We start from the raw sequence: 225,451 nt of genomic DNA, 5'->3' as shown, positions 1-225,451 counted from the left end.
CGCGCGGGTTGGGGTCAAGGCGCGTTGCCGAAGCGTTGGCGGCGGCCGGGGTGGCGCCGGATGATCGCGGCGCCCCGCCGGATGCGCCCCAGGCGCTGGCAATTGCGGTCGATTTCGCGCGGCGCAAGCGGCTGGGCCCCTTTGCCCGCACCGCCAGTGATGATCCGAAACTGCGCCAGAAGGCGCTGGCGGCGATGCTGCGGGCCGGTCACAGCCTTGACGTAGCCCGCCGCGTGCTGGCCGCCGAGTCCGTGGCTGCTGCCGAAGCGCTCTGCGCAGACGACGCGGGCTGATTGCAGCCTGGCCTCAATGCAGTTGGCGACGCTCGCCCTTTGACCAGCTGATTACGAGGCCCAGCGCCTGGCCCATGATTTCGCCAGACAGGGCGAACTGGCGGGGCCGGGGATCACCTTGATCTTCCAGCGCCAGATGCAGGCGGGGCTGTGCTGCTACAATTGCTGCGACCACCAGCAACGCCATCCCAAGCTGCGCCGTCCACCTGCTCGCCATCGCCCCGCTCCCGATCGTCATTCGCCCCGATCGTTGCGGCCACACCCGTCCAAGCATGCGACCGCAACGCTTGATACATGCCGGCCATTGTCTGAGCGGCGCATGAACGAACGGCAAGCGCGCGCGCAAATTCCTGATCAAGGATGGGCGGTGTGACGGTGCGATACCGAAGCGCCCACCAAAAGCGGGCGGCGCCGGATGGCACCGCCCGCTTTTGGTTTTCGCGCTGATCAGGCCCCGTGATCAGGCCCCGTGATCAACCTTTGCGATCAGGCTTCGTTCGGGGCCGGCAAGGCCTTGGGCGCCTTCTTGGCCTTGGGCTTCTTCACGGCCGAGACGATCTCGAAGGCCAGTTCATTGTCCTTCATGTGCACGCGCACTTCGCCGCCGCCGACCAGCTTGCCGAACAGCAGTTCTTCGGCGAGCGGCTGCTTGATCTTCTCCTGGATCAGGCGGCCCATCGGGCGAGCGCCATAGAGCCGGTCATAGCCGCGTTCGATCAGCCAGGCCTTGGCGTCCTCGGTCAGGCTGATGTGCACATCGCGATCGGCGAGCTGCACTTCGAGTTGCAGCACGAACTTGTCGATCACCATCGCCACCACCGACGGCGGCAGATAGGCGAACGGCACGATGGCATCCAGCCGGTTGCGGAATTCCGGGCTGAACATCTTCTTGATCGCTTCCTCGTCCTCCCCGATGCGGTTGGTCGAGCCAAAGCCGATGCCTTCGCGGGCCATGTCGGCCGCACCGGCGTTGGTGGTCATGATCAGGATGATGTTGCGGAAATCGACCGTCTTGCCGTGGTGGTCGGTCAATTTGCCGTTGTCCATCACCTGCAGCAGGATGTTGAACAGATCCGGGTGGGCCTTCTCGATCTCGTCGAGCAACAGCACCGAATGTGGCTGCTGATCGACAGCATCGGTGAGCAGGCCGCCCTGATCGAAGCCGACATAGCCCGGCGGCGCCCCGATCAGGCGGCTGACCGAGTGGCGTTCCATATATTCCGACATGTCGAAGCGGGTGAGCGGAATGCCCAGGATATGCGCCAATTGCTTGGCCACTTCGGTCTTGCCGACGCCGGTCGGGCCGCTGAACAAATAGCTGCCGATCGGCTTGTTGGCTTCGCGCAGGCCGGCACGCGCCAGCTTGATGGCGCTGGCCAGCTTGTCGATGGCGGCATCCTGGCCGAACACCACCCGCTTCAGATCGGCTTCCAGCGTGGCCAGTTGCGCCTTGTCGTCGCTGGAAACGCTCTTCGGCGGAATCCGCGCCATGGTGGCGATCACCGCTTCCACTTCCTTCACGCCGATCACCTTGCGGCGACGGCTTTCGGGCAACAGCATCTGTGACGCGCCGGTCTCGTCGATCACATCGATGGCCTTGTCGGGCAGCTTGCGATCGTTGATGTAGCGCGCCGACAGCTCGACCGCCGCCTTGATGGCATCCGGCGTGTATTTCAGCTTGTGATGCTCTTCATAGCTGGCGCGCAACCCCATCAGGATCTTGATGGCGTCTTCCACGCTCGGCTCGTTCACGTCGATCTTCTGGAAGCGGCGCAGCAGGGCGCGATCCTTTTCGAAGTGGTTGCGGAACTCCTTGTAGGTGGTCGAACCGATGCAGCGGATCGCACCGGATGACAGCGCGGGCTTCAGCAGGTTGGAGGCATCCATGGCCCCGCCGCTGGTGGCCCCTGCGCCGATCACCGTGTGGATTTCATCGATGAACAGCACGGCGTGCGGCAGCTTTTCCAGCTCGTTCACGACATTCTTCAACCGCTCTTCGAAATCGCCACGATAGCGCGTGCCGGCCAGCAATGCGCCCATGTCGAGGCTGTAGATCACGGCGGGCAACAGCACGTCGGGCACCTGGCCTTCGACGATCTTGCGCGCCAGGCCTTCGGCGATCGCCGTCTTGCCGACGCCGGGATCGCCGACATAAAGCGGGTTGTTCTTGGACCGCCGGCACAGGATCTGGATGGTGCGATCAACCTCTGGGCCGCGGCCGATCAGCGGATCGACCTTGCCCAGCTTGGCCTTCTCATTCAAATTGACCGTGAATTGCTTGAGGGCGCTTTCATTGCCCTTTTTCTCGGCCTTTTCGGCCTTGGCCGGCTTTTCCTCCGGCTCCTCGCGTTCATTGCCGCCAGCCGAGCCCTTTGGCGGCTTGGCTTCGGATTGGCCGGATTTGGCAATGCCGTGGCTGATGAAGCTCACCGCATCCAGGCGGGTCATGTCCTGCTGCTGCAGGAAGAACACGGCATGGCTTTCGCGTTCGGAAAACAGCGCGACCAGCACGTTGGCGCCAGTCACTTCCTCGCGGCCGCTGGATTGCACATGCAGGATGGCGCGCTGCACCACGCGCTGGAACCCGGCGGTGGGCGACGGATCGACGCTGGAATCGGCCTTCAGGGCCGACAGCTCGGTATCGAGATAGCGAATCAACTGGCTCTGCAATTCTTCCAGCTCGACATTGCAGGCCTTCATCACCTGGGCCGCGTGATTGTCGGTGGTCAGCGCCAGCAGCAGATGTTCCAGCGTGGCATATTCATGGGTGCGGCGGGCAGCTTCGGCCAGCGCATTGTGCAGGGTCTTTTCGAGTTCGCGCGTGAACGAAGGCATCAAATTCTCCGGGGCGCCGCCTTCGTGGGACGAAGACGCACCGTTTGCCGGCCGGGCCTGTTGCGCGGCCTTGGTGGAATGTCTGCCTCGCATTGGCAAACATCAAGGGGCAAACGGCCACCAGCGCGATTATTGTATGTGGCATCGCCGCGCAGGTGGGGGCGCACCAATTGGTGGACCGCGACCGCTGGAAATTGCCACTGGCCAAATCAGCCGCTGATACAGCATCATGCACCGTCATTGATCATCGGGAGAACCCATCGTGCGACGCCGCATTCTGATCGCCGCCCTGTTCGGCGCCACCCTGCTGGGCACCACGCCAGCCGCCGCGCGCGAGGATGTCGTCGGCTATCTGCAACCCGATCAGGCGAAGGCCCTGGTGCCGCAAATGCCCGAACCGCCGGCGCCGGGCAGCGCCGCCGACCGGGCCGACCGCGAGCGTTATCGCCAATCGGCCAGCGGCATCGGCAATGCTGCGTGGCAGCGCGCGATTGCCCAGCTTTCGACGAATTCCGGCAGCTTTCGTCAACAATTGTCCTGCGCCATCGGCGCGACGATCGGGGCAGACACGCCACCGGTGGTGACCGCCGTGCTGGCGCGGGCTGCGGCGGATGCGCAACCGGTCGCGGCCCGGGCCAAGGATTATTTTCAGCGCCGGCGCCCCTTCACCACCGATGGCGGGCGCGCCTGCGACCCGGAAAGCGCCCGGAACAATGGGATCAGGATGGGTTATTCCTACCCTTCCGGCCACGCCACCACGGGCATGTTGTGGGGCCTGATCCTGGCCGACATGGTGCCAGAGCGCCGCGCCGAAGCGCTGGCTTTCGGCAAGGTGACCGGTGATCTGCGGGTTGCCTGCCGCGTGCACTGGCAATCCGATATTGCGGCCGGCGCGCAATTGGCTGGCACGCTTTACAAGCTGATCGCGGCGACGCCGGCCTACAAGGCCGATCTGCGCAAGGCAAAGGCCGAACTGGTCGGAGCGGTGCCGCCTGCCAATTGCTGAACCGGTTTGCGCCGGCGCGGCGCGCGGGCCATGGTGGTGGGCCTAGGAGACAAGCATGCGAATTTGTTTTTCCGTCCTGCTGTTGGCCGCGACCCCGGTGATGGCCCAGCCTGCACCGCAAGCCACGATCATGCAGGTCCAGCCGGCCACACCATCGCCGCTGACCGGCTATGTCGCGGATCGTCCGCTCTTGTCGCTGCTGCGCCTGTTGCCGCCGCCGCCCGATGCCGGCAGCAGCGAAGCCAGGGCCGATCAATATCTGTATCGCGACAGCCGGCGCGGCATCGGCGGCCCCGACTGGCGCAAGGCGCAAGGCCAGCTCGGCATAGCCAGCGCCGAATATCAGAAGGCGGTGGCCTGCGCGGTGGGCGCCACCATCAACAGCAAGACGACCCCCGCCACCATGACCCTGCTGATCCGCGCCGGCGCCGATCTGTCGCGCGCTGTCACGGCGGCCAAGGATTATTACAAACGGCCGCGGCCCTTCACCACCGATAAGGGCAAGGCCTGCGATCCCGAATCTGCCGTGGATGGCGGCAAGCGGCTGGGTTTTGCCTATCCGTCGGGCCATTCAGCGGTCGGCTGGCTGTGGGGGCTGATCCTGGCCGATGTGCGCGGCGAACGGAGCGCCGAAGTGCTGAAATTCGGCAAGGCGACCGGCGATCTGCGCGTTGCCTGCCGGGTGCACTGGGCATCAGACGTCACCGGCGGCCGGCTGCTGGCGACGGCGCTGTATCAGCAGATCGCCGACACCGCCGATTACAAGGCCGATCTTTTGAAAGCCCGCAGCGAATTGATGCTCGCGCCGGTGCCGGAGGGCTGCCCGGCAGCGTGAGCCGCCGGGCCAACCGCTTCAGGCCGGCACCGCCTGGTTGAACGGCGTGTCCTTGTCCGGCCGCATGTCACCCGGCAGGCCGAGCACGCGTTCGGCGATGATGTTGCGCAGGATTTCGTCCGTCCCGCCGGCAATGCGCAGGCCGGCCGAACCGATATAGCTGCCTTGCAACTTGGCCAGTTCCGGATCGGCATCGGCGCCGGCCACAAAGCCATCACCGCCGGCCATGTCGAGCGTAAAGCTGGCCAGATCCTGCATGGTCTTGGCCACCACCACCTTGGAAATCGACTGTTCCGGCCCTGGCACCTGGCCCTTCGACAGGGCGGAGAGCGCCCGCATCTGGGTCAGCTTGATGCCCTGGTCGTTGATATAGGTCTGGGCGATCTTCTGGCGCACGTCGCTCGCGGCAATCGCCGGATTGCCATCGGGGGCATCGACCCCCTTGGCCAGCTTGATCAGCGTTTCATAACCCGGCGCATAACGCGGCTTGCCGCCCACCGCGAGGCGCTCGTGCATCAGCGTGGTCAGCGCCACCTTCCAGCCATCGCCCACCGCGCCCAGCCGGTGCGTGTCCTTCACGCGCACGCCGTCGAAGAAGACTTCGTTGAAATCGCTGCCGCCAGACATCTGCTTGATGCCCTTCACCGTCACGCCCGGCGCCTTCATATCGACGATGAACATGGTCAGGCCCTTGTGCTTGGGCAGGGACGGATCGGTGCGGGTGACAACGATGCCGAAATCGGAGGCGTGGGCAAAGCTGGTCCACACTTTCTGGCCATCGATCACCCATTCGTCGCCGTCCCGCACAGCCTTGGTGCGGATGCCGGCCAGATCGGAACCTGCGGCGGGTTCGGAGAACAGCTGGCACCAGACTTCCTCCCCCAGCAGCGCCTTGGGCACATAGCGCTGGATGACTTCGGGCTGGCCGTGGGTGAACACGGTGGGGATGCACATGCCAAGGCCGATGGAATAGAGGCCCGACGGCACGTGGAAGCGGCTTTCTTCCTGGCCATAGATGATCGAGTGCATCGGCGTCAGGCCCTGGCCGCCGAACATGGTCGGCCAGGTGATGCCGGTATAGCCGGCGGCATGCTTCTTCGCCTGCCACGCCTTTGATCGCGCGATGAACTCCGGCAGCTTCATGCCTTCCGGCGGCGGATCGCGATAATCGGCGGCGGCGTCTTCCAGCCATGCCCGCACCTTGGCGCGAAATTCGGCTTCGTGGGCATTGTCGTTGAAATCCATGGTCACTCTCCCGTTGCAGGGTATCTTCAATCACCCGGCGCGCTTGTCGAGCGCGCGAAACGTCACGCCAAACCTCAAGCCGCTGGGCGGTTGCGCTGCTCCAGCGCGCGAACCAGCCGTTCGGCCCACCAGCCGCGCGGGCCGAGCGCCGCCACCAGGGTGCGATTGCGGCGATAATAGAACTGGCAGTCGCTTTCCCAGGTGAAGCCGATGCCGCCGTGCAGCTGGACATTTTCTTCCGCGCAGAAGGCCAGCGCATCCAGGCTGGCGACGCGCGCCGCAGCGGCGGCCTGCGGCAGTTCGGCGCCGTTGGTGCCGATCATGGCGAGGCCGTGCAGGGCATGGGCACGCGCCAGTTCCAGCTTGATATACATGTCCGCACATTTGTGCTTGACCGACTGGTAGCGGCCGATCTTCTGGCCGAAGGCGACGCGGGTCTTGGCATAATCCACACTCATCGCCATGGCGGCGGCCGCCGTGCCGATGGCTTCATAGGCCAGGATGACGGCGGCACGATCGAGCCAATCCTGATAGGCGCCCGCATCGCCCAAGGCTTCGGCCGGCGTGTTGTTCAGCGTCAGCGTGCCGTGCCGGCGCACCAGATCGAGCGTTTCCACCGCCGCCGTGCCGGCATCCTTCAGATCGACCAGATATAGCGACGGGCCATCTTCTCCGGCCGCCACCACAATGGCCAGATGCGCCACCGCCAGATCGGGCACCGGCTGCTTCACGCCGGTCAGGCCGCTGCTGCTCGCCGCGGTCTTCACCGTCGCCGGGTTCACCGCGCCCGGCTCGCTCCACGCCACGGTGGCGATCACCGCGCCGCTGGCAATGCCGGGCAGCCACTTGGCCTGCTGTTCGGCTGAACCGGCCAGCACCAGCGCCTCGGTGGCAAGCAGGGTAGAGACCAGCGGCACATGCGCCAGCGCGCCGCCAGCGGCCTGCGCCAATTGGGCGGTCTCTTCGATGGTCAGGCCCAGGCCACCGTGGTCTTCCGGCACGCGGGCGGCGGTCCAGCCGAGTTCGGCGATTTCGGCCCATAGCGCAGCGTCCATGGCTGGCGCGTCAGCCGCCATCGCCTTGCGGGCCGGGCCGGTGCCGGCCTTTTCGGCAAACAGCCTCGTCGCCTGCTCGCCGAGTGCCTTGGCTTCATCGGAAAAATCGAAATTCATGGCGGCCTCTCGCAATTTGTTCGCGGCCAAGATTACGCGCGCGTCAGCATCGGGCAACCTGTCGCTTTTGACCCGCTGTCACAATTTGAAGCGGGCGAGATGCTCATGATGCGGCGCGCAGGCGTCGCGAACCCGCGCCGCCTCGCCGTGCAGCACCGGCAGCGGCTCTTCGCGGCCATCAAAGCCGGTGGAGGCCAGCACCCGGCCATACCAGTGCGGCGCCCAAACACCATCGGTCGTGCGTGGGCCAGCCGGCCAGTGCAGCATGGCCGCGTCCCATGCGATGCCCAGCGCGGTGCAGAGTCGGGCAAGCGTGCCCGCCGGATCAGCGAGCACGTCAGCCGAATCGACCACGGGCGGCGCGTGGCCCAGCCGGTCCGCCTCTGCCTCGAACCAGGCGCGCTGCTTGGCGAAGCCGAGGCCTTCGGCCGTCACCACCTCGCGCTTTTCGGCATAGGAGGCGATCACCCGTTCCGGCGCACGGATCAGGAAGGCGTGTGTAAAGCCCTTCAGATCGCGCAACCCGATCTCCCCGACCATGTGGTGCACCATATGTTTCTGATACCAGACCGGCCGATCGCAGGGGCCGGACAGCGCCGCCGTCACGCTGTGCCAGTCGCAATCCATGTCGGCGATCACGGCCTCCGCCATCGGGTGATCATCGCCGGTGTGCTGCAGATAGGCACCGTAATAGGGCTCGTCGCTGACATGCGTGTCGGCGCGGCTGCCGAAACTGCGCATCATCGCGGTCGAAAGATTGCGCGGCCCCGACCACATCGCGATAGGAAGGGTCACGGCCGCCCCCGCGCAGCCACATCCGCCTCGATCAGCGCGCGGTACAGGCCCTGCAATCGCTCCACCATGGCCCCACGCGCTTCCGTCAGTTGGCGGCCATCAATGCTGGTCACCGGCACGACGCCAGCAAAGGTGCCGGTGACGAACGCTTCATCGGCCGAATAGACATCGGTCAGCGAGAAATTGCGTTGATACACCGGGATGCCATGATCCTCGCACAGCGCGATCACATTGCCGCGGGTGATGCCGGCCAGGCAATAATCGCCGCTGCTGGTCCACACCTCTGCCTGCCCATGCCGATTGCGCTTCACGATGAAGAAATGCGTCGAATTGCAGGTGGCGACAAAGCCATGGGGATCCAGCATCAGCGCCTCGTCGGCGCCGGCCTGGGTGGCCTGGATGCAGGCGGTGATGCAGTTGAGCTTGCTGTGGCTGTTCAGCTTCGGGTCCTGCACGTCCGGTGCTCCACGGCGCACATGCACGGTGGCGAGGCGGATGCCGCGTTCGATGGTGCTGGGCAACGGGTCCTTGTGCTCGGCGATGATGACGATGGTGGCGGGCGACACCACCACGCGCGGATCCTGATAAGGAGTCGATCGCAGCCCCCGCGTCACCATCAGGCGGATGTGGCAGGCGGTCATGCCATTGGCATCGATGGTGGCGTACAGCCGCCGTTCCAGATCGGCCCGGCTGATGCCGATGTCCATGAAGATCGCCTTGGCGCCTTCCCACAACCGATCGAGATGCTGATCGAGGAACGCGATACGCCCGGCATGGACGCGCAGGCCTTCCCAAACGCCATCGCCCAGCATGAAGCCCGAATCGAACACGCTCACCATCGCCTCGGCGCGGCGCAGCAACTGGCCATTGACGTTGATCAAGATGGTCTCGTTGCGCGGATCGGGAATGAAATCATGGGTGCCTTGGGCCATAATGCCTCCGCCGGTGTTGTACCCATCAATTGTCCTGTCGGCATCGCCATGGCAAGCTGCACTGCGGATCGGAGTTGCCATGAACAGGATGATCGCACTGGCCGTGTTGCTGGCGGCCCCGGCCGCGGCCAACGAGGATCGACCGGTGCTGGCGATGGCACTGGACAATGACAATTTCAGCTATCAACGCACCGATCGCTATTACACCCACGGCACGCGCTTTGCGCTGCGCGGCAGCCCAGGCAGCCGGCCGTTTTGGGGCGGCATCGGCCTCGATCGCCTGCCGGTGTTTGCGCCGGGCGCCACGCTGATCCCGGAAACCGGCCTGTCGCAGCTGATGTTCGTGCCGTTCAGCATCGATCGGCCGCGGCCGGCCCCCGGTGATCGGCCCTATGCCGGCATCACGGCGCTGAGCATGGGATACACCGCCCTCGCGCCGCGCCCCGATACGGGGGCGCAGCGCATCGATCAGCTGACCCTGACGCTCGGCATCATCGGCCCGGCCTCGCTGGCCGGCGAGACACAAAGGCTGGTACACCGCATCGGTGGCTTCTCCCGGCCGCAGGGGTGGGAAACCCAATTGGGGACCGAACCGGCGGTGAATCTGGCCTGGCGACGCGGCTGGCGATTCGGTGGCCGGCAGGTCGATCTGACGCCCCATGCCGGCGGGGCGCTGGGCAATGTGCTTGTCCAGGCCGAGGCCGGCGCCACGCTCCGCATCGGGGCCGGGCTCAGCGACCTGCTGCCCGGTGCCATTGATCCGGTGCAATCGGGCGTGCCGGGCATCCCCGAATCGCGGCGCATGACCGTGCATCTGGTCGCCGGCGTCAATGGCCGCGCGGTGGCGCGCAATCTGTTCATCGATGGCAACAGCTTCACTGCTGGCCGCGGCGCCGTGCGCGAGGCGCTGGTCGGCGAAGCCCGGGCTGGCCTGGTCGCCCGCTGGCGCGGCGTGCAGTTTTCTTACCTGCACAATTGGCGCAGCCGCGAGTTCGCCGGCCAGCGCGGCATCCACCGCTATGGCAGTCTGGTGGTGGCGGTTCGCCTCTAGGCGCTATTTGCGGAACAGCGAATCGGCGGCGGCGCGAAACGCGGCGGCCCCGCTACGTTTGCTGCGGCTGCGCGCCAGTTCGGCCTCCAGCGCTGCGATGCGGGCGTCCAGCTCCGCGATCGACAGGCGATCGAGATCTTCGCGCGCCAGATCGGCGAGCAGGTCGGCTTTGCGTTTCGGCAGATCGGCTTCGTCAAACATGGCCGCCACGCTGACGCGCGGCGGCCACTTCTGTCAACAATCGGTGCGGTGGGTTCAGGCGAATGCCGGGCGCAGCCGCGGCGATACGACCATCGCGCCCCAGGCTTCGCCCGCCGACCAGATGGCGATCGCGAGCAGGCCGATATCCTTGATGATGAACCCTTGCAGATCACCGTCGGCGCCCGGCGTGGTGAACAGGAAGCTGAGCGTGCCGACCAGCGCCAGCGCGATCATCGCGCTGCCCACCAGCGCAGCGCGTGGCGACCAGGGCCGCGCCAGCAACAGGCCCGCCGCGCCGACCTCGAAAATGCCGATCACGTTCGACGCGCCTTGCACGCTGAACAGATCATAAAGCCAGCTGAAGAACGGGCTGCTGGCCATTAACGGCTGGATGGCGGCGGCCTCTTCGGGCGTGAATTTGTACAGGCCGAAACCGACGAAGAACAGCAACAGGGCGCCGCGCATGGCGATGCGGCCGGCGGTCTCGATATGGGTAGGCGTGATGGTCATGGCGCGTCTCCTCAAACGATTATCTATGCGTTATGCATATAAATAATCACCCGAGTTGGCAAGAGAAATATGCGCGATGCATATATTCAGTCGGCGAGCGCAGCGTCGACAGGGCAGCGCCCGCATGATTGATGATCGCACAGCCGACAGAGGCGCAGGGCCGCGGCCTCGCTATCGGTGCGGGCAATCAGCAAGCGCGCAACGGCGCCGCCAAGGATTGCCGCCTCAACCGGGGTGAGTGCCGCGACCAAGGCCGTGAGCGGCGCTCCCCGTGCGTTCTGCACCTTGGCCGCTCGCCGTGCCCCGCTTTCCGTCAGGTGCAGGCAAACGGCGCGACCGTCTTGCGGGTCCGGCCGCCGGCTGATCAGCCCATCACCGGCCAATCGGTCGACCAGCCTGACGGCGCCCGGGTGCGACAGGCCGACCGCGTGCGCCAATGCGGCAATGCCCAGGCCCGGGACATGACCGATCAGCACCAGCGCCGCCGCTGCTGGCCCGCTTTCGCCGGCGGCCGCTTCGGCCGCAGCCCGCATGTCGTCGGACAGGGCAAGCGCCAAGGCGCCGAGCTGGTTGGCAAGATCTGCGTGAGTCATGCCTGCCACATATGTGCGCTGCGCATCTTCTACAATGGCCGTTGACGCTGCGGCCGGCCACGCCGCTCTTCAGGCGCGGTTGAATCTTGTCTTGCCGCCGCGGCCCTGACCCTGCCATGTTCGCCGGCATGACCATTCCCGCAACCATGACCGCCATCGATCCCGCAGCGCCCGGTGGGCCGGAGGTGCTGGTGCCTGTCACCCGCCCGGTGCCGCAACCGGGGCCGGCGGAGGTGCTGGTGAAGGTGGCGGCAGCCGGTGTGAATCGCCCCGATGTACTGCAGCGGCTGGGTCTCTATCCGATGCCGCCTGGCACGCCCAGCATATTGGGGCTGGAAATCGCCGGCACCGTGGTGGCGGTGGGTGAAGAGGTGACGCGCTGGCGCATCGGCGATGCCGTGTGTGCGCTGGTGGCGGGCGGCGGCTATGCCGAATATTGCGCCGCGCCGGCCGGGCAGTGCCTGGCGGTGCCGGCCGGCATGGCCATGGTCGATGCCGCCGGCCTGCCGGAAACCTGGTTCACCGTCTGGTCGAACGTGATGGACCGCGGCCACGCGCGTGCAGGGGAGACCATCCTGATTCACGGCGGCACCAGCGGCATCGGCATCACCGCGCTGCAATTGGCGCAGGAAATCGGCCTGACGGCCATTGCCACCTGCGGCAGCGACGACAAATGCGCCGCCGCTCAGGCGCACGGCGCCGCCCATGCCATCAATTACCGCACGCAGGATTTCGCTGCCGAAGCCCTGGCCTTTACCGGCGGGCGCGGGGTGGATCTGGTGCTCGATATGGTGGGCGGCGATTATGTGCCGAGGAATCTGGCCTGCATGGCCGATGATGGCCGCCACCTTTCGATCGCTTTCCAGCGCGGCATCAATGCGGAGATCAACCTCAGCACGGTAATGCGCAAGCGCCTGACCCTGACCGGTTCAACGCTGCGCCCGCGGCCCATCGCCTTCAAGACCGCGATTGCCGAAACGCTGGAGGGCACCATCTGGCCCGCCTTCGAAGCCGGTCGCCTGCATGCCGTGACCGATAGGGTCTTGCCCCTGGCGCAAGCCGCTGCCGCCCATGCGCGCATGGAGGCCGGCACCCATGTCGGCAAGATCGTGCTTCAGCTGCCCTGAATCGCCTGCCAGACCGCGATGGCGGCCACGGCGGCGGTGTCGGCGCGCAAGATGCGCGGGCCCAGGCTGACCGCCACGCCCTGCGGGCAGGCGCGAATGGCGGCGCGTTCGGATGGGGTGAAGCCGCCTTCCGGGCCGATCAGGATCGCCGCAGGTGCCGGCGCCTTGGTCTCGGCCAGCGGTATGCCGCCGGTTTCGTCGGCAAAGATCAGCGCGCGGTCGCTTGGCCATTCGCGCAGCAGGCGCTCCAGCGGCACCGGGGCGCTGATGTCCGGCACGCTGGTGCGGCCACATTGTTCGGCCGCCTCGATCATATGCGCGGCCAGCCGATCGAGATTGGGCTTGTCCACCACGGTGCGCTGCGTCGTCACCAGCACCAGCTGCGCCACGCCAAGCTCGCAGGCCTTTTCCGCCAGCCAGTCGATGCGGCCCTTCTTAAGCGGCGCCGCGCACAGCCACAAATCGGGCACGATCTCCTGAGGCACGCTCTGGTGATCGAGGCTGAGCGTGAGCGATCGTTTCGCCACCGCCATGACCTGCGCCGCCCATTCGCCATCATGGCCGTTGAACAGCCGCACCCAATCGCCCGGCTGCCGGCGCATAACGCTGCCCAGATAATGCGCCTGGGGCCCCTCCAGCGTCAGCACATCGCCAGCCGCCAGCGCACCCGCCACATAAAGGCGCGGTGTGGTTGACAAGGCAGGCGCATGTTCGTTCATGGCGCCGTGGTTACGCCGCCTGCCTCTGCCAACGCAACGCCCGATGCCGTCAAGGGCTGGATCGATCGGCTGCCGCACCGTGCGCAGCTCTATGCCCGGCTGGCGCGGCTCGATCGCCCAGCTGGCACCTGGCTGTTGTTCTGGCCGTGCATTGCCGGGCTGGCGCTGTCGGGCGGCATCGCGCACCAGCCCGCCTTGATTGCCTGGTTTGGCATCGGCAGCATCGCGATGCGCGGCGCCGGCTGTGTGTGGAACGATATCGTCGATCGCGATCTCGATGCCCAGGTGGAGCGCACCCGCGACCGCCCGGTGGCGAGCGGCCGGGTCAGTGTGAAGGCGGCCATGGCCTTTGCGGTGGCGCTGTCGCTGATCGGCCTGGTGGTGCTGCTGCAACTGCGCCCCTATGCCCAAGCCATCGCGCTGGCCAGCCTGATCCCGGTCGCCGCCTATCCGTTCATGAAGCGCATCACCTGGTGGCCGCAAGCGTGGCTGGGCCTCACCTTCAATTGGGGCGCGCTGGTCGGCTGGACGGCGGTGGCAGACCCATCGCTTCCGATGCTGCTGCTGTGGGCCGGCGGTATCGCCTGGACCTTGGGCTATGACACGATCTACGCCCTGCAGGATCTGGAGGATGACGCGCTGGCCGGCATCAAGAGCTCGGCACGGGCGCTGGGCAGCCGCGCGCGCACCGGGGTGGCGATCTTCTATGCCGCTGCGCTGATCCTGTGGGCTGCGGCGCTGTATCTGGTGGCCAATGCGGGGCTTGCCGTGGTCGCCCTGCTGCCGCTGGCCGGGCATTTCGCCTGGCAGGTGGCCACATTGCGCGCCACCGATGCCAATATTGCCTTGCACCTGTTCCGCAGCAACCGGGCCGCCGGTGCGCTGTGGGTCGCCGCCTGCGCGGCGGTCGGGCTGGCCTGAAGGGCTACGGGGCTGGACCGGGTTGGACCCAGCCCCGCGCTCATCCTCGTCCGGCGCTGGCGGGCGCCCATGCTGTCTCGCACACACGCGGCAAAGTTGCGCGTGAATAGGCCGTGACAGTGCGGCGGCCACTGCCTATCTGTGGCCGTGAATTCATAAATGACTGGGGTCGTGACGATGGTGATTTTGTTCACTGGCAAGGAGCTAGGAGGGCGCGATGCAGCGCATCGTAACCGACGACGCGACGCCGCCAGTGGGCAAAAGCGCCGTCGCCGCTTCGCGGTCGTCCGGAGAGGCGATTTGGCGGCCCCGTGCCCGCTCGCCGGGGGCGTGGACGCCCGCCTTCGCGTGCTCGGAACCGCCAAATCGCCTCTCCGGACGATCCCGACCCCAGCCATTTATGAATTCACGGCCTAGTCATGCTCAATCCCGATGATGCCCTGATCCGCCTTGATGCCGCCTTGGCTGCCGCACGCGGGGCTGGCGCCGATGCGGCGGACGCCCTCTATGTCGGCGACGGTGCCACCTCCGTGTCGGTCCGACTCGGCAAGCTGGAGGATATCGGCCGTGCTGAAGGCGAGGAGATCGGCATTCGCGTCTTCGTCGGCAGCCGCTCGGCCAGCGTCTCCTCCTCCGATCTCACGATTCCCGCCCTGCGCGAAGCCGCCGAGCGCGCCGTCGCCATGGCCCGCCTCGCCCCGGAAGACCCCTATGCCGGCCTGGCGCCGGCCGAGATGCTGGCCAGCGGCGCGCTGCCCGATCTCGATATCCATGATGCCGCCGAAATCAGCGCTGCCGAACTGAAGGAACGCGCCCTGGCAGCCGAGGATGCGGCGCGCAGCGTGCCCGGCGTCACCAACAGCGAAGGCGGCGGCGCGTCGGCGGGGCTGGTGGTGACGGCGCTGGCTACCTCCACCGGCTTTCGCGGCGGCAAGCGCTCGACCAGCCATGGCCTGTCGGCCTCCGTCTTGGCCGGCACCGGCGGGGACATGCAGCGCGATTATGCCTGGCACAGCGCGCGCTATCTGGCGGATGTCGAATCGGCCGAAGCCATTGGTCGCCGCGCCGGGGAACGCGCCGTGGCGCGGCTGAACCCGCTCAAGCTGGCGTCCGCCGCCATGCCGGTGGTGTTCGATCCACGTGTGTCCGCTTCGCTGCTCGGCCATCTCGTGGGTGCGATCACCGGCAGCGCCATCGCGCGCGGCACGAGTTTCCTCAAGGACAAGCTCGGCCAGGCCATCTTGCCCGTGGGCCTCAGCCTCATCGACGATCCGCTGCGCCCGCGCGGCCTGCGCAGCCGCGCCTTTGATGGCGAGGGTCTGCCGGCGCACCGCACGGCGATCATCGAACGCGGTGTGCTCACCAACTGGCTGATGGACTCGGCCTCTGCCCGACAATTGGGCCTGGCGCCCACCGGCCATGCCAGCCGCGGCACGTCCGGGCCGCCCGGTGCCGGCACCAGCAACCTGCATCTGGAAGGCGGCACCGCCACCCCGGCCGAACTGATCGCCGATATCAAGCAGGGCATTTACGTGACCGAACTGATCGGCATGGGCGTCAACGGCCTGACCGGCGATTACAGCCGCGGGGCGAGCGGCTTCCTGATCGAAAATGGCGAGATCACCCGCCCTGTGGCGGAAATCACCATTGCCGGCAATCTGGTCGCCATGTTCCAGAATCTGGCGGCCGCCAATGATCTGCACTTCCGCCATGCCAGCAACGCGCCAACGCTGCGGGTGGATGGCATGACCGTGGCCGGCAGTTGATCGGCGCAAATCATGGATGAGCGCAGCGCCGATCTGGCGCTCGCCGCCGAAATTGCGGCCGACGCCGGCGATATCGCCATGGCGTATTTCGGCCAGAGCCCCGCCAAAATGCCTGAACGCTGGGACAAGGCCGACGGCAGCCCGGTGAGCGCTGCCGATCTGGCGGTGAACCAGTTTCTGAAAGGCGTGATCGCTGCCGCCCGGCCGGCGGACGGCTGGCTGTCGGAAGAATGCGCCGATAGCGCCGCGCGCTTGGGCAAGCGCCGGGTGTGGGTGGTCGATCCCATCGACGGCACCCGCGATTTCCTGCGCGGCCGCACCGGCTGGGCGGTTTCGGTGGCGCTGGTGGAAGATGGCGCGGTGACGGTCGCGGTGCTGAACGCCCCGGCACAGAAGCGGCTTTATGCGGCCAGCCAGGGCGGCGGCGCGGTGCTGAACGGCCGCGCGCTGCGCGTTTCCGGCCTGCCCACGCTCGATGGCGTCCGGCTGCCGATCGACGCGGCCAACCTCGCCGCCAGTTACTGGCCCTCGCCCTGGCCCGGCCGCATCGTCGCCAAGCCCAACAGCCTGGCACTGCGCATGGCGATGATCGCGGCCGATGAGGCGGACGCCTGGCTGGAAGGGCGCAGCATCGCCGAATGGGATGTGGCGGCGAGTTCGCTGATCCTGTCCGAAGCCGGCGGCCTGGCCACGGATCGCCACGGCGCGCCACTGGCGTTCAACCGGCCATCGCCGATCATTCACGGCATCGCGGCGGCGACCCCGGCGCTGCACGGCGAGGTGCTGACGCGGCTGGACCATGCGTTGAAGGTGTTTGCCGCAAGACGGAAGAGCGCGGCCTGAGCGACGGAGGGGTCGCGCGTGTGAAGACAAGGGTCACCGCCACTTCCATCAGGCTTGCACCGCTCGCGCCCACACCGCAAAGTGCAGGCGGCCCTGGGGAGGGACCGTGATGTTGTTGAAACGCCGAACGCTGGCGGCCTTTGCCGCGCCCTGCTTGCCCTTGACCGGCGTGGGCCTGCCATTGGTGGTGTATCTGCCGCCTTATTATGCCGGCACGCTGGGGCTGGATCTGGCGATGGTGGGCATCCTGTTTTCGGCGGTGCGCTGGATCGATCTGCCGATCGACATCGCGTTCGGGCACTGGATCGATCGCACTGAAACCCGCTGGGGCCGCTTCAAGCCGTGGATGCTGGGCGGCGGGTTGGGGATGGCGCTGGGGCTGGCGATGGTGTTTTTTGCCGCGCCGGGGATTTCGCCGGGGCTCGCCCTCGCTGGGCTGTTGACGCTCTATATCGGCTTTTCGGCGGCGCAGGTTTCGCACACCAGCTGGGGGCAGGCGCTTTCAACCGATTATCATGAACGGAGCCGCATTTTCGGTTGGTGGCAGGCTGGCAACATGTTGGCGTTGATCAGCCTGCTTGCGGTGCCGCCGCTGGCCAATGCGCTGGCGCCGCGCTTTGGCTGGGAGCCATCCGCCGCGCTGGGGGTGCACGCCATGGGCTGGGTGCTGCTGTTGCTGGTGGTGCCAACCTTTGCCGCGATCATGCTGGGCGTGCCGGAGAAGAAATCCGTGCATCAGCATCCGCACGGCTGGGCCGATATCGTCATGGCCTTGAAACGGCCGCTGCTGCGCCGGCTGCTGCTGATCGATCTGTTCGCCAGCCTGCCGCCGGGCTTTGGCGGCGCGCTGCTGATCTTCTTTTTCGAGGCCGCACGAGGCTTCAGCGTGACTCAGGCGCGGCTGCTCCTGCTGTTCTACTTCGCTGCCGGGCTGATCGGCGCGCCGCTATGGGGCTGGGTGGCGCGGCGCACATCGAAGCATATGGCGGTGGCGTGGGCGATTGGCAGCTACGCCGTTCTGCACGCTGCGCTGGTGCTGGCGCCGGCGCATGATTTCTGGCCGGCGGCGGCCGGCATGTTGCTGGCGGGCCTGCCGGCGGTCGCTCCGGCATTTCTGGTGCGCGCCATGCTGGCGGACGTCACCGATGCCGAGACGCTGGCGACCGGGCGCAACAATGCCGGGCTCTATTATGCGGTGCTGGTGGGGGTGCAGAAGCTCGGCTACGCGATTCCGGTGGGGATGGCCTATATCGTGCTCGATATGGTCGGCTTCGATGCCAAGTTGGGCGCCGGCAATACCGCCAGTGCCATCGATGGCCTGGTGCTGTTGTTCCTCATGCCACCGATCACCACTGCGCTCATGGCCGCCTGGCTGGCGCGCGGTTGGACGATCGGACAGGATGAGCAAGCGCGCATTGTGGCGGCGCTGGATGCGGGGGCAGCAAAGCAGAGCGCGACTTGAGGCTGGCCCGTGATGACTTGACGCTGGCGCAACTGGCGCTCATGCCTGTCGCAGGGGATAACCAGCGAAAGTGGTAGGCATGCGCTTGTTCGACAGTGTGGGACCCAATCCGCGCGTGGTGCGGATGGTGGCGGCGGAAAAGGGCATCACGCTGGACCGCGTCAGCGTGGATATTCTGAAGGCCGAGAATCGCACCGCGGAATTCGTCGCGCGCAACCCGACTGGCAGCACCCCGGCGCTGGAAACCGACGATGGCAGCATCATCGCCGAGATCACCGCCATTGCCGAGTATCTGGAAGATCTGCACCCCGAACCGGCGTTGATCGGCGAAACCGCGCTGCAACGAGCGCAGACCCGCATGTGGGTACGCCGCATCGATCTGAACATCGTGGAGCCGATGGCCAATGGCTTTCGCGCCTCGCAGGGCCGCCGCATGTTCGCACCGCGCATGACATTGGTGTCTGAAGCGGCTGCGGAGGAGCTGAAGGCGATTGCGGCGGAAAAATTGCGCTGGATCGACGGCCTGATGGCAGGCGAGTTTGTGTGCGGGGATCGTTTCACCCTGGCCGACATCCTGCTGTTCTGCTTCGTCGAATTCGGTGCGCAGGTGGGGCAGCCGCTGCCCGATGGCCTGGTGTGGCTGCCCGCCTGGCATCAGCGCGTTGCCGCGCGCGCGTCGGCCGCCGCTTGATCGCGCGTGCCATGGCCAGCCCGGCGCTGTTGTTCGCCCGGCAATTTCTGGCCAACCCGCGCCGGGTTGGCGCGGTGGCCCCCGCCTCGCCGGCACTGGTGCGCTGCCTGCTCGATGGCGTCGATTGGACGCGCGTGACCAACGCGGTGGAATATGGGCCGGGTACCGGTGTGGTGACGCGGGCCATGCTGGCGCGCATGAGCCCCGATGCCAGGCTGACGGCGTTCGAGATCAATCCGGATTTCGCCGATTATCTGCGCACCACGATACCCGATTCACGGCTGACTGTGCTGGCGGTGTCGGCCGCCGATGCCGCGCTGCATGTTGGGGCCGGCTGCGACGTGGCGATTTCCAGCCTGCCCTTGGGTGTGATGCCGCAAGCGGTGCGCGTGGCGGTGCTGGCGGCGACGGCGCAATTGTTGGGCCCCGGCGCGGCACTGATCGGGTATCAATACTCGCCCGCCCGGCTGGCCGAGGTGCGGCGGGTGTTTCCCGATCTGTCGCTGCGGATCGAACCGCGCAATCTGCCGCCCGCCGTGGTGTTCACCGCCAAGCGGTGAGTTCACGGCCTAAAGCTCGATCAACGTATCCGGCAGCTCGTTCACATCGCCGACGTGTGGCGGCAGGTGACGGGACAGGACAGCGCCGGCGCGGGTGATGGCGGCGACCATGCCATCGGCGGCGCGGCCGGCCTTGATGCCGTCGATCAGCGCGGCGATTGTATCGGCCCAATCATCGGCAGCCACCAGCGCGAACACGCCATCATCGGCGATCACTTCGGCCACATGTTCGGGTTCATCGACATAGAGCAGCAGCCCGGTGCGCCCCTGCGTCGCCGACAGGCCGCGGGCGCGGAACTGCACCATGGCAGCATGATGGACGCGATCACGCCGCAGCGGGCGCGGCGTCAGGATGCGATCCAGCCGAAGCCCCGCCACCAACGCCAGCGTGGCGACGAACAGCACGGCCTGCACCGCAACAAAGCCTTCCACGGCGTGACGTTCGCGGGTGGCGGCATCCAGCACATCCCAATCCGGGAACAGCAACGAAGGCGCCCAATCCGCGAGCACTGCGCCGAACGGCAGCACGAAGGCGGCGAGCACGGCAGCGGCGAGCATGGTCGCGGTGTAGCGGTGCGGCCGCGTGTTGACGATCACCACGATTTCGCCGGCCGTGGTGGCTTCGGCATCGGCGATGGCGCGGGCGATGCGGGCGCGATCTGTATCGTTGAACAACATCACCAGCCTCCCGAGGCGCCGCCGCCACCACCGGAACCGCCGCCACCGTCGAAGCCGCCACCGCCGCCGCCAAAGCCGCCGCCACCACCCCAGCCGCCACCACCGCCGCCGCCCCAGCTGCCACCGATACCGGGGCCCCAGATCACCACCGGGCCACGGCTGCGGCCACGCCGGCCGGGACGCGACGCCAGGAAAATCCAGATGATCAGGATGGCCAGCCATACCAGCGCACCCACGCCGGGCCGGTCCTTGCTCTCCTCTTGCGTCTGCGCCGCATTGGCCACGGCGAGCTTTTGCTGATCGGGCGGCAACTCCAGCAGCTTGATCAGCGCATCGCTGCCGGCAACAATGCCGCCGGCCATGTCGCCCGCCTTGATGCGCGGCACGATGGTGCGGCGGATGATCTGGCTGGATACCGCATCGGTCAGCGTGCCTTCCAGGCCATAGCCGACCTCGATGCGCAATTTGCGTTGCGCCGGCGCCACCAGCAGGATTGCGCCATTGTTGGTGCCTTTCTGGCCGATGCCCCAGGCGCGCAGCAGGCCGACACCATAATCCTCGATCTCATAGCCTTCGAGATCGGCGACCGTGGCCACCACCAGCTGCGTGCCGGTGGTGTCCTCCAGCGTCTTCAGCCGCGCTTCCAGCGCTGCCGCCACGTCGGGCGGCAACACGCCGGCGGCATCGGTCACGCGTCCGGTCAGCTTGGGATAGACCGGATCGGCCATTGCAGGCGTCGCCAGCTGCAGCACCGCCAGCAGCGCCGCCAACAGCAGCGCCACCAACGACAGCCGGCGCATCGTGCCGGGGTTGGCCATCAACAATCTCCCTTCGGGAGGTTTGGGTTCAGAATTTCACTTCCGGTGCCTTGTCGGCATTGACGGTCGTGGCCTTGAACGGCGCGATCGGTTCGGCGCCATAGATGACCTTGGCGGTGATCAGGCTGGGGAAGGTGCGGATTTCGGTATTATAATCCTGCACCGCGCCGTTGTAATCGCGGCGCGCCACAGTGATGCGGTTCTCGGTGCCTTCCAACTGGCTCTGCAATTGCAGGAAATTCTCGTTGGACTTCAATTCCGGGTATTTTTCCACGGTCACCAGCAGGCGGCCGAGCGATTGGCCAAGCGCACCTTGCGCCTGATCGAAGGCGGCCAGCTGCTTTGGGTCCGACAATTTGGTCGGGTCCACCGTCACCTGGGTGGCGCTGGCGCGCGCCTTGGTCACGCTTTCCAGCACGTCCTTTTCCTGGGCGGCAAAGCCCTTCACCGTGGCCACCAGATTAGGGATCAGATCGGCGCGGCGCTGATACTGGTTTTCCACATCGGCCCAGCGCGCCTTCACGGTCTCTTCCTTGGCGGGAATGGTGTTCACGCCGCAGCCGGACAACAGCATGGCGGTGCCGGCCAGGGCGGCCAAAGCGGCGGGTCGGCGGAAATAACGGTTGCTCACGAACGTCTCCAGGCGGGTCGCCGGCTTGCGCAAAGCGGCCGACGTGGTCAAACTGTGAACCATGCGCATGACATGAGATAGTGCGCTGTTGGAATATTCAAGGGGGCAGGCCCAGTGTTTCAGGAATTCAAGGCGTTCATCGCGCGCGGCAACGTGCTCGATCTGGCGGTGGCAGTGATCATCGGCGCGGCGTTCGGCTCCATCGTCACCAGCTTCACCGAAGATCTGGTGATGCCGATCATCGGCTTGGTCAGTGGCGGCACCGATTTCACCGGGCTGTTCCTGGTGCTGGGCCATATCCCGGCTGACTACACCGGCAGCCCCACCGATTATGAAGCGTTGAAAAAGGCCGGGGTCGCGTTGTTCGGCTATGGCAAGTTCCTCACCGCGCTGTTGAATTTCCTGATCATCGCCTGGGTGATCTTCCTGATGGTGAAGGCCGCCAACAAGGCGATGGCGCCGCCGCCGGCCCCTGCCGCCGCCGCCGAACCGCCGCCGCCAACGCCAACCGAAGCGCTGCTCGCCGAAATCCGCGACGAATTGCGGAAGGGCCGGATTTGATCTCCAATCTGGCTGGCCTGCTGGATTCCGTGCCGCTGGCCGCCGTGCCGGCGGTGCTGGTGGCGCTGTTTTTCATCGCGTCCGAACTTGGTTTTCGCTTGCACCGGCGCTTTGGCGGCAGCGGATCGGCCGAAGATGAAAGCCAGGTGCTGTCCACCGCACTGTTGGTGCTGGCGCTGCTGCTTGGCTTCACCTTCTCGATGGCGCTGGGCCGCTATGATGAACGGCGGCAACTGGTGGTGCAGGAAGCCAATGACATCGGCACCGCCTGGCTGCGTGCCGGGCTGGTGCCGGCGCCGCATGGCCCGCGCCTGCAACAGGCGTTGCGGGCCTATGCGCAGGTGCGGCAGACCAGCCCACTGCCCACCGAAACCGCGAGACTGGCGGAGGCCGCGCGCCTGCGTGACCAGGTGTGGCGCGTCACCGTGCTGGCGCAAGCCGGGCTGGACGGTGCCCGCGCCGCCAATCTGGTCGCCGCGGTCAACAGCGTGCTTGATACCGGCACCACCCGGGAAAAATCGGTGGCAGCGCGCGTGCCGGGCGAGGTTATGATCCTGCTGGTGTTTTTTGCCAGCGTGGCCTGCTTTCTGCTGGGGTATGTGCTGGCCGCGCATGGCCATCGCCACCGCTTTGCGTCGGGCGTGCTGTTCGTGCTGATGGCGCTGACCGTGATGCTGATCCTTGATCTGGATCGGCCGGCCGATGGCGCCATTCTGGTCGATCAATCGGCGCTGGTGGAATTGGCTGCACAGCTTGCCAACGCGGTGCCAACACTGCAGAAATGATCCCATGCGCCGTGTTGCCCTTGCCGTGCTTGTGCTGGCCCTGTTGCCCGGCTGCCGGGAACAGCGTGACCAGTTGAAGCAGGCGCTTTCCGGCCAGCCGCCGGTGATCGCCGGCAGCTTGGAAGGCGAATGGCAATTGGCCGATCTGAACGGCGGCGGCGCGCCCGACCCGGCGATCACCCTGCGATTTGATGGTGGCGATCAGAACAGCAGCCGGGTGGCGGGCAGCAGCGGCTGCAACCGGTTCAGCGGGCCGTGGGTGCAGGATGGCCGCATGCTGAAACTCGGGCCGTTCGCTGGCACCCGCATGGCCTGCGCGCCGGCGGTGATGGCAGTGGAGCAGCGCTTCCTGGCGGTGCTGGGCGATGTGACCAGCCTGGTGTTCACCACCAGTGGGGAGGCGATGCTGGCCACCCCGGATGGCCGGCGGCTGCGCCTGCGGCGCCCAACGCCACCCACCGGCTGAATCAGGCCGCGACGCGATCGATCGACAGATCGGCCAATGTGGTGTGATCCAGGATTCGGGCGGTCTGCTCGCGCACTTCGATCATGGTCTTGCGAATCACACAGGTCGATTCCTCGAAACAATCGACACAGCGCTGATAGGCTGAAACCGATACGCACGGCACCAGCGCCAGCGGGCCTTCGATCTGGCGGATGATCTCGCCAAAGCTGATCTGCCCCGCCGGGCGGGCGAGCCGATAGCCGCCCAGCTTGCCGCGATAGCTGGTGACGAGGCCGCCATTCTTCAGTTCGAGCAATATGGCTTCGAGGAATTTGCGCGGCAGCTTCTGATCGGCGGCAATCATCGAAATCGGCACCGGCGCTACCCCGTTGGTTCGGGCGATGAAGATGAGCGCGCGCAACGCATAGCGGGATCGTTGGGTAAGCATGGGGACGGTTATCCTATGCACCGGCAAGGAATTGCTGCCAACCCGCCGCATGGAGTCTCTGTGCGTGCCAAGCACGGAAGGCCAAACAGAAATTCCGCCGAAAGATAGGAAAATACGCCAATGTTTCGCAGTGGTGAACAGGCGTGTCATTATTGAGTAATACAGTTATTGGATCAAATCATTGATTTTATTGGACCGAAGATTTTTGCTGGCACTTGGCACGGGCGTTGCAAAGCATTGGACATCGGCAGCCGGATGGTCCGGCAAGCCGAGCAAACTCGAAAGGTCCCCATCATGTTCGCTTCGACCCACAATGTCTCCCGCACCTTTGCCGGCCTGGCTGGCACGCTGCTGTTCGCTGGCCTGTGTGTCGGCGCCGCCACGGCCCCTGCCCAGGCCGCCACGGTTTCGCCGATCAGCTACGGCGTCAACGCCGACGGCCAGCGCATCGCCCACGTCGCCTTTGGTGATATCAACCTGGATTCGAAGGCCGGCCAAGCGAAGCTGGAAACCCGCCTGCGCATCGCGGCCCGCACCGTGTGCAGCAACAGCGAGCAGGACACCATCGCCGCCGCGCAAGCCAATCGCTGCTACAACGAAACCCTGCGGGTGACCCGCAATGCCACGATGGCCGCGATCGCCTCGGGCAAGCTGGCTGGCTGATCGGCTGATGTGACACACGGCGGGCAGTGGCAGGGGCCGTCCCTGCCTGCCGATCCGGCCCGCGGTGCGCTTTTGCCCCCATCGGCGCACCGCCGGGCCAAACCGCCCCCCAATTTCCCAAAGCTACTCGGCTCTGGTGCGTTCTCCCGCCCCCTCGAACGCACCATGACGGTGTCGCCCGGCAGGTCTTTCCCTCCCTGCCGGGCGACACTTTATTTTTAAGGGCAGCGCGTCATGATGGCGCGATGCGCATCCTTCTCACCGCTCTGCTTGTCCTGTCCGCTGCGCCGGCTGCTGCCGAGCGCGCCCGCGCCATTGGCATCGCGCCGGGGCCGCTGCCAACGGGTGCGCTGAACGCCATCACCGATGTGCCCGGCGTGCTGGTTGGCCAGGTGACCATCGATCGGGGTGACAATATCCGCACCGGCGTGACCGCGATCCTGCCGCACGGCGGCAACATCTTTGCCGACAAGGTGCCGGCCGGGATCTTTGTCGCCAATGGCTTCGGCAAGCTGATGGGCCTCAGCCAGGTGCGCGAGCTGGGTGAGATTGAAACGCCGATCCTGCTGACCAACACGCTGAACGTGCCGGAGGCCGCCGCCGCCATCATCGAACACACGCTGGCCCAGCCGGGCAATGAAGCCGCGCGTTCGGTGAACGCCGTGGTGGGGGAAACCAATGATGGCGGGTTGAACGATATTCGCGCCCGCGCCGTGACCGTGGCCGATGCGCGCCAGGCGATTGCCGTGGCGACGCCCGGGCCGGTGGCGGAAGGCGCGGTCGGCGCCGGGCGCGGCACCATCGCGTTCGGATACAAGGGCGGCATCGGCACATCGTCGCGGGTGACGCCGCAGGGTTTTGTCGTCGGCGTGCTGGTGCAGAGCAATTATGGCGGCCGGCTGATCCTGGGCGGCGTGCCAATCTCGCCGCCACCGGCTGCGCCCGCGCCTTCTGCGGATGGCTCGATCATGATCGTGGTCGCCACCGATGCGCCGCTTTCGGATCGCAACCTCGAACGGCTGGCGGCGCGCGCCATGGTGGGGCTGGCGCGCACCGGATCGGCCTTTTCCAATGGTTCCGGCGATTATGCCATCGCCTTTTCCACCGCCGAGAGCGTGCGCCGTACCCCCGCCCGCCGCGCCGCCACCATGGCTGCGCCCGATGTCGGCAACGACAATATCTCGCCGCTGTTCGTCGCCGTCGCGGATGCAACCGAGGAGGCGATTGCCAACAGCCTGTTGATGGCCGGAGCCGTCAGCAGCCGCGATCAGGCGACGGGGCGGATGCGCAGCGTGCCGGCGGTGGATGTGGGGGTGGTGAAACGCCTGCTCGGCCCCGGCTGATCGCAGTCAGGGGTGGAGCGTCAGCTTCTGCAGCCGCCAGTTGAGCAGTTCAGCCACATAAAGTTCGTTCTCGGCCGGACAGGCGATCTCGTGGATCCAGCCGAACTGTTTCAGCTGCTTGCCGGCGCCGCCCAGCCAGCCCAGCACCTTGCCGTCCAGCGAAAGCTTGTAAACCCGGCCTGGCCAAGCATCGGCGACATAGAGGATCTGCTTGCCCGCCGCATCGCGCGGCGTGATGCACAAGGCCCACGGCGCACCGGGCATCATCGTTTTGGTGGTGGCCGCATCCGGGCCGTCGGCCGGTACAAGCGGGCGGTTGCCGATCGCCGCCGGCGCGTCGGCGGGCGCGGGCACGTTGATCTGGATGATCCGCAGCAAGCTGCCATTGGTATCGAACACCTGGATACGCCGGTTGCCGCGATCGGCGACATAGACCTGATCGGCCGCATCGACTGCGATCGAATGCAGCGTGTTGAACTGGCCAGGCGCGCTGCCGAAGCTGCCCCACGATCCCAGCCAGCGGCCATCCGGCGCCACCCTGGCCACGCGCGAATTGATGTAGCCATCGCTGATATAGGTGTTGCCCTGGCTGTCCCACGCCATGTCGGTCACTTCCCGAAACTGACCATCGACGGCCGGCAGCGGCGGCTTGGGATGTTCGAGCGGGCGGGCGTTTTCGTCGCTGGCTTCGGGTTTGCGGCCGAATACCATGGCGACACGCCCGGCCGGCGTGAATTTCACCACCATGTTCGATCCCTTGTCGGCCGCCCAGATATTGCCCTGGGCGTCGACCCGGGTGGCGTGGGCATAGGACCAGGCATAGAGATTGTGCCCGATTTCGCGCACATACCGGCCCTTGGCATCGAATTCGAGCAGCTGGGCGGCGGCCGCGGCATAGGCCGGGCCCTGGGTGTTGCCGCGCTGGAAGACATAGACCTGCCCGGCCTTGCCCAGGGCGACGCCCGCCACTTCCCCCATGTGCAGATCGGCCGGCGGCTTCAGGAAATCGACTGCGTCAAAGCGGATTTCGGGCGCCTCCTGCGCCGCAGCGGCCGATGCCAGCAGCACGGCCCCCAACATCATCGCGCGCACCATCATGCGTCTCCCCCTCTGGCGACGGGCCCGTCGTGCGGATCATGTGCCCGTCGGAGGGAGCATGCCCGCAATTCGTGGACGCTGCCAGATCAGACGTCGAGATTGGCCACGTTCAGCGCATTTTCCTGAATGAAGGCACGGCGCTCTTCCACGACATCGCCCATCAGCTTGGCGAAGATGTCGTCGGCTTCGGCCGCCTCATCCACATCGACGCGCAGCAGGGTGCGAGCGGCGGGATCGAGCGTGGTTTCCCACAATTGCTCGGCGTTCATTTCGCCAAGGCCCTTGTAGCGCTGCACGCCCAGGCCCTTGCGCCCGGCTTCGAGCACGCCGGCAAGCAGATCGGACGGGCGGGTGACGCGCATGGTGCCGAGCATGGCGGGCGCCGCATAGGCCGCGGCTTCCTGGGTGACCAGCGCATGCAGGCGCGGGGCTTCCGGGGCGGTGAGAAAGGCGCCGTCGATGACATGATAATCGGTCACGCCGCGCCAGGCGCGCTCCACCTGATAACCGCCGTCCACCGACAGGCGCGCCGTCCATTTGCCGCCTTCGGTTTCGGCGACATTGAGCCAGGCGGCCGTGGCCTGCGCCGCAGCCTCGCTGGCGGCGGCGAGCGCGCCATTGAGCGCCAGCGCCTCCACGACATGCGCTGGGTAACGGCGCGGCACATAATCCATCAGCGCGCGCATGCGGCGGGCATGATCGACCAGCGAGGCGAGATCGGCGCCAGCGCGCGGGCCAGCGGCGGTCATCAGCGCCAGATTGCCGGTGCCGGCCTCGACCAGATAATCCTCCAGGGCCGGATTGTCCTTCAGATACACTTCCGATCGGCCGCGCGCGACCTTGTACAGCGGTGGCTGCGCGATGAAGAGATGCCCGGCATCGATCAGCGTCGGCATGTGGCGGAAGAAGAAGGTGAGCAGCAGTGTGCGGATATGGGCGCCATCCACATCGGCGTCGGTCATGATGATGATCTTGTGATAGCGCAGTTTTTCCAGGTTGAATTCGGTGCCGATGCTGGTGCCGAGCGCCTGGATCAGCGTGCCGATCTCGCGTGACCCAAGCATGCGATCGAGCCGGGCGCGCTCCACGTTGAGGATCTTGCCGCGCAGGGGCAGGATCGCCTGATATTGGCGGTTGCGGCCCTGCTTGGCGCTGCCGCCGGCGCTGTCGCCTTCGACCAGGAACAGTTCGGATTTGGCCGGGTCGCGTTCCTGGCAATCGGCGAGCTTGCCTGGCAGCGAGGCGATATCGAGCGCGCCCTTGCGCCGGGTCAGGTCGCGCGCCTTCTTCGCGGCTTCGCGGGCGGCGGCGGCGTCGATGATCTTGGCGACGATGGTCTTGGCGTGGGCGGGATGTTCCTGCAGCCACACGTCCAGCCGGTCAGCCATCAGGCTTTCCAGCGGCTGGCGCACTTCGGATGAAACCAGTTTGTCCTTGGTCTGGCTGCTGAACTTGGGATCGGGCAATTTCACCGACACGATGGCGGTCAGACCTTCGCGCATGTCATCGCCGGTGAGTGACACTTTCTCTTTCTTCAGCAGGCCGGATTTCTCGGCGTACTGGTTGAGCGTGCGGGTCAGCGCGGCGCGGAAGGCCGCCAGGTGCGTGCCGCCATCGCGCTGCGGGATGTTGTTGGTGAAACACAGCACCTGTTCGTAATAGCTGTCGTTCCATTCCAGCGCGACTTCGATGCCGATGTCATTGGCCTGGCCGGTTATGGCGATGGGCTCAGGGATCAGCGCGGTCTTGGACTTGTCGAGATATTGCACGAACGCCGCGATTCCGCCTTCGTAATATAGTTCGACCTGCTTGCCTTCGGCGTGGCGGGCGTCGGTGAGGAACAGCCGCACGCCGCTGTTCAGGAACGCCAGTTCCCTGAACCGATGTTCCAGCCGGGCGAAATCGAAATCGATGGCACGGAAGGTGGCGATGCTGGGGAAGAAGGTCACGCGGGTGCCGCGCTTGTCGCCCGCAGGTCCGCGCACCGCCAATGGCCCTTGCGCGTCGCCATGGGCAAAGCGCATCCAATGTTCTTCGCCGTCGCGCCAGATGGTGAGCTCCAGCCATTCCGACAGCGCATTGACCACCGATACGCCCACGCCGTGCAGGCCGCCCGACACCTTGTAGGCGTTATCATCGCTGTTGTTGAATTTCCCGCCGGCATGCAGCTGGGTCATGATGACTTCGGCAGCCGACACGCCTTCTTCGGCGTGGATGCCGGTGGGGATGCCGCGGCCATTGTCGGTCACGCTGACCGAGCCATCGGGGTTCAGACTGATGTCGATGCGGTCGCAATAACCGGCCAGCGCTTCATCAATGGCATTGTCCGACACTTCGAACACCATGTGGTGCAGGCCCGATCCATCGTCAGTGTCGCCGATGTACATGCCGGGGCGCTTGCGCACCGCATCCAGCCCGCGCAGCACTTTGATGCTGTCGGCGCCATAATCTTCGCTGTTGTGGGCTTTGGGATTGTCGGACAAGATTTTGCCTGATCGCTGAAGGTCAATCCCGATGGCTATAGAGACTCGTGCGCACGCGTGCGAGGAAAGATTTGGCCATCCGCCAGACACAGGTGGGTGGCGGGGGTGGCGCTGGCAAACAGGTCCGCATCGGTGCCAGTGGCCCAGGCCTGCACGCCCATGGCCGCCAGCCGGGCGAACAGCGCCTCGCGGCGCTCTGCATCCAGATGCGCGGCAATTTCATCGAGCAGCAGGATCGGCGGGCGGCCATGGCGCTGGCTGACCAGTGCGGCATGGGCCAGCACGATGGCGATCAACAGCGCCTTCTGCTCGCCGGTGGAACAGTGCGCCGCCGGCATCGCCTTGGCGGCGTGGCTGACGATCAGATCGGCGCGGTGCGGGCCGTCGAGCGCGCGGCCGGCGGCGGCGTCGCGGGCGCGGCCCTTCGCCAGCCGGGCGGCGAGATCGCCCGCATCATCACCGGACAGGCTGATCAGTGGCCGGGTGAAGGGGCCATCCGCGCTGGCGGCGGCCTGGGCGGCAAGCGCGGTCACCACATCGGCCCGCGCGTCGGCGATGGCGGCGCCGTGGCTGGCCATGTCGGCTTCCAGCCCGGCCAGCCAGACCGAATCGGCCGGGGTCTCCGCCGTCAGCAGCCGGCTGCGCTCGCGCATGGCGGCTTCGTAACGGCTGACGCGCGCGCCGTGGCCGGGGTGCAGCGCCAGCACCAGCCGATCGAGGAACCGCCGGCGCGCGCCGGCACTGTCGGAAAACAGCCGGTCCATGGCTGGCGTCAGCCACACCAGCGCCAGCCATTCGCTCAAGGATGCGGCGCTCGCGCTGGCGCCGTTGATGCGCACCAGCCGGCGATCGGGGGCGGCGGCGGCCGTGCCGGTGCCGATCTGCACCTTGTCTGTGCCGGCGTCGGCGCCGGGACCAGCCGCCGTTTCCAGCGTCGCCGCCACGCTCCAGCCGCCGGGGCCGCCGTGCCGAGCAGCATCGGAGAGGGCAGCGCCGCGCAGGCCGCGGCCGGGCACCAGCAGGGAGATGGCTTCGAGGATATTGGTCTTGCCCGCACCATTTTCGCCGGTGATCACCACCAGGCCGGGCGCGGCAGCAAGGCTGGCGGCGGTATGATTGCGAAAATCGGTCAGCGACAGCCGGGTGATCGCTGCGATCACAACATCAGCAGCCGATGCTGGCCGCGATCGAAGCGGTGATAGGGGATGGGGCGCGCCGGATCATCGAGGCGCGCGGCGACATCGGCGAGGATGGCACGGGTGATGCTGGGCAGATCAAGCTGCGCCGCGGCCTGCCAATCGAACCAGGCGATTTCATCGAGCTCGCCGCAGCCGGCCGTGGGATCGAGGCTGACCAGATGCTGCGCATCCACCGTGAAAAAGCGCGCATCGAAACGGCGCGGACGCACCGGCGGGGTGATGGCGCGGCCGACGAAGCTGAGCGGTGCGAGGTGCGGCAGGTGGCCGGTGGCGAGGAAGTCACGCCATTCCGGTGATCGCGTGCGCGCCTGGCCGGGCGCGCCCAGCACCAGGCCGGTTTCTTCGAACAATTCGCGCACCGCCGCCGTGGCCAGCGCGCGGGCGCGGGCGGGTGGTGCGGTCTGGCCGAGACGGTGCGCCGTGTCGTCACCCAGTTCGCTGGCGGCGGCGACGCGGTAATCGGATGGGTGCAGCCGCCCGCCGGGGAATACCCATTTCTGCGCCATGAACACATGACCCGCCGCGCGCCGGCCCATCAGCACGCGCGGCACGGGGCCATCGCGGCGGATCACCAGCAAGGTGGCCGCATCCTTGGGCCGCAGCGAGCGGCCGGCGAGGATGGGGACATTATCTTCATCGACATTCATGGGGCGACCGTAGCGCATCGGCGGCGCGGGCGTCACCCCTCCGTCGCCCTTCGGGCGCCACCTCCCCTGAAAGGGGAGGAGCCAATTGATCCTCCCCTTCAAGGGGAGGTGGCGAGCGCAGCGAGCCGGAGGGGTGGCTGCCAGGCCCGAACGACCTCGCTCAGACCAGCGTGCCCAGCGCCGCCGCCGTATAATCCGTCAGTTCCCCGAAGCGGCCATCGCGCACCTTGTCCACCCAATCGGGGTCGACAATCAGCGCGCGGCCGACGGCGACGAGATCAAATTCGTCGCGTTCCATCCGGGCGATCAGGCCATCCAGGCTGGCCGGCTGCGAGGCTTCGCCGCCCATGCCGGCGATGAATTCGCCGGAGAGGCCGACGCTGCCGACACTGATCGTGGCCTTGCCGGTGAGTTTCTTGGCCCAGCCCGCGAAGTTGAGGCCATCCGGGCCGTCGATTTCGGGAAATTCCGGCTCCCAGAAGCGGCGCTGCGAACAATGGAAGGCATCGGCGCCGGCATCGGCAAGCGGTGCCAGCCAGGCCAGGAGCTCATCAGGCGAGGGCGCCAGCCGATAGCCGAAATCCTGCTGCTTCCACTGGCTCAGCCGGATGATCACCGGGAAATCCGCGCCGACTTCGGCGCGCACGGCTTTCAGCATTTCGGCGGCAAAGCGCGCGCGTTCGGGCAGGGTGGCACCGCCCCAGGCGCCGCCGCGCTGGTTGGTGACGTCCCAGAAGAATTGATCGATCAGATAGCCATGGGCACCGTGCAGCTCCACCGCATCGAATCCCAGCCGTTTGGCGTCTCCGGCGGCGCGGGCGAAGGCGGCGATGGCGTCGGCGACATCCGCGTCGGTCATGGCAACGCCATTCTGCCTGTCGGCCATATAGACGCCCGACGGGCTTTCGGCGGTTTCAGCCTTGGGGTTGCGGCGGTTGGGCAGCGCGCCGACATGCCACAATTGCGGCGCGATATGGCCGGCTTCGCTGTGCACCGCCTTCACCACGTCGCCCCAGCCATCCAGCGCCGACCCGAAGAAATGCGGCACATTGGGATCATTGGCCGCGCCGGTGCGCTCAACCGCGGTGCCTTCGGTGATGATCAGGCCAACCCCGCCAGCCGCGCGCTTGCGGTAATATTCCGCCACATTCTCGCCGGGCTGGCCGCCGGGCGAGAAGCTGCGCGTCATCGGGGCCATGGCGATGCGGTTGGGCAGCGTCAGGCCGTTGAGGGTGAAAGGGCGGAAGAGGGTTTCGGTGCTCATGCGCCGTCGTTAGCCGGCGGGCGTGCGCAACGTAACCTCATTATTTCTTCATTGGGGCGTGGTTGTGCTTTCTCCGCTGTCCGCCAGCGGGTGGCAGCGGTTGACCAGTTCGACCAGCGCCGCGGCGGCGACATGGGTATAGATTTGCGTGGTGGCGATATCGGCATGGCCCAGCAAGGTCTGCACGATGCGCAGATCGGCGCCGCCTTCCAGCAGGTGGGTGGCAAAGGCGTGGCGCAGCACGTGCGGGGAAATGCGCGTCGCCGGGATGCCGGCCGCGGCGGCCAGTTCGCGGATCAATTGCCACAGCCGCAGCCGCGTCAGATGCGCGTCGGCACTGCCGCGCCGGCCGGAGGGGAAAAGAAAGCGGCTGCTGGCCGGCACATGCGCGGCCCAGGCCAGCACGGCAGCTTCGGCGCGGCGGCTGATCGGCACCAGCCGTTCCTTGCTGCCCTTGCCCCGCACCACCATGTGGCCGCGCCCGGCGCGCACGCTGCTGCGCGGCAGCGCCACCAGCTCGGTGGCGCGCAGGCCGGAGCCATAGAGGAGTTCAACGAGCGCGCTCAGCCGCAGCGTGCGCGGATCGTCGGGCCGGGCCGCCAATTGCTCGGCCAACGCGGCGAACAGACGCTCGACATCGCCGGCCCCCAGCGTCTTGGGCAGGGGCCGGGCAGCGCGGGGCAACGCGAGATCGCGGCCCGGATCATCGCCGCGGATGCCTTCCGATGCCAGAAACGCCAGGAACTGCCGCACCGCCGAGCCCTTGCGCGCCGCACTGGCGCGGGCCAGCGGCGCCCAATGGCGCGCCAGTTGGGCAAGCGCGGCAGCATCTGCGGCGGCGAGCCGGCCACCCAACCAGTCGCTCGCCTGGGCAAGATCGCGGCCATAGGCGAGCAGCGTGTTTTTCGCAGCACCGCGTTCGGCGGCCATGGCATCGAGGAATAGCGCGATGGCGCGGGAATCGCCGATGTTGGCGCTCAAACCGGCAGGCTCCCCCCGACGCCGGCGGCTGCGCGGGTGACGGCTTCGGCGGCGAACTGCCGGGCTTCGGCGCGGCGCCCGCTTGTCACCAGCGCCGCGACAATGGCTTCGACATGCGCGGGCGGCACATCGGCCCAACCGCCCTGCAAGCCGGTCGCGGCAAGCAGCGCCACTTCGCCAGCAGCACCGCGGCGGGCGGCATTCTCGATGGCGGTGCGCCAGCGCCCGGGGGTGGGGGTTATCAATTCGCGGCGCAGCCCGTCCCAATCCTTGCCTTGTGCGGCACCCAGCCCGCTGAGCGCGGCCAGCAGCACAGCGGCGCTGCGCGGCGAAGCATTGGTGCCGCTGCGCCATTCCTTGAACGAACCTAGCGATGCCGTCACGTCGCTGCCCACCGCCAGCAAGGCCCAGGCCCGCACCCTGGCGTCGTCGCTGGCGGCCCGGGCGATCGGCCACCAGCGGGATGCGGCGCGTTCGTTGCCGGCCGCCAGCAGCGCGGCGATGATGGCGGGCGAATCGTCGGCCAGTGTCGCCACCGGCCGCACGGCAGCAGCGGCGGTCGCGGTTTCCAGCAGCGCGCCATAGGGATCGCCGCCGGCCGATACGCTGGCGCGGATCGCCGCCATCGCCGCCGCGCGCGCGGCCGGCGTGCCGGCGGTGAAGGCATCGCGCAGATTGGCGGCACGGCTGCCAGCCGCAAAGCCGCCATTGGCGTCGGCCGGCGACAGCGCCGCCACGCCGCTGGCCAGTTCGGCGGTGGACAAATTGCCTTGCATGGCCGCGGCGCGCAGCAAGGCCAGCCGGGTTTCGCCGCTCACCGCCGGATTGCGCACCACCCAGCCCGCATAGGCCGGGCCGAGCGCGGGCAGGCGATCGGCCGGCACCGGCACCCCGGCGGCGGTGGCGACGCCATAACGATAGACGGTCAGCCCCTCCACTTCTTCCCAGTTCACGCCATCGGCGCGGCCGGTGCGCCCAGCGCCGCCGGCCAGCACGGCGACACGCTGTGCCAGACGCACATCGAAGGGCGCGACGCGGCGGCGCTGCCCGCGCAGCACATCGATGATGTTGGCCGAGGTGAGATCATCGCCCTCCATCGCCGAACACATGCCATAGGCCAGATCCCACAACGGCCCCGGCGTCAGCGCACGCCCCGTGGCCGCGATCGGGCACAGGCCGGCAATGTCGGCCGCCGCCAGCGAGACCTGCGCGGCCATCGCATAGGTCGCCGGCGTGAAGCGATCGACGGGCAGCACATCGATCAGCCGGCGGGCGCCATCAACCTCGCCGTGTCGCAACAGGAGCCCGGCGCGGGCTGCCACCCAATCGCCATCGCCAAGCCCGCGCGGGCCCGGCACGCGCGCCAGCAGCGCGCGGCGCAGCGTGATCGCCGCCCAGCGCGACGCCACCGGCCGGGTGATGCGCGCCGCCAACACCGCCAGAACTTGCCCGTTGCTGCCCGTAAAACTGTTGTCGCCAAAGCCGCCTACCGTATCGGCCGGAAACACGCCGATCGGCGCGCCGGGCGGCAGCGCGGCGCGCGCGGCAAAGGGATCGGCCGGCTCTGGCGGCAGCACCGTGCCATCGGCAGCCGCGTCGGGCAGCAGCGGCGGCAGATCGGTACCGGCAGGATTGGGGCTGGCAGAACTGGGGCTGGCAGAACTGGGGCTGGTTGGGGCCTGCGGCACCACCCCGGGTAACAGCGGCGCCGGTGCTGCGGCGGCTGGCGGTGCCGGCGCGTCAAAGCCGGGCGGCAGCAGCGATTTCGGCTTGTCCGGCGCCTGGCTGCCGGCCGGGGCGGCCAGCAGCGCGGCCACCAGCAGCAGGGCAGATCGTGCCTGCCTTGCGTTGGTTGCGCCCGTGTTTGCTGTCGCCATGGCCGCGTGTATAGCGGTGCAGACGATGGACGGCGACCCGAAAATCCTTGGCGAAGGCGTAGACCCGGCCCCCGCCCCAACCCCGTCGGCAGACCGGCTGGTGGTGGCGGCGCGCCGGCCGATCACGCTGATCGGCCTGATGGGCGCCGGCAAATCCAGCATCGGCAAGCGGCTTGCGCTGCGGCTGGGCCTGCCGTTTGCGGATGCCGACACCGAAATCGAAGCCGCAGCGGGGCTCAATATCCCGGAAATCTTCGCACGGTTCGGCGAAGCGCATTTCCGCGATGGCGAACGCCGGGTGATCGCCCGGCTGATCGATGGCGTGCCCAAGGTGATTGCCACCGGCGGCGGCGCCTTCATGAACGAAGAGACAAGGGCGCTGATCCTGGCGCGCACCCAGGCGGTGTGGCTGAACGCCGAAGTGTCCACTTTGGTCGATCGGGTGCGACGGCGCGGCGGCCGGCCGCTGCTTGCCGGGCGCGATCCGGGGGTGGTGCTTGCCGAACTGGCCGCCGTGCGCAATCCGGTTTATGCGCTGGCCCCGATCCAGGTGCTCAGCCGGCCGGGGCCGCACCACGACATGGTGGAGGCGATCATCACGGCGCTGGCCGCAGCAAACGCCACAGATGGGGCCACAGACGTGGATGGGGACTTGTCATGATCGTTGAAGTCGCGCTGGGCGCGCGGGCCTATCCCATCACCATCCAGGCCGGCTTGCTCGGCAATGCCGCGCCGGTGCTGGGGCGGTTTGCGCGCGGCGGCCGGCTGGCGGTGGTTACCGATGCCAACGTGGCGCCCCTGTATCTGGATGCGCTGGCGGCCGGCCTGCCCGATATCGTGCTGGAACCGATCGTGCTGCCGCCAGGCGAAGCCACCAAGGATTGGGCGCATCTGCAACTGGTGGTCGAACGCCTGCTGGCGCTGGGCATCGAGCGCGGCGATGCGGTGGTGGCGCTGGGCGGCGGCGTGATCGGCGATCTGACGGGCTTTGCCTGCGCCATCCTGCGCCGCGGCTGCCGGTTCGTGCAGGTGCCCACCACCTTGCTGGCGCAGGTGGACAGCAGCGTCGGCGGCAAGACCGCGATCAACGCCGCCGCTGGCAAGAATCTGGTCGGCGCCTTTCACCAGCCCTCGGCCGTGCTGATCGATCCCGAAGTGCTGGCGACGCTCCCCTCACGCGACCTGCGCGCCGGCTATGCTGAGGTGGTGAAATATGGCCTGATCAATGATGCGGCCTTTTTCGCCTGGTGCGAGACCAATGGCGCGGCGGTGCTGGCCGGGGACACGGCAGCACAGACCTATGCCATCGCCCATGGCTGCCGCGCCAAGGCCGCCGTGGTCGCCGCCGACGAACGCGAGACAGACGATATCCGCGCCCTGCTCAATCTGGGCCACACCTTCGGCCATGCCTTCGAGGCGGCGGCCGGGTTTGGGGACCGGTTGCTGCACGGCGAGGCGGTGGCGCTGGGCATGGCGCTGGCGCATCGGTTCGCGGCGCGGCGCGGGCTGATTGCGGCGGCCGATGCGGCGCGCGTCGATGCGCATCTGGCCACCATGGGCTTCGTGATCCATCCCGCCGCGCTCGGCCTTGATGCCAGTGCTGCCGAGCTGATCCACCACATGCGGCAAGACAAGAAGATGAGCGGCGGCACCCTGCCCTTCATCCTGCCGCGCGCGCTGGGCGACAGCTTCGTGGCGAAGGACGTGCCGCTGGGCGAGGTCGAGGCGTTTCTGGCCGACGAATTGGCGGCCATGACGCACCGCTAAACATTTGCGCTCAACAGTAGTGACGGCCCAAACGCAGTTGCGGAGTGTCCATGCGGATCGGTGAACGGCTGGTGTCGGTGGGTGGGCCATCACCGCCGACGACGGCAAGATCGTCGAGATCGAACGCGAACAGATCATCGCCGCGGCCGGCTTCAGGGCGCTGCCGACGGCGTGGTGTGGCTATGCCACCAGTCACCGATCCTCAGGCAAGATTTTTCTTGGTGGTATCGATCTTCAGGCGTCTATTCGATCCCAGCAGAGACATACGAGGAAACCGAACATGCGAGTGCTGATCACGACATCGCTTCTGGCATTGGGGGTGGTTGGTGACCTGGCCGGCTTGTCGCCGGAAAAGGTCGCCGCGCAAACCGTCACACAAATGGCAACGGGCGCGCGCTACACGGCAGCGCAATTTTATGAGACCCGCAGCTATGCCGTGGGCGGCCTTGCAGCCGATGCCTTCAGCCATGATGGGAAGGCCGTCCTGATCTCGTCCGATGAAACCGGAATTTTCAACGCCTATCTGCTTCCCATGGCCGGCGGGCCAGCGATACCGCTCACCGTGTCGACCACCAACGCGACCTATGCGGTCAGCGCTTTTCCCAAGGATGGCCGGGTGCTCGTCTCCAGCGACGGTGGCGGCGATGAACTGACGCATCTTTATGTCCGTCGAACTGATGGGGCCTTGCAGGACATCACGCCGGGCACAAAGCTGAAGGCCGAATTTGTCGGCTGGCAAGCCGATGGCTCGACCTTCTTTGTCGCCACCAATGAACGCGATCCGGCGGCCTTCGATGTCTATGCCCATGATGCCGCCACGCTCCAGCGGCGGCTGGTGTTCAGGAACGACGGCGGGTTCACGCTCGGGCCGGTGTCGGCAGACGGGCGCACGCTCGGGCTGGTGAAGCAATTGTCGAGCGCAAATTCCGATGTGTATGTTGTCGGCCTAGGCGCTGGTGCCGTGCCCACCCTGATCACGCCGCACACCGGCAATGTCGCTTACCAGTTGGCCGAGTTCACGCCCGATTCCGGCAAGTTGATCTTCATGAGCGACGAGGGCGGGGAATGGGCGCGCGCCTATACCCATGATCTTGCCAGCGGGCAGCGGCAGTTACTGGTGCGGGGCGACTGGGATGTCGCGTTCACCGCCTTTTCGCCATCGGGACGGTATCGTGTGTCGGCGCTGAATGCCGACGCCTCGACCGTGCTGACCATCCTCGACACCAGGACCGGCCGGCCCTTGCAGCTGTCGGGCGTGCCCGCGGGCGATCTGGGATCCGTCCGCTTTTCGGCTGACGAGCGGGTGGTTGCGTTCACGGTGGCATCCGATACCTCGCCGCGCGATGTGTTCGTGGCCGACACCATGACCGGGCGGGCGCGGCGTCTGACGACCGCGCTGAATCCGGCAATTCGCGAAGCCGATCTGGTCGAGGCCAGCGTCGTGCGGGTCCCGGCCGAAGGCGGCGTTGCCGTGCCAGGCATTCTCTACAAGCCCAAGGGCGCTTCGGCGGCGGTCAAGGTGCCCGCCATCGTGCTGGTGCACGGCGGCCCCGGCGGGCAGAGCCGGCGCGGTTACAGCGCCATGATCCAGCATCTGGTGAACCATGGCTATGCCGTCCTTGCCGCCAACAATCGCGGCTCAAGCGGCTATGGCAAGACCTTTTATCACATGGACGACAAGCACCATGGCGAAGCCGACCTGCGCGATATCGTGGCCTCCGGGGATTGGCTGCGCAAGCAGGATTGGGTTGCGCCCGCCCAGGTGGCGGTGATGGGCGGTTCCTATGGCGGCTACATGACCGCAGCGGCGTTGACGTTCCACCCGGACAGCTTTGCCGCGGGCGTCGATATTTTTGGCGTCACCAATTGGCAGCGGACGCTGAAATCGATCCCGGCATGGTGGGGCGCCGAACGGACAGCCTTGTTCGACGAGATGGGCGATCCGGCGACCGACGAAGCGCGGCACCGGCAGATCTCGCCGCTGTTCCATGCGACCCGTATCACCAAGCCGTTGCTGGTGATCCAGGGTGCCAACGACCCCCGCGTCCTCCAGGTGGAAAGCGACGAGCTTGTCGCGGCCGTGCGCAACAACAAGGTGCCGGTCGAATATATCGTGTTTCCCAACGAGGGCCATGGCTTCACCAATCGCGACAATCGGATCACGGCCCAGGATGCCTATCTGAAGTTTCTTGATGCCCATGTCCGCGCGAAACGCTGACGCCGCTCCGATGGTGCGGCGCATGAGATTGCACGCGGCATGTCCTTCACTTGCGTACCCACACATCCCCCGCAGCCAACGCCGGTTTGGTCAGCGCCGCCTCCATCGCCTCATCGGCCCATAGCCAGCGACGCCACCACAGGGTGGACAGCACGGCAACACGGTCTTGCATCGCGGATTCGGCCGCCGCGCGGCCGGTGTCGCCGGCAAAGAGCATATGGTCGGCATCGGCCAGCACCAGCAGTGCCTTGCGGCTGTCAGCCGGGGCGCCGATGAACGGTGCGCTGCGCTGGGCGATTTCGCGGGAAGCCACTTCCGGCGGCGCTCCGGCCGGCACGCCATCGCGGGTGCCGGTGATCACCAGCAACGGCCGGCCGATGGCACCGAAATGGCGGCCAGCGGTGGCAGGATCGGCTGCACCGGTGGTGCTGATGGCGATGAAGGCGCGGAAGCGGCGATCGATGGCGGATGTCTCCCCGTTGGTGTCGCGCTGGCCAGCCATGGCCTGCACCACCCAGCCGCCCATGCTGTGCCCGGCCAGGCCCAGCCGCTGCCCATCGATGCGGGTCAGGTCACAACCGCCTTCGCGCGGTCGTCGCGCCAGCTCGTCGGCCACAAAGCCGATATCGGCAATGCGCGCCATGAACTGTGCCGGGGCGATGCCGGCGCGCACGCGAGCGGCGCGTTCGGCTGGCGTCGCAGTGCCGGCATAGACCACGCCGTCGCTGCCGGGATGCTGCACGCGCACCACGGCGATGCCGGCCGCCGCCCAGGCCTGCGCCCAGCGGCTGGCATTGCCCAGCCCGCCGCCCAGGCCGGGGGACCAGAGCACCGCTGCCAGGCGACCACGGCCGTCGGGCAGGGTGATGCGCACCGGCACGTCGCGGCCACGCTGCCCATCGCGCCATAGGCCATCGCAGGTAATCCCCGCCGCCGGTGCGGCCAGCAGGATGGGCAGGAACAGTGCCGAAAGGGCCGGATAGATACGCATCCGGCCAGCATAGGTGAGGATCAGGCCAGCGTCATCTGCCGCTTGCCGTGTTTCACCACCGCAGCCTGGCCGGTGCTGGTGGCGGTGGAAACGGTCTGGATCGTCTCCATGAACACGAAATCGCAGCGGGTTTCAGCGGGCGTGAAGGTCAGGGTGAGATAGCCGCGCCGGCTGGTATCGCACCAGGCCAGGCCCGGCGAGCTTTGCAGCAGGCCGGTGCGGATCAGCGCCGGATCGGCCTTGAACGCCGATTCATACCCCGGTGAGGTGACCGATTGCACGCCGAATTCGGCAGCGACCGGCTTGCCCTCCAGGCTGTGGTTGAAGGCCCAGGCGTTGTGGCTGTCGCCGGCGATGACAATCGGGTTGGCGCCGGCGTCGGCCATCGCCTTGAGCAGCCGGCGGCGGGCCTGCGGGTAACCGCTCCACATGTCTTGTGCGCCGGGGATGCCGGCCTGCGCCGCCGCCACGCCGCCGCGGACATAATTCTGGGAACGCGCATCGGCATCGGGGCCGAGCCATTCCACCGCCTGCTTCGGCGTGAAGATGTCGCCCATCACCACTTGCTGCGCCACCAATTGCCAGCGCTGCCCGGATTTGACGCTGGCGGCGATCTCGCCCGCGAACCAGGCTTCCTGCGCGCTGCCCAGCAAGGTGCGGCCGGGCGATTGCCATTCACCGCCGGCAAAGGCCTTGATGGCATCGGGTCCGCCGCGCAACGCCGCGCTCAGATCCAGCTGCTTGTCACGGCCGGTCATGCGAGTATCGAGCGTGATCACCGACAGAAGATTGCCGAAATCATAGCGCTGCCACGGGCGATCGGGCGACATCAGCCATTCGCGGTGCGCCTTCACGGCGGCGTCGCGGCGCAGGTTCCATGCGCCTTCATTGTCCTGATGGTTCTGCGCGCCGCCCTTCCAGGCATCGTTGGCGAATTCATGATCGTCCCAGATGGCAATCATCGGGAAGCGCGCGTGGATGGCCTGCAAGGCTGGATCGGCGCGATAGCTGGCATAGCGCTGGCGATAATCGTCGATCATGATGATTTCATCGGCCGGCAGAATCTCGCGGCCGGGCATCACCACTTCAGGATAAACGCGGGGCTGATATTCATAGATATAATCGCCCAAGTGGATGACCAGATCGATATCATCACGGGCGGCGGCGTGGGCATAGGCGTTGAAATGCCCGAACGGCCGGTTGGAGCAGGACAGCACGGCGATCTTCATCTGGTCCAGCTTGCCGGCCGGCAGGGTGCGGGTGCGGCCGACCGCCGATTGCGTGCCATCGGGCGCGGTGAAACGATACCACAGCCAGCGGCCATCGGGCAGGCCGGTGATGCGCGCCTGCGCGGTGCCCCAGGTTTCGGCGCCGGCCACCGCTTCGCCGCGTGCGATGATGCGGGTGAGCGCGGCGTCTTCGGCGACCTCCACCTTCAGCGTGGCGGCCGCGCCGGTGACGGTGGCATAACGCGTCCACAGCGTGATGGCGCCGGCCGCGGGATCGCCGGATGCAACACCATGGGTGAAGCCACTGCCGGGCCAAAGCCGCGCCAGCGCCGGGCGGACCGGCAGGATCAGGCCAGCGGCGGTGGCCGTCAGGAAGGCGCGACGATCAATGGCAGGACGCATGGCTGATTCCCCGTTAGATGCTGGCCGCCATTAAGCCGGATATTGTGACAATTTCGAGGGCGTTTGCCACCATGCCGAAAATGCGCCGCAAGGCCGACTTGCCCACGAAAGACTGCGCCGCCTGCGGCCGGCCGTTTGCCTGGCGCAAGAAATGGGCGAAGGATTGGGACAATGTGAAGTTCTGCTCCGACGCGTGCCGGTCGGGTGCCTATTTGCGTGCCCGATCAAATGGTGCAGGATGATGCCAAACCTTCAAGAGGAATCATCATGGCCACGCAATTGAAGCCGCAGAGTGTGCAGGATCAGGTATCGGCGGAGGAGTGGGCGCTGCGCGTCGATCTGGCCGCCGCTTATCGGCTGGTGGCCATGTATGGCTGGGATGATCTGATCTTCACCCACCTGTCGGTGCGGGTCCCGGGGCCGGAGCATCATTTCCTGATCAACCCCTATGAGCTGATGTTCGAGGAAATCACCGCGTCGAGCCTGGTGAAGATCGATGTGCACGGCAATCCGGTGATGGAGACGCCTTACCGCACCAATGCCGCCGGCTTCACCATCCACAGCGCCATCCACATGTCGCGCGAAGATGCCCATGCCGTCATCCATCTGCACACGCCACACGGCCAGGCGGTTTCAGCGCACAGCGAAGGGCTGATGCCGCTCACCCAGACTGCGATGCTGATCCGCGATGAACTGACCTACCATCATTATGAAGGCGTCGCGACCGATCTGGATGAACGCGAGCGGCTGGTTGCCGATCTCGGCCCGACCAAGACGGCGATGATCCTGCGCAACCATGGCACGCTGACCGTGGGTGAGACGGTGGCCGAGGCCTTCATCAAGATGTATTTCCTGGAACGCGCCTGCGAGGCGCAGTGCCTCGCGCTGGCCGGCGGCCAGGATCTGATCAATCACCCGCCGCAGGGCACACCGGAAAAGGCGGCCGATCAGGGCCGCATGGGCCTGAAGCTGGTCGGCAACATGCTGGCCTGGCCGGCGCTGCTGCGCAAGCTGGATCGGCTGGACCCGAGCTTCCGGGACTAATCCTCGAACCGGTTCAGCGCGTCGCCGGCATAGGCGATCACGGTCAACCACAGCCAGCCGAACAACATGGCGGTGCCGCCGGCCGGGGCGAGCGCCGCCACCCAGCGTGGCGCGCCCATGGCCAGCAGGTTGAGATCCATGGCGAAGATGAAGCTGCCGACGCTCACCGCCCAGGCGCCGCTGTGCACGAGGGGCGAATTGCGCCAGCCGAGCAAGCCGAACACCGCAGCGACGTGCGGCAACTGGAACATCACCCCGGTCATGATCCAGTCGCGCGCCTGGGGATCGTTGATGCCGTGCGCGGCGAAGGTGCCAAAGGCCAGCGCGATCACCGCATTCAGGCAGGCAAAGGCCGGCAGGTAGCGCGGCCGGGGACTTGGGCGGGACGGGCTGGCGGGGGTGCTGGTCATCGCGGCGACCATTGCGTGCCGATGGACAAAAGAAAAGCCCCCGCGTCGTGATGAAGCCGCAGATCAGGGTCGCGCCGCCAGCATCGCCTCCACCCACGCCGGCACCAGCGTGCCGGCCGGGCCGTGGCGTGCTTCATCGAACATCGGCGTGCCGGCCGACGGCTCCAGGTTGAGCTCCAGCGTGCGCGCGCCGGCCTCGCGCGCCCATTGCACAAAGCCGGCCGCCGGATAGACCGCGCCGGAGGTGCCGATGGACACGAACAGATCACACGCTGCAATCGCCGCGGTGATCTGGTCCATGTGGTAAGGCATTTCGCCGAACCACACGATATCGGGGCGCAAGCTGCCGCCGGCGCGGCCACAGGCCGGGCAGGGCGGATGGTCGACCAGCCGGCCCGTGAAGCGATTCGCCGCGCCGCAAGCCAGGCACAGCGCGCTGAGCAGCTCGCCATGCATGTGCAGCAACCGCTTCGATCCGGCGCGATCGTGCAGATCATCGACATTCTGCGTCACCAGCAGCAGCTCTCCCGACCAGGCTGCATCCAGCCGCGCCAGCGCCAGATGCGCGGTGTTGGGCGCCACCTGCGCCAGAAAGGCGCGGCGATCGTCATAGAAACGCTGCACCAGCGCTGGATTGCGGCGGAACGCCTGCGGGGTGGCGACGTCTTCCACGCGGTGGCCTTCCCACAGGCCATCGGCGGCGCGGAAGGTGGGCACGCCGGATTCAGCCGAAATGCCGGCCCCGGTGAGGATGACGATCTTGCGCGGCCCGCTCATGCGGCGGGCGCCAGCAAGGTGGCCGGATCAGCCCACCAGATGCGGCGCACCGGCTGGTGGCTGCCATCTGGGGCGGTTTCAAGCCATTCCATGACGTCTTCACCCCCCAGCCTTGCATAGAATCCGCGCGCGGCCGTGTTGGCACTGTACACGAACAGATCCAGCCCCAACCTCGGCGCCTCGGCCAGCGTCAGCGCTGCCGCCGCGGCCAGCAGGCGCCGGCCCAACCCCTGCCCCTTCAGGCCGGGGCGCACATGCAGATTGTCCACATGCGTGCCCCACTGCGGATCGGCAGCGACAAACAGGCTGACAAAGCCGGCCAGCCCATCCGCATCCTCCGCCAACAGCACGCGCAGTGCCGGATCAGGCACGGCGAAGCGCTGGGTCCACACGTGCAGGCGATTGGCTGCCACATCATGGGCCAGCCAGTCGGCAGACAGGATCCCGGCATAGGTCGCGGCCCAGCTTGCCGCGTGCAAGGCGGCAATCGCGGGCGCGTCGGCGGGTTGGGCAAGGCGAAAACGCATCGCGGCCACCATAAGGGCGAAGCGCAAAACCCGGCAAGCGCCACAGATGCAGCTGGTGCAACCTTCGCTGCGCCCCCGTGTTGGCCCTTATTGCGGACGCTGCACCATCGACGCTTTCATGCTGGGCAGAAGGGAACGAAAATGCCGACTCGCGGCGCCAGCCTGATCAGCCGGGAAGTGCTGCCGTTTGCCATGGCGCTGCTGGTCCTTGCCGGGCTGGCCCTGCTGATCGATGCAGCGCTGCACTTTTTCGGCCTGGTGTGGATCGGCCGCTGGCTGGGCATCCCCGGGCTCGTCCTGATCGTGGGCTCGTTCGCCTATTCGCTGCGCAAGCGCAAGATCACTACAGGCGGCCAGCCGATGGTCTTGCTGCGCCGGCACGAACGCATGGCCTGGGCCGGGTCGCTGCTGGTGCTGGTGCATGCCGGCATTCATTTCAACGCAGTGCTGGCCTGGTTGGCGCTGCTGGCCATGGGGATCAATATCGTAAGCGGGCTGACCGGGAAATTCCTGCTGGACCGCGCCCGCACGCGGCTGGTGGCCGCACGGACCCGCCTGGCCGACAACGGCATGGATGCCGTCCAGATCGAGGAGCGCCTGTACCGCGACAGCCTGACCTATGATCTGGTGCGCAAATGGCGGGTCGTGCATGTGCCGATCACCATGGCGTTTGCGGTGCTGGCGACCGCCCATCTGGTGTCAACGGCGCTGTTCTGGGATTGGCAGTGATGCCGCGGCCGGGGATATTGGTCATGGCGGCGGCGCTGATTGGCATCATCGTGCTGGCATTTACGCACCCGCAACCGATGCTGGCGCCCGGCGCGGTGATGCCCGCCCATGCCGCCATCGCCAGGGATTGCTTTGCCTGTCATCAGCCGTTTCAGGGCGCGGCAGCCCCGCGCTGCATCGCCTGCCACGCGCCGGCGCGCATCGGCCTGTTCACCACCAAGGGCACAGCGCTGGCCCGCAACAAGGCCGCGTTCCACCAGCAATTGGCCAATCCGGATTGCATGGCCTGCCACAGTGATCATGCCGGGCCGGCCTTGACCGGGCACAGCCCGACGCTGTTCAATCACATGTTGCTGCAGCCGCAGGCTCGCGGCCAGTGCGCGACATGCCACAGCGCGCCGTCCGGGCCGCTGCACCGCCAGATGGGCAGCACCGGCTGTGGCAGCTGCCACAGCACCAGCGCCTGGCGGCCCGCCAATTTCGCGCATGACCGGCTGTTTCGGCTGGATGGTGCGCACAATGTTGCCTGTGTCACCTGCCATGTCGGTGGCAATCTGCAACGCTACACCTGCTATGGCTGCCACGAACATCAGCCGGCGCGCGTGCTGGCCGAACATCGGGAGGAAGGCGTGCGGGGCAATCTCGACAAATGCGCCCGCTGCCACCGCAGCGCCGAGGGTGAGGGCGAAGGCAGCGAAGAAGGCGAAGACCGGGATTCGTGAGGGCACAGCAGCGGCTGGCGAAGCGCGGCAAGCTGTGGCTGTATGCCGCCGATGAAACGCGCACGCATCCAGTGGCGATTTGGCTGGCAGATGCTGGGCTGGGGCGCCGCGCTGGCGGCCGGCGCCGGCCTGCTCGCCTGGGCGGATTGGCAACGCACGGCGCGCACCAATGCGGCCGACATTGCGCTGCTGCTGGTGGCGGCGCTGTTTCTTGGGCTGGGGCTGTGGCTGGGCTTTGCCGTGTGGAGCCGCCCCGTGCTGCCGCCCGGCAATCCGGCCGCGGCGGCCAGCCTGGGCCTCTCGCCACGCGAGATCGAGGTGCTGGGGCTGCTGGCCGCCGGCCAGGCCAACAAGGAGATTGCCCGCGCGCTGGGCGTGTCGCCCAACACAGTGAAAACCCATCTGGCCAGGCTCTATGCCAAGCTGGACGCCGGCAGCCGCACGGCGGCGCTGGCGCGCGCCCGCGAACTCGGGCTGATTTCGTGAATCGTGTGGGTGATTGCGGCCAGATCACCCGTTCGGGGGACTGACAAGACCCCACTTGCTGTGGCCGGTCGTGGGTGCAACCATCGCAAAAGGGGACACATCACATGATCACCACCATCGCACGTTACGGCCTGGCGGCCGGCCTGATCATTGGCAGCATCCTGTTCGGCACCACGGTCGGCCTGCAAAAGCAGATTCCCGATCCGTCCGTGGGCATGGCCATCGGCTATGCCGGCATGCTGCTGGCGTTCAGCATGATCTATATCGGCATCAAGCGCCATCGCGACAGCCTGTTGGGCGGCGTGATCGGTTTCTGGCCGGCGCTGGTGATGGGCATCGGCATCAGCCTGATCGCCACGCTCTTCTATGTGCTGGCCTGGGAAGCCGCGCTGGCGGTGACCGGCATGGATTTCGGCGCCGAATATGCCGGGATGATGGTGGCCGAGGCGCAGAAATCCGGTGACCCGGCGGCGATGGCGCGGGCCAGCACAGAGGCTGCCGAATTTGCCCGCAACTATGCCCGGCCGCTGTGGCGCATGGCCATCACCGCCACCGAGATCGCCCCGGTGGGTGCACTCGTGTCGGTGATCGTCGCAGCCTTGCTCAGCCGGCGGCGGACCCGGCCATTACCCGGTTGAGCCCCCGCATGCAGCCGGTTGCGCCCGCCCCGGCAAGCCGCCACTATGCGCGCCATGAACGGTAAAGCAATCAAAGTGGGTGTGCTTGGGGCCGGCGGCCGCATGGGCCAGGCGATCATCGCGCAGCTCAACGACTGGCCGGGCATGGCACTGGCCGGTGCCGTCGAACGCGCCGGCCACCCCAGCTGCGGCCGCGCTGCCGGGCCGGGCCACCCCGAAACCCTCACCGTGTGTTCCAACATCGGCGCCATCGTGCACAATGTTGATGTGCTGATCGATTTTTCGGCCCCGGCGGCGCTGGCCGTGTCGCTGGAGGCGGCGCAGGAGGGCCGCTGCGCCCTGCTGATCGGCACCACCGGGCTGGAAGCCGTGCACCACGCCGCCATCGATGCCGCCGCCCGCCACATCGCTGTGCTGCAGGCCGCCAACACCAGCCTGGGCGTGACGCTGCTGGCCCGGCTGGTCGAACAGGCGGCGCGCGCGCTGGGGCAGGAATGGGATATCGAGATTGCCGAACTGCACCACCGCATGAAGGTGGATGCGCCGTCGGGTACGGCACTGGCGCTGGGCGAGGCGGCGGCGCGCGGCCGCGGCGTCGATCTGGCCAGCCACCGCGCCAGCGGGCGCGATGGCAGCAGCGGGGGCATCGGGGGCGCGCGGATCGAAGGCCAGATCGGCTTTGCCAGCTTGCGCGGTGGCAGCGCCGCCGGCGATCACATGGTGCTGCTGGCCAGCGAAGGCGAGCGTATCGAATTGTGGCACCGTGCCGAAAACCGCACCATCTTTGCGCGTGGCGCATTGAAGGCGGCGCAGTGGCTGGCGGGCAAGCCTGCCGGCCGTTACGCCATGGCCGATGTATTGGGGCTCTGATTCCGGTAACGCGCCAGCGCCTCGCGAATCACCGCGCCGACTTCGCGGCGCTCGGGCGCGGACAGGAACCCGCCCACCACCACGCGCCGGCCATGCGCGGCCAGGAACAGCAGCGCATCGCCCAGCGGTGTCTCCTCGATCTGCACCTGCGTGTACCAGGGTTCAAAGGTGACCACCTTGGTCTCGCCCCACGGCGACACCCGCGTCAGGATCAGCTGATCCTGCGCCAGCACCAGCCGTTCATGATTGCCGCCCGATCGGAAATTGCTGCGCAGCGCCCAGCTGAGCAGCGCGACATCGGCGATCATGAACGGGATCACCGGCCACAGGCCCAGCACCAGAAAGCGGATGCTGCCGATCAGGAACAACCCGCCCACCGCCAGCACCAGCCAGCGGGCATGGTCGCGCGAAAGGGATCGATTGGGCCGGAGGGTGAGATCGAGCAGCACGCCCCGGCTTTACGCCGCAGCCCCTTTACGCGCCATGGCTTTTGCCGGCATCCATCGTCGCATGACCAAGCTTGCACGCCGGCAGATGACCATGGCGGAAATTGCCGCCTTCTTCGAACGCTTGTCGGCCGCCAACCCGGAGCCGGTGACCGAACTGGCCTATGGCAACGGTTATCAGCTGCTCGTCGCCGTGGTGCTTTCGGCGCAAGCGACCGACGTGGGGGTGAACAAGGCGACCAGGCGCCTGTTCGAAATGGTGCACACACCGCAGCAGATGATCGATCTGGGCGAGGACGGCCTGAAAAGCCATATCCGCACCATCGGCCTCTTCAATGCCAAGGCGAAGAATGTCATCGCCCTGTCGCACCGGTTGGTGAATGATTTCGGCGGCGAAGTGCCGGACAATCGCGACACGCTGGAAACCTTGCCCGGAGTCGGCCGCAAGACCGCCAATGTGGTGGTGAGCGTGTTGTTCGGCCAGGAAACCTGCGCCGTTGATACCCACGTGTTCCGGGTCGCCAACCGCACCGGCATGGCGCCGGGCAAGACGCCGCTGCTGGTGGAAAACGCCATCATGAAACGGGTAAGGCCGCCGTGGCGCCGCCACGCCCACCATTGGCTGATCCTGCACGGGCGCTATACATGCACGGCGCGCAGCCCGAAATGTGCCGCGTGCCCGGTCGACGATCTCTGCCAGTTCCGCGCCAAGCCTGCGGCCGCTGACGCCGGTTAAGCTGCGGTTCAGCGCCGGCAACAGACGCTTGCACGATGCATCGCTACGCTCTTGCCACGCTCGGACTGCTGTTGGCCCTGCCGTTGCCGGCAGCGGCGGCCGATCCGGCGCCCGCGGCCGAGACCAAATCCTGCCTGCTGCTGAGCAATGTGCGCGAAACAATCGTGCGCAATGATCATGTTATCGATTTCGTGCTGAAGGGCGGCAGCGTCTGGCGCAACACGCTGCCCAATCGCTGCCCGCAACTCGGCTTTGAACGGGCATTTTCCTACCAGACCTCGATCAACCAATTGTGCAGTCAGGATGTCATCACCGTGGTGGCGCAATTTGGCGGCGGAATGAACGGCGCCCGCTGCGGCCTTGGCCGGTTCGAGCGCCAGCCTGCAGCGCCGCCAAAGGCCAACTGAATCAGGCTGGCCTCAGCCGGCAACCGCTGCTAACACGCGTCCGCAGGCACCCGTAGCTCAGCTGGATAGAGCGCTGCCCTCCGAAGGCAGAGGCCACTGGTTCGAATCCAGTCGGGTGCACCATTTTCGCCAGATGCCAGCGCGGATTGGCCTCAACCCTTGCGCAACATCGCCGCTGCGGCCTTGCCTGCCGCCGTGGCGGTCTGGTTCGGCTTGGCTGGTGGCGCGGTTGGTGCAGGGGTTGGCGTCACCTGGGCACCAAATAATTGCACCAGCCCCGCAAAGGTCTTGCCCGCTGGCTCCACCCGGCCATCCCCCGTGGCAAAGCCCAGGGCCTTCACCTGAAAATCCACAATGGCGATCACCATCTTGTTGGCCACCTCGCCATCCACGGCCAGCGGCTGGGCCTTGATCTTGGCCAGGTAGAAATTCAGCAGCTGCTGCACGATCTTCACATCCGGCGGGTCATTCACGCCACTGCTGCCAACACTGTGCTTGATCGACAGCTTCATCCCCGCCTCCCGCCTGAGCAAGCCCAGTTCGACACCATGCCAATGGCTTGTCAACAGGATCGGGACGTATCTGGGTGGACGCTTGCGGTGCGCCGTTCACGCCCGCTTCAGCCGCTTGCGAACATGTCAATTGCAATCTTGGCACGCCACTGGCACAAGCCGCTGGACTGGAAGCGGCGGCGAAGCGGAACCTTTGGGCTGCCACGCGGTATTTCTTCTGGATCGAAAGGGCACAGGCGACTTCATGGCCAGCGTGATCATTGCAGACGACCATCCCCTCATGCTTGCCGGGGTCGAAACCGTGTTGCGTGCGGCCGGACACCAGATTGCTGCCAAGGCGCACAATGGTGAGGCGGCTTTGGCGGCCGAAGGCGGCGATTTGTTCCTGGTCGATCTGAAGATGCCCGGCGGGTCCGGGCTGGATGTGCTGCGCACGCTGCGCGAACGCGGCGATCCGCGGCCGTTGATCCTGCTGACCGCGGCGATCGACACGCCGTCCCTGCGCGAAGCATTGGCCCTGGGCATCAACGGCGTCGTGATGAAGGCCAGTCCGCTGGCGCAACTGTTGCTGTGCATCGATCAGGTGATGGCCGGGCAGCGCTGGCTGGACCCCAGCCTGATCGATCAGGCCATGGCCGCCAAGCAAACCACACCGGAAAACATGCTGACGCTTCTGTCGGCGCGCGATCAATCGATCGTGCGGCTGGTGGTGTCGGGCCTGCGCAACCGCGACATCGGCGAGCGTCTGTCCATGACGGAGGGCAATGTGAAGGTCACGCTGCACCGCATCTATGAGCGGCTGGGGGTCGCCAATCGCGTCGAACTGGCGATGATGGCCCGTGATGCGATGGATGCGATGGCGGCTGCTGGCTGACGCTGGCTTTGGCCAGCGCCGCGCCCTCAATGGCTGGCTGGCGCAAACAACCGCTGCACATCCGCCTGTTCCTCTACGGTCTGCACCAGCCGGGGCACCAGCTTCATCTCCGGCGCTGCCTGTTCAAACGCATAGCCATAGGCCAGCAGCCGCGCTTCGCTCCACGCCGGGCCGATGAACGACAGGCCCACCGGCAGCTCGCGCACCCCACCCATCGGCACGGTAAGATGCGGATAGCCCGCGACGGCGGCCAGTCCACCGGCGCCGCCACCGGGCGATTGATCGGCATTGACCGGATCGATGAACCAAGCCGGGGCGGCGGTGGGCGCCACCAGCGCCGTCACCTTCGCGTCGGCGAGCATCTTGTCGATGCCCTCCTTGCCGGCCAGCCGCAGCGAGGTTTCGCGCGCCTTCAGATAATCCGGATCGGTCAACCCCTTGGTGGCCTCAGCCTTTTCGAACGTGTCCTGCCCGAACAGGCCCATTTCGGCAGCGGCATTGGCCTTGTTGAACGCAATCAGATCGCCCAGCGTGCGCGTCTTCACCGTGGCGGGGGTCGTGGCCAGATAGGCGTTCAGATCGGCCTTCAGCTCTGTCAGCAGCACCTGAAATTCATTTGGGCCGATCTCGCGCCGGTTGGGCCCGGTGGTGATGTCCACCAGCACGGCGCCTTGCGCCTTCAGCACGGCCAGCGCGGCTTCGAAACGGGCATCCACCCCGGCGTGCCAGCCGGTGGCAAAGCGCAACACGCCAATGCGCGCGCCCTTCAGCGCATCGGGGCGCAGCGCGGCGACATAGTCGATCCGTCGCGCATCGGCCTCCCGCGTGGCCGGATCGGCCGGATCGCTGCCGGCCAGCACGGTCAACAGGCGCGCGGCGGTGAAGACATCGCGCGTCATCGGCCCGGCCGTATCCTGGCTGTGGCTGATCGGCACGACGTGCGTGCGGCTGACCAGGCCCACGGTGGGCTTCAGGCCGACAATGCCATTGATCGCGGCCGGGCAGGTGATGCTGCCATCGGTTTCGGTGCCGATGGCCGCATCGACCAGCTGCGCCGCCACCGCCGCACCGCTGCCCGACGATGATCCGCAAGTGTTGCGCGACAGCGCATGCGGGTTGCGCGTCTGCCCGCCGACCGCGCTCCACCCCGAAATCGAGGCATCGGCGCGGATATTGGCCCATTCCGACAAATTGGTCTTGCCGAGCATGACGGCGCCGGCGGCGCGCAGCCGGGCCGCCAGCGGGGCGTCGCGTCCCGTCACATTGTCTTTCAGCGCCAGGCTGCCGGCCGTGGTCGGCAGGGTGCCGGCCATGTCGATATTGTCCTTCAACAAGATGGGCAGGCCATGCAGCGCTCCGCGTGGGGCACGGCCGACATCCAGCGCACGCGCCTGGGCCATTGCAGTGGGTTCGATGGCGATCACCGCGTTCAGCCGTGGATTATAGGCCGCGATGCGGGCGATGGCGGCGGCGGTGTTGGCTTCGGCCAGGCCGACGCGCGGCGGGGCAGCGGCTGGCTGTGCCATTGCCGGAAGGGCCAGCATGGCCGCCGTTGTGACCCAGAGAATCCGCATGAAATCTGCCCCTGCAATGATGTGACCGAAAAAGCTGCGCATTCTCTTGCCACCGTGGGCCTGATTTGCAACTGCAAGCCGTGAAAGGGGACACGGGCGTGGCCGCGGCAGACATTGGCAGGACGGAGGCGAGCAGCGACGACATGCGCGCAGCATCGTCCAGGCCGCCGCGTGGGTCCGAGGCTGATCTCGCCGCACGCATGGCCGCGCTGGAACAGGCCCGCGCCATCGCCGAAGCCGCCAACCAGGCCAAGACGCGGTTCCTGATGGGCCTGAGCCATGAAATCCGCACGCCCTTGAATGCGATCCACGGCTATGCCCAGTTGCTGGAGCGCGGCGCCGCGCTGTCGCCGGCCGAAGCCGGCCGCATCATCCGCCGATCGTCGGAACATCTGGCCGATCTGGTCGAAGGCTTGCTTGATATCAGCCGGATTGAATCGGGCGTGCTCAAGCTCAACCGGGAGACCGTGGCGCTCAGGGCCTTGCTCGAACAGGTGGCGGCGATGTTCCGCATCGAAGCCGGCAACAAGGGGCTGGAATTCAACTACAACCCGGCCGCCAATCTGCCGGCCTGGGTGCTGGCGGATGAACGGCGGCTGCGCCAGGTGCTGATCAACCTGCTGTCGAACGCCATCAAATATACGCCGGCGGGCCGGGTCACCCTGTCGGTCCGCTATCGATCGATGGTGGCGGAATTCGAAGTGGCCGATACCGGCATCGGCATTGCGCCCGAAGATGCCGAACGGATTTTCCAGCCGTTCGATCGTGGCGGCGGCCGCGCGGCCGGGGTGGCGCCGGGCATCGGCCTGGGGCTGGCGCTGTCGCGCATGCTCGCCCACGTGATGGGCGGCGACATTTCGGTGAAGGCTGCGCCCGGCGGCGGCAGCATCTTCGTGCTGAAACTGCTGTTGCCCCAGCCCAATGCCCAGCCCGAAGCCGAAGCGCAGGGCCTGCCGATCGGTTATGAAGGCCGGCCGCGCACCATATTGGCCATCGATGATGATCCGGGCCAACTTGCGCTGTGGCAGGAACTGCTGCGGCCCATCGGCTTCAACCTGTTTGTCGCCGGATCGGGCGGGGCCGGCCTGTCACTGGCCGAGCTCGGCAAGCCGGATGTGGTGCTGCTCGATGTGTCGATGCCGGGCCTCAGCGGCTGGGATGTGGCCCGGCGGCTGCGCGAACGTTTTGGCCGCGATCTGGTGATCCTGATGGTTTCGGGCAATGCCAGTGAGCTGGTCGGTGCGGTGGGAGACGGATTGCACGACGGCTTCGTGCTGAAACCGGTGGATCAGCATCAGTTGTTTGCCATGCTGCGCCGCCATCTGGGGCTGGTGTGGCGGCACGAGGCGGCGGCAGCAGCACCCATCGCCAGCCCGGTGTTGCCGGCCGCTGCCAGGGTGCATCTCATCGAACTGGCGCGGTTGGCGCGCACCGGCCGGGTCCGCGGCCTGTCGGCCAACCTGGCCCAGTTTGCCGACATGGTGCCGCAAGCCGCCCAGCTGGTGGCGCGCTTGACGACCGCGCTGGATGATTATGATCTGGCGACGTTTCAAAAACTGCTTTCCGAACAGCAACCTGACGCAGCTGCCGAGGGGCCAGAGGGGGACCACACACCATGACCGAAGCCGCCCATGCGACCATCCTGGTGGTGGATGATGCGCCCGATTCGCTGCGCTTTCTCACCGATACGCTGGAAGGCGAAGGCTATGGCGTGCGCATTGCCCGCGATGGCGCGGCGGCGCTGGAGTCGCTGCGGGCCGAGCTGCCCGATCTGGTGCTGATGGATGCGGTGATGCCGGGCATCGATGGCTTTGAAACCACGCGGCGCATCAAGGCCGATCCGGCGCTGGCGCGCGTGCCGGTGATCTTCATGACCGGCCTGTCGGAAACGGAACATGTGGTGGAAGGCCTGGCCGCCGGCGGTGTGGATTATGTGAAGAAGCCGATCGTGCTGGCCGAATTGCTGGCGCGGCTGCGCGTGCACCTCGGCAACGCCCGCATCGCGGCGGGCGCGCAGGGCGCGCTCGATGCCAGCAACCGGCCGCTGGTGGCGCTGGACAGTGCCGGGCGCATCCTGTGGACCACGCCGCGCAGTGCCGACATATTGGCGCAGCGCTTTGGTGCCGCCGCCGGTGATCAACTGGCCCCGGCACTGGTGGCGCAATTGTCGCGGCTGAGCGATGGTGAAGGCCGGGTGAAGCATGATTTTTCCGGCGGCCGGGTGGAGTTTGCCGCGGTGGCAACCGTGGGCGAAGAGCGGCATTTCCGGGTGACGGAGACCCTGGAAGGCGCCGAAGAGCGCCTGCTGGCACAACGCCACGGCTTGACCGAGCGCGAAGCCGAAGTGCTGTTGTGGATCAGCCGCGGCAAGGCCAATCGCGAGATTTCCGAGATTCTGGGCATATCCCCGCGCACCGTGAACAAGCATCTGGAACAGATTTTCGAGAAGATGGGCATCGAGAACCGCGCTTCGGCGGCCGCGGCTGCGGTCAAAACCCTGTCGCAATAAGGGTCAAACGCCGTGCACCCCAAGCCGGGTGAGCGGTTCCCCTGGCTGGGCCACGTTGCACACACCAGCCGAAAAAAGCCGTGCTGATCGCGCCGGCCGGCGTGACCGGCGACAGTGCCCGCGGCTGATCCGGGTCGGCGCCAGTTGCAATCAAAATCACAATTCGGCGTGTTTTGGCCACTTTGTGGCGGAAAAGCCACAGCGATCACGGCACGGCACCCTGAAACAATTTTGTCACCGGATGGCAACATGGCCGTCACCTCAGCCGCATACCCGCCATCGCGTTTCCTCGGGCGATCGGGCCTGGGGGTTTTGAGGACCATCCCCCATGATCCGCGCTGTTTCGCACCGCACCGCCTTCCGTATTGCCCTGCTCACCAGCCTTGCCGTCAGCCCGACCATGGTCGCGGCCCAGACCACCACGGCAGCCGCCGCAACCCCTGCGGACGAAGAAATCGTCGTCACCGGCAGCCGCCCCATCCGCGAATCGGAACGCGCCGCCTTGTTGGTGCAAAAGAACAGCGACCAGCTGGTCAGCGTGCTGTCTGCCGACTCTGTTGGCCGTCTGCCCGATCAGAACATCGCCCAGGCCGTCAGCCGCCTGCCAGGTGTTGCCGTGCAGCGTGATCAGGGCCAGGCCCGCTACATCAACCTGCGTGGTTCGCCGCTGAACTGGACGACCCTGTCGTTCGACGGCATCAACGTCATCTCGCCGGAAGGCCGCGATGCCCGTTATGATTCGATCCCGTCGGCAATCGCCACCCAGGTCATCGTGCGCAAGGCGGTGACGCCGGACATGTCCGGTGAAACCATCGCCGGCAACATCAACATCATCACGCGCTCGGCTTTTGATTACAAGGGCCTGCATGTCCAGACCCGCGGCGGCCTCGGCTATGTCGATCTGGGCAGGGGCGCTGAATATGAAGCCACGGGCGTCATCACCAATCGCTGGAACACCAGCATCGGTGAAATCGGCGCGGTGGTTTCGGGCAGCTATTATGACCGCACCATGGCCACCGACAATTTTGAGACCGATTGGGAAGTGCCGGGTTCGTTCACGACAGCCACGAGGACCACGCCGTCGGTGTTCGTGCCGCGCGACAATCGCCCGGTTGGCGCATCAGACAGTGCCGACAGTTTGATCGATACGGGCGCCACCGGCATGCGCCGTGTGTGGGCGAAGGAAACCGAAAACAAGCTGTATCGCCTCACCCGGCGCAACTACAGCGTGTCCGGCAAGCTGGAATGGGCGCCGGACAGCGACAACAAGATGTTCGTGACGTCGATCTATTCGGCCTTCACCGACAATGAACTGCGCAACAACTATATCTTCGATTTTGACGATCAGGAACCGCGCATTCCCGCGCTCACCACGGCGTGCGCCAACAACGTGCTGGCCCCCAACACCACCGGCTATGGCGACGCGTGCGTGAACACGCCGTACAAGGGCACGGTCTATGGCATCGATATCAACGCCAACCTGCTGAGCCGCGAGTTCAAGCAATCGGTGTTCATCAACACCATCGGCGGCGATCACAAGTTTGACGGCTGGACGGTCAGCTGGCGCGGCAACTATACCCAGTCCAAGGATGACCGCTCGGCACCATCGCAGCTGAACTATGACAGCCCCGGCTTCGGCACCAATGGCGCCACCGCCACGCAGCGCCCGACCGTGGCCTATGATTTCACCGATGGCCAGTTGGCCAAGGTCGAGCTGTATCGCACGCTGCGCGCCGCCGATGGCACGCTGTCGCGCGGTGACCGCGTGCAGAACATTTATGATTTCGCGCTGCCGCTGTCGCGTGTCCGCGGCCTGAAGGCGGTGGACACCACCGATGCCTACACCGCCCGTATCGACATCAGCCGTGAAACCGAATTGTTCGGCGGCACCAAGTTCAGCTTCGGCGCCCAGTATGACAATCGCGTCAAGGAAGTTGATCAGCGGCTGCTCGACATCAACCCCAGCAGCACCTTCAACGGCGCGAACATCTTCACCCTGGCTGGCGTGCCGACCACGCCGCAAGCGGTCAGCATCGCCAGCCCGACCTACCTCGGCAAGCTGCCGATCGGCTACACCTTCCCTTATCACGGCAAGCAGAACATCATCGGCGTTGTCAGGCAGGTGGAATCCTATGCCCCCTACAACTTCGACTTCGCCAACTATTACAAGACGCGTGAAGCCGTGGTGTCCGGCTATGCCATGGGCGTCACCAAGATGGATTGGGGCAGCATCGTTTATGGTGCGCGCTTTGAAAGTGTGAAGAACCAGGCCTCGGCGTACCGCGCCCTCACGCCCGGCGCGATCACTGCGACCAACTCTGCGCTGACCACCATCAATCGCAGCTTCACGCAGGTTTATCCCAGCCTGCACTTCAACTGGAATGCCACTGATGAAATGAAGGTGCGCCTGTCGTTCAACACCGGTGCCGCGCGCCCGGATTACGACGTGCTCCGCCCCAATTTCACCTTCAACGATGCCAACCAGACGGTTTCGGGCGGCAACCCCGATGCCACGCCGGAAAAAACCCGCGGTGTTGATCTCTATTGGGAATATTATCCCAACCGCGGCGGTTTCTTCATGGTCGGCGCCTTCTACAAGGACGTCCGCGACGTGCTGTTCGGCTTCAGCCGCCAGTTCGGGTTGGACACGCTCAACGCGGCCGGCGTCGACCGCTCGCAATATCTGTTCTCCACCGAGTTGAACGGCGGCAAGGGCAAGATCTACGGCTTTGAAGCCGCTGCCCAACTGCAGCTCGACAATTTCATCAGCAACGACAGCTGGCTCGGCGGCTTCGGCATCCAGACCAACGTGACGGTCAACCGCGGCAGCGCAACCACGCCAGATGGCGACACGGTGCGCTTCCCCGGCACGTCGGACTTCGTGCTCAACGTCGGGCCCTATTACGAGAAATACGGCTTCTCGGCGCGTGTGTCCTATCAGTATCGCTCCAGCTGGGTCGATGGTCTCTCGACCTTCGATCTGGGCGGCGATGCCTATTGGGCCCAGGATGGCGAGCTTGATGTCTCGGCGCGCTATGCCATCACCAAGAACCTTGAAGTCTATGTCGATCTGTCGAACCTGATCAATGGCCCCGGCCGTCGCTTCACCGGCTTCGACCGTCGCACCATCGAACGTGAAACCTTCGGCCGGCGCTACACCGGCGGCGTGCGCATGAACTTCTGATCTGTTGCATTGATCGAATGACCAGCTGGCGGCGCCTTCATCCAAGGGCGCCGCCAGTTTTTTAGGAGAATTTCCATGCGCGTTGCGATGTTGGTGACGACGATGCTGCTGGCGGTGCCGGCCCTTGCCCACGGGACCCATGGCGGGTTGGCAGCGCAATATCAGAACAAGCCGACCGCCGGCGCCATCCCCGCGCCCGGCCGGCAATGGCTGCCCGGCGATCACCATATCCATTCGCAATACAGCGCCGATTACGAAGCCAACCCCGCCAGCCCGCAGACCGCGCCGATCCCGCTGATCGGCAAGGACGGCCGCTATTCGATCGTGAAAAATGCCCAGATGGCGCGGCAGTTCGGCCTGCGCTGGATGGTCAGCACCGATCATGGCGGGCCGAACCACAGCAAGCTGAATTACGAACAGGCCTGGCCGGAAGTGAACCAGGCCCGCGCCGCCGTGCCGGAAATGCTGATCTTCTATGGCATGGAATTCGACACGCCGGCTGGCGATCATTCCAGTCTGATCATCCCGTTCACCGGCGATGAGCGACAGCAATTGCGCAGCATCGAATCGGGCTTCTCCAAGCGTGAGCCGTGGCCGGCGAACAAGAATCGGGACAGCGAAGGCCGCATGATCGACGCGCTGAAATTCATGCGCGACCAGAAGGCGCCGCCGGTGTTGATCGCCAACCACCCCAGCCGCTCGGCCCAGGCGCCCTTCGCCTGGGGTCTGTACACGCCGGCGGAGTTCCGCAACTGGAACGACACGGCGCCGCGTGTCGCCATCGGCATGGAAGGCGCGCCGGGCCACCAGGCCGGCGCCATCAAGCCCGATGGCAGCCCCGATCCCACCGGCGACCGCGGCGGTTATGGCCGCGCGCCGACTCTGGGCGGTTTCGATCAGATGACCGCCACCCTGGGCGGCTTCTGGGATTCAATGCTCGCCGAAGGCCGGCGCTGGTTCATCACCGCGACATCGGACAGCCATGCCAATTGGCGCGACGGCGGCAATGATTTCTGGCCGGGCGAATATGCCAAAACCTATGTGCAGGCCCGCGCCGAGCACGGCGACATTGTCGATGGCCTGCGGTCGGGCCGGATCTTTGTCACCACCGGCGATCTGGTTTCCGAAGTGGACATCATCGCCAGCAGCGGTGGCGCGAAAGCCGGCATCGGCGGCACGCTGAACGTGCGCAAGGGCCAGTCGGTGGACGTGACCATCCGCCTGCGCGATCCAGCCGCCGCCAATGCCGGTGGCAAGATGCCGAGCGTGGCGCGGGTCGATCTGATCACCGGCCCCGTTACTGGCCCTGCCGTGAATCGCAGCAGCGACCGCGCACCGGAAACCCGCGTCGCGCAGCGCTTCACCGCCAGCGATTGGCAGCGCAATGGCGAGATCATCACCATGACCTACCGCCTGCCCGCCATCACCGGGCCGCTGTACCTGCGCGTGCGCGGCACCAGCACCGCCGATCTGGAACCCGCCACCGATCCCAAGGGCGAAAATCCGTGGGATGATCTGTGGTTCTATGCCAACCCAATTTTCGTGAGTGTGAAATGAGAAACATCCTGTCCGGTCTGGCCCTTGGCCTGCTGTTGGCGTCGTGTGCACCGCCGGCCATGGTGCCCGGCGTGCCCACCGCCAGCGCCACCGCCGATGCCGAAACCGTGGCGGTGCGCAACAGCGATGATGCCGCCGATGATCCGGCAATCTGGCGCAACGCTGCCAATCCCGCCGCCAGCCTGATCGTGGGGACGGACAAGCAGGCCGGGCTTTATGTCTATGATCTCACCGGCAAGGTCCGCGATTTCCGCGATGCCGGCCGGGTCAACAACGTCGATCTGGTGGCAACGCCGGCCGGTGTGATCGTCGCGGCCAGCGACCGCAGCGATGAAGCCAATGCCCACATCGCGCTGTTCCGGCTCGATACCGCCACGGCGCGGCTGCTGCCATTGGGCCGCGTGCCGGCCGGCGCTGGCGAAGCCTATGGCATGTGCCTGTGGGCGACACCCGGTGCGCTGACGGCCTTCATCGTCATCAAGGATGGCACCATCCGTCAGATCGAACTGGACACGGCAACCGTCACGGGGCGCATCGTGCGCACCATGAAACTCGCCACCCAGTCCGAAGGCTGTGTCGTCGATCCGCGCACGGCGCGGCTGTATGTGGCCGAGGAAGATGTCGGCATCTGGCGCTGGGACGCGCGCGCCAGCGGCAGCACCCGCCCGGTGAAGCTGGCCGCGGTGGACGGCAAGCGGCTGGTCGCCGACGTGGAAGGCTTGGCCATCGCCGCCGACGGCGCCGGCAACGGCGGCTGGCTGCTGGCATCAAGCCAAGGCGACAACGCCTATGCCGTGTATCGCCTGTCTGACGACCGCTATGTCGGCCGTTTCCGCATTGTCGATGGCGTGGTCGGCGGAACCCAGGAAACCGATGGCATTGCGGTGATGACCGGCGATTTCGGCCCCGGCTTTGCCGGCGGGCTGATGGTGGCGCAGGACGGCGAGAATGTGCCGACCCAGAATTTCAAGCTTGTCGGCTGGGGCAAGGTGAAGGCGGCGTTGGGCCTGCACTGAGACCCACCCCCAACCCCTCCCGCAAGCGGGAGGGGAGCCGTGTAGACTTGAAGCACTTGTCCGCCACCAGACCAATCTGCTCCCCTCCCGCTTGCGGGAGGGGCTGGGGGTGGGCGGTTGACCGGGATGCTACCCTGCTTCACGCTGCACCAAACAGCTTGGGGAGAGGCGGCGATGGCGCTGCTCGATGGATATCAACGCTTCACCTTCACCCGCGGCCAGTTCGGCCACGAACGGGTGCTCACCGCCACCATCACCGGCAACAATCCGGTGAACGGTGTCGATGAACAGATGCACCACGAACTGGCGCGGGTGTTCACCGATCTGCAGCAGGATAAGGGCAGCGACATCATCGTGCTCACCGGCGCCGGCAGGGCCTTTTGCGCTGGCGGCGATTTCGATTGGTTCGAGGAACAGATCGCCAATCCGGCGCAGTTCCGCGATATCGGCTGGGATGCCAAGCGCATCGTCACGTCCCTGCTCGACATTGAAAAGCCGGTGATCTGCCGCATGAACGGTGCCGCCGCCGGGTTGGGGGCCACCATCGCCTTGCTGTGCGACATCATCGTGGCGGATGAAAACGCCGTGATCGGCGATCCGCATGTGAAGGTCGGGCTGGTCGCCGGCGATGGCGGCGCGGTGATCTGGCCGCAATTGATCGGCTATGCCCGCGCCAAGGAATTTCTGATGACCGGCGACCTGATCAAGGCGCCGCGTGCCGAGGCGATGGGCCTGATCAACTACAGCGTGCCCGGTGATCAGCTTGACGCCAAGGTGGCCGAACTGGTCGGCAAATTGATGGGCAACCCGCGCTTTGCGGTGCGCTGGTCGAAGGTGGTGGCCAATCAACCGCTGCGCGTGCTGGCGCAGCAATTGATGGATGCCTCCATCCCTTATGAGACCTTGTCCAACCTCGCCGCCGATCGTGCCGAGGCCGTGCGGGCGTTTCGCGAACGCCGCGCGCCGAAACTGACGGGCGAATGAGCATGGCACCCCCGCTGCCCCCCGTCACCTTCACCGACGAGCCGGAGCATGTCGGCCAGTTGCGCGATTCCATCCGCAAGTTCGTCGCCGCGCACGCGCCGCGCGAGGCGCGTATCCAGTGGGATCGCGATCACCGCTGGCCGCGCGATGTCTATGCCGAGCTGAACAAGCTTGGCCTGACCGCGCTGACCGTGCCGGAGAAATATGGCGGCGCTGGCCAGGATCTCGTCGCCGCCATCGCCGTGATCGAGGAGCTGGCGCAGATCGGTCCGTGCCTGGCCGGGCCGTTCATCCACACCAGTTTTTATGGCGGCATGAACCTGTCCGAAAACGGCAGCGCCGAACAGAAAGCCGAATTTCTCCCCCGGCTGGCGCGCGGCGACTTGTTCTTCGCCTATGGCCTGTCCGAACCCGACGTGGGCGGCGATCTGGCCAGCGTCACCACCCGCGCGCGGCTGGAGGGCGACGAGGTGGTGATCGACGGTGCCAAGCGCTGGTGCACCGGGGCGGACTGGTGCCATTATATCTACACGCTGGTGCGCTCCGGCGGGCAAGAAGATCGCTATCGCAACCTGTCGTTCGTGCTGATTCCCACGGATGCGCCAGGCGTGCGCATGCAGGATATCCACCACAGCAACCTGCGCTACACCGCCAGCCAGGATGTCTATTTCGATGGCGTGCGCGTGCCGGCGGCCAATATCGTCGGCGGGCCGGCGATGTGGAACCAGGGCTGGAAATTGCTGGCCGGCCGCGCGCTGGATGTGGAGAAATTGGAAATCACTGCCGTCGCCTTCGGCATCGCGCGGGCCGCGCTCGATGAGGCGTGGGATTATGCCCAGTCGCGCGTGCAGTTCGGCAAAGCGATCAGCCAGCATCAGGCAGTGCGCCACAAATTGGTGGTGGCCCGCACCAAATTGCAGGCGGCGCGGCACATGCTCTATCATGCCGCCTGGCTGGCGAACGAAGGCCGGCCGTGCAGCGCGGAAACCAGCATGGCGAAATTGTTCGTCGCCGATGTCGGCGTGGAGATCGCGCTGGCCTGCCAACAGGTGATGGGCGCCTATGCGCTTTCGGATGCGTTCGACATGGAGCGCCACGTCCGCGACCTGCTCGGCATGCCGATCGTCGGCGGGTCGAGCGACATGCAGAAGAATAATCTGGCGGGTTTGTGGAAGCTTTAACGCCCCTCCCGCTCGCGGGAGGGGCTGGGGGTGGGTCCTGCCACCAGGACCGATCTTGACCATGGATGTGCGCATGACGGAACAACCCACCCCCAGCCCCTCCCGCGAGCGGGAGGGGAGCAGTTTGGCGCCTGCTGCGCTGTTGGCCACCATCGCCGCGCGCGCCGCCGACACCGAAGCGGCCCGCCGCCTGCCGGCCGATCTCGCCGCGGAACTGGCGCGGGCCGGCCTGTTCCGCTTGGCTGTGCCGCGCGCGCTGGGCGGCAGCGAAACCGATGTCGCCACGATGTTTGCCACGCTGGAAGCGCTGGGCCGCGCCGATGCTGCCACTGGCTGGTGCGTGATGATCGGCGGCACCACGGCATTGCTGTCGGCCTGGCTGCCCGACGATCATGCCCGCGAGATCTGGGCCGATCCCGACGTGATCACCGGCGGCGTGTTCGCGCCGATGGGCAAGGCCGCGGTGGACGGCGATGATTATCTCGTGTCCGGGCGCTGGGCCTGGGCGTCGGGCAGCGCCAATTGCAGCTGGTTGCTCGGCGGCGCGCTGATCCTGGACGATGGCCAGCCGCGCCGGCTGCCGAACGGCGCGCCTGATCATCGCATGATGGTGATGCGCCGCGCGGATGTGGAACTGCTCGATACCTGGGATGCGCTGGGCATGCGCGGCACCGGTTCGGGCGACATGGCGGCGCGCGGCGTGCGCGTGCCGCAAACGCGCAGCGCCTCCTTCTTCACCGACAGCCCGCGCCACGATGGCCCGCTCTATCGCTTTGCGCCGTTCGGGCTGCTGGCGCTGGGCATCGCGGCGGTGGCCAGCGGCAATGCGCTGGGCGCGCTCGATGATCTGAAATCGCTGGCGACCGCCAAGAAGGGCCAGGGCTCAAGCCGCAGCCTGGCCGAGCGCAGCGTGGTGCAGGCGGATTTCGCCGTGGCGCAGGCCGATCTCGATGCTGCGCGGGCGCTGGTCCATGCCGAGATCGCCGCCGCCTGGGCCACGGTGCTGGCTGGCGACCCGCTCGATCTGCCGGCCCGCGCGCGGCTGCGGCTGGCGGCGACACGGCTCACGCAGGTCGCCGCGCGCGTGGCGGCGAAGATGCATGAACTGGCCGGCGGCAGCTCGGTCTATGCCAGCCATCCCCTCAATCGCCGTTTCCGCGATGCCCATGTCGCCACCCAGCATGTCATGGTCGCGCCGCCCACGCTGGAACTGGCCGGGCGGGTGCTGCTCGGTCTGCCGACGGATGACATGCTGCTATAGCCGGCTGCCCGCGAACCGCAGTTGCACGGTCACCGGCCCGGCCGGGACATCGGTGATGGTGCTGGCAAAGGCCAAAGCTTTGCCGGCGGCAATCGTCGCCGCGGGTGGCGGAATCGTCCAGTCGCGCACCACCACGCCGCTGGCCAACAGGCTGGCCTGCAGCGGCGGCACCGCCACGGTGGCGCGGCCGGGATTGGTCATGCGGCCGGTCACTTCCAACAGGGCGCCGCCGCCGGGCAGCCGCGTGACCTGGGCGGAAACCTCGACATCCAGCCGCGGCGATGGCGGCGCGACTTGCGCCAGCAGATCGCCGATGCCCGGCAGCGCTTCCGGTTCGATGCGGCCCACCCACAGCCCGACCGACGCCGTGGTGAAGGCCGCGCCCAGCACGATCGCCAGCAGCCATTTGCCCCAGCGAATCCGGCCCGGATCGGGCGGCGGCGCGATGGCTTCGGGTTCTGCATCCGCTTCGGGCAAGGCCGCTGCCGGCGCTGGATTGCGCGCGGCGCGCACCTCCTCCTGCACGGCGGCGACGGCGTCATCCTCGTCAATCTCTTCGGCCGGTACCCAGCGCAGGCTGCAATCGGCGCATTTCAGCTTGGGCCGGCGCATGACCACGTCGATCGCCAGCTGATATTTGGCGGCGCATTGGGGGCAGGTGACAATCACCCCGGCACCATAAGGCAAAGCCGCGCGGATAAGGAAGCGCCGGCTTGCAGGCTTGCGCCGGGCAGGGCAAAGGCTGCGACATGCACGACATCAAATATCTGCGGGCTGATCCGGATGGCTTTGCGGCGGCGCTGGCCCGGCGCGGGGTCACCGATGCTGCGGGCGCCTTGCTGGCGGCCGACACGGCGTGGCGCACGGCGGAAACCGCCTTGCAAGAAGCGCTGGCCCGCCGCAACGCGGTATCGAAGGACATCGGCGCCGCGATGGCCGCCAAGGACAGCGCACGCGCCGATGTGTTGAAGGCCGAAGTGGCGGCCTTGAAGGAAACGATGGCTGGGCTGGAAGAGGCAGCACGCGCCGCCGCTGCGACGGCCGAAGCCGGCCTGACGTCTCTGCCCAATCTGCCGGCCGCCGATGTGCCCGACGGCGTGGACGAGCATGGCAATGTCGAAGTCATGCGCTGGGGCACGGCTCGCGCGTTCGATTTCTTGGCCTTGGAACATGACATCGTGGCGGCCAGGCTGGGCTATGATCCAGAGGCCGCCGCCCGCGTCGCCGGCGCGCGCTTTGCCGTGCTGAAAGGCCCGCTTGCCAGGCTGCAACGCGCGCTCGGCCAGTACATGATCGACGTGCAGACCAGCGCGCACGGTTTCAGCGAAACCTATGCGCCCCTGCTCGTCAATCGTGATGCCGCGTTCGGCGCCGGGCAATTGCCGAAGTTTGAAGACGATCTCTTCAAGACCATAGACGGCCGTTACCTGATCCCCACCGCCGAAATGAGCCTGACCAATCTGGTCGCCGGCCAGATCGTCGATGCCGCCGATCTGCCGATCCGCATGACGGCGCTCACGCCGTGTTTCCGTAGCGAGGCGGGCAGCGCCGGGCGCGACACCCGCGGCCTGATCCGCCAGCACCAGTTCGAAAAATGCGAGCTGGTGACGATCTGCACGCCCGATCAGGCCGAGGCTGAACATGCGCACATGCTGGCCAGCGCCGAAGCGATCCTGCAGGCGCTGAACCTGCCCTATCGCCGCATGCTGCTGTGCGCCGGGGACATGGGCTTTTCGGCGCGGAAAACCTACGATCTGGAAGTCTGGCTGCCCGGCCAGAACAGCTACCGCGAAATCTCCTCCGTCTCCGATTGCGGCCAGTTCCAGGGCCGCCGCATGGACGCGCGCTGGAAAGTGGCGGGCGAGAAAGGCTCGCGCGGCCCGGTCAACACGCTGAACGGTTCCGGCCTCGCCGTTGGCCGCACCTTGGTGGCGGTGATCGAAAATTATCAACAGGCCGACGGCAGTGTCATCATTCCCGACGTGCTGCTGCCCTACATGGCCGGCATCACCCGGCTGGAGCCCTGAACATGCGTATCCTGGTCACCAATGATGACGGCATCAACGCCCCCGGCCTTGTCGCGCTGGAGGCGATTGCCGCCGAACTCTCCGACGATGTCTGGGTGGTCGCCCCGGCCGAGGAACAGTCTGGCGCCGGCCACAGCCTGACGCTGAGCCAGCCGGTGCGCTTGCGCGAAATCTCCCCCCGGCGCTTTGCCGTGCGCGGCACCCCCACCGATTGCGTCATGCTGGCGCTGGGCGCGGTGCTGGACGATCACAAACCCGATCTGATCCTGTCCGGCGTCAATCGCGGCGGCAATCTCGCCGAAGACGTGACCTATAGCGGCACCGTCTCGGCGGCGATGGAAGGCTGCCTCGCCGGCATCCGCTCGATCGCGCTGAGCCAGGTGATGATGGATTACACCGCCGGCATGGAGGATTTTTCCACGGCCGCCGCGCACGGCGCCGGCATCATCCGCCGCGTGCTGGGCAGCGAATGGCCGGATGGCGTGCTGATCAACATCAACTTCCCGCCGGTGCTGGCCGCCGATGTGAAAGGCGTGCGCGTCACCGAGCAAGGGTTCCGCGATTACGGCAATATCCACCTGGTGAAGCGCACCGATCCGCGCGGCTTCCCCTATTACTGGCACGGGTTCGGCAAGGAAAAGCCGGCCCCCGGCCACGAAACCGATCTGAAGGCGATGCACGAAGCCTGTATTTCCGTCACGCCGCTGCATCTGGACATGACGCATCATCAGTCGCTGGCCCGGTTGAAGGCGGCCTTGGCGGATCTGGCGGAAGGCTGATGCGCGCCCGCAGCGCCCCGGCCTTGCTGTTGGCGGCGCTGCTGGTGCTGGCGGGCTGTTCGGGTGGGCGGACGCCGTCGCTGCGTTCCACAATCGGGCGTCCGGCGCCGCCGGCCCCGCGCGCGGCCGCCCCGCGCCCCGCCCGCGCTGCGCAACCGCGCGCTGCCACCTCCCGCACGGATTGGGTGGCGCGCAAGGTGGTGCCGGGTGCCGTGGTGACGCCACAGGGCCGCGTGCATATCGTCAAGCCGGGTGAGACCGGCATCGCCATCGCGCGGGCCTATGGCGTGCCATGGCGCGAAGTGGTGACGCTCAATCGCTTGACCGAGCCTTATGTGATCGCCGTTGGCCAACGCTTGCTGCTGCCCGGCGCTGCCGCTGCGCCAAGGCCGGCCACGACACTGGAAGAACGCGCCCGCGCCTTCACCATCACCATCGATGATGTGGTGACCGGCGGTCAACCCGCCGCCGCCAGGCCGGCGCGGCCCGCGCCGCCCACCGCAACCGCCACACCGGTTGACCAACCCACGCCGCTGCCTGCCGTCACCGGCGGTGCCCCGGCCTTCCGCTGGCCATTGCCGGGGCGGATCATCTCCGGCTTCGGCCCCAAGGCCGGCGGGCGGTTCAATGATGGCGTCAATCTGAAGGCCAGCCCCGGCGAGCCGGTGCGCGCCGCGGGCGACGGCGTGGTCGCCTATGCCGGCGATGCCATCCCCGGGTTTGGCCAGTTGGTGCTGGTCAAGCACGCTGGCGGCTGGGTATCGGCCTATGGCCACAACGAAGCGCTGCTGGTGGCGCGCGGCGTGCGCGTCAAGGCCGGCGAAGTCATTGCCCGCGCTGGCCAGACCGGCGCCGTGGCGGAACCGCAATTGCACTTCGAACTGCGCCGCGGCCGCGCGCCGGTTGATCCGGCCAAGGTGATCGGTGGGCGCTGAGGTGCCGCAATTGGCGCGCCCCCCTTGCATCGCGCCGGATTCCGGTTCATCGGCCGCGCGATGAACGAACGCCTTGCGCCGCGCGTCGGCATGGTATCGCTGGGCTGCCCCAAGGCACTGGTCGATTCCGAACGCATCCTCACCCAGTTGCGCAGCGACGGCTATGCGCTGTCGGGCGATTATGCCGGTGCCGATGTGGTGATCGTCAACACCTGCGGCTTCCTCGATTCGGCCAAGGCCGAAAGCCTGGACGCGATTGGCGAAGCCATTGCCGAAAATGGCCGCGTGATCGTCACCGGCTGCATGGGCCATGAAGCCGACGCCATCCGCGCGCGCTTTCCGGCGGTGCTCGCCGTCACCGGGCCGCAGCAATATGATCAGGTGGTCAGCGCCGTGCACGATGCCGCACCGCCCGTGCGCTCCGCCTATATCGATCTGGTGCCCGATGCCGGCCTGAAGCTGACGCCGCGCCATTATGGCTACATCAAGATTTCCGAAGGCTGCAACCACACATGCGCCTTCTGCATCATCCCCGATCTGCGCGGGAAACTGGTCAGCCGGCCGCCGGCGGCCATCATCCGCGAGGCCGCCGCGCTGGTGAAGAGCGGGGCTAAGGAATTGCTGGTGATCAGCCAGGATACCTCGGCCTATGGCGTCGATCTGAAGCACGCGACCTCGGCGCTGGGCGGGGTGGAGCGGCGCGCGCACATCACCGATCTGGCGCGCGAGCTGGGCGCGCTGGGGGCGTGGGTGCGGCTGCACTATGTTTACCCGTACCCGCACGTCGATGATCTGATCCCGCTGATGGCGGACGGGCTGGTGCTGCCCTATCTCGACATTCCGTTCCAGCATGCGGCGCCTGCCGTGCTGAAGGCGATGAAGCGCCCGGCCAACGAAGCCAAGGTGCTGGAACGTATCGCCAAATGGCGCGGCCTGGTGCCCGATCTGGCCATCCGCTCCACCTTCATCGTCGGCTTCCCCGGCGAGACGGAGGATGATTTCCAGTATCTGCTCGATTGGTTGCAACATGCGCAGATCGATCGCGCCGGCTGCTTCAAATATGAAGCGGTGGACGGCGCCCGCGCCAATGCGCTGCCCGGCGCGGTGCCGGAAGATGTGAAAGAAGAACGCTGGCATCGCTTCATGGCCGTGCAGGCCGCCATTTCCGAGGCCCGGCTGGCGCAGAAGATCGGCCGCACCCTCGATGTGCTGATCGACGAAGTCGATGATGAAGGCGGTGCATCGGGCCGCAGCAAATATGACGCGCCCGAAATCGACGGCATGGTCCACCTGCGCGATTGCGGCGGCGTGGCCCCCGGCGACATCATCGCCGTCACCATCGAGGATGCCGACGAGACCGATTTGTTCGGGGTGCCGGCATGACCGATTTTGCCGCGCTGATCGTCGCCGCCGATGGCCAGCCGGCGGTGCCGCTGATCCCGCTGACCACCACCAGCCTGCCTGCGTGGCTCGCCGGCCAGGGTGAACGCGTGCGCACCGGCGTCGCGGCGCAAGGTTTCAAGGGCGCGGCCGATTCGCTGGCGATGATTGCCGGTGATGGCCCGGCCGATTGGCTGGTGCTGGCCGGGGTGCCGGACGGGGCGTTGGGCCCTTGGGCGCTGGCCGCGGCGGCGCAGAAATTGCCGGGCGGCCGTTATGCGCTGGCGGGCGAGATGGGCCAGGCCGGGCTGGGCTGGGCGCTGGCGCAGCATCGCTTCACCCGCTATCGCCGCGCCGAACCATCGGCCCCCCGCGTGCTGACCACCACCAGCCTGGCCGCGATCAGTGCTGCTGTGATGGAGGCCGACGCGGTGGCGATGGTGCGCGACCTGATCGACACGCCGGCCTGTGACCTGACGCCGGCCGATCTGGCCCAGGCGGTTATCGATGTGGCGCGGCCCTTTGCGGCCGACGTGCGGGTGGTCACCGGCGAGGCGTTGCTGTCGGAAAACTTCCCCGCCATTCACGCCGTTGGCCGCGCTGCCACCGCTGCGCCGCGCCTGATCGAACTGCATTGGGGCGATCCGGCGCACCCGCGCCTCGCCATCATCGGCAAGGGCGTCACGTTTGATTCGGGCGGCCTCAACATCAAGCCGGGCAGCGGCATGGCGCACATGAAGAAGGACATGGGCGGCGCCGCCCACGCGCTGGCGCTGGCGCGGCTGGTGATGCAGGCCAATTTGCGCGTGCGCCTGCATCTGGTGATTCCGGCGGCGGAAAACGCCATTTCCGGCAATGCGCTGCGCCCTGGCGACGTGATCGGTACGCGCGCCGGCAAGACGGTGGAGATCACCAACACCGATGCCGAAGGCCGGCTGGTGCTGTGCGATGCCATTGCGCTGGCGGCCGAGCAGAATCCGGCGTTGATCATCGATTTCGCCACGCTGACCGGCGCGGCGCGGGTGGCGCTGGGGCCGCAATTGCCGGCGATGTTCGCCAATGATGATGCACTGGCCAGCGAATATCTGGCCGCGGGCGCCAGCGTCGGCGATCCGCTCTGGCGGCTGCCGCTGTGGGCGCCCTATCACGACATGCTGAAATCGGACGTTGCCGATATGGTCAACAGTGCCGAAGGCGGCTTTGCCGGCGCGATCACCGCCGCGCTGTTTCTGGAACGCTTCGTGCCGGCCGGCGTGCCGTGGCTGCATCTCGATACCTTCGCCTGGACGCCGTCGGCCAAGCCGGGCCGGCCCAAGGGCGGCGAGGCGCTGGGGCTGCGCGCCGCCTGGGCGATGTTGCGGAGCCGCTTCGCATGAGCTGGGTGCTGAAAGGGCCGGCGCAGCGCTTCGAGCCGCGCGAATGGTTCGCCGGGCCGGAGCATGTCGAACTGGCGCTGGCCGGTGATGTGGCTTCGATGCGCTATATCGAGCCGCGGCCGCTGGTCTGCACCGCGCCGCGCGTGATGCTGCGCGCCGGGCCGGGTGCGCTGGCCGAAGCCGTGTCGGAACTGCTGCTGGGCGAGACGTTCGAGATCATCGACGTGAAGGACGGCTTTGCGCTGGGGCGCTGCGGCCATGATCGTTACATCGGCTGGGCTTCGTTTGGCGCATTGGCGCTGCCGGGCGCGCTGCCCAATCACCGCATCACCGCCCGGCGTGCGCCGCTGTTTGCGCACGGCGACATCAAGGCAGCGGCGCTGGCGGAACTGCCGTTCGGTGCGCGCCTGTCCGGCCAGATCGATGGCAATTTCCTCGCCGTCGACGGCGGTGGCTTCGTGCACCGCCGGCATGTCGAACGGCCGCCGGCGAACCGCTTTGTCGCCGCTGCGCTGTTCATGGGCGCGCCCTATCTGTGGGGCGGTCGCACGCCCGATGGCGTCGATTGTTCCGGCCTGGTGCAGGCTGTGCTGGCCGCCGAGGGCATCAGCCTGCGCCGCGACACCGATCTGCAATTGGAACAGGGCGAGAAGGTCGCCTTCGCCGCGCGCACTGCCGGCGATCTGGTCTATTTCCCCGGCCACGTTGGCTTGCTGCTGGATGGCGATCGGCTGTGCCATGCCAATGCGCACTGGATGGCGGTGGTGACGGAACCGCTGAGTGATGTGATCGCGCGGGGCAGCGAAGTGACCGGGGTTCGGCGGTTCCGTTAATCCCTCTCCCCCCGGATCAAGTCCGGGGCAGGCTGCAGGGGAGAGGGGTTTGGGTCACGGCTTGACGAACTTCAGCGTCATGCGGTCGCTTTCGCCGATGGCGGCATATTTGGCGCGATCGACATCGCCCTTCTGGTAGGTGGGCGGCAGGGTCCAGACGCCGTCCGGATAATCCTTGCTGTCCTTGGGGTTGGCGTTGATCTCCGACGAACCCGCCAGCTTGAAACCGGCCTTTTCCGCCAGCATCTTCACATAGCTGACCTTCATGTAACCGCTTTTCTTCATGTCGGCATCGGCGCGGGCTTCGGGCAGGCGGTGTTCAACAACGCCCAGGGTGCCGCCCGGCTTCAGCGCCTTGAAGAAGGCGTTGAAGGCGTCCTGATCCCAGCTACCCATGTGCCAGTTGTGCACATTGCGGAAGGTCAGCACGACATCGGCGCTGCCTGGCGTCACGATGTCGGCCACGCCCTTGCCGAAGGTGCCGATGGCGATATCGCCATAGATCACCTTGTCGGCATATTTGGACTTGAACGCTTCCACACCCTTGGCAGCGTTCACCGATGCCAGCGGATTGGCGAGGCCGGCGACATATTTGCCATTGCCCTTCAGGCCCGGCGCGAGGATTTCGGTGTACCAGCCGCCGCCGGGCGACACTTCCACCACCGTCTGGCCGGGCTTCACGCCGAAGAAGGCCAGGGTCTGTGCCGGGTGGCGATATGGGTCGCGGGCCTTGTTCTCCGCGCTGCGCCACGGGCCGGCGATGGCGGCATCGAAGGGGGCGGCGATGGCCGGCGCCGCAACGGCAGCGACGGCAAGGACGGTGGCAACAGTGATGATGCGGATCATGATTCGTCTCCCCTTGGATATGAACATCAGGTAATCTGGCCGGACATGCCCTGCAAGGCGCATCATTGCCGCCGGATGAATGGCCTGCCAAAGGCGCCGATCATGGACGCGGAATCAACCTGGATGATGCTCGCCGCCGGGCTGGCGATGGCGGCGATCGGTGCCATCGGCGGCGTGCTGCGCGGGCGCGCGCCGCTGGCCTGGCACGCGCATCTGCCGTGGAACGGGCTGGCGTTCGGCGGCGTCGCTTGCGCACTGGTCGCGGCGGCGCATCTGTTCACCCTGCTCCGGGCTGGATGAACGGCGCGGCAATTTCGGGCCGCACACGTGCCAATCGGCCGCTGGCGCGATCGACAATGGCCCAGGTGGTCAGCGCCTTCACCCGCAGCTGACCATCCGCGCCACTGATCTCCACGAAACGATCAAAGCGCGCGCCCCTGGGTTCGCCGACCCAGGTGGTCAGCGAGAGCGTCTCCCCAAGCAATGTGGGGCGCAGATAATCAATCTCGTGCCGCGTCACGACCCAGACATAGGTGTCGCGATGCGCCGGCGGCGCCACCGCGTTCCAGTGCGCCGTCGCCACATCCTGGATCCAGCGCAGATAGACGGCATTGTTCACGTGTCCAAGCTCATCGATGTCGGCGGCGCAGGCCGTCACCGTGATCGTGTGGCCGTGCCGATCAGCAGGCGGCGGCATCGTTCAGCTCAAACTGATCGAGGATGAAGGCATATTCCTCGGCCAGCTCCTCCAGTGCCGCAAAGCGCCCGGATTTGCCGCCATGGCCGGCGCCCATGTTGGTCTTGAAGATCAGCACATGGTCGTCGGTCTTGGTGGCGCGCAATTTCGCCACCCACTTCGCCGGCTCCCAATAGGTGACGCGCGGATCGTTCAGCCCGGCGGTGACCATCAGCGGCGGGTAGGCTTGGGCCGTCACTTGATCATAAGGCGAATAGCCGCGGATCAGCTCGAAATCGTCGCGGCTGGTGATCGGATTGCCCCATTCCGGCCATTCGCCGGGCGTCAGTGGCAGGCTTTCATCCAGCATGGTGTTCAGCACATCGACGAACGGCACATGCGCCACCACCGCCCGGAACAATTCCGGTGCCTGGTTGATCACCGCCCCCATCAACTCGCCGCCCGCTGAACCGCCGCTGGCCGAAATCATGCCCGGCGCAGCCCAGCCAGCCGCATTCAGCCCGCGTGCGACATCGACGAAATCGTTGAACGTGTTGGTGCGTTTGGCCAATTTGCCATCCAGATACCACCCGTAGCCCAGATCATCGCCGCCCCTGATCTGCGCGATGGCAAAGGCGACTCCGCGATCGAGCAAGGACAGCCGGTTGGCGGAAAAGCCCGGCGTCATGGCGATGCCATAGGCGCCATAGGCATAAAGATGCAGCTTGCCGGGCGTGAAGCCCTTGCGATGGACGATGCTCACCGGCACCTTTGCGCCGTCGCGCGCTGTCACCCAGATGCGTTGGCTTTCATAAAGGCTGGCGTCATAGCCTGACGGCACCGCCTGCACCTTGCGCGTGATCAGCGTGCCGGCGGCGACATCATAATCATACACGGTGGCCGGCGTGACCATCGAGGCATAGCTCAGCCGCAGCAACGGCGCATCGGCTTCCAGGTTGGTGCCCAGCGAGACGGTATAGGCGGCTTCGGCAAAGGGGATGGCGGTTTCGCTGCCATCCGCGCTGTGCAGCACGATGCGGTCCAGCCCGTCGCGGCGGCCCTGCACCGCCAGATACGAGGCGAAGGCCGTAATGCCGGTGATATAATCCTGATCCGATCCGGCGATCAGCGTCTGCCAGTCGCCGGGCGCGGCGATGCTGGCGGTGGCGACGCGGAAATTCACATGGGTGTCGTTGGTGCGGATGAACAAGCTATGCCCACGCACATCGACCTCATAGGCCACCCCGGCCTGGCGGCGGCGCACCAGCAACGGCGGCGCCAGCGGATCGGCGGCCGACACCAGGCGCACTTCGCTGGTGACGTGATCGGATGTGGTGATGATGATCCACGCGCCATCCTGGCTCTTGCCGATGCTGACCCCGAAGCCCTTGTCGTCGGTTTCTTCATACAGCACGCGGTCCTCCTCGCCTTGGCCGATCACATGCAGCCGCGCCTTGATGCGCCGCCAATTGTCGTTGACCTCGGTCCACACGATGCCGCTCGAATCGGCGGTCCAGGTTATGGCACCAACGCTGACGCTGGTGACGGTTTCGATGTCGGCGCCGCTGGCGATGTCGCGGATGCGGATGGTGAAGCGCTCGCTGCCATCACTGTCGGCGGCATAGGCGATTCTGCGGCCATCCGGGCTGACGCTCTGCGCGCCCAACCGGAAATAGTCGTGGCCCTCGGCCAGCGCCGGTTCCGACAGCAGCAGCTCGTCCGCGCCGCCGGCTTTCGGGCGGCGGAGCCAGGTGCGATACTGGTCACCAGGCCGGAATTGCCACCAATATTCGAATTCGCCATTCGGCACCGGCACCGAGGCATCATCTTGCTGCACCCGGCCCTTCAGTTCGTCGTAGATGCGGTCCTTCAGGCCAGCGATCGGCGCCAGCGTCGCTTCGAAATACGCGTTCTCGGCCCCAAGATACGCCAGGACATCGGCGTCATCGACCTTGGGATAGTTCGGGTCTTTCAGCCAATGCCAGGGATCGTCCACGGTGATGCCATGGTGCGTGAAGCTATGGGGGCGGGTTTCGGCGATGGGGGGCTGCATGGGGCTTTCCGGACGGTGCGGCGGGCGCGAGCTTGAGGTGCAGGCGGCACCCGCCTATCAGACTGCGCATAGATAAAGGGTTGCACTGCCATGTCCATCACCGCCTCCCGCCTTGCCGCGCTGCGCGCCCAGCTTGCCCATGATGGCCTCGCCGGGTTCGTCGTGCCGTTGACCGACGAGCATATGAGCGAATATGTCGGCGAATATGCGCAGCGGCTGGCCTGGCTGACCGGTTTCGGCGGTTCGGCCGGCAGCGCCGCCGTGCTGGAATCCCGCGCGGCGATGTTCACCGATGGCCGCTATACCGTGCAGGTGCGCCAGCAGGTACCCGGCGATCTGTTCGAATATCAAGACGTGCCGGCGACCAGCGCCGCACAGTGGCTGGCCGACCATGCCGAAGCTGGGCAGCGCATCGGTTATGATGCGTGGCTGCACACGCGGGCGTGGGCGACCGCCACCCAGACGCTGCTGGCCGCCAGGGGCGCCGAGCTGGTTGCCGTGACCGCCAACCCCATCGATGCGGTCTGGCCCGACCGGCCGGCGCCGTCGCTGGCCCCGATCGAGGTGCACGAAGACCCGTTTGCCGGCCGCAGCCACGCCGACAAGCGCGCTGACGTGGCAGCGTGGTTACAGGCCCGCCACGCCGATGCCGTGGTGATCGCCGCGCTCGATTCGATCGCCTGGCTGCTCAACATCCGCGGCCGGGATGTGGCGCGCACGCCCGTCGCGCTGGCCTTTGCCGTGGTGCATGCCGATGCCAGCGTCGATCTGTTCACCGCGCCGGAAAAGATCACCGCGGCGGTGCGGGCGCATCTGGGCGCCCATGTGCGCCTCCACGCCCGCGACCAGTTCGAACCGGCGTTGCGCGGCATGGCCGGCAAAGCGGTGGTCGCCGATCCGCAAAGTTGCGTGGCGGCAATCTTCGGCGCGCTGGCGGCCGGCGGTGCCCGCATCAGCGAGGCGCGTGATCCGAGCGTGCTGCCGCGCGCCATCAAGAACCCGGTCGAAATCGCCGGCACCACCGCTGCGCATGTTCGCGACGGCGCAGCGCTCAGCCGCTTCCTGGCCTGGTTCGACCGCGAAGCCCCCAAGGGCGGCCTCGATGAGCTGAGCGCGGCGGAGCGCCTGCGCCAGTTCCGCGCCGAAACCAACAGCCTGGAAGATCTGTCGTTCGATACCATCTCGGCCGCCGGCCCCAACGCGGCGCTGCCGCATTACCGGGTGAGCGCGGACACCAATCTTCCGATCGGCCAGAACAGCATCTATCTCGTCGATTCGGGCGGCCAGTATCGCGATGGCACCACCGACGTGACCCGCACATTGGTGGTCGGCACGCCGACACCGGAAATGCAGGATCGCTTCACCCGCGTGCTGAAGGGCCATATCGCGCTGGCGCAGGCGATCTTCCCGGCCGGCACCAAGGGCGTGCAATTGGATGCGTTGGCGCGCCAGCATCTTTGGCAGGCCGGGCTGGATTATGCCCACGGCACCGGGCACGGGGTGGGCAGCTATTTGTCGGTCCACGAAGGCCCGCAGCGCATTGCGGCAGCTTGGTCGGCACAGCCGGGCGGGGACGAACCGCTGCAACCGGGGATGATCCTGTCCAACGAGCCGGGCTATTACAAGCAGGGCGAATACGGCATCCGCATCGAAAATCTCGTGCTGGTCGAGCAGCGTAACGTACCGGGCGCCGAACGGCCGATGATGGGCTTCAAGGCGTTGACCCTGGCACCGATCGATCGCCGGCTGGTGGATGTGGGCCTGCTCAGCGCCGATGAGCGGGCGTGGTGGAATGATTATCATGCGCGCGTGGCCGCCGAGATCGGGCCGCTGCTCACCGATGATGCTGAACAGGCGTGGCTGGCCCAGGCCTGCGCGCCGCTTTGAACTTGCGCTAGTAAGTCCCACCCCCAGCCCCTCCCGCAAGCGGGAGGGGAGCAGATTGCGCAAGCGCCGAACGACTCCCCTTCCGCTTGCGGGAGGGGTCGGGGGTGGGCTTTCCCAGCACTACGCCCTGCGTCACCCTACGCCTTCGCGCCGGTGCATGCATCTGCTATGGCGCGTCTGTTACTGGATGGGAGAACCGAAATGATGAAGCAGATTGCCCTCGCCGCCGCCGCCCTGACCGCGCTGGTTGCCGCTGCGCCCGGCCCACAGAGCCTGTACGAATTCAACCTGAAGACCATCGATGGCAAGCCGATGCCGATGGCGCAGTACAAGGGCAAGGTCGTGCTGCTGGTCAACACCGCTTCGATGTGCGGCTTCACCCCGCAGTATGAAGGCCTGCAGCAGCTGCACGACAGCTACAAGGCCAAGGGCTTCACGGTGATCGGCGTGCCGTCGGGCGATTTCGGCGATCAGGAATATGGCAGCAACAGCGAAGTGAAGCAGTTCTGCGAAAGCAAGTTCGGCATCAAGTTCCCGATGGCCGAAAAGGCTGTCGTCAAGGGTGCCAAGGCCATCCCGGTCTACAAGTGGGCCGCCAACACCCTGGGTGAATCGCAGACGCCACAGTGGAATTTCCACAAATATCTGATCGGCAAGGATGGCAAGCTGATCGCCGCCTTCGGTACCAAGACCACGCCGACCTCGCCGGAAGTGATGGCGGCCGTAGCCAAGGCACTGACTGCCAAGAGCTAATCCGAAGCTTGTTCAGGGGCTGGGTGCTGATTGCGGGCCGGATCGCCTGCATCCCCCAGCCCTTTGCGTTTCCGCAGATTCGCCCGTAGCGCCGCCGCCAGCCGTTCGGCGCGGGCCTTTGCCTGTTTCTCGCTTTCCGTTGTCATGGCCGCGTCTTAACCGATCGCAGCGCCCGCGTCAGCGCCGCAGATGGTGCCAGTGCTTGACACTGTGGCGGGGCTTGGCCATAGGGCCGCTTCCTGACGGGCCAGCCCGGCAGGCTCAAGCGTGGGGCCGTGCTGCCGTAGCTCAGTGGTAGAGCGCATCCTTGGTAAGGCTGAGGTCGGGAGTTCAATCCTCCCCGGCAGCACCACCCCCCCGCTCCGTCGAACCCGGCCAGGGCATGGTATCCGACATGTACGATCCTGTTGCCATTACCCGGATCGGCGAAGGCCTTATCGCCGCCACCCTGCCCAAGCCGGAATGGACCCATGCCGCGCATGTGGCAGCTGCCGCCTATGTGCTCTCCGCCCGCCGCGATCTGGATGCCGAAGCCGCCATGCCCGGCCTGATCCGCCGCTACAACGAAGCCTGCGGGGTCGCGAACACCGATACTGGCGGCTATCATCATTCCATCACGCTGGCCTCCATTGCCGCAGTGCGGGCCGGGCTGATGCTGGCCCCATCGGGCGATCTGGCCGCACAGCTGGCCTGGCTGATGGGCGGCATGCTGGGCGACAAATATTGGCCGGAGCGATTCTGGCGCCACGACACGCTGTTCAGCGTCGCCGCCCGCCGCGGCTGGATTGCGCCGGATCTGCTGCCCTTGCCTTTCAGTGTGAAGGTCTGAACGCCGCCCAATCCACCCCCGGCGCCGCCGCCTGCCCCTGCACCAGCGCCGCCACCGCCAGACTCGCCGCCGGGCCGCCGGAAAAGCCCAGCCACGGCACATAATTGATGAACACGCCAGGCGCTGCACGCAGTTCGCCGATGATTGGCAGCCAATCTTCGGTGCCGTTCACGAACGCCGCCCAACAGCGCACCAGTTGCAACCCCGCCAGCGCCGGCACCACCCGTGCCGCCACGCCCAGGTTGCGGCCGAGATTCGCCATGTCCACTTGCGGCCGTCCGTCCGCATCCAGCCGCGCATCCCAGCCGCCGCCGATCAGCAGCGTGCCGTTCTTCGCCTGTTTCAGGGTGAGTTTGGCGCCGGCGCAATAAACGAGATGCGGCACCAGCGGCGCGGCCGGCTCGGTCACGCTCACCTGGATGGGGAAGGCCTGGATCGGCAGCGCCGCGCCCACGCCCGCCGCCAGCGTGCCCGTGGCACTGCCGGCGGCCAGCACCAGGCGGCCAGCCCGCCAGCGCCGCCCGCCCGCCGCCACGGCATAGCCATCGCCATCGCGGGCGATGGTCACTGCGCCGGTACCGGCTTCGATGATCGCGCCAGCCACCACTGCGGCGCGCGCGATCGCCGGCGTCACCACAAGCGGATGGGCCTTGCCCTCGCCAGCGCAGAACGCGCCGCCATGGGCATCAAGGCCCAGATAGGGCGCCAGCGCCCGCAAAGCCGGCTGGTCGAGCAATTCGATCTCCAGCCCGGCTGCCCGCTCGATTTCGACCTTGGCGCGGATTTCGGCCATTTCGGCTTCGCTGTGCGCCACCAGCAGGCCGCCGCCGAAATGCACCTCCAGGTCCGCGCCCACCAGCGCTTCCAGCCCGCGCCACAGCAGCAGCGATTCTTTCAGCATGGTCACGGCCGGGGCGAAGCGCTGCGCCCATGCGGTGCCCAGAGTGCGGAACGGATCGTGCGGAATCTGTGCGTGCAGGCTGCCGGCATTGGCGCTGCTGGCCTGGCTGCCGATCACGCCGGCTTCGATCAGCCGCACCTTCACCCCGGCGCGGGCCAGGTGCAGCGCGGTCAGGCAGCCGGCCAGCCCGCCACCGATCACGATTACGTCATCAGCCATTACCCATCGTGGCCCTGTGCAAGATCATCATGCTGTTGCATCAAGCATGGACGCAATCGCGGGGGAAGCGCGACATGATCGATCAGCCTTGGAACCAGAGCGAAGCCGATGTGCGCCGCCTGATCGGCCGGGTGCGCGCCGGGCGTTCGCTGCGGCCGGCGCAGTGGCCGGGCGGCGCGCGCGCGGCAGTGGCGCTCAGCTTTGATTGTGATCATGAATGTTTCGAACTGGGCGGCGGCGGCAGCGCCACCGGTCGGCTGGCGTGGGGCGAATTTGGCCGCCGGGTGGGCGTGCCGCGAATCCTGAATGTGCTGGCGCGCCACAATGTGCCCGCCAGCTTCTTCATGCCGGCGATGTGCGCGCTGATCGATCCAGATGAAAGCCGCCGCATTGTCGGCGCCGGCCATGAACTTGGCTTGCACGGCTGGATACATGAAAACAACAGCCTGCTCGATGCCGCCACCGAACGCGATCTGATGCTGCGCGCGCGCGACGTGATCGCGCCGCTGGCCGGTGGTGGCCCGCTGGGTTTTCGATCGGCGAACTGGGATCTGTCGCCGGGCACCATCGAAATCGTCGCCGAAATGGGCCTGGCCTATGATTCCTCGCTGATGGCCGATGATGATCCCTATGAATTGCTGATCGACGGCCGGCCCAGCGGCATCGTGGAAATTCCGGTGGAATGGCTGCGCGATGATGCGGTCTATCTGCTGTTCAACCGCAATCCCGCCACGCGGCCGTGGACGCCGCCGGATCAGGTGTTCGAGATTTTCGCCCGGGAACTCGATGGGGCGATTGCCGATGGCGGCCTGTTCCAGCTGGTGATGCATCCGTTCGTCATCGGCTATCGCAGCCGAATCTGGATATTGGAGGCCCTGATCGAACGCGCCCAGGGTCAGGTGTGGTTTGCCACCCATGCCGAGGTCGCGGCGTGGGTAGCGGAACAGGCCGGGCTTACAGCCCGCGGGTGATCGCCTGCGATGCCGCCAGCAATTGCGGCAAGATCTGTTTGCGCATCTCATCCTGCGTCATGCGTGATGATGGGCAACACACGTTCAATGCTGCCAACACCCGGCCTTCATCACTGCGAATCGGTACCGAGATTGATCCCAGGCCGATTTCCAGCTCCTGATCGACAATGCTGTGGCCTTCGCGCGCTGCCCGCTCGATTTCGGTGCGCAGCTTGGCCTTGGATGTCAGCGTGTGCGGCGTGAACGCCCGCAACGTCACCCGATCGAGATAGCGCTCCAGCGCCTCGGCGGGTTCCGCCGCCAGCAATACCCGTCCGGTGGACACGGCATGCGCCGACGCGCGCCCGCCGACCGCGATCGAAACATTGACATAGCGATCGGACCGGGCGCGGGCGATATAGGTGACATCCGCGCCGGTGAGCACCGCGCAGAACACCGATTCATTCAGCGTGCGGGCCAGATCGTTCATCACCGGCTGCGCCACATCCAATATGCCCATCGACGACAGCGCCGAATAGCCCAGGTCCAGCACCTTGGGCTTCAGGCTGAAGATCTTCTCGTCCTTTTCGGCATAGCCTTCACGCACCAGGGTGAGCAGCAGGCGGCGCACGGTGGCGCGGGTCAGCCCGGTTTCCTGCGCCACTTCGCTCAGCGTCATGCGCGGGCGGGTGCGGGTGAAGGCGCAAATGACTTCCAGGCCGCGGGCCAGCGAATTCACATAGTCACGATCGGTCAGATCATCGATTTCGGCCACGGCCATTGCAATTTTGCCCTTCGCCCCTTGCACAGGTTACACGTATCTTATCGGTGAATGGCCCTGCATGCCTATTGATTTCACGGAACGCGCGGTTGTTGCCTCTGCGCGCCGTCATTCGCCCGGCAGGCGGTCACCCTGTTTGCGCCGCCAGGCCGCCCAGGTCGTAGCCCAGTTCGCCGGATCATCCAGATTGCTGGCGTCCAGCTTGCCCACCACCTGGTTGTGCGGCGCCGCCAGCACGCGTGCCGGATCGGCATAGGCTTCGGCGATCACGGCCTCCAGCCCGTCGATCCAGTAATCGATATCCTCCTTGGACCACATCTCGCCGGCTTCGGGCGTGAAGGGCTGCGGCACGATCCATGGTTCGTGGCTCAGCCAGAAGGCATCGATGCCGAAATCGGCCATGCGGTTCTGCACATCGACCGCGCTCACCCCGGTCTCTTCAAACAGCGTGCCCAGGCTGTAGCGGGTCATCTCCAGCCGCGGCAGTGCCTGATCGGGATGCGATCGCGTCACCCCGCGCAAGCCCAGCAGCCGCGTTTCCATGTAATTGTTGAGCAGCACCGACATGTCGGCCGCATCGGCCAGGCCTTGGGCGCCCATCGCCCGGAGCCAGGCCCAGGCCTTCACCACCTGTTGCAGATTGCCCATATATTCGCGCACGCGCGCCGCCATGTGGGCGGGCTGTTCCAGCGCAAATTGGCCAGCCGCCTCGGTCACCAGCGGCCCGGGCAGGAACGGCGCCAGTTCCGCCGTGCAGCCATAGGCCCCTACCGCCGGGCCGCCGCCGCCCTTGGACACGCCGAACGTCTTGTGCAGCATGAACATGCAGGCATCGAAACCGAGATCGCGCGCGCGGATCTTGGTCATCACGCCGTTGAAATTGGCATGGTCATAAAATGCCAGCGCGCCGGCGGCCTTTGTCAGCCGCACCCATTCGGCGATTTCGGGATTATACACCCCCATGTCGTCGGGATTGTTGATCATCAACGCCGCCGTGCTTGGCCCCAGCGCGGCCTTCAGCGCATCGATACTGGGATAGCCTTGCGCGCCCAGCGGCAGCGTGATGATCTCGTACCCGGCCGTCGCTGCGGTGGCCGGGTTGCAGGGGTGGCTTTGCAGGCTGGTGATGATCTGGGTGCGGCTGTTCCCCTCCCCACGCGCCGCATGCCAGGCCCTTGTGATCACCGCCTGCGTCCAGGCGGCATCCGCACCGCCGGCCGCCTGAAAGGTGAAGCGATCCATGCCCGACAGTGCGCGCAAGGCGAGATCAAGGCCATGCACGCATGCCAGCAGGCCCTGCAGCGTTTCCGCAGGTTGCTGCGGATGCACGCCGGCCAGCGCGCGCGCCGCCTGTTCGCCCACGCGGGGGTTGTATTTCATCGTGCAGGTGCCGAACAGGCTGACCCCCAGCATGCCCATGGTTTCCTGGGACAGCCGCAGATAATGGTGCAGCACCTCGGGCTCCGCGAGTTCGGGCAGATCGGGGGCGGTGGCGCGCGCCAACCCCGCCGGCACCAGATCGGCCGCATCCACCAGCGGGAAATGCTGCCCGCGCCGGCCGGGCGCACCGATGCGGTGGATCAGCGGTTCGTCCCAGCGGGCGGCGTGGAAGCGGCGCAATCGGCTCATGCCAGCACTGCCTTCAGCGCCGCGCCAAGCCGGGCAATGTCGGCTTCGCCATGGCATTCGGTGACGGCAAAGATCGCACGATGCGGGTCGATGGCGATGCCGCCGAAGATGCCGTGCCGGTCGAGCAAGGCGGCATTGATGCTGGCGACATCGCGGTGGGTCGCCGAAAAATCCACCAGCACCTCCTTGAACAACCCGCGCCGCACCGGCACCGTGACGCCCGGCACCGCCGCCAGCGTGTCGGCCAGCAGGGCAGTGCGCGCGAGGATCAGGCGGCCCAGCTCGGCAAAGCCTGCCGGCCCCAGCAGCGCCATATAGGCCGCCGCCGCGATCGCCCACAAATAGGTGCTGTTGCCGGTCCAGTCCTTGCCCAGCTCGCGGCTGCCATAGCTGGATTGGTGGAACAGCATCAGGCCAAAGCCCATGCGGCCATCCACCGTGGTCGCCAGACTGTTCAGCAGGGTCGGATATTCCGCTGCGATGCGCGGATCGTCGGCGCTGGCGATGAAGCCGCCCAGCCCGCCGCCGGCATGCATATGGATGCCCAGCGGCTGGATGGTACCAACCGCGATATCGGCGCCCAAGGCGCCAGGCGGCGCGATCACGCCCAGGCAGGATGGATCGACGCCAGCAATCACCAGCGCGCCAGCCGCGTGGGCCAGGTTGGCCAGCGCGGCGGCGCTGGTTTCCAGCCCGCCCGCCCAGGCCGGATTTTCGTAATAGACCGCCGCGACATCCGCGCCGATCATGCCCGCCAGCGCCGCCAGATCGATGCGACCGACCGCGTCACACGGCACCGCCTCCACCACCAGGTGCATGGCGGGATCGGCGGACTCGGCATAGGCATCCAGCACCGCGCGGCGCTGCGGGCACATGGCGGCCGGCACCAGCAGGCGTTGCTTGCCAGAGTCTCCTTGCTTCAGCCGCAGCGCCATGCGCGCCGCATGGCCCAGCGCCGCGCCCCAGCTGTAGACCGGCAGGCCGACCAGCTCCATTTGCAACAGCGCGCCCAACTGGCTGCTGAATTCGAACCAGGCCTGATTGCGGCCGAAATCGCTGCTCGGTGTGCCCCAGACGGGCGTCAGGAATTCACTGCGGCCGACGATTTCATCAACCACCGCCGGCACATGATGTTGCCAGATGCCGCCACCCAGAAAGCTCAAGCTGTCAGCGGCCGGGCGGTTTCGCCCCAACGTTTCTTTCAGATAGCGCGCGAGTTCGACCTCGCTGGTCAGCGCCGGCGGCAGATCGGGCAATGCGGTCAGCCGATGCGCGGCCGGGATCTGGGCAAACAGGGGTGCGACGCTGTCCAGCCCCAGAAGCCCAAGCAATTCGGCTTTGCGGGCTGGCGTGTCGTTGGACATGAACGGGTGGGCGCGGCTGGTCATCACTCTCTCATGAACGGCGGATGGCGGGGCCGCGGTGCGCATATCGCACAGTATGACATATTGCGCACAAGGGAAGCCAGTGTAGAAACGCGATGATGTTGCCGGACCAGTTCACCCCGCTGCCCGATCTGATTCGGTTCTATGCCCGCCAGGGTGACAAGCCGGCAATCCTCTGCGGCGATGTTGCGCTGGGCTGGGCGGCGCTCGATGCCCGCATGGACCGCGTTGCCGCCGCGCTGGCCCGCGATGGCCTGGGCAAGGGTGACTGCATCGCCATTTCCGCGACCATGCAGCCGGATTATCTGGTGCTGTGGCTGGGTGCGCTGCGCGCCGGCCTGGCGGTGGCGCCGTTGCCGCAATCCGCCACCGCGGACACCATCGCCACCATGGTGGCCGATGCCGATGCGGCGCTGTTCTTCGATGATGCGGCGCTTGCCCGTCTGGAGGCCTGGCTGCCGCCGCCCGGCACCGCGCCGCCAGCGGTGGCGATCAGCCCTGACGATCCGTTCAACCTGATCTACAGCAGCGGCACCACCGGCCGGCCGAAAGGCATCGTGCAGCCGCACCGCCAGCGCTGGGCGCATGTGCAGCGCGGGGTGACGCAGGGCTATGGCGCTGACTCTGTCACGCTGGTGGCGACGCCGCTGTACAGCAATACCACCCTGGTCAGCGTCATCCCGACGCTCGGCCTGGGTGGCACCTTGGTGTTGCTGCCGAAATTTTCCGTCACCGAATTTCTCGATCTTGGTCAGCGCACCCGCGCCACCCACACCATGCTGGTGCCGGTGCAATATCAGCGGATCATGGACCATCCGGACTTCGACCGTTTCGATGTGTCCAGCTGGCGCCGCAAATTCTGCACCTCGGCACCGTTTTCGGCGGCCCTGAAGGCACAGGTGCTGGCGCGCTGGCCCGGCGGCCTCACCGAATATTATGGCATGACCGAAGGCGGCGGCACCTGCATCCTGCAATGCCACGAACACCCGGACAAGCTGGCGACGGTCGGCCAACCGGCGGCGGGCAGCGACATCCGCATCATCGATGACGAGGGCCATGAACTGCCGCCCGGCGCCACCGGCGAAGTCGTCGGCCGCTCCCCGGCGATGATGACCGGATATCACAAGCTGCCGGATGCGACCCGCGCTGCCGAGTGGTACAGCCCAGCCGGCGAGCGTTTCATCCGAACCGGCGATATCGGGCGCTTCGATGCGGACGGTTTCCTGACCCTGCTCGACCGCGCCAAGGATGTGGTGATTTCCGGCGGCTTCAACATCTATCCCATCGATCTGGAACAGGTGCTGATGGCGCATCCGGCGGTGCAGGATGCCGCCGTGGTCGGCGTGCCGTCGGCGGCGTGGGGCGAATCGCCGGTGGCGTTCGTGGTGCTGCGCGAAGCCATTGACCGCCAAGTGCTGCTGGAATGGGCCAATGCGCGGCTCGGCAAGACGCAACGCTTGGCTGGCATTGAACAACTGTCTGAACTGCCGCGCAGCGAGATCGGCAAGGTGTTGAAACGACAGTTGCGCGATGGCTGGCGCTCCGCCCCGGTCTGAGCCCATAGTCACCGTGCCCCACAGTCAGGACCTTCCATCATGCTCATCGGTGTCCCCCGCGAAATCAAGCGCCACGAATATCGGGTCGGGCTGACCCCCGGCAGCGTGCGCGAGTGTGTGGTGCACGGCCACCGCGTGCTGGTCGAAACCGGGGCGGGGGCCGGCATCGGCGCCGATGATGCGGCCTATATGGCGGCCGGCGCAGAAATCGCTGCCGACGCCGCCAGCGTCTTCGCCCGCGCCGACATGATCGTGAAGGTGAAGGAGCCGCAGGCGCGCGAATGGGTGCAATTGCGCGACGGGCAGATCTTGTTCACCTATCTCCACCTCGCCCCCGATCCCGATCAGGCGCACGGCCTGATCGCCTCGCGCTGCACCGCCATCGCCTATGAAACCGTTACCGATGCGGCCGGCCATCTGCCGCTGCTCGCGCCGATGAGCGAAGTGGCGGGCCGGTTGGCCATCGAAGCGGCGGGCCAGGCGCTGCGCCGCCATGCCGGCGGCATGGGGCTGCTGCTGGGCGGGGTGCCGGGCGTGAAGCCGGCGCGGGTGGTGATCATCGGCGGCGGCGTCGTCGGCACCCAGGCCGCGCGCATGGCGGTGGGGCTGGGTGCGGAGGTGACGATCATCGATCGCTCCTTGCCGCAATTGCGCCGGCTCGATGATCTTTTCGGTGGCCGCGTGCGCACCCGCGCTGGCAGCCGCGCCGTGCTGGAGGAGGAACTGGCTGCCGCCGACGTGGTGGTGGGCGCGGCGCTGATCCCCGGCGCCAGCGCGCCCAAGCTGATCACCCGCGCTGATCTGAAGCTGATGATCCCCGGCGCGGTGATTGTCGATGTCGCCATCGATCAGGGCGGCTGCGCCGAAACCAGCCGGCCGACCACCCATGATGATCCCACCTATGATGTGGACGGCATCATCCATTATTGCGTCGCCAACATGCCCGGCGCGGTGCCGAAAACCAGCAGCGCGGCGCTGAACAATGCGACCTTGCCCTATATGCTGGCGCTGGCGAGCCAGGGCCTCGGCGCGCTCCACGCCGACACCGGCCTGCGCGCCGGGCTGAACGTGCATCGCGGGCAGATCACCAACGCGGCCGTGGCGGCAGCGCTGGGCCTGTCCCATCATGATCCGCTGTCGGTGCTGGCCTGAGCCATGCACCCCGCAGTTGATCTGACCGGCAAGACCATCCTGCTCACCGGCGCGTCCAAGGGCATCGGCGCGGCCACGGCGGCGATATTGGGCGCAGCCGGCGCGCATCTGGTGGCGCACTATGGCAGCGACCGCGCCGGCGCCGAAGCTGCCACCGCTGCCATCCCGCCTGAGCGCCTGTTGCTGGTGCAGGCCGATCTTGCCGATCTGAATGCGGTCGAATCGCTGTGGGATGCGGCGCAGGCCTGGCGCGGGCGCATCGACGTGCTGGTGAACAACGCGGCCATCATGGATTTTTCCGGCGGCATCGATGCGCCGCTCGATCATTGGGACGCGGTGTGGGATGCGGCGTTCGACGTGAATGTGAAGGCGCCGGCCCGGCTGATGCGCCGCGCCGTGCAACATTATCTCGATGAAGGTTCCGGCGCGATCATCAGCATCGGCAGCTGGGCGGCGCAGCGCGGCGTCACCAATCCGGCCACCATCGCCTATGGCGCATCGAAGGCCGCGATCCGCGCCGCCACCCAATCCATTGCCCGCGCCTATGCACGGCAGAAAATCCTGGCTTATGTCATCACGCCGGGCGTCGTGCGCACGCGGCTTTCCGAACAATTCGCGGCCACCAATGGCGGTGAAGCCGCAGTATCGGCCACGCTGGCCAGCGGCGAATGGGTGACGCCGGATGAGCTCGGCCGGCTGGTGGCGTTTCTGGCGTCGGGCGCGGTGCCGCAGCTTTCGGGCGCGACGCTCGACGTCAACGGCGCGAGCTATATCCGCTGATGCGGGTGAGCCTGCCTGGGGTAGAGCGCGCTGGCCCTGGCTTTGGCCTGCAATTTGCCGGCCGCAGTATCCGCGCCTTCCCCGGCGAAACGCTGGCGGCGGCGCTGCTGGCGGCGGGCGAACCAGCGCTGCGCCAAACCGAACAAGGCGAGAAACGCGGTCTTTATTGCGGCATGGGCGTGTGCGGCGAATGCAGCGTGTTGGTGGATGGCGCGCCGCGCCGCGCCTGCATGACCGCAGCTGCACCCGGCCAACACGTGGAGCCACTGCCGGCGCGCGTGGTGGCCCAGCCGCAGCCGACGCAAACGCTCAGCCGTCACAGCTGCGATCTGCTGGTGGTGGGGGCCGGCCCGGCTGGATTGGCAGCCACGCTGGCGGCGCGCGCTGCCGGCCTGTCGGTGATCTTGGTCGATGAACGCGCCAAGCCCGGCGGCCAATATTTCAAGCAGCCGGGCGATGGCCTGACCGTCGATGCGACCGCCATCGACCGGCAGTTCGCCGCCGGCCGCATGCTGATCGCGCAAGCGATTGCCAGCGGCGCGGACATCTGGCGCGGCAGCATGGCCTGGCACGCCGCCCCGGATGGCGATGGCGTGAACGTCGCGATCACGACGCCCGATGGCCCCACCCAGGTCCACGCCCGCCGGCTGGTGGTCGCGGCCGGCGCCATGGAACGGCCGTGGCCGGTGCCGGGCTGGACATTGCCCGGCGTGATGACCACTGGTGCGGCGCAAACGCTGCTGCGCGGCAGTGCAGTGGCGCCCGGCAGCCGCGTGCTGGTCGCCGGCAACGGCCCGCTCAATCTGCAACTGGCCTGTGAACTGCTGGCGGCTGGCGTTACCGTGGTGGCCGTGGTCGAACGGGCGCCGCGGCCCGGCCTGGGCCAGATCGGCGCGCTGGCGGCGATGGTGCGCAGCCACCCCGCCCTGGCCATCACCGGCGCAGCGCAACTGGCGCGGCTGGCGCGCGCCGGCGTGCCCTTGCTGTTCGGCCACGCCGTCACCCGCATTACGGGCACTACCCGTGCCGAGGCGGTGGCCGTGGCCGCCACCGGCAGCGACAGCGAGCGTTGGTTCGCGATCGACGCCGTGTGCATCGGCGCCGGTTTCCTGCCGCAAGCCGAACTGCCGCGCGCCCTGGGCTGCGCCATGGCGCACGATGGCCTTTCGGTGCAGCGCGACGCCAGCGGGCGCACGTCGCTGCATGGCGTGTTCGTCGCCGGCGATGGCGGCGGCCTCGGCGGCGCGGTGGCGGCGCAGGCGCAAGGCTCGTTGGCCGGCGCGGCGGCCGCCCGCGACCTGATCGGCAGCTTGCCGCCCGCTCTGGAACGGCAGGACGTGCAGGCGCAGCGCGATCTGGCCCGCGCGCAACGCTTTCAACGCGGGCTGTGGCAGATGTTTGCGCCGCTGCCTGGGGCCGCACCGCAGACGACGCCTGAAACCCTGGTCTGCCGCTGCGAATCCGTTTCGCGGGCGCGCATCGAAACGCTGATCGCGGCAGGCACGCGCGACATCGGCAGCATCAAGCGCGCCACCCGCGTCGGCATGGGCCGCTGCCAGGGCCGTTATTGCGCGCCGCAATTGGCTGCACTGCTGGCCGACGCCGGCAGCCCGCCCGAAGCCTTCGCACCGCGCCCGCCGTTCAAACCGGTCCCCATCGCCGCCATCGCGGCGCTGGAGCGCTGAAGATGCTGCGCCGGCTCATCGCCCTCCTCCTGCTGTTGCTCGCCGCTCCTGTCGCCGCGCGCGACCTGGCCACGATCAAGGCCAGCGGCGTGCTGCGCGTGGGCGTCAATCCGAATTTCCCGCCGATGAGCAGCTATGGCCCCGGTGGCCAGTTGCAGGGCTTTGACGTCAATGTGGCACGCGCGCTGGCGCAGCGGCTGGGCGTGCGCGCCGAACTCGTGCCCACCGAAGCGGCGAGCCGCGTGCCCTTCCTGGTGTCGGGGCGCATCGATGTCTCGCTGGGCGCGCTCACCATCACGCCGGAACGCCGGGCGTTGATCGATTTTTCGGTGCCGCTGCACAGCGAAGCCATGGGCGTGATCACCACCGCGGCCACACCGGTCACCCGCTGGCAGCAACTGAACCGGCCCGACATCACGCTGGTCAACATGCGCGGCAACCAGTCCGTCTCCGTGCTGGCCGAGAAACTGCCGCTGCCAAAACGCCTGCTGGTCGATGGCAATGCCGATACCATCCGCGCAATTGCGCAGGGGCGCGCCGATGCGCTGGTGGAAAATGTCGATTTCTTCATCGGCTTCACCCGGCTCTATCCCGATATCGCGTGGCGGGTGCTGTCCGAACCCATCTTCACCGCCTGGTGCGGCATCGGCCTGCCCAAGGGCAATGAGCCGTTGCGGTCCGCCATCGATACCGCGCTGATCGCCCTGCACCGCGATGGCAGCATTGATCGGCTGTGGCGCGCTGCCTATGGCGCGCCGATGACGGTGCCGCCTGGGCCGGAACAGCTACGTGCCGTGGCGGCCAGCACCGGCGACGGTGGCTATCGCTTTGATTGGCAACCGGTGATCGCGGCGCTGCCCTATCTGGCCGGCGGTGCCTTGGTCAGCCTGCAGATCGCCAGCTTTGCCTTTGCGGCCGGCGCCGTACTCGGCCTGGGTCTGGCGCTGGCCCGGCACAGCGGCCCGGCCTGGGCGAGCCAAGCGGCCGGCGCCTATGTGTCGGCCATCACCAACACGCCGGCGCTGGTGCAGATTTTTCTGCTCTATTATGCGCTGCCCGATGCCGGCGTGCTGTTGCCGGCGTTTGTCGCGGTCACGCTGGGGCTCACGCTCAACGCCGCCGCCTATCTGGCCGATATCCTGCGCGGCGGCATCGCGGCGCTGCGCGCCTCGGAGCTGGAGGCGGCTGCGGTGCTCGGCCTGTCGGCGCGCGATCGGCTGCGCTTTGTCATGCTGCCGGCCATCGTTGCGGCGGTCTATCGCCCGCTCGCCAATTTCTTCATCGTGCTGGTGCTGGGCAGCTCGATGGCGGCGCTGTTCGGGGTGGAGGAGCTGACGGGACGTGCCATCAACATCTCCACCGCCAATCTGCGCACCATCGAGACATTCGCGGTCACCGGGCTCATCTACATCTTGCTCACCCTGATCGCGTCGGGCGCGCTGGCGCTGTTCGGCCGCCATGTGCTGAAACTGCACCGCTGATGGCTGGCGCGGATGCCTTTTTCACCGCCGATACGGCGCTGTTCCTGGCGGCTGCGCTGGGCCGCACGTTGTTGATGACCCTGATCGGTTGCAGCATCGGGCTGGCGCTGGGCGGCGCGCTGGCGGTGCTGCGCGGCAGCCGCGCGGGCTGGCTGGCCCCGGCGCGCATCCTGGCGGCGGCCCATGTCGAAATCTTCCGGCGGCTGCCGTTCCTGGTGATCCTGATGCTGGTGCTGTTCTGCGTGCAGGCGGTGGCGCCCGATCTGTCGCTGATCGGTGTCGCCACCATCGCCGTCACGCTGGCGGCATCGGCCTATCTGTCCGAGATTGTCCGCGCTGGCCTTGAATCGGTGCCGCAGGCGCAGCGCGATTCGGCTGCCATGCTCGGGCTGTCGTGGCTGGATACGCTGCGGCTGGTGATCCTGCCGCAGGCCTGGGGCGTGATCCTGCCGCCGGCCGCTGCCTTCATGGTGATGTTCATCAAGGATACGGCGCTGGCCAGCCATGTCGGCGTCGTTGAACTGGCCTTTGCCGGCAAGATCCTCGTCAACAAGGGCACGTCGCCCCTGCTCGGCTTCGGCGCCGTGCTGATCCTCTATGCGCTGCTCAGCTGGCCGCTGGGCCGTGCGGCCAAGGCCCTCGAAACTCTGCTGGAGACCCGCCGTGGCGCTGCTCACCATCGCTGATCTGTGCGCCGGCTATGGCGGCGCGCCCATCTTGAACGGTGTCAGCCTCACCGCGGCGCGCGGCGACATCATCAGCCTGATCGGGCCATCGGGATCGGGCAAATCCACCCTGCTGCGCGTGCTGATGGGCCTCACCCCGGCCAGCGGCGGCCAGGTGCTGCTCGATGGCGCGGCGGTGGATTATGCCAGCAAACCGGCGCTCACGGCGCTGCGCCGGCGCATGACCATGGTGTTCCAGCAGTACAACCTGTTCCAGAACATGACCGCGCTGGCCAATGTCACACTGGCCCCGGTGCGGGCGCTGGGCGTGCCAGAGGCAGAGGCGGAGGCGCGCGGGCGCGATCTGCTGGCCCGCGTCGGGCTGGCTGATCACTGGCACAAATATCCGGCGCAATTGTCGGGCGGGCAGCAACAGCGCGTGGCGATCGCGCGGGCGCTGGCCATGCAGCCCGATATCCTGCTGCTCGATGAAGTCACCTCCGCGCTCGATCCCGAACGGGTGGGTGAAGTGCTCGATACGGTGCGTGATCTGGCGGCGACCGGCATCACCATGGTGATCGTCAGCCACGAAATGGCCTTCGTCCGCGAGATTTCCACGCAGGTGGTGATGATGGACGCCGGCCAAGTGATCGAACGCGGGCCGCCCGCAGCGATGTTCACCGCGCCGACGCTGCCGCGCACGCAAGCGTTCATGCGCGCCATCATCCGACATTGATGCTGCCAACACGGCGCTTTTCCGCCGCCGTTGTGTTCGCTATGCTTGCATTTGTGCGAAAATCGACGGTTTTCGAGCTTCAGACAGGGATTTTTCCATGACCAAGGCCTTTCGCGGCAGCCATTCAGTGATTGTCACCCCCTTCAACGACAGCGGCAGCGATATCGATCTCGGCCGGCTGCATGCGTTTCTGGATTGGCAGCTGGAAAGCGGCGTGCCCGGCGTGATCATCCTGGGCACCACCGGCGAATTCCTGACCATTTCCGACGATGAACGCCGCCGGCTGGTCGATGCGACCGTCAAGCATGCGGCGGGGCGCTACCAGGTGATGGTCGGCACCATGAACGCCTATACCGCCAGCGCCGTGCGCTACAGCCGCGAAGCGCAGGATCTGGGCGCCGATGGCCTGATGATCATCCCGCCTTATTACTACACGCCCACCGATGATGAAATCTTCAACTATTACAAGGCAATTTGCGCTGATGTGCAACTGCCGATCATGATTTACAACAACCCGTTCACCTCCAACCGCGACATGAAGGCGGCGCTGGTGGCGCGGCTGACCGCGGCGTTCGAACAGGTGCGCTACATCAAGGAAGCCAGCCAGGACATCGCCCGCGTGTTCGAGATCATCGAGGAAACCCACGGTGTCATGAACGTGTTTGCCGGCGAAAAGCCGGTGGAAAGCTTTCTGCTCGGCGCCGTCGGTTATGTGAACCCCTATGGCAATTATCTGCCCTATCAGACGACCCGCATGTGGAATCTGCTGGAAGAAGGCCGCATCAAGGAGGCGGCGCGCATCCAGCATCTGGTGCACAAGTTCGATCGTGTCATTGCCGAAGGCCACCCGACTTATGGCCACCAATGCTATTCCAAGGCGCTGGCCGCGGCCCAGGGCTATCCGGTCGGCGATGTGCGCGATCCGCTGACCAAGTTCGCCGCGCTGGGCGAAGAAGGCCGCACGAAGGTGAAGGCCATCCGCGCCGTGTTTGACGAGATTGACGCCGCGCTGATCGAGATTGACGGGCGCGCCGCGGCATGAGTGTGCCCGGCCTGTTCATGCCGCTGTCCATCCGCAGCGTGACCTTTCCCAATCGCATCCTCCTCTCCCCCATGTGCCAGTATCACGCTGTCGATGGCGTGGCGCAGCGCTGGCACACCGCCCATCATGGCCGGCTGTCGCTGTCCGGGCTGGGCGGGGCGATCTTCGAAGCGACGGCGGTGCTGCCGGAAGGCCGCATCACGCCGGGCTGCCTTGGCATCTGGAGCGACGATCATCTGCCCGGCCTCGGCGCCCTGACCGCGCTGTACCGTGATCAAGGCGTGCCGGTCGGCATCCAGCTTGGCCATGCCGGGCGCAAGGCCGCTGCCGCCACGCCGTTTGACGGCGCGCGGCCGCTGCCGGCTGATCATCCGGATTGGTGGGCCAGCGTCGCCCCCAGCGGAATCGCCTTTGGCGACGGCTGGCAGGTGCCACAGGCGCTCACCGCCGCCGATATCGACGCGGTGATCGCCGCCTTCGTCGCCGCAGCCCGGCGCAGCGTCGCGGCCGGCTTCGATTTCATCGAATTGCACGGCGCCCATGGCTATCTCGCCGGCAGCTTCCTGTCGCCGGTCAGCAACCAGCGCGATGATATATTCGGCCAGGATCGCGGCTTGTTCGCCGAGATGCTGGCCCGCGCCGTGCGCGCCGCCATTCCCGAAACGATGCCGCTGTTCTGGCGCACGTCGGCGGTGGATACCGGCGTGACGATCGAGGACACGACAGTGTTGGCGCAGCGGCTGCACACCGTGGGTGTCGATATGGTCGATTGTTCGTCCGGCGGCAGCAGCGGGCCTTCGGGCGTCACCGGCAGCCCGCCGGCGCCCGGTTACATGGTGCCGCTCGCCGCCGCCGTGAAAGCCAGCGGCGTGCCGAGCATGGCCGTCGGGCTGATCATGGACGGTCCGCTGGCCAATGGCGTGATCGCGGACGGGGCGGCCGATCTGGTGGCGGTAGGCCGTGAACTGCTGGCCGATTCCGGTTTCGTGCTGCGCTGCGCGCGCGAACTTGGCGTGGAACAACCCTGGCGGGTGCTGCCGCCGGGCCTGCATTTCTGGCTGGAACGCCGCAAATATGAGGGGATGAAGCCATGAAGACGCTGTTTGCCGCGCTGTTGCTGGCCGCTGCCGCACCGACGCTGGCGCAGGATTACCAACGCCCCGGCGTGCCGCCCTTGCGCGATCGCGTTGCCACCCATGATCGGCTGGTCAAGGCGCGGCTCGATACGGTGGTGCCGCGCATCATGCGCGAGGTCGGCGTGGACATGTGGATCCTCGTCGCCCGCGAATATAATGAAGACCCGGTGGTCAAGGCCATGCTGCCCGCCACCTGGGCCTCGGCGCGGCGGCGCATGGTGCTGATCTTCTTCGACAATGGCACCAGCGTCGAACGCTTCGCCATCGCCCGCTATCCGGTCGGTGATCTTTTCCCGTCGGCGTGGACTCCGGAAGCGCAGCCCGATCAATGGGCGCGCGTCGCGCAGCTGGTGAATGAGCGCAAACCCAAGCGCATCGCCGTCAACATCAGCCGCGATTTCGGCCTCGCCGATGGTATGACCGTGGGCGAACATCGCCAACTTGTCGCCGCGCTCGGCCCGCTGGCCAGCCGCATCGAAAGCCATGACCGGCTGGCGCTGGGCGTGCTGGAAACCCGCACGCCCGAAGACCTCGACGTCTATCAGGGCATCATGCGCGTCGCCCATGCGCTGATCCCCGAAGGCCTGTCGGAAAAGGTGATCACGCCCGGCGTCACCACCACGCAGGATGTCGTGTGGTGGTATCGCGAGCGTCTGGCCGATCTGCGCCAGGATGCCTGGTGCCAGCCATCGGTGAACATTCAGCGCGCCAATGCCGCCGCCGTCACGCCGGGCCGGCAGACCCTGCCCGAAAACAACGTGATCATGCCCGGCGATCTGCTGCATGTCGATTTCTGTGCCGGCATGATGGGCCTGAAAACCGATACGCAGATGCTGGCCTATGTGCTCAAACCCGGCGAGACCGAGGCACCGGCGGGCCTGAAGGCCGGCATGGCCGCCGCCAACAAGGTGCAGGATGCGCTGACCAGCAGCTTCCGTGTTGGCCTCACCGGCAATCAACTGCTCGCCGCCGCGCGCGCCAAGGCCATCGCACAGGGCCTGAACCCGATCATCTACACCCACGCCATCGGCCAGCACGGCCACGGCGCCGGCCCGTGGATCGGCGCCTGGGAACGGCAGGACATCATCCCCGGCCTCGGCGAATATCGCATCTATCCCGATACCGCCTGGTCGATCGAGCTGGCTGCGCTGCACAAGGTGCCGGAATGGGGCGGCAGCGAGGTGCGCTTCCCGCTGGAAGTGGACGGATATTTCAACGGCAAGGACTGGCGCTGGATCGATGGCCGGCAGACGGAATTGCTGCTGATCCCGCGCGGGGCGAAGTAACGGCCGCTTACGGCGTGATGCCCATCGCGGTCACCTCGTCGGTGGCGCCCAGCCATTGCCAGCGGATCATCGTCAGCGGGATCATGCCGAAATCACCGAAGCGATCGTAGAAGCCCTTCACGCTGAACGTGCCGCCCGGTAGCCCGGCGCGTTCCTGTTCGGCCAGTTCGGCGAACAGCCGTTCCACCTGCGCCTTGCCGGTGATGTAGCTGGGGCCATAGCCGGGAAAGCGCAGATAGAGCGATTGTTCAAAGCCGAGCAACGGCAGATCGGGGCTCATCCAGCCATTGGGCGTGCGGCCGACCTGCATGGCCATCGCCGCCTTCAGATCGATCTGATTGGCCTGCGCATACAGCGACGCCAGCCCGCGCGCCGCGCGCTGGGCCTGCATGATCCACACCACTTCGCGGCTGCGCGGTTCCTTGTCGAACAGGCCGGCATCCAGCATCATCGCTTCCATCGCGGTGGCATTGCCCTCGGCGCGGCTGAGCCAGATATTGTAGAGCAGCGCACCCTTCCGGATCGGCGAGGGGTTCGGGCGCTCCTGCATCTCGGCCAGATCCCACCAGTGGTAGAAATGCGCGAACAGGCTGTTCGGCGCACGGCCCTGCGCGATGGCGAAGAAATTTTGGCTTTCGGCCGGCAGCCATGTGCCGATGCGCTTGACCAGTTCCGGCTTCATATAGGGGCGGATGGTGGCGACGCCGGTCTTGTCCATGAACTCGATGAAGTGATCGATGTCCTTGCGGCTCTTGGCATCCCATTCGGCCTGGCTGGCCGGGCTGGTCAGCGCCGGCAGGCCCTTGTGGTGATTTTCCTCCAGACGCAGGCCGCTATGGGCGCGGGCGAGTTCGCGCTTCAGGATCGCCACCTCGTCGGACCATGTGTAGGGCGACAGCTGCACATGCTTAAGGAACCAGTTGTAGGCCTCGATGCCGACGCCCGAAGGCCCGGTCTTCTTCGGCGCTTCGGCCTTCACCCAGGCGATGAAGCTTTCCGTTGCGGCCAGCGCGTCGGCGGTGGCTTTTTCCAGCGGCTTGTTGCCCTTCACCTTGGCTTGCAGATCGCGCAGCGCATCCGCCTGTTCGCCCAGCGAAATGGGGCTGGCGTTCCAGATATCGGCGGCATTGCCGGTCAGGTTGCTGCGCGCCTGGGTCAGCAGCGGCGGGATATGCGCCAGTTCGCCGGCCAGCTTCGCCGCATCGGCCTTGTTCAGCGGGAAGCTGTATTGCCACAATTCGATCGGGGCCACATGCACCGGGCCTTCATGGGCCGGCGTGTCGCTCTGCGCCGTCCACACGCTGGCATACCAGGCCGGGTCGCGCGCCCAAGGCTTCAGCGTTTCCAGGAAGAATTTCAGCCCGTTCAGCTCGGCCTGCACCAGTTCGCGATCGACCTTGTCGGCCACCGTCCAGCCTGTCGTGTCGATCGCCTTCAGCCGTGCCTGATATTGCACCAGGCCCGCGGCGCGCGCCGCATTGGCGGCCGGCGTATAATCGGGCACGCCCGCCACGGTGGCATTGTGGAAGCGCCGCCAATCGGCGAACAAGGCGTGCAACTCGGCCGGTCTGCTGGCCCAGGCCGGCGCAGCCGCCACCAGGGCCGCAGCGATTGCGATCAGAAACTTCATGCAGGCACCCCCAGGTTCGGCTTCGCAGTTGTTCGCATAGAATACATTGGTTCGCCAAGCGCGCAAATCTATTGACGTGTGCCGGGCTGCCCGGCAGGCTGGCATCATGGTTTTTGGGCAGGATAAGGGGATGGGCATGACGCGGCAAATGGCAATGATGGCATCGGCGCTGGCGCTGGTGTTGGGGGCCCCGGCGGCGTTGATGATGGCCGCCCCGGTGCAGGCGGCGACTGTCGCGCCGGCCGGTCCGCCCCAGGGCCGCGGTGATTACAAGGCGCTGAACGCGCTGTGGGCCGAATTCCTCGCCTGGCGCGACGCGCGTGAAGGCGCCAGCCTGCCCGATTATACACCGCAGACCATCGCGCGCCAAAGCCGCGAGCTGAATGCGCTGATGGCGCGGGTGCAGGACATGAATGTCGCCAGCTTCAACCGCGCCGAGCAGGCCGATTGGCTGGCGGTGCGATCCAAGATGGCGCAGCACATGTTCTGGCTGCAGGTTTCCAAGCCGTTTTCGCGCGATCCCGGCCATTATGTCGATCAGATGCTGTATCCGCCGATGACTGAACTGCCGGTCAGCGGCGCCGACAAGGACCGGCTGGTGGCGCGGTTGCGGCTGATCCCGCAGCTGGCCGAACAGGGCAAGCGCACGCTGACCGAGGCCGCCGCCGATTATGCCGATCTGGCGCTGTACAATCTGGAAAACGCCGATGGCGTCGGGCACCAGCACCCGTGGCGGCCGGTGCCGCCGGCCGGCGTGATCGGCTGGTTCGACGATATCGCCGCGCGCGCCAAGGACAAGCAGCCCGAACTGCTGCCCGACATCATGGCGGCGCGCAGCGCGGCGCTGGGCTTTCGCGACTGGCTGAAGGCCAACCGCCCGAAAATGACCGCCAAGGCCGGCGTGGGAGAAGCGCGCTTCAACTGGTATCTGAAGAACGTCAAGCTGCTGCCCTACAATGCCGATCAGCTTTATGTGCTGGGTGCGCGCGAATCGCAGCGATTGTGGGCGATCCACGCGCTGGAGGAGCATCGCAACCGCAAGCTGCCGCCGCTGCTGCCCGCGGCCAGCAAGGAAGAGTATGAGCGCCGCCGCGCCGACACCAAGGCCGCCATCACCCAGTGGCTGAAGGACGAGGATATCATCACCGTCCCGGATGATATCGGGCCGCTGTATGTCAACGTGCCGTGGATCGAGCGGCCGGGTGGCCGCAATTTCTGGGAGGAAATCCAATATCGCGATGCCAGCCCCGATCTGTTCCACGCCACCATCCCTGGCCACGCCTTTGACGGCAACATGGGCAAGCGCGACAAGCACCCGATCCGTTCCAAGATCGGCGATGGCGTGCGCGCCGAAGGCTGGGGCGTCTATCTGGAAGAAGCCAGCCAGAAGCTCGGTTTCATGGAGGGCCGGCCGCGGGTGCGCGAGCTGATCGACATTTTCGGTATTTTCCGCGCCGTGCGCGTGGCCGGCGACGTCGATCTGCAACTGAACCGCAAGGGCGTGAAGGACGTGATCGTCGAATGGCGGCAATATACGCCGTGGCTCGATGAAAGTGTCGCGCGGGTCGATGCCGAAATCTATCTGCGGCGCCCGCCGGGCTATGGCATCGGTTACACGATCGGCATGATCGAGATGCAGAAATTGCTGGCCGACGTGCGCTTCCAGGACGGCGAAAAGTTCGATCTGAAGCGCTTTCACGACCGGGTGATGACCATCGGCCGCATTCCGTTCAGCCTGATCCGGTACGACATGACCGGCCGCGACGATGAGGTGAAGAATTTCTGGCGGATGGCCCCCCTTCCGCCGGCGTGAAGCGGCGTCTATCCTCCCGCACTCTCTTGCCCGAAAGCCCGAAGATGAATCGCCCGCTCAGCGCTGCCGACCTGATCGCCATGGATCAGGCCCATGTCTTCCATCCGTTCACCATGGCCGCCGATCATGAAGATCATGGCCCGGCGGCGATGATGGTGGCGGGGCAGGGTGCGCGGCTGACCGATGTGCACGGCCGCGTGTATATCGATGCGCTGGCCGGGCTGTGGTGCGTCAATGTCGGCTATGGCCGGCCGGAACTGGCCGAAGCCATGCGGGTGCAGGCCGAGCGGCTGCCGTATTTCCACGGCTTTTCCAGCATGGCGAATGATGTGGTGGCGCAATTGTCGGCGCGGCTGGTCGGGATGGCGCCGGCGGGCATGAAGAAGGTGTTCTATGGCAACAGCGGATCGGATGCCAACGACACCCAGGTGAAGATCGCCTGGCTGTATCATGCCGCCAAGGGCAAGCCCGGCAAACGCAAGATGCTGGCGCGCACCCGCGGCTATCACGGCGTGACGGTGATGACCGCCGGGTTGACCGGGCTCACCGGGCTGCACGATGGCTTTGGCTTGCCGCTGCCCGGCGTGCATCATGTGATGGCGCCGCGCCGGATCTGGGAAGGCCATGGCCTGTCGGAAGCAGAGTTCGCGCAGAAACTGGCCGATGATCTGGAAGCCACCATCGCCCGTGAAGGCGCCGACACCATCGCGGCGATGATCATGGAGCCGTTGATGGGCGCCGGCGGCGTGCACGCCCCGCCCGCCGGCTATTACCAGGCCATCCAGCCGATCCTGAAGAAGCACGACATATTGCTCATCGCCGATGAAGTGATCTGCGGCTTTGGACGGCTGGGGGCCATGTTCGGCTGCGAAGTGTTTGGCATCGAACCCGACATGATCACCGTGGCCAAGGGCCTGACCTCCGCCTATTTCCCGCTGTCGGCCTGCATCGTCTCCGATGGGGTGTGGCAGGTGATGCGCAGCGCCGAAGGCCGTTTTGGCGCCTTCGGCCATGGCTATACCTACAGCGGCCACCCGGTTGGCGCTGCCGTGGCGATGGCCAATCTCGATATCATCGTGTCCGAAAATCTGGTGGCGCAAGCCGCGGTGACGGGCAATTATATGCAGGAAGCGCTGCGCGCGGCGTTCGGCAACCATCCGCTGGTCGGCGATGTGCGCGGCCAGGCGTTGATCGGCGCGGTGGAGTTCATTGCCGGCCGTGACGGCGAAGGCCGGCCGCTGGCATTCGATCCGGCGCTGAAGGTCTCCGCGCGCGTGGTGAATGCGGCGCGCGCCCGCGGCGTGATCGGCCGCGCGCTGCCGTCGTCGGATTCGGTCGCCTTCTCACCGCCGTTCGTCATCACCCGCGACGAGATCGACACGGTGGTAGCGGTGTTCCGCGAAGCGGCCGACGAAGTGATGGGCGAATTGCGCACGGCGGGGCAGTTCTAACGTCCTCAAAAGAAACCAGTCATGCTGGCGCAGGCCAGCATCCAGTGCGGGACGCGTCTCTGTGTTGGCATAAGGGTGCCCAGGCGGCACGCTGGATGCTGGCCTGCGCCAGCATGACTGGATTCCAGCGACGAAGCCGGCCCTACAACCCCGTCTTCGCCTTCAGCCACTGCGCCGCCTGCGCCGGGCTGCGCTTGTCTTTCGGCCGATCAGCCTGCCAATTGGCTTCGCGCATCGCTTCCACCGGGATGCGGCCTTCATATCGCGCCAGCCGCTTCACCAGTGCGTCGCGGCCAGGCGCCACCAGCAGCAGCGCATCATAGGCCGGCAAGGCGCTGCGATCGTCGATGATCAGCACCAGATCATTGCCGGCCAGCGTGCCGTCGCTGCTGTAGGCGGTGATGATATCCGCCGAGCCATCGTTCAGCGCCGCCATCATCAGCACCGGCGTAAAGGCGCGGATACTGGCAAAGCCCAGGCCATAGGCGCGCTGCAGCGCCGCCCACTCGGCGCGCGATTGAAACTCCAGATCGGTGGCCAGCCGCAATTTGCCGGACACGCGCGCCAGATCGCTGATGGTCTTCACCCCCAGCCGCGTCGCATCCTTGCGGCGCATCGCCAGCGCATAGGCATTTTCAAATCCCAGCCGCGCTGCCACCGTCACGCCGTATCGCGCCTTCAGATCGCGGGCGAGGGTGGGCAGCATCACATCGCGCGGCGGTGTGTCGGTGCGGCCCAGCGCCTGGGTCCACAAGGTGCCGCTGTAATCGATGCCGATATCGATGCCGCCGGCCGCCACGCTCTGGAAGGCGATGCCGGATCCCAGGCCGGACCGGATGCTGGCCGGCTGGCCGATGCTGGCAAGATCACCTGCGATCAGTTCGGCCAATATATATTGTTCGGAAAAGGTCTTGGTGCCGATGGTCACGGCCGGCTTCGCAGAGGCCGGGCGCGCTTGCCACCACCAACCGGTGACGCCGCCAGCGATCAGCGCCAGCAGGATCAGGCCTTGCGCCGCCGGGCGCCAGCGGCGCTGCGCAATGCCGGCCTGGCACCAGCCGAGCGCGCCATCCACCAGCAACGCCACCCCGGCCGCCGCGACGCACCCCAGCAACACCTGCTGCCAATCCTGCAACTGCAAACCGGCAAAGATCAGATCGCCCAGACTTTTCTGCCCGACCATGGTGGCCAGCGTGGCGGCGCCGATGGTCCACACCGCGGCGGTGCGCACACCGCCCATCACCACCGGCGCCGCCAGCGACAGCTCGACATGGAACAGACGCTGCCAATCGTTCATGCCGATGGCGCGGGCGGCATCGCGCACGCCATCGGGCACGGCGGCCAATCCGCCCGCCAGCCCGCGCAGCAACGGCAGCAGCGCATAGAGCGCCAGCGCCAGCAACGACGGCAACAACCCCAGTGACGGTACCGGCAGACCGGTGACATTGCGCAGCAGCACCAGCAACGGAAAGAACAGCGCCAGCAGCGCCAGTGCCGGCACCGTCTGCACCACGCTGGCAAAGCCCATCACGCCGCGCCGCAGCCACGGTCGCGCCGGCATCAACAGCGCCAGCGGCACCGCCACCACCAGGGCCAGCAGCAGCGCCGCCGCGCTGATCGCCAGGTGCGCCGCCAGCGCCGAGGGCAGCACCGCCAGCCCGCTCATGCCTGTAACCCCGCCCCCAACCCGGACAGTAACTGCGCCTGCGCCAACGGCCCGGCCACCAGCGCCTGCACCGCCGGGTGCGGATTGGCCACCACCGCTGCCGGCGGCCCGCAGGCGACGATCTGCCCGGCATCAAGCACCAGCATCAGATCGGCCCGCAACAGCGCATCCACCAGATCATGGGTGACCAATATGGTCGTCAGCCCCTGCGCGCGGTGCAGCGCCACCAGCCGATCGGCCAGCGCGGTGCGGGTTTCGGGATCGAGCGCACCGAAGGGTTCATCCAGCAGCAACAGGCGCGGGGAGACCGCCAGCGCCCGCGCCAGCCCGACCCGGCTGGCCTGCCCGCCCGACAATTCGCGCGGAAACCGCCCCGCCAGATGCGCCGGCAATTCCACCAATTGCATCAGTTCGGCGGCGCGCGCCAGCCGGCGTGGCTTGTCCCAGCCCATCAGCCAAGGCACCGCAGCGATATTGTCGGCCACCGTCCAGTGCGGAAACAGCCCGCCACCTTGCACGGCATAGCCGATGCCGCGCCGCAGGGTTTCGGTATCGATGCCCGCCACATCCACGCCATCGATGCGGATCGCGCCGGTATCGGGCTGCACCATGCGGTTGACCAGGCGCAGGAGACTGGTTTTGCCGGCCCCCGATCCACCGACCAGTGCAACCAGCGCGCCCGGCGGAATCGCCAGATCGATGCCGCGCAGCACTGGGCGGCCACCCAGCGCCAGCGTGACTCCAGCCATCACCAAAGCAGGCACATTCGCTGCCTGATCATCGCTTGGTGGATCCCGCCCCATAACCGCCTTTTGGCACAGGCCGTCGCTGCGCCCCAGCCCCAAAACGCCACTGGCGCGCGAGCGCGCCACAGGCTAACCCATGGGCCCATGCCAAATCGCCTTGTTCTGCCGCTCGCCCTTGTCGCCGGTTGTCTGGCTGCGCTGGGCTTTGCACCGCTCAATCTGTGGCCGCTGGCGATCGCCGCGCTGGCCGGGCTGCTGTGGCTGGTGTCCCGCGCCCGTGGGCCGTGGTCGGCCGGGATGATCGGCTGGTTGTTCGGCACCGGCATGTTTGCCGTCTCCCTGAACTGGATTGCCACCGCCTTCACGTTCCAGGCAAAGATGCCCCCGGCGCTCGGCTGGGTGGCCGTCGTCGGCCTGGCCATGTATCTGGCGCTGTTCGTGGCGTTACCCGCGGGCCTGGCCGCGGTTCTGCGTGCGCCGCAGGCGCGGATATTGGCGCTGTGTGCGCTGTGGATTCCGGCGGAATGGGCGCGTGGGCTTCTGCTCACCGGCTTTGCCTGGAATCCGCTCGGTGCCCTCTGGCTGCCAGTGGGCGGGGTGGCGCAACTTGCCGCCACGGTTGGCGCCATCGGCCTGTCCCTGATCGCCTTGCTGGCGGCTGCCGGGCTGCTGTGGTTGGTGGTGGGGCCGGACCGCATTGCCCGCGTCAGCGGCGGCGGGCTGATCGGCGCGACCTTTGTCGCCGGGTTGGTCGGCAACGCCGGGATCGTGGAAACCGGCTTTCTCGGTTCGCCACTGGTCGTGGTGCAATCCGGCATCGGCCAGGGTGAGCGTTATGACGCGGCCGCCGTGGAGGAACATCTCACAACCCATCTCGAGTTGACGCAGGCCGCGCTGCTGCGGGTGGAAGCCAATGCGCGGTCCGATCTGCCGGACACGTCGATCAGCGAAACCGAGATCGGCGAGGCCGAAGGCGTGGAAACGCCCCTGCGCCCCGGTGTCGGCAAGGTGACGGGCGAAATGCAGAACGATGTGGCCGCCGGCCTGACAGTGCCACCCTCAAGTGAAATCGGAAACGAGAACCGCTCCAGCCTCGAATTGCTGGAAGGTGCCGCTCGCGACACGGGTGAAGCCCAGGTGGCTGGGCCCGGCGGCAATCCGCAGATCGCGCGGCGCCAGTCTGTGGCGACCACGCCGGCACTGGTGCTGTGGGCCGAAGGGGCCATCGACGGCCTGATCGAGCAAGACACGGCCACCCGCGCCCGGATCGCGAGCGTGCTGCGCCCCGGTGATCTGTTGTTGGCCGGCGGCACCGGTGTGAAACGGGAAGGCGGCACCGCAAATGGTGGGGCCCGCTATTCCAACACGTTGTTTGTGATCGATGCCGCGGGCCGCATCCGCGGCCGTTATGACAAGGCGCATCTGGTGCCGATGGGCGAATATGTGCCGTGGCGCAACGTGCTGGAGCCGCTGGGCATAGCCCGGCTGGTGCCCGGCGACAGTGATTTTGCCTCTGGCCCTGGGCCGCGCACGCTGCTGCTGCCCGGCTTTCTGGGGGTGGCGCCGGTGATCTGTTATGAAATCGCCTTCCCGCAGGCGGTGGTGCAGGCCGGTACCCGCCCGGCCTGGATCGCCAACGTGTCGAATGATGCCTGGTTCGGTACCTGGGGTCCGCCGCAGCATGTGGCGCAGGCCCGGCTGCGCGCCATCGAGGAAGGTCTGCCGATCGCGAGGGCCACCCCCACCGGTCAAACGGTGGTGATCGACGGCCATGGCCGCGTGCTCAGCCAGCTGCAGAACGGCGTCGCCGAAGCCATTGTCACCACCTTGCCGCCCCCGCTGCCGGCGCCGCCGTTCACGCGTGGCGGGCCGGTGCTGGCGCTGCTGGGTGCGGCGCTGCTGGCGGGGCTGGCACTGCTGCTGCAACGGCAAAGCGCCGGGCGTCTGGACCTGGCCTGATCATCCGCAATTCGGGATATAAACTTCCCGTTATATGACTTGCGCGGCTGCGGATGCCTGCGTATGACGGCGGCTCGCAGCAATATTGGGTATGATCATGGGCCGCTCGTCTTTCCTGTTCACCTCCGAATCCGTGTCCGAAGGCCATCCCGACAAGGTGGCGGACCAGATTTCCGATGCCGTCGTCGATCTGTTCCTGTCGCGTGATCCCGAAGCGCGTGTGGCCTGCGAAACGCTCACCACCACGCAGCGGGTGGTGTTGGCCGGCGAAGTGCGCGGCCGCGGCATGATCGACACGGCCGGCAATTGGGAACCGGGCGCCCAAGAAGATATCCAGCGCGCCGTGCGCGAAACGGTGAAGCGCATCGGGTATGAACAGGATGGGTTCCACTGGCAGAACCTCACCTTTGAAAACCATCTGCATCCGCAATCGTCCGACATTGCGCAGGGCGTGGACAGCGCCGGCAACAAGGAAGAAGGCGCCGGCGACCAGGGCATCATGTTCGGCTATGCCACCGATGAAACGCCGGATTACATGCCGGCCACCCTTTATTATTCGCACCGCATTCTCGCCCGCATGGCCGAAGATCGCCACAGCGGCGCTGCACCGTTTCTGGAACCCGACGCCAAGAGCCAGGTGACCCTGGCCTATGAAAACGAAGTGCCGGTACGCGCCGCCGCGCTTGTCGTTTCCACCCAGCATGCGCCGGATTATTGCATCCCGTGGGAAAAAGACGGCAAGCAGGGCGGTGATGCCGCCAAATATGCCCAGCTGCGCGATTATGTGATGGGCGTGTTTGCCGATGTGCTGCCACACGGCTTCATTACGCCCGAAACCGCCATCCACATCAATCCCACCGGCAAGTTCGAAATTGGCGGCCCGGATGGCGATGCCGGCGTGACCGGCCGCAAGATCATCGTTGATACCTATGGCGGCGCCGCTCCGCACGGCGGCGGTGCGTTCAGCGGCAAGGATCCGACCAAGGTCGATCGTTCAGCCGCCTATGTCTGCCGCTATCTCGCCAAGAATATTGTCGGGGCCGGTCTGGGCCGGCGCTGCACGATCCAGCTTTCCTATGCCATCGGCGTCGCCGAGCCGCTGTCGATCCATGTCGATCTGCACGGCACGGGCAAGGTTCCCGAAGCCGCGGTGGAAGCACTGCTCGGCGATCCGACGCGGCTCGGCTTCGCGCTCACCCCGCGCGGCATCCGCACCCAGCTCAAGCTCAACAAGCCGATCTACCAGCGCAGCGCCGCCTATGGCCATTTCGGCCGCACCCCGGATGCCGACGGCGGGTTCAGCTGGGAAAAGCTCGATCTGGGCGATGCGCTGAAGGCCCTGCTCTGACCCTTTCCCCTCCCCGTCAGGGGAGGGGAGAGGAGTGGGGAATGAGGGGTCGCCTCAAACCACCCCGTCCAGATATTCCACATCCGGCCGCCCGGCGAGCGCACCCGCCAGCGCCGGGCCAGCCGCCTTGAAATGCGCGCTTTCGCCGTGCGCCTTCAACGCATCGGCATCGGCGTAAATCTCCAGCACCTTGTACGTCAGCGGATCGGCTTTCGATCTTGTGAGCTGATAGGCATGGTTGCCCGGCTCATTGGCGCGCACTGCGGCTTGCAGTGTGCGGAACGCCGCCTCGAACGCGTCTGCCGTGCCGTCCTTGATCTTCAACGTGGCGATAACCCCGATCATGTGCGTCTCCTGGTTGCGACGCCACGCTGGCGCATGTGGGGCCGATCCCCAAGCTGGCAAAATGATGGACGCCGCGCGGCAGCAACGTTAATCTTCGCCTGCATTCCGGGGGGATCGACCATGGCGACTGTGGCGGGCAGATTGGCCAATAAAGATTTGGCGCGGCAGGCGCGCGTCACCGGCGTGATGGCGCTGGTGTTTGCCGCCGGCTTTTCCTTCGCCCTCGCCATGGGCCGTTCCAGCTTCGGCGCGCCGCCAATCGTGCATGTCCACGGCATCATCTTCTTTGGCTGGGTGGTGCTTTCGTTGCTGCAGGCCGGGCTGGCCGCCGGCGGCAACAGCGCTTGGCACAAGCGCCTGGGCTGGTTGGGCGTCGCGTGGATTTTCGCCATGCTGTTTCTCGGCCCGGCCGTCACGGTGGCGGCCGTGCAGACCGGGCGGGTGCCGTTCGTCTTCCAGCCGCAGCATTTCCTGATCGATGATACCTTGAGCGTGTTCTGCTTTGCCGGGCTGGCGCTTACCGCCATCGCCCGCCGCCGCGACACCGGCTGGCACCGCCGTCTGCATCTGTGCGCGCTGGCTAGCCTGATGGGCCCGGCCTTTGGCCGATTGCTGCCGATGCCGTTCATGCTGGGCTATAATTTCCAGGTCGCCAGCCTGTGCGGCCTGCTCTTCCCGGCGTGGATGGTCTGGCGCGAATGGCGAAGCGCGGGCAGCGTGCACCCCGCGTGGTTGCCGGGCACGCTTGCCATACCGGTCACATTGATCGCCGGCTGGCTGCTCGCCGAATCAGCGTTGGGCGCCGCGCTCTATCAGGCCGTTGCCGCCGGCACGCCCGGTGCCGCCTTCCCCGGCCTCGCCTATCCGCCGCCGCCGCCGGGGGCTTAAATCCCCCGCTTCGGCGCGGCGAACACCCGGCGGATTTCGGGTTCAAAGCTTTCCAGGCTGTCCACGTCGAAGCCCGGATCAAACGCTGGCGCGTCCCAGCGATCGACGATCTTTTCGGCCATGTCGAACCAGGATTCGCCGCGATATTTCTCGCGGGCGGCCGGGTCCTTGCCCAGATGCTCGTAATAGTAACGGCCCTGGAAATCCTGGTGGTGGACGATGGCGTGGTAGATGTCGTCCGACACATAGGGTTTCAGCATTTCGCCGGCGATGGCGCCGTGGTTGGGGATGCTGAACAATTTGCCCAGGTCGTGGCACAGCGCGGCCACCACTTCTTCATCGCTGGCGCCATCGCGACGGGCGAGCGTGGCGGTCATCAGGCTGTGCACCAGCTGGTTGGCGCCGAAGCCGACTTCGATGGCCTCCAGACGCTTGAGCGAATCGATGATCTGCGCTGCGGCGGCCGATTGCTGATGCTTCATGTGTTCGGCAGCAATGTGCATCCAGTCGTCGCGTGTGCCTTCCAGCATTGTGGTGAACATGCGTCTTCTCCCGTTTGCCGACTCAGGCCGCCCGATCGGCCCACACCGCGCGATATTGCTTGCGCAAACTGACCTTGTCGATCTTGGCCGAACCCAGCTTGGGCAATTGATCGGCCGACATCCACACCTTGGCCGGAATCTTGAAGCCCGACAGGCCGGTTCTCAGGAAATCGGTGAGCGCATCGGGATCGAGATGCGCGCCGGGCTTGGCATAGACCACCGCGCCGACAATCTCGCCCAGCCGCTCATCGGGCAGGCCGAACACGCTCACTTCGGCCACCGCCGGGTGGGCATAGATGGCCGATTCCACTTCCTGGCAGCTGATATTCTCACCGCCGCGGATGATGATGTCCTTCTTGCGATCGACGATGAACAAATAGCCTTCGTCATCCAGGTAACCGAGATCGCCGCTGCGGAACCAGCCGTCGCCCACGAAGGCTGCCGCGGTGGCTTCGGGCTTGTTCCAGTAACCCCGGCAATTGCACACCGAACGGATGCACACTTCGCCCACGGCATTGGCCGGCAGCGCCGGGCCGACCGCGCCGTCGCCATCGGCAATGCGGATTTCCACCAGCGGCGGCGCGGCGCGCCCGGTGGAGGCCGGCTTGGCGCGATAGGATTCGCGGATATTGCCGGCGCCGACGCCGTTGGTTTCGGTCAGGCCATAGCCCTGCACCGGGTGTTTGCCGGCAAATTCGCCGGCCAGCCGCTCGACATGTTCGGGCGGGCGCGGCGCGCCGCCGCTGGCGATATCGACCAGCGTGGACAGATCATATTTGTGCCGATCCGGGTGCTGCATCAATTCAAGGCTCATGGTGGGCACGCCGACGAAATAGGTGCAGCGTTCCTTTTCGATCAGGCGCAGCGCTTCGCCGGCATCCCATTTGTGCATGATGATCATTTTGCGGCCGATGGCGATCGACACCAGCAGCACCGGCACCAGCCCGGTGATGTGGAACAGCGGCACATTCAGCAGCATCACCTGCTGCTCGGCCGGCGCCACACCAGCCTTGGCCGACAATTCCAGCAGCGCCAGGCCGGTGACCAGATAGTTCATCGAGGCCGACACCTGCGCCCGGTGCGTCGACACCGCGCCCTTGGGGCTGCCGGTGGAGCCGGACGTGTACATGATCGTGCAATCATCTTCGGGCGACAATTCCGGCAGATACCACATCGTGTCGGGGCTGGCCGCCAGTTCATCCTCGGCGCGCACGAAACCCAACTGGCTGGCGACTTCGCCCGAGGTGCGCACGGTGATCACCTGCGCCGAACATGACAATGTGGCCAGGCGGCGGGCGCGTTCCTCGTCCGCAATCACCAGCCGCGCACCCGAATCGCTGATGCCGTAGCCCATTTCCTCGGCGGTCCACCACGCGTTCATCGGGATGCACACCGCGCCCATATGGACGACGGCGAGATAAGCGATCACCCATTCGGGATAGTTGCGCATGGCAACGCCCACCCGGTCACCCTTGGCGATGCCGTGGCGATGCTGCAGCATGGCGGCAAATTTCAGCGACTTTGCATAGACACCGGCAAAGGTCAGCCGTTCTTCGCCGAACACCAGAAATTCCTTGGGGCCCTGGGCGGCAAAGAAGGCGCCGAGATATTCGCGCATTGTCGGGGGGGCGGCGCTGAAGATCGGCAGAGTGACGCCGCGCACCGGCACCTGCGCCACCCCCAGCATGCCGCCCGGCGCTGTGATGCCGGCCACCACTTCGTCAAGCGCAGTATCGAGCGCGGATTTCATGCGTATCTCCCCAAATCAGTCCAAGGCGTTCCGGCCGCTGCCCGCGGCTCTGACCACGCCTTTGTGCCATGCTCAGCGATGCTTGCAAGCACAAGCATTTGGGTGGTTATTTGGTTGAAGAAGCTTGCCGACCAGGCTCAGGGCCACCCGATAGACCTCACAAAATCGGAATGGTATTGAAGCTCACTCGCGACGGACGCGTCAGGTAATTTGATTGTAACTGTCTGCAATCCGGCGCGACGGGCATATTTCATTGCTGGCACGCAGTCAGTATCATTGCTTATAAGAATAACCCGCTCAACGGCCTTGTTTTCGGAGAATGCCGCCACATCTAGCCCAATGCGCATATCGACCCCCTTCTGTTCAAACACCGGCTCGAAATCATTGTCTGTTGGTGGCTGTGGAGGCACCGGAACTGTCCTCGGCTTCCAGCCGCGAAACTTCAAAACACCGCGCCTGACGGCAAACATATCTTTACGTGCTAACTGAAGCAGCCAATTGTCCGTTTGGTCGAAGATCTTGACTTCCTGCGAAACTGGAAGTCTCACCTCTCCATTGAAGGGGGCACAATCATAGTACAAAGCACGCAACAAAGTCTCGTCAGCTGCCAGACAGGCACGCGCAACCTGCTCAACGTAGTCTGGATTATATTGCTTTCTTGCCCTTTTCACCAACACCCGAAGGTGACCGCCGTCGATAAGGAGCGCGACCCGGTACAAAATAAAACCCCCTCCAAGCGCTGCCGCCGGGAGGGGGTTTCGTATAGTGCCCGCCTACGGGCGTAACGGAATACCTTTGTACTATCCCCAAAGTGGGATTCGGTCAAGCGTACGCCGCTCGGTTCCGAATATGATTAGTACCCCAGCGTGCGGGCCAGCCGGTCCGAATGGAAGGCCGCGTCGCCGAATGTCTCCTGCGCGGCGCGGGCGCGTTTCATGAAGAATCCGATGTCGAAATCGTCGGTCATGCCGATGCCGCCGTGCATCTGCACGCCTTCGTTGGTGGCCAGGATCGCCGCCTCGCCGGCCTTGGCCTTGGCCAGGGACACATAAAGCGGCGCACGCGCATCGCCTTCGTCCAGCGCCTGCAACGCCTTCAGCGTGGCGGAGCGCGCCAGTTCCAGCTCGCAGAACAGATGCGCGGCGCGGTGCTGCAACGCCTGGAAGCTGCCGATCTTCTGGCCGAACTGTTCACGCTGCTTGAGATAATCCACCGTCATCGTGAACGACGTGCCCGACACGCCCAGCATTTCGGCGGCGAGGCAGGCGCGCCCCGCGTTGAGCATCTTTTCCAATATGGCATGGCCTTCACCTACGGTGCCGAGCACATCGGCGCCATCCACCTGCACGTCATCCAGCGTGACGCGCGCGGCGTTGCGGCTGTCCACCATCGACCGGCGCGCGACGTTCACGCCTTGCGCCTTGGGGCTGACCAGAAACAAGGTGATGCCGGCCGCATCGTCCGTTTCGCCGCTGGTGCGCGCCGCGACGATCAGCGTGTCGGCGACATGGCCATCGAGCACGAAGCCCTTCACGCCGTTCAGCTTGAAGCCATTGCCCGATGGCGTTGCCGTGGTCGCGACATGATTGGGCTTGTGGCGCGCCGCTTCATCGGCGGCCAGCGCCAGCAGATGCGCGCCTTGCGCAATCAGCGGCAGATATTTCGCCTGCTGTTCCGGCGTGCCGTGTTTCAGCGCGGTAGCGCCGAGCACGGCGGTGGACAGCATCGGTGCCGCGGACAGATTCTTGCCCATGGCTTCCAGGATGATGCCGGCGGCGACATGGCCCATATCCGCGCCGCCATGCGCTTCGGGCACCAGCACGCCGGCAAAGCCCATCTCGGCGATTTTCGCCCACAGGTCGCGGGAGAAGCCATCGGCGTCGTGGCTGTCGCGCAATTGGCGGTGCTGCGCGACCGGCGCTTCATCGCGGAAAAATCCGTCCGCGCTGTCGCGGATCATCTGCTGGTCTTCGGTGAGAACAAGAGCCATTTTTTCAGTCCTTGCTGAGGCTTTTCAATACAAGCTGCATCTGCCGGTGTTCCTCACTGTCGATCAGAACTGTCCAAGGTGCGTTGTGTTGATGCCATTTGAAGCGGGCAGCGCGCAAAGCGCGCCGGAATCGTTTGCGACAGATATCGGCGCATTGAGCCATTTCAACAGCCGTCACCATGCCTTCGGGTGCCGCTCGAGGCACCCGATCCTTAGGCACCTGGCAATTCCAGCACGCGCTTGGCGATGATGTTCAGCTGCACTTCCGACGTGCCGCCCTCGATGCTGTTCGCGCGGCTGCGCAGCCACGACCGCGCCAGATCGCCTTCGCCCTGCTCTTCGCCTTCCCAAGCCAAGCCGTCGCTGCCGCGGATCGACATCAGCAGCTGCATGCGCTCCTTGTTCAGCTCGGTGCCGTAATATTTCAGCATCGAACTGAGCGCGCCGGTGCCCTGGCCGCTCTTGGTTTCGGCCAGCGTGCGCTCCATGGTCAGGGCAAAGGCCCAGGCGTTGATTTCATGGCGGGCGATGTCGGTGCGCAGCGCGGTGTCGGCCAGGATCGCCGCATCCAGCCCGATCAGCTTCTTGGCGATGTTCGACACCGAATCGCGCTGGCCGCCGCCGGTCGAATCGCTGCCGCCGATCATGTCGCGTTCGTGGGTGAGCAGATATTTGGCGATGTCCCAGCCCTTGCCGGGCGCACCCATCAGATCCTTCTTGGGCACCTTCACATTGTCGAAAAACGTCTGGCAGAACGGCGAATAGCCGGAGATCAGCTTGATCGGAGAGGTGCTGACGCCTTCGGAGGCCATGTCGAACAGCAGGAACGAAATGCCCTGATGTTTCGGGCCGCTGGCATCGGTGCGCACCAGGCAGAAGATCCAATCCGCCTTGTCGGCATAGCTGGTCCATACCTTGGAGCCGTTGACCAGATAATGGTCGCCCTTGTCTTCCGCGCTGGTGCGCAAAGACGCCAGATCGGACCCGGCGCCAGGCTCCGAATAGCCCTGACACCAGCGGATTTCGCCGCGCGCGATGCGGGGCAGATGTTCCAGTTTCTGCGCTTCATTGCCATATTTCAGCAACGCCGGCCCCAGCATCCAGATGCCGAAGCTCGACAGCGGCGATCGCGCCTTGATGGCGGCCATTTCCTCGCGCAGCACCTTGGCTTCATCGCGGCTCAGCCCGCCGCCGCCATATTGGCTGGGCCATTCCGGCACCGTCCAGCCCTTGGCGCCCATGCGCTCCAGCCACAGCCGCTGGGCATCACTGGAAAATTCGCACTTGCGGCCGCCCCAGCACACATCATCGTCGCCGCGGATCGGCAGGCGCATTTCCGGCGGGCAATTCTCCGCCAGCCAGGCGCGCGTTTCGGCGCGGAACGCTTCAAGATCGGACATCATTCCACTCCCATTGGAAAACATGCTGGCTGCCCTTATGGTGCGCCGCGGCGCGCGCGCCAAGCTGGCAGTTGCGATGGACAATTCGGGGCATATGATGATCGATCTGCTTGCAGGCGCCGTGGATTTTTCCACCCTGCCCATCCGCCCCGAAGCCTTCACCATCCCGGCGTTCAGCGTTGGCGGCAGTATTTGGGGCCCATTCGCGCTGCGCTGGTACAGCCTCGCCTATATCATCGGCATTGCCGGGGCCTGGTTTCTGCTCACCCGCATGATCAAACGGGCGGGCGCGCCGCTCGGTCAGCAGCAGCTCGATGATTATATCACCTGGGCCACCCTCGGCGTAATTGGCGGCGGCCGGCTCGGCTATGTGATCTTTTACAATCCCGAAAAATACATGGCCGATCCGATGGAGATATTGCGCCTGTGGGATGGCGGTATGAGCTTTCACGGCGGCTGCTTCGGGGTGATCGCCGCCTGTTTCCTGCATGGCTGGTTTTCGAAATACAGTGGCCTGCGGCTGCTGGATTATGTCGCCACGGTGACGCCGCTGGGGCTGGGGCTGGGCCGCGTCGCCAATTTCATCAATGGCGAATTGTGGGGCCGGCCCACCGGAACGGACTGGGGCATCATCTTCCCCGATGCCGGCCCGGAACCGCGCCACCCCAGCCAGCTTTATGAGGCTGCGCTGGAAGGCGGCGTGCTGATGATCATCCTCACCATCCTGTTCTGGGCAACGCCGGCGCGGTTGCGGCCGGGTGTGCTGTCCGGCGTGTTCGGGTTGGGCTATGGGTGCTCGCGCTTCATCGTCGAATATTATCGGGAGCCGGATCGCCAGCTCGGCATCCTGGGCAGCGGCCTCACCATGGGGCAGACGCTCACCCTGCCGATGATCGCCGCCGGGCTGCTGCTGATCATCGTCGGGCTGGCCAGGAAGCCCGTGCAGGCGTGACGCTGGCCGGCGAACTGCGCGCCCGCATCGCCAGCGGAGGGCCGCTGCGGCTGGATGCGTGGATGGCAGCCTGCAACCGGGCCTTTTATGCCAGCGCCGATCCGCTGGGCCGCGATTTCACCACCGCGCCGGAAATCAGCCAGATGTTCGGTGAGATGATTGGCGGCTGGATCGGCGATCTCTGGCTGCGCGCCGGTGCGCCGGCCTTCGATCTGGTCGAGCTGGGGCCGGGGCGCGGCACGCTGCTTGCCGATGCGCTGCGGGTGCTGGGCCGGCTGCCGGGCTTTGCCGCCGCGGTGCGGGTGCAGCTGGTGGAGACCAGCGACGTGCTGCGTGAGGCGCAGGCGGCGCGATTGGTGGGCTGGCCGGTGCAGTGGCACGATGATTGCGCTGGTTTGCCCGGCGACCGGCCGTTGATCATCATTGCCAACGAATTTTTCGATGCACTGCCCATCCGCCAACGCAAGGATGGCCATGAACTGCATGTCGGGATTGCCGGCGACGCCTTCGCGCCTGTGTGGCTGGCGTCGCCAGGCCCCGATGCCGAATGGAGCGAAGTCGGCACCGCGATCATGGCCGGGCTGGCGGCACGACTGGCGCGCCAAGGCGGCGCAGCGCTGATCATCGATTATGGCCATGATGGCGGCAAAGTGGGGGACACGTTGCAGGCGCTGCGCAGTGGCGCGCCGGTCAGTCCGTTTGCCAACCCTGGTGCGCATGATCTGACCGCGCATGTCGATTTCGGCGCGCTGGCGGCGGCGGCGCGCGGCCTCGCCAGCCATGGCCCGGTGGGGCAGGGCGCGTTTCTGGCGGAACTGGGCATTGCAGCGCGCGCTGCGGCGCTGAAATCCGGCAAGGATCCGGCGAAAGCGGCTGCCATCACCGCCGCCCTGCACCGCCTGACCGCGCCGCAGCAGATGGGGGCGATCTTTCGCGTGGCTGCAGTCACCGCGCCGGGCTGGCCAGCGCCGGCCGGATTTGGCATGGCGGGCAAATGACGACACCCGCCCTGTCCTACCGCGATGCCGTGCCCGAAGATGCCGCCGTACTGGCCGGCATTGCTGCGGCCACCTTCATCGAAACCTTCGGCACCCTGTACAAGCTGGATGATCTGGGTCGCTTCATCGCCGGCTACACCCCGGCAGCCTATGCCGCCGAACTGGCCGACCCGGATTATGCCGTGCGCTTTGCCTGCATCGGCGACGTGGTGATCGGATTTTGCAAGATCAGCAGCCTGAAATTGCCCGCCCCCGATCCGGCACCGGGCGCGATGGAGCTGCGCCAGCTCTATATCTACAAGCCCTGGCACGGCCTGAAGATCGCCGATGCGCTGACCGATTGGGCCAAGGACCGCGCGCGGGCGCGCGGTGCGCCGGAACTGTGGCTGAGCGTGTTCACCGAAAACGCCCGCGCCCGGCGCTTTTATGTGCGCCATGGTTTTGTGGAGGTCGCGCCCTATCATTTCATGGTCGGCGATCAGGCCGATGAGGATATCCTGTGCCGGGCGACGCTGTAGACTTTCTGACCGTGCCGGCGCTGGCGGGAACGCGTCATGGCTTCCTCACCCGGCGCGGCGGGGTGTCGGGCGGCCTGTTCGCCAGCCTGAATGTCGGGCTGGGCAGCAGTGACGACCGCACGTGCGTGCTGGAAAACCGCCGCCGCGCGGTGGCCGCTGTCGCGCCGGGCGCTTCACTGGTCACGCTGCATCAGGTGCACTCCGCCAACGTGATCCCGGTCACGGCGCCCTTCGCCGATGATGCGCGTCCGCATGCCGATGCCATGGTGACCGCCACGCCCGGCCTGGCGCTGGGCATCCTCACCGCCGATTGCGCACCAATCCTGCTGGCCGACCGCGCCGCCGGGGTGATTGGCGCAGCGCACAGCGGCTGGAAGGGCGCGCTCGCCGATATCGGCCCGGCGACGGTGGCGGCGATGGTGGCGCTGGGCGCCCGTGCCGATCGCATCGTCGCCGCAATCGGGCCGACGATTGCGCAGCGCAGTTATGAAGTGGACCTGGCGTTTCAGATGCGATTCTGCGCCGCCGATCCGGCGCATGAGGCGTTCTTCCGCGCCGGCAAGCCCGGGCATTGCCAGTTCGATCTGGAAGGTTTCATCGCCGCGCGCCTCGCCGCTGCCGGGGTGCGCACGGTGGTCGCGATGGGGGTGGACACCTATCCCGATGCCGCGCGCTGGTTCAGCTTCCGCCGGACGACGCATGCCGGCGAGCCGGATTATGGCCGGCAATTGTCGGTGATTGCGCTGGGTTAAGCCCACCCCCAGCCCCTCCCGCTTGCGGGAGGGGCTGGGGGTGGGAAAACGCGTCAACCCGAAACGCCGATTCCCTTTTCCGCCGCCCCGCCTTAACCTGCCCGCCACATGGACATCTATCTGCCCATTGCCGAAATGTCGGTGAACGCGCTGGTCATCCTCGTGCTGGGCGGCGTTGTCGGCTTTCTGTCGGGCATGTTCGGGGTTGGTGGCGGCTTTCTCACCACGCCGCTGCTGATCTTCTATGGCATCCCCCCGGCCGTCGCAGTGGCATCGTCGGCCACGCAGATCACCGGCGCATCGGTGTCGGGCGCGCTGGCCTATTGGGAACGCGGCCAGGTCGATGTGAAGATGGGCGGCGTGCTGGTGTCGGGCGGAGTGGTCGGCGCCGGCTTTGGACAGGTGATCTTCCGGCTGTTGCAGGATTTCGGGCAGATCGATGTGGTGATCAGCCTGATTTACGTGCTGTTTCTCAGCGTGATAGGCGGGCTGATGCTGCGTGATGCGCTGGCGGCCCTGCTGGCGCGCCGCGCCGGGCGGACGGTGCCGACCCGGCGGCTGCGGCACTTGCCATGGGTGGCGGCGCTGCCGTGGCCGATGCGCTTTCCACGCTCCGGCCTTTACATCTCGCCGCTGGCCCCGCTGGCATTGGGGGCAGCGGTGGGGATGCTCACCGTGATCATGGGCATTGGCGGCGGCTTCATCATGGTGCCGGCCATGGTCTATATCCTGGGCATGCGGGCGCAGGCGGTGGTGGGCACGTCGCTGTTCCAGATCATCTTCGTCACCGCCACCACCACCTTGCTGCACGCCACGGCCTCGCAAACCGTCGATATCGTGCTGGCGCTGCTGCTGCTGGTGGGCGGCGTTACCGGCGCGCAATTCGGCGTGCGCGCCGCGCAGAAATTGTCGCCGGATCGGCTGCGGCTGGCGCTGGCGCTGATCGTGCTGGGCGTGGCGGTCCGGCTGTTCATCGGGCTGACCTGGACGCCCGCCGAGCCTTTCGCCTTGTTTGGCGGCGCATGAGGGCGCGCATCGCCTTGCTGGTGATGGCCTGGCTGGCGCTCGTTGGGGCAGCGCCGATCCGGTTGATCACACAGCTCAGCCAGGCGCGCATCGACATCAACACCAGCTTTCGCGGTGCCGAGCTGCTGGTGTTCGGCGCGATCCAATATCCGCGCGGCGCGGTGCCCGATGCGCCGCCCGATATCGCCGTGGTGGTGCGCGGCCCGGCCGCGCCGGTCACGGTGCGGCAGAAGACGCGGGTGGCCGGCATCTGGGTGAATGCCCGCGGCGTGCGGTTCGAATCGGTGCCGGGCTTCTATGCCGTGGCCTCGACCCGGCCGATCGACGCGCTCGCCGATGATCGCATCACCGCGATTTACGAGATCGGCATCCGCAACCTGCAACTGTCCCCGGCCAGCGGCGCCGATGAAGCCACGACGCGGGCGTTCGAGGCCGGCCTGGTGTCGATCCGTGAACGCGCTGGCCTGTTTGCCGAACGGCCGGGCGGCGTCGCGGTAACGCGCGGCGTGCTCTATTCGGCGCGTATCGCGCTGCCGGCGGCGGTGCCCGTGGGGGATTATACCGCGGAAATCCATCTCGTTGAGGGCGGCCGCGTGCTGGCCAGCACGTCAACCGGCTTTGCCATCGGCAAATCCGGGTTTGAACGCTGGGTCTATGTGATGGCGCAGCAACACAGCCTGGCCTATGGGCTGGCAGCGGTGGCGGCGGCGCTGCTGGCCGGCGGATTGGCGGCCTTGCTGACCAGGCGGCGCTGGTGACGCTTGCGTGGGGGTGACGCTTGCGTGGGGGTGACGCTTGCGCGGGCAGGCGCAAAACAGCCTCGATAATATTCGACTCGCTTGCCGCGGCATTTTGGTATAGCTTCGTGATTGGCGCAATATCGGCCGGCTGCTTTGGAAATTTCACCGCATCGCCCGACAGGCTCCAGCAAACAGGCAATAATACGGATTTGGAATTAGGTAATGAGCTTTGATCGACGCGGACGTGGTCCGGGGCGCGGTGGTTTTGACAAGCGCGAAGGCGGCTTCGAAAGTTTCGAGGACGCGGGGCGCAGCTTCGGTGGCGGCGGCTTCGGCGGCGGTGATCGTTTCGGTGGCGGCGGCGGTGGCCGCGGTGGTTTCGGCGGCGGCGGCGGTGATCGTGGCGGCTTCGGCGGTGGTGGCGGCGATCGCGGCGGCTTCGGCGGTGGCGGTCGCTTCGGCGGCGGTGGCGGTGGCGGCGGTGGTTTCGGTGGCGGTGGTCCGCGCCGGGAACAATCGCCGGGCATCATCATCGGCACTGGGCGCGGTACGGTGAAATTCTTCAACGCGCAAAAGGGCTTCGGCTTTGTGGTGCGTGAAGATGGCGGCGAAGACGTGTTCGTGCACATCTCGGCGGTGGAAGCTGCTGGCCTGACTGGCCTGGCCGATGGCCAGCCGCTGGAATTCACGCTGTCCGAACGCAATGGTCGCGTTTCGGCCACAGAACTGAAGATCGACGGCGAACCGTTGCCGGTTTCGGATCGTGGCCCGCCGCGTGATCGTGAACCGCGTGAAGGTGGCTTCGAACGTCGCCCGGCGCCGTCGCGTGATCGCCCGGCCCCGATGGGCAATGGCGAGCGCGTGGATGGCACCGTGAAGTTCTTCAACGGCACCAAGGGCTTCGGCTTCATTCAGCGCGACGATGGTGCGCCGGATGCATTCGTGCACATCTCGGCCGTGGAACGCGCCGGCTTCGCCAATCTGAACGAAGGCCAGCGCGTCTCGTTCGAACTGGAAGAAGACCGTCGCGGCAAGCAGGCTGCGGTGAACCTGCAGCCGCTCTGATCCATCGGATCTGACGCAACAAAAAGGGGTGGTGGCCAAGGGGCCGCCGCCCTTTTTCGTGGCGTTCGAGGGGGCTTGGCCGACGCTGCGGTGCGGCAGATGCGCCCGCCCCGAAAAAAACACTCCCCACGCCCATTACCAATATGCAATGCGACCGCGTCGCAGCCGGCCATCCTGCCGCTGCCCGCCTTTCGGAGCCCACCATGCTGGCCAACAATGTCGTCCTCATCCTGATGATCTTCTTCACCTGGGCCCTGGTGGCCGCGGTGGCCTATGTTGCCAGCATGACCGTGCCCGGCGCCCTCGATCGTCGTCGTCAGCGCAACATCGCCCAGCTCACTGCCGGTGCCGAACTGCTCGCCGATGCCATCGCCCGTGACACCGGTGATGCGGCCCAGTTGGCGCGCTTGAGCGCCAACTATGCCGCTCATGCGCAGGCCCTGATGCAATTGGGCCAACCGGTACCGGCCGTGGCCAGCTCGCCGGCGCCCCTGGCACAGGCGGCCTGAGCCGATCTACCCAAGAAAGCAGTGGACAGGCCGGGACGGGCTGGCAAGCTGCCGGCCATGACCGACAGCATCTTCGACTTTCCCGCCGCCCTGGCTGCCAACGCTGCCAGCGCACCTGATCACCCCGCTGTGATCTGCGGGGATGATCGCTTGTCCTGGGCCGCCTACTGGCAGCGGGCCGAACGACTCGCTGCCACGCTGGCCGCGCACGGCATCGGCGCTGGCGACAGTGTTGCCAGCATCGCGGCCTCGTGCGTCGATTACGCCGTGCTGTGGGCCGCGGTGCTGCGCCTGCGCGCCACCATCGCGCCGCTGGCGCCCAGCTCCACGCCCGACCAGATCGCGGCGATGGTCGCCGATTCGGGCGCGCGGCTGGTGTTTGTCGATGCCGCCAATCGTGCTGAATTCGGTGCCGTGCTGGCCGGGCGCACGCTGGTCGATCTCGCTGCGCTCGATGCCTGGCTCGATGCCGACGCGGTCCTGCCGCCGCTGGCACCTCTTGATCCGCTTGCCGGCTTCAACATCATCTACAGCAGCGGCACCACCGGCACGCCCAAGGGCATCGTGCAAAGCTGCACCATGCGGTCCCTGCACATCACCGGCGGACGCCGCATCGGTTATGGGCCGGATTGCGTCACCTTGTGCTCCACGCCGCTGTACAGCAACACCACGCTCGTCAGCTTCATTCCCACCCTCGCCTGGGGCGGCACCGTGGTGCTGATGCCGAAGTTCGACACGGCGAAGTGGCTGCACGCGGCGCAAACACATCGCGTGACCCACGCCATGCTGGTGCCGGTGCAGTATCGCCGCCTGCTCGCCGATCCAGGGTTCGACGCGACCGATCTCACGTCCATGCAGATGAAATTCTGCACCTCCGCACCCTTCGCCGCCGATCTGAAGGCGGAGGTGCTGCGCCGCATGCCCGGCGGCCTGATCGAATTTTTCGGCATGACCGAAGGCGGGGTCGGCTTCATGCTGGTCGCCCATGAACACCCGGACAAATTGCACACGGTCGGCCTGCCGCAGCCCGGCCACGAAGTGCGCATCATCGATGAAGACGGCAACGACGTGCCGCCGGGCACGCCGGGCGAGATTGTCGGGCGCTCGCCGGCAACCATGAATGGCTATAGAAATCGGCCCGATCTGACCGCCAAGGCCTATTGGATCGACAGCGAGGGCAAGGAATGGTTGCGCACCGGCGACATCGGCCGGCTGGACGAGGAGGGCTTCCTCACCCTGATGGACCGCGCCAAGGACATGATCATTTCCGGCGGCTTCAACATCTACCCATCCGATCTGGAAGCCGTGTTGATCACCCTGCCGGGTGTGGTGGAAGCTGCGGTGGTGGCCATGCCGTCGGACGCCTGGGGCGAAACGCCGGTGGCCTTCGTGGTCGCGCCGAACGGCGATGCCGAAGCCCTGCGCGCCGCCACCAATGCGAAGCTGGGCAAAACCCAGCGCCTCGCCGCGGTGGTGCTGGTGGATGAACTGCCGCGCAGCCATATCGGCAAGGTGCTGAAGCGTGAACTGCGCGATGGTTTCAAGGGCAAGGTTGCCTGAACCGCACAATGCGCGCAGCATTCACCCTTTCGCCGTTCGGGAAGGGACTGCGATGAACCAGACTTTGCTCGCCACCGTGCTCGGCACCATCGCCCAGGTCGCCATGGTGCTCGCCGGCCACTTCAACCCCGCGATCACCGGCTTGTTCGCCATCGGCGGCATGGGGATTTCGGCGCTGGCCGGCTGGGGTGCGCTGCGCAGCCGCAGCGCCAGCCTGGGCAGCGCGGCCGGCCAGGGTGCGCTGGCCGGCGCGGCGTGCGCGCTGATCGGCATCGGCGTGTCGGTGGCGCTGGGCGACGTGCCGGCCAGCCTGCTGGCCGTCGGCACGGCCGGATCGGCGGTGACCGGCTTGATCGGCGGCGTGATCGGCCGGCGGCGGTAGGGCACGCCACCCCTCCGCCTCGCTTCGCTCGGCACCTCCCCTTGGAGGGGAGGATCAGCAAGCTCCTCCCCTTCCAGGGGAGGTGGCGCCCGCAGGGCGACGGAGGGGTGACGCCCGGCGCGTTCAGCGCAACCCCGCCAACGCCGCTTGCGCCGCCGCCACGGTACGCCGCACATCGTCGGCATTGGTCTGCCAGTTGCACACGCTGATCCGCATGGCGCGTGCCCCCTGCCACAGCACACCGCTCAGAAAGGCTTCGCCGCTGGCGTTGATGGCAGCGATCACCGCATCGCTGATATTGGTGCCGGCGCGGTCGTGAAATTGCACCATGCCCTGGTTGATGGTCGGCCGCGCGATGCTGGTTGCCCCGTCCAGCGCGGCGATGCCATCGTGGATGGCCAGGGCGTGATCACAGCAGCGCTCGATCAGATCCGCCAGGCCGTCACGGCCGAGTTCCAGCAGCGCCGCCAACGTCGGCAGCGCGCGCATGCGGCGCGACCATTCCGGCGTGTAGTCCATCGGGTCACGCGTATCGCCACCTTCCGTCAGGTAACTTGCTGTCTGCCGCATTGCAGCTTTCAGCGCGTCGCCGTGGCGGGTGATCGCCATGCCGCAATCATAAGGCGTGTTCAGCCATTTATGGCCATCGGTGGCCCAGCTGTCACATAATTCGATGCCGGCCACGAACGGCGCAAAGCGCGGAGAGGCATTCAGCCACAGTCCGAACGCGCCATCAACATGCACCCAGGCACCCGCCGCCTGTGCGATCGGCGCCAGAGTGGCGAAATCATCGCAGGCCCCGACATTCAGATCACCGGCATTCAGCACGACGATGGTCGGTGCGCCCGGCGCCTCCGCGAGCGCCGCACGCAGTTCATCGGCCCCGACCCGTGCCAGCCCGCCGCCGCCGAGCGGCACGATCGCGCCAGTGCCGATGCCCAGCAGCCGCAGCGCGCGATCGACGCTGCTGTGCCGGTGTGCATTGGCCAGCACGCGGATCGCCGGCGCACCGCACAGGCCGTTCACTTCCACATCCCAGCCAACATTGGCCAGCACCTGGTGGCGGGCGGCGGCGAGCGCGGTGGCGTGGCTCATCTGGCAACCGGTGGTAAAGCTGTAGCCGCAGGTTGCGGGCAAGTGCAGCGCATCGAGCAGCAGCGTGGCCGCCACCTCCTCCAGCACCGCGCCGGCCGGGCTGGTGGAGGCCAGTACGGCATTCTGATCCCACAAGGTCGCCAGCACATCGGCGGCATGGGCAGCGGGCAAGGCGCCGCCCTTCACCCACGCGAAAAAGCGCCCGGAGAGATTGCCCATCAGGCCGGGTTCGGCCGCCGCCGCCAGCAGATCGATGACGGCAGCCGGATCGAGGCCGCTGGCGGCCATGGCCGTGGGCATTGGCGCGAGGATATCCGCGCGGGCACCGGTGGGGGCAACGCTGCGGCTGGACTGGCCGGCGACAAAGCGGCGGCCGTGGGCAATGGCGAGATCAAGGGCGTCGGTCATGCGCGCGCCATATCAGACGATACGGCGGTTTGCGCGCGGAAATCGGCCGCTGTCCTACAGGGCTGAAATCATGCCATGTTGGCATGTGGGCGCGGCCACAACATTTGGCATCAAATGCGCCAAGAAAACCGAAAAAGCGGAACCTTTGTAGCCTTGTGAATTGCGATTGTAGGCAATCAACCCACTGGCGCCGGTGCGGCAATCTGGCTATCTCGCAGCTGCAACATGAAATGAAGGAGCCGGCGATGGCCAGCAAGCTCTACCCCGATGCCGCCGCCGCGCTGGATGGCCTGCTGTTTGATGGCATGTCGATCATGTCGGGTGGCTTCGGCCTGTGCGGCCTGCCCGAAAATCTGATCGCGGCGCTGCGCGATGCGGGGGTGAAAGGCCTGACCTGCATTTCGAACAATGCCGGCGTTGATGGTTTCGGGCTGGGGCAATTGCTGGCCACCCGTCAGGTCGCCAAGATGATCTCCTCCTATGTCGGCGAGAACAAGGAGTTCGAGCGGCAATATCTGGCCGGTGAACTGCAACTGGAATTCAACCCGCAAGGCACGCTGGCCGAACGCATCCGCGCTGGCGGAGCGGGAATCCCTGGCTTCTATACGAAAACCGGCGTCGGCACGCTGGTCGCCGAGGGCAAGGAGCACAAGGAATTCGGTGGCGAGACCTATATCCTCGAAACCGGGCTGGTCGCGGACCTGAGCATCGTCAAGGCGTGGAAGGCCGACCCCTATGGCAATCTCGTCTACCGGAAAACGGCGCGCAATTTCAATCCGATGATGGCCACCGCCGGCAAGGTGACCGTGGCGGAAGTGGAGTTACTGGTCGAGGCCGGCAGCCTCGATCCCGATCATATCCACACGCCGGGCATCTATGTGCAGCGGCTGATCGTTGGCAGTGATTATGAAAAACGCATCGAGCAGCGCACGGTGCGTGCGCGGGAGACAGTGTGATGTGGACGCGTGACGAACAGGCGGCGCGTGCCGCGCGGGAATTGCAGGACGGATTCTATGTCAATCTGGGCATCGGCATGCCGACCCTGGTGGCCAATCACATCCCGCCGGGCGTCGATATCACCCTGCAGAGCGAGAATGGCATGCTCGGCATGGGGCCGTTCCCTTATGATGACGAGGTCGATGCCGATCTGATCAACGCCGGCAAGCAGACCATCACCGAACTGCGGCGGTCGAGCTATTTCAGCAGCGCCGACAGCTTCGCGATGATCCGCGGCGGCCATATCGATCTTTCGATCCTGGGCGCCATGGAAGTCGCGGAAAATGGCGACATCGCCAACTGGATGATCCCCGGCAAGATGGTGAAGGGCATGGGCGGCGCCATGGATCTGGTCGCCGGCGTCAAGAAGATCATCGTGCTGATGGAGCACAACGCCAAGGACGGCAGTGCCAAATTCAAGACCGCCTGCACCCTGCCGCTGACCGGCAAGGGCGTGGTGGACATGGTGGTGTCCGACCTGTGCGTACTGGCCCGCCCGGCCAAGGGCGCGCCGTTCCGGTTGGTGGAACTGGCCCCGGGCATCGATCTCGATACGCTGCGCGCGCGGACGGAAGGCCATTTCGAAGCCTGATGGCGTCAGCCCAGCAACCGCACCCGCGCGGCATGGGGTGAAGCGGCACATAGGGCGTAGAAGCGTCGATCGGCGGTGATCAGCACGTCATCCTCGGCAAAAATCAGATCGGGCGCGATCAGGGTTTGGCCGGCGACAGTCGCTACAGCGCTGATGCTGTCCGGCTCATTGACGAAAAGTTTGATCGCGACACTGGCATCAACGAGCATCGATATCGCGGCTCTCGTGCAGCAGTTCGAGGCTATCGGGCATGGTGGTGCCAGGCACACGACTGCTCGCAAATGCGGCCTGCATGCGGGCGATCAATGCCAACCGCTCGGCGGTGGGATCGTCAACAAACTGAGTCAACGCCTCCCGCGCCTCCGCCTCCATCGAACGCCCCGCTGCTTCGGCGCGGCGCTTCAATGTTTCGATGATCCGGTCATCAAGGTCGCGGATGATGATTTCGCCCATGCGGGGATGATAACATCATGCCATCACCCCCGCCAAGGCTGGACTCAGAAGCGGACGTTCACGCCGGTCATCACCGCGTGGCGGTGATAGTTCAGGCGGGCGCCACCACCGATGCCGGGCAGATTGTCGTTGCCGTAATCGGAATAGTTGTACTCGACCCGCGCCGAGACATTCTTCGCCAGCATATGTTCGTAACCGGCACCGATCAGATAGCCGTCACGCGTTTCGGACGCGCCCGACGGATTGCGGATGTTGAAGCGCGCGTTGGAATAGCCACCCCGGGCATAAAGCAGGCCTTCCGGCGTGATCAGCCAGCCGGCGCGGGCAGTGGCATTGATGGTGCGCCCGGCTTCCAGATCGAAGGTCGGGAAGCGGTTGCTGCCGGTGCGGCCGGTGATCGAGGCTTCCACACCGAGCACGGTGCTGGAGCCAAGCTGGACATCATAACCAAGCTGGCCGCCATAGGCGAAGCCGTCACCACTGGCGCGGGTGGTGGTGGGCGGCACGGTGCCGGTGGTCAGCGACTGGCGATCCTGTTGCCAGCCGAGCTGCGCACCGATGAAGGGGCCGTTGAAGTTTTTAGCGTCCTGCGCGGCGGCCGGGGCGGCGACGGCGGCCGCTGCAGCCAAGGCGAAAGCGATACGCGAAAATGACTTGGTCATGGATTTGATCCTTCTTGTTGTTCGTGCACCGGCGATGGGGGAAGCCGGTGCCCGAACCGTATGAGCCCCACAGGCTGGCCGTCTGCTGAACCAATGGCGGCCATTTGGTGGCGGTGTATTGTTTTTGCCATACACTTGCCCAGATTGGTTCAGCCGGGCTTCAGCTTTCCGGCAAATCAGGCGTGAATCCATGCAGTTGCGCCCTGCAAGCCAGTTGGCTTGCAGGGCGCATGCATCGCCTTGGTGGCGGGGTTCAGCCCTTTTTCAGATGCCGGCGGCCAAGCAGTTCGGCGATCTGCACGGCGTTCAGCGCCGCACCCTTGCGCAGATTGTCGGACACGCACCACAGCGCCAGGCCGTGCTCCACGGTCGGGTCCTTGCGCACCCGGCTGACGAAGGTGGCATAGTCGCCAACGCATTCGATCGGGGTGACGTAACCGCCGTCTTCGCGTTTATCGACCAGCATGATGCCGGGGGCCTCGCGCAGCAGGCTCTGCGCCTTGGCCACGCTGATCGGCATTTCGAATTCGACGTTGATGGCTTCGCTGTGGCCGACGAACACCGGCACCCGTACGCAGGTCGCCGTCACCTCGATATCGGGATCGAGAATCTTGCGGGTCTCCGCCGTCATCTTGCGCTCTTCCTCGGTATAGCCATCCATGCCGCTGTCCGGGCCCAAGAAGCCGCCGATGTGCGGGATGACGTTGAAGGCAATGCGCTTGGTGAACTTGTTCTGCACCGGATCATCGCCAACAAAGATGGCGCGCGACTGGGTGAACAATTCGTCCATGCCCTCCTTGCCGGCGCCGGACACCGACTGATAGGTGCTCACCACCACGCGCTTGATGATCGCGGCATCGTGCAACGGCTTCAGCGCCACCACCATCTGCGCCGTCGAGCAGTTCGGGTTGGCGATGATGTTGCGCTTTGTATAGCCGTCGATGGCTTCCGGATTCACCTCAGGCACGATCAGTGGCACGTCATGGTCCATGCGGAACAGGCTGCTGTTGTCGATCACCACACAGCCGGCCGCGGCGGCCCGCGGCGCATGGATTTTCGTCGGGCCGGAACCGCAAGCGAACAGGGCGATATCCCAGCCCGTGAAATCGAAATGCTCGAGATTCTGCACCTTGATCTCGCGACCGGTCTCGCCAAACTCGACCTTTTCGCCCACCGATCGCGAGCTGGCGACGGCGGCGATCTCGGCGATCGGGAATTCCCGTTCGGCGAGGATGTTCAGCATTTCGCGCCCGACATTGCCGGTGGCACCTACGACGACGATCTTGTAACCCATATCTGAAACTCCTCGGCGCCCGCTTAGCTGCTTCCAACCTCGAATTCCAGCAGGGACCTCAACGCTCGCCCATGGTTCGAAACCGCGATCTTGCAACCGACACGTTTCACGACTCGGCGCATTGAGCATGCAAAGACTGCGTATCTGGCAGCTTGCGCGGAAGTTAATTGTGTGAAAGAAGTATCGAGAAATGATAACTTGGGGGGGTTGTTATGACTCGACGGACGACTCCAATCGCTACAGTGTTGGCGCTGATGCTGCCAACATCATTGCAAGCCGCGTGTTTCGGATCAAATGGAACCTGTTACCAAGTATCGGGCAGTGCTTACGCCTCCTCCTCTCCCTTTGGAGGGCAGTTTTCCAGCAATGACGCCGATCGTAGCGGATCCCTAGATTTCTCATATTTGGGAAATCGCGCTACCTCTGAAGTATCACTATCCGAGGGTGCGATAAAGTTATTTGCGCGAGGAGCAGAAGTAAGCGCCGCAGCCAGCGCCGATGGTCGCTTTCTCGATACTTTGAAATTCTCGTTACCAGTTGGGGTAACTTCATTTCAATTACCCATTAAATTTCGAATTGATGGAACGAACGTTTCTTTTCAGTCACCAAGTTACATCTCTAGTTTGACGTTTCAGTTCGCTTCCTATTTGATTCCAGGCTCTAACGGCTCTCACTTTGACAGTTCTTCAGTGACAAAAAACTGTGGAACCGATCCAGTTTTTAGATTGAATGTATGTCAGCAAGGGCCGGCATTTTATGAATTTTCGGATAGTGTAACGATATGGGACGATGTAGTTTATAAAGTTACGGCATCATTTAGCGTTAACGCATTGCGCGCCTCGCGGGATTTCTCGAATACAGCGCAATTTAGCTGGCAACTTCCTGTAGGTGTGACATTCCAATCAGGATCAGGCGTCTTTTTATCGAGCACCGTACCCGAACCCTCGCAATGGATGATGCTGACAATGGGTTTTGGTTTGGTCGGCGGTTTGGTGCGGCGCACCACAAATAGCCGATCCGCAGCAATCTAAGATCAATTGACCTAAATTTTCAGCCGCTTTGACAAAATCGCCGTCACCCCCAGATCGGCGGTGACATTGCCCAGCGTGCGGAAGATATCCGGCACCAGTTCCACCGCCAGCAACACCGGCAACACCCCGATCGGCACACCCATGGCATTGGCGATCGGCACACAGGCCGCCAGGAAGGTGATCGATCCGGGCAGGCCACCGGTTGAGACCGCCGCCACCAGCGACGCCAGCAGCGCGCCAACGAAGGCCAATGTGCTGTGCTCCATGCCATAAAGATGCCCGCAATAGAGCACGACGGCGATGTTGGCGCAGGGGGATGTGATGCGGAAGATGCTCACCGCCAGCGGCAGCACCACGCGGCTGGTGGCTTCCGGCAGGCCGAGTCGTTCGGCGCCATCATAGATCGCTGGCAGGCTGGCGATGCTGGACTGGGTCGAGACAGCCACCGCCTGCGCCGGCAGCACCGCCCGGGCAAAGGCCAGCGGGCCGACGCGGCCGAAAACAACCGCCAGCGGATAGATCAGCAGGATCAGGCCGACCTGCACGGCCACCAGCACGGCGATATAATGGCCAAGCAGGCCGAACGCCCCCAGCCCGGCCTTGATGCCGACGCTGATCGCCAGCGCAAACACGCCCAGCGGTGCCGCCACGAAAATCCAGCCGACCAGCACCAGCATGGCTTCCTTGGTCGCATCGAACAGGCTGATCAGCATCTGCCGCCGCCCATCGTCCAGTCGCGAAGCGGCCAAGGCGAACACCGCGACGAAGGTCACCACCGGCAGCATGTCGCCCTTGGCCAGCGCCGCAAAGATATTGGCCGGCACCAGACTGAGCAGCCATTGGCCAAGGTCGATCTTGATCGCCGCCTGGCCACCTTCGACACCGGCGCCCGCGGCCAGTTTGGCGCTGTCGGTAATGATGGCGGCCGCCGCCTGCACCGGCGCGGGCCACCAATCGAGCAGCAGCGGCACGAACAGCATCGACCAACCGGCCGAAAATACCAGCAGCGCCAGAAACGCCAGCAGCGCCCGCGCCGCCACCCGGCCGCCGCCGGCCTGGCCCACCGATTGCGCGATGCCGGTGAACAGCAGGCCGGCGATCAGCGGGATGATCGTCATCTGCAGGGCCTGCAGCCACAGATTGCCCACCGCATCGCTGACCGGCAGCAAGGGCTTGCCCAGGTCACCGGGCAGCGCCGCACCCACCACCAGCCCGGCGATCAGCGCCAGGAAAATCCGCAGCGTCAAGCTCATCGCAGGGCCTCCGCACCGGTCAACGTGCCCATGGTGACATAGAGCTTGGCGAGATCATCGACGCCCATCGTCGGCACCGGTTTCACATCGGCAACATCAACGAACAGCAAGCCGCCGCCCACCGGCACCGGCGCGGTGGGGATCAGGATCAGATAGCGCGGCCCCTGGCCGAAATCATGGATGCGCGGGGAGGTGAGCAGCGAGAGGATCTCGACATTGGCCCCGAAGCTGACCGAAACGACCGACATGCCGGTCATCTCGCCGCCCGGAGCGTTGCCCATCAGCCGCACGAACTGCGCCAGCGGGCGATACAGCGTGCCCAACCCCGGAATCCGCGAGATCAGCCCGTCCAGCCCGCCTTCGAGCTGCGGGCGAAACCGCGTCTGCACCGCCAGCCCGATCAACCAGACGACCAGCGCCGCCAGCCCCAGCCCGGCCCAGAAGGCCGCGAACGGTGACGGCGTGAAGAACATGCCGGCCGCGCCGAGCGCCTGGCCCAGCGGCGTGCCCGGCCCCAACGCGGCGATCAGATAGCCGGACAGCCAATTGAGCAGGATGATGGTGAGCAGCACCGGCGCCAGAAACAGCAGCCCGGTGGCAAAAGGGGCAAGAATACGCTGAATCAAGGGCCGGCGGATCAAAGGCCGGCCAGGATGGCGTCACCCATGGCCAGGGTGGACAAGGTGCCGCCCAGATCGGGTGTGCGCGCGCCCTTGTCGAGCGCCGCTTCCACGGCCGCTTCCACCCGCAACGCCAGTTCGGGCGCACCCAGGCTGTGGCGCAGCGCCATGGCAAAGCTGAGCACTGCAGCGCACGGATTGGCAATGCCGCGCCCGGCGATATCGGGCGCCGAGCCGTGAATGGGTTCATACAGGCCCGGCCGCCCGGCATCACCAATCGCGGCGGACGGCAACATGCCGAGCGATCCGGTCAGCATGGCAGCTTCATCAGACAGGATATCGCCGAACAGATTGTCGGTGAGGATCACATCGAACTGGCGCGGATTCTTCACCAGCTGCATCGCCATATTGTCGGCCAGCATGTGCGACAGCTTGATATCCGGGTACTCGGCATCGTGGAGTGCCTGCACCTCTTCGCGCCACAACAGCCCGGCCTCCATCACATTGGCCTTTTCCGCCGACACGACCTCACCCTTGCGGCCGCGCGCCAGTTCAAAGGCGACGCGGGCGACGCGGCGGATTTCGCTGCTGGTATAGACATGGGTGTTCACGCCGCGGCGCTGGCCATCGGCCAGGGTTTCCACGCCGCGCGGCTCCCCGAAATAGACGCCGCCGGTCAGTTCGCGGATGAACAAGATGTCGAGCCCTTCGACATAGACCCGCTTCAGGGTCGAGGCATCGGCGAGCGCCGCAAAGCAGCGCGCCGGGCGCAGATTGGCATAAACCTGCATGCCCGCCCGCAAGCCCAGCAAGCCAGCCTCCGGCCGTGTGTCATAGGATTGGCTGGCCCATTGCGGCCCGCCCACGGCACCCATCAGCACCGCATCGGCGGCCAGCGCGCGCTGCAACGTCTCGTCGGTCAGCGGCACGCCGTGGGTGTCGATGCTGATCCCGCCGAACAGCGCTTCTTCCACCACCAGCGGCAGCCCCTGGCTGATCAGCCGGCCGGCCACGCGGCGGGCGACAGCGGAGACTTCGGGGCCGATGCCGTCACCGGGAAGCAGGAGCAGGGTCTTGGTCATGACCCGCCCTTACCGACAATCGACGGCACTGCCAACGCTGTCAGCCGGGGAAAATGGCGCAGGTGCGGCCCGCCTGGCCCGGCCTCAATCGGCGAGGCTGCTGGCATGCCGGGCGTTGACGCGGGCCAGCGCGTCGGCGCGGCAGCGATCGACCAGCCGGGATTCGCTGAGATCGCGCAAGCTCGTGAAGCTGCACACATCGCGGGCGGCACGCCACAGCCGCAGATCGAGCTGACGCTGGCCCGATGCACTGGCCAGATCGAGATCGCTGACGCTGACGGCGATGCTGCGGCCGTGCGGGGCGGTGACCGTGGTCATATTGTCATTCTGGGCGAAGGCCGGCGTCGCGACAGTGGCGGCAACGGCGAGCAGAAAAAACGCGCGCATGCTGTGTCTCCAAGGCCCGTCACCTGTCCTGTGCAGGGCGGACCACAGCCCACCACCTGCGGCAGGCTGTCGCAGTGTATCGGAGGTTTGCAGCGAAATCTACGTCAAATAACGTAGGCCGGATCAGTGCCCGGCGGCGCCGGCCAGCCACGGCCGCTCTGTCGCCGCCCGCGCTTCATGCGCGGCAATCGCCGCGTCCATGCTCAGCGTCAGCCCGATCTCGTCCAGGCCATTGATCAGGCAATGCTTGCGGAACGGGTCCATGGCGAATTCGAACCGATCCTGGAACGGCGTTGTCACCACCTGGTTTTCCAGATCAATGGTTACGGCCACGCCATCCGCCGCCACCGCCATCAGCCGATCGATGGCCTCTTGCGGCAGCGTGACGAGCAGCAGGCCATTCTTGAAGGCATTGCCGGCAAAGATATCGGCAAAGCCCGGGCTGATCACCACGCGGATGCCCAGATCGGCAAGCGCCCACGGCGCGTGTTCGCGGCTGGAGCCGCAGCCGAAATTGGCCCCGGCAATCAGGATCGGCGCGCCGGCATGGGTGTCGAACACATTGTCCGGCGTTTCACGCAGCGTGGCGAAGGCGCCGGCGCCCAGCCCGGCGCGGCTGATGGTTTTCAAAAACCGCGCCGGAATGATCACATCGGTATCGACGTTGGCGGCGCCAAACGGAATGGCCTGGCCGGACAAGGTGGTGAATGCCTGCATGGCCCCGCGAATGCCACAGCCGCCTGAGCGGTGCAACGCAGCGCTTTGCGCGCATCCGGCAACGCGCCTACAAGGGGGCATGGCCGCTCAACAGCATCTCTACCTGGTCGATGGCTCCAGCTTCATCTTCCGCGCCTATCACCGGTTGCCGCCGCTCACCGACCCGCAAGGCACGCCGGTTGGCGCGGTCTATGGCTTCACCGCCATGTTGTGGAAACTGATTGCCGAATTGAACAAGGCGGAAGCCCCCACCCACCTCGCCGTGGTGCTCGATGCCGGCAGCCACACGTTCCGCAACGACATGTATGATGGCTACAAGGCCAACCGGCCGCCGGCGCCGGAAGATCTGGTGCCGCAATTCCCGCTGATCCGCGATGCGGTGCGGGCGTTTTCGGTGCCCTGCTTCGAACAGGCCGGGGTGGAGGCGGACGACATCATCGCATCCTATGCCGTGGCGGCGCGGGCGGCGGGCTTTGACGTGACCATCGTCAGTTCCGACAAGGATCTGATGCAGTTGGTCGGCCCCGGCGTCTCCATGCTCGATACGATGAAGAATGAAGTGATCGGCCCGGCGCAGGTGCTCGACAAGTTCGGCGTGCCGCCCGAGCAAGTGGGTGAGGTGCTGGCGCTGATGGGCGACACCGCCGACAATATCCCCGGCGTGAAGGGCATCGGTCCCAAGACCGCCGCCGAATTGATCGTCGCCTATGGCAGCGTCGAAGGCGTGATCGCCAATATCGAGGCCATCAAGAAGCCCAAGCTGAAGGAGACGTTGGCGGCGTCGGTGGAGATGGCGCGGCTGAGCCGGGAACTGGTGCGGCTGAAGGATGATCTGCCGCTGCCGGCCCCCTTGGGCGATCTCACGCTGCAGGAACCGCCGCACGAACCCTTGGCGGCCTTCCTGAAGAAACACGGCTTTCGCGCCATGCTCGCCAAGCTGGGCGCCAGCGGCGCCGGCGGCCCGGCGCCGAACACGCACCGGCCCTCCACCGCAGTGGTGGAGGATGAAGTCGCCTTCACCCACGCCGATTATGAAACCGTCACCACGCTGGAGCGGCTCGATTGGTGGATCGGCGAGGCCACGCGGCTGGGCGCCGTGGCGGTAGACACCGAAACCACCGGCACCGACCAGATGCGCTGCGATCTGGTCGGCATCAGCCTGTGCACCGCGCCGGGCAAGGCCTGTTACATCCCCGTCGCGCACGGCAGCGGTGATGGGATGTTCACGGAGCGGCCGCCGCAACTGGCCCTGGCTGAGGTGATTGCCCGGCTGAATCCGTTTTTTGCCGACCCGGCCGTGCTGAAGATCGGCCAGAATCTCAAATATGATCTGATCGTGCTCGCCCGCCACGGCGTGCCGTTGCTTGCGCCCTATGACGACACGATGCTGCTCAGCTACGCGCTCGATGCCGGGCGCTGGAACCATGGCATGGACGATCTGTCGTCCCGCCATCTCGGCCACACGCCGATCGCCTACAAGGATGTCGCCAAGGGCCTGAAGAGCTTTGCCGAAGTCGAGCTGCGGCGCGCCACCGACTATGCCGCCGAAGATGCCGATGTCACCTTCCGGCTGTGGCAGTGCTTCCGCCGCCGGCTGTGGAAGGAACAGGTGACGACCATCCACGAGACCGTCGATCGCCCGCTGCTGCCGGTGATCGCCGCCATGGAAATGGCCGGCATCAAGGTGGACCGCGCCGAACTGGTGCGGCTGTCGGCCCTGTATGAAGCCGAGATCAGCCGGCTGGAGGGCGAGATTCATGACCTCGCCGGCGGGCCGTTCACCATCGGCAGCCCCAAGCAGTTGGGGGAGATCCTGTTCGACCGGCTCGGCTATCGCGGCGGCAAGAAAAGCAGCAAGACCGGCGCCTGGACCACCGATGCCAGCGAACTCGAACGCCTGGCCGAAGAGGGCGCGCCGATCGCGCAGAAAGTGCTGGACTGGCGGCAGCATTCAAAACTGAAATCCACCTACACCGATGCGTTGCAGCAGCAGATCAACCCGACCACCGACAGGGTGCACACCAATTTCCACCTGGCGGCGACCTCAACCGGGCGATTGAGCTCCAACGATCCCAATCTGCAGAACATCCCGATCCGCACCGAACTCGGCCGCCGCATCCGCCATGCCTTTGTCGCGGCGCCGGGCAATGTCATCATGGCGGCCGATTACAACCAGATCGAACTCCGCCTGGTCGCCCATATCGCCGATGTACCGGAATTGAAGGCGGTCTATGCGGAAGGGGGCGATGTCCATGCGCTCACCGCGCGCGAGGTGTTCGGCGATGTCACCCGCGATACCCGCGCCCGCGCCAAGACGATCAATTTCTCGATCATCTACGGCATTTCCGCCTTCGGCCTCGCCGCCCGGCTCGGCATCGATCGCGGCGAGGCGGCGCGCTATATCGAGCTGTATTTCAGCCGCTTCCCCGGCATCCGCAACTACATGGCCGAAACCATCGCCTTCGCCAAAGAGGCCGGCTACGTCACCACCCTGTTCGGCCGCAAATGCCACGCGCCCCTGATCCTGTCGAAAAACCAGGGCGAGCGCCAGTTCGCCGAACGCGCCGTCGTCAACGCCCGCGTGCAGGGCACCGCCGCCGACATCATCAAGCGCGCCATGGTGCAGATGCCGGGCGCACTGGCCGCCGCCGGCCTGTCGGACACGAAGATGCTACTGCAGGTGCACGACGAACTGGTGTTCGAAGTGCCGGAAGGCGATGTCGAGGCGGTGCAGCCGGTAATCCGCGCCGTGATGGCCAATGCCCACCGCCCGTTGGTGGACCTGTCCGTACCGCTGGGCGTCGAGATCGGCCATGGCGCATCGTGGGGGGATGCGCATTAGGGCGTGAACCCATCAAATGGGAACGACCGCTGACGCCCCAATAGCGGACATTAGGAATAAGCAGTATATCTGGCTACGATGCGCGCCTCTCAGTATATTTTCTTCTGCATACCATTGCTCGCTGGATGCGAACCGGAGCGTGGCATTCGGGCGAGCAGGGACTTCGGTTCTCAGGTTGACGTGGCGTGCGTTGACCAAACTTTACGCAAGACGTTCGGCAGCGTGGAGCGCTGGGATTACATCAGTGACGGCGGCACGTTTCCCAAAGGAACAGCCGTTACGCAAATCGCCTATCAGAAGTGGGGCGATAGTGTTGGGTGGGTGACACTTCACATCGGCTCTGTTGGCAAAGGGGTTCGCATTTCACACGAGTTCACCGGGATGGGTGCAGAGCTACCTCAAGCGTCGTTCCCGCCCGCGCTACGGTCTATGGAGCAGGCAAGTGCAGCCCTACGGTCGGCTTGTGGCCTAAACCTGTCGGCGTTGAAATGGAGAGAAATCGGGCAGGACGTAGCGGCACTCAACTGACCCCCTATCCATGTCCGCTTCCCACCTCGTTCCGGCCATTCAGGTTTCATGAGTCTATGGCCCAAACTCGATTGCGTTGCGATTTAAGCATTTCGGCTCCCTCCCCCTTGCGGGGAGGGCGACTCGGCGCCAGCCGAGCGGGGTGGGGGTTCCGGCCCGTGGCCACAGCAAACACCCACCCCGGGCCTCGCCTGCGGCTCGTCTCTCGCCCTCCCTTGAAGGGAGGGAGTTACGGTGCCTCAATTCAGAGGTCGATCCCCACCTCCGCCAGCAGCGCCGCCCGCGCTGCACGCACCTGACCCCACAGATCGGGATTGGCCATGTCGGCCGGGCCAATCGCCTCCGGCCACCAATGTTCGACCAGCCGCTCCAGCCGGTCAGCCTTCGCCGAATCGAGCAGGAAGCGCGGATCGACCCGCGCCGGATCGGCGACCACGCGCAGGCGCAGGCAGGCGGGGCCGCCGCCGTTCTGCATCGATTCGCGCACATCGACGAAATGCGCGGCGCGGATCGGGCCGTTGCCGGCCGTCAGCATCGCCAGATACGCCTGCACCGATGGCGTCTCCTCCGCTTCCTTGGGCAGCACCAGCGCCATGCTGCCATCGGGTAGGGTGAGCAGTTGCGAATTGAACAGATAGGAGCCGATCGCGTCGGCCAGGCTGACGGCGCTGGCCGGCACTTCGATGAACACGGCGTCGGGCATCACGGCCGCCAGATCGGCCTTCAGCGCCGCTGCATCGGCAAAGGCCAGTTCATGCGCGAACAGCACATGGCCGTTGGCGACGGCCACCACATCATTGTGGAAGGCGCCGGCATCGATGGCGGTCTGGCTTTGCGCGGCGAAGATCGCGTTTGCCACGCCGTGGCGGCGGGCGATGGCTTCGGAGGCACGGGCGTTTTGGCGGGCCGGGAAACGGCCGCCTTCCTCACCATAAACAAAGACTTCCACCCCCGGCGCATCATGAGCGCTGCACAGGCGCATGTGATTGGCCGCGCCTTCATCGCCGAACGCGGCGGGCAGCGCAGCGTGCACAGCGAAGGCCGGATCGGCAAAGGCGATGGCCAGTTGCGCGTGGGTTTGGGGATGTTCGATGCTGCGATGCGCCATGCGCGACAGATTGGCGGCGCTGATGTGGCAGCGGCCGTCGCTGGTATCGGCGGCCGGCGAGACGGTGGCGGCGTTGGCCGTCCACATCGAACTGGCCGAACAGGCGATGGCGAACAGCCGCGGATCGGCGGCGGCAGCGCGGGCGATGACCTGATCGTCGCTGCCATCGAATCCCATGGCGCGCAGGAAGGCCGCATCCGGGCGTTCCAATGGCAGCAGAAAGCCCTGGGTCAGCCCCAGCCCCATCACGAAGCGCATCTTGGCCAGGCCCTGCAACGCCGCGGCGCGCGGGCGCGACGTGGCACCGGCATGACGCGCGCTGGCCAGATTGCCCAAGCTGAGCGCCGCATAATTGTGGCTGGGGCCGATCAGGCCGTCGAAGTTGATTTCGCGGATCATTTCAGGCCGGTCGTGATGGCGCCGGCCGGCGTGTCGCTGGCCAGGCTCGCCACCGGGAAGGCGCAATAATCGGCGGCATAATAGGCGCTTGGCCGGTGGTTGCCGCTGTGGCCGACTCCGCCAAACGGTGCCGCCGATGAAGCGCCGTTGGTCGGCCGGTTCCAGTTGACGATGCCGGCGCGGCTGCGCGCCCAGAAATCGTCGAACCGCGCGGCATCGCCGCCAATCAATCCGGCGGCGAGGCCAAAGCGCGTGGCGTTGGCGGCGGTGATGGCGGCGTCCCAATCGGCGACGCGGATGATCTGCAGGACTGGGCCGAACAATTCATCGTCCGACGGGGCGCCGCCGGTGACATCGATCACCGCAGGGGTCAGGAATGGCCGATCCGGCTGCGGGCGGTTCAGCGGGCGCAGCACGCGGCCCCCCGCCGCAACCAGCCCGGCCCAGCCGCGTTCCAGCCCGTCGGCCGCGGCATTGGAAATCACCGGCCCCATGAACGGTTGCGGGTCATCGAACGGCGCGCCGACAATCAGGCGCTCAGCCAGCGCCAGCACCGCCGCGACCAGCCGGTCATCGCCGTCGCGCACGATCAGCCGACGCGCGTTGGTGCAGCGCTGCCCCGCCGACAGAAACGCCGATTGCACCACCAACGCGGCAGCAACGTCGATATCCGCGACATCCCACGCCACCAGCGGATTATTGCCGCCCATTTCCAGCGCCAGGATGCGCTGCGGCGTGTCGGCAAACTGGCGGGCGAGGGCCGCGCCGACATGCGCCGATCCCGTGAACAACAGGCCATCGATGTCACTGCCGGCCAGATCGCGGCCGACATCGCCGCCGCCGTGCACGATGGTCAGCACGCCCTCCGGCAGCCCGGCCTGCGCCCACAGCGCGCCCATGAAATCCGCCACTGCCGGCGTCTGTTCCGATGGTTTGAAAACCAGCGTGTTCCCGGCCAGCATGGCCGGCACGATATGGCCATTGGGCAGATGCGCCGGGAAATTATAGGGCCCCAGCACCGCCAGCACGCCGTGCGGCTTGTGCCGCAGCACCTGCCGCACGCCGGCCGCTTCGCCGGCGCGTTCCCCGGCGCGCTCGGCCTGGGCGGTGATCGAGATTTCGACCTTGGCCGCGACGCTGGCGACTTCGGTGCGGGTTTCCCACAATGGCTTTCCGGTTTCGCGCGCGATCAGGCGGGCAAATTCATCGGCGCTGGCCTCCACCGCCGCCTTGAAAGCGCGGACGATGGCGATGCGCTGATCCAGCGAGGTGCGCGCCCAGCCCGGCGCAGCGGCGCGCGCGCTGGCTACGGCCGCGGCCACGCCGCCGGTTGGCCCGGTCCAGATCACCTCTCCGGTGCAGGGATCGGTGGAGACGAGTTCAACAGGTGACATGGCGGATCCTGGTGCCGGGCGCGATGCCCAGCGGCTGGGCAATGGCGGCGGGCAGCGTGCCAGCGCCATCCACCGGTGCAATGAAGGCCTGGAAATCGCGCAGCTGCCCGCTGGCCACCAGATGGGCAGGGGCTTCGACCGAGTCGGCCAGCGCAGCCACCGCCTCGCGGGCGGTGCGGATGGTCTTCAGATCGTCGGTGCGCGCCGCCACCGTGGGGCCGCCATCGAAGATATCGACATAATTGTCATACACAAAGCCTTCGGTCTGCAGCATCGCCAGCGCCGCCTTGCCGCCGCCATGCGGTTGGCCGATGGCGTCGCGCGCGGCTTGCGGCAACATCGCGGTATAGATCGGATGGCGTGGCATCAGATCGGCGATGAACTGGTTGCCATTGATCGCGTTGAACTGGTCGGCTTCCGGAAAGGTCAGGCCAAAGAATTGCCGCCCCAGCGCATCCCAGAACGGCGAATGGCCATCGGCATCCATCACACCGCGCAGCTCCGCAATGACACGGTCGCCAAAGCGCGCGCGGTGCTGGGCAATGAACAGGTAACGGGCGCGGGCCAGCAGCCGCCCCAGCCCGCCGGTGCGCAAATCCGGGTGCAGGAACAGCCCGCCGACTTCGGAGGCACCGTCGAAATCGCTGGTCAGTGACAGGAACGGAATGCGGAAGGTGCGCCCCAGTTCGCGGCTGGTCTGGGTAAGCGTGGACAATTTGTAGCTGTAGAACGGCCACGTCGCGCCGATCCGGCTGAAGATCATCGCGGTGCCACCAATGCGGCCGGTCGCCACCTCTTCCAGCAGCAGCAGGTAAAGCTCATCTTCCGGCGTGGCTTCGGCGCGGGCGAAGCTGGTGTCGGACCAGGCCAGCCGCCGCGCCAGCGAGGCTTCATCGGCCGGCAGATTGGTGAAGCCGCCGCCGGTCAATTGCGCCAGCGCCAGGATCGCCGGCAAATCGTCCGCGCGCGCCGGGCGCACCCGCCACAGGCTCATCGCTGCCACCCCTGTTGCGCCACGCGCATCAGGATCAGCGCCGAAAGCCGGGCGCGCTCCTCCAGCGAATCGGCACAGAGATATTCGTCCGCACTGTGGATGGCGCCGCCGCGCGGGCCCAGCGTATCGACCACCGCCAGGCCGGTGGCGGCCAGATTATTGCCGTCGCACACACCGCCGGTATCGCGCCAGCTGATGCCCAGGCCCAGCGCTGCGCCGCAGCCCTGCACCAGTTCAAACAGACGCAACTGATTGGCGTCCAGCGGCTTTGGCGGGCGGGCGAAGCGGCCATGGACATGGATCATCACGTCATGCGCCACCGCAACTTCGGCCACGGCGGCGTTGATGCCGGCTTCGGCGCGTTGCTGAGCGTGGGCGCTGCGCGGCCGCATGTTCCAGCGCAGCACGGCGGTATCCGGCACGATATTGTTGGGGCCACCGCCTTCGATCATCGCCGGGTTCACCGACAGATCATCGCCAGCAAGGCCCGCCAGCCGCAGCGCCAGATCGGCAGCGGCCACAATCGCGTTGCGGCCATCCTGCGGGTTGCGCCCCGCATGCGCCGCCCGGCCATGGATGGCGGCCGAAAAATTGCCCGAGCCGGCGCGCGCCCCGGCCAGCGTGCCATCGGGCAGCGCCGGTTCATAGGTGAGGCCAAGGTGGCAGCGCCGCGCTGCCGCATCCAGCAGTGGTGCCGAACCGGGCGAGGACACTTCCTCGTCGCTGTTCAGCACAATCTCCCAACCCAGGCGGTCGGCAAACGGGCTGGCTTCGAACGCCGTCAGCGCCGCCTTCAGCACGGCGATGCCGCCCTTCATGTCGGCGGTGCCGGGGCCGTTCAGCGTGTCCGGATCCAGCCAGCGACAGGCCTGGAACGGGTGATCGGCGCCGAACACCGTGTCCATATGGCCGGTCATCAGCACGCGCAGCGGGGCCTCCGGCCGTTTGACGATATGCAGATTGTCGCCGTGCACCAGCGCCACTTCACGGCCGTCGGCATCGATGCGGCTGGCCGGGGCGGCGGCCACGCGGGCAATGTCGCCGCCCAGCGGCGCGAAGGCCTCGGCCAGCACATCGGCCATGCGCGCCAGGCCATCCAGATTGCGGCTGCCGCTGTTGATGGCCGCCCACGCCTCAATCTCGGCCAGCATCGCGCCGCGCTGGCCATCGATGCGGGCCAGCACGGCCGCTTCGGCGGCGGACAGGGGCGGAGGCACGGTCACCAGCGCAGATTGGCCTGTGACTGATCAAACTGCAACTAAATTTTGTGATATGTCTCACAAGCAACGGTCATGACGGACGGGTAACACTGCCACCTTGACCAGCAGCGCGCTTGCTGGGCATGACGGGTGCATGACATTGCCCATTCCGTGGGGACACCGGGATGGGCGGCCGAGCTGAGGGGATTTTCGTTGGACAATAAATGGCGCGTGAAGTCGCTCGATGCGATCCTGGCGACGGCTTCGAAGAAATCGCTCACCCGCTCGCTGGGGGCGTTCCAGCTTACCATGCTGGGCATCGGCGGCATCATCGGCACCGGCATCTTCGTGCTGACCGCCGAAGCCGCGCAGTTGGCCGGGCCGGGCATGTTGATCAGCTTCGTGCTGTCGGCGCTGGTCTGCGGGCTGGCCGCGCTCTGCTACGCCGAGCTCGCCGCGATGGTGCCGGTTTCGGGCAGTGCCTATACCTACAGCTATGCCACTTTCGGTGAAATCCTCGCCTGGATCGTCGGCTGGGCGCTGGTTCTGGAATATGCCGTGGCGGCCAGCGCCGTGGCGGTCGGCTGGTCCGGCTACATGGTGGGCGTGCTGGATAATTTCCTTGGCATCGAACTGCCGGCCGCGCTGGTGACGGGGCCTTATGCCGGCGGCATCATCAACCTGCCGGCGGTGATCATCGCGCTGGCGGTCACCTGGCTGCTGGTGATCGGCACCAAGGAAAGCGCCACGGTCAATTCGGTGCTGGTGGTGATCAAGGTGGTGGCGCTGGCGGCGTTTGTCGTGCTGGCGGTGCCGGCGGCAACAGCCGACAAGTTCACGCCGTTCCTGCCCTTGGGCGTCGGCGGCGCGGTCAGCGCGGCCTCGATCATCTTCTTTGCCTTCGTGGGGTTCGATGCCGTCTCCACCGCGGCGGAGGAGACCAAGGACCCGCAGAAGAATATCCCGATCGGCCTGATTGCCTCGCTCGGCATCTGCACGATCTTCTACATGCTGGTCGGCACCGGCGTGATCGGCAGCTATGGCGCGCAGCCGGTGTTCGGCCCGAACGGTGAAGCCCTGCAGCCCGGTTCGCCGGAACTTGTGGCCCAGTGCAAGACCTTCGCCGAAGCCACGCTGCCCGTCGTCTGCTCCAACGAAGCGCTGGCGCACGTGCTGCGCGCCATCGGCCATCCCGGCGTCGGCAACGTGCTCGGCCTGGCGGCGGGCTTTGCGCTGCCGTCGGTGGTGCTGATGATGATGTTCGCGCAGACCCGCGTGTTCTTCGTGATGAGCCGCGATGGCCTGCTGCCCGGCGGCCTGTCAAAGGTGCACCCGAAATATGGCACGCCGCACGTGGTGACGATCATCACCGGCCTGGGCGTGGCCGTGTCAGCGGCCTTCTTCCCGGTCGGGCAATTGGCCAGCGTGTCGAACGGCGGCACATTGTGCGCCTTCTTCTTCGTCAGCCTCGCCATCATGACGCTGCGCCGCACCGATCCGGATCGCAAGCGCGTGTTCCGCACGCCCGCGGTGTGGATCGTCGCGCCGCTGGCCGCCGCCGGCTGCCTGCTGCTGTTCGGCTTCCTCAGCTTGGTGGCGCAGGCGGTGTTCTTCGGCTGGGCTGCGATCGGCCTGGTGTTCTATTTCCTCTATGGCCGCACGCGTTCCAACGTGGCGCGCGGGATCACCGTGGTGGGTGAACTGGATGCCAATGTCCCGCCGATCGGCCTGGCGCCGATGCCGGGCGCGCCGACGCCGGGTGGGAAAGACGCCTGAACCCACCCCCAGCCCCTCCCGCAAGCGGGAGGGGAGCCACTTGGCGCTGGTGGGCGGCACTGTCCAAACGGACCCAAATTCTCCCCTCCCGCTTGCGGAAGGGGCTGGGGCTAGCCGCCTGGCCCGAACCTCACCCCAGTTTCGCCGCCACCAGCGCCGCCAAATCGGCATCCGGCCGCGCGCCGAAGTGTGAAATCACCTCCGCGGCCGAAATGCACCCCATCCGTGCGCAATCGGGCAGTGGGCGCCCCTGCACCAGCCCGGCCAGAAACCCGCCCGCAAACAGATCGCCGGCGCCTGTGGTGTCCACCACCTGCGCCACCTTCTCGCCCGACACTTCGTACCGATGGCCGCCGCCCACCACCACCGCGCCCTTTTCGCTGCGGGTGACAACCGTGATGCAGGCGTGCTTCGCCAGTTCGGCCATGGCGGCATCGAGATCGTCGGTTTCGTACAGCGCCTTCACCTCATTCTCGTTGCCGAACATGATATCGACATGGGCCGACAGCAGATCGCGGAAATCGCCGCGATGGCCGTTCACGCAGAACACATCCGAAAGCGTGAAGGCGACCTTGTTGCCGGCTTCACGCGCGACCTTGATCGCCGCCTGCATGGCGGCGCGCGGGCTGGCCGGATCCCACAAATAGCCTTCCAGATAAAGAATGCCCGATGCCGCCACCAGTTCGGCATCCAGATCGGCGGCGTCCAGTTCCTGGCAGGCGCCGAGATAGGTGTTCATCGTGCGCTCCCCATCCGGTGTCACCAGGATCAGGCAGCGGCCGGTAGGGCGACCACCCGTGGCCGGCGGCGTGGCGAAATGCACGCCGGCGGCGCGGATATCATGGGTGAAAAATTCGCCCAGGCTGTCGGCCGCGACCCGGCCGACAAACGCCGTGCGCGCACCCAGCCCGGCGGCACCCGCCACCGTATTGGCCGCCGAACCGCCACTGATCTGCCGCCCCGGTGCCATCGCAGCATACAGCGCTTCGGCCTCATCAGCGTCGATCAGGCGCATCGAACCATGCGGAATGCCGCGCTCGATCAGGAAGGCCGGCGCCTGGCTGCTGATCACGTCCACGATGGCATTGCCCATGGCAAGAATGTCGAAACGGCGGGCGGAATTGGTCATGCAAGGCTCCGGAACAGATGCGCGTCGCATAGCCGCTTGCCCCCACCCTGCACAGCCCCTAGCAATCGGCCCGTGCCCGCCGCCCTGATCCTCGCCTTCGCGCAATTATGGGATGCCCCCATCCGCCGCGTGCTGCTGCGCGCGCTGTTGCTCACGCTCATGCTGTTCGGGCTGCTGGCGTGGGGCATCTTCACCGGCGTCGCCATGGTCGAAACCGCCGGCTGGCCGGGCTGGCTGCAACGCTTCTGGGCGGCCGGCGCGGGTGAGGCGGCCGCTTTCATCCTGTCCATGCTGCTCACCTGGCTCGGCTTCACCAGCATCGCCACCGCCGTAATGGCGATGTGGCAGGATGAGATCATCGTCGCCGTCGAGCAACGCTACTATCCGAACGCCAAGGGCCACGCGCTCGGCCTGGGCGTGGAGCTGGCCATGGGCGGCCGCGCCGCCATGCGCGTGGCGCTGATCAACCTGCTGCTGCTGCCAGCCTATCTGCTGCTGCTGGTCACCGCCATCGGGCCCTTGTTTCTGTTCATCATCGCCAACGGCTGGGCGCTGGGGCGTGAGTATCTTGAGGCGGTGGCCGCGCGCCACGTGCCGCTCGGCGAATCCCGCGCCTGGCCGGGTCTGCACAAATGGGACAGCTGGGGCATCGGGCTGGCAACGGCCGTGCTGTTTGCCGTGCCGGTGCTCAATCTGGTGGCGCCGGCCGTGGGCGCGATGATGGCGACACACCTGTTCCACCGCGAGCGCGAGGCGGAGCGGCTGGCGCAAGTGAAGAAGGCAGAATAGCCCCTTATCGTAGTGGCATAAATGATGCCGAAAATATTCGTTCACTTGCCCTTGAAGCCTTTCGGCAACTACCTATATTTCGAAATGCCCCGGGGCATCGGACCCGGATGACGAGTGTTAACGCCCGCAAGCGCAATCCGCGCCCAGAGGCAACGGGTCGCCGTGATTTCGGTCATGTCGCATCCTTCACACATCGTGGTAATAACATACCACGCCAGGTTCTTTCGTACCGGAGGGTGCCTCGTGCGCCTGTCGATGGGAGCAAGGTTCAATAGCCCGGGCATATGACGAACGGAGTCGCAATGTCCGGGCTTTACCTGCCAACGGAAGACGAGTTTGATCCTTCTACCGACGACTTCATTTTCCCCTTCTTGGCGAAGGAGAGGAAGTACAGACATTTTGACCTGCCTCTAAAAAAATTCGAACTGAATCAAGCTATTGAATTTCGCGATGATGTAAGTCCTCACCGATTTCTGCCGCTGCTCGGCTTTACAGATGAAGTACGAAAGTATGTACGTAACCCGTCTGGCTTGCGAGAGATAAAAATAAAGAAGCGGGATATTCGCTTTGCTGGCCACGCTGATGCAGCCTTCCTGCAAGCCTACGCCGCACACCTTAATTGGTATTATGAGCGCGCCCTGGCCTCAGACGCTACCTCAAGTTCGGTCTTGGCGTACCGACCTGGCGGCGGAACAAATATTCATCATGCTAAGGCGCTGTTCGATGAGATCAGGTCTCGGATCAATTGCACAGTGTTCGCCATCGATATCTCAGGATTCTTTGATTGTCTCGATCACGCTATGCTACGCGATCACGTCGCCGGGTTGTTAGGCGTGGTCAGGCTCGAGGGACATCATGCCAGTGTTTGGAAAAATCTCACCCGTTACTCTTGGGTAGAAACGACTGATTTGGATAAGTTGCTTGGAAAAAGGCGCAACGGCCAAGGCCGTATTTGTTCGCCTATCGATTTTGCTAAACATGTGCGTGGTCGGAAAGACGGACTTGTCAGGACACACAACCAATCCTTCGGCATCCCACAAGGTACACCAGTATCCGGCTTGTACGCCAACATCTATATGCGTTCGTTTGACCGCGAAATGACCACCTTTTGTGAGTGTAATGGTGGCTCTTACAGACGATATTCAGATGATATAGCGATTGTACTGCCTCCAGGGCCAATACTTTGCGATGTAGTTTCAATCGTGGAAAAAATGCTTGCTGACCATGGTCTAGCTATTTCAGCTAGTAAAACTGAAATAGCTACTTTTGAGAACGGAAATTTAATTTCTGAAAAGCCAATTCAGTATCTAGGATTTACTTTTGACGGGGTAAAAACGTTGATTCGTCCGTCCTCCATGGACGCCTATCGAACAAAAATGCGCGCGGGGATTCACGCAAAAATTGTTGTCGCCAAAGCCAAAAAGATTGCACCGTCCGAAGTGTTCAAGCGTGAATGCCTGAGTCGCTACACTCACCTGGGTAAGCGACGGAACTTCTTACGATATGCCTACAAAGCTTCTGAATTAATGGACAGTCCGGAGATAAGGAAACAGGTTAGATCCCATATCACTTGGTTCAATCGAGCTTGGAAGAGCCAAGTCTCAAAGGTGTTTGGCTAAGCGGCGATCTTTTAATACCGACTTGCTTTTGCCATCCCACGGTCTGATCTGGTAGGTGGCCATAAGCTTTCCAGCGCCAACGTCACATGGGCTTTGATGCGGAGGCTACCGAAAAACGAAAGTGGGTGCAGGGCCTCAGGCCCTGCCCGCCGGAGGCCATTCTTCCTTCTCAAATCGCAACAATCACGCCGCCACCGCCAGGCGCACGCCCAGCGCCTTCAACACGCGCAGCAAGGTGTCCAGCGTCGGGTTGCCGGGGTCGCTGAAGGCGCGGTAGAGGGCTTCGTGGCTGATGCCGGTTTGGCGGGCGAGTAAAGTCATGCCGCGGGAGCGGGCGATGGTGTTGGTGGCGCGCAGCAGTTCTTCGGGGGTGCCGTCTTCCAGATAGGTATCGAGATAGGCGGCGATATCGGCTGGTGAGTTCAGCGCTTCGGCGGCGTCCCAGGGTTTGGTTTCAAGGCTCATGGTCAAATCTTCCTGGCCATGGCGATAAATCAAAAAATCCCGCCGCCCATGAACAGCCGGAACGCGCCGATCGCGATCACCACCAGGTTCAGGTTCCGCCCCGACGAACTGCCCGACAGCGCGCCCAGCCCCAAGCCAACCATGGCCAGCGGGATGATCGCCCAGTTTGCCCAGCCCAGGAAGGGCAGGAACGCGAATATCGCCAGGGCGAGCGTGCCGAGGCCGATGAACAGGGAGAGAAAATTCAGCATGGCACCGATGTGGGAACCACGAGGCGGTGGCACAAGGTGACGCTGTGACAAAACTCGCAGGGTTGTGCGGGCTTCGAATCGGGTTTACGTAAACGTCAACCTGTAAGCTGGGGAGTTAAGCATGGACCTGAATTTCAGCGCCGCCGACGCCGCCTTCCGCGAAGAAGTGCGCGCCTTCATCCGCGAATCCTATCCGCAATATCTGCATGACAAGATTGATGAAGGCGAGGAAATGGCCAAGGAAGATTTCCTCGCCTGGCACAAGGTGCTGGCCGCCAAGGGCTGGATCGCCCCGGCTTGGCCGGTGGAATATGGCGGCACCGGCTGGACCTCGACGCAGCGCTACATCTGGTCCGAAGAGACCGCAGCGGCCGATACCGTGCGGCTGATGCCGTTCGGCCTGTCGATGGTTGGCCCGGTGATCTACACCTTCGGCACGCCCGAGCAGAAGGCCAAGTTCCTGCCGCGCATCCTGTCCGGTGAGGATTGGTGGTGCCAGGGCTATTCGGAGCCGGGCGCCGGTTCCGATCTCGCTTCGCTGCGCACCCGCGCCGAGCGTTTCACCGGTGAGGACGGCAAGGAATATTACCGCGTCAACGGCCAGAAGACCTGGACGACGATGGCGCAGCACGCCGATTGGGGCTTCTTCCTGGTGCGCACCGATACCACCGCCAAGATCCAGGAAGGCATCAGCTTCCTCCTGATCGACATGAAGACGCCCGGCATCACCGTGCGCCCGATCATCACCCTGGGCGGCGAGCATGAAGTGAACGAAGTCTGGCTGGAAGACGTGATCGTGCCGGTGGAAAACCGCGTGTTCCACGAAAACAAGGGCTGGACCTGCGCCAAGTTCCTGCTGGCCCACGAGCGCACCGGCATCGCCGGCGTCGCCGCATCGAAGCGCAGCGTGGAGCGCATCAAGGATGTGGCCCGCAAGACGGAAGACGGCGGCGAAGCGCTGCTGGCCAACCCGTTCTTCAAGCGCAAGGTTGCCGAACTGGAAGTCGATCTGGCCGCGCTGGAATATACCGAACTGCGCACGCTCGCGGGCGAAAGCAGCGGCAAGGGCCCCGGCCCGGAATCGTCGCTGCTGAAGATCAAGGGCACCGAAATCCAGCAGCGCCTGACCGAACTGGCGCTGGAAGCCGCCGGCTCCTATGGCGCGCCTTATTTCCGCTCGATGGGCGAAGGCGACAACAGCTTCGCCGTCGGCCCGGACAGCGCGCGGCGCGTGGCCCCGGTGTATTTCAACATGCGCAAGACCAGCATTTACGGCGGGTCGAACGAAATCCAGCGCAATATCATCGCAAAGATGGTGCTGGGTTTGTGACTTAAACCCCTCTCCCCATGCGGGAGAGGGCGACTCGCCGAAGGCGAGCGTGGAGAGGGGTTGTTGCCGCAGGTGCGGAACCCCTCTCCCCGGGCCGCCTTCGGCGTCTCTCGCCCTCTCCCGCCCAAAGTACAATTGGGGGGAGAGGGAATTTTGCTTGGGGACGGACCATGGATTTCAATTTCACCGAAGAACAGACCATGCTGCGCGACACGCTGTCGCGCTACTTGGCGGACACCTATAATTTCGATGCCCGCCAGAAGGTGGTGCACGGCGGCAAGGGCTGGAACCCGGCCGTATGGCAGGCCTTTGCCGAAGAGCTCGGCATCCTGGGCGCGCCGTTCAGCGAAGCGCATGGCGGCCTCGGTGGCGGCGCGCTCGAGAATATGGTCGTGATGGAAGAAATGGGCCGCGCCATCGTGCTGGAACCCTATCTGTCCACTGTGGTCATCGGCGGCGGTGCGTTGAAGCATGTCGGCGGCGCCGTGGCGGATGCGGTAATCCCCGGCATCATCGGCGGCACCACCCGCATCGCCTTTGCCGCCTATGAACCGCAGGGCCGTTTTTATCTGCATGATCTGACCACCACGCTGAAGGGCGGCCAGTTGAATGGCCACAAGGCCGTGGTGGAAGGCGCCGCGCACGCCACGCATCTGCTCGTCACCGCGCGCACCGGCGGCGCCCAGCGTGACGCCGGCGGCATCGCCCTGCTGTTGATCCCGGCCGACGCGCCCGGCATCACCCGCCGCGATTATCTGACCGTGCACGGCACCAGCGCTTCGGAAGTCTATTTCGAAAACGTCGCCGTCGGCGCCGAGCATGTGCTGCGCGAAGAGGCGCTGCCGCTGATCGAACAGGTGGTTGACGAAGCCACCGCCGCTCTGTGCGCCGAAGCCTGCGGCGTGCTGAAGGTTCTGCATGCCACCACGCTGGATTATGCCAAGCAGCGCAAGCAGTTCGGCAAGGCGATTGGCGATTTCCAGGTGATCCAGCACCGCCTGGTCGATATGTTCATGGAGGTCGAACAGGCCGTTTCCATGACCATGATGGCCACGCTGAAGCTCGACACCGACGAACGCGCCGCGGCGGTTTCGATGGCCAAGGCCAAGGTTGGCAAGGCCGCCAAGTTCGTCGGCCAGAACGCCGTGCAGGTGCATGGCGGCATCGGCATCACCCAGGAACTGGCCGTCGGCCATTATTTCAAGCGCGCCACGCTGATCGAAAACCAGTTCGGCAGCGTGGACTTCCACCTGTCGCGCTACGAAGGCATCGCGCTGGCGGCTTGAAAAATCCTCCCCCTTTGGGGGAGGTGGCAGCCGCAGGCTGACGGAGGGGGCTGGGCATCGTGCCCGGCCCTTTTCATTTCACCTCTCCCCTTTGGGGAGAGGTCGAGAGACGCCGCAGGCGGCCCGGGAGAGGGGCGCCGCGCGACACCACTGCCGCTTGCCAGCCCAACCCACCGCGCCGAAACGGGCGCCATGACCACCCTCGTCCCCCTCCTCGGCGATCAACTCTCCCACAGCCTCGCCAGCCTGCGCGCCGCACCCAAAGACGCCATCATCCTGATGATGGAAGTCGCCGCCGAGGCCAGCTACGTCCCTCATCACCCGCAGAAAATCGCCCTGTTTTTCAGCGCCATGCGCCATTTCGCCGATGAACTGCGTGGGCGGGGCTGGCGCGTGGACTACATCGCCATCGACGATCCCGACAGCACTGGCAGCTTCGGCGGCGAAGTCGCCCGCGCCGCCGCCCGCCACGGCGCCAGGCGCATCATCACCGTGGCGGGCGGCGAATGGCGCGTGCTGGATGGCCAACAGACATGGGGCGAAATCACCGGCCTGCCGGTGCAGATCCTCGACGATGACCGCTTCCTGTGCCCCATCGATCAGTTCGCCGGCTGGGCCAAGGGCCGCAAGCGCCTCATCATGGAGGATTTCTACCGCATCATGCGCCGGCAGACCGGCCTGTTGATGGATGGCGACCAACCGGCGGGCGGCCAGTGGAATTATGATCAGGAAAACCGCAAGTCGGTTCCAAAGGGCCACAAATTCCGCCCGCCGCTACGCTTTGCCCCTGATGCCATCACGGCGGGTGTGATCGAAACCGTCGCCGGCCGTTTCGGCAATCATTTTGGCAGCCTGGATGGCTTCGGCTGGGCCGTCAACCGCGCCCAGGCCTTGCAAGCGCTCGATGATTTCGTGCTTCACCGCCTGCCCGGCTTCGGCGATTATCAGGATGCGATGGTCACGGGCGAAGACGTGCTCAACCACAGCCTGCTCTCCCCAGCGCTCAATCTCGGCCTGCTCTCCCCGCTGGAGGTCTGCCAGGCCGCCGAAGCCGCATACGTGGCCGGCACCGCGCCGCTGAACGCCGTGGAAGGCTTCATCCGCCAGATCCTCGGCTGGCGCGAATATGTCCGCGGCCTCTATTGGTTCGCCGGCCCGGAATACACCGCGCGCAACCACCTGAACGCCACGCGCCCGCTGCCCGCCCTGTTCTGGGGCGCGCCCACCGATCTGAAATGCCTGTCCGAAGCAGTGGACACCACGCGCCGGAACGCCATGGCCCACCATATCCAGCGCCTGATGATCCTGGGCAATTTCGCCATGCTGGTCGGCACTGATCCGGCAGAAGTCCACCGCTGGTATCTCAGCGTCTATGCCGATGCCATCGAATGGGTGGAGGCCCCCAACGTCATCGGCATGAGCCAGTTCGCCGACGGCGGCCTGATGGCCACCAAGCCCTATGCCGCCGGCGGCGCCTATGTGAACCGCATGAGCGACCACTGCCGCAGCTGCCGATACGACGTCAAAATACGCACCGGCCCGAACGCCTGCCCGCTCAACAGCCTCTACTGGGACTTCCTCGCCCGTCACGAGGAGACGTTGAAAAACAACCAGCGGCTGTGGCGCATGTACGATGGCTGGCGCCGCTTCGCGCCCGATGAACAAGCCCGCATCCGCACGCAGGCCGCCACCGTCCTCGCCGGGCTGGCCTGACATGCCCAAACGCACCTCCCCCTCCGACGCCGACGACATCACGCAGGCCGATGACCTCCAACACGCCGTCCACGACAAGCGCGAGGGCTGGCGCGCCAACCCTGCCAAAGCCCGCCGCCGCCAACGCCGCTACACCGGGCTGTTGACGCGGGAGCTGCTGAAGCGGGGAACGGGTTTGGCAACGGAGGGGCTGTTTGAGGACGAAGGGTAAGCCGCAAGCGCGCAAGACAGAACGCGCCGCTTCAATGCCCCACCCCTGCCGGCATCGGCGGGATGATGCCATAGCCGCGCAGGCCAAGCGCCATGATTTCGATCGCCAGGCCAGCCAGCAGCAGTGCCACCACCCGCAGCAGGATCGCCGAAAACCCAGGGCCGGCCTTTGCCTTGCTGCTGCGGCCAAATCGCGCCAGCAGTAGCATGATGACCAGATTGCCGGCCAGCACGGCGCCCAGCGCCAGCCATAGCGGCCCGCGATTGCCCTGGCCAAGGGTGGTGGACGCGATGGTGACGGCCACAATGGCCTGCGGCGACGCCAGCAGCGGCATGGCAAGCGGATAGATCGCCATGCTGGCCGGCGATGCCGGTGGGCCATCATCGTGCGAATGATCCTCGCCCAGCACCAGACCGATGGCGAACAGCAGCAGGATCAGCCCGCCCGCAACCTCGAGCCCCGAAATCGAGACATGGAAAAAGGCCAGGATATTCGGCCCCCGCGCCGCAAAGATGGACAGGATCACTGCCTGGATACCCACCGATTTGATCGCCACCGAAACCCGTTCGGCCCGTGACAAATGACCGGCCTGCGCCGCAAAGAAGGCCGCTGCCTTGGTCACCCCTGCGGTGATCAGCAGGATGATCAGGATGTCGTTGAAACTCATGGCTGCCCCCTGGATAGTCACGCCGCCGGTGCCGACAGTTTGATCCACACAGCGCCAAGACTAGCAGCGGCAAGATTTCTCGGCTAGGTCCAACACAGGGAGGGCGACGTGGCAAGTGAGACACAAGAACCGGCTGTTGCAGCCGGTGTCACGCGGCGGCCGCGTGATCCGGTGCGGCGCTGGACCTATATCGTCGGCACGTTGCTCCTTGCCATCCTGGCCTTCAACGTCGTTTCGGACCGGTTGGCCCCGCTCACCTTCCAGACCACGGCCGAAACCCTGGTCGTGCCGGTGGCCCCGCAGGTCAGCGGCGAACTGATCGAAGTGCCGGTGCGCGACAACAGCCGGGTCGCGGCAGGCCAATTGCTCGCGGTGGTCGATCCCACCAACTATCGCCTGGCCGTCGAAAGCGCGCGCGCCTCCTATGCTGCGGCGCAACAGGCGTTGGGTGCGGCGGCGGCAGCTGTCGATTCGGCCCGCGCCGTGGTCGCCTCGGCCCGGGCGCAACTGGTGCAGGCCCAGCAGGACAATGATCGCACCGCCACCCTGGTGAATGCCGGCTATGCCACGCGCGCCAAACTCGAAGTCACCAAGGCCACGCTGGCCTCCCGGCAAGCCGGCGTCGTGCAGGCCGAGGCCCAGCTGGCCGGCGCCCTGCAACAGCTTGGGCCAACCGGTGCCGCCAATCCGCAACTGCGCGCCGCCGCCGCCGCGCTGGCGCAGGCTGAACGCAACCTGGGCTGGACCCAGGTCACCGCCCCGGTTGGCGGCTATATCTCCAATCTGCAGATCGGCCGCGGTTCCTATGCCAAGGCCGGCGTGCCGCTGATCAGCCTGATCGATGTGTCAAAGGCCGGGCTCATCGCCTATTTCCGCGAAAATCAGCTTGGCAATGTGGCGCTGGGCGATCCGGTGCTGATTGCGCTCGATATCTTCCCCGGCCGCATCTTCCGGGGCCGCGTCGTCGGGCTTGGCGGCGGCATCGCCACCCCCAACCAGAGCGCGCCCAGCGGCGCCCTGGTGCAGGCGCCCAGCGAAAACTGGCTGGCCAACGGCCAGCGCCTGCCGATCCGCGTGGCGTTTGATCCGGTTGGCCAGGTGCCGCCCGGCGTTCGCCTCGGCTCCCGCGCCAGCCTGATGATCCAAACCCGCGATGCCGGCGTCGTCGCCACGCTCAGCCGCTGGGTGCTGACGGTGCGCTCCTATCTGTCCTATGTCGGCTGAGGCCGATTCCGGGCAGGTCCTGCGCCTGGCGTTTGCCGTTCCGGTCGCCGCGCTGATTGCCACCGGGTTCGGCCTGCCGCTCGGCTATTTCGCGTCGGTGCTGGTGCTCACGGCGCTGGGCCCGCTCGTCGCCGGCCTGACGCTGCGGCTGGCCCTGCTCACCCTTGTCCTCGTCACCATCGTGGCGACCGCGCTGGCGCTCATCCTCACCCCGTTCATCGGCAATCCGGTGGCCTATCTGGTCATCGTCGCCGGCCTGTTGTTTGGCGCCTATCGCCTGCAAGGCGGCAAGCTCACGCCCGTTGCTGCCCTCGCCATTCCGCTCACCGTGCTTTATGGCCCGCTGGTGCCGCTCGCCTCCGGCTTTGCCGCTGGCCTGGCCGCCCTGCTCATCGCGCTCACCGCCAGCGCCATCCTTGCCGTCATCCTGGCCTGGCTGGTCTTCCCCGGCCCGCCCAGCACCGCGGCAACATTGCCCCCCATGGCCCGCAGCGGCGCCGATTGCGCCATCAGCGCCGCCATCATGACGCTGCTCATTGCCCTCACCCTGCAACTCGATGCCCAAAGCGCGCTGCGCCTGCTGATGATCGCCAGCGGCGTGCTCGCCATCCCCGATCCCGGCGCCAGCACCCGCGGCGCCAGCGCCACCTTTGCCGCCACCATCGCCGGCGTCGCCGCCGCGCTGCTGCTGCGCAATTTCAGCTTCATCGCCGCCACCCCCGCCCTGTCGGCGCTGGCGCTGGCGCTCATCATCCTCGTCATCGGCTATCGCTTCGTCCGCCCCGCCACCGCACCCATGGCCACCACCTTGCTGATGACGGTGATCATCCTGATGGGCGCCGGCACCGGCGTCCCCACCGGCAAGCTGATCGAGTTCACGCTCTACACGGTCGCCGGCATCGGCATCGCCATCGGCCTGCGCCACACATTGCTCTGGCACTTCGGCGGCCGCGCCTACCGCAAGGCGTTGCCACTGCGCGCATCCTGAACCGTCCACAAGAACCGTCACCCCGGACCGTCACCCCGCCCACACGCGCGTTGCCGAACCGGCGTGGAGTGGAACAAGAATAAGAGGGGCCTCCGGCGGGCAGGGTCGCGGACCCTGCACCCGATTCGTTTGAAACTATTTGCTTCATAAATGCACTATGATTTGGATTTGAAAACGCGATTAAACCAATAGCTAATGGCAATAACGATTATAATAACAACTGGACAAAACACACCATAGAAGAACGCATTATTGATAATTTTGCTCGCGTCTGAACTCATACTTAGATAGATTTCTCGATCGAATTCATCCATAGTGGTGTAGTTCGCGAGCTTAGCGTCTGCATTTAGCAGATTGCGATAGGCAAGGCCGCCCACAAGCTTGCTTGGTCCTCTGTCCTGCAAGACCCGTGGTGCGGGCTGGTGTTGCCGGCGGGGAGGGCGGGCAGGGGTCTGTCCTACAGGGCGGAAATCATGCCATGCTCCTGCGTAGGTGGCGGCCTGTTGCGGCGTCGAACATGTGGCACATGGTGTGCCGGAAAAGCTGTAAAAGCGGAACCTTTGTAACCTTGTAAATCATATTTGTTGGATTGCCTGGCGGCGGGGCATGATTTTTTGAAGATTGTGGTTTTTCAACGCCCAATCCCGCTGGATTCGGCAAAGGTGGCAAAAGTGGCGCGTCCTTCGACAGGCTCAGGATGAGCGGGTCGGCGACAAGGAAGCGGGGCCCCGGATCAAGTCCGGGGCGACGAGGAAAGAAAAAGGGGCGGCTGGTGGGCCGCCCCTTGGAGGTTGGTTCTGGTGGGGACTTCCCCACCCCCTATCCTCCCCTCCCGCAAGCGGGAGGGGAGGATAGGGGGGCTTAGTGGCCCGCCAGGGCGGCCAGCAGCAGCAGGGCCACGATGTTGGTGATCTTGATCATCGGGTTCACGGCGGGGCCGGCGGTGTCCTTGTAGGGGTCACCCACGGTGTCGCCGGTGACGGCGGCCTGGTGGGCGGGGGAGCCTTTGCCGCCATAGGCGCCTTGTTCGATGACTTTCTTGGCATTGTCCCACGCGCCGCCGCCGCTGGTCATGGAGATGGCCACAAAGAGCCCTGAGATGATGACGCCCATGAGGAGGGCGCCGAGGGCGGCGAAGCCGTTGCCCTGGCCGGCAACCGCAGTGATGGCGAAATAGACCACGACGGGGGCCAGCACCGGCAGCAGCGAGGGGACGATCATTTCCTTGATGGCGCCGGCCGTCACCAGCCCGACGGTGCGGGCATAATCGGGTTTGACTTCGCGGGTGGCGATGCCGGGGTTTTCGCGAAACTGGGCGCGGATATCCTGCGCCACGGCCTGGGCGGTGCGGCCCACCGCGGTCATCGCCATGCCGCCGAACAGATAGGGCAGCAGCGCGCCGAGCAGCAGCCCGACGACCACGTATGGGTTGGAGAGGGAGAAATCGACGGTGACGGCCTTGAAGAACTGCGAGAGATCCTCGGTATAGGTGGCGAACAGCACCAACGCGGCGAGGCCGGCCGAGCCGATGGCATAGCCCTTGGTGACGGCCTTGGTGGTGTTGCCCACCGCATCGAGGGCATCGGTGCGTTGGCGCACTTCACCGTCCAGCCCTGCCATTTCGGCGATGCCGCCGGCGTTGTCCGTCACCGGCCCATAGGCATCCAGCGCGACGATCATGCCGGCCAGGGCGAGCATGGCGGTGGCGGCAAAGGCGATGCCGATCAGGCCGCCCAGTTTGTAGGTGGCGATGATGCCGGCGACGATGACCAAAGTGGGCAGCGCGGTCGATTCCATCGAGACGGCCAGGCCCTGGATGACGTTGGTGCCGTGGCCGCTATCCGATGCCTTGGCGATGGATTGCACCGGGCGATAATCGGTCCCGGTATAATATTCGGTGATCCACACGATCAGCGCGGTGACGGCGAGGCCAACGAGCATGCAGAAGAACAAAGATTGCCCGGTGAAACCGCCGACGACGCCGGCCACGGTGACCGCACTTTCTGCGGCGGGATCAGCGCCGATCACGGCGGTCATGTCCGGGAAGATGGCAGCCGTGGCGAACCACAAGGCCGGCACGGAGAGCAGGCCGGTGACGATGAGGCCCTTGTACAGGGCGCCCATGATCGAGCCGCCACCAAGACGGACGAAATAGGTGCCGATGATGGAGGTGATGATGCAGACACCGCAGGCCAGCAGCGGCAGGGTCATCAGCTTGGCGGCATCGGGGCCGGCGACGAGCAGGGCGCACAGCACCATGGTGGCGCCGATGGTGACCACATAGGTTTCGAACAGATCGGCGGCCATGCCGGCGCAATCGCCGACATTGTCGCCGACGTTGTCGGCAATCACGCCGGGGTTGCGATCGTCATCCTCGTCAAAGCCGAGCTCGTTCTTGCCGACCATGTCGGCGCCGACGTCGGCCGCCTTGGTGAAGATGCCGCCGCCCAGCCGGGCGAAGATGGAGATGAGCGATGCCCCGAACGACAGCGCCACCAGCGCATTCACCACCGCGCGGCTGGTGGGCTCCAGCCCCGACGACACCAGCGCATAGAAATAACCGGCGATGGCGAGCAGCGCGAGGCCGGCGACCAGCATGCCGGTGACCGCGCCGGACCGGAACGCCATGGTGAGCCCGGCCTGCAACGACTGGCGCGCGGCTTCGGCGGTGCGCACATTGGCCCGCACCGATATGTTCATGCCGATGAAGCCGGTGGCGCCCGACAGCACGGCGCCCAGCACGAAGGCGAGGGCCGGAATGACGCCCAGGAACCCGGCGACCAGCCCGGCGACGATCACGCCGACGATGGCAATGGCGGTATATTGTTTGGTGAGATAGGCGCCGGCGCCGATCTGGATGGCCTTGGCGATTTCCTGCATGCGGGCATTGCCCGGCGAGGCGCTGAGCACCTGTCGCGAAGTGAAGATGCCGTAGGCCACCGCTGCCAGGCCGCAGGCGATGGCGATCATCACGCTGTCCATGATAGTTCTTCCCCAGTTGCTGCCGCCCGCGTACACCGTGGGCTGGTCATTTTGTCGCAGCATGACATGGGTTTTGCCGAACGCAAGCAAGTAGATGAGTGGGTGAACGGGGAGAATCGCCGATGACGGTTTCAAGACGTGATGCAATGCGGATGGCGGCCGGTGTTGCGGGTGTTGCGGCAGCGCCCTCTATGGCGGGCGCGGCGCTGCCCACGGGGATGATTGCGCCGGATGACGAAGCCGGCTGGGCGCGCATCGCGGCGCTCTATCCGAAAATGGGCCCGGTGACGCAGCTGGAGCATGGCTATTGGGGCAATATGGCCGCGCCCGTGGCCGACGTGCACCGCGCCAATCTCGAGCGGCTGAACCGTGACACCAGCATCTATGCGCGCCGGGCGATGCGCAAGGATCAGGATGTGGTGCGCGCCCGCGCGGCCCAGGCGATGGGCGTGCAGCCCGGCGAGATCGAATTTTGTCGCAACGCCGCCGAAGGCTTGCAGGCGTTGATCAGCCAGTTTCAGGGCCCCGGTGAAGGATTGGGCGATGGCGATGCGATCCTGTGGTCCGACAGCGATTATGATACCAGCCACAATGCCATGCGCGCCCTGGCCCGCAGCCGGCGGGCGCAGGCCATCACTGTTGCCCTGCCGCGCGCCCCGACGCGGGACAATGTGATCGCCGCCTATGCCGAAGCCATCCGGAACACGCCGCGACTGAAGTTCGTATTGCTCACCCACGGCACCCACAAGAGCGGGATGGTGGTGCCCGTGGCCGAGATTGCCGCGATCGCCAAGGCGGCGGGCGCCATGGTGCTGGTGGATTGTGCGCAGAGCTTTCGGCAGCGGCCGTTCCTGATCCCGGATTTCGGGGCCGATTTCGTGGTGCTGAATTTCCACAAGTGGGTGGGGGCGCCGGTGGGCGTGGCGGGTTTCTGGATCCGGCCCGGGGCCGCGCCGATGATCGCTGCGGCCCCGGCCGAACCGGACGCGAAGCCCGATGATGTCCAGGCCAAGGTGCACCAGGGCACGCTGGACTATGCGCCGCAGCTCACCCTGCCGGCGGCGCTGGATTTCCAGGAACAGGTGCTGCCGGTGCCGATGAAGCTGGCGCGGCTGCAATATCTGCGCAACCGCTGGGTCAGCCCGCTGCGCGGGCTGACGGGGCTGGAAATCATGCTGGGCGATGATCCGCGCACCTTCGGCGCGATCACCAGCTTCCGCATTGCCGGCCACACCAGCATCGCCGACAACATCGCAATCACCGATACATTGTTCAACCGTTACAACATCATGACCGTGCACCGCGCCGGGCTGACGGCCGGGGCGTGCGTGCGGGTGACACCGGCACTGTTCACCACGCCGGCGGAATGCGATCGGCTGGTGGCGGCATTGAAGGAACTGGTGCCGCAAATTGCGCGGGGGTGAGGCTATCCGTGTTCCCAGCCCAACCGATCCGGCAGCGGCACCGGTTGGCCGGCGAACTTTAGTGTAACACCTGAGCCGGCGACAACCGTGCCGATACGAGTCACCGGCGTTTTCGTAGGCGCTGCCCGCGCCGCCACATCCACATCCGGCGGCGCCGTGAACAACAGTTCGTAATCGTCACCGGCCGTCACCTGCGCCATGATCTCGGCCAACCCGGCCGCCGGCGCCGCCAGCGGCACATCATCGAGCGCAATCGCCAGCCCAACGCCACTCGCCGCCGCCAGCCGCTGCGCATCGATCAACAGGCCGTCGGACACGTCCATGCCGGCGCTGGCCACGCCGCCAAGCGCAGCGCCCAGCGCCAGGCGCGGGGTGGGGCGGCGATAGCGGTTCAGCAGCAGCTTGTCGGGCGGGCGGCGCCCCTGCGCCACCGCCAGCCCCAGCCCACCGCCACCGATGCGGCCCGAAACCCACAACGCATCACCCGGCAGCGCGCCCATGCGGCCCAGCGCCTTGCCGGGCTCCACCCAGCCCACCGCCGTCAGGCCAAGCACCGCCTGCGCCAGGCCCGACACCGTGTCGCCGCCCCACAGCGCCACGCCGAAATGTTCGAGCGCCCGGCCCAGCCCGGCGGTGAACGCCTCTCGCCAGCCATCGTCTTCGCCGGCCGAAAGGCCCAGCCCGAGCAGCACACCAGCCGGTGTCGCCGCCATGGCGGCCAGATCGGACAGGTTCACCGCCAGCAATTTCCAGGCAATGTCGCCGGGCGGATCATCGGGCAGATAATGGATGCCGGCGGCCAGCACATCGTGCGTGAACACCAGTTGCCGGCCGATCGGCGGCATCCACACTGCGGCATCATCGTTCAGGCCGCGCGCCGCGGCAGAGGTGGCCAGCGGAGCGAGGCAGCGGGCGATGAAATCCCGCTCCGCCATGGCTCAGGCGCGCACCTGCCGCGCTACGCTGTCGAGCAGGCCATTGGCAAAGCGCGCCTGTTTCTCATCGTGAAAGGCATGGCACACATCGACATATTCATTGATCACCGTTGCCGCCGACACATCGGCACGCGCCACCAGTTCATATACCGCCGCGCGCAGGAGCGCCCGCATCGGGCGGTCCAGCCGATCGAGCGCCCAGCCTTGCGCCAGTGCGCCGCTGATCAGGCCATCCAGTTCCGGCTGCCGGGCGGCCACGCCGGCGACGACATCATCGAAAAACGCCTGATCGGCTTCGAGATACTCGGCGCCTTCGATTTCCTGGCCCAGCCGGTGGCTGTGGAACTCCATCAGCAACTTGGGCACCGGATCGCCGCCCATCTCGTGTTGATACAGCGCCTGCACGGCGGCGAGGCGCGAGGCGGAACGGGCACGATAGTCGGGGAGGGGGCTGGTCATCGGTGGCGGGGCTTACGCCAATAGAGGGGCCGCGGGCAAGCGGGGCCTTTTCCCGCGATCATCCACAGGGATGCCCACCGGGAAATTCCCACGCTGTGGCGATCCCGGTTGCCGCCCGGCCGGCCATGCGCGACAAGTGGGGGATGGTCTCCCTCCCCCCTCTGCTGCCCCCCACTGGCCCCAATTTGCGCCTGGTCGATCCAAACCAGCCAATGGCCGGCCTGCCGCAGAATCTCGAAGCCGAAGCCGCGCTGCTCGGCGCGCTGATGATCGACAACCGGCTGGTCGAGGATGTCGTCACCCGCCTGAAACCCGATCATTTCGCCGATGCCCTGCACGGCCGCATCTATGCCGCGGTGCTGTCGCTATCGGCCAAGGGCATGTCGGCCAACCCGGTCACCATGAAGCCGTTGTTCGATGCCGATCCGGCGATCATCGAGCTGGGCGGCCCTGGTTATCTGGCGATGCTGACGCAAAATGGTGCGGCGCTACTGGCGGCGCGCGATTTTGCGACGCAAATCTATGATCTGGCGCTGCTGCGGGAGCTGATTCGCGTCGGGCGCGACATGGTCAGCGCCGCCGGCGACACCAGCACCGGCGTCGCGCCGATTGACCAGATCGAAACCGCCGAAATGGCGCTCTACAAGGTGGCCGAGGCCGGCGAAGTCCAGGGCGCGGTGAAAAGCTTCCGCGAAGCCGCGATGGAAGCGGTAAAGATGGCCGACCGCGCCAAGCGATCGGGCGGGCATCTGTCGGGCTACACCACCGGCCTGACCGGCCTCAATGAAAAGATGGGCGGCTTGCACAAATCCGATCTGATCATCTTGGCCGGCCGCCCGGCGATGGGCAAGACCAGCCTTGCCACCAACATCGCCTTTGCCTGTGCGCAGCGCTTTGCCGAGGATGTGGCGCGCGGCGTGGAGCCGGAAAAGAGCAGCGGCGCGCCGGTGGCGTTTTTCAGCCTGGAAATGTCGTCGGACCAGTTGGCGACGCGCATCCTGGCCGAACAATCGGAACTGAGCAGCGAAGCGCTGCGCATGGGCCGTATCAAGGATGAGGAGTTCACCCGGCTGGCGCGCGCCTCCACCGCGCTGTCGTCGCTGCCGCTGTGGATCGACGACACGCCGGGCCTGACCATCGCGGCGCTGCGCACCCGTGCCCGCCGGCTGAAGCGCCAGCATGGCATTGGACTGATCGTCGTCGATTATCTGCAACTGCTCACCGGATCGCGCAGCGGGGGCAGCGACAACCGCGTGCAGGAAATTTCGGAAATCACCCGCGGCCTGAAGACGCTGGCCAAGGAACTGGCGGTGCCGGTGCTGGCCCTGTCGCAATTGTCGCGTGCGGTGGAAAACCGCGAGGACAAGCGGCCGCAGCTTTCCGATCTGCGCGAATCCGGCACCATCGAGCAGGACAGCGACATCGTGATGTTCGTTTATCGCGAGGAATATTATCACAGCTTGAAACAGCCCGACCCCGAAGACGGTGAAAAACATGCCAAGTGGCGGGAAAAGGCCGAGAAAGTTTTTGGCCTGGCCGAAGTGATCGTCGCCAAGCAGCGCCACGGGGCCACCGGCACCGTGCCGCTGACCTTCATCAAGCAGTTCACCAAGTTCGCCGACCGCGCCGACAGCGATTATGGCCCGCAGCCGTGGTGAGGTTGGCGGCGTCGCGCCGCATCGCGGCGGGCCCGAAAACCCCGTCATTTCGCCACTGGCGGCAGCCAGATGGTGGGCGCAATCGGGGGTGATTGCAACAGATCGCAGGGTCCGCCAACCGGCGGGACAAGGGGAACCAAGGCATTGACCAACTGGGCACAAATGGGGCCGACGCGGCGAGAAGTGCTGCGGGCCATCGGCATGATGGCGGGCACGGCGGTGCTGTATCAGGCCATGGAAGCGCTGGGCCACGCCAAGGAAACCCAGTTTGCCGGGCCGCCCAACCTCTCCGGTGCGCGGCCGGGGGCGAGGGTGTTGGTGCTTGGCGCTGGCCTTGCCGGTATGCTCGCCGCCTATGAACTGGCCAAGGCCGGCTATGAGGTGCAGATCCTCGAATACAACAATCGCCCCGGCGGCCGGAACTGGTCGCTCTATGGCGGTGATACCTATACTGAACTGGGCGGCGCCACGCAAAAGGTCGGCTTTTCCGAGGGCAATTACCTCAACCCCGGCCCGTGGCGCATCCCCTATCACCACCGCGCTTTGCTGCATTATTGCAAGCAGTTCGGCGTGGCGCTGGAACCGTTCATCCAGATGAACCACCAGGCGCTGGTGCATTCGGCCAAGGCCTTCGACGGCAAGCCGATGCGGTATCGCGAGCTGGCCGGCGATTGGGACGGCAATGTCGCCGAACTGCTGGCCAAGGCGATCGACAATCGCGGGCTGGACAGCGTGATGACTCGCGAAGACGGCGACCGGCTGCGCATGGCGCTGCGCGAATGGGGCGCGCTCGATCAGGATTTCAAATATTCCAAGAGTGCGCGCTCGTCGCGGCGGCGCATGTGGGATCGGCCGCAGGGCGGCGGTGTGCTGGGTGAACCGATCCCGTCGGAGCCCTATGCCTTCAAGGACATCATGGATTCCGGCATCTGGCGCGTTGTGGCCCAGCATATGAGCATCGATCACCAGCATTCGATGTTCCAGCCGGTTGGCGGCATGGGCATGATCGGCAAGGCCTTTGGCCGCCAGGTGGAAGGCAAGGTCCGCTACAACAGCAAGGTGACCAGCATCAGCCAGCAGGGCGGCAAGGTGACGGTGGGCTATGTCGATACCGGCACCGGTGTGGCCAGCACCGCGACGGCGGATTATTGCGTGTGCACGATTCCGTTGGGGGTGTTGGCGCAGATCGATGTCGATTGCTCGCCGGGGCTCGATGCCGCGATCCGGGCAGTGCCGTACAGCAATTCGGTGAAGGTCGGCCTCGAATTCAAGCGGCGCTTCTGGGAAGAGGATGAAGCCATTTATGGTGGCATCAGCTTCACCGATCGCGAAATCGCCATGATTTCTTATCCTTCGGGCCGCATGCACAGCAATGGCCCGGCGGTGGTGCTGGGCGCCTATACGTTTGGCCCGGCCAGCTACAAGTTCGCCGGCATGACGCCGGAAGAACGCATCGCGCGCGCGCTCGATCAGGGCAGCGTGTTCCACCCCGGCCGTTACAAGGAAGAGTTCGTGACCGGCGCGTCGGTGGCGTGGAGCCGTTCGCCGTTCACCCTGGGCTGCTGCGCGCAGTGGAACGAGGACACCCGCAAGGAACATTATCAGACGCTGGTGGCGGTCGATAACCGGCTGGTGCTAGCCGGTGAACACGCCAGCTATGTCGGTTGCTGGATGGAAGGTGCGATCCTGTCCTCGCTGGACGCGGTGACCCGCCTGCACAAGCGCGCGTTGGAGGCATGATGATGCGAGTTTTCTTGTTGGCGGCCGCCCTGATCGCCCCGTTGCTTGCCGCACCGGCACTTGCCCAGAAACCGGCCACGCCTGCGGCGCCGCATCCGGGTGCAGAGGTCTATCAGAACATCTGTCAGGCCTGCCACATGGCCAATGCGCTCGGCGGCGTTGGCGCCGGCCGCATCCCGGCGTTGGCCAAAAATCCCAATCTGGAATCTGCTGGCTATCCGATCATGGTCGTCACTGGCGGCAAGGGCGCCATGCCCTGGTTCCGCGGCGGCCTGACCGACCAGCAAATTTCCGATGTAATCAACTATGTCCGCAGCAATTACGGAAACAAATACAAGGACAAGGTGACACCGGCCATGGTGGCGGAGCTGGGCGTGCCGGCCCCCAAGGGCGGCAATCGCGGCGAGTAAGCCCCGCTCCCCTCCCGCAAGCGGGAGGGGAGCCGCTCTGCTCACTTCGCGAAATAGTAAGCGTAGGCCGGCAGCGTCAGGAACGGCTCCAGCCTGTCGGCCAGCACCAGTGTGCGGAACAGGTCGGCGGCTTCGCGATATTTGCCGGCTTCGAAGAAATTGTCGCCCACCTGCGCCCGCCATGCAGCCAATTGTTCGTCGGTGACGCGGCCGATCAGCGCCGCATCCACCGCTTCGCCCGAATCCAGCGCGGCCCCGTGCGTGCGCCATTGCCATAATTGCGTGCGGCTGATTTCGGCGGTGGCGGCATCCTCCATCAGATTGTGCAGCGGCACCGCGCCCTGGCCGCGCAGCCAGGCCGCGACATAGCCGATGCCGACATTGATGTTGTTGGTGAGGCCCGCCAGCGTGCGCGCGCCGGCCGGCGGCGTCACCAGATCGGCCAGCGTCGCTTCGCCGGCCGGAATCACGTCCAGCTGATTGGGGCCGGGCATCAACCGATCGAACACCTCGCGCGCCACGCCGACCAGGCCGGGGTGGGCCACCCAGGTGCCGTCATGGCCCAGCTTCGCTTCGCGTTCCTTGTCGGCCCGCACGGCGGCAAACGCCTTGTCGTTGGCTGCGGCGTCGTCCTTCACCGGGATGAAGGCGCTCATGCCGCCCATGGCATGGGCGCCGCGGCGGTGGCACACCCGCACCACATGGGCGGCATAGGCGGCCATGAACGGCACCGCCATGGAGACTGCGGCGCGATCGGGCAGCATCTTGCTGGCATCAGCCTGGAAGGTCTTGATATAGCTGAAGATATAATCCCAGCGGCCGCAATTGAGCGCGGTGATGTGATCGCGCAGCTCATAGAGGATTTCTTCGGCCATGAACGCGCCGGGCAGGGTCTCGATCAGCACGGTGGCGCGGATCGTGCCCAGCGGCAGATTCAGCATCGACTGGGCGGAAATGAAGACATTGTTCCACAGCCGCGCTTCCAGGCTGTGCTCCAGCTTGGGCAGGTAGAAATAGGGGCCGCTGCCCTTGGCGAGCAATGCCTTGGCATTGTGGAAGAAATACAGGCCGAAATCGAAGATCGCACCGGCGACGCGCTCGCCATCGACGATCATGTGCGCTTCATCGAGGTGCCAGCCGCGCGGACGGCAGATCAGCACGGCGGTCTTGTCGTTCAACGTGTAGCTCTTGCCCTTGTCCTCCAAGCTGATCGTGCCGGCGGCGGCATCGCGAAGGTTGACCTGGCCCTGCACCATCACATCCCAGGTCGGCGCCGAGGCGTCTTCCAGACAGGCCATGAAGCACTGCGCGCCGCTGTTGAGGGCGTTGATCACCATCTTGCGGTCGCACGGCCCGGTGATTTCCACGCGGCGATCGGCCAGATCGGCCGGTGCAGGGCGCACCTGCCAGCTGCGATCGTCGCGGATCGCCGAATATTCCGGCGCAAAGCCGATGAAGCCTTCCTGATTGATCCAGGCCTGCCGCTGGTCGCGGGCGCGCAGCAGCGCCAGCCGCGTGGGATTGTACATGCGGTGCAGCTGCGCGACGAACGCCAGCGCTTCGGGCGTGAGGATGGTCTCGTAACCGGGCTGCATCGCGCCTGTGACTTCAACGCCTTGAAGTGCAGGGTTGGGCAGGGCGGGGTTGCTGGTCATGTCTTGCCTTTCAATCATCGGTGAAACGAAATGGGGTCAGGCCGCGTTGGCGTTCATCAAACGCCAGGTGGGCGCCGGCGGGTGGCTGGCCGCGCTGGCGGCAGGCGGCGCGGTGGCAGGCGGCACAGCCCGGCCCGATCGGGGCGGCCTGGCCATTCAGCTCGATGCCGCTGCTCCACACCAGCGCGCCGGCATGGGCGATGTCGCAGCCGATGCCGATGGCAAAGCTCGGCCGGGCACCACCCCAGGGCATGGCGGCGGGGCGCACGGTGCGGGCGAGGGTCAGGAAGCGCTTGCCATCTTCCAGTTCGACAAGCTGCCGGCGGATTTCGCCCGGGCGATCAAAGGCGTGATAGACGTGCCACAGTGCGCAGCCACCGGTGACCGGCAAAGGCGACGGGCCGGGGGCGAAGCGCTTGGAAATGGTGCCGGCGCGATCGAGCCGCAGGAAGAAGAAGGGCACGCCGCGCGCGCCGGGGCGGTGCAGCGTGGTCAGGCGGTGCGCCACTTGCTCGAGCCCGCGGCCGAAGCGCGCCTGCAGCAATTCGACATCATAGCCGGTGGCTTCGCAGGCGCTGAGGAAGCGGCCATAGGGCATCAGCGTGGCGGCAGCGGCATATTTGCCCAGCGCCACGGTGCAGGCGCGCTGTTCCAGCAGATCGCTGATGCCGGCCGCTGCGATGGTATCGGCAATCTGCGCTTTCAGCTCGATAAGCACCAGTTGCACGGCGGCGGCAAAACCCCGGCTGGCCGCGTCGAGCGATTCGGACAGGATCAACTGCCGGGCGTGCAGATCGAGCCGGCGTAACTGGTTGGGCAGCACCTCCATCGGCAGCGCACGCACGGTGATGGCGTGCCGGCTGCGCAGGCGATCGACCACGGCCGCGTTGAGATCGGGGCCAGACAGGCGCAGCTCGTCCGCCAGCCGTTCACAGGCTTCGTCCAGTGCCGGGAAATAATTGCCGGCGGCATCGATCATCGCCGCCACGGCCGCCAGCGGGCCGGGCGGCGGCGGGGTCGGGGCTACGGGCGGGGTCGCCGCCGCCAGCCGCAGCAGCGCATGGGCAATCGCCGGCGCCCGCACCGCCAGATCCTTCAATTCGGCGCGCGGCACATCGATGCCGATCAGCCGCGGATCGGTGAAGAGTTTTGACAAATCCTCGACCAGCTCGCCGCCATCATCACCGGTCAGGCTGCGCACATCCAGATCATAATGTTCCGCCAGCTTGACCAGGAAGCTGGCGGACAGCGGCCGCTGGTCGCGCTCGATCAGGTTGAGATAGCTGACCGACACGCCGAGATCATGCGCCATCCGCGTCTGGGTGAGGCCACGTTGGGTGCGCAGGCGCCGCACGCGCGCGCCGGCGAAGATCTTGCGCCCACCACCGACTGCGCCCCCGATGGCATCTTTCAGTGCAGGCGAGGCGGCGAGTTCTGTCAAAATATTTACATCTTTACAGCTTAAGCCAGCGAAAGCGGGACATTTACACACGATTCCTTGACAGAATCTGTTGACCGGGCCGTAGCCGAAGCGCAACGCCATGACAAGCGATACCGCAGTGCACAACAGGAGCCCCCCATGACCTATCAGGACGAAATCCGGCACGCCACCGCCGCCATTCAGGGCAAGCCCGGCTGGCAGGCGATCAGCGCCGAATCCGTGGCGCGCATGCGCGTGCAGAACCGCTTTCAATCCGGCCTTGATATCGCGCGCTACACCGCCGCGATCATGCGCCGTGACATGGCCGCCTATGATGCCGATCCCGGCCAATACACCCAGTCGCTGGGCTGCTGGCACGGCTTCATCGGCCAGCAGAAGCTGATCTCGATCAAGAAGCACTTCGGCACCACCGACAAACGCTATCTGTATCTGTCGGGCTGGATGGTCGCGGCGCTGCGCAGCGAATTCGGGCCGCTGCCCGACCAGTCGATGCACGAAAAGACCAGCGTGTCGGCGCTGATCGAGGAACTTTACACCTTCCTGCGCCAGGCCGATGCCCGCGAACTGGGCGGGCTGTTCCGCGATCTCGACGCCGCCCGTGCCGCCGGTGACGCGGTGAAGGCCAAGTCGATCGAGCATCAGATCGACGCGTTCCAGACGCATGTCGTGCCGATCGTTGCCGATATCGATGCCGGCTTCGGCAATGCCGAGGCCACCTATCTGCTCGCCAAGAAGATGATCGAAGCCGGCGCCTGCGCGCTGCAGATCGAAAACCAGGTGAGCGATGAAAAGCAGTGCGGCCACCAGGACGGCAAGGTGACGGTGCCGCACGAGGACTTCCTCGCGAAGATCCGCGCCATCCGCTACGCCTTCCTCGAACTGGGCGTGGAAGACGGCATCATCGTCGCGCGCACCGATTCCCTGGGCGCTGGCCTCACCAAGCAGATCGCCTACAGCCGCACGCCCGGCGACATTGGTGATCAATACAATAGCTTCCTCGATTGCGAGGAAATCGATGTGACCCAGGTTGGCAACGGCGACGTGGTGATCAGCCGCGACGGCAAGTTGCTGCGGCCCAAACGGCTGCCATCGAACCTGTTCCAGTTCCGCGCCGGTTCCGGGGAGGATCGCTGTGTGCTCGATTGCATCAACAGCCTGCAGAACGGTGCGGACCTGTTGTGGATCGAAACCGAAAAGCCGCACATCGGCCAGATCGCCGGTATGGTGAACCGCATCCGCGACGTGATCCCGAATGCCAAGCTGGTCTATAACAACAGCCCCAGCTTCAACTGGACGCTGAATTTCCGCCAGCAGGTCTATGATGCCATGGTCGCTGCCGGCCAGGACGTGTCAGCCTATGACCGCGCCCGGTTGATGAGCGTTGATTATGACGCCACCGAACTGGCGCAGGAAGCTGACGAGCGCATCCGCACCTTCCAGCGCGATGCGGCGGCTCAGGCCGGCATCTTCCACCACCTCATCACCCTGCCGACCTATCACACGGCCGCTTTGAGCACCGACAATCTGGCCCGCGAATATTTCGGCGACCAGGGCATGCTGGGCTATGTGAAGAACGTGCAGCGTGCCGAAATTCGCCAGGGGATTGCCTGTGTGAAGCACCAGAACATGTCCGGTTCGGACATTGGTGATGATCACAAGGAATATTTTGCGGGTGAAGCGGCGCTGAAGGCTGGCGGCGCGCACAACACGATGAATCAGTTTGCTGCGTAGCGCGGCGCGCAAATAGCGCAGCTATTTGCCGACTCGCGCAAGCACGGCCAGCGAGCGAAAAGGGCGGCCCTTCAAGCCGCCCTTTTTGACTCGTCTGACCCCGGATCAAGTCCGGGGCGGGCATTGCGGCTTTGCCGCGCTCTTTCTTCCACTTCCTGGAGCACCCCAGCGGACTCGACGGCTCCGCCAAGCCTGCCCCGGCGTAGGCCGGGGGCCGCGTGAACCAGCACCAGCCCCCTTGTCTCGACCACCCTTCGACAAGCTCAGGGTGAGCGAAACCCACAATTGGCTGAACATGAGATCGTCGCTGCCGTGGCGTTTGTAAGCCGGCCTCGCCTTTCAACGCGCTTGCGTGCCGCCGCGCCCCGCGCCAGCATGATCAAAACCAGCGGGGAGAACAGAGATGACCGAATTCCATCCACACGACATCATCGCCGAGGGCCTGGGCTTTCCGGAGGGGCCGGTGGCGATGGCCGATGGATCGGTGCTGGTCGTCGAAATCCGCCCCGGCCGCATTACCCGCATCACCCCCGATGGCCGCAAGGAGACTGTGGCAACCCCCGGCGGCGGCCCCAACGGCATGGCGATCGGGCCGGATGGCGCCCTGTATGTCTGCAACAATGGCGGGTTCACATGGTATGAGCAGGACGGCATCCTTCTGCCCGGCAATGCCGCTGCCGATTACAGCACGGGGCGCATCGAGCGCATCGATATCGCCACCGGCAAGGTGACACGCCTCTATGACAGCTGCGACGGGCACAAGCTGTCCGGCCCGAACGACATCGTATTCGATGTGCACGGCGGCTTCTACTTCACCGATCTCGGCAAACATTTCGATCATCACACCGATGCCGGCGGGCTGTTCTATGCGCTGCCCGATGGATCGAAGATCACCCGGCTGATCCATGGCCCCGATCTGAACGGGGTGGGGCTGAGCCCGGATGGCAAGACGGTTTACGCCGCCTCCACCAGCCGGCGCGTCGTGCTGGCATTCGATATCGTCGCGCCGGGCGAACTGGCGCCGGAACCGCTGCCGGCGGTGCCTGGCCGCTTCGTCACGACCTGGGCCAACAAGACCTATCTCGATTCGCTGGCGATCGAGGCCAATGGCAACATCGCGCAAGCAACGCTGATCGAAAGCGCCGGCATCACCAGCATCGATCCGGCCACGGGCGCGCAGGAATTTTTCCCGTTCCCTGATCTCTTGACCACCAACATCTGCTTCGGTGGCGAGGACATGATGGATGCCTGGGTCTGCCTCTCTACCACCGGCAAGCTTGCCAAATGCCGTTGGCCGCGGCCGGGCCTGAAGCTGAACTACAACGGATGATGATGCTCAAGGCCAACGGGCTGGACTTCGCCTGCGATGTCGCCGGTGAAGGCCCGGACGTGGCCCAAGACGTTGCATTGTGCCTGCACGGCTTTCCCGAATCGCGCTTTTCCTGGCGTTACCAGTTGCCGGTGCTGGCCGATGCCGGTTGGCGCGCGGTGGCGCCGGATCTGCGCGGCTATGGCGGATCGAGCCGGCCGGTTGGCAAGGCCGCCTACCACATCGATCATCTCGTCGATGATGTGGCCGCCATGTTCGATGCGCTGGGGGCGCGGCGCAAATTGCTGGTGGCGCATGATTGGGGCGCGGCGATTGCCTGGGTGGTGGCGATGCGGCGCGCCGTGCCATTGGACGGCCTGATCATCATGAACGTGCCGCACCCCACGGTGTTCGGCGAGTTGATCGCGCATTACTGGCCGCAGCGGCTGAAGAGCTGGTATGTCGCCTTCTTCCAAATCCCCTGGCTGCCGGAGTTTCTGCTGCGCCAGCGCCGGGCGGAAGGCATCGCCAACGCCTTCCTCAACATGGCGGTGGACAAGGCCATGTTCCCGCCTGAGGTGCTGGACGTCTATCGCCAGAACGCTCTCCTCCCCGGCGCGCTGACCGCGATGATCAATTACTACCGCGCCAATCTCGCTCTCTTGGGCGAAGTCGCTCCGCAAATCACCGTGCCGACACTGATGTTGTGGGGCGAGGAAGACAAGGCGCTCGATCTCAAGCTGACCGAGGGCTATGGCCGCCACGTGCGGGATTTCACGCTTCAGCGCTTCCCGAATGTCTCGCACTGGGTGCAGCAGGAAGCGCCGGACGCGGTGAACGCGGCGATGCTGGCCTGGCTGCGGGGGAAGCGGCTGGTGCCGGCTGAAATGCGATTGTGAAAGAGCCGCAGGTTGTTGGGATTCGGTCTTCAGTTTTGACACATTGGACGAATCCGGCGGGTTTTGGAGAATTTCGCCGGACCGGTGGCCGCATCCGCACAAAGCCCTGACAGTGCCATGATGACAGGCTTGGCCCGTGTAGGACAGGCCAAAGACCGCCTACTGGAACGTCGGCTTTGTGGTACGCGCGCAATTTGTGGCTGTGCAGTGCCAGCCCGTGGCCGTCAGACCGCCACAGCGCGCCGTCGCCGCATCGCCGCGCCGGTCAGGCCGAAGCCGGCGATCAACATGGCCCAGCTGGCCGGTTCGGGCACGCCGCCTGGCGGGTCATAATTCACGATGAACGGCGTCTGTGTCAGCGTGACTGTTCCGGCCGAGGCAAATTCCAGGCCCGTCACGAACGCCGTCGGGTTGGTCGGATCAAGCTGCAACGCCGGATTGATGCCGCGCAACGAGAAGCCGGAAATGCCGTTGCTGTAACCGGCCAGCGTGGTGAAATCGATCCAGCTATCGCCCAACACCCCCGCAAACAGCAGCGCGCCACCGGGGCCGGATTCATACACGTCATACCCGTCGAGATCACCGAGCAAGGTCGGGAATGACGCCTTGGAGATCAAAGGGCTGCCATTCGTAACGGCATAATCATAGCCGGCAGCCACAGGCGGATCGAAATAGACTGGAACGTTGGGCGCAACAGCAACGTCCGTAAACTCAAAAGCGCCAGGTGCTCCTCCGGGCGGGTTGACGACGGTGGGTAGCAGCGGCGTGGACGGTGTCAGTCCGCTATTGTCAAATGTTACCGACGTGGCGACGCCATTGAACGTGAAATATTCAGGAATGGCACTGGCCATAACCGTCATCTCGATACTGAAGCGCAAAGGATCTCCGCGGTTATCTGAAACAAAAAACTGTTTTACCCCATTGTTTGAGGACACAGGATCAAGGGTCAATAGAGCGCTGTCCGCCATGAATGCGCTATTATAATCAATATTTGCCAGTCCCAGAAAACGTCCTGCAATTTCTATCCTTGGAATTAGCTCGTAGAAAAGAGCAGACTGGCCAGATTGCGCTTGCCAGTCAATCTTGAATGATTCCACAGCATTGTTGATATCAAACGAAGGGGCATCAATGCGAACGCGATCACTACGGTTCTGAACAACGAAATTCAGTCCTCCCAAAGAAGACGCGACGCGATTGAACTGATCATTGAACAAATTTCCGATTGCGAGGTCGCTTGATGGAAGCGTTGTGCCGCCAACGACAATCGTTGGAAACCCACTGGACGTGAAATCCGCTGTGAACGTCGTAAAGGGCGGCGCACCGGGCCGTGTCGGCACCAAGGTCGAAAAAGCACCACTCGACTCAACAGTCCCGACTCCTGAAAATCGCACCATCTGCGCGTGGGCCGAAACGGCCATCATCGCCAGACCCATGGCACAGCCGGCAGCCAGCGTTCTGTTCATGTCGGTCCCTCCCAGCCTGATTGCCCATCGGAAACGCGCCGACGAATCCACCGATACAGTGATTTTAACCATCAATTAGGAAAGGATGGCAAGGGAACAATTGGGCAGGCCCGTTGGCTTGGTTGGCAAGACGGTTCCCAGATGCAAGCGGGCCGGCTGGATCGATCAAAGGCCTGGAATTGCGGGATCACGGACGTTTTCGGCCCAAGCGAACAGGCGCGCGAGGAAGCTGCGCCTCACCGGAACGGCGTCTCGTCAAAGGCCTGCCATTTGCGATCAGGCACCCACTATGCGCCGCAGCCGCATGGCCGCGCCGGTCAGGCCGAAGCCGGCGATGAGCATGGCCCAGCTGGCCGGTTCGGGAATGCCGCCGACCGGCGCGACGTTGAACGAGATGCCGTCGAGGGCGAAGACATCGAGGCTCTGGTTGCGGGTGCGGGTGAACTCGACCTTCTGCACCGGCGCGTCGAACACCACGCCCCAATACATGATGCCGCCATTGGCGTTGACCGGCAGATCATAGACATTGGCGGGGTCAAGCGGCGACGCATTGTCGAAGACCAGGAAAAAGGCGCTGCCAGCGCTCAGGTCCAGCCCGGTGGTGTAGAAGCCGAAGCTGTAGGTTGGCACATCGAAGGTGAAGCTGGTGTTGTAGATCGGGATGCCCATCCACTTGCCCTGATCCGCCGGGCCTTCGGTGGTGCTGAACGGGTTGCTCGGACTGCCATTGGCGCTGTCGTTGCGGATGCCCTGCGCGGTGTTTTGCGCATCATAGGAACCCGCGCTCAGGTTCACCTGCAAGCCGCCGGCGATCGAATAGGATTGCAGATTGCCGAGCGGTTCATTGTCGAGATAATTGGTAAATACCGGGCCCTTGGCGGCGGCGGCGAGAAGGAACGCCGTCTGCGCGGTCGACGAATTGGGGGTGTTGCCACCCGGCACGGCGGCATCATCGACCCCGCTGAAAATCTGTGGTGCGGCGCTGGCGCTGCCCGCGATGGCGAGCAACATCCCCGCCAATATGGCGCGGCGGTATTGAATGATCATGCAGTCCCCCGTTTGCAGTCGAATGCTGTCGTCCAAGCGGCGATCAGCCTCAATGGCGCGCCGTCGCGCCCAAGGCGGCCCGGCGGCGGCGCATGGCGGTTCCGGTCAGGCCGAAGCCGGCGATCAGCAGCGCCCAACTGGCGGGCTCGGGAATGCCGCCGACTGGCGGGGGGGCAACGTTGAACGAAATGCCGTCGAGGCCGAAATGATCATAGCCGGCGTTGTTGATGCCGCGAAGGAACTGGACGTTGTGAACCGGCGTATCGAAGACGATGCCATAATACATGATGCCGCCGCTGACATTGATCGGCATGGCGTAAGGGTTGGTATAGGCGAATTGTGCCTGATCGAAATACAGATTGAACACATTGCTTTGGTATTTGTCGAGGCCGGTGACAAAAAAGCCGAAGCTATAGGTCGGCACGTCGAAGGTGAACCGGTTAGCCTGAATGGGAATCTGCATCCACTTGCCCTGATCACCGGGGCCTTCGGTGGTGCTGAACGGCAGCGAAGGATTGGCATTGAAGCTGGTGTTCTGGATGCCGCGTTCGGGAACGCCCGGGAACGGCACCTGCTGGGACCAGCCGAAGATATCGACCGTCAGACCGCCGGCGATATGATAGGATGCCTGATCGCCGAGCGGTTCATTGTCGAGATAGTTGGTGAACACCGGGCCCTTCAGGGCGGCAGCGGCCAGGAACGCCGCCTGGGCGAGCGAGGCATTGGTGGTGCTGCCACCCGGCACGGCGCCTTCATCGACCCCGCTGAAAATCTGCGGCGCGGCGCTGGCGCTGCCCGCCGCGCAGAGCATCATGCCCGCCAAAATGGCGCGGCTATAGTGTTCAATCATGTGGTGCCCCCCTGTTTACCCTCGCGTAGCATCGCTGGATACACCGCGCGATGTATCTGAAAAGATAGGGCCTCCATACGACCATAGGCCATCGCCAGCGTATCGGCCATTCGCCCCAGACGGCCTGCCGTGTGAGCGCAAAGCTCAGCGGAACGGCGGCTCGTCGAACGCGCGCAATTTGCGGCTGTGCAGCGCCGGGCCTTCATCGCGCAGGATCATCATCGCTTCGATGCCGATCTGCAGATGTTCGGAAATCGCGCCTTCATAGAATCGATTGGCCTGGCCGGGCAGCTTGATCTCGCCGTGCAACGGCTTGTCCGACACGCAGAGCAGCGTGCCGTAGGGCACGCGGAAGCGATAGCCCTGGGCGGCGATGGTGGCGGATTCCATGTCGATGGCCACAGCGCGGGACTGGTTGAAGCGCAGGCTGGAGCGGGAATAGCGCAGTTCCCAGTTGCGATCGTCGGTCGTCACCACCGTGCCAGTGCGCAGCCGCGGTTTCAGCGCATCGCCGACCAGGCCGGTGACCTTCTCGGTGGCGAGATGCAGCGCCTTCTGCACTTCGGACAGCGCCGGGATCGGAATCTCCGGCGGCAACACATCATCGAGCACATGATCATCGCGCAGATAGGCATGGGCCAGCACATAATCGCCGATGGCCTGGCTGGGGCGCAGGCCGCCGCAATGGCCGATCATCAACCAAGCTTCGGGGCGCAGCACGGCGAGGTGATCGCAGATCGTTTTGGCATTGGCCGGGCCAACGCCGATATTGACCAGCGTGATGCCGGTGCGGTTCGGGCCAATCAGGTGCCAGGCCGGCATCTGGTTCTTGCGCCAGGCGAAATCGGCGGCGGCACGCTCGGCATCGGGATCAGCGGCGGTGATGTCCAGCCCGCCGGGGCAGGCCAACCGGTCATAAGAACCACTCCCATTTGGCCCCAGCTGCCGGCAGGCCCAGCGCACGAATTCATCGACATAGCGGTGATAGTTGGTGAGCAGGATATAATGCTGGAAATCCTCCGGCGCGGTCCCGGTATAATGCTTCAGCCGGGCCAGCGAGAAATCGGTGCGCGGGCCATCAAACAGCGCCAGCGGGCGATGCTCGACGCGGAAATCCTCCCACAGGCCATCGGCCAGCTCGTCGCCGATCTGCGCCAGTTCGGTGGTGGGAAAATGCCGGGCGAGCTCGGCGGCTGCGACGCCGTCCAGCTTCAGATCGGCAGCGCCATCCAGCACATAGGGGTAGGGGATCTCCACCTCGGACCGGCCGACGGAGACGACCACATCATAATCGGCCATCAACAGGCCGATCTGCTCCTCCAAATAGGCGCGGTACATTGCCGGGCGGGTGATGGTGGTGGCGTAGGAGCCGGGGCGATTGAGCCGGGCAAAGGCGCGGATGGGGCGCGCGGCGCGGCGCACGCCGGAAAATTCCAGCCGCAGTTCGGGATAGGCCCAATCGCCGCGGACCCGTTGGCTGCCGTCGGGCGTCTCACTATCATCAATATAGGCGCGCAGTGCCGCGCGCAGGGCTGCGGTCGATTCCGCGTGGATCTGGACCAGCTGGTCAACGATTTCGGATGGGGAAAGGTTCATCGCGCGCCTGTTGCACCATCTGTCGCGGCGTTTCCAGCCCCGCGCCGCTTTTCACGCTGCCCTGCTGACTGTAAGCCGATGCCATGAGCCAATTTGACCTGACCGACGATCAGAAGGCGATCCAGGAAGTGGCGCGCCGCTTCACCGCCGAGGCGATCACCCCCCACGCCGCGCGCTGGGATGCGGAGCATCATTACCCCAAAGATGTGGTGCAGGCTGCGGCGGCGCTGGGCTTTGGCGCGATTTACGTGTCCGAAGCCGGCGGCGGCATCGGCCTGGGCCGGCTGGAGGCCGCGCTGATCATGGAGGCGATGGCGCACGGCTGCCCATCCACATCGGCGTTCATTTCGATCCACAACATGGCGGCGTGGATGATCGATGCCTATGGCAGCCGCGCGTTGCAGGCGAAGTATCTGCCTGGCCTGGTCACCATGGACCAGATCGCCAGTTACTGCCTGACCGAGCCTGGCGCCGGATCGGATGCCGCCGCGCTGAAGACGCGGGCGGTGCGGGATGGCGATCATTATGTCGTCTCCGGATCGAAGGCGTTCATCTCCGGCGGCGGCGTGAATGATCTCTACATCACCATGGTGCGCACCGGGCAGGATGGGCCCAAGGGCATCAGTTGCCTGGTGATCGAGAAGGACATGCCGGGCGTTTCCTTCGGCGCGCCCGAACGCAAGCTGGGCTGGCGATCGCAGCCGACCGCGCAGGTCAATTTCGATGGCGTGCGGGTACCAGCGGAAAATCTGGTCGGTGCCGAAGGCCAGGGCTTTGCCATCGCCATGGCCGGGCTGGATGGCGGCCGGCTCAACATCGGCGCGTGCAGCCTGGGCGGTGCGCAGCGCGCATTGGATGAAGCCATCGCCTACACGCGCCAGCGCCAGCAATTCGGCAAGGCCATAGCCGATTTTCAGGCGACGCAGTTCACCCTGGCCGACATGGCCACCGAACTCGCCGCCGCCCGTGCCCTGCTCTATCAGGCGGCGGTGAAGGTGAGCGAGGGCGCAGCCGACAAGACGATGTTTGCCGCCATGGCCAAGCGCTTTGCCACCGATGCCGGCATGGCCATCGTCGATCGCGGCCTGCAATTGCATGGCGGTTATGGCTATCTGATGGATTTCCCGCTGGAACGCCTGTTCCGCGACCTGCGGGTGCACCAGATTTTGGAAGGCACCAACCAGATCATGCGGATGATCACCGCGCGGGAACTGCTGCGGCAGAGCAACTGAGCCTAGAAATCCAGCTTGTCATAATGCGGTGGCGGCGGCAGGCCTTCCAGTCGTTCGGCCAGCAAGGGGCGGAAGGTCGGCCGGGATTTGATCGCGGAATACCAGGTGCGCGCCGGATCATGGCCGTCCCAATCCAGCCCGCCGAGATAATCCGCCACCGACAGATGCGCGGCCGCCGCAATATCGGCCAGCCCGAACTGGCCGCCGCCCAGCCAGGCGCGCTGTTCCAGCAGAAAATCGATATAATCCAGATGCATGTCGGCTGCGCGGCCGGCGGCACGGATAATGCCGCCATCGGGCGCGCCCTTCAGCACGGTGCGCTTGTACATGCGCTCCCCCAACAGCAGCGCGCCGACCTCGCCATAGAATTTCTGATCGAACCACGCCACCAGCCGCCGGGTTTCGGCGCGAACTTCCGGCGTGGCTCCCAGCAGCGGCGTGCGATCGAGCGTCTCTTCGAAATAGTCCAGCATGGCGACACTGTCGGCCAACACGACGCTGCCTTGTTGCAGCACTGGGGTCTGCCCGGCCGGGTTCAATGCGGTGAATTCGGGGCGTTTTTCCCACGGCCGTTCCAGCAGCAATTCGTGGGTGACGCCCTTCACCGCCAGCGCAAAGCGCACCTTGCGGCTGAACGGACACAGGGTGAAATGGTGGAGACGCCACATAGACGCCTTGTCATAACCATGTTTGCCGCCATGGAAAGGCCGCACTTCCGATTGGGGTCAGGCCTTTGCCGGCTTGGCTTTGGCCCGGGGTTTGGCCGGCGCCTTGGCGGCGGTGGCGGCAGCCAGTGCGGCCATCGCGGCCTTCACGGCGGCCATTTCGGCTTCCAGCTCGTTGATGCGGAGCGCCTGGCGCACGACGATTTCCTGCAGCGCCGCGGTCTGGCCGGAATCGGCGGCAGCGGGGGCCGGTGCGGGTGCCGGCGCAGCCGCTGCCTCGGGGGGCTTTGGCGGCTCCGGTGGGGCCGGCTTGGCGGTGGGGGTCACCACTTCGGCTTCGACCACGGTGTCGCGCTCGCGGAAAATGCCGGCTTCGCGCGCCTTGCGGATCAGCGGCGCGGCCGACACGGCGAGCTGCATCAGGCTTTCGATGAGCGGATCATTGTTCTTTGCCACAACCGGGTCCTTCAACTGTCTTATGCGAATATAGCAGCGAAGAACCCGGTTTCAAGGCTTGCGCTCATTCGGCCGCGATGCTGCTGGGGCTGTCGTCCAGCGGGTGCGTCAGCCGGGTCAGCATTTCCTTTGGGCAGACCTGCCAGATCGCCAGGCGCGTGCGGTCCCATTCCGCCAGCAGGCCGGCCGCCCATCGCGATCCGGTCTCGGCGGCATGTTCGGCGATCAGACTGTGCACCACATGCTCCCAATGCGCCGATGCCAGCCGTTGCACCACCACGGTTTCCCGGTTGACCCGGCCAGCAAAGCCGCCGTCGCGATCATAGACAAACGCCATGCCGCCCGACATGCCGGCGGCGAAATTGTCGCCCGTCGGGCCCAGCACCACGGCCGTCCCGCCGGTCATATATTCGCAGCCGTTGGCGCCGCAGCCTTCCACCACCACGATGGCACCGCTGTTGCGCACGGCAAAGCGTTCCCCGGCGCGCCCGGCGGCAAACAGCCGGCCAGCGGTGGCACCATATAGTACGGTGTTGCCGATGATGGCATTGTCCTGGGATGCCAGCGGGCTGGAGGGGAAGGGGCGCACCACGATCGTGGCACCGGAAAGCCCCTTGCCAACATAATCATTGGCTTCGCCGAACACCTCCAGCTTCACGCCCTGCACGGCAAACGCGCCCAGCGATTGTCCGGCCGAACCGCGCAGCTTGATCTGGATATGCCCCGGTTGCAGGCCTTTCATGCCAAAGCGGCGGGTGATTTCGCCGGACAGGCGCGTGCCCACGGCGCGGTGGGTGTTGCGCACCGTATAGGCCAGCTGCATCTTCTCGCCGCGTTCGAACAATTGCGCAGCATCGCGGATCATGTCCGCATCCAGGCTGTCGGGCACCGGGTTGCGGCCCGCGCCCAGGCCCCAGCGGCGCTGGTGATCGGGCGCATCGACCTTGGCGAGGATCGGATTGAGATCGAGATCGTCGAGATGCTCGGCCCCGCGATTGATCTGGCGCAGCAATTCGGTGCGGCCGATTACTTCATCCAGGCTCTTCACGCCCAACCGGGCGAGAATCTCGCGCACTTCCTCGGCGATGAAGCTCATCAGGTTGATGACCTTCTCCGGCGTGCCGACGAACTTCTGGCGCAGCGCGTCATCCTGCGTGCACACGCCTACCGGGCAGGTGTTGCTGTGGCACTGGCGCACCATGATGCAGCCCATCGCCACCAGGCTCATCGTGCCGATGCCATATTCCTCGGCGCCCAATATGGCGGCGATCACCACGTCGCGCCCGGTTTTCAGGCCGCCATCGGCGCGCAGCTTCACCCGATGCCGCAGGCCGTTCAGGGTAAGCACCTGGTTGACTTCGGACAGGCCCATTTCCCACGGCGTGCCGGCATATTTGATGCTGGTCTGTGGGCTCGCGCCGGTGCCGCCGACATTGCCGGAAATCAGGATGACGTCGGCGTGCGCCTTGGCTACCCCGGCGGCGACCGTGCCGATGCCGGCGCTGCTGACCAGCTTTACGCAGACGCGGGCGCGGGTGTTGATCTGCTTCAGATCATAGATCAGCTGCGCCAGATCCTCGATCGAATAGATGTCGTGATGCGGCGGCGGGCTGATCAGCGTCACGCCCGGCGTGCTGTGGCGCAGGCGCGCGATCAGCTCGGTCACCTTGAAGCCCGGCAACTGCCCGCCTTCACCCGGCTTGGCGCCTTGCGCCACCTTGATCTCGATCTCCTCGCAGGCGTTGAGATAATCGGCGGTCACGCCAAAGCGCCCCGACGCGATCTGCTTGATCACGCTGTTGGCGTTGTCGCCATTGGCATAGGGCTTGAACCGGATCGGGTCTTCGCCGCCTTCGCCCGATACCGCCTTGGCGCCGATGCGGTTCATGGCGATGGCCAGCACCTCGTGCGCTTCGGGCGACAGCGCGCCCAGGCTCATGCCCGGCGTCACGAAACGCTTGCGGATTTCGGTGACCGATTCCACCGCTTCGATCGGGATCGCCTTGGTGCCCGGCACGAAATCCAGCAGATCGCGCAAGGAAATCGGCGGCAGCGCAGCCACGCCGCGGCTGAATTTCAGATAGTCGCCATAGGCATCGCGGCTGACGGCGGTTTGCAGCAGGTGGATCAGCTGCGCGTTCCAGGCGTGTGCCTCGCCGCCGGCGCGCCAGCGATACAGGCCGCCCACCGGCAGCACCGCGGCACCTTCGTCCCAGGCGCGATCGTGGCGGATCCGGGCGTTGATGAACAAGGATTCAAAACCTTCGCCGCTGATCTTGGCCGGCATGCCGGGGAAGAAATCATTGACCAGCGCACGGCTGAGCCCGACCGCTTCAAAATTATAGCCGCCGCGATAGGACGAGATGACGGCAATGCCCATCTTGGCCATGATCTTCAGCAAGCCATCGTCGATGGCTTTCTTGTAGCGCGCCACGCACTCGGCAAAGCTGAGCGTGCCGAACAGGCCGCGCGCGTGGCGATCGGCGATGGCTTCCTGCGCCAGATAGGCATTGACCGTGGTGGCGCCCACACCGACCAGCACGGCAAAATAATGCGTGTCCAGCGCTTCGGCGGCGCGCACATTGATGCTGGCATAGGCGCGCAGGCCCTTGCGGATCAGGTGCGTCTGCACGCCGGCGGTGGCCAGGATCATGGCAATGCCGGCGCGGCTGGCCGATTGATGTTCATCGGTCAGGAACAATTGTGTCTTGCCCTGGCGCACGGCGGTTTCGGCCTCGGCCCGCACCCGCGCGATGGCTTCGCGCAGCGCCCCCGGCCCGCCGGCGATGTCGAAGGTGCAATCAATCTCCACGGCTTGGCGGCCGAAATGATCCTTCAGCCGGAACCAGTCGCGGTTGGACAGCACCGGGCTTTCCATCACCATCACGCCGGCCTGGGTGGCTTCGTCGTCGAGGATGTTGGTCAGGTTGGAAAAGCGCGTCTTCAGGCTCATCACCCGCGTTTCGCGCAAGGCATCGATCGGCGGATTGGTGACCTGGCTGAAATTCTGCCGGAAGAAATGCGACAGGTTGCGGGCGTTGTCGGAAATCACCGCCAGCGGCGCATCATCGCCCATCGACCCGACGGCTTCCTTGGCATCGTCGACCATCGGCGCCAGTAGCAATTCCATGTCTTCCATGGTCTGGCCGGCGGCAACCTGGCGGCGGCGCAATTCATCGCGGGTGAAGGCCGGCGCCGGTTCCGGCGCATCGCCGCCCGGCAGCGCTTCGAAATTGGTGAAGCCGGCAACCAGCGCCTGATAATCCTGCGCTGCCGCCACCTTGGCCTTGATCTCGGTATCGCTGTAGAGGCGCGAAGGGGCGGCATCGAGATCGACCGCGATCATCTCGCCGGGGCCCAAGGCGCCCTTCTTCACGACATCGGCTTCGGGCACCACCACCATGCCGGCTTCGCTGCCGGTGATCAGCAGGCCGTCGCGGGTCAGGCAATAGCGCATCGGCCGCAGCGCGTTGCGATCAAGGCCCGCGACCACCCAGCGGCCATCGGTCATGGCCAGCGCCGCCGGCCCATCCCATGGCTCCATCACCGAAGCGAAAAACGCATACATGGCGCGGGTGGCCGGATCGAGCGTGTCATCCTTCTGCCAGGCCTGCGGGATCAGCATCAGCTTGGCGGTTGGCGCATCGCGGCCCGAGCGCACAAAGGCTTCGAACACGGCATCGAGCGCCGCGGTGTCCGACGCGCCGGCCGGGATCAGCGGCTTGATATCTTCGCTATGCTCGCCGAACGCGGCGGCAGCCATCTTGATCTCGTGGCTTTTCATCCAGTTGGTGTTGCCGCGGATGGTGTTGATCTCGCCATTGTGCGCCAGGGTGCGGAACGGCTGTGCCAGCCACCATTGCGGGAAGGTGTTGGTGGAATAGCGCTGGTGATAGATGGCAAAGCGCGACACGAAGCGCTCGTCGTTCAGATCCGGGTAGAAGACGCTCAGCGTTTCGGCGAGGAACAGCCCCTTGTAGATCAGGGTGCGGGACGACAGCGAGCAGATGTAGAAGCCCTGGATCTGGGCTTCGATCACCTTCTTTTCGATGCGGCGACGGATCAGGAACAGATCCTTTTCGAACTGCTCGCGGGCATCCTCGCCGTGTGCCGCCGGCCCGGCGACCATGATCTGCTCGATCTCCGGCCGGCTCAGCATCGCCTTGTCGCCGATGCAGCTGATGTCCACCGGCACCTGGCGCCAGCCATAGACTTTATAGCCAAAGCCGATGACTTCGGATTCAACGATGGTGCGGCAGGCTTCCTGCGCGCCGAGATCGGTGCGCGGCAGGAATACCATGCCCACCGCCAGTTGCCCGGCCACCGGCTTCTGGCCATGACGCTCGATATGTTCGTGGAAGAAATCGACCGGGATTTCGACCAATATGCCGGCGCCGTCCCCGGTCTTGCCATCGGCATCCACGGCACCGCGATGCCACACCGCCTTCAGCGCATCGATCGCCGCCGTCACCACCCGGCGCTGCGGCCGGCCATCGGTGGCGGCCACCAGCCCGACACCGCAGGCGTCAGACTCCAGCTCCGGGCGGTACATGCCGATCTCGGCCATGCGGGCGCGTTCGGCAGCGGATGCGGTGAAGGGCGTGGTGGTCATTTGGTATCCAGTCGGATTACTTGGCGGCGGACGGCGCGCTGTTGAGCGGGGCCAATGCGTCCCGCAGTTTCGCGGCATTGGCCTGCATGGCGACATCGATCTTGGCACCAATCAGCCGCGCGGTTTGCAGGCCGATCTCGTTCTGCACCGCGCCCTGTTTCTTCTGCAGCGCCTGGCCAGCCGGGCTGCGGTAGAAGGCGATCAGCGCATTCAGTTCCGCAACGGTATATTGGCGGGCATAGGCATCGCGCGCGGCCGTCACCACCGCTTTCAGATTCTGATTGATGACGCCTTGGGCTACCGTGGCCTGGATGGCGCCGGCCTTCTTCAGCGCGGCATCGAATTTGGCCTTGTTGGCCTGATAGGCCGGAATGAACCCCGGCTGCTGCGCCAGCATCGATCGCACCACGACGCCCGATTGCATCTGCTTGACGGTGCCCGCCATCTGGTTCTGCAACTGGGTTTTCAGCCCCAGTTGCGTGATCAGCGTGGTGGCCGCCTGCAGGGTCGCGGCATCGGCGCGCACCGGTGGCGGCGCCGGCGGCAGGCTGGGTCGCGGAGGCTCGGCTTGTTGCGCTGCGGCTCCGACGGCGGCGACGGCGAAAATAAGGAATGACATGATGAATTGATCCTTCAGTTGGCCCCGGCCATCAGCTGGCGGAATTTCTGTTGCTCGGCCTTTGGCAGATCTTCGAACTTGCGCGGCTTGGGCAAGTCGGCAGTGGCTCTTGCGGCCTCCGCCATGATCGCGGGCAGGCGCTTCATCATCACGCCGCTCATCTCCTGCGTCTGCTTCAGATAGGCCGGATCCGTCATCAGCGTGAGGCTCTTGGCCGCCACGCTACCGCCAATCGGCGTCATGTAAAACGCATGGGCTGCTGTCAGTTCCTCGGGCGTGAAGCGGGCGGCATAGGCCTGTGCCATGCCTTCCCGCATTTGCGGTTCCATTTCCACGATCGCGTCGGTCATGCCTTTCGACATCACCGTCATCATGCGGCGCATGCGCTCTTCAAAGGCCGGGTCGGTGACCGCGATCAGCTGGCGGATCGTCGCTTGCCCAAGCTTTGATTTCAAGGCGGCGGCATCCGTTCCGGCAATGCCGGCGAAATCGCTGATCCGCTGATCCATCATCTGGTTCATCATCTGCGCCGGCAGATTATCCATAACCGCGCCCATCATCGTTTTGAAGGCGCCGGGTGGCAGCATGCGCGCGGTCATTTCACGCGCCATCGCCAGCCGCGTTCCGGTCGAATCGGCGGCCGCTGTCTGGGCAGTCACCGGGGCTGCCAGCAGGGCCACACTGATCAAAATTGTGCGAACAAACATCGGTTTCTCCACAGCGCGGATGGCTGGGCCCGGACCCATCAGGCCGCCTGCACCGCCGCGCCGGCGCGGGCGCGCAGATATTGATGCATCTGCGCCGCCACGTCACGCCCGTCGCGCACCGCCCACACCACCAGGCTGGCACCGCGCACGATATCGCCGGCGGCAAACACCCCATCCATCCCGGTCATCATCGTCTTGTGATCGATGCGCACCGTGCCCCAGCGGGTGACCGGCAGATCGGCCGCGCCGAACAGGCCGGGCAGATCTTCGGGATCAAAGCCCAGTGCCTTGATCACCAGATCGGCGCGCGCGGTGAACTGCGTGTCGGCATCCGGTTCCGGGCTCCGCCTGCCATCGGCGCCGGGCTGGCCCAGCCGCATCGCCTGCGCCGTCACCCCGGTGGGCGTGATCGCGGCCGGCGCGGCCAGCCAGACGAACTCGACGCCTTCTTCCTCGGCATGGGCGACTTCGCGGGTGCTGCCCGGCATGTTGGCGCGGTCACGGCGATAGAGGCACTTCACGCTGGCAGCGCCCTGGCGCACGGCGGTGCGCACGCAATCCATCGCGGTATCGCCGCCGCCGATCACCACGACATGCTTGCCTGCCGCATCGAAACGCGCCGCGTCGGGCACATCGTCGCCAAAGCCGGCGCGGTTGGAGGCGATCAGATAATCCATGGCTTCCAGCGTGGTCGGGCCGTCGGCGCCCGGCACATCGACTTGCCGCGCCTTGTAAACCCCGGTGGCGATCAGCACCGCATCATGGCGGCCGCGCAACTCGGCCAGGCTGGCATCGCGGCCGACGGCAAAATCCTGATGGAAATGCACGCCGCCGTCGATCAGGCGATCGATGCGGCGCATTACCACCGGCTTTTCCAGCTTGAAGCCGGGGATGCCGTAGGTCAGCAAGCCGCCGGCGCGATCGTGCCGGTCATAGACATGCACCTCATAGCCCTTGACGCGCAGCAGCTCGGCGGTGGTCAGGCCGGCCGGGCCGGCACCGATGATGGCAACGCTCTGGCCTGAACGATCGATCACTGGCCGGATGGGTTTTACCCAGCCGTTTTCCCAGGCGGTGTCGGTGATGAACTTCTCCACTGCGCCGATGGTGACGCTGCCGAAATCCTTCTCGATGACGCAATTGCCTTCGCACAGGCGATCCTGCGGGCAGATGCGGCCGCAGATTTCCGGCATGGCGTTGGTGGCGGCGGCGATTTCATACGCCTCCTCCAACCGGCCTTCCGCAGTCAGCTTCAGCCAATCGGGGATATTGTTGCCCAGCGGGCAATGCACCTGGCAGAACGGCACACCGCACTGGCTGCACCGACCGGCCTGCGCTTCGGCCTTGGCCTCTATATAGGGGCGGGCGATTTCCTGGAAATCGTGGGTGCGTTCCTCGGCGGTACGCTTGGCCGGATAGGCCTGGTCACGCTCCACGAACTTCAGCAATTTTGTTGCGGCCATCGCCCCCGCTCCTTTCGATGGGCGACGCACAACCACAGTTTGGCTGGCGAGTCACGCGGATTCGGCCGATTAGGTCAGAAATACTGCCTATTTATAGGTCAATGCGACGTGCGGGGCCTCGTGGCGCGCCAAAATATGGCCGTTTCGGCTCTATCGCACCAGCAGCCATACCAACGCTGCGCCCCCGACGATGATCCGATACCAGGCAAAGGGCGCAAAGCCGAAGCGGCCGACCAGCGCAACAAAGCCCTTCACCACCGCCAAGGCCACCACGAACGACACCGCAAAGCCGATGCCGATGGCCGACAGGTTGGACGCATCCAGCGCATCGCGGTTGCGCCACAGCATGAGCACGGTGGCGCCCGAGATGGTCGGCACGCCCAGAAAGAAACTGAACTCGGCTGCGGTCTTGCGATCAACGCCCAGCATCAGCGCCGCCATGATGGTTGCACCCGAACGCGACACGCCGGGGATCATCGCGATGCATTGGCCCAGCCCGATCTTCACCGCGGTGGCGCTGCTCAGGGATTCCACGCCCGATACCCGGGCTTCGCCCATGCGCCGTTCGATCCACAGAATGGCAAAGCCGCCCAGGATCAGCGAGACGGCCACCGTGATCGGGCTTTCGAGCAGCGCCTCGACCGCCTTGATGAACAAGACGCCCATCACCGCGGCCGGCAGGAAGCCCAGCAGAACGTTGCGCAGGAAAGCCAATGCGGTTGGCTCCCGCACCAGCAGCCCGCGCCCCACCGCCATGAACCGGCCCCAATAGGCCACCAGCACTGCCAGAATGGCGCCCGACTGGATGGCGATATCAAAGGTCGCGCCGGCATCGCCGGAAAACCCCAGCAGCTCGCCGGCCAGAATAAGATGCCCGGTGGACGACACCGGCAAATATTCAGTCAGGCCTTCGACAACGCCGAGCAGGATGACCGTGAGCAGATCAGGCGAGGTCATGCCGCCGGCTCCACCGCCTTGGCAAAGCGGCCGCCGGGGCGGTGGCGCATCATCATCTGTGGCAGGAAGGCGCTCAGCGGCGTCGGCGTGATGCCCAGATCGGCCAGGCCCGGCATGTCTGGCGCACAGATATTGCCCAGCTTCAGCATGGCCAGTTGATCACTGTTCATCGGCATGAACGGCAAGATGTCACCCAGTTTCGCCAGCATGGCGGAGGTGAAATCCGAAAAGCCCACCACTGGCCGATCGGTGCCGGTCAGATCCGAAATCATTTCCAGGATCGCCTTGAAGCTGAGCACATCCGGCCCGCCCAATTCGAAGATGCGCCCCTGTGCGTCGCTGCGGGTCAGGCCGGCGACCACGGCATCAGCGACATCGCGCACATAGACTGGTTGAAACAGGCTGGCGCCGCTGATCGCCGGCAGCACCGGCGACAGGCGCGCCATGGCGGCAAAGCGGTTGAAGAACTGATCTTCCGGCCCGGCGACGATGCTCGGCCGCAGCACGACAGCCTGCGGAATGGCCGCCTGCACATGGGCCTCGCCCTCGCCCTTGCTGCGCGCATAGGGGATGGCGCTGGCAGCATTGGCGCCGATCGCCGACATCTGCACCCAGGCGGCGGCGCCAGCCGCGGCGGCGGCGCGGGCGGCCCGCCCGGCACCTTCGGCCTGCAATGCGGCAAATTTCTGCTGGCCGGATTCAGCGAGGATGCCGACCAGATTGACTCCCGCGGCGGCGCCAGCGAATGCCGCGGACATATCGGCATCGGATCTGATATCACCAGACACCATCTGGATCTGGCCCAGATCGCCGAGCGGCTTCAGGAACAAGGCCGAATCGGCGTGGCGGGACACGACCCGCACCCGGTATCCGGCTTTGGCCACCGCTTCGACGACATAGCGGCCCAGAAAGCCGGCGCCGCCGATCACCGTTACCAGAGCGCCAGCCGGCAAGGGCGCTGCTTCGTCTGTGCTTGTTATCATGGCCGCAGCCCATAACGCTGACCGTTGACCTTGTCGTGGGGCAGATTGCCCTGCGGTAGCGCCGAGGTGCGAATATGTGAAAAACCGGGCCTGGTGCTTGGGTCAGCGATTGACAAGTCTTGATTCCACCCATATCTGCCGCCGCCTACCACCCAAGCAATTGGGAAAAACGGGCCCAGGTGGCGGAATTGGTAGACGCACCAGCTTCAGGTGCTGGCGCTCGCAAGGGCGTGAAGGTTCGAGTCCTTTCCTGGGCACCATTTCAATGAAGGCCGCTGGCAACAGCGGCCTTTTTTGTTGCGCTTGGCTTGGGAGTTGGCATCACAGCCCCATCACCAGAACCATGGGGGGACACATCGTCATGCGCATCATCGCAACTCTGGCCGGCTTGCTGGTCGCTGCAGCTGCCGTCGCGCAACCGGCACCGCCCCCGATTCCGCCTGTCAACGAAGCCGATTTCATTACCCGCGATTTCCGTTTCGATGACGGCAAGACGCTGCCCGCACTGAAACAGCATTACCGCACGCTGGGCACGCCGATCCGTGATGCCGCCGGCAACATCACCAACGCCGTGATGATCGGCCACGGCACCGGCGGCACCGGCGCGCAGTTCCTGGTGCCGCAATTCACGCTGCTGTTTGCGCCCGGTGCGCCGCTCGATCCGGCGAAGCTGTTCATCATCCTGCCCGATGCCATCGGCCATGGCGCTTCCTCAAAACCCTCCGATGGCCTGAAGATGGCGTTCCCGGCCTATGATTATGCCGATATGGCGCGGGCGCAGGGCTTGCTGCTCGATCATCTGAAGGTGCAGCGGCTGCGGTTGCTGATGGGCACATCGATGGGCTGCATGATGGGCTTCCAGTTCGGCGTCGATCTGCCCGGGCGCGCGGCGGCGATCATGCCGCTGGCCTGCAATGTGATCGAACTGGCCGGCCGCAACCGCATGTGGCGCGCCATGGCCATCCAGGCGATCAAGTCCGATCCCGATTGGCAAGGCGGCAACTACACGCGCCCGCCGTTGAACGGCATCAGGGTTGGCGTGGCCTTGCAAGCGATGGCGAGTTCCGCCCCGGTGCGCATGCAGGCCGATCTGCCTACCCGCGCCGCCACCGACGAGGCGGCGGCGCGCGCCATGGCCGCCGGCCTGGCCGGCAGCCCCGATGCCAATGATCGAATCTATCAGCTCGATGCCAGCCGCAATTACAACCCCGGGCCGCTGTTGTCCCGCATCACGGTGCCGGTCACCTGGGTGAACAGCGCCGACGATTTCATCAATCCGCCCGGCGTGGGTGAACCCGAAAAATGGGTGAAATCCATGCCGCAGGGCCGCTTCGTGCTGATCCCTGAAACCGCGCAAACCCGCGGCCACAGCACGCATACCTGGAGTGTGTTCTGGGAGGACGAGCTGAAGGCGCTGCTGGCGCGGAGCCGCTGAGTCCATGATCCTCCCTTTCCAGGGGAGGATCATGGCTGGCGCTGTCACGTCGGGCATTTCCCCACGCCCGGCCCCTTCACGAATCGTCCCGCGGCCGCCCCGGTCGGCGCGGCATCCTTGAGCACCTGCACGCCGTTCACCCACACATGGTTCACGCCCACCGCCAGCTGCTGCGGCTGCGCAAAGGTGGCGCGATCGGCGATGGTGGCGGGATCGAACACCACGACATCGGCAAAATTGCCGGGCTTCAGCCGCCCGCGCCCGTTGATGCGCAGATTGTCCGCCGGCTGCGCGCTCAGCTTGCGCACCGCTTCGGCCAGGGAAATCACCTGTTCCTCGCGCACATATTTGCCCAGCACGCGGGCGAAATTGCCATAGGCGCGCGGGTGGGTGGAGCTTTTCAGGAACACGCCTTCCGGCGCCTGCGCGCTGGCATCGCTGGCAAAGCTCATCCACGGCAGGGCGATCTGCTGCTTCACATTGGCTTCGTTCATCGAGAAATAGGCAACCTGGATGCGACTGCCATCCGCGATCACCAGATCGATCGCGGTGTCCTCCGCCGATGTGCCGCGTGATGCCGCCACCTCGGCCAGGGTCTTGCCGGTCAGCGGCTTCAGCCCTTCGGTCCTGAAGCCCAGCAGCAGCACTTTGTCCGGCCCGCCGGCCTCCGCCATCGAATTGGTTTCGCCGGCTGGGGGATTGCGCATGTCGGCAATCACCCGGGCGCGGGTGGCCGGGTCCTTCATGCGCGCCACCCAGGCTTCGATGCCGCCTTCCTGCACCCACAGCGGCATCGAGGCATCCAGGCCCGTCGAGGAGGCGGCATAGGTGTACATGTCGGCCGTCAACTGCACGCCGGCAGCGCGCGCCGCCTCGATGCGGGCGACCATCGCATCATATTTGCCCCAGTTGGCGCGGCCGGCCTGCTTCATATGGTAAATCTCGGCCCGCGCGCCGCTGGCCTTGGCGATGGCGATGATTTCTTCAAGCGCGGCTTCCAGCGTTGGGCCTTCGTTGCGGATATGGCTGATATACATGCCGCCGCACGGCGCTGCCGCCTGCATCAGCGCGGTCAGCTCGGCGGTCTTGGCATAATTGCCCGGCGTGTAGATCAGCGATGATCCAACCCCCAGTGCGCCTTCATGCATAGCGGCACGCACCAGCCCCTGCATCCCGGCCAGCTGCGCCGGCGTCGGCTGAACATTATTTTCGCCGAGCTCGTGCACGCGCACGGTGGCTGCGCCAACGAAGCTCGCGACATTCACGGCGATGCCGCGCTGCTCCAGATGGGTCAGATATTCGCCCAGCGTGGTCCAGCTCGTCTGGTACTTGATGTCGCCCTGCCTGCGCGCGTCCAGCGCCTTCATGACGTCGTTCCACGGCCCCATGCTTTCGCCTTCGCCCATCACCTCCAGCGTGATGCCCTGCTTCAGATCAGAAAGCGCGCGGCCATCGACCAGCAGCGATTCGGTGGCCCAGCTGAGCATGTTGATAAACCCCGGCGCAATCGCCTGCCCGCCGACGTCGCGCACGACCGCGCCCGGCAAGACCGGGGCTGCACCCTTGCCGACGGCGGTAATCCGGTCCCCATCCATTGCCAGCCAGCCAGCATAGGGCGCGCTGCCTGACCCATCGACGATCAGGCCATTGGTAAGCAATAGCGGCTGCGCCCAGAGCGGGGTGGCACCAAGCAGCATGGCAAGAAAAAGACGGCGCATCGGTCATCCCTCGGTGGTCAGTCGCGCCAGCTTATGGGCGCTTCAACCCGGCAGCAAGGTCGCGATTCCGGCGAGCAACGGCAGCAATTCCTGCCCCCGGCTGCCAGCCAGCGGGGCCAGCAAGGCGGTGGCCCGCGCTGGCCGGGCGGCGCTGTGCAGCGCCCAGATCAGCCGGCGTTCATCATCGGTGATCGCCGCCCGGCACGGCACATGCAGGATCAAGGGCCGCACCGCGCGGCGGGCGAGGCCGACCATCAGGCAGCGCAGCAGATGTTCCAGCCCCAGGCCGGATTCGCCAAAGCGCCGCTGCAACAGCACATGGACCGCCATATCGCGGGCACTGCCCAGCGGCCGCTGCATCGCCAGCCGGCGCAGGCACCACAGCAGGTCGCGCTCGGCCGTTGACAGTTCGGGTGGTTCGCGACGCGGCTGCCGCCATGGTTCGCCGGCAGGCCAGTCGGCATCGTGTTTCAGGAACATGGTATCTCTCCCGCTTGCGTCCTTGCATGGTGGATTAAATGCGAATGCGTCGCAATAGCTGATTTGCGCCGCAAGGCATCGCGCCTGAAAAATCGCTGTCCCACCCTTGCAATACAGTGATTCAAGATATATCTTGGAACAGTCACCAACCCCCAAGGAGTGAACCCCCATGCACTTTCGCTTCAATTTCGATCACCCGCGCTTCCGCTCCGACTTCGCCGGCAAAGGCGCGCGCTGGGCGGCCTTTGCCCGTGCCTTCACCGATGAATTCGGCAGCAACTGGGGCGGCGGTCCCGGCGACCGTTCGCGCGGTGGACCCCGAACCGGACCACGCCGGCAACGCTTCGGCGCCGAGGCGCTGAAATATCTGCTGCTGCATCTGCTGAAGGAAGAACCGCGCCACGGCTATGATCTGATCAAGGCGATCGAGGGCATGTCGGCCGGGCTCTATTCGCCGTCGCCGGGCATGATTTATCCCACGCTCACCTTGCTCGCCGATCAGGGCCTGATCGAGGAACTGCCGGCCGAGGAGGGGCGCCGCCGTTATGCCATCACCGATTCGGGGCGCGCCGCGCTCGATGACGCCAAGGCGCAGCTGTCCGATGTGCTGGGCCGCCTGGCGGAGTTGGCCGGTGCGGTGCGAGATGATGAAAGCCAGCCGCTGCGCCGGGCGTTCCGCAACCTGAAATCCGCTGCCGGCGAACGCATGGCGGCCGATGATGCCAGCCGCGATCTGGCGCTGAAGGTTGCCGAAATCCTTGATGAGGCAGCGCAGAAGATCGAGCGGCTTTAACCGCTTTCGGTCGTTCGGGGGGCGGCAGCACGGGCCAGGCGATCATTGATCGCCAGCCCCAAGCCGTGGCGTGGCACCGGCGCCACCGCGATGGCGGCACGGCCGGAGGCTTCGGCGATGTGCAGCAGATCGAACAGGCGGGCTGCGGCCTCGGTGAGGTCGCCGGTCGCTGACAGGTTGGCGTCGCCGGCGACTGGTCCGAAGCCGATGTGAAATTCGCCGGGCTCTGCGGTGAGGGCATTGAGTCGGACTGGCTGTTTTGGCGCGTAGTGCGATTGCATCATGCCTGGTGCCACGATCCCCTCTCCCGCCGCGCTTCGCGCGAGTCGACCGCTCCCCAGCTGGGAGAGGTGAGCAGTCACCTCTTCCCGCTGGGGAGCGGTCGAGAGACGCCGCGGGCGGCCCGGGAGAGGGGCGCCCACCGCCGCCGCCAAGTCCTCCACCGCCACCGCCCCAGCGCGCAGCAATCGCCACCCGTCCGCCTCTACGGCAACAATCGTCGATTCCACCCCCGCCGCACACGGCCCGGCATCCAGTATCATCACGCCAGGCAACGACCCCGCCACATGGCCGGCCCGCGTCGGCGAAATCCGCCCCGATGCATTGGCCGACGGCGCCGCCAGCGGGCCGACGGCGGCGATCAGCGCCTGCATCGCCGGATGCGCCGGGCAGCGCAGCGCCAGCGTCTCCAGCCCCGCCGTCACCAGCCCGGCCACCGCCGCACCCGCGCGAATTGGCAGCACCAGCGTCACGGGTCCCGGCCAGAACCGTGCCGCCAGCGCCAGCGCCAACGGCGAGAACAGCGCCAGCGTTTCGGCCTGCACCACACCGGCCACATGCACGATCAGCGGGTTGAAACTCGGCCGGCCCTTCGCCGCATAAATCCCGGCGACTGCCCGCCCGTCATCGGCGCGCGCGGCGAGGCCATAGACCGTCTCGGTCGGCACCGCGACCAGGCCGCCGGCGCGCAGCACATCGACCGCTGCGGCTATGCCGGCGGCGTTGGCAGCGATGATGTGGCTTTCATGGGCCATGGCCCGCGTTTATACCGGGCCGGCAAACAACCCAAGGCCGAACCCATGCCCTATACCGCCCCCACCATCGAACAGCGTTTCGTGCTGGATGTGATCGCCGATCTGCCCGGCCTCGCCGCGCTGCCGGCCTACGCCAATGCCACGCCTGATCTCATCGAGGCAATCCTCGCCGAATCCGGGAAAATGGCAGCCCAGGTGTTCGAGCCGCTGAACAAGGTTGGCGACAAGGCGCACGCCACGCTGGCCGATGGCGTCGTCACGTTGCCGCCGGGCTTCGTCGATGCCTATGCCCAATATCGGGACAGCGGCTGGGCCGGGCTTGGGGTTGCCGAGGCCCATGGCGGCCAGGGCCTGCCGTTTGCGGTGGCGGTTGCCGTGCAGGAACAGATCACCAGCGCCAACATGGCGTTCGCGCTGTGCATGATGCTGTCCCAGGGCGCGATCGAGGCGCTGGCCGCCCACGCCAGCCCCGAATTGCAGTCCACCTATCTGTCAAAGCTGGTGAACGGCGAATGGACCGGCACGATGAACCTGACCGAACCGGGCGCCGGCAGCGATGTCGGCGCCCTGAAATCGCGGGCCGAACCGGCGACCGATGGCAGCTGGCGCATCAAGGGCACCAAGATCTACATCACATGGGGCGAGCATGAAGCCGCCGAGAATATCGTCCACTTGGTGCTGGCGCGCACGCCGGACAGCCCGCCCGGTACCAAGGGCATCAGCCTGTTCCTGGTGCCGAAATATCTGCCGGATGGCACCCGCAACGATCTGAAATGCGTCGGCCTTGAGCACAAACTTGGCATCCACGCCTCGCCCACTTGCACGATGAGCTTTGGCGATCATGATGCATGTGTCGGCTGGATGGTCGGCAATGAAGGTGGCGGCATGCGTGCCATGTTCACCATGATGAACAACGCCCGCGTGCAGGTTGGCCTGCAAGGCGTCGCCATCGCCGAAGCCGCGACGCAGCATGCGCTAGATTATGCGCGGCAGCGCGTCCAGTCCGCCAAGTTCGGGGGCGGCCGTGATCCGGTGCGCATCATCGAGCACGCCGATGTGCGCCGCACCATCATGACGATGCGTGCTTTGACCGAAGCGGCGCGGGCGCTGGTGTATCTGAATGCCGCTGCGGTCGATCGCGCCCACACCGGCGATGCCGATGGTGCGGGCCTCGCCGATCTGCTCACCCCGATTTCCAAGGCCTGGGCGACCGATATCGGCGTCGAGGTCGCATCGATGGGCGTGCAGGTGTTCGGCGGCATGGGCTATGTCGAGGAAACCGGCGCGGCCCAGTTCCTCCGCGATGCGCGCATTGCCCCGATCTATGAAGGCACCAACGGCATCCAGGCGATGGACCTGGTCGGGCGCAAGCTGCTTGCAGATGGCGGCACGCACTGGAAAGCGCTGCTCGGCGAGGTGCGCGCCACCTTGTCCGATCTCGATGAAGATGCGGAGTTGAAGCTGATCACCCCCTGGCTGCAGGATGCGCTGGATGCGGCGCAAACCACCTCGCTATGGCTGGCCAGCGCCAACAACCCGGATGATGTCGCGGCCGGTGCGACGCCCTATCTGCGGCTCATGGGCCTCACACTCGGCGGCTGGCTGCTGGCGAAACAGGCGCTGGCGTCGCGCACCCACCCCGACCCCAATTTCGCCGCCGCCAAACGCACCACCGCGCGGTTCTTCGCCGAACAATTGCTGCCGCAGGTGCAGGCCCTATCGGCCAGTGCGATGCGCGGCGCGGCGCTGTTCTATGCGATCCCGGAGGATGGCCTGGCGGCGGCGTGAGGGCAGTGTGGCTGCTTTCAATTTGAAACTGGATGGTATAGTCTTTCATCTGAAAGGGTGAATAGCCATGCAGCTTGCTTTGAAATCCCCTCCCGCTCCCGCCGCCAATCTCGATGCCGGCCTGGTGCTGGCAAAGGCGATGCTGCGTGCCGCTGATCGGCTTGGCTTGTCCGGCCGGCAGTTGGGCCAGATCATCGGCGTGTCCGAAGCGACCGTGTCGCGCTGGCGGCAGGGCGATGCCGGACTGTCGGACACATCAAAGACGTTCCAGCTGGCGGCGTTGTTCGTGCGGGCCTGGCGCTCGCTTGATGCCATTGTCGGCGGGGACGATGCGGTGGCGCGGGCGTGGCTGGCCAACCCCAACGAAGCGCTCGCCGCGCGCCCGATCGATCGCATGTTCACCCCGCAGGGTCTGGTTGATGTCACCGCCTATCTGGACGCCAGACGCGCTCCGCTCTGAACTGTGCGCATACCACGGCAGCGCCTGGCGGTTGGTGGAGGCGCAGCACCGTGTGTCCACGCGCAAGATCGTTGACAGTCTTGATGAGCAGACCCTGCTCGAATCCATATTGGAAGATGCCAAGCCGCCGGTGCCGCCGCGCTGCCGGCATCTCGATTATCTGCTCGCCACCCCGTTCCGCTATCAGGCCTACCCTTATGGCTCGCGCTTTCGCCGCGCCGGGCTGACGCCGGGCGTCTGGTATGGCGCGGAAATGCCGGAAACAGCGGCGGCGGAAATGGCCTTTTATCGCCTGCTGTTCTTCATCGAGAGCCCGGCCACCCCGTTTCCGGCCAACGCCAGCGAATATTCGGCCTTCTGCGCCCGGCTGGCCACCGCAACTGCGCTCGATCTGACCAGCGGCGCCTTGGCGGCATCCCATGCGGTATGGACTCATCCCACCGCCTATGCGCCCTGCCAGGAGCTTGCCGATGCCGCTCGCGCCGTCGGCGGCCAGCTGCTGCGTACCCAATCCGTCCGCGATCCGGGACGGGGCGCCAATATCGCCGTGCTGGACTGTGCGGCCTTTGCCGAGTCGACCCCCACCAGTGACCGCCAGACCTGGCGCATCTATCTCAGCGCGTCGGGCTTGCTGGTGCAGCGCGAATTTCCGCGTCTCGATCTGGAATTTCCGCTGGCCGCCTTTGCCGGCGATCCGCGCATCGCTGGCTATGCATCCGGCCTGGCGCGGTAGGTCTTACGCCGGCAACACCGCCAGCCGCGCCGCCTCGGCCAGCACCGCGTCCCACGCCGCACCCATCGCCAGCGTGAAGCCGTCGCCGCAGCCGTCGCGGATCACCGCTGCCACGATGGGCAGGAAATCGCCGAAGATCGCCGGCGGGATGCCATAGGCGCTGTGGGTATGGATTTCGGTGGCGAGGAACTGGTCGCCCCAGCCACGCGGGCCCGCCAGATCGAGGATGACCTCGAAGCTGCGGGTCAGCATTTCGCCGCGGATATTGCCGTGCGTGTCGCGCCAGAATTCGCGTTCCATGGCGGGGTGCAGGGCGAACAGCCGGGCATAGACCGAAGCTGTCGGGTCACCGATGCGCGCGGCGGCCAGTTCCAGGCTGGCGGTTATGGCACTGGCATGATCCATGGCCGCCATGGTGGCGCGCGGGCCGCGGCGCGGCAAGCCCTGCATGGCGGCAGGGCGCGTGCTTCAGACAATGGCGGTCGGCAGGCAATGGACTGGGGCGGAGCTTGGCGTTAGGGGTTGGGCCATCAATCACCGTCCTGAAAAGTGTTGCCCCAAGTGAATCTCTTCACCCATTTCACGGCCGTCATTCACGCCGCGCTTGGCCAGCTGGTCGCGGCCGGCACGCTCCCGGCTGGCCTGTCCTTCGCCAATGTGACCGTCGAGCCGCCGCGCGATGCGGCCCATGGCGATCTCGCCACCAATGCCGCCATGGTGCTGGCCAAGCCGGCCGGCACGAACCCGCGCGGCCTGGCCGAGGCGCTGGTGGCCGTGCTGCGCAGCCAGCCCGGCATCATCGCCGCCGAAGTGGCCGGGCCGGGGTTCATCAATCTCAAGCTGGCTGACAGTGTCTGGCATGATCAGTTGAACGCCATGCTCGGCGCGGGCGCCGATTATGGTCGCAGCACGGTCGGCCAGGCCAAGCGCATCAATGTCGAATATGTCTCCGCCAATCCCACGGGGCCGATGCACATGGGCCATTGCCGTGGCGCGGTGGTAGGCGATGCGCTGGCGGGCCTGCTGGCCTTTGCCGGCTGGGACGTGACGAAGGAATATTATATCAACGATGCCGGCGGCCAGGTCGATACGCTCGCCCGGTCGGCGCACCTGCGCTACCGCGAAGCACTGGGTGAGACGATCGAAATTCCCGAAGGCCTGTATCCCGGCGACTATCTGGTGCCGGTGGGGCAGGCGCTGGCGGCCGAATTCGGCGACCGGTACCGCGACGCGCCGGAAAGCGACTGGCTGGTGCTGTTCCGCACCCGCACCGTCGCCTTGATGATGGTGCGCATCCGCGCCGATCTGGCGCTGCTCGGCATCGTGCAGGATGTGTATTTCTCCGAAGCCGGGCTGGGCGGCCGCGTGCAGGAAGCGCTCGATGCGCTCACCGCCAAGGGCCTGATCTATCAGGGCGAACTGGAGAAACCGAAGGGCGAGACCGGCGATGATTGGGAACCGCGCCCGCAAACCCTGTTCCGCTCCACCCAGTTCGGCGACGACCAGGACCGGGCGATGCGCAAATCGAACGGCAGCTGGACCTATTTCGCCGGCGATGTCGCCTATCACTGGGACAAGCTGACCCGGGATTATGATGCGCTGGTCAACATCTTCGGCGCCGATCACGCCGGCTATGTGAAGCGGGTGACGGCGGCGGTGAAGGCGCTTTCGGATGGCAAGGTCCCGCTCGACATCAAGATCGTCAATCTGGTGAAATTGCTGCGCGCCGGGGAGCCGGTGAAAATGTCGAAGCGTTCCGGCAATTTCGTCACGCTGGATGAAGTGGTCGAAGAGGTCGGCAAGGATGTCGTGCGCTTCGTGATGCTCACCAAGCGCCCGGAATCGCCGATGGATTTCGATTTCGCGCATGTCGTGGAACAGAGCCGCGAAAATCCGGTCTTCTATGTGCAATATGCCCATGCCCGTATTGCCTCGCTCGGTCGCAAGGTGGCTGAGGCCGGCATCGCCTTGCCGGAACCGGATCTGGCGCTGCTCGATGCCGACGAACTGGGCGTGGTGAAAATGGCCGCCAATTTCCCCCGCATGGTCGAACAGGCCGCCGAAGCCCGCGAACCGCACCGCATCGCCTTTTATCTGGGCGATCTGGCCGCTGCCTTCCACAGCCAGTGGAACGCCGGCAACGATGATGCGACGCGGCGTTTCGTGCTGGCCGACCGGCCGGACCTGACCGCGGCGCGGCTGGCCATGGCCCGCGCCGTGGGCCAGGTCATCAAGAACGGTCTGGCGGTGATCGGCGTGGCGGCGGCGGAGGAACTGCACTGATGGCCGGCAGAGATGAAGACGCGCCCTGGTTGGCCGAGGCCGCGCCGCTGGCCCCGTCGGGCAGCGCCGCACGGCGCCGGCCGATGCTCAACATCGCCATTGCCGTGCTGGCGCTGGGCGCGATTGCTGCGGTCGGCCTGTTGATGCTGCTCGGCCGCAAGGATGGCGGCAGCAGCCAGGGCTATATGGAGGCGGCCCAGGCGCCGTTGATCGAGGCCGATGCCGGGCCGTACAAGGTGCCACCGGAAAATCGCGAAGGGCTGGAACTGGAAGGCGACGGCGAAGTCATTCACGAGGCCGTGCGCGGCGAGGATGTGCAAAGCCAGATCGATCTGAACGCCGTGCCGGAAGCACCGATCGGCCGCCCGCGCGATCTGCTGCCGCCCGAAGGCGCCGTTGTGCCGCTGCCGCCGGCGGTGGGGCAACCGGTGCCGGTGCAGGTGATGCCGGCGCAGCGCCCTGCGCAAAAGCCGGATACGCTGCCGGCTGCAGCGGTGCCCGCCGCCAAGCCTGCGCCCAAGCCTTTTGCAGCGCCGGCCGCAGCGCCAACAGCTGTGCCTGCCAAGCCGCCTGCCAAGCCGCTCGCCAACATCGCCGCCGAGCTACAGAAGCCCGCGGCCGGCATGACCCTGGTGCAGATCGGGGCGTTTTCCAGCGAAGCCAAGGCCGAAGAGGAATGGGCGCGCGTTGGCGGCAAGGGCAAGTTGACCGGCAAGCGCGTCGAGAAGCTGACCAATTCGTCTGGCAAGACATTGTGGCGGGTACGCGGCCAAACGAAGGACTCCGCTGCGTCCTGCCAGGCGATCATGGCCGCCAAGGGCGCGTGTGAAGTGGTTAAGGGCTGATGCAACCGCTCATCCTTGGGCTCGCTGGGCTGACGCTGGGTGATGAGGAGCGCGCGCTGTTCCGCGCCGCCGATCCCGCCGGCTATATCCTGTTCAAGCGCAACGTCGATTCGCCCGAACAGGTGCGGGCACTCACCGCATCCTTGCGGGAACTGGCGGGCCGCGAAGTGCCGATCCTCATCGATCAGGAAGGCGGCCGCGTCGCCCGTTTGCGCCCGCCACATTGGCCGGAGTTTCCCACCGGCGAACGCTTTGGGCATTTGTATGATGTCGCGCCGATCACTGCGATCGAGGCGTGCCGGCTGAACGCGCTGGCGCTGGCGGCGCTGCTGCGCGATCTCGGCATCAATGTCGATTGCCTGCCGCTGCTCGATGTGCGCGACGTTGGCGGCCACGATATCATCGGCGATCGCAGCTTTGGCGCCGAACCGATGCTGGTTTCGGCGCTGGGCCGCGCCGTGCTTGATGGCTTCCGGCTGGGCGGCATCTGCGGCGTCGTCAAGCATATCCCCGGCCACGGCCGGGCGCTCGCCGACAGCCATCTCGAACTGCCGGTGGTCAGCGCCAGCCGCGACGAGCTGGAACGCGATTTCGAACCTTTCCGCCGTCTCGCCGATGCACCGATGGCGATGACGGCGCACATCACCTACACCGCGATCGATGGGGCGCGTTGCGCGACGCTGTCGCCCATCGTCATCGATCTGATCCGCCAGGATATCGGCTTTGGCGGCCTGCTGATGTCGGATGATCTGGGCATGCATGCGCTGGGCAATCCGCAGTCGGGCGGCCACCCGCCGGGCAGCAATGCGCTGGCGGATTTCGGTGCACGGGCGCTGGCCTGCCTCGATGCCGGCTGCGATATCGCCTTGCATTGTTCGGGCGATTTCAACGAAATGCGCGCCATCACCGAAGCCGCGCCGGTGATGCGCGAAGCCGCCGCCACGCGGCTGGCTGCGGCCATGGCATGGATGGGCCCTGGTGATTCCACGCCCGCCGCTGAATGGGCGCAGGCGCGCGACATGTTGCTGGCGCTGGGCTGATGGCCGACGCGGCGGAGGATTTCGACGCGCCCGTGCGCGGTTCGCCCTCTCGCGATACGCTGGTGCTGCAATTGGGCAGCTGGGAAGGCCCGCTCGATCTGCTGCTCGGCCTGGCGCGCGCGCAACGGGTTGATCTGGCCCAGATTTCCATCCTGGCGCTGGTCGATCAATATCTGGCCTTCATCCGCGATGCCAAGGCGCTCAGCCTGGAACTGGCTGCTGATTATCTGGTGATGGCGGCCTGGCTGGCGTACCTCAAATCCGCGCTGCTGTTGCCCAAGGCAGCGGAGGCCGATCCCGATCCGGCCGAACTGGCGCTGAAACTGCAATTCCAACTGCAACGGTTGGAGGCGATGCGCAGCGCCGGCCAGAATCTGCTCGCCCGTCCGCAACTGGGCTGGGACATGTTCCGCCGCCCCAATCCCGAAGGCCTGGCGCAGACAAGCCACGCGGTTTACGATTGCGATTTTTATGAACTGTTGTCGGCTTATGGCGCCATCACCGCGCGCCGCACCCGCAGTGTCCATATCGTGCGGCGCCGGCCGGTGATGGCGCTGGATGAAGCCATCGAACGGCTCGAACATTTGCTCGGCCGCAGCATCGACTGGACGGAGCTGGCGCGCTTCCTGCCGGCCGATCTGGCCGACGAATCCTATGCGCGATCGGTGCTGGCCTCCAGCTTTGTTGCCGCGCTGGAATTGACAAGGCAGGGCAAGGTGCAGCTGTCGCAGGGCGCGGCCTTCGCGCCGATTCTGATGAAGGCCCGCCGCGATGGATGATGGCCACGATCTGGACCTGGCGCGCGCGCTGGAGGCGATCCTGTTCGCCAGTGAAGCACCGCTCAGCCTGTCCGACATCACCCGCCATGTCGGGGAACGCGGTGATCTGCTCCCCGCCTTGCGCGCGCTGGCTACGTCCTATGGCCCACGCGGGATCAACCTGGTCGAACGCGGCGGCCGCTGGCAATTCCAGACCGCGCCTGATCTGGCGCAACATTTGCGCACCACCCGCGAGACGGTGAAGAAATTGTCGCGGGCCGCGGTCGAGACACTGGCGGTGATCGCCTATCATGAACCGGTCACGCGCCCGGAGATCGAGGAAATTCGCGGCGTTGCCGTGTCGGGCGGCACCATCGACGTGCTGATGGCGGCAGGCTGGGTGCGCCCCGCCGGCCGCCGCGAAACTCCCGGCCGGCCGCTGCAATATGCCACCACGCCGGAGTTTCTGGCGCATTTCAATCTCGGCAGCCGCCGCGACCTGCCCGGCATTGCCGATCTGAAAGCCGCCGGACTGCTCGACCGCGAACCACCGCGTGAGCTCAATCTGCCGTTCAGCGGGGAGAGCGGCTGATCAGGCCTTCAGCGCCGAAATCGCGACATCGTGGGACAGCACCACCGTATCGGCCGCATCCAGGATACGCAGGCCGATCATGCCGCGTTGCCAGTCCAGCGTGATCAGCCCGACATTGTTGGCCGAAAAGCTCGGCCCCAGCCGGTTCGGCCCGGCCTCTTCCCGATGCTCGCCGCTGCTGCCCATGTTGAAGGCCGATGCGGTCATTTCGATCATCGGATAGGCGGTGCCGACTGTTTCGCGATAGATGCCGGCACGGTGGCGATCGCCTGACAGCAGCAATATGCCATTGGCGCGGGTGCGCTTGACCACGGCGTGGAAGCGCGCGCGCTCGTGCGGGAACAGGCGCCAGCATTCATAGCCATGGCCATCGGCAAGCAACTGGTAGGAGGTGACGATGAGGCGCACATCAGCCGGCAGCGCCAATTGCGCCTCCAGCCATTGCCATTGCGTGTCACCCAGCACGGTCAGCGCCGGATCGGCATTGGCGACGTAGATTTCCTGGCCCGGTGCACCGCGCTGCGGGCTTTTCGTCCAGTCGCTGCGGAAGCTGCGGGTGTCGAGCAGGATCACCTGCACGCGCGCACCCTTTGGCCCGGTGATGAAGCTGTCGTAGATCCCGCCCGTGCGGCGGCGCGGCGAATCGGCCGGCACGTTCCAGAAATCGAAGAACAGCGGCCGCGTCGCCTCTTTCCAGGCATAGCTGGCGCCCGCATCGTTCAAGCCGAAATCATGATCATCCCACACTGCGGCCATCGGCATGGCGCTGCGGAACCGGCGATAATCCGGGCGCGCCAGCGCCGCGGCATAGGCGCCGATCAGCTCATCGAGATTGGGGCCGCGCGTGTCGCCATAGACATTGTCGCCCATGAACAGGAACAGATCGGGCTGGGTGCGCAAGGCGGTTTCCAGCAGCGCACCCTCGCGATTCTGGTTGAAGCAGGAGCCGACCCCGATGCGCGTCAGCCGGCGTTCGGGATCGAGCGTGGGCGCCACCGGCACATCCAGCAGGCCGGCGAGGGTGGGAAAGGCACCCGCGCGCGCCATTCCGGGCAACAGGGCGCTGCCGGCCATGCCGCCTAGAAGCCCGCGTCGATCAAACAAGTTCATCATGGCATCATCCCTGCAAACAGGCCGCGATCAAGAGCGCATGCCTGTTGCAGGATGATGACACCGATCAGCGGCGGAACAGCGCCTCGCCCTGTTCCAGCGCGGTGCCGGGCGTGTTCGACACCGGGGTTTCCGGCGCGTTGGCCGCGGCATAGCGTTCGGCCTGCAACTGGTTGATCAGCGCGGCGCGATCGGCAGCGGCCTTTTCCGGATCGACGCTCATGTCGATGCCGGCCTTCTTGGCAGCGGCGGCGACCAGCGCGTCCATCTCGCGCTGGCTGGTCAGGCCCAGCGTCACCGGATCGCGCGGTTGCAGATTGGCATAATTCCAGTGCGATTTGGTGCGGATGTCCGAAATCGTGTTCTTGGTGGTGCCGATCAGCTTGGAAATCTGCGCATCGCTGATTTCCGGGTGATTCTTGATGATCCACAAGATGCCATCGGGCTTGTCCTGGCGCTTCGACACCGGCGTGTAGCGCGGGCCGCTGGTACGCCGCGCCTGTTCGGGCAGGCGCGCCATCTTCACCACATGATCGGGATCGGCCTCACCGGCGGTCAGTTCCTCGCGGGTGAGTTCGCCGGCGCGAATCGGATCGCGGCCCTTCAGCTTGGTGGCCGCCGTGTCGTCGGCGATGGCCTGCACTTCCAGGATGTGCAGCCCGCAATATTCGGCGATCTGCGAGAAGGTGAGGGCGCTGTTGTCCACCAGCCAGGCGGCGGTGGCGTGGGGCATCAAGGGAACGCTGGGCGCGGCCATGGGCTGAGCTCCTTAAAAAGAAAAGCAAACAGCCGCCCCTTGCGGGACGGCTGGACAAGTTCGCTTGTAATGAAGCGCCGGCTGTGGCGCAAGGGCGCACGATGCTGACCGATGACCACCTCTCTGCGCTGGATGCGGCCGATCCGCTTGGTTCTGCCCGGGCGCGCTTCATCCTGCCCGATGGGCTGATCTATCTCGACGGCAATTCGCTGGGGCCGTTGCCGGCGGCGCTGCCGGCGCGGCTGGCGCAGACGGTGGCAAAAGAATGGGGGCAGGGGCTGATCCGCAGCTGGAACGATGCCGGCTGGATCGATCTGCCGGTGGCGCTGGGTGCTGCCATCGCGCCCATCATCGGTGCCGAAGCCGAAAGCGTGGTGGCCTGTGACAGCGTCAGCATCAATCTGTTCAAGCTGGCGAGCGCCGCGCTGGCCCTGCGGCCCGAGCGGCGCACCATATTGATGGAGGCGCAGGATTTTCCCACCGATGCCTATGTGATGCAGGGCCTGGCGCGGCTGGCCGGGGTGAAGCTGAAACGGGTGGCGCGTGAGGAATTGCGCGGCGCGCTGGAAGATGATGTCGCGCTGCTGCTGCTCACCCACGCGCATTATGTGACTGGCGAGGTGCACGACATGGCGGCGATGAGCGCGGCGGCGCAGGCGGCGGGCGCACTGATCCTTTGGGATCTGTCGCATTCGGCCGGCGCGCTTGCGGTGCAGCTTGATGAAGATGGCGCCGATTTTGCGGTGGGCTGCGGCTACAAATATCTGAACGGCGGCCCCGGCGCGCCGGCCTTTGCCTATGTCGCGCGGCGGCATTGGGATGGGTGTGACCCGGCGCTGACCGGCTGGATGGGCCATGCTGCGCCCTTCGATTTTGCCGCCGATTATGCGCCGGCCCCCGGCGCGCGCCGCCTGCTCACCGGCACGCCGCCGATCCTGGCGATGCGCGCGCTGGAGGCCGGCGTGGCGACGTTTGCCGGCATCGCCATGGCGGCGGCCGAAGCGAAAAGCCGCCGCCAAGTGCAGTTGTTCGCGGCCGGCGCGGCGGCGATTGCGGGCATCAACGTCGATCCGCTGCCCGCCGGCCGTCACGGCGCGCAATGCATCATCCGCCACAAATCTGCGCGCCGCGTGATGAACGCCCTGGTTGCGCGCGGCGTCATCGGCGATATGCGCCCGCCCGATGCGATGCGCTTCGGCTTTCCGGCGCTCACCACGCGCTATGCCGATATCGGGCTGGCGTTGGCGGCGCTCAAGGCCGTGCTGGCCAGCGGCGAATGGCAGGACGATCGCTTCGCCCCGGTGGGCATGGTCAGTTAGGCGTTACCGTGATGATGCGCTCCGCCTCCTGCAACACCCGCGCGCGGCTCCACACGAACGGCACATAGTTGCCGCTGGCCCAGCGCGGGAACAGATCGCGATAATGCGGGCTGGCCGGGTCGCCGCTCTGGCCCGGCGTGTTGATGGCGACGCTGTTGTCCCAGGCGCCGACATCCATCACCACCCGCACCGATGCCCCAGCCGTGACGTGGAAATCCGGCGCCGAACTCATCGCCATGGGTGTCGAGCCGCTGCCGCCGATCGGCAGCGGGCCAACGCGGCGTTCGACATCACGGCCGGCGATGGGCAGCGCCGGCTGGAAATCCGCAACATGCAGCGCCCCCCAGCGCCATTTCGCCGGATCGGGGCCAAGCAGTTTTGACGCTTCGGCAAAGGCGCTGGCGAGCGAGCCGAGCAGGATGGTCGCGCGCATCGCGCCGGCATCCGCGCCCAGCAGCGCACCGTCTTCCAGTACGGGCAGCACATTGCCGATGGCGGTGCGGCCGAAATTGCGCTGCGCTGATTCTGGCACGATGGCTTTTACAGCGGCGCCCGGCAGGTGCCGGCTGGCCCACATCTCATAGAGTGCGGCGGGTGCGGAATCCGGGCCTTCATGCCCGTCCCAACCCTGCAACATCGCCAGTGCGGCGCGTTCGGCGTCGCTGCGGCCGGTCAGGCCGGCGAGCAATTTCACCGCGCGTTGCGCCATCGCCGAGGTGGCGTCATTCTGCAGCGCCATCGCATCGGTCATGCTGAACTTCGGTTTGCTGCCAATCACTTCGTTGATGCGGGTGATACGGCTGCGATCGCCCCATTCCAGGCCCAGCAGGCGGGGATAGCCGACCGGCACGTTGAATTCATTGGCCGTGGCGAACCAGCCCTGCGCCGGGTTGTAAACCACCGGCATCAGCTTGGCATCGAGCAGGCCCGTCCAGCCATAGGCCTTGCCGGCCGGAACGGGGAGCAGGCCGTCGCCGGCCGTGCGGACCGGCACGAAGCCGCCCGGCGCCCAACCGATATCGCCGGCCCGGCTGGCAAACAGCAGGTTGAGCGGCGGCGCGCCCCAATGGTTGCGGGCGACCAGGAATTCGTCCCAGCTCTTGGCGGCAAACGCCCAGGTAGCGTTGAAATAGGCCGACGCGCCGGGCTTCGCCCAGGTGGCACGCAGGGCAAAGCTGCGGCCTGATGCGGCGTCTTCGTGGATGATCGGGCCGTCGGGGCTGAATTTCAGCACGATTTCGCGCGGCGCTTCGCCTTTCACGGCGATGGTCTCGCGCAATTCCGTCAAATTCGTGCCCTTCGGGTTCACCACCAGATCCTGCTGATCGATGCCAAAAATGGTCAGCGCCCAGGCCACATCCTCGTTGTGGCCAAAGCTGACGCCGGGCAGCGCCGGCTCGCCCGATCCGGCGATCTTCAGGTCCGGCGTGTCGATGTGGGACAGGTAGCGCAAATTGGGCACGGCGTGGGCGCGGTGCGGATCATTGGCCAGGATCGGCCGGCCGGTGGCGCTGCGGGCCGGCGCGATCACCCAGTTGTTCGATCCTTCCAGGGTTTCCGGATCGGTGCGGCTGGCCACCACCATTTGCTTGCCATCAAAGCGCACATCGCTGGTGCCGGCCATGTAATCGTCGAGCACCTCATGGGGGATGCTGCACGGATCGAGGCCCCTGGGGATCACCACTGCGTGTGTCGGCGCCAATTCGCGGCGCAGCGGTTCGAGTCTGAGATCGCCGCCGCACAGCGCGCGGGCGCGCAGCACTTCGGCCGGTACATTGCTGGCCAGCGCGTTGGATCGGATGCGCACGATATCATCGGCCTGCCAACGATCCGGCTGACTGCCGGTGGCGGCAAATTCGATCGGCAGTTTCTGGCGGCCGGCGGCCACGTCGGCCACGAAAGCATTGATCCCGGCAGCGAAGCTTTCCGTCCAGGCCTTGGCATCTGCCGGATAGGCTGCCCATTCCGCCGCCATGTCGCCGCGATACAGCAGCAGCCGCGCGGCGCGATCCTGCGCCACGAAGGCCGGGCCGAAGCTGGCCGAGAGCAACCCCAGCCCGCGCTTGCGCCACAGATCGATCTGCCACAACCGGTCTCGCGCCACCGCATAGCCCTGAAGGAAAAACCCGTCGCGGGCATTGGCGGCATAGATGTGCGGGATGCCGGCGCGATCGATGATGATCTCGCCGGGCGCCGACAGGCCAGGCAGTGCGCGCGCCTCGCCGAACACAGCAGGCGGTGCCGGTTGGGCAGAGGCGGCGCTGGCGAGCAGCGTGGCGGCAAGTGTTGTGCGGATCATGATGTTCCCCCCCCAAAAGTCATTCAGGCCAGCCAGTCTTCACAGCGCAGCCCCGGCACGCGCTGAAATTCACGCAGATTGCCGGTGATCACGATCAGCCCGCGGCTGCGGGCATGGCCGGCAATAAGCGAATCGTAATTGCCGATGCTCCGCCCTTCGGCTGCAAGTTCAGCCCGAATGTCAGCCGCATGCGATGCTGCTTCCAGATCGAAAGGCAAAACGGCGATCCGGCTGACAAACAGGTTCACGCGCTCGCGGCCTTCGCGCGGGCGTGCGGAACGAGCAGCGCCATATAGAAGCTCATGCATGACAATGATGCTGATGCACAGGCTGCCCGCTTCCGCTTCAAAGCGCCGTGCGAGGTGGAGTGGCTGCTCTCTCAGCACGCGGATGCAAAAATTGCTGTCCAGCAGGAAGCGGAGCATCCTTCAAAAGCTTTCCCGTTCATCCGCTATCGGCTGTTCGCGATCCGGGAAATCAATGGGCGGCAAGGCGAAGAACTCTTCCCAGGTCATCCCGGCCGGCTCGATAATGCGGCGGTTGCCTTCGATGCGGATCACGACCTCCTTCACATGATCCGGGAAGGCGACATCGCGCGGCAGCCGCACGGCCTGGCTGCGGTTGGACTGGAACAGCTTGGTGGCAACGCTTTTCGACATGTCAGCCTCCATGGGATATCCCAATTGTATATCCCAATTCCGTCCAGCCGTCCAATCACTCCCCAGTCACTCCGCCGCCAGCGCTGCCACTTCCGGTGCCGCCTGCGGGCCGCGGATCAGGCCGCCGGGCAGGGCGCCGGTCATGGTGCCATCGCGGAAGGTCACCTGGCCGCGCTTGATGGTGGCGACATAGCCATCGGCCTTTTGCAGCAGGCGCTTGCCGCCTGCAGGCAGATCGAAGGCCAGCCACGGTTTGCCGAGTTTCAGCCGTTCCATATCGATGATGTTGAGATCGGCCAGGTAGCCCGGCGCAATCAACCCGCGATCATGGAGGCCATAAAGCCGCGCCGTGTCATGGCACTGGCGGCGGATGGCATTCTCGATCGTCACGGTGCCGCGCTTGCGATCGCGCACCCAGTGTTGCAGCAGGAACGTGGGTGAGGCTGCATCGCAGATGGTGCCGCAATGCGCGCCACCATCCGAAAGTGAAATCACCACATCGTCCCGCCCCAGCAGGCCTTTGACGAAATCGAGATTGCCATCGGCATAGTTCAGGATCGGGAAATAGATGAAGCCGGCGCCGCCATTGGCGCTGAGCAGATCATAGGCATATTCGGCCGGCGGCTTGCCAGCCGCAGCGGCACGGGCGGCGATGGTTTCTGCACTCGTCGGCTCATAATCGAAGCCATCCCCCATTTCATAATGCAGGCCAAAGCCTTGCGCGACCGCCATCAGCAGCATCTGCACATCGGATTCGGGATAGACATCGGGTTCGGCGAGCAGCTTCGCCTTCCATTCCGGGTTGGAGATGCAGGCCCATTGCTCTTCCCACGGGGCGGTGTCGATCGCGGCCCAACTCGGCTTGAACTTGAACGGGTGCACGGTGCCGCGCCACGCCATCAGGATGCCGTTGCCGCGCAGTGCGATCTGGGCGACGATGTTGGCGCCGTCCGCATTGGCGCGCGCCGTCTCGGCCATCTGCTCTTCCCACGGCAGTTCCTTGGCGATGCTCTGCAGCATGGCGAAGGTGACCGGCAGCCCGGTTTCGCGGCTCATCTGCGCCATCCAGCCGAATTCATCCCATTCACGGCGAAGATCGCTGGCCATCTCGAACACGCCGTGGCCAACTTCGCCCATGGCGCGGCCGATGGCGATCAATTCGTCCTTTTCTGCCGTGGTGCCCGGCACCAGCTCGCCATCGATGCTCTTGTGCAGGATCGTGCGGCTGGTGGAGAATCCCAGCGCCCCGGCGCGCACGCCGTCGGCCACGATGGCCGCCATTGCCGCAATGTCGTCATCAGTGGGCTTTTCATTGCGGGCGCCGCGTTCGCCCATCACATAGGCGCGCACGGCGCCGTGCGGCACATGCGTTGCCACATCGATGGTGCGGGCTTTCTTCTCCAGCGCATCAAGATATTCCGGAAACGTCTCCCAATCCCAGGTCAGGCCTTCGGCCAGCGCTGTGCCGGGGATATCCTCCACGCCTTCCATCAGGCCGATCAGCCATTGATGGCGATCCGGGGCGGCTGGCGCAAAGCCCACGCCGCAATTGCCCATCACCACGGTGGTCACACCGTGCCAAGATGACGGCGCCATTTCGGCATCCCAGGTCGCCTGGCCATCATAATGGGTGTGAATATCGACAAAGCCTGGCGTCACCACCAGCCCGGCGGCGGCGATCTCCTCGCGGCCCGGCGCGGTGATGTGGCCCACGGCGGTGATCCGCCCGCCATCCACGGCGATATCGCCCACAAAGCGCGGATTGCCGCTGCCATCGACGATGGTGCCGCCGCGAATGACCAGATCATGCATATGCCGTCCCCTCCCATGGGAAAGGCACAGCATGACAGACTATGGCGGGCCTGCAACCCGGTGGGTTTGTCAGGCGGTGCCGGGGGTGGGGGCAGTGGCCGGCGGTGCGGGCTGCGGCGCGGGCTGCGGCGCGGGCTGCGACTGGGCCGCATCGGCGTCCAGCCGGCCCCAGGCGTCCGGATCGGCCACGGGCGCCGGGTGGCTTTCTGCAAAGCTGCAACCGGCCAGGGCAAACAAGAGAAGCAGGGGGATCAAACGCATGCCCGGCAATAAGGGGGCTTGGCGCAAAATCACAAGGGGGCTCTTGCCTGGGCGCCGGTGCCATGGCTGTCATATTCCGGCAATCGGTGGGCTTCATTGCCTGTTGCCGGCAACCCGGCTAAGGCGCGGCGCATGAGCAACCAGGTCACTTCCACGGGCGATGAAGCACCGATCGAACGCTTCGATCAGTTGATGGCGGTGTTCGAAGGCGGCGCCAAGCCGAAGGCGGCGTGGCGCATTGGCACTGAACATGAAAAATTCGTGTTCCGCACCGCCGACCACCGGGCGCCATCCTATGATGAAACTGGCGGCATCCGTGATCTGCTGATGGGCATGACGCGGTTCGGCTGGGAACCGATTTACGAGGGCGAGAATGTGATCGCGCTGAAGGGCGCGGACGGCAACATCAGCCTGGAACCGGCCGGCCAATTCGAATTGTCGGGCGGCCAGCTGGCCGATCTGCATGCCACTTGCGCCGAATCCAATCGCCACCTTCGCCAATGCCGCGAGATCGGCAATGAACTGGGCCTCGGCTTTCTCGGGCTCGGCTTCTGGCCGGACAAGGCGCGTGCCGATCTGCCGGTGATGCCCAAGGGGCGCTATGCGATCATGCTGCGCCACATGCCGCGGGTCGGCAATCTCGGCCTCGACATGATGCTGCGCACCTGCACCATCCAGACCAATCTGGATTATGGCTCCGAAGCGGACATGGTGAAGAAATTCCGTGTCAGCCTCGCCCTGCAACCGCTGGCTACGGCCCTGTTCGCCAATTCACCCTTTACCGAAAAGGCCCCCAACGGCTTCAAATCGTTCCGCAGCCATATCTGGACCGACACCGATCCGGCCCGCACCGGCGTGTTGCCCTTCGTGTTCGAAGACGGGTTCAGCTATCAACGCTATGCCGACTATGCGCTCGATGTGCCGATGTACTTCGTCTACCGTGACGGCCGTTATATCGATGCCGCCGGGCTCAGCTTCCGCGATTTTCTGGCCGGCAAGCTGGCGGTGCTGCCCGGTGAAACGCCGCGCCTGTCCGATTGGAAGGACCATCTGACCACCGCCTTTCCCGAAGTGCGGATGAAGGGTTATCTGGAAATGCGCGGTGCCGATGGCGGGCGCTGGGATCGCATCTGCGCGCTGCCGGCGCTGTGGGTCGGCTTGCTCTATGATCAGACCGCGCTCGATGCCGCATGGGATCTGGTCAAGCACTGGACGCCGGCCGATCACGACCGCTTGCGCCGCGAAGTGCCGGCGCTGGCGCTGGGTGCGGCCAGCCCAAATGGCGGCACCCTGCAGGATCTGGCGCGCGAAGTGCTGAAGATTGCCGATGCCGGCCTGGCGGCACGGGCGCGGCTGAACGCTGCCGGCGATAGCGAGCAAGGCTTTCTGGGTCCGCTGCGCGAGATCGTTGCCAGCGGCCTGACCAACGCCGATCGCCTGCTTGCGCTTTATCATGGTGCCTGGGGCGGCGACATCACCCGCATCTACGACACAGAGGCCTATTGAAAGACACACCTCCGATATAATCGTGCCACCGCCGACGCTTGCACGCAATTTCATGGCATTTTGCCTCTTGACCCGCCGCCGTTTGCGAAACAGCATGAAGCGTTGATCACGATCTCAGCCAGCCCATTTCGGGAACAGGCCAGACGTTGATCCAGATTCGGGGAGGATATCGATGTCGTCATTGCGGCTGCGCTCAGGTTGCGCGCTTTTTGCCTTGGTTGCGGGAACATTCTACGGCTCTGTGGCGCAGGCCCAGGCGACCGATCAGGCGCAGACGGCGGCCGCACCCGCTGCTGAGGCACAGGCCGATGCCGAAATTATCGTCACCGGCAGCTTCATCCGCGGCACCCGCGAAGATGCTGCGGTGCCGGTGGATGTGTTCACCGCCGATGATCTCAACAAACAGGGCATCAGCTCGCCGCTGGAATTCATCAAGCAGCTGCCGTCGGTCGGCGCCTCGCTGGGTGATACCAACCAGTTCTCCACGGCGGCCCAGGGTTTCCAGGGCAATGGCTCGCTCAACCTGCGCGGCCTTGGCCCCACGCGCACGCTGGTTCTGTTCAACGGCCGCCGCACGGTGCTGGCGCCGGGTGACGGCTTTGCGGACACCAACCTGATTCCGATCTTCGCGCTTGCGAACATCGAAGTGCTGAAGGATGGCGCGGCCGCCACCTATGGTTCCGATGCCATCGCCGGCGTCGCCAACTTCGTCACCCGCAAGGATTTCAACGGCGCGGTGCTGCAGGGCGACTTCGATGCCATCAGCGGCTCGCGCGGCAACTGGACGATGTCGGCGCTGGTCGGCCACACGTTCGGCAAGGTCAATCTGATGGTCGGTGGCGGCTGGCAGCACCGCTCCACCCTGGCCAGCTTCAGCCGCGATTTCAGCCGCACGCCCTATGCGGTGAACCCGTCCGCCTGGTCGGCGTCCAGCAATCCGGGCGTCTTTGCCGCAGTTTATGGGGGCATTGCGCCGATCACCGTCCGCGATGGCGGCACCACCGCCTGCCCGGCGGTTGGCGGCGTCAACGATACCAGCGGCGCCAATGGCACCGGCCTGCCGATCTGCCGCTTCAGCTTCCTGCCGTGGAACAACATCATCGAAGAGGAAGATCGCTACCAGGCCTATGCCCAGATGGATGCGGAACTGTCGGACCGCACCAAGTTCCACGCCGAATTCACCTATGCGCAGACCGATACCACCACCGGCCAGTCGCCATCCTTCCCGCCGATCCAGGGCCCGACCGGGTCGGGCAGCACCAGCCGTTTCACGGTCAGCCCCAACAACCCCGGTGTGCCGGCCTTCTTGGCCCAGAACGGCTTGCCGACCCCGACAGTTGCCCAACCGCTGAATGCGATCTCCATCGTGCTGTGGCGGCCGTTCGGCTGGCTGGGCAATCCGTCCGAGCCGGTGCGCGGCGCCGGTCTGGGTTTTGCCCAGAACAAGAGCTATCGCCTGTCGGGCGGCGTCGATCACGAATTCACCGACAATTTCCGCGCGCAGATCTTTGGCACCTGGTGGCGGTCGGAACGCGAGGCGGCATCGCGTGACATGGTGGGCACGCGCCTGCAGAATGCCCTCAACGGCCTTGGCGGTCCAAACTGCAACGTCGGTGCCAACACGCCGGGCCTGAATGGCTGCCAGTGGTTCAATCCGTTCATCAACGCCGGGCAGCCGGTGTCGATCCAGGGCCTGACCAATCCCAATTATGTTCGCGGTGCGGAAAATTCGGCTGAACTGATCAATTTCATCCAGCCCTACGCCGGCACGCGCCAGGTTGAGGAACAGTTGGTCGTCGATGCGATCTTCTCGGGTGAAACCGCGCTCGATCTGGGCGGCGGACCGATCGCCTATGCCTTCGGTGCCCAGTATCGCGGCAACGAATGGTCGTCCAATCCGCTGGCCCCGATCTCCGATGCCAACATCAACCCCTGCTTCCGCGAAGGGGATCTCAGCTGCGTCGGCACCCCGAACCAAGGCGTCGGACCGTTTATCTTCCTCGGCGTCACGCGGCCGGAAACCGTGCGCCAGAACGTGAAGGCCATCTTCGCCGAAGTGAAGGTGCCGATCACCGACAGGCTGGAGTTCACCGGCGCGGCCCGTTTCGAAGATTATGGCGGCTCAGTCGGCTCCACCTTCAATCCGAAGGGCGCGGTGCGCTGGAACCCAACTGACTGGCTGGTGCTGCGCGGCTCGGTGGGCACCACCTTCCGTGGCCCGCTCGCCAACCAGGTGGTCAACAACCAGATCACTTCGCTGGCCGGCATCCAGGCCGCTGCCAACGGCTTCCGCTCGGTGGACATTTTCGGCAACACCACCGATCTCGCGCCGGAAACCGCTCTCGCCTACAATATCGGCGCAGTGATCACCACCTCGGGCTTCACGGTGTCGGCCGATTACTGGAACTTCGACATCGATGGCCGCATCACCACCACCCCCGGCCAGGCGATTGCCTCGGCCGTGGTGCCGGGTTTCAACGGCCTCGGCCTGGCCAACTGCAGCAGCGTGTTCGCCAATCTGATCACCTTCCAGGGTGGCTGCGTGCAAGGCGTCACGAACGGCAATGCGATCAGCCGCGTCCGCACCGACTGGGTGAATGGCCCCAACGTCAAGACCAGCGGCATTGACCTGTCGATCGATTACAAGACCGATCTTGGCCCCGGAAAGCTGAACGTCGGCGCGCAGGCCAGCATCGTGCTGAATTACAAGTTTGCCGACTTCATCTTCCGCGGCGTGCTGGTGCAACCCGGCTATCAGGCCAAGGGCTTCACCAACTATCTGCGCGATCCGCTCACCGTCTCGCCGCTGCGCGCCACCGGCTGGATCAACTATTCGCTGCCGCGCTTCAACGCCCGCTATCAGGTGCGCTATGTCGGTGGTGTCGATGACGATCGCTGCGTTGGCCTGGCCACCTGCGTCAGCACCAATTTCGGGCCGACCAACTTCGGCGCGGTGGTGAAGAGCTTCACGCAGCACGATATCAACGTGCAGTATGACATCCCGCTGGGCGGGGTGACGACCCAACTGCAGTTCGGCATCGACAACGTCACCAATGCCGCTCCGCCGGCGTCACGGCTGGAATTGTCCTATGATCCGTTCATCGGCAATCCGCTCGGCCGTGTGTATCGCTTCGGCATCCGCGTGGTCATGTAATCGATGATGTGCGGCGGTGGGCCTATGGTCCACCGCCGTCACCGACACGGGCAGCTGACGGGTCATCCTGTGTGCGGTGCCAATTTTCCACGATGACGTCAGGGGCGGCGAGATCAACCGCATCCACCAAACTGCAGATTACTGCGCCAGACGCGCAGTGGCGGCGATGTGGGCGGCCATTTCGTGCGGAGTCGCCGAAACGCTGCCGGTCATCCACGCATCAACCGCGGTCAGTTGCGCCGCCGCAATCTGCAACGCAATCAAACGCTGACTTGGCAATCGCTGCTCCGACCCCAGCCGGGCCTGGATCGAATCGGCCAACTCGCGTTCGAGAATGGCGCGCAAAGGGGCGGCAAACACCACGCGGCCATGGCGGCGCTGATCCCAGAAATGATCAAGCAGCCATAGCAGCGCGGGACTGTCACCGTTGACCGCGACATCGGCCAGCATGGTGAGCAGCGGCTGCATCGAAGCGGTGAGCAAGGCATCCTTGCCGGGGAAATGCGCATAAAAGGTGGAGCGGCCGACATCGGCGCGGGCGCAGATCGCTGCCACATCGATGCGGTCATAACGCTGGGCCAACATCAGATCGCGAAAGGCTGTCAGCAATGCGGCACGGGTGCGCTGCTGCCGGCGATCGGGTGGTCGCTTGCTATCAGACAGTTCAGCTCTTTCGTCCATTACCGGACGATCATGGTCCTATGTTTGGTGCTTGGTCAAGCCGGCGACATTACTCCGCCCAGGCAACCCCCTGCGGAGCTTCGCCCGATGACCATGCCTGCTGATTCCCAGTCCCGCGCCGCCGGCGCCTTGCTGATCGCCACGTCCGCCCTGTCGGTGCTGGGCATGCTGCACCACCCGACCGCCCATGGCCGTGGTCAGGCGATGCTGGAAAGCCTGGCCGCCATTGGCTCCCTGGCGATGGCGGTGCACGCCGCGCTGCTGGCGTTGATGCTGGCGCAAATGATTGCACAGGCCGGGCTGGCAACGCGGCTGGGCTGGGGGCGGCTGGCGGTGCAGGGTGCCTTCATCGCCCAGGCGGCAGGCGCGCTGGCGCTAACCGGCGCGGCCGTGATCAACGGTTTCGCGTTCTCCGCTCTGGCGCAGCGCATGCTGGACGCCGGCTTCACCCGCCCGGATCAATATCAGCCCGCCCTCTGGATGCTGTTTGGCCAGGCGCGGGGCTGGGAACAGATCGGCACGGGCGCCTGGGCCATTGCGCTGGTGCTGTGGGGGGTCGCGGTCTGGCCACAGCAACGCGGTCTGGCCCTGGCGGCGCTGGTGCTGGCACTGGTGCCGATGATGGGCGGGCTGGGCTTGCTGCCGCTGGGTGTGGTCGGTTTTGGCGCCGTGGTGGCGGCCCTGGCGCTGTGGACGCTGGCGGCAGGCGTGATGCTGCTGCGCGGGCGGCTTTAAAGCCCCCGCCGCTCGCAGCCGGCCTTAAAGCTGGCGCCGCGCGCAGGCGTACAGCGCCACGGCCGCCGCATTCGACACATTCAGGCTCTCGACGCCCGAAATCGGCAGCTTGGCCACCACATCGCAATTCTGGACGGTCAGCGGTCGCAACCCTTCGCCTTCGCTGCCCAACACCAGCGCGGCCTGGCTGGTGCTCAACGCCGCCTCCACCGTCATCTCGGCCGCCCCGTCGAGCGCGATGCGCCAGAACCCGGCCTCGCCGATCTCGCCGAGCGCGCGTGCGAGATTGACCGTGCGCACCCACGGCAACTGTTCCAGCGCGCCGCTGGCACTGCGCGCCAACACGCCGGTCTCGGCCGGGCTGTGCCGATCCTGCGTCACCAATGCGCGGGCGCCAAACGCCAGCGCCGATCGCATGATGGCCCCCACATTGTGCGGATCGGTTACCTGATCCAGCACCACGATCGGGCGATTGTCGCCATCATCGGCCTGCGCGAGAATTTCGTCGAGCCAGGCCGAATCGAGCGGCTCCACCTCCAGCACGAACCCCTGGTGCGGCGCATCCAGGGGGCACAGCCGGCCCAGATCATGGTCATCGCCATATTGCACGTTCAGGCCCGGCGGCAGCTCGATGGTCTTGGCGCTGGCCGGGGTCAGCCACAATTTGCGGAACTCACGCTCGGGATTATCGAGCGCGGCAAACACCGCGTGGCGGCCATACAGGCGCGGGAACGGGCTTTTCTGGCCCTGTTGCGATTTTGGATGCGGACGACGGCCCATCATTGCTGCCTTGGCTGAACCGGCACCGGGCCGAACTGGCAACCGAAAGCTGGTGGAGGGGGTTGGATTTGAACCAACGTAGGGTGAAACCCGGCAGATTTACAGTCTGCTGCCATTGACCGCTCGGCCACCCCTCCACTGCCTTTCGGGCAAGGCGCTTGCCAAGCAGGCGCCGTGCGGGAGGCGGCCTAGTGCGGCAGGCCAGCCCGCCTGTCAACGGGGGTTTTCAGTTCCCCGATCATCCGCGATCCGGCACTACCCGGTCACGCCCCAGCCGCTTGGCCGTGTACAGGGCGCTGTCGGCCCGCTCGATCAACTGATCGGCGCTTTGCGGGTGGCGATGTTCGGCCACCCCGGCCGAAAAGCTGATGCGGCCCATGCTGCTGCCATCCACGGCGCTGCGCAGCACTTGCGCGGCCAGATCGGCGCGGATGCGATCGATGCGCCCGGCGGCGGCCTGCACGCTCACGCCCGGCAACAGGCCGACGAATTCCTCGCCGCCCAGCCGGCCGACGGCGCCACCGTCCGCCTCCAGCCGCTCGGCCATGTGCCCGGCCACAAACCGCAGCACATCATCGCCCATGGCATGGCCAAACCGATCATTGAACCGCTTGAAATGATCGATATCCACCACCGCCAACGCCAGCGGCACGCCCGATGCCACCGCCTCCCCTTGCGCCTTTTCGATGGCCGCCATGATGCCGCGCCGGTTGAGCACGCCGGTCAGGGCATCGGTCACCGCGGCGCGTTCGGCCTGGATCAGCTTGTCGGCCAGCGCACGGCTTTCACTGGCGGCCTGATCCAGCTCCTCGATCAGGCGGGCGTTCGCCGCCTGCACCACCGATGTCGCCTGGCTCAGCTGTTCCAGCAACACGCCCAGGCTGGCGGCATCCATCGGCCCGGCCAGCTGCTCGCCGCCATCGGCAATGGCGCGGCCGTAATCGGCCAGATCGGTTTGCCCGCTTTCGATTCGCCGCCCCAGCGCCTCGGCCTGGTCATGCGCTTCGGCGATCAACTGGTTGACCTGCGCCTCGCTCATCTGGCCCAGATGTGTTTCGCGCAGCGCCATCAGCGCCCCCAGCGTCAGCGCGCCGTGCGCCAGCGCACGATCGATGGCCAGCGACAGTTCATGATCATCATCGCGGACATAGCGCCACAGCACGTCATACACCGCCGGCTCTGGCGGCAGCCCGCAGGACAACAGTAGCCGCCGGATCTGATCGAACCAGGCCATCGGTCCGGTGCCTGTCGGAAATCCACCCGTTGATATTCCCACATCGGCCGGTGGCGGCACCGTGGCGACGGCCTGCATCGGCCCTGGCTGATGTTGCATGGTGTCGGACCCTTCTGCCGCTGCGATCTGCCCATCGGGAAACGGCGGAGAGGGCGGGGGGTTAAGCGGGGGATGGGTTTTTGCGGGGGGTGGCTTTGTGGGCTCGCGCAGCCTGAGTTTGTCGAAGGGTCGTGGAGGCAGGATGCGCGCGTGTTTCGAGGCGCACGGCCGGCGGCAGAGCCGCCGAGTCCGTTTGGGCTGGCGGCACGAAGTAGGGGAAGGAAGAGAAGGAAGAGCGCGGCGGAGCCGCGCCGTCAGACGAGCCAAAAAGCGGCGGCGGAGGGCCGCCGTTTTTGCTCGCTGGCCGATCTTGTGCGAGTCTGGATGCGGCACGCAGCCAGCCGCACTGCGATGGAGCGGGTAGCGGGAATCGAACCCGCATGGCCAGCTTGGAAGGCTGGAACTTTACCACTAAGCTATACCCGCGCTGCGCTGCTCATACGGCAGCCGCCACGCGGTTTCAATGCCCGGCCGCTCGCCACTGTTTTGCGCCCCTCTTGCGCCACCCTGCCAGCCACTTTATAGCCCGCATCCCGCGCCTAGGAGTGTAGCTCAGTTGGTAGAGCATCGGTCTCCAAAACCGAGGGCCGGGGGTTCGAGCCCCTCCACTCCTGCCAGCGGGCCGGTGATGAACGTGCAACACACGGGGATCATTGGCTTGTTGGCTTGAAAAAATGGCGCGGGATGCTTCGCAAGACGCCGGCCAGGGGTAGCCCGAGCCGGTTATTGGCGTTGCTGGCAGCCTTGCCTTTCGGGGCAGGCTGATTCGATTTGGTGTTGAACAGGAAGATGGGCGCGTGAGCGAAGCAAAGGCCGAAGTTGCGAAAAAGCCCCGGGTATCCCCGGCGGAATTCGTGCGCCAGGTGCAAACCGAAACGCGCAAGATCGCCTGGCCCACCGTGCCCGATACGGTGCGCATGACGATCATGGTGCTGATCATGACCACCATCTTGTCGGTGTTCTTCCTCGGCATCGATCAGTTGCTGGGCCGCACCGTCAAATTCCTGCTCAGCCTCGCAGCCTGAGGATCTTCATGTCACGCTGGTACATCATTCACGCCTATTCCGGCTTTGAAAACAAGGTGAAGGAGGCCATCCTCTCCGAAGCCCGCCGCATGGGCCTCGAAGCCTTCATCGATGCGGTCGAAGTGCCGGCCGAAACCGTCACCGAAGTGGTGAAGGGCAAGAAGCGCGCCGTCGAGCGCAAATCGATGCCGGGCTATGTGCTCGCCAAGCTCGCCATGACCGACGATGTCTATCACCTCGTCAAGAACACCCCCAAGGTCACCGGATTCCTGGGCCAGCAGAACAAGCCGCAGCCGATCACCGAAGCCGAAGCGGCGCGCATGCTGAACACCAAGACCGAGGAAACCCCGGCGGCCAAGATCAAGAAGAAGGCCAATTTCGAGATCGGCGACAGCGTGCGCGTGCTCGATGGCCCGTTTGCCAGTTTCAACGGCCTGGTCGAGGAAATCGACTACGATCATGGCCGCGTCAAGGTTTCGGTGTCGATCTTCGGCCGGGCAACGCCCGTCGAACTCGGCTTCGAACAGGTGGAAAAGCAGAAGTAATTCAGCCTTTCCCCCATCACGTGGGAGGCCGGTCGCCCCGGCCGCCAGCACCACACAGCAAGGAGTGGCCCGATGGCCAAGAAGATTACAGGTTATGTGAAATTGCAGGTGAAGGCCGGCATGGCCAATCCTTCGCCGCCGATCGGCCCGGCCCTGGGCCAGCGCGGCGTCAACATCATGGAATTCTGCAAGCAGTTCAACGCCAAGACCGACGGCATTGAAAAGGGCACCCCGATCCCGACCGTGATCACCGTGTTCGCCGATCGGTCGTTCAGCTTCATCACCAAGCTGCCGCCGGCGTCGTACATGCTGAAGCAGGCCGCCGGCCTGAAATCGGGCGGCACCACGCCGGGCAAGGGCGCTGCGGTCGCCAAGATCAAGCAGTCGCAGATCCGCGAGATTGCCGAGAAGAAAATGCCCGATCTCAATGCCAACAACATCGAAATGGCAATGAAGACGATCGAAGGTTCGGCCCGCGCAATGGGCCTCGAAGTGGTGGAGGGCTGATCACATGGCAACGACCAAGAAAGCCAAGGCCCTCGCCGCTGCGGTTGACCGCGAAAAGCTGTATGGCGTCGATGAAGCGCTGACCCTGGTGAAGAGCCTGGCCACCGCCAAGTTCGATGAAACCATCGAAGTCAGCTTCAACCTGGGCGTCGATCCGCGTCACGCCGATCAGATGGTGCGCGGCGTCGTCACCCTGCCCAGCGGCACCGGCAAGACCGTGCGCGTCGGCGTGTTCGCCCGCGGCGCCAAGGCCGATGAAGCCCGCGCCGCCGGCGCTGATGTCGTTGGCGCCGAAGACCTGCTCGAAACCGTGCAGGGCGGCACCATCGATTTCGATCGCTGCATCGCCACGCCCGACATGATGGGTCTGGTCGGCCGTCTCGGCAAGGTGCTGGGCCCCAAGGGCCTGATGCCAAACCCGAAGCTCGGCACCGTGACCATGAACGTCGCGGCGGCCGTTGAAGCCGCCAAGGGCGGCCAGGTTGAATATCGCGTCGAAAAGGCTGGGATCATCCACGGCATCCTCGGCAAGGCGAGCTTTGAAAAGGACGCCCTGCGCGCCAATTTCGATGCGCTGCTCGATGCCGTGGTCAAGGCCAAGCCGACCGGCGCCAAGGGCAAGTATCTGCTCAAGGTTGCGGTCAGCTCGTCGATGGGCACCGGCATCAAGGTTGATCCGTCTTCGACCGGCCAGACGGCCTGATCATCTTCGACTGAACAAGCGGACGGGCCGGGGCGCGCTGCGCTCCGGCCCGTTCTGCATTTTCGGCCTGGGCGTTTCCCGCGCCCAGCTTGACTCTGCGGCGCTGGCCGCCTAACGCCCCATTTCCTGTCCGGCCAGCAATGGTTGGGCAACCGTCCGAGATTGCAGGTGGCATCCGCCTTAAGCCACATGGGCCTGCATGAGACGAGGCAAGTTTTCCCCCGGCTGGCGTTCGCGTCGTGGCCGGGGCTGCGTTCGGGCCATCCATGATGCGCGCGGCGTGGGCGACGATCCTCTTCGGACGGGCCTGGGGCCCGCCGCTTCCCGCAATCGGAATTGCGCAGCCTGCAGGCCCAATGAGCCGGCAAGGCGCCTTGTGCCTTGTCATAACCCGCGCTGATGCCGTCCTTCGGGCCGGCGGATGCGCTGAACCTGTCAAGGAGTGAGCATGGATCGCACCCAAAAAAGCGAAGCCATCTCCAAGCTGGCGAAGACGCTCACCGAAACCTCGGTGGTCGTGGTCGCGCGCAACAATGGCCTGACCGTCGCGCAAGCGAGCGATCTCAGGAACCGGATGCGTGCGGCTGGCGCCAACTTCAAGGTGACGAAGAACCGTCTGGCGCGCATCGCGCTTGATGGCACGCCCTACCAGCCGCTTGGCGCGCTGCTCACCGGCCCGTGCGGGCTGGCGACGTCGGCCGATCCGGTGGCTGCCGCCAAGATCGTGGTGGAATTCGCGAAGACCACCGACAAGTTCGAAATCGTCGGCGGCGCCATGGGCAGCACGCTGCTCGATGTTGCCGGCGTCAAGGCGCTGGCCGAACTGCCGTCGCTGGATGAACTGCGCGCCAAGCTGATTGGTCTGGTCAATGCACCGGGCACCAAGCTGGCCCAGCTCGCCAACGCGCCGGCCGCCAAGCTGGCTCGCGTCTTTGCGGCTTATGCCGACAAGGACAAAGAAGCCGCCTGAGCCGTTTCGAACCCATAACGCAAACTGAAAACATTGGAGATTACCATGGCTGACCTGAATAACCTCGTTGACCAGCTTTCCGCCCTGACCGTGCTGGAAGCTGCTGACCTCGCCAAGATGCTGGAAGAAAAGTGGGGCGTGTCCGCCGCTGCGGCCGTTGCCGTGGCCGCTGGTCCGGCCGCCGCTGCTGGCCCGGTTGTTGAAGAGCAGACTGAGTTCGACGTGATCCTCACCGGCGACGGTGGCAAGAAGATCAACGTCATCAAGGAAGTCCGCGCCATCACCGGCCTGGGCCTGACCGAAGCCAAGACGCTGGTCGAATCCGCGCCGAAGGCTGTCAAGGAAGGCATCAGCAAGGCTGACGCCGAGAAGATCAAGAAGCAGCTGGAAGAAGCCGGCGCGACGGTCGAACTCAAGTAAATCGCTGCGGCAACGCCGCAAGCCTTGCTGGAACAAGGGGCTGCCTCGCAAGGGGCAGCCCTTTTTTCTTGCTGCGCTGAGGGGGCGTGAAGGCGGGTCTCATCCTTTCGGGCTTGTCATGAAAAAGGGGCACCTGCGTTGCCGCAAGCGCCCCGATTGCATCGTTCAATCGCTGATCAGAAGTGGAAAACGACGCCGCCCATCGCGCGGATATTGTCGAAGTCCATGGTTTCCACCGAGATGCGCAAGCGCGGCCCTGCCCGGCCGGTTACGCCGCCCAGGCCGATGTCACGCGGGCCGAATTCGGCGCCGAGGCCCCATACCCAATCCTTGCGATCCGGGAAGCCGCGGCTGTTGCGCGCGTCGATCCAAGTATAGCCGGCGCTGGCATAAAACATGCCGCTGTCGCCAGCCCGGAAACCAGCGCGGCCACGTGCGCCATATTCCCAGCGGATATCGCCGAAGCCGCGCGCGCCATGGCCTTCCACGCCGACGAACAGCGGCCCAAGCGGAATATTGACCCCGACGACACCGCCGACCAGCGCGCCATCGAAGCGGCGCGATTGCACGCCATTGGCATCGGTGGTGCGGTCAAAGCTGTTGTAGCCGCCCACCACGCCGAAATAGGGCTCGATGCCGAAGGCCTTGGAGCCGTCCGGGCTGGTGGGGCCGTTGTTCTGTGTGGTGGTTGGCGGTGCCGGGTCCATCGTGGTCTGGGCAGCAGCCGGGGCAGAAGCGACGATCAGCGCAAGCGCGCTGATGATGAGCAAGGATTTCATGGGGTTCTTTCTGCAAAACGCGGGTGGCGGGGGCGGCCACTGCAAGCCTCAACATGGGTGTGGCGGCCATGGTTCCGTAGTGGCACTGTTGGCTGCCGGCGTGTTGCTGCATTGCAACACAAGCGCGACCGGGCGTGGCGGGCACGTCCCCCCTTTCGCAAATCCAACAAAGCGCCTATATCGCCGGCATCGACCGGTTCGGGGCTGATTCCCCGTCCGGGCTGACATGTTTCGAGACACGGCCTGCTGCGCGATCAGGCCGCGACGGATGGAAACATGTTGGAGGTTCAATCGCCAGTGACCGTGCGACATACCGCAGCAGCGGTGTGACGTGCGGGTTTTGCTGTTTTTCCGGCATTCCCCCTGCCGGGCACATGAAGAAGGCGACCGACACAGATGGCCACCCAGATGAAGCCGCCCCAGGGCGTCAAGCCGTTCAACAGCCGCCGCCGCATCCGCAAGAGCTTTGGCCATATCGGCGAAGTCGTGCAGATGCCCAACCTCATCGAGGTGCAGCGCGAAAGCTATGAGCAGTTCCTGCGTTCCAATCCGGCGACTGGCTATGTTTCGGGCCTCGAAAAGACCCTGCGTTCGGTGTTCCCGATCCGCGATTTCGCCGGCACCGCCGAGCTGGATTTCGTGCATTACGAACTGGAAGAGCCGAAATATGACGTGGATGAATGCCGCCAGCGCGGCATGACCTATGCAGCGCCGATGCGCGTGACGCTGCGGCTGATCGTGTTTGAAGTGGATGCCGATACCGAAACCCGCTCCGTGCTCGATATCAAGGAGCAGGACGTGTACATGGGCGACATGCCGCTGATGACGCAGAACGGCACGTTCATCGTCAACGGCACCGAACGTGTGATCGTCAGCCAGATGCACCGCAGCCCCGGCGTGTTCTTCGATCATGATCGGGGCAAGACGCATGCTTCCGGCAAATATCTGTTTGCCGCCCGCGTCATCCCCTATCGCGGGTCGTGGCTGGATTTCGAATTCGACGCCAAGGACATCGTCAACGTTCGCATCGATCGCAAGCGCAAACTGCCGGTGACCAGCCTGCTCTATGCGCTGGGCTGGAACAGCGAAGAAATCCTCAACCTGTTCTACAAGCGCGTGGTGTGGGTGCGCGGCACCAGCCCGACCGGCCAGGCCGGCTGGGTCGTGCCGTTCGTCGAAGCCAGCTGGCGCAACGCCAAGCCGACCTTTGACGTGGTCAATGCCGACACCGGCGAGATCATCTTCCCGCAGGGCACCAAGATCACGCCGCGCATGGTGCGCAAGGCCGGCAGCGATGGCATGACCGCACTGCTGATCCCGACCGAGGAAATCTTTGGCCGTTATTCGGCCTTTGATCTGATCAACGAAGCCACCGGCGAAATCTACATCGAAGCCGGTGACGAGCTGACCGCCGAAAATCTGGAGCGCATCGATCGCGCCGGCCAGACCAGCATCGAACTGCTCGACATCGATCATGTCCAAGTCGGTCCGTGGATCCGCAACACGCTGATGGCCGACAAGGTGGAAGAGCGCGACCATGCGCTCGCCGAAATCTATCGCGTCATGCGCCCCGGTGAACCGCCGACGCGCGAAACTGCCGAAGCCATGTTTGCCGGCCTGTTCTTCGATCCCGATCGCTATGATCTGTCGGCCGTCGGCCGCGTCAAGATGAACATGCGCCTCAACCTGGATTGCCCGGATGATGTGACCGTGCTGCGCCGCGAGGATATCGCGACCGTGGTGAAAACGCTGGTCGAACTGAAGGACGGCAAGGGCGAAATCGACGACATCGACAATCTCGGCAACCGCCGCGTCCGTTCGGTGGGCGAGCTGCTGGAAAACCAGTATCGCGTCGGCCTGTTGCGCATGGAGCGCGCCGTCAAGGAGCGCATGAGCAGCGTCGATATCGACACGGTCATGCCCAACGACCTGATTAACGCCAAGCCGGCGGTGGCCGCTGTGCGCGAATTTTTCGGCTCCAGCCAGCTGTCGCAGTTCATGGACCAGACCAACCCGCTCAGCGAA

Annotated in this window: 211 protein-coding genes, 6 tRNA genes and 1 pseudogene (2 of these 218 running past the window's edge); 119 read left to right on the top strand and 99 right to left on the bottom strand. The window is 65.8% G+C overall.

Annotated features, from left to right (window positions below; genetic code table 11):
• On the top strand, positions 1–293 hold the 3' end of the coding sequence (locus AC6UUM_RS01430; RefSeq protein WP_500803572.1) for a regulatory protein RecX. Its footprint begins 301 nt before the window's first position; only the last 293 of its 594 coding nucleotides appear in the window; its start codon lies off the left edge, out of view; its stop codon occupies positions 291–293.
• A gap of 13 nt (positions 294–306) precedes the next feature.
• Here the strand turns inward: AC6UUM_RS01430 and AC6UUM_RS01425 are convergent, their stop codons facing one another.
• Both AC6UUM_RS01425 and clpA read right to left on the bottom strand, forming a co-directional pair.
• Positions 307–510 (bottom strand): hypothetical protein, encoded by a 204-nt coding sequence (locus AC6UUM_RS01425; protein WP_500803571.1) that lies wholly within the window; start codon positions 508–510, stop codon positions 307–309.
• 269 nt (positions 511–779) lie between these two features.
• A complete protein-coding gene (gene clpA / locus AC6UUM_RS01420) occupies positions 780–3,128 on the bottom strand; it encodes an ATP-dependent Clp protease ATP-binding subunit ClpA (protein ID WP_500803570.1) in 2,349 nt (782 codons plus the stop codon).
• Between the two features lie 262 nt (positions 3,129–3,390).
• On the opposite strand from clpA, the gene AC6UUM_RS01415 reads away from it, so the two are divergent.
• Positions 3,391–4,134 carry a phosphatase PAP2 family protein gene (locus tag AC6UUM_RS01415; RefSeq protein ID WP_500803569.1) on the top strand — a complete coding sequence of 248 codons (744 nt, stop codon included), beginning with the start codon at positions 3,391–3,393 and terminating at the stop codon, positions 4,132–4,134.
• A gap of 100 nt (positions 4,135–4,234) precedes the next feature.
• Positions 4,235–4,969, top strand: a complete 735-nt coding sequence (locus tag AC6UUM_RS01410; protein WP_500803568.1) for a phosphatase PAP2 family protein — start codon at positions 4,235–4,237, stop codon at positions 4,967–4,969.
• An 18-nt stretch (positions 4,970–4,987) separates the two neighbouring features.
• Here the strand turns inward: AC6UUM_RS01410 and AC6UUM_RS01405 are convergent, their stop codons facing one another.
• The 4 genes from AC6UUM_RS01405 to AC6UUM_RS01390 all read right to left on the bottom strand — a co-directional run bounded on the left by AC6UUM_RS01405 (position 4,988) and on the right by AC6UUM_RS01390 (position 9,113).
• The gene (locus AC6UUM_RS01405; RefSeq protein ID WP_500803567.1) at positions 4,988–6,214 is read right to left on the bottom strand and encodes an acyl-CoA dehydrogenase family protein; all 1,227 of its coding nucleotides are present in this window, start codon (positions 6,212–6,214) and stop codon (positions 4,988–4,990) included.
• A gap of 74 nt (positions 6,215–6,288) precedes the next feature.
• Positions 6,289–7,386, bottom strand: coding sequence for an acyl-CoA dehydrogenase family protein (locus AC6UUM_RS01400; RefSeq protein WP_500803566.1), 1,098 nt, complete (start codon positions 7,384–7,386; stop codon positions 6,289–6,291).
• A gap of 78 nt (positions 7,387–7,464) precedes the next feature.
• Positions 7,465–8,181, bottom strand: coding sequence for a sulfotransferase-like domain-containing protein (locus tag AC6UUM_RS01395; RefSeq protein ID WP_500803565.1), 717 nt, complete (start codon positions 8,179–8,181; stop codon positions 7,465–7,467).
• Positions 8,178–9,113: an aminotransferase class IV gene (locus tag AC6UUM_RS01390; RefSeq protein ID WP_500803564.1), complete on the bottom strand. Its 936-nt coding sequence runs from the start codon at positions 9,111–9,113 to the stop codon at positions 8,178–8,180. The genes AC6UUM_RS01395 and AC6UUM_RS01390 overlap by 4 nt, the downstream gene beginning before the upstream one ends.
• A gap of 79 nt (positions 9,114–9,192) precedes the next feature.
• Here AC6UUM_RS01390 and AC6UUM_RS01385 point away from each other — a divergent pair, with 79 nt between their 5' ends.
• Positions 9,193–10,164 carry a lipid A deacylase LpxR family protein gene (locus AC6UUM_RS01385; RefSeq protein WP_500803563.1) on the top strand — a complete coding sequence of 324 codons (972 nt, stop codon included), beginning with the start codon at positions 9,193–9,195 and terminating at the stop codon, positions 10,162–10,164.
• A gap of 3 nt (positions 10,165–10,167) precedes the next feature.
• Here the strand turns inward: AC6UUM_RS01385 and AC6UUM_RS01380 are convergent, their stop codons facing one another.
• The 3 genes from AC6UUM_RS01380 to AC6UUM_RS01370 form a co-directional block, all read right to left on the bottom strand.
• Positions 10,168–10,365: a DUF1192 family protein gene (locus AC6UUM_RS01380; protein ID WP_500803562.1), complete on the bottom strand. Its 198-nt coding sequence runs from the start codon at positions 10,363–10,365 to the stop codon at positions 10,168–10,170.
• Between the two features lie 54 nt (positions 10,366–10,419).
• Positions 10,420–10,875, bottom strand: a complete 456-nt coding sequence (locus AC6UUM_RS01375) for a DUF417 family protein (protein ID WP_500803561.1) — start codon at positions 10,873–10,875, stop codon at positions 10,420–10,422.
• Positions 10,876–10,961: 86 nt separating this feature from the next.
• A complete protein-coding gene (locus AC6UUM_RS01370) occupies positions 10,962–11,432 on the bottom strand; it encodes a MarR family winged helix-turn-helix transcriptional regulator (RefSeq protein WP_500803560.1) in 471 nt (156 codons plus the stop codon).
• Between the two features lie 164 nt (positions 11,433–11,596).
• On the opposite strand from AC6UUM_RS01370, the gene AC6UUM_RS01365 reads away from it, so the two are divergent.
• Complete coding sequence (locus tag AC6UUM_RS01365; protein WP_500803559.1) at positions 11,597–12,595, top strand: NAD(P)H-quinone oxidoreductase; 999 nt, start codon at positions 11,597–11,599, stop codon at positions 12,593–12,595.
• Here the strand turns inward: AC6UUM_RS01365 and AC6UUM_RS01360 are convergent.
• On the bottom strand, positions 12,583–13,314 hold the full coding sequence (locus AC6UUM_RS01360) for a 16S rRNA (uracil(1498)-N(3))-methyltransferase (protein WP_500803558.1): 732 nt from the start codon (positions 13,312–13,314) through the stop codon (positions 12,583–12,585). The two genes, AC6UUM_RS01365 and AC6UUM_RS01360, sit on opposite strands and share 13 nt — an antisense overlap.
• Between AC6UUM_RS01360 and ubiA the strand changes: the two genes are divergently transcribed.
• From ubiA to AC6UUM_RS01330, 6 genes are all read left to right on the top strand, one after another.
• Positions 13,303–14,235, top strand: a complete 933-nt coding sequence (ubiA, locus tag AC6UUM_RS01355) for a 4-hydroxybenzoate octaprenyltransferase (protein WP_500803557.1) — start codon at positions 13,303–13,305, stop codon at positions 14,233–14,235. The genes AC6UUM_RS01360 and ubiA overlap by 12 nt on opposite strands.
• A gap of 419 nt (positions 14,236–14,654) precedes the next feature.
• Positions 14,655–16,001 (top strand): TldD/PmbA family protein, encoded by a 1,347-nt coding sequence (locus tag AC6UUM_RS01350; protein ID WP_500803556.1) that lies wholly within the window; start codon positions 14,655–14,657, stop codon positions 15,999–16,001.
• 12 nt (positions 16,002–16,013) lie between these two features.
• The gene (locus tag AC6UUM_RS01345) at positions 16,014–16,844 is read left to right on the top strand and encodes a 3'(2'),5'-bisphosphate nucleotidase CysQ (protein WP_500803555.1); all 831 of its coding nucleotides are present in this window, start codon (positions 16,014–16,016) and stop codon (positions 16,842–16,844) included.
• The gene (locus AC6UUM_RS01340) at positions 16,816–18,306 is read left to right on the top strand and encodes an MFS transporter (protein WP_500803554.1); all 1,491 of its coding nucleotides are present in this window, start codon (positions 16,816–16,818) and stop codon (positions 18,304–18,306) included. The genes AC6UUM_RS01345 and AC6UUM_RS01340 overlap by 29 nt, the downstream gene beginning before the upstream one ends.
• 79 nt (positions 18,307–18,385) lie before the next feature.
• Complete coding sequence (locus tag AC6UUM_RS01335) at positions 18,386–18,997, top strand: glutathione S-transferase family protein (RefSeq protein ID WP_500803553.1); 612 nt, start codon at positions 18,386–18,388, stop codon at positions 18,995–18,997.
• A gap of 11 nt (positions 18,998–19,008) precedes the next feature.
• Entirely contained in the window at positions 19,009–19,557 is a 549-nt protein-coding gene (locus AC6UUM_RS01330) for a class I SAM-dependent methyltransferase (RefSeq protein WP_500803552.1), read from the top strand.
• A 9-nt stretch (positions 19,558–19,566) separates the two neighbouring features.
• Here AC6UUM_RS01330 and AC6UUM_RS01325 read toward each other — a convergent pair whose 3' ends face one another.
• Genes AC6UUM_RS01325 through AC6UUM_RS01315 form a run of 3 tightly spaced genes read right to left on the bottom strand, consistent with a single transcriptional unit; the run spans position 19,567 to position 21,747 of the window.
• On the bottom strand, positions 19,567–20,235 hold the full coding sequence (locus AC6UUM_RS01325) for a TPM domain-containing protein (RefSeq protein WP_500803551.1): 669 nt from the start codon (positions 20,233–20,235) through the stop codon (positions 19,567–19,569).
• Positions 20,235–21,053, bottom strand: a complete 819-nt coding sequence (locus AC6UUM_RS01320) for a TPM domain-containing protein (RefSeq protein WP_500803550.1) — start codon at positions 21,051–21,053, stop codon at positions 20,235–20,237. The genes AC6UUM_RS01325 and AC6UUM_RS01320 overlap by 1 nt, the downstream gene beginning before the upstream one ends.
• Before the next feature lie 28 nt (positions 21,054–21,081).
• Positions 21,082–21,747, bottom strand: a complete 666-nt coding sequence (locus AC6UUM_RS01315) for a LemA family protein (protein ID WP_500803549.1) — start codon at positions 21,745–21,747, stop codon at positions 21,082–21,084.
• A 51-nt stretch (positions 21,748–21,798) separates the two neighbouring features.
• Here AC6UUM_RS01315 and mscL point away from each other — a divergent pair, with 51 nt between their 5' ends.
• The 3 genes from mscL to AC6UUM_RS01300 are packed head-to-tail and all read left to right on the top strand — an operon-like array spanning position 21,799 to position 23,496.
• Complete coding sequence (gene mscL / locus AC6UUM_RS01310) at positions 21,799–22,245, top strand: large conductance mechanosensitive channel protein MscL (protein WP_500803548.1); 447 nt, start codon at positions 21,799–21,801, stop codon at positions 22,243–22,245.
• Positions 22,242–23,030, top strand: coding sequence for a bestrophin-like domain (locus tag AC6UUM_RS01305; RefSeq protein ID WP_500803547.1), 789 nt, complete (start codon positions 22,242–22,244; stop codon positions 23,028–23,030). The genes mscL and AC6UUM_RS01305 overlap by 4 nt, the downstream gene beginning before the upstream one ends.
• Before the next feature lie 4 nt (positions 23,031–23,034).
• Entirely contained in the window at positions 23,035–23,496 is a 462-nt protein-coding gene (locus AC6UUM_RS01300) for an META domain-containing protein (protein ID WP_500803546.1), read from the top strand.
• A 1-nt stretch (position 23,497) separates the two neighbouring features.
• Here AC6UUM_RS01300 and AC6UUM_RS01295 read toward each other — a convergent pair whose 3' ends face one another.
• Positions 23,498–23,923: an RrF2 family transcriptional regulator gene (locus tag AC6UUM_RS01295; protein WP_500803545.1), complete on the bottom strand. Its 426-nt coding sequence runs from the start codon at positions 23,921–23,923 to the stop codon at positions 23,498–23,500.
• A gap of 294 nt (positions 23,924–24,217) precedes the next feature.
• Here AC6UUM_RS01295 and AC6UUM_RS01290 point away from each other — a divergent pair, with 294 nt between their 5' ends.
• Positions 24,218–24,586, top strand: coding sequence for a UrcA family protein (locus AC6UUM_RS01290; RefSeq protein WP_500803544.1), 369 nt, complete (start codon positions 24,218–24,220; stop codon positions 24,584–24,586).
• 245 nt (positions 24,587–24,831) lie between these two features.
• Positions 24,832–25,929 (top strand): P1 family peptidase, encoded by a 1,098-nt coding sequence (locus AC6UUM_RS01285; protein WP_500803543.1) that lies wholly within the window; start codon positions 24,832–24,834, stop codon positions 25,927–25,929.
• Positions 25,930–25,935: 6 nt separating this feature from the next.
• Here AC6UUM_RS01285 and AC6UUM_RS01280 read toward each other — a convergent pair whose 3' ends face one another.
• The 7 genes from AC6UUM_RS01280 to AC6UUM_RS01250 all read right to left on the bottom strand — a co-directional run bounded on the left by AC6UUM_RS01280 (position 25,936) and on the right by AC6UUM_RS01250 (position 35,478).
• A complete protein-coding gene (locus tag AC6UUM_RS01280) occupies positions 25,936–27,027 on the bottom strand; it encodes a peptidyl-alpha-hydroxyglycine alpha-amidating lyase family protein (protein WP_500803542.1) in 1,092 nt (363 codons plus the stop codon).
• 86 nt (positions 27,028–27,113) lie between these two features.
• The gene (gene gyrB, locus AC6UUM_RS01275) at positions 27,114–29,510 is read right to left on the bottom strand and encodes a DNA topoisomerase (ATP-hydrolyzing) subunit B (protein WP_500803541.1); all 2,397 of its coding nucleotides are present in this window, start codon (positions 29,508–29,510) and stop codon (positions 27,114–27,116) included.
• Between the two features lie 35 nt (positions 29,511–29,545).
• On the bottom strand, positions 29,546–30,667 hold the full coding sequence (recF, locus tag AC6UUM_RS01270; protein WP_500804881.1) for a DNA replication/repair protein RecF: 1,122 nt from the start codon (positions 30,665–30,667) through the stop codon (positions 29,546–29,548).
• A complete protein-coding gene (locus AC6UUM_RS01265; protein ID WP_500803540.1) occupies positions 30,667–31,392 on the bottom strand; it encodes an NUDIX hydrolase in 726 nt (241 codons plus the stop codon). Before AC6UUM_RS01265 ends, recF begins: the two co-directional genes overlap by 1 nt.
• A gap of 124 nt (positions 31,393–31,516) precedes the next feature.
• Positions 31,517–32,620 carry an NADH:flavin oxidoreductase gene (locus AC6UUM_RS01260; protein ID WP_500803539.1) on the bottom strand — a complete coding sequence of 368 codons (1,104 nt, stop codon included), beginning with the start codon at positions 32,618–32,620 and terminating at the stop codon, positions 31,517–31,519.
• Between the two features lie 48 nt (positions 32,621–32,668).
• Complete coding sequence (locus tag AC6UUM_RS01255) at positions 32,669–33,601, bottom strand: tyrosine recombinase (RefSeq protein WP_500803538.1); 933 nt, start codon at positions 33,599–33,601, stop codon at positions 32,669–32,671.
• Complete coding sequence (locus AC6UUM_RS01250; protein ID WP_500803537.1) at positions 33,598–35,478, bottom strand: hypothetical protein; 1,881 nt, start codon at positions 35,476–35,478, stop codon at positions 33,598–33,600. Before AC6UUM_RS01250 ends, AC6UUM_RS01255 begins: the two co-directional genes overlap by 4 nt.
• Here AC6UUM_RS01250 and AC6UUM_RS01245 point away from each other — a divergent pair.
• Entirely contained in the window at positions 35,477–36,139 is a 663-nt protein-coding gene (locus AC6UUM_RS01245) for a shikimate kinase (RefSeq protein ID WP_500803536.1), read from the top strand. The genes AC6UUM_RS01250 and AC6UUM_RS01245 overlap by 2 nt on opposite strands.
• Positions 36,136–37,245, top strand: a complete 1,110-nt coding sequence (gene aroB, locus AC6UUM_RS01240) for a 3-dehydroquinate synthase (RefSeq protein WP_500803535.1) — start codon at positions 36,136–36,138, stop codon at positions 37,243–37,245. Before AC6UUM_RS01245 ends, aroB begins: the two co-directional genes overlap by 4 nt.
• Positions 37,246–37,255: 10 nt before the next feature.
• Here aroB and AC6UUM_RS01235 read toward each other — a convergent pair whose 3' ends face one another.
• Entirely contained in the window at positions 37,256–37,441 is a 186-nt protein-coding gene (locus tag AC6UUM_RS01235) for a hypothetical protein (RefSeq protein ID WP_500803534.1), read from the bottom strand.
• An 84-nt stretch (positions 37,442–37,525) separates the two neighbouring features.
• Between AC6UUM_RS01235 and AC6UUM_RS01230 the strand changes: the two genes are divergently transcribed.
• The gene (locus AC6UUM_RS01230; RefSeq protein ID WP_500803533.1) at positions 37,526–39,463 is read left to right on the top strand and encodes a S9 family peptidase; all 1,938 of its coding nucleotides are present in this window, start codon (positions 37,526–37,528) and stop codon (positions 39,461–39,463) included.
• A 46-nt stretch (positions 39,464–39,509) separates the two neighbouring features.
• Here the strand turns inward: AC6UUM_RS01230 and AC6UUM_RS01225 are convergent, their stop codons facing one another.
• The gene (locus tag AC6UUM_RS01225) at positions 39,510–40,454 is read right to left on the bottom strand and encodes an alpha/beta hydrolase family protein (RefSeq protein WP_500803532.1); all 945 of its coding nucleotides are present in this window, start codon (positions 40,452–40,454) and stop codon (positions 39,510–39,512) included.
• 20 nt (positions 40,455–40,474) lie between these two features.
• The gene (locus tag AC6UUM_RS01220) at positions 40,475–42,085 is read right to left on the bottom strand and encodes an alkaline phosphatase D family protein (protein WP_500803531.1); all 1,611 of its coding nucleotides are present in this window, start codon (positions 42,083–42,085) and stop codon (positions 40,475–40,477) included.
• Between the two features lie 71 nt (positions 42,086–42,156).
• On the opposite strand from AC6UUM_RS01220, the gene AC6UUM_RS01215 reads away from it, so the two are divergent.
• Together AC6UUM_RS01215 and AC6UUM_RS01210 are read left to right on the top strand one after the other, a co-directional pair.
• Positions 42,157–42,327: a DUF2256 domain-containing protein gene (locus AC6UUM_RS01215; RefSeq protein WP_500804880.1), complete on the top strand. Its 171-nt coding sequence runs from the start codon at positions 42,157–42,159 to the stop codon at positions 42,325–42,327.
• 25 nt (positions 42,328–42,352) lie between these two features.
• The gene (locus tag AC6UUM_RS01210; RefSeq protein ID WP_500803530.1) at positions 42,353–43,129 is read left to right on the top strand and encodes a class II aldolase/adducin family protein; all 777 of its coding nucleotides are present in this window, start codon (positions 42,353–42,355) and stop codon (positions 43,127–43,129) included.
• Here AC6UUM_RS01210 and AC6UUM_RS01205 read toward each other — a convergent pair.
• From AC6UUM_RS01205 to AC6UUM_RS01195, 3 genes are all read right to left on the bottom strand, one after another.
• Entirely contained in the window at positions 43,126–43,539 is a 414-nt protein-coding gene (locus AC6UUM_RS01205) for a DUF423 domain-containing protein (protein ID WP_500803529.1), read from the bottom strand. The genes AC6UUM_RS01210 and AC6UUM_RS01205 overlap by 4 nt on opposite strands.
• Before the next feature lie 63 nt (positions 43,540–43,602).
• On the bottom strand, positions 43,603–44,316 hold the full coding sequence (locus AC6UUM_RS01200) for an NAD-dependent deacylase (protein WP_500803528.1): 714 nt from the start codon (positions 44,314–44,316) through the stop codon (positions 43,603–43,605).
• On the bottom strand, positions 44,313–44,843 hold the full coding sequence (locus AC6UUM_RS01195) for a GNAT family N-acetyltransferase (protein ID WP_500803527.1): 531 nt from the start codon (positions 44,841–44,843) through the stop codon (positions 44,313–44,315). The genes AC6UUM_RS01200 and AC6UUM_RS01195 overlap by 4 nt, the downstream gene beginning before the upstream one ends.
• A 141-nt stretch (positions 44,844–44,984) precedes the next feature.
• Between AC6UUM_RS01195 and AC6UUM_RS01190 the strand changes: the two genes are divergently transcribed.
• The 5 genes from AC6UUM_RS01190 to dapB all read left to right on the top strand — a co-directional run bounded on the left by AC6UUM_RS01190 (position 44,985) and on the right by dapB (position 48,288).
• Positions 44,985–45,572 carry a hypothetical protein gene (locus tag AC6UUM_RS01190; RefSeq protein ID WP_500803526.1) on the top strand — a complete coding sequence of 196 codons (588 nt, stop codon included), beginning with the start codon at positions 44,985–44,987 and terminating at the stop codon, positions 45,570–45,572.
• Positions 45,572–46,294 (top strand): cytochrome c3 family protein, encoded by a 723-nt coding sequence (locus tag AC6UUM_RS01185; protein WP_500803525.1) that lies wholly within the window; start codon positions 45,572–45,574, stop codon positions 46,292–46,294. The genes AC6UUM_RS01190 and AC6UUM_RS01185 overlap by 1 nt, the downstream gene beginning before the upstream one ends.
• Before the next feature lie 51 nt (positions 46,295–46,345).
• Positions 46,346–46,780: a response regulator transcription factor gene (locus AC6UUM_RS01180; protein WP_500803524.1), complete on the top strand. Its 435-nt coding sequence runs from the start codon at positions 46,346–46,348 to the stop codon at positions 46,778–46,780.
• Positions 46,781–46,884: 104 nt separating this feature from the next.
• On the top strand, positions 46,885–47,418 hold the full coding sequence (locus tag AC6UUM_RS01175) for a DUF4199 domain-containing protein (RefSeq protein ID WP_500803523.1): 534 nt from the start codon (positions 46,885–46,887) through the stop codon (positions 47,416–47,418).
• Between the two features lie 54 nt (positions 47,419–47,472).
• A complete protein-coding gene (gene dapB / locus AC6UUM_RS01170) occupies positions 47,473–48,288 on the top strand; it encodes a 4-hydroxy-tetrahydrodipicolinate reductase (RefSeq protein WP_500803522.1) in 816 nt (271 codons plus the stop codon).
• On the opposite strand, the gene AC6UUM_RS01165 is transcribed toward dapB, so the two are convergent.
• Complete coding sequence (locus tag AC6UUM_RS01165) at positions 48,258–48,737, bottom strand: DUF2244 domain-containing protein (protein WP_500803521.1); 480 nt, start codon at positions 48,735–48,737, stop codon at positions 48,258–48,260. The two genes, dapB and AC6UUM_RS01165, sit on opposite strands and share 31 nt — an antisense overlap.
• A gap of 85 nt (positions 48,738–48,822) precedes the next feature.
• Between AC6UUM_RS01165 and nth the strand changes: the two genes are divergently transcribed.
• The 3 genes from nth (at position 48,823) to AC6UUM_RS01150 (ending at position 50,000) form a co-directional block, all read left to right on the top strand.
• Positions 48,823–49,470 carry an endonuclease III gene (gene nth / locus AC6UUM_RS01160; protein ID WP_500804879.1) on the top strand — a complete coding sequence of 216 codons (648 nt, stop codon included), beginning with the start codon at positions 48,823–48,825 and terminating at the stop codon, positions 49,468–49,470.
• Between the two features lie 71 nt (positions 49,471–49,541).
• On the top strand, positions 49,542–49,877 hold the full coding sequence (locus tag AC6UUM_RS01155) for a hypothetical protein (RefSeq protein ID WP_500803520.1): 336 nt from the start codon (positions 49,542–49,544) through the stop codon (positions 49,875–49,877).
• A 46-nt stretch (positions 49,878–49,923) separates the two neighbouring features.
• Positions 49,924–50,000 (top strand) — tRNA-Arg (locus AC6UUM_RS01150).
• A 29-nt stretch (positions 50,001–50,029) separates the two neighbouring features.
• On the opposite strand, the gene AC6UUM_RS01145 is transcribed toward AC6UUM_RS01150, so the two are convergent.
• Complete coding sequence (locus AC6UUM_RS01145; RefSeq protein ID WP_500803519.1) at positions 50,030–50,389, bottom strand: hypothetical protein; 360 nt, start codon at positions 50,387–50,389, stop codon at positions 50,030–50,032.
• Between the two features lie 244 nt (positions 50,390–50,633).
• On the opposite strand from AC6UUM_RS01145, the gene AC6UUM_RS01140 reads away from it, so the two are divergent.
• Positions 50,634–51,263, top strand: coding sequence for a response regulator (locus AC6UUM_RS01140; RefSeq protein ID WP_500803518.1), 630 nt, complete (start codon positions 50,634–50,636; stop codon positions 51,261–51,263).
• A gap of 26 nt (positions 51,264–51,289) precedes the next feature.
• Here the strand turns inward: AC6UUM_RS01140 and AC6UUM_RS01135 are convergent, their stop codons facing one another.
• Entirely contained in the window at positions 51,290–52,837 is a 1,548-nt protein-coding gene (locus AC6UUM_RS01135; protein WP_500803517.1) for an amidase, read from the bottom strand.
• 80 nt (positions 52,838–52,917) lie between these two features.
• Here AC6UUM_RS01135 and AC6UUM_RS01130 point away from each other — a divergent pair, with 80 nt between their 5' ends.
• The 8 genes from AC6UUM_RS01130 (at position 52,918) to AC6UUM_RS01095 (ending at position 64,529) form a co-directional block, all read left to right on the top strand.
• Positions 52,918–54,456, top strand: a complete 1,539-nt coding sequence (locus AC6UUM_RS01130) for a hybrid sensor histidine kinase/response regulator (protein WP_500803516.1) — start codon at positions 52,918–52,920, stop codon at positions 54,454–54,456.
• On the top strand, positions 54,453–55,346 hold the full coding sequence (locus tag AC6UUM_RS01125; RefSeq protein WP_500803515.1) for a response regulator: 894 nt from the start codon (positions 54,453–54,455) through the stop codon (positions 55,344–55,346). The genes AC6UUM_RS01130 and AC6UUM_RS01125 overlap by 4 nt, the downstream gene beginning before the upstream one ends.
• Positions 55,347–55,674: 328 nt before the next feature.
• Positions 55,675–58,530, top strand: coding sequence for a TonB-dependent receptor (locus tag AC6UUM_RS01120; protein ID WP_500803514.1), 2,856 nt, complete (start codon positions 55,675–55,677; stop codon positions 58,528–58,530).
• Between the two features lie 75 nt (positions 58,531–58,605).
• On the top strand, positions 58,606–60,087 hold the full coding sequence (locus AC6UUM_RS01115; RefSeq protein ID WP_500803513.1) for a CehA/McbA family metallohydrolase domain-containing protein: 1,482 nt from the start codon (positions 58,606–58,608) through the stop codon (positions 60,085–60,087).
• Positions 60,084–61,103, top strand: coding sequence for a phytase (locus tag AC6UUM_RS01110; RefSeq protein ID WP_500803512.1), 1,020 nt, complete (start codon positions 60,084–60,086; stop codon positions 61,101–61,103). Before AC6UUM_RS01115 ends, AC6UUM_RS01110 begins: the two co-directional genes overlap by 4 nt.
• Positions 61,104–61,277: 174 nt before the next feature.
• Complete coding sequence (locus AC6UUM_RS01105; protein WP_500803511.1) at positions 61,278–62,087, top strand: enoyl-CoA hydratase/isomerase family protein; 810 nt, start codon at positions 61,278–61,280, stop codon at positions 62,085–62,087.
• Positions 62,084–63,268 carry an acyl-CoA dehydrogenase family protein gene (locus tag AC6UUM_RS01100; RefSeq protein WP_500803510.1) on the top strand — a complete coding sequence of 395 codons (1,185 nt, stop codon included), beginning with the start codon at positions 62,084–62,086 and terminating at the stop codon, positions 63,266–63,268. Before AC6UUM_RS01105 ends, AC6UUM_RS01100 begins: the two co-directional genes overlap by 4 nt.
• A gap of 73 nt (positions 63,269–63,341) precedes the next feature.
• The gene (locus AC6UUM_RS01095) at positions 63,342–64,529 is read left to right on the top strand and encodes an acyl-CoA dehydrogenase family protein (RefSeq protein WP_500803509.1); all 1,188 of its coding nucleotides are present in this window, start codon (positions 63,342–63,344) and stop codon (positions 64,527–64,529) included.
• Here AC6UUM_RS01095 and AC6UUM_RS01090 read toward each other — a convergent pair.
• Complete coding sequence (locus AC6UUM_RS01090) at positions 64,524–65,198, bottom strand: zinc ribbon domain-containing protein (protein WP_500803508.1); 675 nt, start codon at positions 65,196–65,198, stop codon at positions 64,524–64,526. The two genes, AC6UUM_RS01095 and AC6UUM_RS01090, sit on opposite strands and share 6 nt — an antisense overlap.
• An 80-nt stretch (positions 65,199–65,278) precedes the next feature.
• Here AC6UUM_RS01090 and serS point away from each other — a divergent pair, with 80 nt between their 5' ends.
• The 6 genes from serS to AC6UUM_RS01060 all read left to right on the top strand — a co-directional run bounded on the left by serS (position 65,279) and on the right by AC6UUM_RS01060 (position 71,859).
• On the top strand, positions 65,279–66,556 hold the full coding sequence (gene serS / locus AC6UUM_RS01085) for a serine--tRNA ligase (protein WP_500803507.1): 1,278 nt from the start codon (positions 65,279–65,281) through the stop codon (positions 66,554–66,556).
• A 2-nt stretch (positions 66,557–66,558) separates the two neighbouring features.
• Positions 66,559–67,335: a 5'/3'-nucleotidase SurE gene (gene surE, locus AC6UUM_RS01080; RefSeq protein ID WP_500803506.1), complete on the top strand. Its 777-nt coding sequence runs from the start codon at positions 66,559–66,561 to the stop codon at positions 67,333–67,335.
• Positions 67,335–68,270, top strand: a complete 936-nt coding sequence (locus AC6UUM_RS01075) for a peptidoglycan DD-metalloendopeptidase family protein (protein ID WP_500803505.1) — start codon at positions 67,335–67,337, stop codon at positions 68,268–68,270. Before surE ends, AC6UUM_RS01075 begins: the two co-directional genes overlap by 1 nt.
• 90 nt (positions 68,271–68,360) lie before the next feature.
• Complete coding sequence (rimO, locus tag AC6UUM_RS01070; RefSeq protein ID WP_500804878.1) at positions 68,361–69,653, top strand: 30S ribosomal protein S12 methylthiotransferase RimO; 1,293 nt, start codon at positions 68,361–68,363, stop codon at positions 69,651–69,653.
• On the top strand, positions 69,650–71,026 hold the full coding sequence (locus AC6UUM_RS01065; RefSeq protein ID WP_500803504.1) for a leucyl aminopeptidase family protein: 1,377 nt from the start codon (positions 69,650–69,652) through the stop codon (positions 71,024–71,026). Before rimO ends, AC6UUM_RS01065 begins: the two co-directional genes overlap by 4 nt.
• Complete coding sequence (locus AC6UUM_RS01060) at positions 71,023–71,859, top strand: C40 family peptidase (protein ID WP_500803503.1); 837 nt, start codon at positions 71,023–71,025, stop codon at positions 71,857–71,859. The genes AC6UUM_RS01065 and AC6UUM_RS01060 overlap by 4 nt, the downstream gene beginning before the upstream one ends.
• 54 nt (positions 71,860–71,913) lie before the next feature.
• Here the strand turns inward: AC6UUM_RS01060 and AC6UUM_RS01055 are convergent, their stop codons facing one another.
• Positions 71,914–72,705 carry a class I SAM-dependent methyltransferase gene (locus tag AC6UUM_RS01055; RefSeq protein ID WP_500803502.1) on the bottom strand — a complete coding sequence of 264 codons (792 nt, stop codon included), beginning with the start codon at positions 72,703–72,705 and terminating at the stop codon, positions 71,914–71,916.
• 102 nt (positions 72,706–72,807) lie between these two features.
• Here AC6UUM_RS01055 and AC6UUM_RS01050 point away from each other — a divergent pair, with 102 nt between their 5' ends.
• Complete coding sequence (locus AC6UUM_RS01050) at positions 72,808–73,005, top strand: hypothetical protein (protein WP_500803501.1); 198 nt, start codon at positions 72,808–72,810, stop codon at positions 73,003–73,005.
• Here AC6UUM_RS01050 and AC6UUM_RS01045 read toward each other — a convergent pair.
• Positions 72,983–73,402 (bottom strand): acyl-CoA thioesterase, encoded by a 420-nt coding sequence (locus AC6UUM_RS01045; RefSeq protein WP_500803500.1) that lies wholly within the window; start codon positions 73,400–73,402, stop codon positions 72,983–72,985. The two genes, AC6UUM_RS01050 and AC6UUM_RS01045, sit on opposite strands and share 23 nt — an antisense overlap.
• The gene (locus AC6UUM_RS01040; RefSeq protein WP_500803499.1) at positions 73,386–75,434 is read right to left on the bottom strand and encodes a S9 family peptidase; all 2,049 of its coding nucleotides are present in this window, start codon (positions 75,432–75,434) and stop codon (positions 73,386–73,388) included. Before AC6UUM_RS01040 ends, AC6UUM_RS01045 begins: the two co-directional genes overlap by 17 nt.
• A 90-nt stretch (positions 75,435–75,524) precedes the next feature.
• Here AC6UUM_RS01040 and AC6UUM_RS01035 point away from each other — a divergent pair, with 90 nt between their 5' ends.
• The 4 genes from AC6UUM_RS01035 (at position 75,525) to AC6UUM_RS01020 (ending at position 78,903) form a co-directional block, all read left to right on the top strand.
• Entirely contained in the window at positions 75,525–77,321 is a 1,797-nt protein-coding gene (locus tag AC6UUM_RS01035) for an aminopeptidase P family protein (protein WP_500803498.1), read from the top strand.
• A gap of 201 nt (positions 77,322–77,522) precedes the next feature.
• The gene (locus AC6UUM_RS01030; protein ID WP_500803497.1) at positions 77,523–78,074 is read left to right on the top strand and encodes a glutathione peroxidase; all 552 of its coding nucleotides are present in this window, start codon (positions 77,523–77,525) and stop codon (positions 78,072–78,074) included.
• Positions 78,075–78,351: 277 nt separating this feature from the next.
• Positions 78,352–78,426: transfer RNA gene (locus tag AC6UUM_RS01025), tRNA-Thr, on the top strand.
• A 42-nt stretch (positions 78,427–78,468) separates the two neighbouring features.
• A complete protein-coding gene (locus AC6UUM_RS01020; RefSeq protein ID WP_500803496.1) occupies positions 78,469–78,903 on the top strand; it encodes a hypothetical protein in 435 nt (144 codons plus the stop codon).
• Here AC6UUM_RS01020 and AC6UUM_RS01015 read toward each other — a convergent pair.
• A complete protein-coding gene (locus AC6UUM_RS01015; protein WP_500803495.1) occupies positions 78,887–80,023 on the bottom strand; it encodes an NAD(P)/FAD-dependent oxidoreductase in 1,137 nt (378 codons plus the stop codon). The two genes, AC6UUM_RS01020 and AC6UUM_RS01015, sit on opposite strands and share 17 nt — an antisense overlap.
• A gap of 74 nt (positions 80,024–80,097) precedes the next feature.
• On the opposite strand from AC6UUM_RS01015, the gene AC6UUM_RS01010 reads away from it, so the two are divergent.
• The gene (locus tag AC6UUM_RS01010; RefSeq protein ID WP_500803494.1) at positions 80,098–80,994 is read left to right on the top strand and encodes a polysaccharide deacetylase family protein; all 897 of its coding nucleotides are present in this window, start codon (positions 80,098–80,100) and stop codon (positions 80,992–80,994) included.
• Here AC6UUM_RS01010 and AC6UUM_RS01005 read toward each other — a convergent pair.
• The 3 genes from AC6UUM_RS01005 to AC6UUM_RS00995 form a co-directional block, all read right to left on the bottom strand.
• Positions 80,978–81,754: an IclR family transcriptional regulator domain-containing protein gene (locus AC6UUM_RS01005; RefSeq protein WP_500803493.1), complete on the bottom strand. Its 777-nt coding sequence runs from the start codon at positions 81,752–81,754 to the stop codon at positions 80,978–80,980. The two genes, AC6UUM_RS01010 and AC6UUM_RS01005, sit on opposite strands and share 17 nt — an antisense overlap.
• A gap of 108 nt (positions 81,755–81,862) precedes the next feature.
• The gene (gcvPB, locus tag AC6UUM_RS01000; RefSeq protein WP_500803492.1) at positions 81,863–83,383 is read right to left on the bottom strand and encodes an aminomethyl-transferring glycine dehydrogenase subunit GcvPB; all 1,521 of its coding nucleotides are present in this window, start codon (positions 83,381–83,383) and stop codon (positions 81,863–81,865) included.
• The gene (locus AC6UUM_RS00995; protein WP_500803491.1) at positions 83,380–84,771 is read right to left on the bottom strand and encodes a PLP-dependent aminotransferase family protein; all 1,392 of its coding nucleotides are present in this window, start codon (positions 84,769–84,771) and stop codon (positions 83,380–83,382) included. The genes gcvPB and AC6UUM_RS00995 overlap by 4 nt, the downstream gene beginning before the upstream one ends.
• A 92-nt stretch (positions 84,772–84,863) precedes the next feature.
• On the opposite strand from AC6UUM_RS00995, the gene AC6UUM_RS00990 reads away from it, so the two are divergent.
• The 10 genes from AC6UUM_RS00990 (at position 84,864) to AC6UUM_RS00945 (ending at position 96,287) form a co-directional block, all read left to right on the top strand.
• Entirely contained in the window at positions 84,864–86,324 is a 1,461-nt protein-coding gene (locus AC6UUM_RS00990) for a class I adenylate-forming enzyme family protein (RefSeq protein ID WP_500803490.1), read from the top strand.
• 39 nt (positions 86,325–86,363) lie between these two features.
• On the top strand, positions 86,364–87,476 hold the full coding sequence (gene ald, locus AC6UUM_RS00985; protein ID WP_500803489.1) for an alanine dehydrogenase: 1,113 nt from the start codon (positions 86,364–86,366) through the stop codon (positions 87,474–87,476).
• 3 nt (positions 87,477–87,479) lie between these two features.
• On the top strand, positions 87,480–88,256 hold the full coding sequence (locus AC6UUM_RS00980) for an SDR family NAD(P)-dependent oxidoreductase (RefSeq protein WP_500803488.1): 777 nt from the start codon (positions 87,480–87,482) through the stop codon (positions 88,254–88,256).
• Positions 88,257–88,261: 5 nt separating this feature from the next.
• Positions 88,262–89,941, top strand: a complete 1,680-nt coding sequence (locus tag AC6UUM_RS00975; RefSeq protein WP_500803487.1) for an FAD-dependent oxidoreductase — start codon at positions 88,262–88,264, stop codon at positions 89,939–89,941.
• A 2-nt stretch (positions 89,942–89,943) separates the two neighbouring features.
• Complete coding sequence (locus AC6UUM_RS00970; RefSeq protein WP_500803486.1) at positions 89,944–91,422, top strand: ABC transporter substrate-binding protein/permease; 1,479 nt, start codon at positions 89,944–89,946, stop codon at positions 91,420–91,422.
• Positions 91,422–92,108, top strand: a complete 687-nt coding sequence (locus AC6UUM_RS00965) for an amino acid ABC transporter permease (RefSeq protein ID WP_500803485.1) — start codon at positions 91,422–91,424, stop codon at positions 92,106–92,108. The genes AC6UUM_RS00970 and AC6UUM_RS00965 overlap by 1 nt, the downstream gene beginning before the upstream one ends.
• Complete coding sequence (locus AC6UUM_RS00960; RefSeq protein ID WP_500803484.1) at positions 92,086–92,823, top strand: amino acid ABC transporter ATP-binding protein; 738 nt, start codon at positions 92,086–92,088, stop codon at positions 92,821–92,823. The genes AC6UUM_RS00965 and AC6UUM_RS00960 overlap by 23 nt, the downstream gene beginning before the upstream one ends.
• Positions 92,824–92,920: 97 nt before the next feature.
• Complete coding sequence (locus AC6UUM_RS00955; RefSeq protein WP_500803483.1) at positions 92,921–93,865, top strand: dihydrodipicolinate synthase family protein; 945 nt, start codon at positions 92,921–92,923, stop codon at positions 93,863–93,865.
• A complete protein-coding gene (locus AC6UUM_RS00950) occupies positions 93,862–94,959 on the top strand; it encodes an oxidoreductase (RefSeq protein ID WP_500803482.1) in 1,098 nt (365 codons plus the stop codon). Before AC6UUM_RS00955 ends, AC6UUM_RS00950 begins: the two co-directional genes overlap by 4 nt.
• Positions 94,956–96,287 (top strand): M24 family metallopeptidase, encoded by a 1,332-nt coding sequence (locus tag AC6UUM_RS00945; protein ID WP_500803481.1) that lies wholly within the window; start codon positions 94,956–94,958, stop codon positions 96,285–96,287. Before AC6UUM_RS00950 ends, AC6UUM_RS00945 begins: the two co-directional genes overlap by 4 nt.
• A gap of 7 nt (positions 96,288–96,294) precedes the next feature.
• Here the strand turns inward: AC6UUM_RS00945 and AC6UUM_RS00940 are convergent, their stop codons facing one another.
• Positions 96,295–97,917, bottom strand: a complete 1,623-nt coding sequence (locus AC6UUM_RS00940) for a DUF885 family protein (protein ID WP_500803480.1) — start codon at positions 97,915–97,917, stop codon at positions 96,295–96,297.
• A 136-nt stretch (positions 97,918–98,053) separates the two neighbouring features.
• On the opposite strand from AC6UUM_RS00940, the gene AC6UUM_RS00935 reads away from it, so the two are divergent.
• A complete protein-coding gene (locus AC6UUM_RS00935; RefSeq protein ID WP_500803479.1) occupies positions 98,054–99,730 on the top strand; it encodes a DUF885 family protein in 1,677 nt (558 codons plus the stop codon).
• A gap of 44 nt (positions 99,731–99,774) precedes the next feature.
• A complete protein-coding gene (locus tag AC6UUM_RS00930) occupies positions 99,775–101,181 on the top strand; it encodes an aminotransferase (RefSeq protein ID WP_500803478.1) in 1,407 nt (468 codons plus the stop codon).
• Positions 101,182–101,323: 142 nt separating this feature from the next.
• On the opposite strand, the gene AC6UUM_RS00925 is transcribed toward AC6UUM_RS00930, so the two are convergent.
• Together AC6UUM_RS00925 and AC6UUM_RS00920 are read right to left on the bottom strand one after the other, a co-directional pair.
• Entirely contained in the window at positions 101,324–102,847 is a 1,524-nt protein-coding gene (locus AC6UUM_RS00925; RefSeq protein WP_500803477.1) for an ABC transporter permease/substrate-binding protein, read from the bottom strand.
• A complete protein-coding gene (locus tag AC6UUM_RS00920; RefSeq protein WP_500804877.1) occupies positions 102,844–103,596 on the bottom strand; it encodes an ATP-binding cassette domain-containing protein in 753 nt (250 codons plus the stop codon). Before AC6UUM_RS00920 ends, AC6UUM_RS00925 begins: the two co-directional genes overlap by 4 nt.
• Positions 103,597–103,737: 141 nt before the next feature.
• On the opposite strand from AC6UUM_RS00920, the gene lnt reads away from it, so the two are divergent.
• Together lnt and metK are read left to right on the top strand one after the other, a co-directional pair.
• Entirely contained in the window at positions 103,738–105,552 is a 1,815-nt protein-coding gene (lnt, locus tag AC6UUM_RS00915) for an apolipoprotein N-acyltransferase (protein ID WP_500803476.1), read from the top strand.
• Between the two features lie 97 nt (positions 105,553–105,649).
• Complete coding sequence (metK, locus tag AC6UUM_RS00910) at positions 105,650–106,900, top strand: methionine adenosyltransferase (protein WP_500803475.1); 1,251 nt, start codon at positions 105,650–105,652, stop codon at positions 106,898–106,900.
• Between the two features lie 54 nt (positions 106,901–106,954).
• Here metK and AC6UUM_RS00905 read toward each other — a convergent pair whose 3' ends face one another.
• Positions 106,955–107,245, bottom strand: coding sequence for a putative quinol monooxygenase (locus AC6UUM_RS00905; protein ID WP_500803474.1), 291 nt, complete (start codon positions 107,243–107,245; stop codon positions 106,955–106,957).
• A 141-nt stretch (positions 107,246–107,386) separates the two neighbouring features.
• On the opposite strand from AC6UUM_RS00905, the gene AC6UUM_RS00900 reads away from it, so the two are divergent.
• Positions 107,387–108,133: a hypothetical protein gene (locus AC6UUM_RS00900; RefSeq protein WP_500803473.1), complete on the top strand. Its 747-nt coding sequence runs from the start codon at positions 107,387–107,389 to the stop codon at positions 108,131–108,133.
• Here the strand turns inward: AC6UUM_RS00900 and AC6UUM_RS00895 are convergent.
• The 5 genes from AC6UUM_RS00895 to AC6UUM_RS00875 all read right to left on the bottom strand — a co-directional run bounded on the left by AC6UUM_RS00895 (position 108,130) and on the right by AC6UUM_RS00875 (position 113,818).
• Positions 108,130–108,675, bottom strand: a complete 546-nt coding sequence (locus AC6UUM_RS00895) for an HD domain-containing protein (protein WP_500803472.1) — start codon at positions 108,673–108,675, stop codon at positions 108,130–108,132. The genes AC6UUM_RS00900 and AC6UUM_RS00895 overlap by 4 nt on opposite strands.
• A gap of 22 nt (positions 108,676–108,697) precedes the next feature.
• Positions 108,698–110,425: a class I adenylate-forming enzyme family protein gene (locus AC6UUM_RS00890; RefSeq protein ID WP_500803471.1), complete on the bottom strand. Its 1,728-nt coding sequence runs from the start codon at positions 110,423–110,425 to the stop codon at positions 108,698–108,700.
• A gap of 137 nt (positions 110,426–110,562) precedes the next feature.
• A complete protein-coding gene (locus AC6UUM_RS00885; protein WP_500803470.1) occupies positions 110,563–111,144 on the bottom strand; it encodes an NYN domain-containing protein in 582 nt (193 codons plus the stop codon).
• Between the two features lie 134 nt (positions 111,145–111,278).
• Entirely contained in the window at positions 111,279–112,415 is a 1,137-nt protein-coding gene (locus tag AC6UUM_RS00880) for an acyl-CoA dehydrogenase family protein (RefSeq protein ID WP_500803469.1), read from the bottom strand.
• A 212-nt stretch (positions 112,416–112,627) separates the two neighbouring features.
• Positions 112,628–113,818 (bottom strand): acyl-CoA dehydrogenase family protein, encoded by a 1,191-nt coding sequence (locus AC6UUM_RS00875; protein WP_500803468.1) that lies wholly within the window; start codon positions 113,816–113,818, stop codon positions 112,628–112,630.
• A 91-nt stretch (positions 113,819–113,909) separates the two neighbouring features.
• Here AC6UUM_RS00875 and lgt point away from each other — a divergent pair, with 91 nt between their 5' ends.
• The 10 genes from lgt (at position 113,910) to AC6UUM_RS00825 (ending at position 122,317) form a co-directional block, all read left to right on the top strand.
• Entirely contained in the window at positions 113,910–114,767 is an 858-nt protein-coding gene (gene lgt / locus AC6UUM_RS00870; RefSeq protein ID WP_500804876.1) for a prolipoprotein diacylglyceryl transferase, read from the top strand.
• Positions 114,764–115,765, top strand: coding sequence for a class I SAM-dependent methyltransferase (locus tag AC6UUM_RS00865; RefSeq protein WP_500803467.1), 1,002 nt, complete (start codon positions 114,764–114,766; stop codon positions 115,763–115,765). Before lgt ends, AC6UUM_RS00865 begins: the two co-directional genes overlap by 4 nt.
• Positions 115,762–116,283 carry a GNAT family N-acetyltransferase gene (locus AC6UUM_RS00860; RefSeq protein ID WP_500803466.1) on the top strand — a complete coding sequence of 174 codons (522 nt, stop codon included), beginning with the start codon at positions 115,762–115,764 and terminating at the stop codon, positions 116,281–116,283. The genes AC6UUM_RS00865 and AC6UUM_RS00860 overlap by 4 nt, the downstream gene beginning before the upstream one ends.
• Positions 116,265–117,035, top strand: a complete 771-nt coding sequence (pgeF, locus tag AC6UUM_RS00855; RefSeq protein WP_500803465.1) for a peptidoglycan editing factor PgeF — start codon at positions 116,265–116,267, stop codon at positions 117,033–117,035. The genes AC6UUM_RS00860 and pgeF overlap by 19 nt, the downstream gene beginning before the upstream one ends.
• Before the next feature lie 108 nt (positions 117,036–117,143).
• Positions 117,144–118,061 (top strand): sulfite exporter TauE/SafE family protein, encoded by a 918-nt coding sequence (locus AC6UUM_RS00850; RefSeq protein ID WP_500803464.1) that lies wholly within the window; start codon positions 117,144–117,146, stop codon positions 118,059–118,061.
• A complete protein-coding gene (locus AC6UUM_RS00845) occupies positions 118,058–118,819 on the top strand; it encodes a TIGR02186 family protein (RefSeq protein WP_500803463.1) in 762 nt (253 codons plus the stop codon). The genes AC6UUM_RS00850 and AC6UUM_RS00845 overlap by 4 nt, the downstream gene beginning before the upstream one ends.
• Before the next feature lie 204 nt (positions 118,820–119,023).
• Positions 119,024–119,866, top strand: coding sequence for a cold-shock protein (locus AC6UUM_RS00840; protein ID WP_500803462.1), 843 nt, complete (start codon positions 119,024–119,026; stop codon positions 119,864–119,866).
• A gap of 203 nt (positions 119,867–120,069) precedes the next feature.
• Positions 120,070–120,375: a hypothetical protein gene (locus AC6UUM_RS00835; RefSeq protein ID WP_500803461.1), complete on the top strand. Its 306-nt coding sequence runs from the start codon at positions 120,070–120,072 to the stop codon at positions 120,373–120,375.
• Between the two features lie 57 nt (positions 120,376–120,432).
• Positions 120,433–121,935 (top strand): class I adenylate-forming enzyme family protein, encoded by a 1,503-nt coding sequence (locus AC6UUM_RS00830; protein ID WP_500803460.1) that lies wholly within the window; start codon positions 120,433–120,435, stop codon positions 121,933–121,935.
• Between the two features lie 52 nt (positions 121,936–121,987).
• Positions 121,988–122,317 (top strand): hypothetical protein, encoded by a 330-nt coding sequence (locus AC6UUM_RS00825; protein WP_500803459.1) that lies wholly within the window; start codon positions 121,988–121,990, stop codon positions 122,315–122,317.
• 123 nt (positions 122,318–122,440) lie between these two features.
• On the opposite strand, the gene AC6UUM_RS00820 is transcribed toward AC6UUM_RS00825, so the two are convergent.
• Entirely contained in the window at positions 122,441–123,820 is a 1,380-nt protein-coding gene (locus AC6UUM_RS00820) for a pyridoxal phosphate-dependent decarboxylase family protein (RefSeq protein ID WP_500803458.1), read from the bottom strand.
• Between the two features lie 245 nt (positions 123,821–124,065).
• Between AC6UUM_RS00820 and AC6UUM_RS00815 the strand changes: the two genes are divergently transcribed.
• Positions 124,066–124,776 (top strand): CoA transferase subunit A, encoded by a 711-nt coding sequence (locus AC6UUM_RS00815; RefSeq protein WP_500803457.1) that lies wholly within the window; start codon positions 124,066–124,068, stop codon positions 124,774–124,776.
• Positions 124,773–125,408, top strand: a complete 636-nt coding sequence (locus AC6UUM_RS00810) for a 3-oxoacid CoA-transferase subunit B (protein WP_500803456.1) — start codon at positions 124,773–124,775, stop codon at positions 125,406–125,408. Before AC6UUM_RS00815 ends, AC6UUM_RS00810 begins: the two co-directional genes overlap by 4 nt.
• A 5-nt stretch (positions 125,409–125,413) precedes the next feature.
• Here the strand turns inward: AC6UUM_RS00810 and AC6UUM_RS00805 are convergent, their stop codons facing one another.
• From AC6UUM_RS00805 to AC6UUM_RS00790, 4 genes are all read right to left on the bottom strand, one after another.
• The gene (locus AC6UUM_RS00805) at positions 125,414–125,617 is read right to left on the bottom strand and encodes a hypothetical protein (protein ID WP_500803455.1); all 204 of its coding nucleotides are present in this window, start codon (positions 125,615–125,617) and stop codon (positions 125,414–125,416) included.
• On the bottom strand, positions 125,607–125,861 hold the full coding sequence (locus AC6UUM_RS00800) for a FitA-like ribbon-helix-helix domain-containing protein (protein ID WP_500803454.1): 255 nt from the start codon (positions 125,859–125,861) through the stop codon (positions 125,607–125,609). The genes AC6UUM_RS00805 and AC6UUM_RS00800 overlap by 11 nt, the downstream gene beginning before the upstream one ends.
• 44 nt (positions 125,862–125,905) lie before the next feature.
• Positions 125,906–126,523, bottom strand: a complete 618-nt coding sequence (locus tag AC6UUM_RS00795; RefSeq protein WP_500803453.1) for an outer membrane protein — start codon at positions 126,521–126,523, stop codon at positions 125,906–125,908.
• Between the two features lie 253 nt (positions 126,524–126,776).
• Positions 126,777–127,817, bottom strand: a complete 1,041-nt coding sequence (locus tag AC6UUM_RS00790) for an aspartate-semialdehyde dehydrogenase (protein WP_500803452.1) — start codon at positions 127,815–127,817, stop codon at positions 126,777–126,779.
• A 254-nt stretch (positions 127,818–128,071) separates the two neighbouring features.
• Here AC6UUM_RS00790 and AC6UUM_RS00785 point away from each other — a divergent pair, with 254 nt between their 5' ends.
• A complete protein-coding gene (locus tag AC6UUM_RS00785) occupies positions 128,072–128,848 on the top strand; it encodes a PEP-CTERM sorting domain-containing protein (protein WP_500804875.1) in 777 nt (258 codons plus the stop codon).
• Between the two features lie 11 nt (positions 128,849–128,859).
• On the opposite strand, the gene AC6UUM_RS00780 is transcribed toward AC6UUM_RS00785, so the two are convergent.
• The 5 genes from AC6UUM_RS00780 to leuD form a co-directional block, all read right to left on the bottom strand.
• Positions 128,860–130,101, bottom strand: a complete 1,242-nt coding sequence (locus AC6UUM_RS00780; protein ID WP_500803451.1) for a dicarboxylate/amino acid:cation symporter — start codon at positions 130,099–130,101, stop codon at positions 128,860–128,862.
• Positions 130,098–130,727, bottom strand: coding sequence for a DUF502 domain-containing protein (locus AC6UUM_RS00775; protein ID WP_500803450.1), 630 nt, complete (start codon positions 130,725–130,727; stop codon positions 130,098–130,100). Before AC6UUM_RS00775 ends, AC6UUM_RS00780 begins: the two co-directional genes overlap by 4 nt.
• A gap of 11 nt (positions 130,728–130,738) precedes the next feature.
• The gene (gene leuB / locus AC6UUM_RS00770) at positions 130,739–131,803 is read right to left on the bottom strand and encodes a 3-isopropylmalate dehydrogenase (protein ID WP_500803449.1); all 1,065 of its coding nucleotides are present in this window, start codon (positions 131,801–131,803) and stop codon (positions 130,739–130,741) included.
• An 84-nt stretch (positions 131,804–131,887) separates the two neighbouring features.
• On the bottom strand, positions 131,888–132,190 hold the full coding sequence (locus tag AC6UUM_RS00765) for a UrcA family protein (protein ID WP_500803448.1): 303 nt from the start codon (positions 132,188–132,190) through the stop codon (positions 131,888–131,890).
• A gap of 123 nt (positions 132,191–132,313) precedes the next feature.
• Positions 132,314–132,907: a 3-isopropylmalate dehydratase small subunit gene (leuD, locus tag AC6UUM_RS00760; protein ID WP_500803447.1), complete on the bottom strand. Its 594-nt coding sequence runs from the start codon at positions 132,905–132,907 to the stop codon at positions 132,314–132,316.
• A gap of 79 nt (positions 132,908–132,986) precedes the next feature.
• Here leuD and polA point away from each other — a divergent pair, with 79 nt between their 5' ends.
• Entirely contained in the window at positions 132,987–135,749 is a 2,763-nt protein-coding gene (polA, locus tag AC6UUM_RS00755) for a DNA polymerase I (protein ID WP_500803446.1), read from the top strand.
• 772 nt (positions 135,750–136,521) lie between these two features.
• Here the strand turns inward: polA and AC6UUM_RS00750 are convergent.
• From AC6UUM_RS00750 to AC6UUM_RS00735, 4 genes are read right to left on the bottom strand one after another with little or no spacing between them, the layout of a single operon-like run.
• The gene (locus AC6UUM_RS00750) at positions 136,522–137,784 is read right to left on the bottom strand and encodes an N-succinylarginine dihydrolase (RefSeq protein ID WP_500803445.1); all 1,263 of its coding nucleotides are present in this window, start codon (positions 137,782–137,784) and stop codon (positions 136,522–136,524) included.
• Positions 137,781–139,178 (bottom strand): succinylglutamate-semialdehyde dehydrogenase, encoded by a 1,398-nt coding sequence (gene astD / locus AC6UUM_RS00745; RefSeq protein ID WP_500803444.1) that lies wholly within the window; start codon positions 139,176–139,178, stop codon positions 137,781–137,783. Before astD ends, AC6UUM_RS00750 begins: the two co-directional genes overlap by 4 nt.
• Positions 139,165–140,172: an arginine N-succinyltransferase gene (locus AC6UUM_RS00740; RefSeq protein WP_500803443.1), complete on the bottom strand. Its 1,008-nt coding sequence runs from the start codon at positions 140,170–140,172 to the stop codon at positions 139,165–139,167. The genes astD and AC6UUM_RS00740 overlap by 14 nt, the downstream gene beginning before the upstream one ends.
• Positions 140,169–141,377, bottom strand: a complete 1,209-nt coding sequence (locus AC6UUM_RS00735; protein WP_500804874.1) for a hydrolase — start codon at positions 141,375–141,377, stop codon at positions 140,169–140,171. The genes AC6UUM_RS00740 and AC6UUM_RS00735 overlap by 4 nt, the downstream gene beginning before the upstream one ends.
• A 207-nt stretch (positions 141,378–141,584) precedes the next feature.
• On the opposite strand from AC6UUM_RS00735, the gene AC6UUM_RS00730 reads away from it, so the two are divergent.
• Positions 141,585–143,147, top strand: coding sequence for an amino acid permease (locus AC6UUM_RS00730; RefSeq protein WP_500803442.1), 1,563 nt, complete (start codon positions 141,585–141,587; stop codon positions 143,145–143,147).
• Between the two features lie 130 nt (positions 143,148–143,277).
• Here the strand turns inward: AC6UUM_RS00730 and AC6UUM_RS00725 are convergent, their stop codons facing one another.
• Complete coding sequence (locus tag AC6UUM_RS00725) at positions 143,278–144,276, bottom strand: adenosine kinase (RefSeq protein ID WP_500803441.1); 999 nt, start codon at positions 144,274–144,276, stop codon at positions 143,278–143,280.
• A gap of 72 nt (positions 144,277–144,348) precedes the next feature.
• On the opposite strand from AC6UUM_RS00725, the gene AC6UUM_RS00720 reads away from it, so the two are divergent.
• Complete coding sequence (locus AC6UUM_RS00720; RefSeq protein WP_500803440.1) at positions 144,349–145,065, top strand: EI24 domain-containing protein; 717 nt, start codon at positions 144,349–144,351, stop codon at positions 145,063–145,065.
• 302 nt (positions 145,066–145,367) lie between these two features.
• Positions 145,368–146,684 carry an antiviral reverse transcriptase Drt2 gene (gene drt2, locus AC6UUM_RS00715; RefSeq protein WP_500803439.1) on the top strand — a complete coding sequence of 439 codons (1,317 nt, stop codon included), beginning with the start codon at positions 145,368–145,370 and terminating at the stop codon, positions 146,682–146,684.
• Positions 146,685–146,867: 183 nt separating this feature from the next.
• On the opposite strand, the gene AC6UUM_RS00710 is transcribed toward drt2, so the two are convergent.
• Together AC6UUM_RS00710 and AC6UUM_RS00705 are read right to left on the bottom strand one after the other, a co-directional pair.
• Entirely contained in the window at positions 146,868–147,149 is a 282-nt protein-coding gene (locus AC6UUM_RS00710; RefSeq protein WP_500803438.1) for an addiction module antidote protein, read from the bottom strand.
• A 29-nt stretch (positions 147,150–147,178) separates the two neighbouring features.
• Positions 147,179–147,400, bottom strand: a complete 222-nt coding sequence (locus tag AC6UUM_RS00705; protein ID WP_500803437.1) for a hypothetical protein — start codon at positions 147,398–147,400, stop codon at positions 147,179–147,181.
• A gap of 121 nt (positions 147,401–147,521) precedes the next feature.
• Between AC6UUM_RS00705 and AC6UUM_RS00700 the strand changes: the two genes are divergently transcribed.
• From AC6UUM_RS00700 to AC6UUM_RS00685, 4 genes are all read left to right on the top strand, one after another.
• Entirely contained in the window at positions 147,522–148,730 is a 1,209-nt protein-coding gene (locus AC6UUM_RS00700) for an acyl-CoA dehydrogenase family protein (protein WP_500803436.1), read from the top strand.
• Positions 148,731–148,900: 170 nt separating this feature from the next.
• Positions 148,901–150,016: an acyl-CoA dehydrogenase family protein gene (locus AC6UUM_RS00695; protein ID WP_500803435.1), complete on the top strand. Its 1,116-nt coding sequence runs from the start codon at positions 148,901–148,903 to the stop codon at positions 150,014–150,016.
• 192 nt (positions 150,017–150,208) lie between these two features.
• Positions 150,209–151,729: a cryptochrome/photolyase family protein gene (locus AC6UUM_RS00690; RefSeq protein ID WP_500803434.1), complete on the top strand. Its 1,521-nt coding sequence runs from the start codon at positions 150,209–150,211 to the stop codon at positions 151,727–151,729.
• Between the two features lies 1 nt (position 151,730).
• On the top strand, positions 151,731–151,940 hold the full coding sequence (locus AC6UUM_RS00685) for a hypothetical protein (RefSeq protein WP_500803433.1): 210 nt from the start codon (positions 151,731–151,733) through the stop codon (positions 151,938–151,940).
• A gap of 31 nt (positions 151,941–151,971) precedes the next feature.
• Here the strand turns inward: AC6UUM_RS00685 and AC6UUM_RS00680 are convergent, their stop codons facing one another.
• The gene (locus AC6UUM_RS00680) at positions 151,972–152,607 is read right to left on the bottom strand and encodes a MarC family protein (RefSeq protein WP_500803432.1); all 636 of its coding nucleotides are present in this window, start codon (positions 152,605–152,607) and stop codon (positions 151,972–151,974) included.
• A gap of 108 nt (positions 152,608–152,715) precedes the next feature.
• Between AC6UUM_RS00680 and AC6UUM_RS00675 the strand changes: the two genes are divergently transcribed.
• The gene (locus AC6UUM_RS00675; protein WP_500803431.1) at positions 152,716–153,831 is read left to right on the top strand and encodes an HlyD family secretion protein; all 1,116 of its coding nucleotides are present in this window, start codon (positions 152,716–152,718) and stop codon (positions 153,829–153,831) included.
• Positions 153,821–154,819: a hypothetical protein gene (locus tag AC6UUM_RS00670; protein WP_500803430.1), complete on the top strand. Its 999-nt coding sequence runs from the start codon at positions 153,821–153,823 to the stop codon at positions 154,817–154,819. Before AC6UUM_RS00675 ends, AC6UUM_RS00670 begins: the two co-directional genes overlap by 11 nt.
• A gap of 861 nt (positions 154,820–155,680) precedes the next feature.
• Here AC6UUM_RS00670 and AC6UUM_RS00665 read toward each other — a convergent pair.
• Entirely contained in the window at positions 155,681–157,801 is a 2,121-nt protein-coding gene (locus tag AC6UUM_RS00665; protein WP_500803429.1) for a sodium-translocating pyrophosphatase, read from the bottom strand.
• A 152-nt stretch (positions 157,802–157,953) separates the two neighbouring features.
• Here AC6UUM_RS00665 and AC6UUM_RS00660 point away from each other — a divergent pair, with 152 nt between their 5' ends.
• A complete protein-coding gene (locus AC6UUM_RS00660; RefSeq protein WP_500803428.1) occupies positions 157,954–159,225 on the top strand; it encodes an aminotransferase class V-fold PLP-dependent enzyme in 1,272 nt (423 codons plus the stop codon).
• A gap of 2 nt (positions 159,226–159,227) precedes the next feature.
• Here the strand turns inward: AC6UUM_RS00660 and thiL are convergent, their stop codons facing one another.
• Both thiL and nusB read right to left on the bottom strand, forming a co-directional pair.
• Positions 159,228–160,160, bottom strand: a complete 933-nt coding sequence (gene thiL, locus AC6UUM_RS00655; RefSeq protein WP_500803427.1) for a thiamine-phosphate kinase — start codon at positions 160,158–160,160, stop codon at positions 159,228–159,230.
• A 3-nt stretch (positions 160,161–160,163) separates the two neighbouring features.
• Entirely contained in the window at positions 160,164–160,619 is a 456-nt protein-coding gene (gene nusB, locus AC6UUM_RS00650; protein ID WP_500803426.1) for a transcription antitermination factor NusB, read from the bottom strand.
• Between the two features lie 212 nt (positions 160,620–160,831).
• Here nusB and AC6UUM_RS00645 point away from each other — a divergent pair, with 212 nt between their 5' ends.
• The 3 genes from AC6UUM_RS00645 to AC6UUM_RS00635 all read left to right on the top strand — a co-directional run bounded on the left by AC6UUM_RS00645 (position 160,832) and on the right by AC6UUM_RS00635 (position 164,427).
• Positions 160,832–162,277 carry a replicative DNA helicase gene (locus AC6UUM_RS00645; protein WP_500804873.1) on the top strand — a complete coding sequence of 482 codons (1,446 nt, stop codon included), beginning with the start codon at positions 160,832–160,834 and terminating at the stop codon, positions 162,275–162,277.
• A 144-nt stretch (positions 162,278–162,421) separates the two neighbouring features.
• Positions 162,422–164,017 (top strand): flavin monoamine oxidase family protein, encoded by a 1,596-nt coding sequence (locus AC6UUM_RS00640; RefSeq protein ID WP_500803425.1) that lies wholly within the window; start codon positions 162,422–162,424, stop codon positions 164,015–164,017.
• On the top strand, positions 164,014–164,427 hold the full coding sequence (locus tag AC6UUM_RS00635; RefSeq protein WP_500803424.1) for a c-type cytochrome: 414 nt from the start codon (positions 164,014–164,016) through the stop codon (positions 164,425–164,427). Before AC6UUM_RS00640 ends, AC6UUM_RS00635 begins: the two co-directional genes overlap by 4 nt.
• Before the next feature lie 41 nt (positions 164,428–164,468).
• On the opposite strand, the gene aceB is transcribed toward AC6UUM_RS00635, so the two are convergent.
• Both aceB and AC6UUM_RS00625 read right to left on the bottom strand, forming a co-directional pair.
• Positions 164,469–166,082, bottom strand: a complete 1,614-nt coding sequence (aceB, locus tag AC6UUM_RS00630; RefSeq protein ID WP_500803423.1) for a malate synthase A — start codon at positions 166,080–166,082, stop codon at positions 164,469–164,471.
• Positions 166,083–166,092: 10 nt separating this feature from the next.
• Positions 166,093–167,523, bottom strand: coding sequence for a helix-turn-helix domain-containing protein (locus AC6UUM_RS00625; RefSeq protein WP_500803422.1), 1,431 nt, complete (start codon positions 167,521–167,523; stop codon positions 166,093–166,095).
• Between the two features lie 138 nt (positions 167,524–167,661).
• Between AC6UUM_RS00625 and AC6UUM_RS00620 the strand changes: the two genes are divergently transcribed.
• The 3 genes from AC6UUM_RS00620 (at position 167,662) to AC6UUM_RS00610 (ending at position 171,462) form a co-directional block, all read left to right on the top strand.
• A complete protein-coding gene (locus AC6UUM_RS00620; RefSeq protein ID WP_500803421.1) occupies positions 167,662–169,254 on the top strand; it encodes an isocitrate lyase in 1,593 nt (530 codons plus the stop codon).
• A gap of 403 nt (positions 169,255–169,657) precedes the next feature.
• Entirely contained in the window at positions 169,658–170,584 is a 927-nt protein-coding gene (locus tag AC6UUM_RS00615) for an SMP-30/gluconolactonase/LRE family protein (protein ID WP_500803420.1), read from the top strand.
• Positions 170,581–171,462: an alpha/beta fold hydrolase gene (locus AC6UUM_RS00610; RefSeq protein WP_500803419.1), complete on the top strand. Its 882-nt coding sequence runs from the start codon at positions 170,581–170,583 to the stop codon at positions 171,460–171,462. Before AC6UUM_RS00615 ends, AC6UUM_RS00610 begins: the two co-directional genes overlap by 4 nt.
• Positions 171,463–171,686: 224 nt before the next feature.
• Here AC6UUM_RS00610 and AC6UUM_RS00605 read toward each other — a convergent pair.
• The 4 genes and pseudogenes from AC6UUM_RS00605 to AC6UUM_RS00590 form a co-directional block, all read right to left on the bottom strand.
• Positions 171,687–171,782 (bottom strand): annotated as a pseudogene (locus AC6UUM_RS00605) (PEPxxWA-CTERM sorting domain-containing protein); the annotation flags it as partial.
• A gap of 1,419 nt (positions 171,783–173,201) precedes the next feature.
• Positions 173,202–173,972, bottom strand: coding sequence for a PEPxxWA-CTERM sorting domain-containing protein (locus AC6UUM_RS00600; RefSeq protein WP_500803418.1), 771 nt, complete (start codon positions 173,970–173,972; stop codon positions 173,202–173,204).
• Between the two features lie 49 nt (positions 173,973–174,021).
• Positions 174,022–174,822 (bottom strand): PEPxxWA-CTERM sorting domain-containing protein, encoded by an 801-nt coding sequence (locus AC6UUM_RS00595; RefSeq protein ID WP_500803417.1) that lies wholly within the window; start codon positions 174,820–174,822, stop codon positions 174,022–174,024.
• A 144-nt stretch (positions 174,823–174,966) separates the two neighbouring features.
• A complete protein-coding gene (locus AC6UUM_RS00590; RefSeq protein ID WP_500803416.1) occupies positions 174,967–176,418 on the bottom strand; it encodes an AMP nucleosidase in 1,452 nt (483 codons plus the stop codon).
• 83 nt (positions 176,419–176,501) lie between these two features.
• Between AC6UUM_RS00590 and AC6UUM_RS00585 the strand changes: the two genes are divergently transcribed.
• A complete protein-coding gene (locus AC6UUM_RS00585) occupies positions 176,502–177,650 on the top strand; it encodes an acyl-CoA dehydrogenase family protein (RefSeq protein WP_500803415.1) in 1,149 nt (382 codons plus the stop codon).
• A 2-nt stretch (positions 177,651–177,652) separates the two neighbouring features.
• Here the strand turns inward: AC6UUM_RS00585 and AC6UUM_RS00580 are convergent, their stop codons facing one another.
• The 8 genes from AC6UUM_RS00580 to AC6UUM_RS00545 form a co-directional block, all read right to left on the bottom strand.
• Entirely contained in the window at positions 177,653–178,318 is a 666-nt protein-coding gene (locus tag AC6UUM_RS00580; protein ID WP_500803414.1) for a glutathione S-transferase family protein, read from the bottom strand.
• A 57-nt stretch (positions 178,319–178,375) separates the two neighbouring features.
• A complete protein-coding gene (locus AC6UUM_RS00575; protein ID WP_500803413.1) occupies positions 178,376–178,771 on the bottom strand; it encodes a hypothetical protein in 396 nt (131 codons plus the stop codon).
• 64 nt (positions 178,772–178,835) lie between these two features.
• Positions 178,836–183,383, bottom strand: coding sequence for a glutamate synthase large subunit (gltB, locus tag AC6UUM_RS00570; protein ID WP_500803412.1), 4,548 nt, complete (start codon positions 183,381–183,383; stop codon positions 178,836–178,838).
• A gap of 16 nt (positions 183,384–183,399) precedes the next feature.
• Positions 183,400–184,002: a DUF2059 domain-containing protein gene (locus tag AC6UUM_RS00565; protein ID WP_500803411.1), complete on the bottom strand. Its 603-nt coding sequence runs from the start codon at positions 184,000–184,002 to the stop codon at positions 183,400–183,402.
• Between the two features lie 14 nt (positions 184,003–184,016).
• The gene (locus tag AC6UUM_RS00560) at positions 184,017–184,709 is read right to left on the bottom strand and encodes a DUF2059 domain-containing protein (protein WP_500803410.1); all 693 of its coding nucleotides are present in this window, start codon (positions 184,707–184,709) and stop codon (positions 184,017–184,019) included.
• Between the two features lie 38 nt (positions 184,710–184,747).
• A complete protein-coding gene (locus AC6UUM_RS00555) occupies positions 184,748–186,172 on the bottom strand; it encodes an NAD(P)-dependent oxidoreductase (RefSeq protein WP_500803409.1) in 1,425 nt (474 codons plus the stop codon).
• 150 nt (positions 186,173–186,322) lie between these two features.
• Complete coding sequence (locus tag AC6UUM_RS00550) at positions 186,323–187,129, bottom strand: undecaprenyl-diphosphate phosphatase (RefSeq protein WP_500803408.1); 807 nt, start codon at positions 187,127–187,129, stop codon at positions 186,323–186,325.
• The gene (locus AC6UUM_RS00545) at positions 187,126–188,112 is read right to left on the bottom strand and encodes a complex I NDUFA9 subunit family protein (RefSeq protein WP_500803407.1); all 987 of its coding nucleotides are present in this window, start codon (positions 188,110–188,112) and stop codon (positions 187,126–187,128) included. Before AC6UUM_RS00545 ends, AC6UUM_RS00550 begins: the two co-directional genes overlap by 4 nt.
• Positions 188,113–188,285: 173 nt before the next feature.
• Here AC6UUM_RS00545 and AC6UUM_RS00540 point away from each other — a divergent pair.
• Both AC6UUM_RS00540 and AC6UUM_RS00535 read left to right on the top strand, forming a co-directional pair.
• Positions 188,286–188,372 (top strand) — tRNA-Leu (locus AC6UUM_RS00540).
• A gap of 101 nt (positions 188,373–188,473) precedes the next feature.
• Complete coding sequence (locus AC6UUM_RS00535; RefSeq protein WP_500803406.1) at positions 188,474–189,547, top strand: alpha/beta fold hydrolase; 1,074 nt, start codon at positions 188,474–188,476, stop codon at positions 189,545–189,547.
• 44 nt (positions 189,548–189,591) lie between these two features.
• Here the strand turns inward: AC6UUM_RS00535 and AC6UUM_RS00530 are convergent, their stop codons facing one another.
• On the bottom strand, positions 189,592–191,265 hold the full coding sequence (locus AC6UUM_RS00530) for an N-acyl-D-amino-acid deacylase family protein (RefSeq protein WP_500803405.1): 1,674 nt from the start codon (positions 191,263–191,265) through the stop codon (positions 189,592–189,594).
• Positions 191,266–191,307: 42 nt separating this feature from the next.
• On the bottom strand, positions 191,308–191,745 hold the full coding sequence (locus AC6UUM_RS00525) for a hypothetical protein (RefSeq protein ID WP_500803404.1): 438 nt from the start codon (positions 191,743–191,745) through the stop codon (positions 191,308–191,310).
• Positions 191,746–191,914: 169 nt separating this feature from the next.
• Between AC6UUM_RS00525 and AC6UUM_RS00520 the strand changes: the two genes are divergently transcribed.
• A complete protein-coding gene (locus AC6UUM_RS00520; RefSeq protein WP_500803403.1) occupies positions 191,915–192,538 on the top strand; it encodes a PadR family transcriptional regulator in 624 nt (207 codons plus the stop codon).
• Here AC6UUM_RS00520 and AC6UUM_RS00515 read toward each other — a convergent pair.
• Positions 192,535–193,572, bottom strand: a complete 1,038-nt coding sequence (locus AC6UUM_RS00515; RefSeq protein WP_500803402.1) for an L-threonylcarbamoyladenylate synthase — start codon at positions 193,570–193,572, stop codon at positions 192,535–192,537. The two genes, AC6UUM_RS00520 and AC6UUM_RS00515, sit on opposite strands and share 4 nt — an antisense overlap.
• A 45-nt stretch (positions 193,573–193,617) precedes the next feature.
• On the opposite strand from AC6UUM_RS00515, the gene AC6UUM_RS00510 reads away from it, so the two are divergent.
• The 3 genes from AC6UUM_RS00510 (at position 193,618) to AC6UUM_RS00500 (ending at position 196,553) form a co-directional block, all read left to right on the top strand.
• A complete protein-coding gene (locus AC6UUM_RS00510) occupies positions 193,618–195,360 on the top strand; it encodes an acyl-CoA dehydrogenase (protein WP_500803401.1) in 1,743 nt (580 codons plus the stop codon).
• A 67-nt stretch (positions 195,361–195,427) separates the two neighbouring features.
• Entirely contained in the window at positions 195,428–195,820 is a 393-nt protein-coding gene (locus AC6UUM_RS00505) for an antitoxin Xre/MbcA/ParS toxin-binding domain-containing protein (protein WP_500803400.1), read from the top strand.
• The gene (locus AC6UUM_RS00500; protein ID WP_500803399.1) at positions 195,780–196,553 is read left to right on the top strand and encodes an RES family NAD+ phosphorylase; all 774 of its coding nucleotides are present in this window, start codon (positions 195,780–195,782) and stop codon (positions 196,551–196,553) included. The genes AC6UUM_RS00505 and AC6UUM_RS00500 overlap by 41 nt, the downstream gene beginning before the upstream one ends.
• 3 nt (positions 196,554–196,556) lie before the next feature.
• On the opposite strand, the gene AC6UUM_RS00495 is transcribed toward AC6UUM_RS00500, so the two are convergent.
• Positions 196,557–197,003, bottom strand: a complete 447-nt coding sequence (locus tag AC6UUM_RS00495; RefSeq protein WP_500803398.1) for a globin — start codon at positions 197,001–197,003, stop codon at positions 196,557–196,559.
• A 111-nt stretch (positions 197,004–197,114) separates the two neighbouring features.
• Here AC6UUM_RS00495 and argS point away from each other — a divergent pair, with 111 nt between their 5' ends.
• From argS to scpB, 5 genes are read left to right on the top strand one after another with little or no spacing between them, the layout of a single operon-like run.
• Entirely contained in the window at positions 197,115–198,836 is a 1,722-nt protein-coding gene (gene argS / locus AC6UUM_RS00490) for an arginine--tRNA ligase (RefSeq protein WP_500803397.1), read from the top strand.
• Positions 198,836–199,681 carry an SPOR domain-containing protein gene (locus AC6UUM_RS00485; RefSeq protein WP_500803396.1) on the top strand — a complete coding sequence of 282 codons (846 nt, stop codon included), beginning with the start codon at positions 198,836–198,838 and terminating at the stop codon, positions 199,679–199,681. Before argS ends, AC6UUM_RS00485 begins: the two co-directional genes overlap by 1 nt.
• Complete coding sequence (nagZ, locus tag AC6UUM_RS00480; RefSeq protein ID WP_500803395.1) at positions 199,681–200,721, top strand: beta-N-acetylhexosaminidase; 1,041 nt, start codon at positions 199,681–199,683, stop codon at positions 200,719–200,721. Before AC6UUM_RS00485 ends, nagZ begins: the two co-directional genes overlap by 1 nt.
• Positions 200,721–201,500 (top strand): segregation and condensation protein A, encoded by a 780-nt coding sequence (locus AC6UUM_RS00475; protein WP_500803394.1) that lies wholly within the window; start codon positions 200,721–200,723, stop codon positions 201,498–201,500. The genes nagZ and AC6UUM_RS00475 overlap by 1 nt, the downstream gene beginning before the upstream one ends.
• Positions 201,493–202,071, top strand: coding sequence for an SMC-Scp complex subunit ScpB (gene scpB / locus AC6UUM_RS00470; RefSeq protein ID WP_500803393.1), 579 nt, complete (start codon positions 201,493–201,495; stop codon positions 202,069–202,071). The genes AC6UUM_RS00475 and scpB overlap by 8 nt, the downstream gene beginning before the upstream one ends.
• Here scpB and AC6UUM_RS00465 read toward each other — a convergent pair whose 3' ends face one another.
• Positions 202,072–203,184, bottom strand: coding sequence for an alkaline phosphatase D family protein (locus AC6UUM_RS00465; RefSeq protein WP_500803392.1), 1,113 nt, complete (start codon positions 203,182–203,184; stop codon positions 202,072–202,074). It lies immediately after the preceding gene.
• A gap of 64 nt (positions 203,185–203,248) precedes the next feature.
• Positions 203,249–203,938, bottom strand: coding sequence for a cell cycle transcriptional regulator TrcR (locus tag AC6UUM_RS00460; protein ID WP_500803391.1), 690 nt, complete (start codon positions 203,936–203,938; stop codon positions 203,249–203,251).
• A 101-nt stretch (positions 203,939–204,039) separates the two neighbouring features.
• Here AC6UUM_RS00460 and AC6UUM_RS00455 point away from each other — a divergent pair, with 101 nt between their 5' ends.
• Positions 204,040–205,257 carry an aminotransferase class V-fold PLP-dependent enzyme gene (locus AC6UUM_RS00455; protein WP_500803390.1) on the top strand — a complete coding sequence of 406 codons (1,218 nt, stop codon included), beginning with the start codon at positions 204,040–204,042 and terminating at the stop codon, positions 205,255–205,257.
• Here AC6UUM_RS00455 and AC6UUM_RS00450 read toward each other — a convergent pair.
• The 5 genes from AC6UUM_RS00450 to AC6UUM_RS00430 form a co-directional block, all read right to left on the bottom strand.
• Positions 205,250–207,556, bottom strand: coding sequence for a penicillin acylase family protein (locus AC6UUM_RS00450; RefSeq protein WP_500803389.1), 2,307 nt, complete (start codon positions 207,554–207,556; stop codon positions 205,250–205,252). The two genes, AC6UUM_RS00455 and AC6UUM_RS00450, sit on opposite strands and share 8 nt — an antisense overlap.
• A gap of 23 nt (positions 207,557–207,579) precedes the next feature.
• Positions 207,580–207,981 carry a type II toxin-antitoxin system VapC family toxin gene (locus AC6UUM_RS00445; RefSeq protein WP_500803388.1) on the bottom strand — a complete coding sequence of 134 codons (402 nt, stop codon included), beginning with the start codon at positions 207,979–207,981 and terminating at the stop codon, positions 207,580–207,582.
• A gap of 3 nt (positions 207,982–207,984) precedes the next feature.
• On the bottom strand, positions 207,985–208,215 hold the full coding sequence (vapB, locus tag AC6UUM_RS00440; RefSeq protein WP_500803387.1) for a type II toxin-antitoxin system VapB family antitoxin: 231 nt from the start codon (positions 208,213–208,215) through the stop codon (positions 207,985–207,987).
• Between the two features lie 66 nt (positions 208,216–208,281).
• On the bottom strand, positions 208,282–210,027 hold the full coding sequence (locus AC6UUM_RS00435; protein WP_500803386.1) for an N-acyl-D-amino-acid deacylase family protein: 1,746 nt from the start codon (positions 210,025–210,027) through the stop codon (positions 208,282–208,284).
• Between the two features lie 69 nt (positions 210,028–210,096).
• A complete protein-coding gene (locus AC6UUM_RS00430; protein WP_500803385.1) occupies positions 210,097–210,288 on the bottom strand; it encodes a hypothetical protein in 192 nt (63 codons plus the stop codon).
• A gap of 132 nt (positions 210,289–210,420) precedes the next feature.
• Here AC6UUM_RS00430 and AC6UUM_RS00425 point away from each other — a divergent pair, with 132 nt between their 5' ends.
• Both AC6UUM_RS00425 and AC6UUM_RS00420 read left to right on the top strand, forming a co-directional pair.
• Positions 210,421–211,794, top strand: coding sequence for a glutamate--cysteine ligase (locus AC6UUM_RS00425; protein ID WP_500803384.1), 1,374 nt, complete (start codon positions 210,421–210,423; stop codon positions 211,792–211,794).
• A 241-nt stretch (positions 211,795–212,035) separates the two neighbouring features.
• Positions 212,036–214,948, top strand: a complete 2,913-nt coding sequence (locus tag AC6UUM_RS00420) for a TonB-dependent receptor domain-containing protein (protein ID WP_500803383.1) — start codon at positions 212,036–212,038, stop codon at positions 214,946–214,948.
• A 138-nt stretch (positions 214,949–215,086) separates the two neighbouring features.
• Here AC6UUM_RS00420 and AC6UUM_RS00415 read toward each other — a convergent pair whose 3' ends face one another.
• Entirely contained in the window at positions 215,087–215,629 is a 543-nt protein-coding gene (locus tag AC6UUM_RS00415) for a TetR/AcrR family transcriptional regulator (RefSeq protein WP_500803382.1), read from the bottom strand.
• Between the two features lie 87 nt (positions 215,630–215,716).
• Here AC6UUM_RS00415 and AC6UUM_RS00410 point away from each other — a divergent pair, with 87 nt between their 5' ends.
• Positions 215,717–216,364: a hypothetical protein gene (locus AC6UUM_RS00410; RefSeq protein WP_500803381.1), complete on the top strand. Its 648-nt coding sequence runs from the start codon at positions 215,717–215,719 to the stop codon at positions 216,362–216,364.
• A gap of 24 nt (positions 216,365–216,388) precedes the next feature.
• Here the strand turns inward: AC6UUM_RS00410 and rlmB are convergent, their stop codons facing one another.
• The 4 genes from rlmB to AC6UUM_RS00390 all read right to left on the bottom strand — a co-directional run bounded on the left by rlmB (position 216,389) and on the right by AC6UUM_RS00390 (position 218,903).
• On the bottom strand, positions 216,389–217,144 hold the full coding sequence (gene rlmB, locus AC6UUM_RS00405; protein WP_500804872.1) for a 23S rRNA (guanosine(2251)-2'-O)-methyltransferase RlmB: 756 nt from the start codon (positions 217,142–217,144) through the stop codon (positions 216,389–216,391).
• Positions 217,145–217,194: 50 nt separating this feature from the next.
• Positions 217,195–217,281: transfer RNA gene (locus AC6UUM_RS00400), tRNA-Tyr, on the bottom strand.
• 101 nt (positions 217,282–217,382) lie between these two features.
• Entirely contained in the window at positions 217,383–218,477 is a 1,095-nt protein-coding gene (locus tag AC6UUM_RS00395) for a GGDEF domain-containing protein (protein ID WP_500803380.1), read from the bottom strand.
• A 352-nt stretch (positions 218,478–218,829) separates the two neighbouring features.
• A tRNA-Gly gene (locus AC6UUM_RS00390) sits at positions 218,830–218,903 on the bottom strand.
• Positions 218,904–219,018: 115 nt separating this feature from the next.
• Here AC6UUM_RS00390 and AC6UUM_RS00385 point away from each other — a divergent pair.
• The 7 genes from AC6UUM_RS00385 (at position 219,019) to rplL (ending at position 222,647) form a co-directional block, all read left to right on the top strand.
• Positions 219,019–219,094 (top strand) — tRNA-Trp (locus AC6UUM_RS00385).
• 180 nt (positions 219,095–219,274) lie between these two features.
• A complete protein-coding gene (gene secE / locus AC6UUM_RS00380) occupies positions 219,275–219,502 on the top strand; it encodes a preprotein translocase subunit SecE (RefSeq protein ID WP_500803379.1) in 228 nt (75 codons plus the stop codon).
• Positions 219,503–219,510: 8 nt separating this feature from the next.
• A complete protein-coding gene (nusG, locus tag AC6UUM_RS00375; RefSeq protein WP_353200339.1) occupies positions 219,511–220,047 on the top strand; it encodes a transcription termination/antitermination protein NusG in 537 nt (178 codons plus the stop codon).
• Between the two features lie 72 nt (positions 220,048–220,119).
• Positions 220,120–220,554 (top strand): 50S ribosomal protein L11, encoded by a 435-nt coding sequence (gene rplK / locus AC6UUM_RS00370; RefSeq protein ID WP_439547014.1) that lies wholly within the window; start codon positions 220,120–220,122, stop codon positions 220,552–220,554.
• Positions 220,555–220,558: 4 nt separating this feature from the next.
• Positions 220,559–221,257 carry a 50S ribosomal protein L1 gene (rplA, locus tag AC6UUM_RS00365; RefSeq protein ID WP_500803378.1) on the top strand — a complete coding sequence of 233 codons (699 nt, stop codon included), beginning with the start codon at positions 220,559–220,561 and terminating at the stop codon, positions 221,255–221,257.
• A 448-nt stretch (positions 221,258–221,705) separates the two neighbouring features.
• Positions 221,706–222,227, top strand: coding sequence for a 50S ribosomal protein L10 (gene rplJ / locus AC6UUM_RS00360; RefSeq protein ID WP_500803377.1), 522 nt, complete (start codon positions 221,706–221,708; stop codon positions 222,225–222,227).
• A gap of 45 nt (positions 222,228–222,272) precedes the next feature.
• A complete protein-coding gene (gene rplL / locus AC6UUM_RS00355) occupies positions 222,273–222,647 on the top strand; it encodes a 50S ribosomal protein L7/L12 (RefSeq protein ID WP_500803376.1) in 375 nt (124 codons plus the stop codon).
• A 176-nt stretch (positions 222,648–222,823) separates the two neighbouring features.
• On the opposite strand, the gene AC6UUM_RS00350 is transcribed toward rplL, so the two are convergent.
• The gene (locus tag AC6UUM_RS00350) at positions 222,824–223,426 is read right to left on the bottom strand and encodes an outer membrane protein (RefSeq protein WP_500803375.1); all 603 of its coding nucleotides are present in this window, start codon (positions 223,424–223,426) and stop codon (positions 222,824–222,826) included.
• A 396-nt stretch (positions 223,427–223,822) separates the two neighbouring features.
• Between AC6UUM_RS00350 and rpoB the strand changes: the two genes are divergently transcribed.
• On the top strand, positions 223,823–225,451 hold the start of the coding sequence (rpoB, locus tag AC6UUM_RS00345) for a DNA-directed RNA polymerase subunit beta (RefSeq protein WP_500803374.1). It continues 2,514 nt past the right edge of the window; only the first 1,629 of its 4,143 coding nucleotides appear in the window; it begins with the start codon at positions 223,823–223,825; its stop codon lies beyond the right edge, outside the window.

It is taken from the genome of Sandarakinorhabdus sp. (assembly GCF_987265915.1).
The sequence above is the reverse complement of the archived record's forward strand: the minus strand, read 5'-3'. Positions and strand labels throughout refer to the sequence as shown.

Excerpts from the sequence above, each read along its gene's own strand:
- clpA (WP_500803570.1), bottom strand. The coding sequence starts at position 3,128 with ATGCCTTCGTTCACGCGCGAACTCGAAAAGACCCTGCACAATGCGCTG.
- AC6UUM_RS00710 (WP_500803438.1), bottom strand. The coding sequence starts at position 147,149 with ATGAGCCTTGAAACCAAACCCTGGGACGCCGCCGAAGCGCTGAACTCA.
- AC6UUM_RS00445 (WP_500803388.1), bottom strand. The coding sequence starts at position 207,981 with ATGCTCCGCTTCCTGCTGGACAGCAATTTTTGCATCCGCGTGCTGAGA.
- AC6UUM_RS00455 (WP_500803390.1), top strand. The coding sequence starts at position 204,040 with ATGCTGACCGATGACCACCTCTCTGCGCTGGATGCGGCCGATCCGCTT.
- AC6UUM_RS00595 (WP_500803417.1), bottom strand. The coding sequence starts at position 174,822 with ATGATTGAACACTATAGCCGCGCCATTTTGGCGGGCATGATGCTCTGC.
- AC6UUM_RS00940 (WP_500803480.1), bottom strand. The coding sequence starts at position 97,917 with ATGAAGTTTCTGATCGCAATCGCTGCGGCCCTGGTGGCGGCTGCGCCG.
- AC6UUM_RS01300 (WP_500803546.1), top strand. The coding sequence starts at position 23,035 with ATGCGCCGTGTTGCCCTTGCCGTGCTTGTGCTGGCCCTGTTGCCCGGC.
- AC6UUM_RS00830 (WP_500803460.1), top strand. The coding sequence starts at position 120,433 with ATGACCGACAGCATCTTCGACTTTCCCGCCGCCCTGGCTGCCAACGCT.
- AC6UUM_RS01010 (WP_500803494.1), top strand. The coding sequence starts at position 80,098 with ATGATCGATCAGCCTTGGAACCAGAGCGAAGCCGATGTGCGCCGCCTG.
- AC6UUM_RS01135 (WP_500803517.1), bottom strand. The coding sequence starts at position 52,837 with ATGCGGATTCTCTGGGTCACAACGGCGGCCATGCTGGCCCTTCCGGCA.
- AC6UUM_RS00955 (WP_500803483.1), top strand. The coding sequence starts at position 92,921 with ATGACCAAGGCCTTTCGCGGCAGCCATTCAGTGATTGTCACCCCCTTC.
- AC6UUM_RS00845 (WP_500803463.1), top strand. The coding sequence starts at position 118,058 with ATGAGGGCGCGCATCGCCTTGCTGGTGATGGCCTGGCTGGCGCTCGTT.
- AC6UUM_RS01145 (WP_500803519.1), bottom strand. The coding sequence starts at position 50,389 with ATGAAGCTGTCGATCAAGCACAGTGTTGGCAGCAGTGGCGTGAATGAC.
- AC6UUM_RS01020 (WP_500803496.1), top strand. The coding sequence starts at position 78,469 with ATGTACGATCCTGTTGCCATTACCCGGATCGGCGAAGGCCTTATCGCC.
- rplL (WP_500803376.1), top strand. The coding sequence starts at position 222,273 with ATGGCTGACCTGAATAACCTCGTTGACCAGCTTTCCGCCCTGACCGTG.
- AC6UUM_RS00935 (WP_500803479.1), top strand. The coding sequence starts at position 98,054 with ATGACGCGGCAAATGGCAATGATGGCATCGGCGCTGGCGCTGGTGTTG.
- AC6UUM_RS00555 (WP_500803409.1), bottom strand. The coding sequence starts at position 186,172 with ATGGCCGCAACAAAATTGCTGAAGTTCGTGGAGCGTGACCAGGCCTAT.
- AC6UUM_RS01410 (WP_500803568.1), top strand. The coding sequence starts at position 4,235 with ATGGCCCAGCCTGCACCGCAAGCCACGATCATGCAGGTCCAGCCGGCC.
- leuD (WP_500803447.1), bottom strand. The coding sequence starts at position 132,907 with ATGCAGGCATTCACCACCTTGTCCGGCCAGGCCATTCCGTTTGGCGCC.
- AC6UUM_RS01175 (WP_500803523.1), top strand. The coding sequence starts at position 46,885 with ATGATCACCACCATCGCACGTTACGGCCTGGCGGCCGGCCTGATCATT.
- AC6UUM_RS00465 (WP_500803392.1), bottom strand. The coding sequence starts at position 203,184 with ATGATGAACTTGTTTGATCGACGCGGGCTTCTAGGCGGCATGGCCGGC.
- AC6UUM_RS01220 (WP_500803531.1), bottom strand. The coding sequence starts at position 42,085 with ATGCGTCCTGCCATTGATCGTCGCGCCTTCCTGACGGCCACCGCCGCT.
- AC6UUM_RS01295 (WP_500803545.1), bottom strand. The coding sequence starts at position 23,923 with ATGCTTACCCAACGATCCCGCTATGCGTTGCGCGCGCTCATCTTCATC.
- surE (WP_500803506.1), top strand. The coding sequence starts at position 66,559 with ATGCGTATCCTGGTCACCAATGATGACGGCATCAACGCCCCCGGCCTT.
- AC6UUM_RS01215 (WP_500804880.1), top strand. The coding sequence starts at position 42,157 with ATGCCGAAAATGCGCCGCAAGGCCGACTTGCCCACGAAAGACTGCGCC.
- AC6UUM_RS01200 (WP_500803528.1), bottom strand. The coding sequence starts at position 44,316 with ATGAGCGGGCCGCGCAAGATCGTCATCCTCACCGGGGCCGGCATTTCG.
- AC6UUM_RS00530 (WP_500803405.1), bottom strand. The coding sequence starts at position 191,265 with ATGCGCCGTCTTTTTCTTGCCATGCTGCTTGGTGCCACCCCGCTCTGG.
- AC6UUM_RS00515 (WP_500803402.1), bottom strand. The coding sequence starts at position 193,572 with ATGGCCCATGAAAGCCACATCATCGCTGCCAACGCCGCCGGCATAGCC.
- AC6UUM_RS00890 (WP_500803471.1), bottom strand. The coding sequence starts at position 110,425 with ATGAAATCCGCGCTCGATACTGCGCTTGACGAAGTGGTGGCCGGCATC.
- ald (WP_500803489.1), top strand. The coding sequence starts at position 86,364 with ATGCTCATCGGTGTCCCCCGCGAAATCAAGCGCCACGAATATCGGGTC.
- vapB (WP_500803387.1), bottom strand. The coding sequence starts at position 208,215 with ATGTCGAAAAGCGTTGCCACCAAGCTGTTCCAGTCCAACCGCAGCCAG.
- AC6UUM_RS01425 (WP_500803571.1), bottom strand. The coding sequence starts at position 510 with ATGGCGAGCAGGTGGACGGCGCAGCTTGGGATGGCGTTGCTGGTGGTC.
- AC6UUM_RS00945 (WP_500803481.1), top strand. The coding sequence starts at position 94,956 with ATGAAGACGCTGTTTGCCGCGCTGTTGCTGGCCGCTGCCGCACCGACG.
- rlmB (WP_500804872.1), bottom strand. The coding sequence starts at position 217,144 with ATGGGCCGTCGTCCGCATCCAAAATCGCAACAGGGCCAGAAAAGCCCG.
- AC6UUM_RS00535 (WP_500803406.1), top strand. The coding sequence starts at position 188,474 with ATGCGCATCATCGCAACTCTGGCCGGCTTGCTGGTCGCTGCAGCTGCC.
- AC6UUM_RS01290 (WP_500803544.1), top strand. The coding sequence starts at position 24,218 with ATGTTCGCTTCGACCCACAATGTCTCCCGCACCTTTGCCGGCCTGGCT.
- AC6UUM_RS00840 (WP_500803462.1), top strand. The coding sequence starts at position 119,024 with ATGAGCTTTGATCGACGCGGACGTGGTCCGGGGCGCGGTGGTTTTGAC.
- AC6UUM_RS00505 (WP_500803400.1), top strand. The coding sequence starts at position 195,428 with ATGCAGCTTGCTTTGAAATCCCCTCCCGCTCCCGCCGCCAATCTCGAT.
- AC6UUM_RS00425 (WP_500803384.1), top strand. The coding sequence starts at position 210,421 with ATGAGCAACCAGGTCACTTCCACGGGCGATGAAGCACCGATCGAACGC.
- metK (WP_500803475.1), top strand. The coding sequence starts at position 105,650 with ATGGGCCGCTCGTCTTTCCTGTTCACCTCCGAATCCGTGTCCGAAGGC.
- AC6UUM_RS00740 (WP_500803443.1), bottom strand. The coding sequence starts at position 140,172 with ATGAGCCTGTGGCGGGTGCGCCCGGCGCGCGCGGACGATTTGCCGGCG.
- AC6UUM_RS00930 (WP_500803478.1), top strand. The coding sequence starts at position 99,775 with ATGAATCGCCCGCTCAGCGCTGCCGACCTGATCGCCATGGATCAGGCC.
- lnt (WP_500803476.1), top strand. The coding sequence starts at position 103,738 with ATGCCAAATCGCCTTGTTCTGCCGCTCGCCCTTGTCGCCGGTTGTCTG.
- AC6UUM_RS01390 (WP_500803564.1), bottom strand. The coding sequence starts at position 9,113 with ATGGCCCAAGGCACCCATGATTTCATTCCCGATCCGCGCAACGAGACC.
- AC6UUM_RS00350 (WP_500803375.1), bottom strand. The coding sequence starts at position 223,426 with ATGAAATCCTTGCTCATCATCAGCGCGCTTGCGCTGATCGTCGCTTCT.
- AC6UUM_RS01100 (WP_500803510.1), top strand. The coding sequence starts at position 62,084 with ATGAGCATGGCACCCCCGCTGCCCCCCGTCACCTTCACCGACGAGCCG.
- aceB (WP_500803423.1), bottom strand. The coding sequence starts at position 166,082 with ATGACCAGCAACCCCGCCCTGCCCAACCCTGCACTTCAAGGCGTTGAA.
- AC6UUM_RS00750 (WP_500803445.1), bottom strand. The coding sequence starts at position 137,784 with ATGATCCGCGAAATCAACTTCGACGGCCTGATCGGCCCCAGCCACAAT.
- AC6UUM_RS00415 (WP_500803382.1), bottom strand. The coding sequence starts at position 215,629 with ATGGACGAAAGAGCTGAACTGTCTGATAGCAAGCGACCACCCGATCGC.
- AC6UUM_RS00690 (WP_500803434.1), top strand. The coding sequence starts at position 150,209 with ATGACCACCCTCGTCCCCCTCCTCGGCGATCAACTCTCCCACAGCCTC.
- AC6UUM_RS00450 (WP_500803389.1), bottom strand. The coding sequence starts at position 207,556 with ATGATCCGCACAACACTTGCCGCCACGCTGCTCGCCAGCGCCGCCTCT.
- AC6UUM_RS00805 (WP_500803455.1), bottom strand. The coding sequence starts at position 125,617 with ATGCTCGTTGATGCCAGTGTCGCGATCAAACTTTTCGTCAATGAGCCG.
- rimO (WP_500804878.1), top strand. The coding sequence starts at position 68,361 with ATGGTATCGCTGGGCTGCCCCAAGGCACTGGTCGATTCCGAACGCATC.
- AC6UUM_RS01325 (WP_500803551.1), bottom strand. The coding sequence starts at position 20,235 with ATGTTGTTCAACGATACAGATCGCGCCCGCATCGCCCGCGCCATCGCC.
- AC6UUM_RS00700 (WP_500803436.1), top strand. The coding sequence starts at position 147,522 with ATGGACCTGAATTTCAGCGCCGCCGACGCCGCCTTCCGCGAAGAAGTG.
- AC6UUM_RS00485 (WP_500803396.1), top strand. The coding sequence starts at position 198,836 with ATGGCCGGCAGAGATGAAGACGCGCCCTGGTTGGCCGAGGCCGCGCCG.
- AC6UUM_RS01115 (WP_500803513.1), top strand. The coding sequence starts at position 58,606 with ATGCGCGTTGCGATGTTGGTGACGACGATGCTGCTGGCGGTGCCGGCC.
- AC6UUM_RS00995 (WP_500803491.1), bottom strand. The coding sequence starts at position 84,771 with ATGACCAGCCGCGCCCACCCGTTCATGTCCAACGACACGCCAGCCCGC.
- AC6UUM_RS00795 (WP_500803453.1), bottom strand. The coding sequence starts at position 126,523 with ATGACCAAGTCATTTTCGCGTATCGCTTTCGCCTTGGCTGCAGCGGCC.
- AC6UUM_RS00500 (WP_500803399.1), top strand. The coding sequence starts at position 195,780 with ATGTCACCGCCTATCTGGACGCCAGACGCGCTCCGCTCTGAACTGTGC.
- AC6UUM_RS00705 (WP_500803437.1), bottom strand. The coding sequence starts at position 147,400 with ATGCTGAATTTTCTCTCCCTGTTCATCGGCCTCGGCACGCTCGCCCTG.
- lgt (WP_500804876.1), top strand. The coding sequence starts at position 113,910 with ATGATGATCGATCTGCTTGCAGGCGCCGTGGATTTTTCCACCCTGCCC.
- AC6UUM_RS00990 (WP_500803490.1), top strand. The coding sequence starts at position 84,864 with ATGATGTTGCCGGACCAGTTCACCCCGCTGCCCGATCTGATTCGGTTC.
- AC6UUM_RS00550 (WP_500803408.1), bottom strand. The coding sequence starts at position 187,129 with ATGACCTCGCCTGATCTGCTCACGGTCATCCTGCTCGGCGTTGTCGAA.
- AC6UUM_RS01400 (WP_500803566.1), bottom strand. The coding sequence starts at position 7,386 with ATGAATTTCGATTTTTCCGATGAAGCCAAGGCACTCGGCGAGCAGGCG.
- AC6UUM_RS01075 (WP_500803505.1), top strand. The coding sequence starts at position 67,335 with ATGCGCGCCCGCAGCGCCCCGGCCTTGCTGTTGGCGGCGCTGCTGGTG.
- AC6UUM_RS01405 (WP_500803567.1), bottom strand. The coding sequence starts at position 6,214 with ATGGATTTCAACGACAATGCCCACGAAGCCGAATTTCGCGCCAAGGTG.
- AC6UUM_RS00835 (WP_500803461.1), top strand. The coding sequence starts at position 120,070 with ATGCTGGCCAACAATGTCGTCCTCATCCTGATGATCTTCTTCACCTGG.
- AC6UUM_RS01095 (WP_500803509.1), top strand. The coding sequence starts at position 63,342 with ATGACGGAACAACCCACCCCCAGCCCCTCCCGCGAGCGGGAGGGGAGC.
- AC6UUM_RS00905 (WP_500803474.1), bottom strand. The coding sequence starts at position 107,245 with ATGATCGGGGTTATCGCCACGTTGAAGATCAAGGACGGCACGGCAGAC.
- AC6UUM_RS00495 (WP_500803398.1), bottom strand. The coding sequence starts at position 197,003 with ATGCAGGGCTTGCCGCGCCGCGGCCCGCGCGCCACCATGGCGGCCATG.
- ubiA (WP_500803557.1), top strand. The coding sequence starts at position 13,303 with ATGTTCGTTCATGGCGCCGTGGTTACGCCGCCTGCCTCTGCCAACGCA.
- AC6UUM_RS00435 (WP_500803386.1), bottom strand. The coding sequence starts at position 210,027 with ATGCATGATCTGGTCATTCGCGGCGGCACCATCGTCGATGGCAGCGGC.
- AC6UUM_RS00860 (WP_500803466.1), top strand. The coding sequence starts at position 115,762 with ATGACGACACCCGCCCTGTCCTACCGCGATGCCGTGCCCGAAGATGCC.
- AC6UUM_RS01330 (WP_500803552.1), top strand. The coding sequence starts at position 19,009 with ATGGCCAGCCCGGCGCTGTTGTTCGCCCGGCAATTTCTGGCCAACCCG.
- AC6UUM_RS00560 (WP_500803410.1), bottom strand. The coding sequence starts at position 184,709 with ATGTTTGTTCGCACAATTTTGATCAGTGTGGCCCTGCTGGCAGCCCCG.
- dapB (WP_500803522.1), top strand. The coding sequence starts at position 47,473 with ATGAACGGTAAAGCAATCAAAGTGGGTGTGCTTGGGGCCGGCGGCCGC.
- leuB (WP_500803449.1), bottom strand. The coding sequence starts at position 131,803 with ATGACCAAGACCCTGCTCCTGCTTCCCGGTGACGGCATCGGCCCCGAA.
- AC6UUM_RS00725 (WP_500803441.1), bottom strand. The coding sequence starts at position 144,276 with ATGACCAATTCCGCCCGCCGTTTCGACATTCTTGCCATGGGCAATGCC.
- AC6UUM_RS00800 (WP_500803454.1), bottom strand. The coding sequence starts at position 125,861 with ATGGGCGAAATCATCATCCGCGACCTTGATGACCGGATCATCGAAACA.
- AC6UUM_RS00525 (WP_500803404.1), bottom strand. The coding sequence starts at position 191,745 with ATGTTCCTGAAACACGATGCCGACTGGCCTGCCGGCGAACCATGGCGG.
- drt2 (WP_500803439.1), top strand. The coding sequence starts at position 145,368 with ATGTCCGGGCTTTACCTGCCAACGGAAGACGAGTTTGATCCTTCTACC.
- AC6UUM_RS01385 (WP_500803563.1), top strand. The coding sequence starts at position 9,193 with ATGAACAGGATGATCGCACTGGCCGTGTTGCTGGCGGCCCCGGCCGCG.
- AC6UUM_RS01210 (WP_500803530.1), top strand. The coding sequence starts at position 42,353 with ATGGCCACGCAATTGAAGCCGCAGAGTGTGCAGGATCAGGTATCGGCG.
- nusG (WP_353200339.1), top strand. The coding sequence starts at position 219,511 with ATGTCACGCTGGTACATCATTCACGCCTATTCCGGCTTTGAAAACAAG.
- AC6UUM_RS01205 (WP_500803529.1), bottom strand. The coding sequence starts at position 43,539 with ATGACCAGCACCCCCGCCAGCCCGTCCCGCCCAAGTCCCCGGCCGCGC.
- AC6UUM_RS01380 (WP_500803562.1), bottom strand. The coding sequence starts at position 10,365 with ATGTTTGACGAAGCCGATCTGCCGAAACGCAAAGCCGACCTGCTCGCC.
- AC6UUM_RS00580 (WP_500803414.1), bottom strand. The coding sequence starts at position 178,318 with ATGTGGCGTCTCCACCATTTCACCCTGTGTCCGTTCAGCCGCAAGGTG.
- AC6UUM_RS01190 (WP_500803526.1), top strand. The coding sequence starts at position 44,985 with ATGCCGACTCGCGGCGCCAGCCTGATCAGCCGGGAAGTGCTGCCGTTT.
- AC6UUM_RS00790 (WP_500803452.1), bottom strand. The coding sequence starts at position 127,817 with ATGGGTTACAAGATCGTCGTCGTAGGTGCCACCGGCAATGTCGGGCGC.
- AC6UUM_RS01015 (WP_500803495.1), bottom strand. The coding sequence starts at position 80,023 with ATGGCTGATGACGTAATCGTGATCGGTGGCGGGCTGGCCGGCTGCCTG.
- AC6UUM_RS00410 (WP_500803381.1), top strand. The coding sequence starts at position 215,717 with ATGACCATGCCTGCTGATTCCCAGTCCCGCGCCGCCGGCGCCTTGCTG.
- AC6UUM_RS01110 (WP_500803512.1), top strand. The coding sequence starts at position 60,084 with ATGAGAAACATCCTGTCCGGTCTGGCCCTTGGCCTGCTGTTGGCGTCG.
- AC6UUM_RS00820 (WP_500803458.1), bottom strand. The coding sequence starts at position 123,820 with ATGACCGACGCCCTTGATCTCGCCATTGCCCACGGCCGCCGCTTTGTC.
- AC6UUM_RS00660 (WP_500803428.1), top strand. The coding sequence starts at position 157,954 with ATGGCGGCCGGTGTTGCGGGTGTTGCGGCAGCGCCCTCTATGGCGGGC.
- nusB (WP_500803426.1), bottom strand. The coding sequence starts at position 160,619 with ATGACCAGCCCCCTCCCCGACTATCGTGCCCGTTCCGCCTCGCGCCTC.
- AC6UUM_RS01005 (WP_500803493.1), bottom strand. The coding sequence starts at position 81,754 with ATGGCCGTGGCCGAAATCGATGATCTGACCGATCGTGACTATGTGAAT.
- AC6UUM_RS01350 (WP_500803556.1), top strand. The coding sequence starts at position 14,655 with ATGCTCAATCCCGATGATGCCCTGATCCGCCTTGATGCCGCCTTGGCT.
- AC6UUM_RS01045 (WP_500803500.1), bottom strand. The coding sequence starts at position 73,402 with ATGCCGCCGCCTGCTGATCGGCACGGCCACACGATCACGGTGACGGCC.
- AC6UUM_RS01320 (WP_500803550.1), bottom strand. The coding sequence starts at position 21,053 with ATGGCCAACCCCGGCACGATGCGCCGGCTGTCGTTGGTGGCGCTGCTG.
- AC6UUM_RS00965 (WP_500803485.1), top strand. The coding sequence starts at position 91,422 with ATGGCTGGCGCGGATGCCTTTTTCACCGCCGATACGGCGCTGTTCCTG.
- AC6UUM_RS01120 (WP_500803514.1), top strand. The coding sequence starts at position 55,675 with ATGATCCGCGCTGTTTCGCACCGCACCGCCTTCCGTATTGCCCTGCTC.
- AC6UUM_RS00585 (WP_500803415.1), top strand. The coding sequence starts at position 176,502 with ATGAGCCAATTTGACCTGACCGACGATCAGAAGGCGATCCAGGAAGTG.
- gcvPB (WP_500803492.1), bottom strand. The coding sequence starts at position 83,383 with ATGAGCCGATTGCGCCGCTTCCACGCCGCCCGCTGGGACGAACCGCTG.
- AC6UUM_RS01315 (WP_500803549.1), bottom strand. The coding sequence starts at position 21,747 with ATGGTTCACAGTTTGACCACGTCGGCCGCTTTGCGCAAGCCGGCGACC.
- AC6UUM_RS00970 (WP_500803486.1), top strand. The coding sequence starts at position 89,944 with ATGCTGCGCCGGCTCATCGCCCTCCTCCTGCTGTTGCTCGCCGCTCCT.
- AC6UUM_RS01285 (WP_500803543.1), top strand. The coding sequence starts at position 24,832 with ATGCGCATCCTTCTCACCGCTCTGCTTGTCCTGTCCGCTGCGCCGGCT.
- AC6UUM_RS00695 (WP_500803435.1), top strand. The coding sequence starts at position 148,901 with ATGGATTTCAATTTCACCGAAGAACAGACCATGCTGCGCGACACGCTG.
- AC6UUM_RS01230 (WP_500803533.1), top strand. The coding sequence starts at position 37,526 with ATGCGAGTGCTGATCACGACATCGCTTCTGGCATTGGGGGTGGTTGGT.
- AC6UUM_RS00545 (WP_500803407.1), bottom strand. The coding sequence starts at position 188,112 with ATGATAACAAGCACAGACGAAGCAGCGCCCTTGCCGGCTGGCGCTCTG.
- thiL (WP_500803427.1), bottom strand. The coding sequence starts at position 160,160 with ATGGCGGAGCGGGATTTCATCGCCCGCTGCCTCGCTCCGCTGGCCACC.
- AC6UUM_RS00460 (WP_500803391.1), bottom strand. The coding sequence starts at position 203,938 with ATGGCCGCGCCCAGCGTTCCCTTGATGCCCCACGCCACCGCCGCCTGG.
- polA (WP_500803446.1), top strand. The coding sequence starts at position 132,987 with ATGGCCGCTCAACAGCATCTCTACCTGGTCGATGGCTCCAGCTTCATC.
- AC6UUM_RS00665 (WP_500803429.1), bottom strand. The coding sequence starts at position 157,801 with ATGGACAGCGTGATGATCGCCATCGCCTGCGGCCTGGCAGCGGTGGCC.
- AC6UUM_RS00925 (WP_500803477.1), bottom strand. The coding sequence starts at position 102,847 with ATGAGCGGGCTGGCGGTGCTGCCCTCGGCGCTGGCGGCGCACCTGGCG.
- AC6UUM_RS01140 (WP_500803518.1), top strand. The coding sequence starts at position 50,634 with ATGGCCAGCGTGATCATTGCAGACGACCATCCCCTCATGCTTGCCGGG.
- rplK (WP_439547014.1), top strand. The coding sequence starts at position 220,120 with ATGGCCAAGAAGATTACAGGTTATGTGAAATTGCAGGTGAAGGCCGGC.
- AC6UUM_RS01055 (WP_500803502.1), bottom strand. The coding sequence starts at position 72,705 with ATGATCCGCATCATCACTGTTGCCACCGTCCTTGCCGTCGCTGCCGTT.
- astD (WP_500803444.1), bottom strand. The coding sequence starts at position 139,178 with ATGTCACCTGTTGAACTCGTCTCCACCGATCCCTGCACCGGAGAGGTG.
- AC6UUM_RS01245 (WP_500803536.1), top strand. The coding sequence starts at position 35,477 with ATGGCCGCGTGTATAGCGGTGCAGACGATGGACGGCGACCCGAAAATC.
- AC6UUM_RS01260 (WP_500803539.1), bottom strand. The coding sequence starts at position 32,620 with ATGAGCACCGAAACCCTCTTCCGCCCTTTCACCCTCAACGGCCTGACG.
- scpB (WP_500803393.1), top strand. The coding sequence starts at position 201,493 with ATGGATGATGGCCACGATCTGGACCTGGCGCGCGCGCTGGAGGCGATC.
- AC6UUM_RS01040 (WP_500803499.1), bottom strand. The coding sequence starts at position 75,434 with ATGCAGCCCCCCATCGCCGAAACCCGCCCCCATAGCTTCACGCACCAT.
- AC6UUM_RS00825 (WP_500803459.1), top strand. The coding sequence starts at position 121,988 with ATGAACCAGACTTTGCTCGCCACCGTGCTCGGCACCATCGCCCAGGTC.
- AC6UUM_RS01030 (WP_500803497.1), top strand. The coding sequence starts at position 77,523 with ATGATGAAGCAGATTGCCCTCGCCGCCGCCGCCCTGACCGCGCTGGTT.
- AC6UUM_RS01125 (WP_500803515.1), top strand. The coding sequence starts at position 54,453 with ATGACCGAAGCCGCCCATGCGACCATCCTGGTGGTGGATGATGCGCCC.
- AC6UUM_RS00685 (WP_500803433.1), top strand. The coding sequence starts at position 151,731 with ATGCCCAAACGCACCTCCCCCTCCGACGCCGACGACATCACGCAGGCC.
- AC6UUM_RS01065 (WP_500803504.1), top strand. The coding sequence starts at position 69,650 with ATGACCGATTTTGCCGCGCTGATCGTCGCCGCCGATGGCCAGCCGGCG.
- AC6UUM_RS01185 (WP_500803525.1), top strand. The coding sequence starts at position 45,572 with ATGCCGCGGCCGGGGATATTGGTCATGGCGGCGGCGCTGATTGGCATC.
- AC6UUM_RS00620 (WP_500803421.1), top strand. The coding sequence starts at position 167,662 with ATGACCTATCAGGACGAAATCCGGCACGCCACCGCCGCCATTCAGGGC.
- nagZ (WP_500803395.1), top strand. The coding sequence starts at position 199,681 with ATGCAACCGCTCATCCTTGGGCTCGCTGGGCTGACGCTGGGTGATGAG.
- AC6UUM_RS01180 (WP_500803524.1), top strand. The coding sequence starts at position 46,346 with ATGAAACGCGCACGCATCCAGTGGCGATTTGGCTGGCAGATGCTGGGC.
- gltB (WP_500803412.1), bottom strand. The coding sequence starts at position 183,383 with ATGACCACCACGCCCTTCACCGCATCCGCTGCCGAACGCGCCCGCATG.
- AC6UUM_RS00475 (WP_500803394.1), top strand. The coding sequence starts at position 200,721 with ATGGCCGACGCGGCGGAGGATTTCGACGCGCCCGTGCGCGGTTCGCCC.
- AC6UUM_RS01225 (WP_500803532.1), bottom strand. The coding sequence starts at position 40,454 with ATGCGTATCTATCCGGCCCTTTCGGCACTGTTCCTGCCCATCCTGCTG.
- AC6UUM_RS00875 (WP_500803468.1), bottom strand. The coding sequence starts at position 113,818 with ATGATGTCCGATCTTGAAGCGTTCCGCGCCGAAACGCGCGCCTGGCTG.
- AC6UUM_RS00785 (WP_500804875.1), top strand. The coding sequence starts at position 128,072 with ATGCTGCCAACATCATTGCAAGCCGCGTGTTTCGGATCAAATGGAACC.
- AC6UUM_RS00880 (WP_500803469.1), bottom strand. The coding sequence starts at position 112,415 with ATGGCTCTTGTTCTCACCGAAGACCAGCAGATGATCCGCGACAGCGCG.
- AC6UUM_RS00590 (WP_500803416.1), bottom strand. The coding sequence starts at position 176,418 with ATGAACCTTTCCCCATCCGAAATCGTTGACCAGCTGGTCCAGATCCAC.
- AC6UUM_RS00815 (WP_500803457.1), top strand. The coding sequence starts at position 124,066 with ATGGCCAGCAAGCTCTACCCCGATGCCGCCGCCGCGCTGGATGGCCTG.
- AC6UUM_RS00610 (WP_500803419.1), top strand. The coding sequence starts at position 170,581 with ATGATGATGCTCAAGGCCAACGGGCTGGACTTCGCCTGCGATGTCGCC.
- AC6UUM_RS01365 (WP_500803559.1), top strand. The coding sequence starts at position 11,597 with ATGACCATTCCCGCAACCATGACCGCCATCGATCCCGCAGCGCCCGGT.
- AC6UUM_RS00920 (WP_500804877.1), bottom strand. The coding sequence starts at position 103,596 with ATGGCTGGAGTCACGCTGGCGCTGGGTGGCCGCCCAGTGCTGCGCGGC.
- AC6UUM_RS00850 (WP_500803464.1), top strand. The coding sequence starts at position 117,144 with ATGGACATCTATCTGCCCATTGCCGAAATGTCGGTGAACGCGCTGGTC.
- AC6UUM_RS01060 (WP_500803503.1), top strand. The coding sequence starts at position 71,023 with ATGAGCTGGGTGCTGAAAGGGCCGGCGCAGCGCTTCGAGCCGCGCGAA.
- AC6UUM_RS00565 (WP_500803411.1), bottom strand. The coding sequence starts at position 184,002 with ATGTCATTCCTTATTTTCGCCGTCGCCGCCGTCGGAGCCGCAGCGCAA.
- AC6UUM_RS00670 (WP_500803430.1), top strand. The coding sequence starts at position 153,821 with ATGTCGGCTGAGGCCGATTCCGGGCAGGTCCTGCGCCTGGCGTTTGCC.
- AC6UUM_RS01375 (WP_500803561.1), bottom strand. The coding sequence starts at position 10,875 with ATGACCATCACGCCTACCCATATCGAGACCGCCGGCCGCATCGCCATG.
- AC6UUM_RS01035 (WP_500803498.1), top strand. The coding sequence starts at position 75,525 with ATGTCCATCACCGCCTCCCGCCTTGCCGCGCTGCGCGCCCAGCTTGCC.
- AC6UUM_RS00950 (WP_500803482.1), top strand. The coding sequence starts at position 93,862 with ATGAGTGTGCCCGGCCTGTTCATGCCGCTGTCCATCCGCAGCGTGACC.
- AC6UUM_RS01280 (WP_500803542.1), bottom strand. The coding sequence starts at position 27,027 with ATGATGGTGCGCGCGATGATGTTGGGGGCCGTGCTGCTGGCATCGGCC.
- AC6UUM_RS00600 (WP_500803418.1), bottom strand. The coding sequence starts at position 173,972 with ATGATCATTCAATACCGCCGCGCCATATTGGCGGGGATGTTGCTCGCC.
- AC6UUM_RS01105 (WP_500803511.1), top strand. The coding sequence starts at position 61,278 with ATGGCGCTGCTCGATGGATATCAACGCTTCACCTTCACCCGCGGCCAG.
- AC6UUM_RS01335 (WP_500803553.1), top strand. The coding sequence starts at position 18,386 with ATGCGCTTGTTCGACAGTGTGGGACCCAATCCGCGCGTGGTGCGGATG.
- AC6UUM_RS00635 (WP_500803424.1), top strand. The coding sequence starts at position 164,014 with ATGATGATGCGAGTTTTCTTGTTGGCGGCCGCCCTGATCGCCCCGTTG.
- AC6UUM_RS00765 (WP_500803448.1), bottom strand. The coding sequence starts at position 132,190 with ATGCGCGCGTTTTTTCTGCTCGCCGTTGCCGCCACTGTCGCGACGCCG.
- AC6UUM_RS01360 (WP_500803558.1), bottom strand. The coding sequence starts at position 13,314 with ATGAACGAACATGCGCCTGCCTTGTCAACCACACCGCGCCTTTATGTG.
- rplJ (WP_500803377.1), top strand. The coding sequence starts at position 221,706 with ATGGATCGCACCCAAAAAAGCGAAGCCATCTCCAAGCTGGCGAAGACG.
- AC6UUM_RS01250 (WP_500803537.1), bottom strand. The coding sequence starts at position 35,478 with ATGGCGACAGCAAACACGGGCGCAACCAACGCAAGGCAGGCACGATCT.
- AC6UUM_RS00645 (WP_500804873.1), top strand. The coding sequence starts at position 160,832 with ATGGCCGGCCTGCCGCAGAATCTCGAAGCCGAAGCCGCGCTGCTCGGC.
- AC6UUM_RS00980 (WP_500803488.1), top strand. The coding sequence starts at position 87,480 with ATGCACCCCGCAGTTGATCTGACCGGCAAGACCATCCTGCTCACCGGC.
- serS (WP_500803507.1), top strand. The coding sequence starts at position 65,279 with ATGCACGACATCAAATATCTGCGGGCTGATCCGGATGGCTTTGCGGCG.
- AC6UUM_RS01195 (WP_500803527.1), bottom strand. The coding sequence starts at position 44,843 with ATGCGTTTTCGCCTTGCCCAACCCGCCGACGCGCCCGCGATTGCCGCC.
- AC6UUM_RS00895 (WP_500803472.1), bottom strand. The coding sequence starts at position 108,675 with ATGTTCACCACAATGCTGGAAGGCACACGCGACGACTGGATGCACATT.
- nth (WP_500804879.1), top strand. The coding sequence starts at position 48,823 with ATGACCATGGCGGAAATTGCCGCCTTCTTCGAACGCTTGTCGGCCGCC.
- AC6UUM_RS01345 (WP_500803555.1), top strand. The coding sequence starts at position 16,014 with ATGGATGAGCGCAGCGCCGATCTGGCGCTCGCCGCCGAAATTGCGGCC.
- AC6UUM_RS01050 (WP_500803501.1), top strand. The coding sequence starts at position 72,808 with ATGGACGCGGAATCAACCTGGATGATGCTCGCCGCCGGGCTGGCGATG.
- aroB (WP_500803535.1), top strand. The coding sequence starts at position 36,136 with ATGATCGTTGAAGTCGCGCTGGGCGCGCGGGCCTATCCCATCACCATC.
- AC6UUM_RS00520 (WP_500803403.1), top strand. The coding sequence starts at position 191,915 with ATGCACTTTCGCTTCAATTTCGATCACCCGCGCTTCCGCTCCGACTTC.
- AC6UUM_RS00780 (WP_500803451.1), bottom strand. The coding sequence starts at position 130,101 with ATGAGCTTGACGCTGCGGATTTTCCTGGCGCTGATCGCCGGGCTGGTG.
- rplA (WP_500803378.1), top strand. The coding sequence starts at position 220,559 with ATGGCAACGACCAAGAAAGCCAAGGCCCTCGCCGCTGCGGTTGACCGC.
- AC6UUM_RS00680 (WP_500803432.1), bottom strand. The coding sequence starts at position 152,607 with ATGAGTTTCAACGACATCCTGATCATCCTGCTGATCACCGCAGGGGTG.
- AC6UUM_RS00430 (WP_500803385.1), bottom strand. The coding sequence starts at position 210,288 with ATGCGTTTGATCCCCCTGCTTCTCTTGTTTGCCCTGGCCGGTTGCAGC.
- AC6UUM_RS00510 (WP_500803401.1), top strand. The coding sequence starts at position 193,618 with ATGCCCTATACCGCCCCCACCATCGAACAGCGTTTCGTGCTGGATGTG.
- AC6UUM_RS00395 (WP_500803380.1), bottom strand. The coding sequence starts at position 218,477 with ATGCAACATCAGCCAGGGCCGATGCAGGCCGTCGCCACGGTGCCGCCA.
- AC6UUM_RS00615 (WP_500803420.1), top strand. The coding sequence starts at position 169,658 with ATGACCGAATTCCATCCACACGACATCATCGCCGAGGGCCTGGGCTTT.